This window comes from Flavobacterium piscis, assembly GCF_001686925.1.
Lineage (GTDB): Bacteria > Bacteroidota > Bacteroidia > Flavobacteriales > Flavobacteriaceae > Flavobacterium > Flavobacterium piscis.
On sequence record NZ_LVEN01000002.1, the window covers coordinates 115,344 to 340,016 of the forward strand.

General features: G+C 33.1%; 198 protein-coding genes and 4 pseudogenes. 83 read left to right on the forward strand and 119 right to left on the reverse strand.

Annotated features, from left to right (window positions below; all coding sequences use genetic code 11):
* Nucleotides 1–160: 160 nt before the first annotated feature.
* From FLP_RS01735 to FLP_RS01770, 8 genes are all read right to left on the reverse strand, one after another.
* Entirely contained in the window at nucleotides 161–667 is a 507-nt protein-coding gene (locus FLP_RS01735) for a hypothetical protein (protein ID WP_065447787.1), read from the reverse strand.
* Nucleotides 668–818: 151 nt separating this feature from the next.
* Nucleotides 819–1,283: a hypothetical protein gene (locus tag FLP_RS01740; RefSeq protein ID WP_123921638.1), complete on the reverse strand. Its 465-nt coding sequence runs from the start codon at nucleotides 1,281–1,283 to the stop codon at nucleotides 819–821.
* Between the two features lie 162 nt (nucleotides 1,284–1,445).
* Nucleotides 1,446–1,910, reverse strand: coding sequence for a hypothetical protein (locus tag FLP_RS01745; protein WP_065447789.1), 465 nt, complete (start codon nucleotides 1,908–1,910; stop codon nucleotides 1,446–1,448).
* A 59-nt stretch (nucleotides 1,911–1,969) separates the two neighbouring features.
* Nucleotides 1,970–2,188 carry a hypothetical protein gene (locus FLP_RS01750; protein ID WP_065447790.1) on the reverse strand — a complete coding sequence of 73 codons (219 nt, stop codon included), beginning with the start codon at nucleotides 2,186–2,188 and terminating at the stop codon, nucleotides 1,970–1,972.
* A 161-nt stretch (nucleotides 2,189–2,349) separates the two neighbouring features.
* Nucleotides 2,350–2,715 (reverse strand): hypothetical protein, encoded by a 366-nt coding sequence (locus FLP_RS01755; RefSeq protein ID WP_065447791.1) that lies wholly within the window; start codon nucleotides 2,713–2,715, stop codon nucleotides 2,350–2,352.
* Nucleotides 2,716–2,958: 243 nt separating this feature from the next.
* The gene (locus FLP_RS01760; RefSeq protein ID WP_089477448.1) at nucleotides 2,959–3,348 is read right to left on the reverse strand and encodes a hypothetical protein; all 390 of its coding nucleotides are present in this window, start codon (nucleotides 3,346–3,348) and stop codon (nucleotides 2,959–2,961) included.
* A gap of 410 nt (nucleotides 3,349–3,758) precedes the next feature.
* The gene (locus tag FLP_RS01765) at nucleotides 3,759–4,532 is read right to left on the reverse strand and encodes a carboxypeptidase-like regulatory domain-containing protein (RefSeq protein ID WP_065447793.1); all 774 of its coding nucleotides are present in this window, start codon (nucleotides 4,530–4,532) and stop codon (nucleotides 3,759–3,761) included.
* A 129-nt stretch (nucleotides 4,533–4,661) separates the two neighbouring features.
* Nucleotides 4,662–5,453, reverse strand: coding sequence for a helix-turn-helix transcriptional regulator (locus tag FLP_RS01770; protein ID WP_065447794.1), 792 nt, complete (start codon nucleotides 5,451–5,453; stop codon nucleotides 4,662–4,664).
* 174 nt (nucleotides 5,454–5,627) lie between these two features.
* Between FLP_RS01770 and FLP_RS01775 the strand changes: the two genes are divergently transcribed.
* Nucleotides 5,628–6,608 carry a hypothetical protein gene (locus FLP_RS01775; protein WP_065447795.1) on the forward strand — a complete coding sequence of 327 codons (981 nt, stop codon included), beginning with the start codon at nucleotides 5,628–5,630 and terminating at the stop codon, nucleotides 6,606–6,608.
* A gap of 89 nt (nucleotides 6,609–6,697) precedes the next feature.
* Here the strand turns inward: FLP_RS01775 and FLP_RS01780 are convergent, their stop codons facing one another.
* Both FLP_RS01780 and FLP_RS01785 read right to left on the reverse strand, forming a co-directional pair.
* Nucleotides 6,698–8,626, reverse strand: a complete 1,929-nt coding sequence (locus FLP_RS01780; protein ID WP_065447796.1) for a DEAD/DEAH box helicase — start codon at nucleotides 8,624–8,626, stop codon at nucleotides 6,698–6,700.
* 204 nt (nucleotides 8,627–8,830) lie between these two features.
* A complete protein-coding gene (locus FLP_RS01785) occupies nucleotides 8,831–9,409 on the reverse strand; it encodes a non-canonical purine NTP diphosphatase (protein ID WP_065447797.1) in 579 nt (192 codons plus the stop codon).
* Nucleotides 9,410–9,500: 91 nt separating this feature from the next.
* Here FLP_RS01785 and FLP_RS01790 point away from each other — a divergent pair, with 91 nt between their 5' ends.
* Nucleotides 9,501–11,279 carry an ABC transporter ATP-binding protein gene (locus FLP_RS01790; RefSeq protein ID WP_065447798.1) on the forward strand — a complete coding sequence of 593 codons (1,779 nt, stop codon included), beginning with the start codon at nucleotides 9,501–9,503 and terminating at the stop codon, nucleotides 11,277–11,279.
* On the opposite strand, the gene FLP_RS01795 is transcribed toward FLP_RS01790, so the two are convergent.
* A complete protein-coding gene (locus FLP_RS01795; RefSeq protein ID WP_065447799.1) occupies nucleotides 11,276–11,647 on the reverse strand; it encodes a ribosomal maturation YjgA family protein in 372 nt (123 codons plus the stop codon). The genes FLP_RS01790 and FLP_RS01795 overlap by 4 nt on opposite strands.
* Nucleotides 11,648–11,964: 317 nt before the next feature.
* On the opposite strand from FLP_RS01795, the gene FLP_RS01800 reads away from it, so the two are divergent.
* The 3 genes from FLP_RS01800 (at nucleotide 11,965) to FLP_RS01810 (ending at nucleotide 14,227) form a co-directional block, all read left to right on the forward strand.
* Nucleotides 11,965–13,146 carry a glycoside hydrolase family 88 protein gene (locus FLP_RS01800; RefSeq protein WP_065447800.1) on the forward strand — a complete coding sequence of 394 codons (1,182 nt, stop codon included), beginning with the start codon at nucleotides 11,965–11,967 and terminating at the stop codon, nucleotides 13,144–13,146.
* Nucleotides 13,147–13,150: 4 nt separating this feature from the next.
* Nucleotides 13,151–13,555: a hypothetical protein gene (locus FLP_RS01805; protein WP_065447801.1), complete on the forward strand. Its 405-nt coding sequence runs from the start codon at nucleotides 13,151–13,153 to the stop codon at nucleotides 13,553–13,555.
* A 237-nt stretch (nucleotides 13,556–13,792) separates the two neighbouring features.
* Nucleotides 13,793–14,227 (forward strand): hypothetical protein, encoded by a 435-nt coding sequence (locus FLP_RS01810; protein WP_065447802.1) that lies wholly within the window; start codon nucleotides 13,793–13,795, stop codon nucleotides 14,225–14,227.
* 58 nt (nucleotides 14,228–14,285) lie between these two features.
* Here the strand turns inward: FLP_RS01810 and FLP_RS01815 are convergent, their stop codons facing one another.
* Both FLP_RS01815 and FLP_RS01820 read right to left on the reverse strand, forming a co-directional pair.
* A complete protein-coding gene (locus tag FLP_RS01815) occupies nucleotides 14,286–15,797 on the reverse strand; it encodes an FMN-binding glutamate synthase family protein (RefSeq protein ID WP_065447803.1) in 1,512 nt (503 codons plus the stop codon).
* Between the two features lie 32 nt (nucleotides 15,798–15,829).
* Entirely contained in the window at nucleotides 15,830–16,612 is a 783-nt protein-coding gene (locus FLP_RS01820; protein WP_065447804.1) for an NYN domain-containing protein, read from the reverse strand.
* 202 nt (nucleotides 16,613–16,814) lie between these two features.
* Here FLP_RS01820 and FLP_RS01825 point away from each other — a divergent pair, with 202 nt between their 5' ends.
* From FLP_RS01825 to FLP_RS01850, 6 genes are all read left to right on the forward strand, one after another.
* Nucleotides 16,815–17,261, forward strand: a complete 447-nt coding sequence (locus tag FLP_RS01825; protein WP_065447805.1) for an RrF2 family transcriptional regulator — start codon at nucleotides 16,815–16,817, stop codon at nucleotides 17,259–17,261.
* 19 nt (nucleotides 17,262–17,280) lie between these two features.
* On the forward strand, nucleotides 17,281–17,799 hold the full coding sequence (gene azu, locus FLP_RS01830) for an azurin (protein WP_065447806.1): 519 nt from the start codon (nucleotides 17,281–17,283) through the stop codon (nucleotides 17,797–17,799).
* Between the two features lie 108 nt (nucleotides 17,800–17,907).
* Nucleotides 17,908–18,630, forward strand: coding sequence for an iron-sulfur cluster repair di-iron protein (gene ric / locus FLP_RS01835; RefSeq protein ID WP_065447807.1), 723 nt, complete (start codon nucleotides 17,908–17,910; stop codon nucleotides 18,628–18,630).
* Between the two features lie 111 nt (nucleotides 18,631–18,741).
* Entirely contained in the window at nucleotides 18,742–19,968 is a 1,227-nt protein-coding gene (locus FLP_RS01840; protein ID WP_065447808.1) for a hypothetical protein, read from the forward strand.
* Between the two features lie 382 nt (nucleotides 19,969–20,350).
* Nucleotides 20,351–21,613, forward strand: a complete 1,263-nt coding sequence (gene capB, locus FLP_RS01845) for a cysteate-C-fatty acyltransferase (protein ID WP_065447968.1) — start codon at nucleotides 20,351–20,353, stop codon at nucleotides 21,611–21,613.
* Between the two features lie 114 nt (nucleotides 21,614–21,727).
* A complete protein-coding gene (locus FLP_RS01850) occupies nucleotides 21,728–22,207 on the forward strand; it encodes a hypothetical protein (protein ID WP_065447809.1) in 480 nt (159 codons plus the stop codon).
* A gap of 82 nt (nucleotides 22,208–22,289) precedes the next feature.
* Here FLP_RS01850 and FLP_RS01855 read toward each other — a convergent pair whose 3' ends face one another.
* The 3 genes from FLP_RS01855 to FLP_RS01865 are packed head-to-tail and all read right to left on the reverse strand — an operon-like array spanning nucleotide 22,290 to nucleotide 24,676.
* Nucleotides 22,290–22,469: a hypothetical protein gene (locus tag FLP_RS01855; protein WP_165606638.1), complete on the reverse strand. Its 180-nt coding sequence runs from the start codon at nucleotides 22,467–22,469 to the stop codon at nucleotides 22,290–22,292.
* A 58-nt stretch (nucleotides 22,470–22,527) separates the two neighbouring features.
* Nucleotides 22,528–23,646, reverse strand: a complete 1,119-nt coding sequence (locus FLP_RS01860) for a GTP cyclohydrolase (protein ID WP_065447811.1) — start codon at nucleotides 23,644–23,646, stop codon at nucleotides 22,528–22,530.
* A gap of 52 nt (nucleotides 23,647–23,698) precedes the next feature.
* Nucleotides 23,699–24,676: a transporter gene (locus FLP_RS01865; RefSeq protein WP_065447812.1), complete on the reverse strand. Its 978-nt coding sequence runs from the start codon at nucleotides 24,674–24,676 to the stop codon at nucleotides 23,699–23,701.
* Nucleotides 24,677–24,765: 89 nt separating this feature from the next.
* Here FLP_RS01865 and FLP_RS01870 point away from each other — a divergent pair, with 89 nt between their 5' ends.
* From FLP_RS01870 to FLP_RS01895, 6 genes are all read left to right on the forward strand, one after another.
* Entirely contained in the window at nucleotides 24,766–25,086 is a 321-nt protein-coding gene (locus FLP_RS01870; protein WP_078008193.1) for a DUF4834 family protein, read from the forward strand.
* A gap of 51 nt (nucleotides 25,087–25,137) precedes the next feature.
* The gene (locus tag FLP_RS01875; RefSeq protein WP_065447813.1) at nucleotides 25,138–27,597 is read left to right on the forward strand and encodes a YfhO family protein; all 2,460 of its coding nucleotides are present in this window, start codon (nucleotides 25,138–25,140) and stop codon (nucleotides 27,595–27,597) included.
* Between the two features lie 62 nt (nucleotides 27,598–27,659).
* Complete coding sequence (locus FLP_RS01880; RefSeq protein WP_065447814.1) at nucleotides 27,660–28,943, forward strand: glycosyltransferase family 4 protein; 1,284 nt, start codon at nucleotides 27,660–27,662, stop codon at nucleotides 28,941–28,943.
* Between the two features lie 82 nt (nucleotides 28,944–29,025).
* Entirely contained in the window at nucleotides 29,026–30,495 is a 1,470-nt protein-coding gene (locus FLP_RS01885; protein ID WP_065447815.1) for a lipopolysaccharide biosynthesis protein, read from the forward strand.
* 95 nt (nucleotides 30,496–30,590) lie between these two features.
* On the forward strand, nucleotides 30,591–32,243 hold the full coding sequence (locus tag FLP_RS01890) for a mechanosensitive ion channel family protein (RefSeq protein WP_065447816.1): 1,653 nt from the start codon (nucleotides 30,591–30,593) through the stop codon (nucleotides 32,241–32,243).
* 152 nt (nucleotides 32,244–32,395) lie between these two features.
* On the forward strand, nucleotides 32,396–32,785 hold the full coding sequence (locus FLP_RS01895; RefSeq protein ID WP_243397543.1) for a hypothetical protein: 390 nt from the start codon (nucleotides 32,396–32,398) through the stop codon (nucleotides 32,783–32,785).
* Nucleotides 32,786–32,944: 159 nt separating this feature from the next.
* Here the strand turns inward: FLP_RS01895 and uvrA are convergent, their stop codons facing one another.
* Entirely contained in the window at nucleotides 32,945–35,740 is a 2,796-nt protein-coding gene (gene uvrA / locus FLP_RS01900; RefSeq protein ID WP_065447817.1) for an excinuclease ABC subunit UvrA, read from the reverse strand.
* Between the two features lie 247 nt (nucleotides 35,741–35,987).
* On the opposite strand from uvrA, the gene FLP_RS01905 reads away from it, so the two are divergent.
* From FLP_RS01905 to FLP_RS01940, 9 genes are all read left to right on the forward strand, one after another.
* Nucleotides 35,988–38,789, forward strand: a complete 2,802-nt coding sequence (locus FLP_RS01905; RefSeq protein ID WP_065447818.1) for a triple tyrosine motif-containing protein — start codon at nucleotides 35,988–35,990, stop codon at nucleotides 38,787–38,789.
* A 241-nt stretch (nucleotides 38,790–39,030) separates the two neighbouring features.
* The gene (locus FLP_RS01910) at nucleotides 39,031–42,102 is read left to right on the forward strand and encodes a SusC/RagA family TonB-linked outer membrane protein (RefSeq protein ID WP_065447819.1); all 3,072 of its coding nucleotides are present in this window, start codon (nucleotides 39,031–39,033) and stop codon (nucleotides 42,100–42,102) included.
* A 12-nt stretch (nucleotides 42,103–42,114) separates the two neighbouring features.
* Nucleotides 42,115–43,590, forward strand: coding sequence for a RagB/SusD family nutrient uptake outer membrane protein (locus tag FLP_RS01915; RefSeq protein ID WP_065447820.1), 1,476 nt, complete (start codon nucleotides 42,115–42,117; stop codon nucleotides 43,588–43,590).
* A gap of 11 nt (nucleotides 43,591–43,601) precedes the next feature.
* The gene (locus tag FLP_RS01920) at nucleotides 43,602–45,158 is read left to right on the forward strand and encodes a PKD domain-containing protein (RefSeq protein ID WP_065447821.1); all 1,557 of its coding nucleotides are present in this window, start codon (nucleotides 43,602–43,604) and stop codon (nucleotides 45,156–45,158) included.
* Between the two features lie 13 nt (nucleotides 45,159–45,171).
* Nucleotides 45,172–46,830, forward strand: a complete 1,659-nt coding sequence (locus FLP_RS01925; protein WP_065447822.1) for a family 16 glycosylhydrolase — start codon at nucleotides 45,172–45,174, stop codon at nucleotides 46,828–46,830.
* Nucleotides 46,831–46,911: 81 nt separating this feature from the next.
* Nucleotides 46,912–47,670, forward strand: coding sequence for a glycoside hydrolase family 16 protein (locus FLP_RS01930; RefSeq protein WP_065447823.1), 759 nt, complete (start codon nucleotides 46,912–46,914; stop codon nucleotides 47,668–47,670).
* Nucleotides 47,671–48,003: 333 nt separating this feature from the next.
* On the forward strand, nucleotides 48,004–48,588 hold the full coding sequence (locus tag FLP_RS01935; protein WP_065447824.1) for an RNA polymerase sigma factor: 585 nt from the start codon (nucleotides 48,004–48,006) through the stop codon (nucleotides 48,586–48,588).
* Between the two features lie 51 nt (nucleotides 48,589–48,639).
* The gene (locus FLP_RS25395) at nucleotides 48,640–48,783 is read left to right on the forward strand and encodes a hypothetical protein (protein WP_165606639.1); all 144 of its coding nucleotides are present in this window, start codon (nucleotides 48,640–48,642) and stop codon (nucleotides 48,781–48,783) included.
* A gap of 797 nt (nucleotides 48,784–49,580) precedes the next feature.
* A complete protein-coding gene (locus tag FLP_RS01940; RefSeq protein ID WP_065447825.1) occupies nucleotides 49,581–50,645 on the forward strand; it encodes a tetratricopeptide repeat protein in 1,065 nt (354 codons plus the stop codon).
* Nucleotides 50,646–50,670: 25 nt separating this feature from the next.
* On the opposite strand, the gene FLP_RS01945 is transcribed toward FLP_RS01940, so the two are convergent.
* Nucleotides 50,671–51,348 carry an endonuclease III domain-containing protein gene (locus tag FLP_RS01945; protein ID WP_065447826.1) on the reverse strand — a complete coding sequence of 226 codons (678 nt, stop codon included), beginning with the start codon at nucleotides 51,346–51,348 and terminating at the stop codon, nucleotides 50,671–50,673.
* Between the two features lie 371 nt (nucleotides 51,349–51,719).
* Between FLP_RS01945 and bcp the strand changes: the two genes are divergently transcribed.
* A complete protein-coding gene (bcp, locus tag FLP_RS01950) occupies nucleotides 51,720–52,172 on the forward strand; it encodes a thioredoxin-dependent thiol peroxidase (RefSeq protein ID WP_065447827.1) in 453 nt (150 codons plus the stop codon).
* 323 nt (nucleotides 52,173–52,495) lie between these two features.
* Here bcp and FLP_RS01955 read toward each other — a convergent pair whose 3' ends face one another.
* Entirely contained in the window at nucleotides 52,496–53,959 is a 1,464-nt protein-coding gene (locus tag FLP_RS01955) for a TonB-dependent receptor (RefSeq protein WP_065447828.1), read from the reverse strand.
* A 90-nt stretch (nucleotides 53,960–54,049) separates the two neighbouring features.
* Here FLP_RS01955 and FLP_RS01960 point away from each other — a divergent pair, with 90 nt between their 5' ends.
* Genes FLP_RS01960 through FLP_RS01970 form a run of 3 tightly spaced genes read left to right on the forward strand, consistent with a single transcriptional unit; the run spans nucleotide 54,050 to nucleotide 55,796 of the window.
* Complete coding sequence (locus tag FLP_RS01960; protein ID WP_065447829.1) at nucleotides 54,050–54,814, forward strand: MBL fold metallo-hydrolase; 765 nt, start codon at nucleotides 54,050–54,052, stop codon at nucleotides 54,812–54,814.
* Between the two features lie 13 nt (nucleotides 54,815–54,827).
* A complete protein-coding gene (locus FLP_RS01965) occupies nucleotides 54,828–55,331 on the forward strand; it encodes a hypothetical protein (protein ID WP_065447830.1) in 504 nt (167 codons plus the stop codon).
* 42 nt (nucleotides 55,332–55,373) lie between these two features.
* Entirely contained in the window at nucleotides 55,374–55,796 is a 423-nt protein-coding gene (locus FLP_RS01970; RefSeq protein WP_083195774.1) for a hypothetical protein, read from the forward strand.
* A gap of 46 nt (nucleotides 55,797–55,842) precedes the next feature.
* On the opposite strand, the gene FLP_RS01975 is transcribed toward FLP_RS01970, so the two are convergent.
* The 6 genes from FLP_RS01975 to FLP_RS02000 form a co-directional block, all read right to left on the reverse strand.
* A complete protein-coding gene (locus tag FLP_RS01975) occupies nucleotides 55,843–56,469 on the reverse strand; it encodes a hypothetical protein (protein WP_065447831.1) in 627 nt (208 codons plus the stop codon).
* Between the two features lie 15 nt (nucleotides 56,470–56,484).
* Nucleotides 56,485–57,051: a hypothetical protein gene (locus tag FLP_RS01980; protein WP_065447832.1), complete on the reverse strand. Its 567-nt coding sequence runs from the start codon at nucleotides 57,049–57,051 to the stop codon at nucleotides 56,485–56,487.
* A gap of 52 nt (nucleotides 57,052–57,103) precedes the next feature.
* Nucleotides 57,104–57,748, reverse strand: coding sequence for an alpha/beta hydrolase (locus tag FLP_RS01985; protein WP_065447833.1), 645 nt, complete (start codon nucleotides 57,746–57,748; stop codon nucleotides 57,104–57,106).
* Nucleotides 57,749–57,876: 128 nt separating this feature from the next.
* Entirely contained in the window at nucleotides 57,877–58,203 is a 327-nt protein-coding gene (locus tag FLP_RS01990; RefSeq protein WP_055098245.1) for a hypothetical protein, read from the reverse strand.
* A 5-nt stretch (nucleotides 58,204–58,208) separates the two neighbouring features.
* Complete coding sequence (locus FLP_RS01995) at nucleotides 58,209–59,465, reverse strand: dihydroorotase (RefSeq protein WP_065447972.1); 1,257 nt, start codon at nucleotides 59,463–59,465, stop codon at nucleotides 58,209–58,211.
* A 216-nt stretch (nucleotides 59,466–59,681) separates the two neighbouring features.
* Nucleotides 59,682–61,610 (reverse strand): BatA domain-containing protein, encoded by a 1,929-nt coding sequence (locus FLP_RS02000; RefSeq protein ID WP_065447834.1) that lies wholly within the window; start codon nucleotides 61,608–61,610, stop codon nucleotides 59,682–59,684.
* Nucleotides 61,611–61,895: 285 nt separating this feature from the next.
* On the opposite strand from FLP_RS02000, the gene FLP_RS02005 reads away from it, so the two are divergent.
* Nucleotides 61,896–63,008: a lactonase family protein gene (locus tag FLP_RS02005; protein WP_065447973.1), complete on the forward strand. Its 1,113-nt coding sequence runs from the start codon at nucleotides 61,896–61,898 to the stop codon at nucleotides 63,006–63,008.
* A 157-nt stretch (nucleotides 63,009–63,165) separates the two neighbouring features.
* Here FLP_RS02005 and FLP_RS02010 read toward each other — a convergent pair whose 3' ends face one another.
* The 11 genes and pseudogenes from FLP_RS02010 to FLP_RS25715 all read right to left on the reverse strand — a co-directional run.
* Nucleotides 63,166–64,518, reverse strand: a complete 1,353-nt coding sequence (locus FLP_RS02010) for a DEAD/DEAH box helicase (RefSeq protein ID WP_065447835.1) — start codon at nucleotides 64,516–64,518, stop codon at nucleotides 63,166–63,168.
* Nucleotides 64,519–64,627: 109 nt separating this feature from the next.
* Nucleotides 64,628–64,972, reverse strand: a complete 345-nt coding sequence (locus tag FLP_RS02015; protein ID WP_244894294.1) for a response regulator transcription factor — start codon at nucleotides 64,970–64,972, stop codon at nucleotides 64,628–64,630.
* Nucleotides 64,973–65,006: 34 nt separating this feature from the next.
* The gene (locus tag FLP_RS02020; protein WP_065447837.1) at nucleotides 65,007–67,160 is read right to left on the reverse strand and encodes a DUF4838 domain-containing protein; all 2,154 of its coding nucleotides are present in this window, start codon (nucleotides 67,158–67,160) and stop codon (nucleotides 65,007–65,009) included.
* Between the two features lie 65 nt (nucleotides 67,161–67,225).
* Complete coding sequence (locus FLP_RS02025; protein WP_083195775.1) at nucleotides 67,226–68,488, reverse strand: YaiO family outer membrane beta-barrel protein; 1,263 nt, start codon at nucleotides 68,486–68,488, stop codon at nucleotides 67,226–67,228.
* Nucleotides 68,489–68,494: 6 nt separating this feature from the next.
* Nucleotides 68,495–69,931 (reverse strand): glycosyltransferase family 2 protein, encoded by a 1,437-nt coding sequence (locus tag FLP_RS02030; protein WP_065447838.1) that lies wholly within the window; start codon nucleotides 69,929–69,931, stop codon nucleotides 68,495–68,497.
* Nucleotides 69,928–70,989 carry a HEAT repeat domain-containing protein gene (locus FLP_RS02035; protein WP_065447839.1) on the reverse strand — a complete coding sequence of 354 codons (1,062 nt, stop codon included), beginning with the start codon at nucleotides 70,987–70,989 and terminating at the stop codon, nucleotides 69,928–69,930. The genes FLP_RS02030 and FLP_RS02035 overlap by 4 nt, the downstream gene beginning before the upstream one ends.
* Before the next feature lie 233 nt (nucleotides 70,990–71,222).
* Nucleotides 71,223–71,987 carry a TIGR02757 family protein gene (locus tag FLP_RS02040; protein ID WP_065447840.1) on the reverse strand — a complete coding sequence of 255 codons (765 nt, stop codon included), beginning with the start codon at nucleotides 71,985–71,987 and terminating at the stop codon, nucleotides 71,223–71,225.
* Nucleotide 71,988: 1 nt separating this feature from the next.
* Nucleotides 71,989–72,255 carry a hypothetical protein gene (locus FLP_RS25235; RefSeq protein WP_123921639.1) on the reverse strand — a complete coding sequence of 89 codons (267 nt, stop codon included), beginning with the start codon at nucleotides 72,253–72,255 and terminating at the stop codon, nucleotides 71,989–71,991.
* A gap of 150 nt (nucleotides 72,256–72,405) precedes the next feature.
* Nucleotides 72,406–73,680, reverse strand: a pseudogene (locus tag FLP_RS25910) (LIC_10190 family membrane protein); the annotation flags it as partial.
* Between the two features lie 2 nt (nucleotides 73,681–73,682).
* Nucleotides 73,683–74,132, reverse strand: a pseudogene (locus FLP_RS25710) (ABC transporter ATP-binding protein); the annotation flags it as partial.
* Nucleotides 74,133–74,336: 204 nt separating this feature from the next.
* Nucleotides 74,337–74,561 (reverse strand): annotated as a pseudogene (locus FLP_RS25715) (ATP-binding cassette domain-containing protein); the annotation flags it as partial.
* 383 nt (nucleotides 74,562–74,944) lie between these two features.
* Between FLP_RS25715 and FLP_RS02055 the strand changes: the two are divergent.
* On the forward strand, nucleotides 74,945–75,238 hold the full coding sequence (locus tag FLP_RS02055; RefSeq protein ID WP_065447975.1) for a hypothetical protein: 294 nt from the start codon (nucleotides 74,945–74,947) through the stop codon (nucleotides 75,236–75,238).
* Here the strand turns inward: FLP_RS02055 and FLP_RS02060 are convergent.
* From FLP_RS02060 to FLP_RS02090, 7 genes are all read right to left on the reverse strand, one after another.
* Complete coding sequence (locus FLP_RS02060; protein ID WP_065447843.1) at nucleotides 75,235–75,537, reverse strand: DUF6787 family protein; 303 nt, start codon at nucleotides 75,535–75,537, stop codon at nucleotides 75,235–75,237. The two genes, FLP_RS02055 and FLP_RS02060, sit on opposite strands and share 4 nt — an antisense overlap.
* A 32-nt stretch (nucleotides 75,538–75,569) precedes the next feature.
* Nucleotides 75,570–76,013 carry a DUF6146 family protein gene (locus FLP_RS02065; RefSeq protein ID WP_065447976.1) on the reverse strand — a complete coding sequence of 148 codons (444 nt, stop codon included), beginning with the start codon at nucleotides 76,011–76,013 and terminating at the stop codon, nucleotides 75,570–75,572.
* A gap of 246 nt (nucleotides 76,014–76,259) precedes the next feature.
* Entirely contained in the window at nucleotides 76,260–76,823 is a 564-nt protein-coding gene (locus FLP_RS02070) for a hypothetical protein (RefSeq protein WP_065447844.1), read from the reverse strand.
* Between the two features lie 205 nt (nucleotides 76,824–77,028).
* The gene (locus FLP_RS02075; RefSeq protein ID WP_123936743.1) at nucleotides 77,029–77,286 is read right to left on the reverse strand and encodes a hypothetical protein; all 258 of its coding nucleotides are present in this window, start codon (nucleotides 77,284–77,286) and stop codon (nucleotides 77,029–77,031) included.
* Between the two features lie 199 nt (nucleotides 77,287–77,485).
* Nucleotides 77,486–78,436: a D-2-hydroxyacid dehydrogenase gene (locus tag FLP_RS02080; protein WP_065447845.1), complete on the reverse strand. Its 951-nt coding sequence runs from the start codon at nucleotides 78,434–78,436 to the stop codon at nucleotides 77,486–77,488.
* A gap of 116 nt (nucleotides 78,437–78,552) precedes the next feature.
* Nucleotides 78,553–79,623, reverse strand: coding sequence for a 3-phosphoserine/phosphohydroxythreonine transaminase (gene serC / locus FLP_RS02085; RefSeq protein ID WP_065447846.1), 1,071 nt, complete (start codon nucleotides 79,621–79,623; stop codon nucleotides 78,553–78,555).
* Between the two features lie 93 nt (nucleotides 79,624–79,716).
* Nucleotides 79,717–80,790 carry an acyl-CoA reductase gene (locus FLP_RS02090; RefSeq protein WP_065447847.1) on the reverse strand — a complete coding sequence of 358 codons (1,074 nt, stop codon included), beginning with the start codon at nucleotides 80,788–80,790 and terminating at the stop codon, nucleotides 79,717–79,719.
* 152 nt (nucleotides 80,791–80,942) lie between these two features.
* Between FLP_RS02090 and FLP_RS02095 the strand changes: the two genes are divergently transcribed.
* Together FLP_RS02095 and FLP_RS02100 are read left to right on the forward strand one after the other, a co-directional pair.
* On the forward strand, nucleotides 80,943–81,296 hold the full coding sequence (locus FLP_RS02095) for a 4Fe-4S dicluster domain-containing protein (protein WP_065447848.1): 354 nt from the start codon (nucleotides 80,943–80,945) through the stop codon (nucleotides 81,294–81,296).
* Nucleotides 81,297–81,463: 167 nt separating this feature from the next.
* The gene (locus FLP_RS02100) at nucleotides 81,464–82,627 is read left to right on the forward strand and encodes a hypothetical protein (protein ID WP_065447849.1); all 1,164 of its coding nucleotides are present in this window, start codon (nucleotides 81,464–81,466) and stop codon (nucleotides 82,625–82,627) included.
* Nucleotides 82,628–82,725: 98 nt separating this feature from the next.
* Here the strand turns inward: FLP_RS02100 and FLP_RS02105 are convergent, their stop codons facing one another.
* On the reverse strand, nucleotides 82,726–85,458 hold the full coding sequence (locus FLP_RS02105) for a TonB-dependent receptor (protein WP_065447978.1): 2,733 nt from the start codon (nucleotides 85,456–85,458) through the stop codon (nucleotides 82,726–82,728).
* A gap of 316 nt (nucleotides 85,459–85,774) precedes the next feature.
* On the opposite strand from FLP_RS02105, the gene ychF reads away from it, so the two are divergent.
* The 9 genes from ychF to FLP_RS02150 all read left to right on the forward strand — a co-directional run bounded on the left by ychF (nucleotide 85,775) and on the right by FLP_RS02150 (nucleotide 97,895).
* Entirely contained in the window at nucleotides 85,775–86,869 is a 1,095-nt protein-coding gene (gene ychF / locus FLP_RS02110; protein ID WP_065447850.1) for a redox-regulated ATPase YchF, read from the forward strand.
* A 240-nt stretch (nucleotides 86,870–87,109) separates the two neighbouring features.
* Complete coding sequence (locus FLP_RS02115) at nucleotides 87,110–87,787, forward strand: TIGR02117 family protein (protein WP_065447851.1); 678 nt, start codon at nucleotides 87,110–87,112, stop codon at nucleotides 87,785–87,787.
* A 301-nt stretch (nucleotides 87,788–88,088) separates the two neighbouring features.
* The gene (locus FLP_RS02120; RefSeq protein WP_065447852.1) at nucleotides 88,089–89,015 is read left to right on the forward strand and encodes a YihY/virulence factor BrkB family protein; all 927 of its coding nucleotides are present in this window, start codon (nucleotides 88,089–88,091) and stop codon (nucleotides 89,013–89,015) included.
* Between the two features lie 44 nt (nucleotides 89,016–89,059).
* Nucleotides 89,060–89,584 carry an NADPH-dependent FMN reductase gene (locus tag FLP_RS02125; protein ID WP_065447853.1) on the forward strand — a complete coding sequence of 175 codons (525 nt, stop codon included), beginning with the start codon at nucleotides 89,060–89,062 and terminating at the stop codon, nucleotides 89,582–89,584.
* Between the two features lie 3 nt (nucleotides 89,585–89,587).
* Nucleotides 89,588–90,568 (forward strand): transglutaminase domain-containing protein, encoded by a 981-nt coding sequence (locus FLP_RS02130; RefSeq protein ID WP_065447854.1) that lies wholly within the window; start codon nucleotides 89,588–89,590, stop codon nucleotides 90,566–90,568.
* A 121-nt stretch (nucleotides 90,569–90,689) separates the two neighbouring features.
* Nucleotides 90,690–91,865 carry a nicotinate phosphoribosyltransferase gene (pncB, locus tag FLP_RS02135; protein ID WP_065447855.1) on the forward strand — a complete coding sequence of 392 codons (1,176 nt, stop codon included), beginning with the start codon at nucleotides 90,690–90,692 and terminating at the stop codon, nucleotides 91,863–91,865.
* 162 nt (nucleotides 91,866–92,027) lie between these two features.
* Complete coding sequence (locus tag FLP_RS02140; RefSeq protein ID WP_065447856.1) at nucleotides 92,028–93,899, forward strand: DNA topoisomerase IV subunit B; 1,872 nt, start codon at nucleotides 92,028–92,030, stop codon at nucleotides 93,897–93,899.
* Between the two features lie 4 nt (nucleotides 93,900–93,903).
* Nucleotides 93,904–95,091, forward strand: coding sequence for an RsiV family protein (locus tag FLP_RS02145; protein WP_065447857.1), 1,188 nt, complete (start codon nucleotides 93,904–93,906; stop codon nucleotides 95,089–95,091).
* 80 nt (nucleotides 95,092–95,171) lie between these two features.
* Nucleotides 95,172–97,895 (forward strand): DNA gyrase/topoisomerase IV subunit A, encoded by a 2,724-nt coding sequence (locus FLP_RS02150; RefSeq protein WP_065447858.1) that lies wholly within the window; start codon nucleotides 95,172–95,174, stop codon nucleotides 97,893–97,895.
* Nucleotides 97,896–97,951: 56 nt separating this feature from the next.
* Here FLP_RS02150 and FLP_RS02155 read toward each other — a convergent pair.
* The 11 genes and pseudogenes from FLP_RS02155 to FLP_RS02210 all read right to left on the reverse strand — a co-directional run.
* Nucleotides 97,952–98,662 (reverse strand): annotated as a pseudogene (locus FLP_RS02155) (AAA family ATPase); the annotation flags it as partial.
* 84 nt (nucleotides 98,663–98,746) lie between these two features.
* The gene (locus FLP_RS02160) at nucleotides 98,747–99,373 is read right to left on the reverse strand and encodes a 3'-5' exonuclease (RefSeq protein ID WP_065447860.1); all 627 of its coding nucleotides are present in this window, start codon (nucleotides 99,371–99,373) and stop codon (nucleotides 98,747–98,749) included.
* A 2-nt stretch (nucleotides 99,374–99,375) separates the two neighbouring features.
* Entirely contained in the window at nucleotides 99,376–101,295 is a 1,920-nt protein-coding gene (locus tag FLP_RS02165) for a DUF294 nucleotidyltransferase-like domain-containing protein (RefSeq protein WP_065447861.1), read from the reverse strand.
* A 209-nt stretch (nucleotides 101,296–101,504) separates the two neighbouring features.
* On the reverse strand, nucleotides 101,505–102,278 hold the full coding sequence (locus FLP_RS02170; protein ID WP_065447862.1) for a TerC family protein: 774 nt from the start codon (nucleotides 102,276–102,278) through the stop codon (nucleotides 101,505–101,507).
* Between the two features lie 23 nt (nucleotides 102,279–102,301).
* A complete protein-coding gene (locus FLP_RS02175) occupies nucleotides 102,302–102,673 on the reverse strand; it encodes a DNA topoisomerase IV (protein WP_065447980.1) in 372 nt (123 codons plus the stop codon).
* Between the two features lie 290 nt (nucleotides 102,674–102,963).
* The gene (locus tag FLP_RS02185) at nucleotides 102,964–103,539 is read right to left on the reverse strand and encodes a DUF1572 family protein (RefSeq protein ID WP_065447864.1); all 576 of its coding nucleotides are present in this window, start codon (nucleotides 103,537–103,539) and stop codon (nucleotides 102,964–102,966) included.
* 97 nt (nucleotides 103,540–103,636) lie between these two features.
* Nucleotides 103,637–104,209 (reverse strand): pentapeptide repeat-containing protein, encoded by a 573-nt coding sequence (locus tag FLP_RS02190; protein ID WP_065447865.1) that lies wholly within the window; start codon nucleotides 104,207–104,209, stop codon nucleotides 103,637–103,639.
* A gap of 60 nt (nucleotides 104,210–104,269) precedes the next feature.
* The gene (locus tag FLP_RS02195) at nucleotides 104,270–104,491 is read right to left on the reverse strand and encodes a DUF6095 family protein (protein WP_065447866.1); all 222 of its coding nucleotides are present in this window, start codon (nucleotides 104,489–104,491) and stop codon (nucleotides 104,270–104,272) included.
* 154 nt (nucleotides 104,492–104,645) lie between these two features.
* Nucleotides 104,646–105,470, reverse strand: a complete 825-nt coding sequence (gene murQ, locus FLP_RS02200) for an N-acetylmuramic acid 6-phosphate etherase (protein WP_065447867.1) — start codon at nucleotides 105,468–105,470, stop codon at nucleotides 104,646–104,648.
* A 567-nt stretch (nucleotides 105,471–106,037) separates the two neighbouring features.
* Nucleotides 106,038–106,706: a ZIP family metal transporter gene (locus FLP_RS02205; protein WP_065447868.1), complete on the reverse strand. Its 669-nt coding sequence runs from the start codon at nucleotides 106,704–106,706 to the stop codon at nucleotides 106,038–106,040.
* A gap of 97 nt (nucleotides 106,707–106,803) precedes the next feature.
* Entirely contained in the window at nucleotides 106,804–107,568 is a 765-nt protein-coding gene (locus tag FLP_RS02210) for a class I SAM-dependent methyltransferase (RefSeq protein WP_065447869.1), read from the reverse strand.
* A gap of 132 nt (nucleotides 107,569–107,700) precedes the next feature.
* Between FLP_RS02210 and FLP_RS02215 the strand changes: the two genes are divergently transcribed.
* From FLP_RS02215 to FLP_RS02225, 3 genes are all read left to right on the forward strand, one after another.
* Nucleotides 107,701–108,864: a THUMP domain-containing class I SAM-dependent RNA methyltransferase gene (locus tag FLP_RS02215; RefSeq protein WP_065447870.1), complete on the forward strand. Its 1,164-nt coding sequence runs from the start codon at nucleotides 107,701–107,703 to the stop codon at nucleotides 108,862–108,864.
* Nucleotides 108,865–109,050: 186 nt separating this feature from the next.
* On the forward strand, nucleotides 109,051–109,287 hold the full coding sequence (locus FLP_RS02220) for a hypothetical protein (protein ID WP_065447871.1): 237 nt from the start codon (nucleotides 109,051–109,053) through the stop codon (nucleotides 109,285–109,287).
* A 175-nt stretch (nucleotides 109,288–109,462) separates the two neighbouring features.
* The gene (locus FLP_RS02225; protein ID WP_065447872.1) at nucleotides 109,463–110,155 is read left to right on the forward strand and encodes an aspartate/glutamate racemase family protein; all 693 of its coding nucleotides are present in this window, start codon (nucleotides 109,463–109,465) and stop codon (nucleotides 110,153–110,155) included.
* A 60-nt stretch (nucleotides 110,156–110,215) separates the two neighbouring features.
* Here the strand turns inward: FLP_RS02225 and FLP_RS02230 are convergent, their stop codons facing one another.
* The 4 genes from FLP_RS02230 to rlmD are packed head-to-tail and all read right to left on the reverse strand — an operon-like array spanning nucleotide 110,216 to nucleotide 113,893.
* Complete coding sequence (locus tag FLP_RS02230) at nucleotides 110,216–111,154, reverse strand: XAC2610-related protein (protein WP_065447873.1); 939 nt, start codon at nucleotides 111,152–111,154, stop codon at nucleotides 110,216–110,218.
* 10 nt (nucleotides 111,155–111,164) lie between these two features.
* Entirely contained in the window at nucleotides 111,165–111,962 is a 798-nt protein-coding gene (locus FLP_RS02235) for a DUF6048 family protein (RefSeq protein ID WP_065447874.1), read from the reverse strand.
* On the reverse strand, nucleotides 111,934–112,470 hold the full coding sequence (locus FLP_RS02240; RefSeq protein ID WP_065447875.1) for a DUF6452 family protein: 537 nt from the start codon (nucleotides 112,468–112,470) through the stop codon (nucleotides 111,934–111,936). Before FLP_RS02240 ends, FLP_RS02235 begins: the two co-directional genes overlap by 29 nt.
* A gap of 10 nt (nucleotides 112,471–112,480) precedes the next feature.
* Nucleotides 112,481–113,893: a 23S rRNA (uracil(1939)-C(5))-methyltransferase RlmD gene (gene rlmD / locus FLP_RS02245; protein WP_065447876.1), complete on the reverse strand. Its 1,413-nt coding sequence runs from the start codon at nucleotides 113,891–113,893 to the stop codon at nucleotides 112,481–112,483.
* A gap of 194 nt (nucleotides 113,894–114,087) precedes the next feature.
* Between rlmD and FLP_RS02250 the strand changes: the two genes are divergently transcribed.
* Nucleotides 114,088–115,101 (forward strand): sensor histidine kinase, encoded by a 1,014-nt coding sequence (locus tag FLP_RS02250; protein WP_243397542.1) that lies wholly within the window; start codon nucleotides 114,088–114,090, stop codon nucleotides 115,099–115,101.
* A gap of 140 nt (nucleotides 115,102–115,241) precedes the next feature.
* Here FLP_RS02250 and FLP_RS02255 read toward each other — a convergent pair whose 3' ends face one another.
* The 3 genes from FLP_RS02255 to epsC form a co-directional block, all read right to left on the reverse strand.
* A complete protein-coding gene (locus tag FLP_RS02255; RefSeq protein ID WP_065447878.1) occupies nucleotides 115,242–116,228 on the reverse strand; it encodes an aldo/keto reductase in 987 nt (328 codons plus the stop codon).
* Nucleotides 116,229–116,374: 146 nt separating this feature from the next.
* A complete protein-coding gene (gene cysM / locus FLP_RS02260; RefSeq protein ID WP_065447879.1) occupies nucleotides 116,375–117,262 on the reverse strand; it encodes a cysteine synthase CysM in 888 nt (295 codons plus the stop codon).
* Complete coding sequence (gene epsC, locus FLP_RS02265; protein ID WP_065447880.1) at nucleotides 117,262–118,053, reverse strand: serine O-acetyltransferase EpsC; 792 nt, start codon at nucleotides 118,051–118,053, stop codon at nucleotides 117,262–117,264. The genes cysM and epsC overlap by 1 nt, the downstream gene beginning before the upstream one ends.
* Nucleotides 118,054–118,244: 191 nt before the next feature.
* Here epsC and FLP_RS02270 point away from each other — a divergent pair, with 191 nt between their 5' ends.
* The 3 genes from FLP_RS02270 to FLP_RS02280 all read left to right on the forward strand — a co-directional run bounded on the left by FLP_RS02270 (nucleotide 118,245) and on the right by FLP_RS02280 (nucleotide 120,053).
* Nucleotides 118,245–118,946: a DUF1003 domain-containing protein gene (locus tag FLP_RS02270; RefSeq protein ID WP_065447881.1), complete on the forward strand. Its 702-nt coding sequence runs from the start codon at nucleotides 118,245–118,247 to the stop codon at nucleotides 118,944–118,946.
* Between the two features lie 380 nt (nucleotides 118,947–119,326).
* Complete coding sequence (locus FLP_RS02275) at nucleotides 119,327–119,512, forward strand: hypothetical protein (protein ID WP_065447882.1); 186 nt, start codon at nucleotides 119,327–119,329, stop codon at nucleotides 119,510–119,512.
* Nucleotides 119,502–120,053, forward strand: coding sequence for a Smr/MutS family protein (locus FLP_RS02280; RefSeq protein ID WP_065447883.1), 552 nt, complete (start codon nucleotides 119,502–119,504; stop codon nucleotides 120,051–120,053). Before FLP_RS02275 ends, FLP_RS02280 begins: the two co-directional genes overlap by 11 nt.
* Before the next feature lie 129 nt (nucleotides 120,054–120,182).
* Here the strand turns inward: FLP_RS02280 and FLP_RS02285 are convergent, their stop codons facing one another.
* The gene (locus FLP_RS02285) at nucleotides 120,183–121,154 is read right to left on the reverse strand and encodes a hypothetical protein (RefSeq protein ID WP_065447884.1); all 972 of its coding nucleotides are present in this window, start codon (nucleotides 121,152–121,154) and stop codon (nucleotides 120,183–120,185) included.
* A gap of 87 nt (nucleotides 121,155–121,241) precedes the next feature.
* On the opposite strand from FLP_RS02285, the gene FLP_RS02290 reads away from it, so the two are divergent.
* On the forward strand, nucleotides 121,242–122,366 hold the full coding sequence (locus tag FLP_RS02290) for a cysteine desulfurase family protein (protein WP_065447885.1): 1,125 nt from the start codon (nucleotides 121,242–121,244) through the stop codon (nucleotides 122,364–122,366).
* Between the two features lie 52 nt (nucleotides 122,367–122,418).
* On the opposite strand, the gene FLP_RS02295 is transcribed toward FLP_RS02290, so the two are convergent.
* From FLP_RS02295 to FLP_RS02340, 10 genes are all read right to left on the reverse strand, one after another.
* On the reverse strand, nucleotides 122,419–122,991 hold the full coding sequence (locus FLP_RS02295; protein ID WP_065447886.1) for an L-threonylcarbamoyladenylate synthase: 573 nt from the start codon (nucleotides 122,989–122,991) through the stop codon (nucleotides 122,419–122,421).
* Nucleotides 122,991–123,638: an acetyltransferase gene (locus tag FLP_RS02300; protein ID WP_065447887.1), complete on the reverse strand. Its 648-nt coding sequence runs from the start codon at nucleotides 123,636–123,638 to the stop codon at nucleotides 122,991–122,993. Before FLP_RS02300 ends, FLP_RS02295 begins: the two co-directional genes overlap by 1 nt.
* Nucleotides 123,632–124,708, reverse strand: a complete 1,077-nt coding sequence (locus FLP_RS02305) for a DegT/DnrJ/EryC1/StrS family aminotransferase (protein WP_065447888.1) — start codon at nucleotides 124,706–124,708, stop codon at nucleotides 123,632–123,634. Before FLP_RS02305 ends, FLP_RS02300 begins: the two co-directional genes overlap by 7 nt.
* Nucleotides 124,705–125,868, reverse strand: coding sequence for a glycosyltransferase family protein (locus FLP_RS02310; protein WP_065447889.1), 1,164 nt, complete (start codon nucleotides 125,866–125,868; stop codon nucleotides 124,705–124,707). Before FLP_RS02310 ends, FLP_RS02305 begins: the two co-directional genes overlap by 4 nt.
* A 32-nt stretch (nucleotides 125,869–125,900) precedes the next feature.
* Complete coding sequence (locus FLP_RS02315; protein WP_065447890.1) at nucleotides 125,901–126,725, reverse strand: glycosyltransferase family 2 protein; 825 nt, start codon at nucleotides 126,723–126,725, stop codon at nucleotides 125,901–125,903.
* 34 nt (nucleotides 126,726–126,759) lie between these two features.
* A complete protein-coding gene (locus FLP_RS02320) occupies nucleotides 126,760–127,725 on the reverse strand; it encodes a glycosyltransferase (protein ID WP_065447891.1) in 966 nt (321 codons plus the stop codon).
* 119 nt (nucleotides 127,726–127,844) lie between these two features.
* Complete coding sequence (locus FLP_RS02325; protein WP_065447892.1) at nucleotides 127,845–128,804, reverse strand: WaaS/CpsH family glycosyltransferase; 960 nt, start codon at nucleotides 128,802–128,804, stop codon at nucleotides 127,845–127,847.
* A gap of 608 nt (nucleotides 128,805–129,412) precedes the next feature.
* Nucleotides 129,413–129,544, reverse strand: a complete 132-nt coding sequence (locus FLP_RS25935) for a Sua5/YciO/YrdC/YwlC family protein (RefSeq protein WP_483294813.1) — start codon at nucleotides 129,542–129,544, stop codon at nucleotides 129,413–129,415.
* Between the two features lie 2 nt (nucleotides 129,545–129,546).
* On the reverse strand, nucleotides 129,547–130,470 hold the full coding sequence (locus FLP_RS02335; protein ID WP_243397541.1) for a glycosyltransferase family 2 protein: 924 nt from the start codon (nucleotides 130,468–130,470) through the stop codon (nucleotides 129,547–129,549).
* A complete protein-coding gene (locus tag FLP_RS02340) occupies nucleotides 130,467–131,261 on the reverse strand; it encodes a glycosyltransferase family 2 protein (protein WP_065447894.1) in 795 nt (264 codons plus the stop codon). The genes FLP_RS02335 and FLP_RS02340 overlap by 4 nt, the downstream gene beginning before the upstream one ends.
* Before the next feature lie 85 nt (nucleotides 131,262–131,346).
* Here FLP_RS02340 and FLP_RS02345 point away from each other — a divergent pair, with 85 nt between their 5' ends.
* Complete coding sequence (locus tag FLP_RS02345) at nucleotides 131,347–132,114, forward strand: Kdo domain containing protein (RefSeq protein ID WP_065447982.1); 768 nt, start codon at nucleotides 131,347–131,349, stop codon at nucleotides 132,112–132,114.
* Here FLP_RS02345 and FLP_RS02350 read toward each other — a convergent pair.
* The 3 genes from FLP_RS02350 to FLP_RS02360 form a co-directional block, all read right to left on the reverse strand.
* Nucleotides 132,095–132,880: a glycosyltransferase family 2 protein gene (locus FLP_RS02350; protein WP_065447895.1), complete on the reverse strand. Its 786-nt coding sequence runs from the start codon at nucleotides 132,878–132,880 to the stop codon at nucleotides 132,095–132,097. The two genes, FLP_RS02345 and FLP_RS02350, sit on opposite strands and share 20 nt — an antisense overlap.
* The gene (locus FLP_RS02355; protein WP_065447896.1) at nucleotides 132,880–133,953 is read right to left on the reverse strand and encodes a glycosyltransferase family 9 protein; all 1,074 of its coding nucleotides are present in this window, start codon (nucleotides 133,951–133,953) and stop codon (nucleotides 132,880–132,882) included. Before FLP_RS02355 ends, FLP_RS02350 begins: the two co-directional genes overlap by 1 nt.
* 105 nt (nucleotides 133,954–134,058) lie before the next feature.
* Entirely contained in the window at nucleotides 134,059–134,874 is an 816-nt protein-coding gene (locus tag FLP_RS02360; RefSeq protein ID WP_026982140.1) for a 2,3,4,5-tetrahydropyridine-2,6-dicarboxylate N-succinyltransferase, read from the reverse strand.
* Between the two features lie 289 nt (nucleotides 134,875–135,163).
* On the opposite strand from FLP_RS02360, the gene FLP_RS02365 reads away from it, so the two are divergent.
* On the forward strand, nucleotides 135,164–135,805 hold the full coding sequence (locus FLP_RS02365) for a PAS domain-containing protein (protein WP_065447897.1): 642 nt from the start codon (nucleotides 135,164–135,166) through the stop codon (nucleotides 135,803–135,805).
* 70 nt (nucleotides 135,806–135,875) lie between these two features.
* On the opposite strand, the gene FLP_RS02370 is transcribed toward FLP_RS02365, so the two are convergent.
* Nucleotides 135,876–137,651 (reverse strand): LTA synthase family protein, encoded by a 1,776-nt coding sequence (locus FLP_RS02370; protein WP_243397540.1) that lies wholly within the window; start codon nucleotides 137,649–137,651, stop codon nucleotides 135,876–135,878.
* Between the two features lie 381 nt (nucleotides 137,652–138,032).
* On the opposite strand from FLP_RS02370, the gene ruvX reads away from it, so the two are divergent.
* Nucleotides 138,033–138,449, forward strand: a complete 417-nt coding sequence (ruvX, locus tag FLP_RS02375; protein WP_065447984.1) for a Holliday junction resolvase RuvX — start codon at nucleotides 138,033–138,035, stop codon at nucleotides 138,447–138,449.
* Between the two features lie 121 nt (nucleotides 138,450–138,570).
* Nucleotides 138,571–140,067: a malate:quinone oxidoreductase gene (locus tag FLP_RS02380; RefSeq protein ID WP_065447899.1), complete on the forward strand. Its 1,497-nt coding sequence runs from the start codon at nucleotides 138,571–138,573 to the stop codon at nucleotides 140,065–140,067.
* A 38-nt stretch (nucleotides 140,068–140,105) separates the two neighbouring features.
* On the opposite strand, the gene FLP_RS02385 is transcribed toward FLP_RS02380, so the two are convergent.
* Nucleotides 140,106–142,328, reverse strand: coding sequence for an FUSC family protein (locus FLP_RS02385; RefSeq protein ID WP_065447900.1), 2,223 nt, complete (start codon nucleotides 142,326–142,328; stop codon nucleotides 140,106–140,108).
* A gap of 201 nt (nucleotides 142,329–142,529) precedes the next feature.
* On the opposite strand from FLP_RS02385, the gene def reads away from it, so the two are divergent.
* The 3 genes from def (at nucleotide 142,530) to mazG (ending at nucleotide 144,541) form a co-directional block, all read left to right on the forward strand.
* A complete protein-coding gene (gene def, locus FLP_RS02390; RefSeq protein ID WP_065447901.1) occupies nucleotides 142,530–143,120 on the forward strand; it encodes a peptide deformylase in 591 nt (196 codons plus the stop codon).
* Between the two features lie 66 nt (nucleotides 143,121–143,186).
* Complete coding sequence (locus tag FLP_RS02395) at nucleotides 143,187–143,672, forward strand: DUF5606 family protein (RefSeq protein ID WP_065447902.1); 486 nt, start codon at nucleotides 143,187–143,189, stop codon at nucleotides 143,670–143,672.
* A gap of 98 nt (nucleotides 143,673–143,770) precedes the next feature.
* Nucleotides 143,771–144,541, forward strand: a complete 771-nt coding sequence (mazG, locus tag FLP_RS02400; RefSeq protein ID WP_065447987.1) for a nucleoside triphosphate pyrophosphohydrolase — start codon at nucleotides 143,771–143,773, stop codon at nucleotides 144,539–144,541.
* On the opposite strand, the gene FLP_RS02405 is transcribed toward mazG, so the two are convergent.
* A complete protein-coding gene (locus FLP_RS02405; RefSeq protein ID WP_065447903.1) occupies nucleotides 144,542–145,222 on the reverse strand; it encodes a Crp/Fnr family transcriptional regulator in 681 nt (226 codons plus the stop codon). It lies immediately after the preceding gene.
* Nucleotides 145,223–145,427: 205 nt separating this feature from the next.
* Between FLP_RS02405 and FLP_RS02410 the strand changes: the two genes are divergently transcribed.
* The 8 genes from FLP_RS02410 (at nucleotide 145,428) to FLP_RS02445 (ending at nucleotide 154,123) form a co-directional block, all read left to right on the forward strand.
* Nucleotides 145,428–147,815 (forward strand): heavy metal translocating P-type ATPase, encoded by a 2,388-nt coding sequence (locus tag FLP_RS02410; RefSeq protein WP_065447904.1) that lies wholly within the window; start codon nucleotides 145,428–145,430, stop codon nucleotides 147,813–147,815.
* 116 nt (nucleotides 147,816–147,931) lie between these two features.
* Nucleotides 147,932–148,123: a cbb3-type cytochrome oxidase assembly protein CcoS gene (gene ccoS / locus FLP_RS02415; protein WP_065447905.1), complete on the forward strand. Its 192-nt coding sequence runs from the start codon at nucleotides 147,932–147,934 to the stop codon at nucleotides 148,121–148,123.
* A gap of 2 nt (nucleotides 148,124–148,125) precedes the next feature.
* A complete protein-coding gene (gene ccoN / locus FLP_RS02420; protein ID WP_065447906.1) occupies nucleotides 148,126–150,312 on the forward strand; it encodes a cytochrome-c oxidase, cbb3-type subunit I in 2,187 nt (728 codons plus the stop codon).
* A 7-nt stretch (nucleotides 150,313–150,319) separates the two neighbouring features.
* Nucleotides 150,320–150,514 (forward strand): cytochrome C oxidase subunit IV, encoded by a 195-nt coding sequence (locus FLP_RS02425; protein ID WP_065447907.1) that lies wholly within the window; start codon nucleotides 150,320–150,322, stop codon nucleotides 150,512–150,514.
* Nucleotides 150,515–150,516: 2 nt separating this feature from the next.
* The gene (locus FLP_RS02430; protein ID WP_065447908.1) at nucleotides 150,517–151,455 is read left to right on the forward strand and encodes a cbb3-type cytochrome c oxidase N-terminal domain-containing protein; all 939 of its coding nucleotides are present in this window, start codon (nucleotides 150,517–150,519) and stop codon (nucleotides 151,453–151,455) included.
* A gap of 11 nt (nucleotides 151,456–151,466) precedes the next feature.
* Nucleotides 151,467–152,885 (forward strand): cytochrome c oxidase accessory protein CcoG, encoded by a 1,419-nt coding sequence (ccoG, locus tag FLP_RS02435; RefSeq protein ID WP_065447909.1) that lies wholly within the window; start codon nucleotides 151,467–151,469, stop codon nucleotides 152,883–152,885.
* 11 nt (nucleotides 152,886–152,896) lie between these two features.
* Nucleotides 152,897–153,346, forward strand: a complete 450-nt coding sequence (locus FLP_RS02440; protein ID WP_065447910.1) for a FixH family protein — start codon at nucleotides 152,897–152,899, stop codon at nucleotides 153,344–153,346.
* A 75-nt stretch (nucleotides 153,347–153,421) separates the two neighbouring features.
* Nucleotides 153,422–154,123, forward strand: coding sequence for a sulfite exporter TauE/SafE family protein (locus FLP_RS02445; RefSeq protein ID WP_065447911.1), 702 nt, complete (start codon nucleotides 153,422–153,424; stop codon nucleotides 154,121–154,123).
* Here FLP_RS02445 and hemN read toward each other — a convergent pair.
* The 9 genes from hemN to prfB form a co-directional block, all read right to left on the reverse strand.
* The gene (gene hemN / locus FLP_RS02450; protein ID WP_065447912.1) at nucleotides 154,120–155,484 is read right to left on the reverse strand and encodes an oxygen-independent coproporphyrinogen III oxidase; all 1,365 of its coding nucleotides are present in this window, start codon (nucleotides 155,482–155,484) and stop codon (nucleotides 154,120–154,122) included. The genes FLP_RS02445 and hemN overlap by 4 nt on opposite strands.
* 118 nt (nucleotides 155,485–155,602) lie before the next feature.
* On the reverse strand, nucleotides 155,603–156,079 hold the full coding sequence (locus FLP_RS02455) for a hypothetical protein (RefSeq protein ID WP_065447988.1): 477 nt from the start codon (nucleotides 156,077–156,079) through the stop codon (nucleotides 155,603–155,605).
* 109 nt (nucleotides 156,080–156,188) lie between these two features.
* Nucleotides 156,189–156,536: a hypothetical protein gene (locus tag FLP_RS02460; protein WP_065447913.1), complete on the reverse strand. Its 348-nt coding sequence runs from the start codon at nucleotides 156,534–156,536 to the stop codon at nucleotides 156,189–156,191.
* A 119-nt stretch (nucleotides 156,537–156,655) separates the two neighbouring features.
* On the reverse strand, nucleotides 156,656–157,078 hold the full coding sequence (locus FLP_RS02465) for a DoxX family protein (protein WP_065447914.1): 423 nt from the start codon (nucleotides 157,076–157,078) through the stop codon (nucleotides 156,656–156,658).
* A gap of 119 nt (nucleotides 157,079–157,197) precedes the next feature.
* Nucleotides 157,198–158,826, reverse strand: coding sequence for an acyl-CoA carboxylase subunit beta (locus FLP_RS02470; RefSeq protein ID WP_065447915.1), 1,629 nt, complete (start codon nucleotides 158,824–158,826; stop codon nucleotides 157,198–157,200).
* Between the two features lie 240 nt (nucleotides 158,827–159,066).
* Nucleotides 159,067–160,065, reverse strand: a complete 999-nt coding sequence (lpxD, locus tag FLP_RS02475) for a UDP-3-O-(3-hydroxymyristoyl)glucosamine N-acyltransferase (RefSeq protein WP_065447916.1) — start codon at nucleotides 160,063–160,065, stop codon at nucleotides 159,067–159,069.
* Between the two features lie 640 nt (nucleotides 160,066–160,705).
* Nucleotides 160,706–161,152 carry a peptide-methionine (R)-S-oxide reductase MsrB gene (gene msrB / locus FLP_RS02480; protein ID WP_065447917.1) on the reverse strand — a complete coding sequence of 149 codons (447 nt, stop codon included), beginning with the start codon at nucleotides 161,150–161,152 and terminating at the stop codon, nucleotides 160,706–160,708.
* 96 nt (nucleotides 161,153–161,248) lie between these two features.
* On the reverse strand, nucleotides 161,249–162,103 hold the full coding sequence (locus tag FLP_RS02485; protein WP_065447918.1) for a hypothetical protein: 855 nt from the start codon (nucleotides 162,101–162,103) through the stop codon (nucleotides 161,249–161,251).
* Nucleotides 162,104–163,202, reverse strand: a protein-coding gene (gene prfB / locus FLP_RS02490; protein WP_121319030.1) for a peptide chain release factor 2 whose coding sequence is annotated in 2 segments (ribosomal slippage) — nucleotides 162,104–163,138 and nucleotides 163,140–163,202 — 1,098 coding nt in all. Because the reading frame shifts where the segments join, the coding sequence is not laid out codon by codon here.
* A 556-nt stretch (nucleotides 163,203–163,758) separates the two neighbouring features.
* Here prfB and FLP_RS02495 point away from each other — a divergent pair.
* A complete protein-coding gene (locus FLP_RS02495; protein ID WP_065447920.1) occupies nucleotides 163,759–164,778 on the forward strand; it encodes a threonine aldolase family protein in 1,020 nt (339 codons plus the stop codon).
* 74 nt (nucleotides 164,779–164,852) lie between these two features.
* On the opposite strand, the gene adhE is transcribed toward FLP_RS02495, so the two are convergent.
* Together adhE and FLP_RS02505 are read right to left on the reverse strand one after the other, a co-directional pair.
* Nucleotides 164,853–167,552, reverse strand: coding sequence for a bifunctional acetaldehyde-CoA/alcohol dehydrogenase (gene adhE, locus FLP_RS02500; protein WP_065447921.1), 2,700 nt, complete (start codon nucleotides 167,550–167,552; stop codon nucleotides 164,853–164,855).
* 595 nt (nucleotides 167,553–168,147) lie between these two features.
* Complete coding sequence (locus tag FLP_RS02505; protein ID WP_083195777.1) at nucleotides 168,148–168,495, reverse strand: YbaB/EbfC family nucleoid-associated protein; 348 nt, start codon at nucleotides 168,493–168,495, stop codon at nucleotides 168,148–168,150.
* Between the two features lie 117 nt (nucleotides 168,496–168,612).
* Here FLP_RS02505 and FLP_RS02510 point away from each other — a divergent pair, with 117 nt between their 5' ends.
* The 4 genes from FLP_RS02510 (at nucleotide 168,613) to FLP_RS02525 (ending at nucleotide 174,404) form a co-directional block, all read left to right on the forward strand.
* Entirely contained in the window at nucleotides 168,613–170,673 is a 2,061-nt protein-coding gene (locus tag FLP_RS02510; protein ID WP_065447923.1) for a S9 family peptidase, read from the forward strand.
* Between the two features lie 70 nt (nucleotides 170,674–170,743).
* Nucleotides 170,744–171,784 carry a cysteate synthase gene (capA, locus tag FLP_RS02515; RefSeq protein ID WP_065447924.1) on the forward strand — a complete coding sequence of 347 codons (1,041 nt, stop codon included), beginning with the start codon at nucleotides 170,744–170,746 and terminating at the stop codon, nucleotides 171,782–171,784.
* Between the two features lie 372 nt (nucleotides 171,785–172,156).
* Nucleotides 172,157–173,080 (forward strand): LamG domain-containing protein, encoded by a 924-nt coding sequence (locus FLP_RS02520; RefSeq protein WP_065447925.1) that lies wholly within the window; start codon nucleotides 172,157–172,159, stop codon nucleotides 173,078–173,080.
* Nucleotides 173,081–173,495: 415 nt separating this feature from the next.
* Nucleotides 173,496–174,404: a LamG domain-containing protein gene (locus FLP_RS02525; protein WP_065447926.1), complete on the forward strand. Its 909-nt coding sequence runs from the start codon at nucleotides 173,496–173,498 to the stop codon at nucleotides 174,402–174,404.
* A 114-nt stretch (nucleotides 174,405–174,518) separates the two neighbouring features.
* Here the strand turns inward: FLP_RS02525 and FLP_RS02530 are convergent, their stop codons facing one another.
* The 4 genes from FLP_RS02530 to gcvT form a co-directional block, all read right to left on the reverse strand.
* The gene (locus FLP_RS02530) at nucleotides 174,519–174,710 is read right to left on the reverse strand and encodes a hypothetical protein (RefSeq protein WP_065447927.1); all 192 of its coding nucleotides are present in this window, start codon (nucleotides 174,708–174,710) and stop codon (nucleotides 174,519–174,521) included.
* A gap of 430 nt (nucleotides 174,711–175,140) precedes the next feature.
* Nucleotides 175,141–175,854 (reverse strand): YebC/PmpR family DNA-binding transcriptional regulator, encoded by a 714-nt coding sequence (locus tag FLP_RS02535; protein ID WP_029269334.1) that lies wholly within the window; start codon nucleotides 175,852–175,854, stop codon nucleotides 175,141–175,143.
* A gap of 230 nt (nucleotides 175,855–176,084) precedes the next feature.
* A complete protein-coding gene (locus tag FLP_RS02540) occupies nucleotides 176,085–178,115 on the reverse strand; it encodes a S41 family peptidase (protein WP_065447928.1) in 2,031 nt (676 codons plus the stop codon).
* A gap of 243 nt (nucleotides 178,116–178,358) precedes the next feature.
* Complete coding sequence (gcvT, locus tag FLP_RS02545) at nucleotides 178,359–179,441, reverse strand: glycine cleavage system aminomethyltransferase GcvT (protein ID WP_065447929.1); 1,083 nt, start codon at nucleotides 179,439–179,441, stop codon at nucleotides 178,359–178,361.
* 382 nt (nucleotides 179,442–179,823) lie between these two features.
* Here gcvT and FLP_RS02550 point away from each other — a divergent pair, with 382 nt between their 5' ends.
* The 3 genes from FLP_RS02550 (at nucleotide 179,824) to FLP_RS02560 (ending at nucleotide 182,126) form a co-directional block, all read left to right on the forward strand.
* On the forward strand, nucleotides 179,824–180,672 hold the full coding sequence (locus FLP_RS02550; RefSeq protein WP_065447930.1) for an NAD(P)H-hydrate dehydratase: 849 nt from the start codon (nucleotides 179,824–179,826) through the stop codon (nucleotides 180,670–180,672).
* A gap of 298 nt (nucleotides 180,673–180,970) precedes the next feature.
* Nucleotides 180,971–181,753 (forward strand): HipA family kinase, encoded by a 783-nt coding sequence (locus tag FLP_RS02555; RefSeq protein WP_065447931.1) that lies wholly within the window; start codon nucleotides 180,971–180,973, stop codon nucleotides 181,751–181,753.
* Nucleotides 181,743–182,126, forward strand: coding sequence for a DUF3037 domain-containing protein (locus FLP_RS02560; RefSeq protein ID WP_065447932.1), 384 nt, complete (start codon nucleotides 181,743–181,745; stop codon nucleotides 182,124–182,126). Before FLP_RS02555 ends, FLP_RS02560 begins: the two co-directional genes overlap by 11 nt.
* A 339-nt stretch (nucleotides 182,127–182,465) precedes the next feature.
* Here the strand turns inward: FLP_RS02560 and FLP_RS02565 are convergent, their stop codons facing one another.
* Nucleotides 182,466–183,575: a pectate lyase family protein gene (locus FLP_RS02565; protein WP_065447933.1), complete on the reverse strand. Its 1,110-nt coding sequence runs from the start codon at nucleotides 183,573–183,575 to the stop codon at nucleotides 182,466–182,468.
* A gap of 215 nt (nucleotides 183,576–183,790) precedes the next feature.
* On the opposite strand from FLP_RS02565, the gene FLP_RS02570 reads away from it, so the two are divergent.
* Nucleotides 183,791–184,360, forward strand: a complete 570-nt coding sequence (locus tag FLP_RS02570) for a Crp/Fnr family transcriptional regulator (protein WP_065447934.1) — start codon at nucleotides 183,791–183,793, stop codon at nucleotides 184,358–184,360.
* Nucleotides 184,361–184,482: 122 nt separating this feature from the next.
* On the opposite strand, the gene FLP_RS02575 is transcribed toward FLP_RS02570, so the two are convergent.
* From FLP_RS02575 to FLP_RS02610, 8 genes are all read right to left on the reverse strand, one after another.
* Nucleotides 184,483–185,031: a HutD family protein gene (locus FLP_RS02575; RefSeq protein ID WP_065447935.1), complete on the reverse strand. Its 549-nt coding sequence runs from the start codon at nucleotides 185,029–185,031 to the stop codon at nucleotides 184,483–184,485.
* Nucleotides 185,032–185,138: 107 nt separating this feature from the next.
* Nucleotides 185,139–185,645: a GNAT family N-acetyltransferase gene (locus tag FLP_RS02580; RefSeq protein WP_065447936.1), complete on the reverse strand. Its 507-nt coding sequence runs from the start codon at nucleotides 185,643–185,645 to the stop codon at nucleotides 185,139–185,141.
* 448 nt (nucleotides 185,646–186,093) lie between these two features.
* Entirely contained in the window at nucleotides 186,094–186,699 is a 606-nt protein-coding gene (locus tag FLP_RS02585; protein ID WP_123921832.1) for a hypothetical protein, read from the reverse strand.
* Entirely contained in the window at nucleotides 186,677–186,910 is a 234-nt protein-coding gene (locus FLP_RS02590) for a hypothetical protein (RefSeq protein WP_065447938.1), read from the reverse strand. The genes FLP_RS02585 and FLP_RS02590 overlap by 23 nt, the downstream gene beginning before the upstream one ends.
* A gap of 6 nt (nucleotides 186,911–186,916) precedes the next feature.
* Complete coding sequence (locus FLP_RS02595; protein ID WP_065447939.1) at nucleotides 186,917–187,423, reverse strand: hypothetical protein; 507 nt, start codon at nucleotides 187,421–187,423, stop codon at nucleotides 186,917–186,919.
* A gap of 155 nt (nucleotides 187,424–187,578) precedes the next feature.
* Nucleotides 187,579–188,445, reverse strand: coding sequence for an IS3 family transposase (locus tag FLP_RS02600; RefSeq protein ID WP_065447940.1), 867 nt, complete (start codon nucleotides 188,443–188,445; stop codon nucleotides 187,579–187,581).
* On the reverse strand, nucleotides 188,445–188,879 hold the full coding sequence (locus tag FLP_RS25625) for a transposase (RefSeq protein WP_065447941.1): 435 nt from the start codon (nucleotides 188,877–188,879) through the stop codon (nucleotides 188,445–188,447). Before FLP_RS25625 ends, FLP_RS02600 begins: the two co-directional genes overlap by 1 nt.
* Nucleotides 188,880–188,971: 92 nt before the next feature.
* On the reverse strand, nucleotides 188,972–189,157 hold the full coding sequence (locus FLP_RS02610) for a hypothetical protein (protein WP_065447942.1): 186 nt from the start codon (nucleotides 189,155–189,157) through the stop codon (nucleotides 188,972–188,974).
* A 232-nt stretch (nucleotides 189,158–189,389) separates the two neighbouring features.
* On the opposite strand from FLP_RS02610, the gene FLP_RS02615 reads away from it, so the two are divergent.
* Nucleotides 189,390–190,310, forward strand: coding sequence for a hypothetical protein (locus FLP_RS02615; protein ID WP_065447943.1), 921 nt, complete (start codon nucleotides 189,390–189,392; stop codon nucleotides 190,308–190,310).
* 88 nt (nucleotides 190,311–190,398) lie between these two features.
* Here FLP_RS02615 and thrC read toward each other — a convergent pair whose 3' ends face one another.
* The 3 genes from thrC to thrA form a co-directional block, all read right to left on the reverse strand.
* A complete protein-coding gene (thrC, locus tag FLP_RS02620; protein WP_065447944.1) occupies nucleotides 190,399–191,688 on the reverse strand; it encodes a threonine synthase in 1,290 nt (429 codons plus the stop codon).
* A 441-nt stretch (nucleotides 191,689–192,129) separates the two neighbouring features.
* Nucleotides 192,130–193,065 (reverse strand): homoserine kinase, encoded by a 936-nt coding sequence (locus FLP_RS02625; protein ID WP_065447945.1) that lies wholly within the window; start codon nucleotides 193,063–193,065, stop codon nucleotides 192,130–192,132.
* 153 nt (nucleotides 193,066–193,218) lie between these two features.
* Nucleotides 193,219–195,666, reverse strand: coding sequence for a bifunctional aspartate kinase/homoserine dehydrogenase I (gene thrA, locus FLP_RS02630; RefSeq protein WP_065447946.1), 2,448 nt, complete (start codon nucleotides 195,664–195,666; stop codon nucleotides 193,219–193,221).
* 717 nt (nucleotides 195,667–196,383) lie between these two features.
* On the opposite strand from thrA, the gene hutH reads away from it, so the two are divergent.
* From hutH to FLP_RS02650, 4 genes are all read left to right on the forward strand, one after another.
* Nucleotides 196,384–197,898: a histidine ammonia-lyase gene (gene hutH / locus FLP_RS02635; RefSeq protein WP_065447947.1), complete on the forward strand. Its 1,515-nt coding sequence runs from the start codon at nucleotides 196,384–196,386 to the stop codon at nucleotides 197,896–197,898.
* 48 nt (nucleotides 197,899–197,946) lie between these two features.
* A complete protein-coding gene (locus FLP_RS02640) occupies nucleotides 197,947–198,591 on the forward strand; it encodes a DUF47 domain-containing protein (RefSeq protein WP_056250900.1) in 645 nt (214 codons plus the stop codon).
* A 32-nt stretch (nucleotides 198,592–198,623) separates the two neighbouring features.
* Complete coding sequence (locus tag FLP_RS02645) at nucleotides 198,624–199,964, forward strand: inorganic phosphate transporter (protein WP_065447948.1); 1,341 nt, start codon at nucleotides 198,624–198,626, stop codon at nucleotides 199,962–199,964.
* Between the two features lie 153 nt (nucleotides 199,965–200,117).
* Nucleotides 200,118–201,530, forward strand: a complete 1,413-nt coding sequence (locus tag FLP_RS02650; protein WP_065447949.1) for an SMI1/KNR4 family protein — start codon at nucleotides 200,118–200,120, stop codon at nucleotides 201,528–201,530.
* A gap of 56 nt (nucleotides 201,531–201,586) precedes the next feature.
* On the opposite strand, the gene FLP_RS02655 is transcribed toward FLP_RS02650, so the two are convergent.
* From FLP_RS02655 to FLP_RS02680, 6 genes are all read right to left on the reverse strand, one after another.
* A complete protein-coding gene (locus FLP_RS02655) occupies nucleotides 201,587–202,900 on the reverse strand; it encodes a serine hydrolase domain-containing protein (protein WP_174548787.1) in 1,314 nt (437 codons plus the stop codon).
* Nucleotides 202,897–203,511 (reverse strand): HAAS domain-containing protein, encoded by a 615-nt coding sequence (locus FLP_RS02660; RefSeq protein ID WP_065447951.1) that lies wholly within the window; start codon nucleotides 203,509–203,511, stop codon nucleotides 202,897–202,899. Before FLP_RS02660 ends, FLP_RS02655 begins: the two co-directional genes overlap by 4 nt.
* Nucleotides 203,508–203,843, reverse strand: coding sequence for a PadR family transcriptional regulator (locus FLP_RS02665; protein ID WP_065447952.1), 336 nt, complete (start codon nucleotides 203,841–203,843; stop codon nucleotides 203,508–203,510). Before FLP_RS02665 ends, FLP_RS02660 begins: the two co-directional genes overlap by 4 nt.
* A 106-nt stretch (nucleotides 203,844–203,949) precedes the next feature.
* Nucleotides 203,950–204,465, reverse strand: coding sequence for a DUF421 domain-containing protein (locus tag FLP_RS02670; RefSeq protein WP_065447990.1), 516 nt, complete (start codon nucleotides 204,463–204,465; stop codon nucleotides 203,950–203,952).
* A gap of 101 nt (nucleotides 204,466–204,566) precedes the next feature.
* Entirely contained in the window at nucleotides 204,567–205,937 is a 1,371-nt protein-coding gene (gene rimK, locus FLP_RS02675; protein WP_065447953.1) for a 30S ribosomal protein S6--L-glutamate ligase, read from the reverse strand.
* A 140-nt stretch (nucleotides 205,938–206,077) separates the two neighbouring features.
* Nucleotides 206,078–208,624 (reverse strand): ATP-dependent Clp protease ATP-binding subunit, encoded by a 2,547-nt coding sequence (locus FLP_RS02680; protein WP_065447954.1) that lies wholly within the window; start codon nucleotides 208,622–208,624, stop codon nucleotides 206,078–206,080.
* 258 nt (nucleotides 208,625–208,882) lie between these two features.
* Here FLP_RS02680 and gyrA point away from each other — a divergent pair, with 258 nt between their 5' ends.
* Both gyrA and FLP_RS02690 read left to right on the forward strand, forming a co-directional pair.
* Nucleotides 208,883–211,525, forward strand: a complete 2,643-nt coding sequence (gene gyrA, locus FLP_RS02685; RefSeq protein WP_065447955.1) for a DNA gyrase subunit A — start codon at nucleotides 208,883–208,885, stop codon at nucleotides 211,523–211,525.
* A 40-nt stretch (nucleotides 211,526–211,565) separates the two neighbouring features.
* Complete coding sequence (locus FLP_RS02690) at nucleotides 211,566–212,834, forward strand: tetratricopeptide repeat protein (RefSeq protein ID WP_065447956.1); 1,269 nt, start codon at nucleotides 211,566–211,568, stop codon at nucleotides 212,832–212,834.
* A 67-nt stretch (nucleotides 212,835–212,901) separates the two neighbouring features.
* Here the strand turns inward: FLP_RS02690 and FLP_RS02695 are convergent, their stop codons facing one another.
* From FLP_RS02695 to FLP_RS02725, 7 genes are all read right to left on the reverse strand, one after another.
* Nucleotides 212,902–213,321 (reverse strand): OsmC family protein, encoded by a 420-nt coding sequence (locus tag FLP_RS02695; RefSeq protein WP_065447992.1) that lies wholly within the window; start codon nucleotides 213,319–213,321, stop codon nucleotides 212,902–212,904.
* Between the two features lie 431 nt (nucleotides 213,322–213,752).
* A complete protein-coding gene (locus FLP_RS02700) occupies nucleotides 213,753–215,738 on the reverse strand; it encodes a DUF349 domain-containing protein (RefSeq protein WP_065447957.1) in 1,986 nt (661 codons plus the stop codon).
* Between the two features lie 248 nt (nucleotides 215,739–215,986).
* Nucleotides 215,987–216,736, reverse strand: coding sequence for a lipid A phosphoethanolamine transferase (locus FLP_RS02705; protein WP_065447958.1), 750 nt, complete (start codon nucleotides 216,734–216,736; stop codon nucleotides 215,987–215,989).
* Between the two features lie 68 nt (nucleotides 216,737–216,804).
* The gene (locus tag FLP_RS02710) at nucleotides 216,805–217,554 is read right to left on the reverse strand and encodes a shikimate dehydrogenase family protein (RefSeq protein ID WP_065447959.1); all 750 of its coding nucleotides are present in this window, start codon (nucleotides 217,552–217,554) and stop codon (nucleotides 216,805–216,807) included.
* Nucleotides 217,554–218,951, reverse strand: a complete 1,398-nt coding sequence (locus tag FLP_RS02715; protein ID WP_065447960.1) for a tetratricopeptide repeat protein — start codon at nucleotides 218,949–218,951, stop codon at nucleotides 217,554–217,556. Before FLP_RS02715 ends, FLP_RS02710 begins: the two co-directional genes overlap by 1 nt.
* A 270-nt stretch (nucleotides 218,952–219,221) precedes the next feature.
* Entirely contained in the window at nucleotides 219,222–220,418 is a 1,197-nt protein-coding gene (locus FLP_RS02720; RefSeq protein WP_065447961.1) for an aspartate aminotransferase family protein, read from the reverse strand.
* A 207-nt stretch (nucleotides 220,419–220,625) separates the two neighbouring features.
* Entirely contained in the window at nucleotides 220,626–222,305 is a 1,680-nt protein-coding gene (locus FLP_RS02725; protein WP_371296042.1) for an OstA-like protein, read from the reverse strand.
* Between the two features lie 466 nt (nucleotides 222,306–222,771).
* Here FLP_RS02725 and FLP_RS02730 point away from each other — a divergent pair, with 466 nt between their 5' ends.
* The gene (locus tag FLP_RS02730) at nucleotides 222,772–224,643 is read left to right on the forward strand and encodes an alpha-amylase family glycosyl hydrolase (RefSeq protein ID WP_065447963.1); all 1,872 of its coding nucleotides are present in this window, start codon (nucleotides 222,772–222,774) and stop codon (nucleotides 224,641–224,643) included.
* Nucleotides 224,644–224,673 lie beyond the last annotated feature (30 nt).

Here is a 224,673-nt window from a genome sequence, read left to right on the forward strand (position 1 = left end):
AGTATTGATTATTATGTTTTGGTTTTATCGCAGGTTGTTATAAAATTAAGTCTGGTTTTCGGATTTGTCATGCGAGTGAGATCGAACAGGTAAAGCAAATTTTCTAAATATAAAACCATCCTTAAATTCAGTTTAAAATCCAAATCTCGCCAAACGGCTGTTATACCATGTTTTTCTTAATTTCTCTTTCATATTCGGTGTTAAAACCAAGGTAACTAATATCATTTAGTTTTATAATTTCGTTTTCACTCCAATTGGAATCTTCATCAATTAAATGTAATTCAACGGAATCATTTGTTACCCATAATATTTTACCAACAAAAAATGAATCTTCATTATCATAGGTGAAAATTGAAACTACTTCGGATACTAAGCTTTTCAATGATTTCTCTAAATCTGTAAAGTCATTCAAATTAATATTAGCTAATAAACTTTCTGAATTGTCATTTTTCAATTCTGCATAATCTTCTTCTTCCCAAGTTCTATATTTTTCGATGTCATTATTTTTCACAATAGTAAATCCGTCAAACTTTTTGTTTTCTTCATCAAAATTAAGGAGCATAACTATTTCAGAATTTGCTACGACACACTTTCCCGTGTAAACATCATTTACAATTGGTGCAAGATCAATATCTACTATTAATCTTCTTTCTGCTATTTCTTCCATTTACAGTTATATGTTTAAAAATGTAGTATAACGTTCTGGTACTACAGAGAGTTTAGAGCTAAATTAAGCCATTTCTTTGGATTACTAAATCATCCCAAATACAAAATTATTTTTCAATTAAGCCAATTGCCCAAATCCGTTGTAGTAGCTCTTATGCATAGTGCTTTTCTAGTGTCAATATAGAAGTAATTACAGCTTTTATTATAGTTATTATAACTAATATTTGAAGAAAAGAAAACAAAGCTATTTCATAATTTAGACCTTTGATTTTTTCAGGTAGAAGTTCTTTTCCAAATACATTTTTCATATTTTGAGCACTAGATATAAAATTCAAGAAAAAGTAAGTCAACGCTAAACCAGCTATAAGCAAAATTAAATTATGGAAAAGGTTATTGAAGTTTTGTTTAAACTGTCTAAGTAATGTCAATATAAACAATGAAACTAACCAAAAGAAAAATAACATTAATCCAGCTGTCATTTGAATGTTATTGCCAAAAACGGGTATGACAAAAAGGTTTTTAGAATATGTAATTCTACTAAGAAAAGCTATTCCAAAGAACCCAATTATTAAACTCAACAATAAATATAAAAATTCAAATAGTATAGTTTTTTTCATGTTACTGTGGTTTTGCATTGTGCATAAGGTTCAGGTGTTTGTTGAGTTTGCAAGCTTTATAACTGAGTTCTTTCGGCTAAGATAAATATCTTTCGAAACTCAAACTTGAATTTATTACGAAATTTGCAATCTTGCCAAATGGCTTTTATGTGTAGTTTTTTATTATAGGTTTGGAAAAGGAAGTCTGTATGTCAACGAATATTTTTCTCCATTTATTTCGACAGCTTGTTTTTCTTTCATGTTTTTTAAAAGCTCTATAAATTCTTTATAGTATTTTTTGTCTAAATAGATACTATATAAATCTTCATTGCGTTTTACGGTTGATTCACTTTTAATGTCATTCCATTTAATATTCCATTTCAACGATTTTTCAGGTGCATAACTATATTTTGTAGCCATAACTTCAAAAGTGTTTGGTAACCATTCTATCGCTTTATTGTCTTCGAATTTGATAATCTTGTCATAAACATCAAGAAAGTCTTTTGGTGTTTCTTTTCTTGCTTGATTTTTTAAATTGCGTAATTGTCCATAAACACTTAATTGCCTTACAGGATCAAAGTTTAACAGCAAAATATTTGTTGGTTGATCAGTGGCAGTTGATGCTTCTATAAAATCCTCTTGCTTCATCAAATTGTCTGTAATTCCAAACGATTTAATTAATTTTTGAGTTGTTTCTTTGTCATTAGTTACTTCAAAATATTTTGTTTCTTTACCGACAATTTCTTATAAATGATTTGACCATTTTCGTACAAAGCAAAAGTTGGAACATCAGAGCCAATAACCATAAGCCAAGGATCTGTTTCAATAAGTGCAATTAAAGGACGCCCATATTTTTCCTTATCAGTTTGTCCGGAACAACTTGTCAATGCTAAAGCAAAGAATAATGTTAAAAAATAATTTTTCATAAATAATTTTGGTTAAAGTTGAATACGACGTTCTGATACTACAGCTGCTTCAGTAATAAATTAAGCGCATTTGACCGATTTGCCAAATCATACAAATACAAAACTATTTTCAATTAAGCCTATTGCCCAAATCCGTTGTAGTAGTTGTTAGCAAATCGTCTTTATTCAATTTTAATCATTTCTAAATCAAGTACAATTCCTTCAAGAATAGAATGACATAAAATTTCATTGCCATTAATTTTTATAATTTTTGCAGTAACAGTTTTTCCAATAAACTCTTTAGAAAATGCTTTTGTATATACCAATTCATAATTACAATCGTCTGTCCATTTAATGGTTCCTTCAGCAATCCAATTTAAACTAGAGTTTGTTTCAGTTTGGATTGAATCGTTTCTGGTGACAACCCAATATTTATATTTAGAATCTTTGTAAAGAAACTTCCCAGTTTTAAAATCAGCACATTTCTTTTCTTGTGCGGATAGTAAGCAAGTGAATAACAACAAAATTGAAAAGCTTAGTAGTTTCATTTATGATAGTTTGGTTAAGATGTTTGCTAACGTTCTCGCGCTACAAGCAGTTGGGGATTAAATTAAGCCTTATCTTCGGATTTGCCAAATCTTCCAGATACAAACCAATTTTTTCATTAAGCCTAATAACCAAATTGCTTGTAGCGTGCGTTATGCGGGGGTTATTTTGTCGAAATTACAATTGAACCGTAAATTTATCACGCTTCTGTCGGCAAATTCTAATTTTAAATTTTCGGCTTCTCATTATTTATTTTTCAACTTGAAAGTTTCGATTATATTTTCTTTTAGTCTTAATGTAATCACAGAACTTTTCCTAGCATTAATTTTATATTTAATTGTATCTGCATCATCATAAGTTACCAAGTATGTTGAAAGAATTTTTTTCGTTTCATTTTCGTATTCAACTGAATCTACAATTTTATATTTATAAATATCTTCGCTTTTGAATTCCATATTTTTAAAAAAGGCAATTTTATCTTCTCTAATGCTAATTCCAGATTGAGAATCAGAATTACTTATCCATTCGCCTTTTGGAATTAATTGCGATGCACTTAATTCTACTTTTATAGTTTTCTTTCTGTCGCAGTTGCTAAAAAATATTAATATTATTAAACAAAGTAGAATCTTCATCATAATTTTTCTTAGTTATCTCTGTTCGTAGTTTTAAAAATTGCTATTATAATTTTACGTTTCCGTTTAGATATTTTCTGCGGAAACAAATGTTTATTTTCAAATTGTTTTTATCTGCGTAATTTCAGCATAACTCCCGCATAACTTATATATAAGTCTGACAAAGTCATACATATCACCCCTAAATAGGATGGCTTTGTCTAATAATATCTGTTTTATTAAAAATCAAATATAACATATTTGTCTTACAGATAATTAAACAGAACCTTAATATTATTGATTACTTTTCGCAGTAACGTGTGGTAGCTATAAGGTCTGCTTTTTAGTATTAGTAAAAATAAAAAACACTTTAAAATAAAAATCCCTGACCACTTAGAGTAATCAGGGATTAATTTATTAGAGAACGCTGAACTTTAATTTCGTTTCAGCACTTTATATTGTTCGTAACAACCATTAATGGCATCCATAATCTGTAAATCATTTGCTGATTGTATAAAGGCTTCAGAATAATTACAACGCTGTAAAATTTCAGGAATTTCGTCTTTGCTAATGCCTAATAATACTGAGACAGTTTCGCGATCGTATTTAGATTCTAACAGATTTCGAACAGTATCATCTTTTCTCATTTCCTTTAATTTCTTGAGCTCTTTCGCATTTTTTCCAAAGAAACCATAGAGCACATCGGCAGGATTAAAAATAGATCCCAATACTTTTCCAAAAGCATTCGGAGAATATTCACCCGCTTCATAACCTTGTGTAAGGCCTGAAATGCTATAGCGATAGTTTTCTTTAGTCGGAATTAATTTCGAATCGACTTCGAGGTATCCTGTTAAACTAAAAGGGGCAATGATAACTTCTTCAAGAGCAATTGCTTTTTCAGTAAGCTGAATTCGGGTTACTTTATTTTTTATCCAGTCATTTGTTACCCTGATTCTCAGAGATTGAAAACCTAAAATCGAAAAGTGAATCGTATCGTTTAGCTGAACATCTATCTCAAAATATCCTTTGGCATCAGATTTTGCACCACGTACTTTATTGGTGTTGATAATATTAACATTAGCAAGTGGTTGTTTACTATTATCATTGATAATATAACCAGATACTCTTTGGGGTACTGTAGACTCAGTGTCTTGAGCAAAACCAATTGTAGAAAGGAGTGTAAAAAAGAAAACGGCGAAATATTTCATATCCTGATTTAAAGCTCTAAAAGTACTAAATAGGGATTAAATATTTTGCAGTCTTCGGATATAATTATCAGAAAATTAACAAAGGTTAGGGTGTTGCTTTTTAATATTGGCTAAAAGTAAATAGATGATTCAGATTAAATTGTTTTGAATTACAAAAGTCATTAATTCAGAGGATGTTTTAGTATTGGTTTTTACTCTTAAATTTTTACGGTGATTTTCTACTGTTGAATAAGAGATAAATAATGCCCTGGCAATTTCAGGGGTTTTCAATCCCTTAGCCATTAAACCAATTATATCACGCTCTCTTTTTGTAATTGAAGGCAAATTCGTAGCAATCATATTTTTAGTCTCCATGAGTACATTAAAATAATGATAGGATTTATTACTATAGTCGCTTATGGTAAGTAATGGCGATTTGATATTTCCTAAGTGGGACAAATCTGTAATTAAGATAAGAGCACTCTCAACTCGTTCTGTAATATAAAAAGCAGGAAATTGTATTAAAACCCAACGGTATTGGTGCTCAGCATTCATAAATCTGCCATAAATATTGAATTTTAAAAATTCTCTGTTTGCTGATTTCTCAATTGTTTCAAATGCAATTTGTATAGCTGATAATATATAATGGCGATCATCAGGATGAACCATATTAGCTAAATCCTCAAGACTAATATTTTTCCAATCTGTAGTAGTGTAATGTGAATAGGGAGTAAGTTGTCCAATATTATCACTTGTTGCAATCATTCCCATTGTCAAATTGCTCGGAACAAACCAAAAATAGGGACCAATAGCAAAACTATCTATTTTATCTATAAAATGTTTGAAATATTCCATATAATCAACGGGGGTATCGTTTTTATTCACAGCTATTTTTTTTGTAAAATCTGCTACAGAAAGAGGTTTTATAAATTTTGAATTCATAATTTTTACCGGATTGATATAAAATTAGTAGTTTTCTACTATTACATAAGACTTATTTAAAAGATAAATTTGATTTTGCAATATTAGGAATTAAAATTTTCTAAATATCTGATTTTTAGAATAAAAGAAATAATTAATCAATCTTATTTGTATAACGATCAAAATTTAAATGTGATGAAAACCATGAAAAAACTTTCGATATTAATAATTATTTTTTGCACAATATCCTGCAGTAATGATAATTCTTCAAAGGATGAGGAAAGCAAGGCTGCCATAAAAGATATCTATGTATGCGGATACGAAAAGAAAAGCAATACAGGGGGATTTATAGCAACTGTCTGGAAAAATGGCGTTGCTACGAGTTTAACGGATGGTACTAACAATGCAGTGGCAAATGATGTTGCCGTATCAGGTAATGATATTTATGTAGTGGGTTTTCAAGAGGATGCCAACGGAGTTCAAACGGCAAGATTATGGAAGAATGGTACGCAGGCAAGTTTGGCTAGTACACCGGGAAGTCTGGCAAATAAAGTGGTAGTAAATGGAGACGATGTGTATATACTTGGTAGGGCAATTGAAAATAATTCATATGTGCAAAAAATATGGAAAAATGGAATCCTCTCAACATTGCAAGGTGATAGAAGAAGCATTGTAGTAAATAACAATAATGTGTACACTGTGGGGATTCAGGACGATCGTGCTAGATTTTGGACAAATGAAGCAGGTTCTAATTTGACAAATGGAGATTCCTATTCAGCTGCACATGATATTGAAGTAAAAGGCAATGATGTTTATATCGTTGGTGTTGAAGTAGTAAATAAGATTTCTGTTGCCAAATTATGGAAAAATGGAATCGCTTCTAATTTGAGTGATGGAAAATTTACTAATGTGGCGATTAACATTTCAGTAGTAGGGAATGATGTTTATGTTTTGGGTTATGAAAATAATCTGGTCACTAGCTATAAAGTATGGAAAAATGGAGAAGTGATTTGGAAGGAAAATTTTTCATCAAATGATTTGAAAGCAGTAGGACAGGATTTTTATCTGCTTAATAATACTGGTCAGACCGCAAAAATAGTAAAAAATGGTGTTCTGGAAAATTTGAGTTCAGCCCTTAGTTCCAGTGCAAATGCACTTTTTATCACAACTATTTAATTTTGAAAAACTTAATATTTTACTATAAAAAAATCCCAAATTCCAATTATGTCTGGAATTTGGGATTTTATATTTAAGATATTGACTTATTAGTCTCTTCTTGGTCTTCTTGGTCTTGGTGCATCACCAAAGCTTTCAGAACGTCTTGGAGCTCTGTCTGAACTACCTTCACTTCTTGGAGCTGAGCTTCTAAAGCCACCTTCTCTTTTTGGAGCAGATGAGTTTCTGTCGCTTCTGAAACCACCTTCTCTAGGAGCAGAACTTCTGTCGCTTCTGAAACCTCCGCCACCAGAACCTTCACGTCTTGGTCCGAAACTTCCACCGCCAGAACCTTCACGTCTTGGAGCAGAACTACGTCCTCCACCGCCACCGCTGCGTCCGTTATGGTCACGTCTTCCGCCACCATCATTTTTAGAAATTTCAACATTAATACGACGTCCTTCTAATTGTACGTTGTTTAATACTTCCATTACTTTTTCAGTGTGCTCAGGATCAGTGTTAAAGAAAGAGAAACCTTCTTTTACATCTACTTTGAAAACGTCATCACGACCTAAGTCTAATGTTTCTTTCAGATAATCTTTAAGAGACATCCAGTCGAAGTTGTCTCTTGAACCGATGTTAACAAAATAACGAACTGCTCCGTTATTATTGAATTCTCTTGGCTCAGAATCACTTCTTTCACGTCTTTCTCCAGATTGAGTAGAGATATCTCTGTTCTTTTTGTAGTAAGCAATAAAACGGTTAAATTCTACAGATACCATTTTTTTAATCAATTCTTCTTTAGATAAATCTTCAAGAACATTGTTGATTGCTGGTAAATAGTTGTCAATTTCGTGATCAACTTCAGTATCTTTAATTTTTGTTGCTAAGTGCAACAATTGAATTTCGCAAATTTCGATTCCAGATGGAATTACTTTTTCTTCAAATTTTTGTTTGATGATTCTTTCGATAGAAGAAATTTTACGCAACTCACTTTTTGTAACAATTACAATAGAAGTTCCTAATTTTCCAGCTCTACCAGTACGTCCAGAACGGTGATTGTAAGTTTCAATCTCGTCAGGAAGTTGGTAATTTACTACGTGAGTAATATTATCAACGTCAATACCACGCGCAGCAACGTCAGTAGCAACAAGCATCTGAATTTGTCTTCCACGGAAAGATTTCATTACACCATCACGTTGCGCCTGAGATAAATCTCCGTGCAATGCAGCAGCGCTGTATCCATCTTCAATTAATTTTTCAGCTACAGCTTGTGTATCTCTTTTAGTACGACAGAAAACCACAGAAAAAATATCTGGATTTGCATCGGCCAAACGTTTTAAAGCTTCATAACGGTCACGTGCATTTACTAAGTAAAATTCGTGAGAAACTGTTGCAGAACCTGAGTTCTTAGCTCCAACAGTAATTTCAACCGGGTCGCTCATGAATTGTTTTGCAATTCTGGCAACCTCTTGTGGCATAGTTGCAGAGAACAACCATGTACTTTTTTGATCTGGAGTATCTGATAAAATAGATACGATGTCTTCATAGAATCCCATGTTCAACATCTCATCAGCCTCATCAAGAATACAGTAATCTATATTTTTAATGTTAACCAAACCTCTGTTGATCATGTCTTGCATTCTTCCCGGAGTAGCCACAATAATTTGTGCTCCTCTTTTAATGTCCCTAGCTTGCTCTGTAATACTAGCCCCGCCGTAAACTGCTACCACATTAATACCTTTCTCGTATTTTGCGTAGTTTTTAAGTTCGTTGGTAATCTGTAAACAAAGTTCTCGTGTTGGCGATAAAACTAATGCTTGTGTATTTTTGTTGTCAGCATCAATTTTTTGAATTAGCGGAAAACCGAAAGCTGCCGTTTTCCCTGTCCCTGTCTGAGCCAACGCAACCATATCCGTGTCTTTTTCCAATAATAGGGGAATCGCTTTTTCCTGTACTTCTGACGGATTCTCAAATCCTAGATCTAAAATCGCCTTCAGTAACGATTCATTCAATCCTAATTGTTCAAATTTATTCATATATGTATTTAAAATAGGGTGCAAAATTACTGTTAATTATTCAGATAAACTAATGCTATTTTAAGAATTATGTATTTGTTATGATTTGATTATCAAAAAGTTATGTTTAGTGTACGATGATTTTTATTTGGCAATCCAAAAAAATCAATAAAAATACGTCGCGAAATATAAATTTTGGGCTTTAAAATGTTGTATTCTAAACAATTATTTTGCTGTGTTCAGAAAATCAATTAGTTGCTGAGTTGCTTTTGCGCGATGACTAATTTTATTTTTTACTTCTGAAGCCAGTTCAGCAAAAGTCTCAGTATAATTTTCAGGTTGAAAAATAGGATCATAACCAAAGCCATGATTTCCAGTTTTGTCGAGAATAATATTTCCTTTTGCAATTCCGGTAAATAAATGCTGTTCACCTTTTATATTTAATGCAATAACAGTCTTAAACTGAGCGCTTCGGTCTTCTTTATCCAGCAAAGCTTCCAGAAGTTTGTTCATATTATCATCGGCATTGCGTTGTTCGCCTGCATATCGCGCCGAATAAACGCCAGGTTCTCCGTTTAAAACCGTAACTTCTAAACCCGTATCATCGGCAAAACAATCATAACCGTATTTTTCAGTAACGTAGTTTGCTTTCAAAATAGCGTTTCCTTCGATTGTCTCGGCAGTTTCAGGAATTTCCTCGTGACAGCCAATTTCCTCTAAACTTAATAATTGAATAGATCCTTTTAGGATACTTTGAATTTCTTTGATTTTATTGAGATTGTTTGAAGCGAAAACCAATTGCATAGCGATGTATTTTGAGGGTGATTATTAGGAGTAATTCCAAAACACAAATTTAGAATTCTTATATTTGATAGACGACATGAAATAAAAATAAATGCAGATATCATTATTATATAAAAAAATAACCCCTTTTGTTAAGCCTTACAAAAAGATGGTTATAGCTACTTTACTGCTTACTTTTTTAGGATCGTTTGCTGCTCAGGTAAATGCATTAATATTAAAGTACACGGTAGATTCTATAAGTGATCTGATGGTGGCGCACGAACCTTTGTCGAAAGGGTTTCATTTATTAGGTATTATAAGTATCGTTTTACTTTCGAAAGAATTGATTTATTCTGTGGTGCAATTTGGTCAGAAATTTTATGGCGAAAAACTGCGCATCTTTATAACGCGTGACATATCTCAGGCAATCGTAGAAAAGATCCTGAGTTATCGAATGGAGTTTTATACTTCTAATGAAAATGAAAGCGGCAAACTTCAAACCAGAATCGACCTCGGAATTAGCAGTTTAACACGATTGGTCCAGAATTTTTTTATTGATATTATGCCTTTATTTGCTAATGCTTTTGTTGCTTTGGCGATAATGTTTTATGCCAATGTATATGTAGGTTTGGTGAGTTTGTGTATTATTCCCATTTATTTTTATATCAGTCAGCTGCAAGCTACTAAACTAAGTGGTTTTAGACGAAGAATGCGTAATTATCGTGAGACTAAGAACAACGGAATTATTAGTTTAATCGAGTCTATAACGGTTATAAAATCGTTTGTACGGGAACCAATGGAAGCCAACCGACATAAAGATATTCAGTTCGAAATGACCGAGAATCAGCTTGAAACCAGAAAAACCAGTTTTATTTTTGAAAGCGTAAAAGGTTTTGTAGAGCAAATAGGAGTCGTGATTATCATTATTCTAACAGCTTATTTTGTGCTCAACAACACCATGACAATTGGTGCAATCATGTTTCATATTATGTTATTTAATAATGTATCTGCGCCAATCAGGCAATTGCATCGTATTTATGATGAAGTAAATGATGCTTTGATTTATTCTGAGGGTTTCTTTGATATTTTAGAATCAGATAATGAAAAGGAAACCAGCGGCGATTATATTCCGGATAAAATAGTAGGACTTATAGAAGTTAAAAATGTAGATTTTGTGTATCCAAATGGTACAAAAGCCCTTTGGGATATTAATTTTACAATAAAACCAAATGAAACAACTGCTTTGGTGGGGTTAAGCGGTGCCGGAAAAAGCACTATTATCAATTTACTAGATAAGTTTTATTTACCGTCAAGCGGAAAAATTTATCTGGACGGAGTAGATTTAAATGATTACAATACTGACTTTCTTCGTAAAAATATTGGATTGGTATTACAGAAGAACCACATTTTTAAAGGTACAATTGCAGAGAACATCTTATACGGAAAACCCAATGCCACTAAATCTGAAATTATCGAGGCTGCCCAACAAGCTTATATTCACGAACAGGTGATGAAATTGCCAAAAGGCTATGACTCTGATGCACATTTACTTTCGGGAGGACAGCAACAGCGAATTGCAATTGCACGTTTGTTTTTAAAAAATCCGCCAATTATTTTCTTAGACGAACCAACAGCAAGTTTGGATGCAATTGCCACAGAACAAATAAAAAAATCTTTGGATGCTATCAAAAAAGACAGAACCGTAATTATTATTTCGCACAGTATTTCTCAAATTATCGATGCGGCAAACATCATTGTCTTAGAACAAGGAAGATGTGTCGAAAAAGGAACTCATGACGATTTGTATGATAATAAATCAGTGTATTATCAAATATTTACGGCAATGGCAAATAGTTTGAATATTGATAAAATTACACAAACGCTTGATTAAAGTTTGTTTCGTAAAAAGAGTCTGTCAATTAAAAAAGCTGTAAAACCACCAAAAGTATACGCCATAATATCACTCCATAAAAAACCTTGACCAAGAACATATCTTCCAAATAAAGTTTGTCTAAGCGCATTGATCCAATCAGCTTGATAGAGTTGAAAAAACTCAATTGAATAGCAAATCAACAAAGAAAAAATCAGGATTTGAGTCGCTTTTTTTTCGATCAATAGTATTTTAATGAAGACGTACATCATCACAGCATAAAGAAAATCTCCTGTACATAATGGTATTTCATCAAATTCTCTGGAGAAGATTCCAAGAAAAATAATCAATAAGAGAATGATGAAATAATAGAGTCGTTTTCTTTTCAAGTGCAGTTACGTTTAGAGCAAATTTAGATTAAATCTTTTATTTGTAGAGACTCTTGATTTCTCTTTGTCAAAGTTTTGAACTTTGACAAAGAGAAAAGAGAAGAGGAACTATTTGATTTAATGTGTTTATGTTTTGGAAATCTAGAAATCTTTGTCAAAGTTCCAAGCTTTGACAAAGAGCAACTAAGAAAAAAGTCTCACACAGTACATTTTTAGGGAACGAAAAATACAAACACTTAAATAAGTCTGCTTTATTTTATAAATTTATCGATTACAAAAAAAGCGTAATAATTTTTTCTATCTAATTAAATAACCACATGAATACAAGATTTACAGTTTTGGTTTTGACCTTGTTTTTATTTACAAGTAATGGCTACTCCCAAAAAAGCAACTCATTTAATGTAAAAAAACAGCTTGAATATTGTGCAGAACAAGCTTCGAAGACTTTAAAAGTAATTCCCGATGACGGAACTTCTCCCAGAACGGTTCCTAATGGAAGCAAGGATTGGAAATTTGTTAATTACAAAGACTGGACAAGCGGATTCTGGCCAGGTGAATTATGGTATTTGTACCAAGCAACCGGAAATAAAAAATGGGAAAAAGAAGCGGATAAGTTCAGTCAGTTTTTAAAGCCTTTGTCAGTTAGCAAAGCTGCAGATCATGATTTGGGATTTCAGATTTTTAATAGTTTCGGAAACGGTTATCGTTTAACTAAAAACAAAGAATATAAAGATATTATCCTGAAAACGGCTGATACTTTAGCAACACTTTTTAATCCAAAAGTAGGAACAATCCAATCTTGGCCACACAATAAAATGGGCGGTCATAATACGATTATAGATAATATGATGAATTTAGAATTGCTTTTTTGGGCTTCTAAAAATGGAGGAAGTAAAAAGTTGTATGACATCGCGGTGAAACATGCCGAAACTACGATGAACAATCATTTTAGACCAGATTACACCTCATATCATGTTATTATTTACGATTATGAAACCGGTAAAAAAATAAAAGGCAGAACGGCTCAAGGTTATAGCGATGATAGTATGTGGGCGAGGGGTCAGGCATGGGCTATTTATGGTTTTACAATGGTTTACAGGGAAACAAAAGACCCTAAGTTTTTAGATTTTGCGCATAAAATAGCACGTGTCTATTTAGACAGATTGACGACTGAAGATTTAATTCCGTACTGGGATTTTAATGCTCCCGGAATCCCAAATGAGCCGAGAGATGCTTCGGCAGCTGCGATTGTTTCTTCGGCACTAATTGAGCTAAGTTCGTATACAAAGGAGGCATCGCTTAAAAAAGAATACTTAACAAAGTCTAAAAAAATGATAGTTGAACTTTCAGATCATTATCAAAGTCATGATGCAAATTCAGCGTTTTTGCTTCATTCTACAGGGCATAAACCTGCAGGAAGTGAAATAGATTGTTCGATAAATTATGCAGATTATTATTATCTTGAAGCACTTTTAAGACTTCAAAAACTAAAAAACTAGTGTTATGATGAAAAGAATTATCCAAATCTCGTTTACGATTGCCCTTGTTATAATATTGGTAAGCTGTAAAAATGCAAAACAACAACTGCAGGAATATGTCACGACTTATAATAGTACGGCGGCAAGTTTTAAGGCTGAAGATATTACGCTTACAACCGCCAGAGGATACATAAATGATGATAAAATTGAATTGCGTTTTGAGACTAATTTAGAGCAAAATGAAACGAACAAAGTAAGAGCAAACACATCTTTTCCTAAGTTGTTGAAAGAAATGATCAATAAAAACCAAATACCTAAAGAACTTGTTGAAGAAGGGATTCAGTTTGATGCTTATTTTTTAGCCGATGATAATACTGTTCTTGTAAAACAGATCATAAACAAAGAATCTCTACCGGAATTATTACAGTAATAATTAAATTTTATATTGTGAAAAAAGCCACTTTAATTATTTTTAAAGTGGCTTTTTATTTGTTTTTAATAGTAAATTGATAAATTGAGGTTTCGATTTTGTTGTAAAAACTGTTTATTTTAGGTTAATTTATTTGTAGTCAAATGATTACATGATTTATTTTTGTGGCATGATGTTGTTTTTGTTTGAAAAGTTCATTATGTTTGAGTTAAAAAATAACCTAAAACCTAAAAATTTATGAAAAAAATTACCCAAATCGCATTTGCTGTTATGATTATGTTAGTGTTGGTAAGTTGTAAAAATACCAAACAAAAAATTCAGGAACATGTTAGTACTTATAATAATTCGTCGTCAATAAAAGGTAGTGGCATTACCAGTACAACGGCAAAAGCATTTTTGAATGACAATAAAATTGAAATTAGAATTGAAACCAATTTAGAAGAAAACGACACCAATAAATTGACTTACAAAGAGTCGTTTCCTGATTTGCTGAAAGAAATGATCAAAAATGATCAAATTTCAAAAGAGTTAATCGAAGAAGGAGTAAAATTCGATATATACTTTTTAGCTTATAATAATGCGATTCTGGCGCAACGAGTTGTGGATAAAGAAGAATTAGCAGTTTTAGAAAATGCAGCTGATGCTAAAGAAAAGGTAACTGCAAAACTTTAGTTTTAAGAAAATAATAAAAAATAAAGCCTCTTTAAGATTTTAAAGAGGCTTCATTTTTTTATCGTTTAGTAACATTGGTTAAAATATCAGGGAAATAAGAATCGGATAAATGGCCAAACTCATCACCGCGCATGAAGATATTACTATCAACATCAGCAAAACTTTTCTTGCCGGCTGCCGCTAAAAGTTCGTTGGCAGCATGTAAGGTATTTTTATGAAAGTGATATACACGATCTGATTTATCGGTTACCACTAAACCTTTCATCAACATTTTATTTTGCGTAGCAACTCCGGTAGGACATTCGTTATTATGACAGCGTAATGCCTGGATACAGCCTAAGGAGAACATAAATCCGCGTGCGCTATTACACATATCTGCGCCTAGTGCAATGGCGTGTAAAATAGAATAACCTGAAATGATTTTTCCGCTGCCAATAATTCGAATTTTATCACGAATATTTAAGCCTATCAAAGTTTTATTTACAAATATTAAAGCAGGTTCAAAAGGCATTCCAACACCATCAGAAAATTCTAACGGAGCAGCTCCGGTTCCGCCTTCGGCACCATCAATAGTGATAAAGTCAGGGTAAGTATCTTCGGCAATCATTTCGTGGCAAATCGCTTCAAATTCAGCAGTATTTCCTATGCATAATTTAAAGCCAATAGGTTTTCCGTTTGATAATTCACGCAGTTGTGCTACAAAATGAATAAGTCCTTTTACGTCTGAAAAAGCATGATGACCAGGAGGCGAAAGAATCATAGTGTGGGGTTCAACTCCTCTTATTTTAGCAATTTGTTCAGTGTTTTTAGCGGCCGGAAGTACACCTCCGTGACCTGGTTTTGCTCCTTGTGAAAGCTTAATTTCGATCATTTTCACGTTTGGAAGATTGGCTTTTTCTGAAAATTTTTCAGGACTAAAATTCCCCGCAGCATCACGGCATCCAAAATACCCTGTACCAATTTGCCAGGTAATGTCTCCGCCGCCTTCAAGGTGATAATCTGTCAGACCGCCTTCTCCGGTATTTTGATAAAAGTTTCCTTTTTTTGCACCAATATTAATGGCGCGAACTGCATTTTCGCTCAATGAACCAAAACTCATAGCCGAAACATTAAATAAAGAAGCTAAATAAGGTTGTTTGCAATCTTTCCCTCCAACCAATACACGAGGTAATTCTTCGTTTACTTTTGCCGGAAAAATGGAATGTTTTATTCCCTCATAGCTATCATGATTTAGATTTTGCTGTGTTCCAAAAGGTGTATTTGAATCGATATTTTTGGCCCTTTGGTATACCAAAGAACGCTGGTTTCTTGAAAAAGGTTTTCCGTCAGTAGATCTTTCGATAAAATATTGCTGAATTTCAGGTGCAATCATTTCAAATAAATACCTGAAATAACCTAAAACAGGAAAGTTTCTTAAAATGGCATGCTTTTTTTGAAGGGTATTATAAACACCAACAACCAGTAATATCGGAATGATAATTACGAGTAAAAAACCGCGCTTGGTATAAAAATAAATTGTAACAACAATTATAAACAATAAGAATCCGTAGATGAAGAATTTTTTTCTCATGTTTGTAAAATTTAAAAGGAAAAGTTTAATAATTAATTGAATCGCAGGCGTACATAAACGTGTTTAATGCCTTTTTTGTCTGATTCTCTTTCATCAATTTCAAGAATATCAGTAAGCGATTTTAACATTGGCGTAAGTTTAGAAAAGCCATAATTTCTTGGGTCGAATTCGGGTTTTTTCTTAACGATCAGGTTTCCAACATCTCCTAAAAATGCCCAACCGTCATCATCCTCAATATCTTCGATCGTAGCTTCGATAAGTTCAATAGTGGGAGCGTCAATTTTATGTAATGCTTTTTCAGCAGGTTTTTCTACCGGTTTTTTAGCATCGGCAGCAGCAGTTGTTTTTGGTTTTTTCTTCTGGATTGCGCCGTCAAGAACCTCGATATAAATAAATCGGTCGCAGGCAACAATAAAAGAATTCGGAGTCTTTTTTTCTCCAATACCAATTACTTTCATTCCGGATTCCCTTAATCTTATGGCCAAACGGGTAAAATCGCTATCGCTCGAAACAATACAAAAACCATCTAGTTTTCCTGAATATAGTAAATCCATAGCATCTATAATCAAAGCAGAATCTGATGAATTTTTACCTACAGTATAACTATATTGCTGGATTGGGGTAATGGCGTGTTCTAATAAAACAGCTTTCCATCCATTCGAGTTTGGTTTGGTCCAGTCTGCATAAATACGTTTTGTGGTTGGTGTGCCAAATTTTGTTATTTCTTCCATCATGCCTTTTACATTGCTATAAGGCACATTATCGGCATCAATAAGAACGGCTAATTTGAGATCTTTGGAGTTGCTTAAAGCCATTTTTTAGTTGTTAGAAAAATTAGTACTTCCAAAGGTAAAACTAAAATTGGTTTTTATTAGAATTTGGTCCTGAATAAGTGTTTTGTTTCATATTAATTATTTTGGTTATAAATAAGAGATTATTATAACGAAAACTATTAAGGATAAACTTGTCTTTTGTGTTGAATTTCGATATATTTGTAGTCAATCAACAAATTTGCCTATGTTTTCAAAAGCCTGTGAGTACGGAATCAGAGCTTCAATATTTATTGCCACTAAATCCTCAAAAGGAATCAGGGTTGGAATAAAAGATGTTGCCAAAGAAATTGATTCGCCGGAGCCTTTTACAGCCAAAATAATGCAGATTCTGACCAAAAGCGGAATCATAGAATCGTCAAAAGGAGTAGGAGGTGGATTTGAAGTTTCTGGTAGTGCTTTAAAATCGATAAAACTTATTCAGATTGTTGATGCGATAGATGGCGATACGATATATAAAGGTTGTGGTATAGGTTTAAAAGAATGTTCTGAAACAAAACCGTGTCCAGTGCATAAAGAGTTTAAAAAAGTACGCGAACTACTTTTAGAAATGCTTACCAATACCACATTAGAACAGCTTGCTTCAGGAGTTAAAACGGGCGATTTTTTTCTTAGGATAAATGACAGAGAATAATATAAAAAAATAAATAGAGATGAATAAAAAAATTAAAATTTCGATTGTAATGCTATTGGGGTGCCTGGCAATTACTTCTTGCGGAAAAAAAGAGACTGCACCCACTGATGAATCAACAGAAATCAACAAAACTATAACTGATGAGGGGCATCCTGCAGCAGTCAGTAATGTTTTAGTTATTACAGGAAACGATGAAATGCAGTTTAGTACCAATGAGCTAAGAGCTCAAGCCGGAAAACCAATCACTTTAACTTTAAAGCATACCGGCAAAATACCTAAACAGGCAATGGGTCATAATGTGGTGATCTTAAAGGAAGGTATTAATGAAGCGGGTTTTGCTGTTAAAGCAGCAGCAGCTCAGGAAACGGATTATATCCCTGATTCAGAAAAAGCTTCGATTATTGCGCATACAAAATTACTGGGCGGAGGAGAACAGGATACAATTGAATTTACGATAGATAAAAAAGGAACATATAATTTTTTATGCTCATTTCCCGGGCATTATGCTATGATGAAAGGTGTTTTAATTGTTGAATAAATAAAGGACTCTAATCCGCATTTTGGGTTAGGGTTTTTTCTTAAACTAATAAAAGATTAATTTGTCTTTTATTTAAAATTAACTACATACCAATATAAAATAATAATTATGGAAAATTTAAGAGATAAAACAGTTGCAGCTTTTGTTACAGAGGACTTTAGAACAGCAGCGGTATTTTCAAAATACAAAATTGATTTTTGTTGTAAAGGACAGAAGACAATTAATGAAGTTTGCCTAAAACAAAATATAGATACAAGAGTTTTGCTTAAAAAAATCAACGAAGTTTTACTTGCTGAAGATTCAAATACTATCGATTTTAACTCGTGGCCTTTGGATTTACTGGCAGATTATATCGAAAAAACGCATCATCGTTATGTGGTAGATAAATCGGTTATTATAATACAATTTTTAAGTAAACTTTGTAATGTTCATGGAGGCAGACATCAGGAATTATTTAAGATAAATGACTTGTTTATTCAGTGTGTTAATGAATTATCACAACACATGAAAAAAGAAGAATTTATTTTGTTTCCCTTCATAAAGGACATGGTAAAAGCTATAGGCAGAGGAGAAGCCGTAAATAAGCCAGCCTTTGGATCAGTGGCTAACCCAATTGCCACGATGATACATGAGCATGAGGTAGAGGGCGAACGATTTAATGAAATTTCTAATCTAACGAATAATTACACTGCACCAAGCGATGGATGTACGACTTATAAGGTAACATTCGCAATGTTAAGAGAATTTGAAGAAAATCTGCATACCCATATTCATTTAGAAAATAATATATTGTTTCCTAAAGCTATAATTTTAGAAAAAGAATTTTCTTAAAATAGTTTTTTTACTAAAAATGCACTTAAAGATTATTATATTCTTTCGGTGCATTTTTAGTGCTTAAAAGCGATTTAAGCTTTTCTGAAATATTTTTAATCTTGTTAAAAAATGAAATACCCAACTAAAATAAGCGTGCTAAAAAGCTGGATAATAGTTTGTTTTTTTAATTTTCTGATAGCCTCACTTATGGGGTTGTTGATGCGTTTTCTTTACTTATTTCCTGTAGCAAGTGTCAACTACAGTTTTTTGCTACACGCTCATTCTCATGTCGCTATGTTAGGGTGGACTTATTTGATGATTTATGTTTTAATCGTTTACTTTTTTATTCCAAAACATAAGAGCATTAAACCAATTTACAATCAATTATTTTGGCTTACTGAATTTTCGGTAATAGGTATGATGATTGCTTTTCCTGTTCAGGGATATGCCTTGTTTTCTATCCTGTTTTCGACATTGCATATTTTATTAAGTTATATTTTTTGTTGGCTGGTATGGCGGGATTGCTGTAAAGGCAAAAGAATGAACAAAAAGATATTATTAGCAGCCATTTTGTTCATGATATTTTCTACTATCGGAATTTGGTGTTTAGGGCCAATAATAAGTTTAGTGGGTAAACAGAGCGTTTTTTATCAAATTGCAATTCAGTTTTTTCTTCACTTTCAATTCAACGGATGGTTTCTATTTGCTGTTTTGGCTCTGTTTTTAAAACAATTTAAAAATGAAGTAGAAAAAAGTCATTTTAAAGTGTTTTTTATTTTGCTTATCGTCTCAACAATTGCAACCGTTGCATTTCCGGTAAGTTGGTATGTAAGGAATAGTTTAATAGGTTATAGTAATGGTATTGGTGTAGTGTTACAGCTTTTTGCTTTTTTGTATTTTTATAAAATGCTAAAGCCGCAAGTTTTTGGTTTTAAAGCTGCTTTGAGTGGTACGGCAAAAATGGTATATAGTTTAGCGATTTGTTCCTTATTTCTTAAAATTATTTTTCAGTTAATGCTTCTTGTTCCTGATATAGCTTCATCTTCGCACCAAATTAGAGGACTTGTAATTGGTTTTATTCATTTGACTACTTTAGGAATTATTACTGGATTTTTGTTTGGAATTTTATTTCAGAATAAATTACTTTCAGGTAATTCGACTTTAATTCGGTCAGGAGTAAAATGTTTTGTTTTGGGCTATATTTTTACAGAGATATTATTGTTTGTTCAGGGAGCGCTTTTTTATTTTAATAAAGGAGTATTGTCATGGTATTATGAAGCTATTTTTGTAACCAGTGTATTGATTGTTGCAGGTTTGATTTTGATGATTATATCAGAACTTAAAATAAAAAAATAAGGGCGATTAATTAAAATCACCCTTATTCTTACTAATGAATCAATCTATTTAAATGCGTAATTTTTAGTTTATGGTTGTTGTTAATTGTTGCTAAATAATATTTGATTAAAATCAATTTTGATTTGTTTTTAATACACAGTAAAAGTAAGGGGTGAATTGGTCTTTTATAATGATAAAAATCATGTTACATAAAATATTCCATTAAATTTAAATTAAGCTTAATTCTAAATCAGCATATACTCAGGAAGTGTTATAAATAAATAGGGCTTGATAGTTGCAATCTGATTATTTTTAATAAAAATAAGAGGCAAACTCGATTTTAGAATAATAATCATTATTTTTGCACCCTGTTAAAAGAAAATTATTACTTCAAAATATATTTATGGTAAAAGATTTATTCGAAAGAATTCAGAACAATAAAGGACCACTAGGAAAATGGGCTTCACAAGCTGAGGGGTATTTTGTATTCCCTAAATTAGAAGGGGAACTTGGTCCAAGAATGAAATTTGGCGGAAAAGATATTTTAAATTGGAGTTTGAATGACTATTTAGGTCTTGCGAATCATCCAGAGGTTCGTCAGGCAGATATTGATGCTGCAACTCAGTTTGGTGCAGCTTACCCGATGGGCGCCCGTATGATGTCAGGACATACTAAATATCATGAGCAATTAGAAAACGAATTAGCTGAGTTTGTAATGAAACCGGCTGCATATTTATTGAATTTTGGTTATCAGGGAATGGTGTCTATTATTGATGCTTTGGTGACTAAAAATGACATTATAGTTTACGATGTAGATTCTCACGCTTGTATCATTGATGGTGTTCGTTTGCATATGGGTAAACGTTTTACTTACAAGCACAATGATCTTGAAAGTATGGAGAAAAACCTGCAGCGTGCTACCAAAATGGCAACAGAAACAGGCGGAGGTATTTTATTTATTACCGAAGGTGTTTTTGGAATGAGAGGGCAACAAGGTAAATTAAAAGAAATTGTTGCTTTAAAAGAAAAATATAATTTCCGTTTATTAGTAGATGATGCACACGGTTTTGGAACTCTTGGTAAAACAGGAGCCGGAGCAGGTGAAGAGCAGGGAGTTCAGGATGGTATTGATGTTTACTTCTCGACTTTTGCAAAATCAATGGCAAATATTGGTGCTTTTGTAGCTGCTGATCAGGATATTATTGATTATTTAAAATATAATTTACGTTCTCAGATGTTTGCAAAAGCATTACCAATGATTCAAACAATTGGTTCTTTGAAACGTTTAGAATTATTGCGTAATCATCCTGAATTGAAAGATAAACTTTGGGAAAATGTAAATGCATTACAAAACGGTTTGCGTTCAAGAAACTTTAATATTGGAGATACAAACACTTGCGTAACACCTGTTTATTTACAAGGAAGTGTTCCGGAAGCAATGGTGATGGTAAATGATTTAAGAGAAAACTACGGTATTTTCTTATCGATTGTAATTTATCCGGTAATCCCGAAAGGAATTATTTTGTTGAGAATGATTCCAACAACTTCACATACTCTAGCTGATATCGATGAAACGTTAACAGCATTTGAAGCAATTCGTGAAAAATTGGAAAACGGTACTTACAAAGAAATTGCAAGCAGAACTACAGTAGATTTAGACGCTTAATTTCTAAAAATAGATTCCTAATATGGGAATTATGTAAAAAAATCCATTCGTTATGCGAATGGATTTTTTTTATTTACAGTAATTTTATATCAACTAATTATTAAAACAAAAAACATGAAGAAAATACTAGCCTTTACCATTATTACTTTAAGTGTTTTTGCTTCTTGTAAAAAAGATCAAGTTGCAGAACCGGTAGAAATTACACCAAAAGCACCAAAAGAAGCCCAAATTGTTGAGTCATCAGGAGATCAATGTTATGCGTCGACAGGTGCTAGTAAAATTGAACTGAGTTATAATGTGAACTCACATCAGGAAGTAAATGGAAAATTAAGCTATAATATAGCTGGGAAGGATAAAAATGAAGGAACTTTGATAGGGAATATGAAAGGTGATACGTTAATTGCGGATTATACTTTTATGTCAGAAGGTGTTTCATCTATCAGAGAAGTTGCTTTTATTGAAAGAGAAGGAATTCTTTACGAAGGATATGGTGATGTTGTAGAAGCAAATGGTAAAGTTTCGTTTAAAGATAAAAAACTACTAAAATTTGATCAAAAAAATACATTAACAAAAGTTGATTGTAAAGCAGAATAAGCTTTTATTCTGCTATTATTTAAAAAAAAATCCATTCTTTGGGGAGAATGGATTTTTTAATTTTTATACTATTGCTGTGATTTTAATTGATCGATATAATCACTTGAATTGCCGTTCCAATAACATTTTTTGCATCGGACATTTGCAAACTCATGCTGGCAATTTGTATATCCGTACAATGCACTTGCGCATTCAGGACATAAATATTCCATGGCAGAAGATTGTTTATAAAACTCACTTTTGCATTCACTACAAATTCCAATGGTTAACATTTACTATTTTTAATGTTTAAACTGAAAATGGCTAATGAAAATTGAATACTAAAGATATTTCAGGTATGTTTTTCTCTGACAATGAATTTTTGGATCAAAATTCTTCCATAACAAATGTATGGCTGTGTTTTCGGCTAATTCAGGAGTTCTGATGCAATTTTGAATTCCTTTTTCTGAGAATGTTCTATAATATTCATCAAAAATAATGGCTGTAACTCCCTTGTTTTGGTAATCAGGATGAACTCCAATAAGGTAAAAAACAACGTCTTTACTTTGTTTTCTTGCTTTTAGTAAGTGAATAAATCCAAACGGAAATAGTTTTCCTTTTGCTTTTTGCAAAGCCTCAGAAAAACTAGGCATTACAATGCTAAAGGCAACAAGTTTATCGTCTTTATCTACCACAAATTTAATATACTCGGGATTGATAAAGCTGATGTATTTCTTCTTAAAATATTCTTTCTGAACATCTGATATCGCTACGAAAGAAGCCAGTTTAGCATACGATTCATTAAACAAATCAAACATTTTATCCACATGTGGCATAATGTCTTTTGTCTTGGTAAATGTTAATGATCTTAGACCGTATCTTTTTTTGATTAATTCCTGTGCTTTGAGAAAAAATTCAGGTTTAACATTCGAAAAAGGAAAAATACTTTCAATATATTCCTTTTCTACCTGAAAACCCAATTGTTCAAAATGAGTGACATAATAAGGATTATTGTACCAGGTGATCATGGTTCCCATTTGGTCGTAACCTTCTGTAAGAACACCAACTTTGTCCAGGTTAGAAAAACCCATTGGTCCTTCGGCATGTTCCAGCTGATGTTGTCTTCCTAACTCGTATACTTTTTCTAATAAGGCCTTTGTTACTTCGATATCATCGATAACATCAAACCATCCAAAACGTACTTTTCTTTTGTGCTGATTATTTACCTCAGACCAGTTGATGATTGCTGTAATTCTTCCAACAATTTGATTGTCTTTGTATGCCAGATAAAAATAGGCTTCGGCGTTTTCAAAAGCAGGATTTTTTGTTTTATCAAAAGATTCTAATTCGTCTGCAATAATAGGTGGAACCCAATACGGATTGTCTTTATAGAGAGAAAACGGAAATTTGACATAATCAGTTAGTTCCTTTTTTGTTTTGGCTTCTTTAATTGTAATCATCAAGATTGAGTATGTAAATTGTCTCTTTGTAGAGAGAAGTTGTTATTAAAATTTATTCGTATTTCGATTTACGCTTTCTTTCTTTTGCCTGATAATCGATTTCTCTTTGTTCCATCTGGTTATCCTTGTTCTTTTTTGCTTTTTCTCTGCCTTTAAACTCCATTTGCTTTTCTTTATAACTTCCGTCATAACGCCATGAAACACCAACTCCTCCGTATAATACCGAAGGTGTGTTTTTGAAATTGGTACTAACAGAAGCATCAACCTGAAGATTAGAATTGATTAAGTAGGCAGCTCCGCCACGAACAATTGCATCGCTATAGAAATCGCTTTTATAGCCTTGGTTTTCAACAAAACCCGACCATTTGTCATTAAATCCGTGGGTTAATGTTAACACATAACCATAACTAGGGTAGTCTGTTGTAATGTAATCGGCAATAATATTGGTTACAAAAACCCATTTTCCTCCTCCAAATAAATTTTGCGTAATCAAAGCCACTTTAGGGGATATAGCAGATTGCGGCGAAAAGTAATATGGATTATCAGCACCCGTAAAATTGGCTCCTGCAAAAATAGAAACTGCTGGAATTAATTCGCGCCAGTTAAAACTATGATTGGCTTTGTAGCTATAAATATTAGCCTCTTTTTTGTAGTTTTGATAAGGATCGTAAATTAAATATTTTGCTCCTAAAACGGTTTGCCTGAAATTATTCTTTTTGTAACTGGTGTATGGAGTATCAAAATTTTCCATTTGGTATTGTATGTCCAGAATAAGCTCTAATTTTTCTAAAAACGCACCATAGCGCAAAGTTAAATCTGTACCAAAACCGCTTGCATCATAATCTAATAAATCATGTTTTTCTTTGATGCCGTAAACACCCAATTCTGCCTGAATTACAGATTTCCCTACTGCATATGCAGACATCGTTTCGCCAGGGCGATTAGAGTTAATAACATCAGTATATTGCGCAAAAAATAATTGAGGAACAAAACAAAGAGCTGCAATAAATAAGTTTTTATTTTTTAACATAAATGTGTTTTTGGATTAAAAAGTAATAACGCATTTCAAATGTACTATATTTTATTATTTATTTAAGATTGATATTTTAATTTTAAACAATGGATTTATTAATTTTGGAAAAAAATTATATGATCATGCAAGAAGCATCTTTTACAAATTTGTTTAAAACGATAATGTGGATTATTGCGTTTTATTATATTTTTAAATTTTTAGCCAAAATCTTTTTACCTGTTTTGGTGAAAAAAGCGGTTGAAAAAGCAGGGGAGAATTTTCAGAGACAACAACAATATAGTCAGGGAACTACATGGCAAAAAACACCTATTAATAATGATGAAATCATTATCGATACGGCCAATGCAAAAAAACCGCGCGAAACCAAAAAGGTGGGCGATTATGTTGATTACGAAGAAATAGATTAAGTTTGCGTCCTAGAGTTGTAGGATGCATCATTTAACCCAAACCAGTCTAAATTGAAAATAGTAAATAAGTTCTATCCGCATGCCCTTGTTATATTGGGCTTTATTATCGTTTCTTTAATTTATTTTTACCCGGTTTTACAGGGAAAACAAATCTTCCAATCGGATATTGCTCAATATACCGGAATGGCTAAAGAGCAAAATGATTTTAGAGCGACAGAGCATTCTGAGCCTTATTGGACCAATTCAGCATTTGGTGGTATGCCAACCTATCAGTTGGGAGCAAATTATCCTAACGATTTTATAGGACATTTAGACGATATTTTACGTTTTTTACCCCGTCCTGCAGATTATCTGTTTTTATATTTCTTAGGTTTCTATGGCTTGTTATTGGTGTTAAAAACTGATCCCTTAAAAGCATTTATTGGGGCAATTGCGTTCGGTTTTTCGACGTATTTAATTATTATTCTGGGAGTTGGTCATAATGCAAAAGCGCACGCGATTGCTTATATGCCGCTTGTTATTGCCGGATTTATACTGGTTTTTCAGAAAAAATATATTTGGGGAGGTTTGCTCACCATGTTTGCGGTTGCATTAGAAATTAATGCCAACCACTTTCAAATGACTTATTATTTATTGATTTTCTTATTGATATTGTCGGGTTATTTTGCTTTTAATTTTATCAAAGAAAAAGAATACAAGCCTCTTTTAACAGCGATTGGAGTTTTGGCTGTAGCAGGAATTTTTGCCATTGGTGCCAATTCTACCAATTTAATGGCAACTAGCGAGTATGCTAAGTTTAGTACTCGTAGTAACAGCGAATTGACTTTTAATCCGGATGGATCTAAAAAAACAAACGAAAATGCTTTAAGCCGCGAATATATTACAGAATACAGTTACGGAATTCCTGAAAGTTTTAATCTAATTGCACCTAGACTTTTTGGAGGTTCTAATCATGAAAATGTAGGAACAGATAGCCGTATGTATTCGTTTATGATCGAACAAGGAGTTCCATCGGAGCAAGCTCAGGACTTTGTGTCCGGAATGCCAACGTATTGGGGAGACCAGCCTATTGTTGCAGCTCCGGCTTATATTGGGGTTGTGGTTTTCTTTTTAGGAGTTTTGGCATTATTTATTGATGATAGAAAAATAAAATACGTATTCCTTTCAGGTGCATTAGTAGCATTGGTACTTTCATGGGGTAAAAACTTCTCTTTATTGACAGACTTTTTTATCGATTACGTGCCTATGTATGATAAGTTTAGAGCGGTTTCATCAATTCAGGTTATTCTTGAATTGTGTTTTCCTGTTTTGGCTATTATGGGATTACAATCTTTCTTTAAAGCCAAAGATGAGCCTAAATTACAACAGAAAGCTCTTGTGCAAACAGGTGTTTTTGGTATTGGGATAGTTATAATTTTAGTATTTACTAAAAGCATGTTTCACTTTACAGGAAGCAGCGATAATTATTTCTTAGAAAGCTACGGACCAGCTTTTGTTGATGCCTTAAAAGAGGATAGAATGACGCTGTATTCTGCAGATTTATTACGTTCAGGCTTTTTTATAGTATTGACTTTTGGAATTTTATGGTTATTCATTAAAAATAAATTGGCTCAAAATACAACTTTGATTATTGTTGGTCTTTTAATGATTTTCGATTTGTTTTTTGTCGATAAAAAGTATGTTTCGGCTAAAGATTTTGTGAGTCCTGCTCAAATTGCGGCTCCGTTTCAGGAAACTCCATCTGATGCTCAGATTTTAAAAGATACAACACATTACAGGGTTTTTGAAGTAAATGGTAATATGTCCAGCGCTCGTGCTTCTTATTTCCACCATTCTTTAGGAGGATATCATGCAGCAAAACCTAGAAGAATGCAGCAGTTATTCGACTATCAGATTGCAAAAAACAATATGGAAGTTTTGGATATGTTGAATGTAAAGTATATCATTCAAACCGATAAAGAAGGAAAAGAATTTCCAACGATAAACCCAAATACAAACGGAAATGCCTGGTTCGTCAGTACTGTAAAATTAGTAAATAAGCCCGATGATGTGATGAAGGCTTTGGATCATATCGATACTAAAAAAGTAGCCGTTTTTAATGTTCGTGAACACGAAGGTAAATTTAGAAGCGCCCGTTTAAAGAAACCTTGGGATACAACAGGAACTATTAAAGTAGTAGAGTACAAACCAAATTATATCAAATACAAGTCTGATAATAAGAAAGATGGTTTAGCGGTATTCTCTGAAATATATTATAAAAATGGATGGAATGCGTATATTGATGGTGAGTTAACAACACATTTTCCGGTTGATTACGTTTTACGAGCAATGGAAGTTCCTGGCGGACAACATACTATTGAGTTTAAATTTGAACCTCAGGTTGTAAAAACAGGAAGTATCATAACTTTAGCCAGTTCAATTGGAATGTTATTGTTGCTGATTGGCGGAGTTTATTTCGAAAAATTCTACCGCAAAGATTCACAAAAAATTCACGGAGATACTCAAAAATAATCTTAAAAGCTTTGTGAAACATGGCGAACGCTTTGTGAATCTCTGTGAAACTAAATGATCGAATGGAACAAAAAAAACTCTTAATCATTACTTATTATTTTCCGCCTGCCGGAGGTCCGGGAGTACAGCGTTGGTTAAAATTTGTAAAATATTTACCTGAATTTGATATTCAGCCCATTGTTTACATTCCTGAAAATCCGACATATCCAATAATTGATGAAGGTTTGGTAAGCCAAATCTCTGATAAAGCGATTGTTCTTAAAAATAAAATATGGGAGCCTTACCAATTGGCATCCATTTTTTCGAAGAATAAAACCAAAAAAATCAGCTCCGGAATTTTTCCTCATAAGAAAAAACAAACTTTCCTGGATAAAACATTTCTTTGGATTCGGGGAAATCTTTTTATTCCCGATGCACGTGTTTTTTGGGTAAAACCTTCAGTGGCTTATCTGGAGAAATATATCAAGGAAAATAATATTGATACCATTGTAACTTCGGGACCACCACACAGTTTGCATTTGATAGGTTTAGAATTAAAAGAAAAACTAAATGTAAAATGGTTTGCTGACTTTCGCGATCCGTGGACAACAATTGGCTATCATAAAGCTTTGCGTTTATCTACTTATGCTGCTAAAAAACATAAAAGCTTAGAATATAAAGTGCTTAATACTGCAGATACTATTATTGTAACGAGTAAAACTACCAAAACCGAATTTCAGTCTATTACCAATAAACCAATTTCGGTAATTACCAATGGTTACGATATCGAAAATGTAGAAAAACAGACTTTAGATACCAAATTTACTTTGGCACATATTGGTTCGTTTTTATCTGACAGAAACCCAAAATTTTTATGGGAATGTTTGGTAGAATTGCTTCATGAAATACCTGATTTTAAATCGCATTTAGAAATTAAATTAATCGGTGCTGTAAGTCAGGAAGTTTTAGATAGTATTAAGGAATTTAATCTGAATGATTATTTGAACCTTTTGGGATATGTTTCACATCACGAAGCCATTGCACATCAAAAAAAATCGCAGGTTTTACTTTTAATAGAGATTAATTCTGAAGATACTAAAAGTATTATTCCTGGTAAATTGTTTGAATATATGGTCTCTAACCGACCAATAATTGCTATTGGTCCAAACGGATCAGATTTTGCCGATATCATTAAAGAGACCAATACAGGAGTATTTTTTGATTATTCTGAAAAAGCGAAGTTAAAAAGTGTAATTTTGGACTTTTACAATCAATTTTTGGAAGGGAAATTACAATCTCATGGTGTTGGTTTACAACAATATTCGAGAAAAAGCCTTACAAAGCAATTGGCACAATTGATCAAATAAAAAACATTCATAATTTCAAAAATAAAAAGAGAGCAGAAAATCAAAAATCTAAACTCTACAATCTAAACTCTGCAATCTGAACATGGGTATTGTTTTAAATCAGTCTTTCAAAAATACAATTATTACTTATATAGGTTTCGCTATTGGAGCCATCAACACACTTTATTTATACCCGGTTTATTTAGGTGCAACTTATTACGCATTAACAAATTACATTTTATCAGCAGCAAATGTTATTATGCCATTATTTGCGATTGGCATGCAAAACACCCTGGTTAAATTTTATTCGCAGTATAAAACCGAAGAAGAAAGGGAAGAGTTTTTATCGTTTACAGCCTTGTTTCCAATACTAATGTGTATTCCGCTGGGAATTATTGGTGTTTTTTTCTTTGATGATATTACAGCATTTGTAACTAAGAAAAATCCTGTTGTAAAGGAGTTTATGCTTCTGATTCCTTTTATTGGGATTTGTATGGCGTATTTTGAAATTTTCTATGCTTGGGCGAGAGTGCATATGCATTCTGTTTTTGGAAATTTTATTAAAGAAGTCGGGTTAAGATTATTTTCGACTTTTGCTTTGGTAGGTTTGTACCTTAACTGGATCTCGCTTATTCAGTTTGTATATGTAACAGCAGGAATTTATTTTGTAGCCTTTATAGTTACTATGTTTTATGCTTTTTACATTAAGAGACCTAAGTTTCAAATCAATATTCCTCAGAACGTAAAAGATGTAATGGAATATACTTTCTTCATTATTTTGTCGGGAAGTGTTGCCAATTTACTTTTAGATGGAGATAAACTGATGCTGAACCAATATATGAAGATTGAGAATATTGCTTATTACTCAGTTGCTACTTATATTGCTTTGGTAATTTCTGTTCCAAGCCGTGCGATGCATCAAATTGTATATCCAATTACGGCTAAATTGATGCATGAAAACAAACACGATGAGTTAAATCAGCTTTACAAAAAGACCTCAATAAATCTACAAATGGTAGGTGGTTTTGTCATGTTGTGCATTTTTGTAAATATCAGCCAGTTATACGAATTGGTTCCTAAAGAATATAGTGGCGGAATCGCCGTTGTATTTATGATTGGATTATCGAAGTATTTTGATTTAATTTTAGGAAACAATAATGCCATTATTTTTAATACTAAATATTACCGAATGGTGCTGTATTTAGGACTGTTATTGGTGTTTTTGACCATTGTATTAAACATGATCTTTATCCCGATTTTCGGAATCTTTGGTTCTGCTTTTGCGACTTTATTGTCTATTACTTTATATAGTTTGGCAAAGCTTCTTTTTGTGGTAAAAAAACTTCATCTATATCCGTTTACCAAACAAACGGTATATTCGATGTTGCTTACATTGGCTTTGTTTTTACTGTTTTATTTCTGGGAATTTCCTTTTTATCAATTAATTAGTATTGCTTTAAAATCTATTTTGGTAACTATTTTATATGTTTACTTAAATTACAGGTTTAATATTTCTCCCGATATTAATAAAGTGATCGATATGCTTTTACGAAAAATTGGAATTAAAATTTAGTACGATTTTATTGAGAAAATAAAAAGTAATTTAAATTTAAATCTATTTTGTTTTTATATTTGTTAGAAGGATAACCCATTTATTTCTAACAAGATATGAAAAAGAAATTACTTTGTTTTTTAGTGTTTTTTATTGTTTTGTTTTCTTCATTGGTTTTTGCTCAAAAAGACAGTTTACAAACTTCAAAAAAAGTTGCAACTGAATTAAAACAAGAAGGATATCCTGTAAATCCATTTAAGGACACACTTTTTTATGTTTATAATAAAGTTGGTTCTTTTTCTGCCGAAAATAGGGCAAATTCCATTACCGAAAAAATCAGAAAACTATATGAAGATTCTTTTTTTGAAGAAGATTCTATTGTCATTGTTCCCTCTGATATTTCAAAAGACATCGTATATAAAAATGACTTCATCATTATGTCAATTTTGGATATTGATGCAAAAGCAGAAAATCAAAGCACCGAATTTATTGCCAAACGAAATTTAAACGCAATAAAAAAAGCAGTTCTTTATCAAAACGAGAATTATTCGATGCTGCCTAAAAGACTTGGATACACTGCCTTACTCATTCTTATTATTGGAGTAATTTTATATTTTGTGGGTAAAATATTTAATAGGATACGCTTACATATTCTTAAAAACAGTGATAAATATTTTAAAGGTTTTACTTATAACAATATCAGTATTCTTTCGCCACAAAAGCAACAGTCATTATTGATGCGATTGTATAGCATTGTAAAAGGTTTTACATTGGTTTTGATTGTTTATTTTTCACTGCCATTACTGTTTAGTATTTTTCCGGCTACAGAAGCATATACAACAACATTATTACGATGGATTCTTACGCCTGCAAAATTGGCTGTCATGGGATTTATTGATTTTTTACCAAGCTTTGTTACAATCGTAGTAATTGTTTTCATTTTTAAATATACCATAAAAGTGATCCGTTTCTTTTTTGATGAGATAAAAAAAGAGAATATAAAAATTGATGGCTTTTATAGTGATTGGGCAATGCCTACATTTAATATCATCAGGTTTCTATTGCTGGCGTTCATGGTTGTTATTATATTCCCGTATTTGCCGGGATCAGACTCTCCAATTTTCAAAGGTGTTTCTGTTTTTGTTGGAATTTTATTTTCATTAGGTTCGTCAAATGCTATTGCCAATATGGTAGCTGGATTGGTTATTACCTATATGCGCCCGTTTAAAATAGGTGATTTTATAAAAATAGGAGATGTAAGCGGAGAAGTAATAGAGAAAACGGCATTAGTTACCCGAATAAGAACACCAAAATTTGAAGATATTACGATACCAAATGCCACTGTGTTATCGAGTACCTCTACCAATTATTCCTCTAATACAAAACAGGTTAACAACGGTTTGTTAATTCATACTGTTGTTTCAATTGGTTATGATGTGCCCTGGAAAGACATTCATAAAGCTTTGATTGAAGCTGCATTAAAAACAGAGATGATCGAGCAGACTCCATCGCCTTTTGTGTTGCAAACCAGCCTGGATGACTTTTATGTTTCCTATCAAATTAATATATATACGAAACACCCTACAAAGCAACCGATGATCTATTCCTCATTGCATCAAAATATTCAGGATTCATTTAATGCTGCCGGAATCGAAATTATGTCACCTCATTATAATGCTGTACGCGACGGAAATAATACTACTATTCCTGAAAGTTACTTAAAAAATGATTATGAAGCACCTTCTTTTAGTATTAAGAATAAAAGCTAACAAATTGATAATGTGCTACTAATCTTAAAATTTTAACACTAATTTATTTTGAAGTTAATTTTATAAAAATTAACTTTAGCTAAGAATTTAGCAACACTTTCCTTAATAGGGTAAAAAAGATCTCATTTAAGACAATAAAAGTGTGTGTTATTATGTTTATTAAGTTGGATTACTACGCTGAAAATGTTAAAAAGCGTGGAGTAATTTTTGCAGTATTTGGATTAATTTTTTACTTAATGATTATGAAGAACAATGGACTTAGTCAGGAGCAGAGCTTACAGGTGTTTTCTAATATGATATCAAACAAAGTTCATAACGGATTCACATTAGAAGAAAGAAATGATGAATTCCTTTTTGCAGTCCTTTCAAAAGGCGGAAAAGTAGTAAATCATGGTTTAAATTTCATTATTTTTTGTCTAACCTTAGGATTGTGGTCATTTGCATGGCTGTACTTGACAATTGAGGCATCAAAACAAAAAAAAGTATTAGTTGCCATCGATGAAGATGGTTTCCCCTTTGAAGAACGATGTTTAGTAGCTTAACAAATTTAAATCACAAAAAATTAAAAAATTCCAAATTCCAATATGATTAATAAGATCATTGGAATTTGGAATTTTTATTTGTTGTATAATTAAAGTACTGAAAAGAGTGCAAATTGAAAACTTAGCACCTTAGTAACTTAGCATCTTAGTGTCTTTTTTTTATAATTTATCCTTTAAATAAATTCCCGTAACCGATTTTTTTTCTTTCGCAACCTCTTCAGGAGTTCCTGTAGCCAATAAATGTCCTCCATTTTCTCCGCCTTCGGGGCCTAAATCGATGATCCAGTCAGCACATTTTATAAGATCAAGATTGTGTTCGATGACAATTATAGAATGTCCTTTTTCTATTAATGCATCAAAAGAAGCTAATAACTTTTTAATATCATGAAAATGTAAACCCGTTGTAGGTTCATCAAAAACAAATAAAGCCTTGTCTTTTGTTGCTCCTTTCACTAAAAACGAAGCCAGTTTAATACGTTGCGCTTCTCCACCGGAAAGAGTAGAAGAAGACTGACCTAATTGCACATAACCTAAACCAACATCTTGCAATGGCTGAAGTTTCTGGGTAATTTTTGCTTGTTTATTTTTATCGAAAAAGGCAATAGCGTCATCGATAGTCATGGTTAGGATATCGTTGATGTTTTTATCATCGAAAGTGATTTCTAAAATTTCTTTTTTAAATCTTTTCCCTCCACAAGTTTCACACGGCAGCGACACATCGGCCATAAAGACCATCTCGACGTTTATTGAGCCTTCTCCTTTACAGGTTTCGCAACGACCTCCATCAACATTAAAAGAAAAATGTTTGGCCTGATAACCTCTTATTTTAGATAATTTTTCTTTGGCATATAAATCACGAATATCATCATACGCTTTGATATACGTTACAGGATTTGATCTTGAGCTTCTTCCAATCGGGTTTTGATCAACATATTCGATATGTTTGATCTGCGAAAATGAACCTTTTATGTCACTGAACTGACCTGCTTTTTCAGCTGCATTTTCCAGTTTTTTCTGCATGGCCGGAAATAAGATCTTCTTAATCAAAGTACTTTTTCCACTTCCTGAAACTCCGGTAATCACCGTTAGAACATCAAGAGGAAAAGTAACATTAATATTTTTTAAGTTGTTTTCTCTCGCACCAACAATATCAATATGATTTTTGAATTTTCGTCTCTTTTTAGGAACCGAAATCTCTAAATCTCCATTAAGATATTTCGCAGTTAACGAATCCGATTTTAAAATTTCATCATAAGTTCCCTGAGCAACGAGATGACCTCCAAAAGTTCCTGCTTCGGGACCAATATCAATAATCATATCTGCAGCTTTCATGATGTCTTCATCGTGTTCTACAACAATAACGGTATTGCCCAGATCACGAAGCGATAATAAGACTTTGATCAATCGTTCAGAATCTTTAGGATGCAAACCAATACTTGGCTCGTCAAGAATATACATTGAACCAACTAAACTACTACCTAACGAAGTAGCCAGATTAATACGCTGCGATTCTCCACCGGAAAGTGTTGCAGAATTTCTGTTTAAAGTCAGATAATCTAAGCCAACTTCGGTTAAAAATGATAAACGGTTGTTGATTTCGACCATCAAACGTTTTGCAATTTGCTGTTCGTAAACATCTAAATCAATGTTTTTGAAAAAAGTAACCAAATGTTTAATAGGCAAATCGACTAAATCAGAAACCGTTTTACCGTTGATTTTTACATAAGAAGCCTCTTCGCGTAAACGTTTTCCTCGACAGGCATGACATTTTGTTTTTCCGCGGTAACGGGATAACATTACTCGATTTTGAATTTTATAATTTTTTTCTTCAAGTTCTTTAAAGAATCCGTTCAAGCCTTGAAAATAACTGTTTCCTTTCCAGATCAGGTCCTTTTGATCTTCGGTGAGTTCGAAATAAGGTTTATGAATAGGGAAATCAAATTTATAAGCGTGTTTTATCAATTCGTCTTTATACCAGCTCATGCTGTCTCCTCGCCATGGATAAATAGCATTTTCAAAAACAGATAAGGAAGTATTTGGTACTACTAAATCGGCATCAATGCCAATAATATTTCCGTAACCTTCGCAAACCGGACACGCTCCGTATGGATTATTAAAACTAAATAAATGAACGTTGGGTTCTAAGAACGTAATGCCGTCCAATTCAAAATTATTCGAATACGTAAATCTTTTATCTGAGCCTACTTCCTGAAGGTAACAAATTCCTTTACCCTCAAAAAAAGCAGTTTGTACAGCATCGGCCAAACGATTATAAAACTCTTCTTCGTCCTTAACGACAATTCTGTCAATAATAAGTAAGATATCTTTATTGTCTAATTTATGAATTTCTGTAGGCGTAAATTCATCTAAACGAACCATTTCGTTATCTACCAGAACACGGGCAAAACCTTGTTGCAGCAATACTTTTAGCTTGTCTTCGAGTTTCCTTCCTTCTTCAAGATGAATAGGAGCCAGGAGCATCCATTTACTGTCTAATGGCATATTTTTTACATCGGCAACAACATCGGTAACGGTGTTTTTTTTGACTTCGAGTCCGGAAATCGGAGAAAAAGTACGACCAATTCTTGCGAAAAGAAGCTTCATGTAATCGTAGATTTCAGTCGAAGTTCCTACAGTCGATCGCGCGTTCGTTGTATTTACTTTTTGTTCGATAGCAATTGCAGGAGCAATACCTTTTATATATTCTACTTTTGGCTTGTCTAATCGGCCAAGAAACTGACGTGCGTAAGAGGATAAACTCTCTACATAACGGCGTTGTCCTTCGGCATACAAAGTATCGAAAGCTAAGCTTGATTTACCTGATCCTGAAAGACCTGTGATAACAACAAGTTTGTTTCTGGGAATAGCGACATCTACATTTTTTAAATTATGTACCTGTGCTCCTTTAATTATAATATTATGTTTTGGGTCGAGTGTAGAAAGATCAATCTGCATACAAAAAGTCAATTTTTACAAAAGTAATCAATTTTGAATTGAGTTTTGTTAATGCCATTGTTCCAAATTTTAACATAATTCCCATTGTTAGAGAATGTAAACAATAAGAAAACAGTTTGTATAATTTATTTTCAGGATTGAAGTAGATTGGGACGCAATATATTTTCTTGATTAAAAATTTGTAGTTTCATTGTAAAATAAGCTATTTTAGAACTGTTTTAATAGTAATTTAATACAATGGCTCAATTTGAAAACTAAATTTACTTTGCTGCTTTTTTCGATCAGTTTTCTCTTGTTTTCGCAGGAGTTTCCGCCCATTATCAAGTATTCATCTTCAGTTTACGGTGCCGGAAATCAAAGTTGGATGATTTCTCAGGACGATCAAAACTATTTGTATTTTGCCAACAATGAAGGTCTTTTAGAATATAATGGTACGAATTGGCAATTATATCCTACGCCAAATGAAACCATAATGCGATCTGTAAAAGTAATTGGAAATAAAATTTTCACCGGCTGCTATATGAATTTTGGCTACTGGACAAGGCAAACAAATGGTAAACTAAAATATACTTCGCTCAGCGATACCATCAAAAATAAAATTTTAGATGATGAACAATTTTGGAATATTCTAAAATACGATCAGTGGATTTTATTTCAATCCTTAAATCGAATTTATATTTATGATACCAAAACCGGAAAATTTAAAATCATTGCGCCAAAAAATGGCGTTGTTAAATCATTCGCAAATAAAAATGCCATTTATTTCCAAACAATAAATGAAGGACTTTTTGAAATAGAAAGCGGTAAAGCCAAATTAGTTTCGGATAATCCTATTCTTAAAAAATTCACGATGGTAAATATATTTACCACAGAAGATGGTTTGCTGATTCAGACACAACTGGATGGTATTTATAAATTATCAGGAAGTGCTCTAACACGTTTTACAACAGATGTAGATGCTGAACTAAAATCAAGTTTTGTGTATAGCAGTCAGCTTCTCGAAGACGGAAGTTTTGCTTTGGGTACAGTTTCGAACGGGATTTTTATTTTGTCAGATACAGGAAAGATGAAATATCATATTTCGCAAAGCAAAGGGCTGAGCAATAATACTGCTTTATCTCTTTTTGAAGATAAGGATCGCAATTTATGGGCGGGCCTTGATAACGGAATCAATTGTATCAATATCAACTCTCCTGTACACAGCTTTACAGATGATACGGGAGTTCTGGGAACGGTATATGCCTCGGCTACTTTTAATGGTTTGCTGTATGTAGGAACCAATCAGGGATTATTTTACAAAAATATTCAAAGCAACTCTGAGTTTAAATTTATAAACGGAACAAAAGGTCAGGTTTGGTCGCTTTTTGTATATGATAATACGCTTTTTTGCGGGCACGACTCGGGAACTTTTATTATCGCGAACGATTCGGCAAGAAGCATATTTTCTGCTTCGGGAACCTGGAAATTCGAACCTGTTCCCAATGCCAAGAACAAATTACTTCAGGGGAATTATTACGGAATTGCGGTTTTAGAAAAAGTAAACAATCAGTGGATTTTTAAAAATAAAATCCTGGGTTTTGATTATTCGTCGCGTTATTTTGAAATCACCAAGAATTTTGATGTTTATGTAAGTCATGAATACAAAGGAATTTTTAGATTAAAACTAGATCAGACCTTATCAAAAACAAAGGGATTTTACACTTATAAATCTCCTGAAAAAGGTAAAAATGCGAGTTTAGTCAAATTTAATAATGCTATTTATTATGCATACAAAGACGGAATTTTTAAATTAAATCCAACTACAAAACTATTTGAAAAAGATGCTGTTTTAAGTTCAATTTTCGAAAAAGACGAATATACATCCGGAAAGTTAATCGTAGACAATTCGAACAAAATCTGGCTGTTTTCTAAAAACTATATTCATTATTTTTCTGCCAGTAAGTTAAGCAATCAGTTAAAACAGAATATCATCCCTATTCCTTCTTCTTTGACCAATTCGATGTTGGGATTTGAGAACATTACACAAATTTCGAAATCGACTTATTTAATAGGTACAACTGATGGTTATTATACATTGAATATTGAAGATTTAAGCTTTAAAAACTATACTGTATTCATTACTGATATTACCATTAATAAACAAAATGAAACTTTAAGGAATGTTGCAATCCAGAGCGAAGGAGAATTTAAGTCAAATGAAAACAACATCACTTTAAACTACACAGTTCCGGAATATAATAAGTACATCAACTCAGAATATCAGTATTTACTAGAAGGTTTTCAGAACGATTGGAGCGAATGGAGTACAAAGGCTACAGTGAATTTTAAAAACCTGGCACCGGGCAAATACACCTTTAAAGTAAGGGCAAAGTATGCCAATACCATTTTGCAAAATACAGCCACCTATACATTTGTGGTTTTAAAACCCTGGTATTTGACAAATTTGGCTTGGTTTATTTATTTTCTTCTCATGATGGTTTTGGCCTATTTTGTAAATAAAGCGTATCGCAATTACTATCACAAGCAAAAAGAGAAGTTAATAGAAGAAAATAATCTTTTACTGGAGATTAAAGAACTTGAAAATGAGCAGCAATTAATGAAGCTTAGAAACGAGCAGCTTTCTCAGGATGTTGACAATAAAAACAGAGAGCTGGCAGTATCGACCATGAGTTTAAACAGTAAGAATGAATTATTAGCCTTTATTAAGGAAGATTTAAAAAAGACCAATCAAAACGATAGCAGTAATATCAAATCGGTCATAAGTACAATAAATAAAAATATCACCGAAGAAGATTCATGGAACGTTTTTAAAGAGGCTTTTGATAATGCTGATAAGGATTTTCTAAAAAGAATTAAACAACTCCATCCTATACTTACTCCAAACGATCTGCGTCTTTGTGCCTATTTGCGTTTGAATCTATCATCAAAAGAAATCGCTCCTTTATTTAATATTTCTGTTCGAAGCGTAGAGATTAAAAGGTATCGTTTGCGTAAAAAAATGGATTTGCAGCACGAAAACGGTTTAGTCGAATACATTCTGGCTGTATAGTACATCAAAAAACAGACTAAAAAAACTATACATTACCTCAACATTAACGATTTGTTGTGATTTAACAGTATTTATGTTAAAGAAATTAACATTCGTAAATTATAGTTAAATAAGGGTGTATTTTGAGATATATTAAATTTGAATAGGTTTTTTTTATGATGTATGTTTTTTGTTGAGGTTAAAATTATCGTTTTCCTAAATGGATAAGATAAATTTATCTTTCAATAAAAACTAACTAATTATGAAATCTAGATTATTACTAACCGTACTAATACTGTTTACATCTTATGCGTTCTCGCAGTCTTTTGATGTAAGCGGTACAGTATCAGATGGCTCAGGTTTATCGCTACCGGGTGTAAATGTAAAAGTTAAAAATTCCTCGCAAAGTACAACGACAGACTTTGATGGATCTTTTAAATTATCAGGAGTTCCTAAAGGAACTATCGTTGTTTTAAGTTATATAGGTTTTAAAACGCAGGAAATTGCGGTTTCAGGAACCAAAATAACAGTTAAAATGATTGACGATGCCAGATCGCTTGATGAAGTTGTTGTATTAGGATACAGCAGTAAAAAGAAGAGAGATGTTACTGGAGCAGTTACTGTTGTATCCAGTAAAACGATTGAAGATCTACATCCGCTTAAGGTAGAACAAGCTCTGCAGGGAACAGTTGCAGGTGTAAGCGTTACGGCACAATCGGGTTCTCCGGGCGCAGCACTGAATATCAATATTAGGGGTGTTGCCACAAACGGAAATAATGCAGCTACGGTATTTATAGATGGGTATCAGGGAGACTTGAGTATTTTAAATCCAAGTGATATCGAATCGATAACGGTTCTTAAAGATGCACAGGCGGCCGTTTACGGAGTATTAGGAGCTAACGGAATTGTGTTAGTAACAACAAAAACGGGTAAAAAGAATTCTAAAACCAAAGTTTCTTTCAACTCTTCTTTTGGTACACAGGAAACAAGTAGAAAAATGGCGGTGCTAAATGCTACAGAATATGCATTGCTACTAAACGAAAGTTATGCTAATGGAGGACAAGCATTGCCTTACCCTAATGTTTCGGGATTAGGAAAAGGAACAGATTGGCAAAAAGAAATTTTCAATTCAGCTCCGGTTATTAATAATGATATAGCCATCTCCGGAGGTTCAGATAAAATTACTTATTCATTAAGCGGGTCAGATTTAAGCCAGCAAGGTATTATTGGAGGTCCAAAATCTGATTTTAAAAGAAATACTGCAAGACTCTCTTTAGGAGCCGATTTATCGAGTAAGATAAAATTGCAAACCAATATTATTTATACCTACCTCGACAGAGATTCATTGAACGAAAACGGTTTAGGTTCAGTACTTTTTAATGCGATCAATACGCCATCGATTTTGCCGGTTCGTGATCAAAACGGAAATTATACTTTAGTTCCCAGTGCACCTGGTTATGGGGTGGAAATTATCAATCCATTGGCACAGATAGAAAATACGTATAATGATTATAAGTTGAGAAAACTAAACGGAAACGTGAGCTTTATTTATGACATTACCAAAGAGTTTAAATTTACATCACGTATTGGTTTCAATAGCGGAAACAGCATTAGCAAAAACTTTTCCAAGCAAGTAAGCTACGGCGGAAAAGTGTTTGATATTACGCGAAGCAGTGTGACTCAAAATACTGTAAACGATAATGATTATACGCTTGATCTTATTGCAGAATACAAAAAGACACTTTTTGGAAATCACAATCTTAAAGCAATTCTGGTATCTACAGTTTATAAATCCTGGGGATCCGGACTTGGTGCTACAGGTTATGATGTTCCTAATAATTCATGGAAATATGCCGATATAAGTCTGGCAAAAGGAACAAGTCCTGCTGGCGGTCGTGATGTATCGTCGTACGGTTATGATGAAAGAAGAGTTTCTTATGCAGGTATTTTAGAATATGATTTTAAAGGAAAATATCTTTTAAGCGGAGTAATCAGAAGAGATTCATCAACTAAATTCGGTCCGGAAAACAGAGTTGCTTTCTTTCCTTCATTTACTGCAGGATGGGTAGTTTCTGAAGAATCATTTTTAAAAGATAATAGCATTTTAAATTTCTTAAAATTCAGATTAAGTTACGGAGTTTTAGGAAATGACCAGATACGCCCTAATGGTTATACCGGATTATTAAACGGAGAAGCAACTTATGTATATAATGGAGCACTGATAAACGGAACAGCAATTGGAGGATTACCAAACCCTAAATTACAATGGGAAGAAGCTAAAAAGTTCGACGTAGGGGTTGATTTTAGATTATTCAATGATAAACTGGACTTTACAGCAGATTATTTTATAGATACACGAGATAAATTATTGATTCCAAAAATTCCGGTATCAGGTATAACGGGAGTTTATGCTCCCGGAGCTTCTTCGCCAACTATGAATGCAGGTTCTGTACGTAACAAAGGATTCGAGTTTGCTGTTAATTATAAAGACAAAATATCTGATAATTTTAATTTTAATATCGGATATAACATCACTACAATCGATAACGAAGTTTTAGAAGTAGCCAATAGTACCGGTTATACAGACGCAGGTGGTTTTGGTGTTGGACAGCCGCTTCTTCCGTCAAGAATGGAAAAAGGATTGCCTATTGGATATTTTTACGGATATAAAACAGACGGAATTTTCCAGAATCAGGCCGAAATTGCAGCTCATCCATCACAGGCAGCTTTAGGAGCAGCTACAGCTCCGGGAGATATTCGTTTTAAAGATATAAACGGAGATAATGTAATAGACAGTAAAGACAGAGCGTATATTGGAGACCCGGTTCCGAGTGTAATAATGGGATTAAATGTTACTCTTAACTACAAAAATCTTGATTTTCTGGCGTATGCTTATGCTTCGATAGGAAATGATATGGTGAGAAACTACGAGCGTACCCTTACAGATGTAAACAGATCCAATTATATTTTAGGAAGATGGACCGGAGAAGGTACGAGTAACACAGTGCCAAGAGTGACAACCGGAGCTACTAATAACAACCTTTTTTCTGATTATTACGTAGAAGATGCCTCTTTCGTAAGAATTCAAAACGTACAATTGGGGTACACATTAAACAAAACATTCTCGGATAAAATCGGGATTTCAAAATTACGTTTGTATGTAGGTGTAAACAATTTGTACACTTTTACTAAATACAAAGGTTTTGATCCGGCTGCTATCACAGGGCCAACAAATGACGATAATATTTCGCAATCATCTGTAGGATCAGGAATCGATAACGGATTTTATCCAACGCCAAGGATTTATACAATGGGACTAAATCTAAATTTTTAAAAAACGAAGAAAATGAAAAAGTATATTATAAATATAGGATTAGGAATCGTGCTTTTAGGAGCTTTGAGCGTTTCTTGTTCGGATAATTTTGTAGAACGTGAACCTGTATATTCAATAGATTCAGAAAATTATTTTAATTCAGAATCAGATTATTATAATGCCTTAATTGGTGCCTATGATTTGCTGCAATCTACTTATATAAATGTTTTACTAGGAGAAATAGCTTCTGATAATACAGCGGCCGGAGGAGAAAGTGCGAGTGACGTAGTTGGTTTTCAGCAAGTAGACGAAATGACGCACACAGCGGTAAACAGTAATATAAAAGATGTCTGGAACTGGATGTTCGCAGGAGTCAACAGGGCTAGTTATATTCTGGAGTTTAAAGATAAAACAGATTTTCCTGGTAAAAACCAAATATTGGCCGAAGCGCATTTTTTAAGAGCATATTACCATTTTGAGTTAGTAAAGTGGTTTGGTGGCATTCCATTAAATGGAGATAAGAGGTTTAAATTAGATGACGAGAAAAAAATTCCGCGTTCTTCAGTTCCAGAAGTTTACGCTTCTATTGAAGCCGATTTACTTTATGCGATCGATAATTTAAACCCTAATGCCCCTGAAGTAGGCAGAGCCACAAAAGGAGCTGCGCAGGCATTACTAGGTAAAGTGTATTTGTATCAGGATAAATTTGCAGAGGCATCTAAAGTTTTAGACCTGGTGATCCAATCAGGAAAATATTCATTGATAGCAGATTACAACACAATTTTTGAAAATGCTGGAGAAAACGGAAAAGAATCAGTATTCGAAGTACAGTACAGTGATGCAGAAGGAGCAGGTTTTGGATGTCTTCAATGTAGTGAAGGAAATGTTGCTGTAGGTTTTAACGGTGTACGTAATTATGTAGGGCCGCTTTTTGATTCAGGATATAGTTTTAATGTACCAACTGCAAAAATTGCCAATGCATTTGAGGTAGGCGATAATCGTAAAGATGTTGCAATTTTGGATATTGTTGCCTGGGCTGCAGCCAATAATGCTACTTATGGTACGGGATATAAACACACAGGATATTTTAACAGAAAATATTTACCACGTCAGGGAGATTCTAATATTGGTGATCAAAACCTGACAAACCCTAATAATTACAGAGCAATTCGTTATGCCGATGTATTATTGATGGCTGCCGAAGCTTATAGTAGAGGAGGACTAGGAGATGCTAAAGCCAGAACGTATTTAAACGAAGTAAGACGACGTGCATTTGGAGATACAAATCATGATATCTCAGCTTCAGGACCAGCTTTAACCGATTTTATCTGGTCAGAAAGAAGGTTTGAATTTGTTGGAGAAGGAATTCGCTTTTTCGATTTAGTACGCACAGGTAAAGCAGCACAGGAAATTACTGGTTTTAAGGCAGGAAAAAATGAAATATTCCCAGTTCCACTTGAAGAAATTCAATTCGCAAACGGCAACTGGCAGCAAAATCCTCAATATTAAAAAATAGTATTATGAAAAAATTACATTTTATTATAAGTCTGTTCGTTTTAGCAATCGCAACAGGTTGCTCCAATGACAGTAATGGCAGCGATGTCGATGTCGATTCGATCGAAGCGCCAAAAAATATATCGGCACTCACCACTATTACCCAGGATAATTCTGGTAAAGTAACTTTTTTACCTAAAGGAGAAGGCGTAACACAATATCAGGTTAATTTTGGAGATGGAAGCCCAGTGTCCAATTATCTTTCGGCCGGAGCAACTGTAGCGCATACTTACAAAGAAGGTATTTACCAGGCTAAGATTATGGCAATGGGAATAAACGGAAAAATTACAGAAGTAACTCAGGAAGTTACCGTTTCATTTTTGGCACCAAGTAATCTGCAGGTAACATTAGCGCATGTAGTTGGAGATAATTTATCAGCAACTGTCAGTGCAAAAGCCAGTTTCGAAACCTATTTTCAGGTTTATTTTGGAGAAGGTATAAATGAAGTTCCTGTGGATTTTATGGAGGGTGAAACCATTAAACACACCTATGCCAATATAGGAACTTATGAAGTAAAAGTTGTCGCTTTAAGCGGAGGAAAAGCAACGACGGTACATACAGAATCAATTACAATTTCGAACCCAATTTTATTACCGGTTGATTTTGAGTCGGCTACGTTAAATTATGCCTTTAATACTTTTGGAGGTGTCGCAACAGTTGTAGCCAATAATCCTAGTGTAGATGCCAGCAATGTAAGTGCAAAAGTGGCTAAATTGACTAAGCCGGCAGGTGCTGAGGTATGGGCAGGTTCTTTCTTAGAATTAGGAGAACCAATTAATTTTGCTACATTGAAAAAAATCAAAATAAAAGCCTGGTCACCAAAAGCGGGAATTGTGGTTAAAATGAAATTAGAGAATTTAGCCAATCCTGATATCAATGCCGAAGTAGATGTTACCAATACAGTAGCAAACAATTGGGAAGAATTGGTATTTGATTTTTCAGCTGTTGATAACGCCAATAAATACCAAAGAGTAGTGTTGTTCTTTGATTTTGGAAATGCTGGAACCGGTGTCGATTATTACTATGATGATATTCAGTTAACCTCAGGAGCAGAATCTCTGGTATTGCCGTTAACATTCGAATCAACAACCTTAACTTATGCTTACGGGAATTTTGGTGGTGCCGCAGCGGCCGTAGTGACAAATCCTGACAAATCGGGAATCAATACATCATCAACAGTAAGTGCTTTAACAAAAAACAATGGTGCCGAAGTTTGGGCAGGTTCCTCATTGGCACTTGAAACCGCTATTAATTTCTCAACATTTAAAAAATTAAAAATGAAAGTCTGGTCACCTCAGGCCGGAATTATTGTAAAATTTAAATTAGAGAATTTAAACGATGCCTCTATAAACAAAGAGATTGATGCCACCACAACAGTTGCAAACGGTTGGGAAGAACTCATTTTTGATTTTAACGGAATTGTGAATGCCAATAATTATCAAAGGATAGTGCTTTTCTTTGATTTTGGAAACAACGGCACTGGTAAAACATACTATTTTGATGACATTAAACAATCCAACTAAAATATAAGTAATCATGCGTAAAATAATTATAAATATCGTGTCCGTACTTACGATTCTGCTTATGGTAGGCTGTCAGGAAGACGATTTAAAATTCGGGAAATTACAAGCACCCACAAACCTTGTAATTACGGCCGAGATTGTAGGTAAAAGCGATGCAGATCCAAACGGAGATGGATCAGGATTAGTAAAGCTTGTCGCTACGGCAAGTGATGCTATATCATATAAATATTCATTTAGCGACGGAACCTCACTAAATGCACCAACAGGTAAAATCGAAAAAAGATTTACCAAACCGGGGCTTAATACCTATACTGTAACTGTTATTGCGACAGGAACAGGAGGAATAGAAACGAACACCTCAATTGATGTTACTGTACAAAGTGATTTTAGCGATCCGGAGGCAGTAACGTTCCTAACAGGCGGAACTTCTAAAAAATGGTATTGGTCGGCTTCAGAGCCAGGACATTTGGGAGTAGGGCAAAATGATGGTGATGCAACCAAAAATTATTATGCTAATTATTATATGGCAGGACCTTTTGAAAAAGCAGCTTCGCCGGCAAGTAGTTGTTTGTATGATAATGTATTAACATTCTCTCTTGATGGTGATGTAGTAAAATATCAATTAGATAATGGTGGTTCAACATTCTTCAATGCGTCTTTTGCAAGTGTAGCAGGAGGAAGCTCACCTGATGACGCTTGTTTGGCTTATGATGCAAGCGGAACAAAAATCGTATCTCTTAGTCCTTCAGAATCTGTTGTAATGAACAACCCTGATCATCTAACACAAACACGAGGAACGTCAATTAATTTCTCTGACGGTGGATTTATGGGTTATTATATAGGACAAAGTACCTATGAAATAATTTCGATAACAGCCAACAGAATGGTGGTAAGAGCCGTTATGGGCGGTAATCCTGCCTTGGCTTGGTATCATATTTTTACTACCACAAAACCTACTCAGGCGCCACCGGCTGATTATACAAAGTTAGTTTGGTTTGATGAGTTTAATACAGACGGTGCTCCTGATGCTACAAAGTGGAATTACGATTTGGGCAGAGGAGACAATGGTTGGGGAAATAATGAAGAGCAAAACTATACCAACTCAGCAACAAACGTAATCGTTCAGGGTGGAAACTTAAAAATTACTGCTAAAAAAGAAGCGTCAGGAGGTGCTAATTATTCTTCAACCCGACTTAAAACGGATGGTAAATTTAAATTCACCTATGGTAAAGTCGAGATAAAAGCCAAGCTTCCAACAGGCGTAGGAACCTGGCCGGCAATCTGGATGCTGGGTTCAAATTATACTACTAAACCCTGGCCAGCTTGCGGAGAAATAGATATTATGGAACATGTGGGCAAAAATCAAAATGTTATTTTGAGTACGCTTCATTATCCCGGACATTCAGGAGGACAAGGCAATACGGGGTCTAAAACAATACCAAATGTCTCAACAGAATTTCATGTTTATAAAGCAGTCTGGAGTCCTGCATCAGTAACTACTTTTGTAGATGATGTTCAGATCCATTCTGTTCCTAACGATGGTACTTTACCTTTTAACAGTGACTTCTTCTTAATTTTGAATGTTGCAATGGGAGGTAATCTAGGCGGTAATATTGATCCTGCTTTTACACAATCTTCTATGGAGGTTGACTATATAAGAGTATATCAATAGATTATAAATTAATTAGTAAGAATGAGGTGAGAAGGTCAGTTAAGGCTGGCCTTCTTATTTTATTAATTTTAAAATGATTGTATGAAAAAAGTATTTGTATTACTAATGATCACCAGTTTTAGTTTTGCCCAAGAAGTAAAAAGAAAATTAGTCTGGGAAGAAAATTTTAATAAAAAAGAGGTTAATGAAACTTTTTGGAATTTTGAACTTGGCGATGGATGTCCAAATTTATGTGGTTACGGAAATAACGAAAGACAGATTTACACCAAAACAAATCACGAATTCAAGGATGGAAATCTTATAATAGAAGCAAGAAAAGAAGGAAATAAATATACCTCAACAAAAATAACCACAAAAGGCAAAAAAGAATTTAAATATGGCCGAATCGAAGCCAGGGCAAAATTACCAGTCGGGCATGGTTTGTGGCCGGCATTCTGGATGCTTGGAGCTAATATTGATGAGGTAAAATGGCCAAAAACAGGAGAAATTGACATTCTCGAATACATAGGAAGAGATCCGCATATGGTGTATACCACCTTGCACACGCAAGACAGCCACGGAAATACCATTAATACAAAAAGAACCCCTTTTCCTACCATCGAAGAAGGATATCATGTTTACGCAATTGAATGGACAAAAGATAAAATCGATTTTTTTGTAGATCAGACTTTAGTCTATACATTTAATCCAGAAGTAAAAAATGAAGATACCTGGCCATTTGATAAACCATTTTATATTATCCTAAATTTGGCCATAGGAGGAAATTTTGGAGGTCCGGAAGTAGATGATAATGTGCTTCCTCAAAAATTTTATGTCGACTATGTCCGTGTTTATGAATAAGGATTTATGCCCATAAAAGTTTTATATTAATCAGACTTAAAGAGGTTAATTATTTGGTATTGACTTGTTTATGTCTGATTTTTTATGTTAAAAAAATAATCTTTTTTTTATTTTTTTTGATCATTTAGAGCCTGTAACTAAGTTTGTTCTGCAAAAATTAACGATTTATTGTTAATTATTCTTCATTTTGTTTGCTTTTTAAAATTATAATTTGTTAAATTTGGTCAGAATATTAACATAACATCATAACCCAAAAGATACGCCTATTATATAAAACTACTTTTTAGAAAAATTACTCCAAATTTTAAAACAGAACTAAAAAAAAGTAGTATTATGGCTGATCTGCATATTCCAGACGCTCTATTAGTGAAAAATTATGTCGAAGGTAACGAAATGGCCTTATCGACATTAATTAAAAGACACGAGTCTAAGATATATGGATTTATATATTCTAAGATTGCTGATAGAGATATTTCAAACGATATTTTTCAAGACACTTTTATCAAGGTAATTAAAACCTTAAAAAGTAATTCCTATAATGAAGAAGGTAAATTTTTACCTTGGGTAATGCGTATATCTCACAATTTAATTGTAGATCATTTTCGTAAAACCAAAAAAATGCCAATGTACAGAGAGACAGAAGAGTTTTCGATTTTTTCTGTCATGTCAGATGATTCCCTAACAATTGAGAATAAAATGATCTTTGATCAGGTAGAAGTAGACTTAAAAAAGATAATCGAAGAACTTCCCGAAGATCAAAAAGAAGTATTGGTAATGCGCATGTATCAGGATATGAGTTTCAAGGAAATATCTGAAATTACAGGGGTTAGCATCAATACTGCACTGGGCAGAATGCGTTATGCACTAATGAATTTAAGAAAAATAATTGACAAACATCAAATTATTTTAACCAACTAATACTATTTTGAGTAATAGTCCGTTATACTATAATAAAACATTTTTGATAGTATGGCGAAAATTTACTCTAAAAAGGCATTAGCTTCTAAAGATTTAAAACCTAAAAAAGAAGTTGTTTCTTTTTTACTTAATTATTCACAAGCATTAACAATTGTGAAAATTGAAGATAAAAGTTTTGAAATTATAGCTAATTAAACAGCCCACTACATTTGTCGGATGTTTATTTCGAAAGAAAAACCAACTGGTCGTTTGGTTGAAAGCTCACTATTTGTATGCAAATACAGGTAGTGAGTTTTTTTTTTTACTTACAATACTAAACGAATTGTTTTCAAAAATTAAAGATCAATTAAAAATCTCCTCAATTTGATAAAAACATTGCACTATGTTTTTAACACGATAATAAAAAAACAACTTCAATAATAGGGAACATAGCCAACGATTTTAACCGTTGGGACGCAATATATTCACAATTCATTGCAGAATAAATTCCACTCTAAATTTTTGCACCAGAATTAGCATATTAATAGCCAGTTCCTTTATTCATATATCACTTAGAATTGATAAAAATTTGACAATAATTTTACAGGCATTTTGTTAAAGTTCTATATTTTATCTTAATATCAAATATTTATTTTATATTTAGCTTTGTTTTAGTTAAAAACCAGTTTTTTATTTAATAAAATAACTATATAGAAGAGGTTTGTGTATTAAAAACCTTTCAATAAGTAGAAAAATTCAATTTTTAATAATAACCAGATAGAAGTATAACTAAAAAATAAGTATAACCAAAACCAAATCATCTATGGCCAAAAATTACCCTAACCAAGTTTCGTTTGTTGTTCACTTTAATATCTCATAAAATATTAAAAGAGATGAATATTTGTCGAATATTGATTTAAAAAAAAGTAAAACCTATTCTTTAAGCCAATATCGCAATTGTTCATTACAAGTAGTGCCCTTAAGCTATTTTAACAACCAAACTTAACCGAAAAATGAAAAAGAATTTTAAGATCTTATTACTGCTCCTATCAATAAATGTAGGCGCATACGCTCAAAAAGAAGAAATAAAAGAAGCGCAATCTTATTACAGCAAAGGAAAAACCCAGGAAGCATTAGCTATTTTAAAGAAAATAGAATATCTAATAATAAATGCACCGGTTGAGGTAAAATCAGATTTCTATTTTACAAAAGGCAATGTCTATAAAGACCTAGCAAGCAAAAATGTAGATGCCGCTGCTAATTTTGCTTTAGCAGTAGGAGCCTATCAGGATGTATTATTGTATGAAAATGATTCTCAAATTTACAAATATGCTTTCAAGGCAAGTTTGGCTCTAAAAGAAATGAAATCCAAACTCGTAGACGGAGCTTACAATGATTTCAAAGCAGAAAAATTCAAAGAAAGCGCCGATAAAAGTTATGAAGTTTACCTGTTCGATAAAAAAGATGTCCGAAACCTGTTTAATGCAGCATCAGCCGCCTTTGCAGCAAAAGATTACAAATCTGCCATTAAGTATTTTGAAGAACTAAAAAGGCTAAACTATACAGGAGAAGTTGTTATTTTTTATGCGACCAATAAAAAAACAAAACAAGAAGAAGCTTTTATTTCAATGAGTGCCAGAGAAGCGAGTATTCAGGAAGAACTCTACGAAAAACCGAGAAATGTAAATCCGCCATCAAAACAAGAAGAAATTCTGGTCTCTTTAGCGTTTTCTTATATGGAAACCAATGATTATTGTAGTGCCGAAAAATATTACGAAGACGCATTGCAAGTCAATCAAAATTGCATGACTTGCTATATCAACATGGCCTATGTCAAAATGCAATTTAGAAAAGAATTACAGGATCTTATGGGCACCTTAGGAAACAGCCCTGCCGAAATGCAGCAATATGATAAACTAGATGCCCAAAAAGACGATATTGTAAAAAGTGCAATTCCGTACCTAAAAAAGGCACTGAATATAGAACCAAAAAACGAAAGTGCTGCAAAATCACTTCTCGGTATCTACAGATCGTTAAACATGACAGGAGAATATAATGCCCTTAAAAGCAGTATGTAAAAAATAAAAAAAACTAAAGACGAAGCTACCTAATAATCTTTTTGGTAGCTTCTTCTTTTTTCATAGTTTCCTCTATCAGCGATTTTTTGCCAACAGTCCTTGTAATAATATCTTTATCCAGACTCCATCCCCTTGCAGGAGAATATTCGCGACCATACCAAATAATCTGAAGATGCAGATCATTCCATAAATCTCTCGGAAATAATCTTTTAGCATCTTTTTCAGTCTGTACCACATTTTTTCCGTTCGAAAGATTCCATCTTAGCATCAGCCTGTGAATATGAGTATCAACCGGAAAAGCCGGCACACCAAAAGCCTGAGACATCACCACACTTGCCGTTTTATGCCCCACAGCAGGTAATTCTTCAAGAGCTTCAAAACTCTGAGGCACTTTCCCGTCATATTTATCAATCAGAATATGCGATAAACCATAAATTCCTTTCGATTTCATTGGCGACAAACCGCACGGGCGAATAATTTCTTTAATTTCCTCTATCGACATTTTTACCATATCATACGGATTATCAGCCTTCGCAAAAAGAATAGGCGTAATCTGGTTCACACGCACATCCGTACATTGCGCAGAAAGCAAAACAGCAATCAACAACGTATAAGGGTCTTTATGATCAAGCGGGATAGGTATAGTAGGGTAGAGTTGTTTTAACGTATTTATAACAAATTGTACGCGAGCTTCTTTATTCATTTCCGTATTTTTAATCCCGTAAAAATAGCATAATTTTCATGATGTGCCTAATCCAGCTTTCGGTTGCAACTCCTCATTGTGGCAATAACATTTTTAAGCAATCTTATCGGAGTTTATCCCGAGGCTTCAGGAGTCGCTTTGCCAATGTGAAAAATGTAAAGTACCACAATTTCGTGGTTTTCACTTCAATCTGGGGCATGGAAAAAAGTCATAAGTTTTCAGTCGCAGTTTTCAGCACAAAGCTTTGCGAACTTTACATTAAAATGTATCACCAATTAAGAAAACTTGTATAAAAAACTTTGCGACCTTTGCGGTTAAAATTATACAGCATAATAAGAAAATCTAAAATCAGAAATCTAAAATAAAAAAATATGACAACATTAAAAGCCGGTGACAAAGCACCAAACTTCTCAGGAGTTGATCAGGACGGAAAAACACATAAACTGGCAGATTACGCTGGAAAAAAATTAGTCGTTTTCTTTTATCCAAAAGCAAGTACACCAGGCTGTACGGCCGAAGCTTGTGACTTAAGGGATAATTTCGAGCGTTTTAAAGCCAATAATTACGAATTGCTGGGCGTAAGTGCCGACAGTCAAAAAGCACAGCTAAAATTCAAAGACAAATACGAATTCCCTTTTGCATTATTAGCCGATGAAGATAAATCAGTAATCAATGCATTTGGCGTTTGGGGACCAAAGAAATTCATGGGAAAAGAATACGACGGAATCCATAGAACTACCTTTGTCATAAACGAAAACGGAATAATTGATGAGGTAATCGAAAAAGTAAAAACAAAAGAACACGCTGCGCAAATTTTGAAATAAGATTTTTGTTTCAGGTTGTAATCTTGATGCAGAATTTTTTACCGCAAAGCACGCTAAGTTTTTTTGTATAGATTGCATTTAAAATGTGCAAAGTTCGCAAAGCTAAAATGAAAAAATGTTTCAACAACTTTGACAAAGTTTCACGTCCAGCAAAAATAAGCAAAGTTCGCAAAGCTTAATCTAGATAAAGCTTTGCGAACTTAACTTTTGCAAAAAAAATAATAAAAAACTTTGCGACCTTTGCGGTAAAATTCCCATTCCTTCAAAACCCAAAACAAAAAAAGTCCCAAAAAGAAAAACTTTCTTTTTAGGACTTTTTTGTATTATATATTATTTTGTTCCAATTCAGTTTCCGGATGATATCCAAAAAGATGATGTTCTTTTATAATTTCGGCAACACCAGACGGAAGCATTGGTTCCCAGCCTGATTTCCCCTGACTGATCATTTTTAAAACTTCTCGGGAGAATACATTTAAAATATTAGGGTTGTAATCTACGATGTCAACCACTTTTCCGTTGAATTTAAAGAATTTGTACAATTCCTTCATTCTAGGATGAACTTTTAAGTTTTCAGAAGTGATAATTTCTCCGTTTTCGCCCAACATTGGGTATAAAAATACTTTCATATCGCGATAGAATAATTTTCCAAAAGCCTCAAGAATTCCACCACTTAAATGACGATAGTATTTCTCATCAAAAATATCCACTAAATTATTTACCCCCATTGCCAATCCCATTCTTGCTTTGGTATAATTAGCAAAATATTCAACCACTTTATAATATTCCTGGAAATTGGAGATCATTACAGTCTGGCCTAAAGAACAAAGCAATTCAGCTCTGTCCATAAAATCTCGTTCATCAATTTCACCATCAGAACGTAAATTTGAAAGTGTAATTTCAAAAACGACCAAAGTATTGTCTTTTTCAACCTTATTTTCTTCAAGAAACATCTTAAGAGATTTCTCGTACATATCAAGGTTTACATTTGTAACCGGACGAAAACTTCCTCTAAAAGCAAGAAGATTCTTTTTGTATAAAACAGCTGCCGGTAATACGTTTTTCCCTTCAGGATTAAACATTACGGCATCAGTCATTCCGTTTTTAACCAATTGCAAACTCATCAAGCGATTATCAACATCAGCAAAACGAGGTCCTGAGAAGTTAATAGTGTCAATTTCGAGTTGGTCTTTGTCTAAGTGATCGTATAGGTAACGAAGTAATCGTTTTGGATCGTTGTATTTGTAAAAAGCACCGTAAATAAGGTTAACGCCTAAAATTCCCAGTGTTTCTTGTTGTAGTCTGGCATCAGTTTCTTTAAAACGAATATGAAGAATAATTTCGTTATAAGCTTCGTCAGGTTCAATTTGGTATCGAATTCCAACCCAACCGTGACCTTTAAATTGTTTAGCAAAATCTATAGTGGCAACAGTGTTGGCGTAACTAAAGAAAAGTTTTGTAGGATGTTTTTCTCGGCTTAATCGTTCTTCGATTATTTGCCCTTCAAGAGTCAGCATTTTCTTTAATCGCTCTTCGGTTACGTAGCGGCCGTCACTTTCAATCCCATAAACTGCATCACTGAAATCTTTGTCGTAGGCAGACATTGCTTTTGCAATTGTTCCCGATGAACCTCCGGATCTGAAAAAATGCCTGACGGTTTCTTGTCCAGCACCAATTTCAGCAAAAGTTCCGTAAATATTCTCGTTTAAATTAATGCGTAACGCTTTGTCTTTTATGGAAGGAATCTGTTCGATGACCTTGTCACCTTTGAGTTTTATTTCTGTACCCATTTTATTTTAAATAGATTTGTTACAAAGTTAGCAAATTAGGCTTCTAATGAAAGAGAATTAATCCTATTTTTGTAAAAAAATTAAGTTCAATTGAAGGTATATTTTTTAGGTACTGGTACTTCGCAAGGCATTCCGATAATCGGAGTCGATCATCCCGTTTGTAAAAGCACTGATGCTAAGGACAAAAGGCTCCGCGTATCCATTTGGATCACATGGGACGAACATTCTTACGTTATCGATTGCGGTCCTGATTTCAGGCAGCAAATGCTTTCTTGCGGCTGCAGACATCTCGATGCCATTTTGTTTACACACGAACATGCAGATCATACTGCCGGTTTAGATGATATTCGCCCTTTTAATTTCAGACAGGGTGAAATTCCCGTTTATGCACACCAGCGTGTTATTGACAATCTTAAACGCCGTTTCGATTATGTTTTCGAAACTGTGAACAAATATCCTGGCGCTCCAAGCGTTAAAACTATTGAGGTTATTAATAATCAACCTTTTGCTATTGGTGACAAAACCGCAATTCCGGTAAATGTGATGCACGGCGATTTGCAGGTTTTTGGATATCGAATAGATGACTTTGCTTATCTAACCGATGTTAAAACCGTTCACGAAACTGAAGTAGAAAAACTAAAAAATCTTAAAGTTTTAGTGGTAAATGCTTTGCGCGTAGAACCACACGATACACACTTTAATCTGCAGGAAGCACTCGATTTTATCAATTTGGTTAAACCTGAAAAAGCTTATTTAACACACATTAGCCACGTTTTAGGCTTTCATGAAGAAGTGCAAAAGCAATTGCCTGAAAACGTGTTCCTGGCTTACGACAACTTAGAAATTACAATTTAATTATACCACAACAATGAAAAAATCCTTAATGCTTTATCTTTTTATCCTTGCGATATTAATGAATGTTTTTACTTATATGTTTTACAGTAGAGAAGTAAAATTTGGTGAGGAAAGATATGATAAAACAACTAAGAAATTAAGAGACAGTATTAATTTGGTAACAACAAAATTAGCTGATGCAGATTATTTCTCTCTGGAACATAACGAAAATGCACAAAACTATTTTGACAATAGTGCTTCTGGAGGAAAAGTAATTTTATATGAAAAGCTAATTCCGGTTGTAACAGAGAAGCTGTTAGACCTAAATGCAAATCCAAACGGAAATCCTTACACAGGTCAAGATAAAATTGGTCCAAACAAGTTCATCATCAATAAAATAAAAATTCTAAACCACAGATGGATTATTGCTGATTATAGCAATGGTGAATTATGGGGAGAAGTCTTGTTAAAATATTTTGTTGATAACGATGATAAGATTACTTTTGAGGTTAATCAAACCTGGTTGTATCAAAAATAGTCATTAGCAATCCTATTTTTTGCAATCTAAATTATAGGACATATGAAAAAGATATTTTTATTTTCGGTTATTATTGGTCTTTCATTTTCTTGTGCTAAAAAAGTTGCACAGGAAAATAATAGACCAAAAGAAGAAACAAAAAAAGTAGTTGGCGGAGATGTCGATACTCACGGATGTAAACCTTCTGCAGGTTATACTTGGTCATCACTTAAAAAAGAATGCGTGCGTCTTTTTGAGGTGGGAACAAAATTAGCTCATGCCGAAGACGGAAAAACATATTCAACAGTTTCCTATGTTATTTTTGAAGGAAACCAAGCCGAACTTTTTCTGGATACTCAAAAAGAACCAATCCTTTTAGAAAGAAAATCCGAAGGTGATTCCTGGACTAAAGATGATTATCAATTGATTCCCTGGAAAGGTTATGTTTTGAAAAAGAATGGTAAAATTATTTATACAGGACAGTAAAAGTTTAAAGTCGCAGTTTTCAGTTTGAAGCTGCGACTTTTTTATTTTAAGAAAAATGCAGTGTCATTAAAATAATTGCATAAATCCAAAAGTTATAAAGGATTGTAAAACTGAATCCATATAAAATACTATTTGAATAATTACCTCTGCATTTAGATGATTTTTTAAAAACAAGTCGTATTGCCCTGAAGAATATCCAATAAAGCATTGCGATAAAAGTTAAGATAGAAAACCATACTATTGCGCCAAATGCCCAACATAAATAGCTAATTATAACGGCCATAACAAACCATAAAATTAGGCTTATTATAATTCCAAAGAATCCTTCACCAACATCCGGTGCGTCTTCAATACTTCGGTCTGTAACGGCTTCCTTTATAAAATCAATTTTTGATGGATCAAAACGATCTGTTATTTCCCCCAGATTATCTTTTATTTTAATTCCTTTGAATAATCCAATAGTTATAAATAGGAAGAAAGCTATAGATAAAATGGTTGTTGATAATAGCGAATTTTCAAAAAAGGAACTATGATTTCCTAGTCCAAAAAGCCAAACACTTATAATAGTTAAAGGGATAACAATGAGTGTAATTATAAATATATTCTTGGAATTCAGAATTTTATAGTTGCTTGTCGATTTTAATTTACGATTCTTATTGTTCTTTTTTACCATTAAAAAAATCTTTAATCATTTGCGAACTTTCTTCTGATTTCTTAAAGATACAAACTCACCATTTTTATCTATTGTAAAATGCCCTTTAAAAGCTTCAGGCATTGCATTATATTGCTCGTTTACCTGATTTAGTGTTTGTCTAAAACAATTGTAATTGTATTTTTCAGCTAAATAAGGTAATGAATTTTGTCCTCTTAAAAGTTCGTATTCCTGATAATTATAAGGAGTAGTTTGCTGTCTTTTAAGCAATGTTAAATTAAATTTTAGCAGTAATTTTTCTATTTCCTTTTCGCTAATAAAATGCGAAAGTCCGCGAAGCGCATAGATTTTCATATCAAGATAACGCTCTTTTTTATAGGCATTATCAAAGAAATCCTTTAATTCAGGAAAATCAAAATCGTATAATAATCTTAAGGCTTTATTTCTAAGATCCAATTGTTTTGTAGTAGAATAAATCCTGGTTAAGTGAGTAAAATTATCTTTATTGATACTATTTTGATCTAAAGAAAACAGCGCACTTCTAAAGTCTTTATTGCTGTCCTTAATTTTTTCGTCAGTTAATATAATTGGGAAATTACTCATTATAAGGATTTAAAATAACTAAAAACTGAGACTAAAAACTGTGACTAGAAAACTACTCCGCCAGCCAATTTTTAAAATCAAAGAAATTTTGTGGAGCAACTCCGTGACCAACAGGATATTCCTTGTAAGTAACCGGAATATGCAGTTTTTCTAAAATAGCAGGAGTTTTTCTCGCCCAATCAATAGGGATTACCTGATCTACAGTTCCGTGAGAGGCGAATATTTTTAAGTTTTTAAAGTCATTTTTCTCGTAACCTTCTTTGATGATTTCTTCGTTGAAATAACCACTCATGGCAACAACTCTCTGAATTTTTTCAGGATACGAAAGTGCAACAGCATAACTTAAAATAGAACCCTGGCTAAAACCAACCAAAGTAATTTTATTGGCATCAATAGGATAATTGGCAACCAATTCATCAACAAACTTAGCGATCAAATCGCGTGAAGTTTTCGCTTGCTCATTATCTGAAAACTTATTCTGGTCAGCATCAAAATTAATAGCATACCAAGCGTAAGCTCCATATTGTAAATCATAGGGTGCGCGGGCAGAAATAATATAATAATTGTCAGGAAGTTCAGTAGCAAACGAGAATAAATCAGCTTCGTTGCTGCCGTATCCGTGTAATAAAAGTAAAACAGGATTTTTATCTAAGATAACTTTTGGTTCTTGTATTTTATATTCTAAAGATAGATTCATTTCTTTTGGAAAGTTATGAGTTATAAGTTTTGAGTTATGAGTTTCTTTCGAAGTTGATCTTTGTCAAAATTTCGAACTTTCAGAAAGCTTTTAAGTTTGGAATTTGGAACTTCAAAAATTGGAATTTTTTAACCGATGGATTTAAACCATTTTTGAAACAAATTCCCAACTAAAGGAATTGGTCTTGTTTGCCCTTGTATAGCGCTAAAAATGCCATATGTCCATAATATCGAAATACAAATCCACATGGGAAAAGTAATCATAAAGCTGTCGAAATTGCTGATAATGGCTCCGAAGGAAATAAAAGCAAGTGATAATCCTAAAGCCTGACGAATATGAAAAGAGGCAAAACTATTTTTATTTTCAGAGTTCATAGACATCGCGATTAAAACACCAATAATTAAAATATAACTGGTAATAGCGATTGATTTTCCTTCTTCGATTGAATTATTCATTGTAATTATTGAGATATAACAAGTTGATTTTGATTCAAAATTCCATAAACAGAACCTTTGATTTCTGTTCCTAAAAAAGCAGAATTTTTAGATTTTGAAAGAATACTGCCTTTCGTAAAAGTGGATGTTCCTTCCGGAGTAAAAAAAGTAAAGTTAGCTTTAGAACCTTCAGCAATTGAATCGCTTTCAATTCCAAAAACAGCTTTTCCCGAAGTTAATTTTTCAATTACCGTTTCAAGCGGTAAAACAGTTAACAAAGCGCCAAACGCACTTTCAAGACCAATTGTTCCGTTTTTAGCCGTATCAAATTCCATTTTTTTGAATTCGATATCAATTGGGTTATGGTCTGAAGTAATCATGTCTATCGTACCGTCTTTAACTCCGTTTAGTAAAGCTTGTCTGTCAGTTTCGGTTCTTAACGGCGGTGTAACTTTAAAACGGGTATCAAAACCATCTAATTTTTCATCGGTTAAAACCAAATGATGTACAGCAACACTCGCAGTAACCTGTAACCCTTTTGCTTTAGCTTCTCTAATTAATTCGACCGATTTTGCAGTAGAAATTGTTGGAATATGGAGTTTCCCTCCCGTATATTCCAGTAGAAATAAGTTTCTTGATATTTGAAGTTCTTCTGCTAAATTTGGAATTCCTTTCAACCCTAATTTGGTCGAAACAATTCCTTCATTTGCAACTCCATTTCCTTTAATATTCGGGTCTTGGGAATAGGTAATAACCAATCCGTCGAAATCCTGAACGTATTGTAAAGCAATTTTGAGCAAGTTGGCGTTGTCGATACTTTTATTGTAATCTCCAAAAGCAACAGCTCCGGATTTTTTCATATCAAACAATTCTGCCATATCTTTTCCTTCGCTCGCTTTTGTTAAAGCCCCAATTGGGAAAAGTGCTGTAGCAAAACCATTTGCTTTGTTTTTTACAAAATTCACCTGTGATTGATTGTCGATAACAGGAAAGGAGTTGGGTTGCAGAGCAATGCCGGTAAAACCACTTTTTGCAGCAACATTCAATCCGTTTGCAATAGTTTCTCTGTCTTCATAACCTGGTTCTCCAAAAGAAACGCTGCTATCAAACCAACCTTGAGAAAGATGTAAATTATCAAATTTAACTTCGGTGGTATCCTCGATATCCAGAATTGAAGTTCCTATTTTTTCTATTAAACCATCTGCAATTAAAAGATCAACGGTCTGGTTATGAAACGGACTTTTTGAATCGATAATTTTGGCGCTTCTGATGATTATTTTCATATGTAGATATTTATTTTGTACTGAAACAATTAAATTATTTTGAAACATGAATGCTTAATTTTTCTAAACCATTAAGGAATTAAGTTAATAAAGGAAAAACTCAATATTCTTAATGAACAGAAATAGTACTTAAGTCTCTTTTACCATTTAAAATTTAAGACGAAGCTTAATCTTCTTAATCTCTTAATGGTTCAAAAAAAAGTAAAACTTTAAGTTTTACTTTACGAATTTGATAATGGCCATTTCTAATGCTAAAAATAACAGTGCAAAGATAACAAACCATTTCCAAATTTGGCTGTCAGTTCGCTCAGTTTGTAATGTATTAAATATGGTCGAAATTGTATCGGCAGTTTTAAAATCAGAAACCACGTTGGTGTTCACCTGACTCAAATCGCTTTCGGTTCTTTTGTAATTAAAACTCAGGTTTTCTATCCACTCTTTTTTGTCAAAAACACTGTAGTTTCCGGCTGTTTCCGGGAAATCGTTAAAGGTTAGTTTTACCTTATTATTTAATATTTGCTGAATAGGAATAAAAGAGTCTTCTGTTCCTTTTACTTCCAGAATAGCATCTTTGGTTAGTAATACATCTACAAAATAAGGCTGATTATTACCAATTGTCAAGGCATTAACTCCGGTTTTTTGATTGTTTTGCCCCATTTTATAAAACAACGGAACAATTAATGGTGATTGCTGAAAGTTTGAATTTGCTGCGTTTATTGGTGCAGAAAAAACAGTGATCCCAGAAACCGGATTCTGAATTGCGGTTACAAATACACTTTGATCTTCATACGATAAAACGGCCGGATAAGGGCTGGAAACAGCAAATGAATTATTTGTTTTTGGATATTGAAAATTGGTGATTTTATTCTCGAAAACCCCGGAGAATAAAGGATGATCAAAATTGATTTTGGTAATTAACTTAGTTTTGTTTTCCAGAGTATTGAACTGGATTTTTCCGAAATTACCAAGAAATGAATTAAGATTAGAAATTGATGATTTTTCAGAAGGAATGACAACTAAGTTTCCGCCTTTAGATACAAATGCTTTTAAAGTAGTTTGTAAAGCCTGAGGAACTTCAACTAGCTCATTTAGAATTATCGTATTCTGTTTGTCTAAACTATTATAATCTAAATTGCTAATCGAATAATTGTTATAATTGAATTCTGAAGAAGTATAGATTCTCGATAAGAAATTGCTTTTTTCGGGCTCGCCGATACTTATAACATTTGTCTTTTTATTTTTCGAAATGCTAAAATAAAGCTTGTTATCATAAGTAAGACCATTATCTTCAATAGTTACGTATCCGTGAAAGGCTTCTTTTGGAATTGTGAAATTGACTTTCTTTTTCTTCGCATCAAACTTGATAATTGTTTTCGCAATGAGTTTATTTTGATTGTACAATGCCATAGAAACAGGTTTGAAATCTTCTCCGTAAGCCGATAGATTTACGCTGATTTCATAGAAATTTTCTAAAGTCTGGTTGATGTAAACACTGTCAATAGCGATGTTGTTTTTTTGTTCTGCCGTTGGAATTATAAAATAGGGTTTCTCTTCGGTATCAATGTTTTTCACATCTTTTTCAGCCAGACCAACAGCATCTGTAATAATAACAATGTCTTTTTTATAAGCCGATTTATGTGCTTTTATCTTCGCCATAATCGACGGAAGTTCAAAAGGAGTGGCGCTGTATTTTAAGTTCTGTAAACTACTTTTGGATGATTTAATATCAGTGTTCCAATAATTTTCGGTATTGGTTAATAACGAAAACTGAGTCGCTTCGGGCGTGTTTTCTAATAATTCCTGAACAGCACGTTTTAATAATTCACCTTTTTTGCCTTTGGCTTGCATACTAAACGAATTGTCCAGAATAATATACATTTCGTTAGTTGCATTTTTACTGTCTTGTGCTTCAAAAAAAGGTTGGGCAAAAGCTAAAATAATGCACGTAAGCAATAATAAACGAGTCGCTAATAACAGTCTTTTCTTGATTTTAGAACTTTTTCGGGTTTGAATCGAAAGCTCTTTTAAGAAACGTACATTAGTAAAATAAGAGATTTTAAAACGTCGCAATTGAAATAAATGAACCAAAATTGGCACAATCAATAAAAACAGAAAGTATAGAATTTCGGGATGTTTAAAATGCATTCTGGCTTAGATTTATTTCACTACATTTTGTAGATACTGGTCAAAAATACAAATTTTTCATCAAAACATATAGGTAATGGTATTTAAACCATGTAAGTAATATAGGAGATTATAAGTAAACTGTAATTACAGAAAAATTAAATGAACTTATATTACTTATATGCTTTAAAAAAGTTAACAACGAGTTTGAATAATGTAACTTTTGTAATTTCTTTTGTAACAAAAAATGACTTTGCGAACGATATTATTGAGTATTTTAGCCTATTCAAAAAACAAATAAAAACTATGAAAAGATTATATATGTTTCTTTTTTCGGCTTTAGCATTCACAACTTCACAAGCTCAGAATAAATTCAATTTATTGGTAGGAACTTATACCAATACTTGTGACAGTAAAGGAATTTACGTTTACGAATTTAATAGCGTTTCAGGAGAATTTAAATTAAAGAATTCTACAGAAAAAGTAGTGAGTCCGAGTTATTTATCTGTTGCTGCAAATAATAAATTTGTTTATGCAGTAAACGAAAACGGAAATCAAAGTGCAGTAACAGCCTTAACGTATGATGCTCCAACGGGTAAACTTAAGGTATTGAATACAAATTCTTCATTGGGTGCAGATCCTTGCCATTTAATTAATGATGAAAAAAATGTAATCGTTGCTAATTATTCTGGTGGAAGCATTGCTGTTTTTAAAAAGAATGCTGACGGAAGTATAACAGAAGGTCAGCAATTGATTCAGCATGAAGGAAAAGGACCAAATGTTGCACGTCAGGAAAAGGCACATGTGCATCAGGTTGTTTTTTCTCCGGATAAAAAGTTTGTTCTATCGAATGACCTTGGTCAGGATAAAGTTTTTATTTATAAATACAATCCGGGTGCGAGCCATGAAGTACTAACTTTAAAAGGATCTGTAGATGTAAAAAAAGGAAGTGGCCCAAGGCATTTGACGTTTAGTAAAGACGGTAAATTTGTATATTTAGTTCAGGAATTAGATGCAACTCTTACTACTTTTAGTTATGATAAATCGGGAAGTTTGAAACGACTTGCCGAAACCAGTATATTGCCAAAAGGATTTACCGGAGGAACTGGTGCCGCAGCGATTAAAATTTCACCTGACGGAAAATTTCTTTATGTAACAGATCGTGTTGATGCGAACTCAATTTCGGTTTATCAAATTCAAAAAGACGGGAATATTAAATTTGTAGAGCAGGAAAGTACTTTAGGAAAAGGCCCAAGGGATTTTGCTATTGACCCAACCGGAAACTACCTTTTAGTTGGTCATCAATACACAAATGATATTATTATTTTTAAAAGAGATAAAATCACAGGAAAACTTACCAATACCGGAAAAAAAATAGAATTGTGTTCGCCGGTGGGATTGGTTTTTACTAAGATTTAATTTGAAAGGTTCTAAGATTCTAAGTTGCTAAGGTTCTGAGTTTTTTGCCAGATCCTGCAATAAAAAAATGGCTTAAAGATTGTTTTAATCTTTAAGCCATTTTTTATATTTTCCACTTTATATCTTAGTCACTCAGAACCTTAGAACCTAAAAAAAATTATTTGTTCTTATCTTTTCTTTTCTTGTCTCTAGTTTTCAACATGTTTCTGTTCACAGATCCGTGCGTTTTCTTTTTGGTTTTAGAAGGCCCTCCAAGATTTACTTTTTTATTCTTTTTATCTTTTTCATGAAAAGCACCGTCCCCTTTTAGGGTTTGTTTTTTCATTAAAAACTTAATAGGCTGTTTGTCTTTTTCAGGTTCGATTAGTTTTGATGAAACTTCCACTTCTTCAGGAAAATCAGCGATTGCCAATTCCTGATTCATCAATACTTCAACCTCAACTTTAAATTCTTCTTCGCGGGGAGTTATAAAACTAATCGCAGTTCCCGTTGCATCTGCACGACCTGTACGACCAATTCTGTGCATGTACAATTCAGGAAATTCGGGAAGTTCGAAGTTAATAACGTGAGAGATATTAGAAATGTCTAAACCTCTCGCCATGATATCTGTAGTGATCAGTCCACGAAGATTTCCTTCCTGGAATTCGGCCATAGTACTCAAACGATAATTCTGAGATTTATTCGAGTGAATTACACCAAACTGACCTTCAAAATCTTCTTCGATTCTAGTATGCAGCATATCCGAAATCTTTTTATTATTCACAAAAACCAAAACACGTTCCATGCTTTCGTTTGTTTCTAATAAATGTTTTAACAGATTTACTTTTGTATTAAAGTTAGGTACATTATACGTAACCTGAGTAATGTTTTCAAGCGGAGTTCCTGAAGCAGCCAGTGTAACTTCTTCCGGAAAATCAAAAAAGTCATTCAAAACAGCATCTACTTCATCGGTCATGGTAGCTGAGAAAAGAATGTTTTGACGTTTGGTTTTCATCATTGCCAAAAGCGCTGTCAATTGCGTACGGAAACCAAGATTCAGCATTTCATCAAACTCGTCAATAACTAATTTTTGAGTTTCATCAAAACGCACAACAGCATCCAAAGCTAAATCCATCATTCTACCTGGCGTTCCAACTAAAATATCTACACCTTCGTAAACCGCTTTTTTTTGTGTATTGATATTTACGCCACCAAAAATACCAAGTGTACTAACCGACATGTATTTGGTTAGTTTCTCGATTTCATCTACAACCTGAACTACTAATTCACGAGTTGGAACCAGAATTACAATTTTCGGCGTATTGGTTGGGGTAAATTTGTATAGTTTTAAAAGTGGCAATAAATAAGCAAATGTTTTACCGGTACCGGTTTGTGCAATTCCCATCATATCTCGGCCAGACATAATCACGGCAAAGGATTTTTCCTGAATAGGAGTAGGCGTAACAAAGCCTAATTCGTCGATTGCTTTTTGTACTGATTTTGGAAGATTGAATTTTTCGAAAGTGCTCATTTGCATTAAATTTTGTGCAAATATAGCTATAAATAGCTGAAAATTGGTACTTCTTAGAAATTACGATAGTTTGGGGTATTCGTATTTCTTAAAAATAGAGTTTAAATTGCTATAAAAATCGTTTTATTCGCAATAAAAGTTCGTTTGGATTAAAGGGTTTAGCAATAAAATCATCTACTCCCAATTCAAAAGCTTCTTCGACAGTATTTTCTTCTTCGCCAAGTGCCGAAAGTGCCACCACGCGAATGGTTTTAAAATTTTGTTTGATATGGCTAATGATTTCCAGACCGGATTTTAAGGGCACAATAATGTTAGTAATCACTAAATCAGGCATAATGGTAGAAATTCGTTCCAGCGCATTGATACCGTCTTTGGCAATACTTATTTTATAACCTTCTCTTTTTAGAATAAATTTCAGAATTTCGATTGTCATTTCATCATGATCTATGATCATAATTTTTTTGTCACTCGTGTTCATATTTTGATTTTCATTTTTTATACAATTCTATTTCGTCCAGCATTACCATTGGTTTTTTGTTTTTGCGTTTTCTCCATAACGGTATTTCTGATTGGTTTTCTACAATGACTTTAATCCTGGCAAAACTACTAAAGCTTTGATCTGTAATTTCCCATGATTTTGTTGTAATTTCAAAGTCTTCTGTTAAATTGTCACAAATTTTTTCTTGCAGAAGATTCCATTTTTGGTCTTTGAAACCATAAACCTTTATTTTTTTTGGCATAAAAATCCAATGTCGCTGATCGTTCAGGAAATTGAGTTTTAACATATTGAAATTGAGCTTTTTTGTTTCGATTTCAATTTCAGGATTATTTTCGTACCAACCCATCCAGTTAATGTTAAAATCTCTATAACCTCTGTTTCCATCAACTAAACCATAACTTCCTTTGCCTTTAAATTCATTTGAAGGTTGGGTTATAAAATTTACCTTTAAATCTTCTCCTAAGTGTGTGGTAGTATTTTTGCAAATTTCCAGCCATTCCTTGTAATAATTGTCGGGAGAAAGTCCGCCTTCGCTGAGTTCGTAAATACCAAACTGATTGCAGGCCCTGGCAAATTTAAGTACTCTTTCTGTTAAACCTTCTTTTACCTCTTTTTCTCCTTTAGAATTTACGATAAACATTCCGTGCTGGTTTTTTCCGTAAAATTTTGCCTGTTCAAAATAAACATATTCTAAAGCCAGACGTAGTTTTTGAATACGTGAATGTAAAACCGAATCATTTTCGACAGCTGCAGAAGCTTGCTCTAATAATTGATCGTACTGATCTATTGCTTGAGGTGTCAGAAAAGTATTTCGGGCCTCTACAGGACTGGAATAAATATCCAGATAAGCATTGCTTTTCCTTTGATTCGTTTCCAGAAGATTCAAATATTTGCTGACAAAAGGTGCAGCTTTTCCATAAAAGCCTCTTAAAAAATCAGCAGTTGTCGCTTCGAGATCAATATCAGTATTCCACATTAATTTAGCCAGAAGGTATTGTCGTAATTCTGAGAAATCTCCCGGAATATCAGAGTAACCCTGAGCGAATATTCCTTTTACTTTATTCTTTTTAAAGAGTTTATAATTACCCTGAAAAGATTCGAAATTAGGAAAAGGAGACATGTAATTCGAAAATTGAACCGTATAATCCCATAAAAATAAATGAGGAGAAGTAGTACTCCAGTTTTCTAATATTTTTACAAACGAAGCAGCGTTTTCTGCAGTAATTGGTTTTGCGCGATTCAATTCAATCGGACAAAGAATGGTGTGAATGTTAGGTTCTATTTTTAAATTTACAGGAGGTTTGAAAGTATGAAGATAGGCAAGGGTTGTAATTTTTGTTTTAGGAAAATGCGCTGCGATTTTATTTAGGAAATAATAAAAAGAACCTTGAGGTCCGCCGTATTTTTTGTTCAACGCTTTACATTCTGCACATTCACAATACACAACATCATCATTTTGACTCACCGAATAAAATTGAGCATTTGGTTTTTCTTCAATAATCCTGGTCATTTTTTTTTGTACCAAATCTACAACTGTATCATTGCTCATACATAATGATTCAGTATTTCGTTTGCCTTCGTATAAAGCAAAAAGTTTGGGATTGGTTTTAAAGAACTCTTTCGCAGGAACCAAAACACTAAAAGAATGTCCCCAAATGCCAAAATCATCAACCTGCCAGTCGAGTTTATGCCAGTCTCTAAAATCTTCATCATAACAATCGGGATATAAAAGCGCGCGATAATCAAATGAAGGCTGATGTACTTTTTGAATATTCTTGACAAAAGTAAGTTGTGTTACTTTTGGAATATAGTTTTCTGTGGAGGTAAATTTTCTAAACTCCCATATTTCTAATAAAGTATAAACGGCATAACGCAGGTATTTTTGGTTTGAAGCGATCAAATAGATTGATTTTGAATCGCTTTTGATGATAAATTCATTCGGTTTTAGTTTTTCATTTTCTGATATCGATAGGATTATTTCTGAGGCATTAGTTTCTTTCTTGCTATCGGCTGCAATTTCAAAAGGTTTTGCGAAAGATTTATCCAAATATATTTTTAAAATTTTTGCCGCTTGCTGAGCGTTTTCAGAAGCAGTAATAATTTTGTTTTTATCAGTAATTATAATTTCAGATTGTGCCATCATATTAAAACTAAAAATGGAAAAAAATAAAAGTTGAAAACATCTATATTGCTTTTTTCTCATGAGATTTAAAATTTGTATTGCATTAAAAAAGCAAAATCCAGTTCAGCCTGAAATTTATTTTTTGTGTATTCCTGTTCATTATCCGTAATCAGAAAACCAACAACATAATGATTGTTTATTAATCTAAAGTAACCTGCACTAAGTCTGTACGATAGTAAAGATATTCTGGTATTGTATTCTGCCGCTCGTGTGCGGTCATCAGGCGAAGTTCCGTAACCCGCTATCAGCGTAACGTAATCAAATTTTGTTTTATAATAATAACGAGATGTTACTATAAATGACGGATTGTCTTTTTGAATATAAGATCTTAAATTAACCCAATAAGAACCAAAATATTTTCCAAGTCCTACATTAATTGTTTTTAGATTACTGTTGTCCTGCATGGCAATATAACGAACGCCCAAATCAGCTTCCCAGCCTTTTTTAAAATTATGAAAATAAGAGTATCCTAATCGCCATTGCGGAAAAGCACTGTCTTTGCTATAGGCGACATCAAGATAAGAATAATTATTTTTTCGGGCATACAAATACGATTCAACTTCAAACTGAAGTCCGCTGGCCTGAACCAAATGAGATGAAAGTCTTTTGGCGTAACTCACCCTCCCAATTACACTTCCCCAGGTGCGTTGCCGCATATAATCAGCGCTGGCCAAATGCCACGGACCAACTCCTTCACGATCGATTGTGGTGATGTTGTAATAGGCTCCAATACGATCTATATTGGTTTTAGAATATAAAGCATAAAGGCGTTGCTCTATATCAGCGTCATTAGGAAATTTTGCGCGGATAGATTTAAGATATTTAGCCTCATTTTGAGTGTCGTTTTGTAATGAATAAATTGCAATTCGCTTAAGTCTGAAGTTTCTGTTGTCGGGATATAATTCAATAGCTTTATGGGTTAAATCAAGCGCTTCATCATAATTCTGATCTTCTAAATCTAAATTGATAAGGTAAAGAAAAGCATCTTCATATCTGGAGTTTTTATCAATGACGTAATTATAATAAAATCGGGCGCTGTCATTTACTTTTATTAAATCATAATTTCTGCCCAAGGCCAAATAAAAATCGATATAAGCAGGCGCTAATTTTTTACCTAATAATCCTCTCTCAATATTGAGTTTGTAATTAGGACGCGTACTTTTCATGTCATTAATTATCACAGTCAAAAGACTATCAGTGTCAATTTTTTGCGCGTGACTATTTTGGTTAGAAAATAAAAACACGCAAAAAAACAGTACAATTTGTTGTAACGCTTTAAGGTTTTTCATTATCAATTATTTTTTAGTTGGGGCTGCGTATCCCTTTCGAACCATAACGCCCCAGTTTTGTTCTTTTTTTCTAAAGAAAAGCCAATATCCTTTTAATGATGCATACACCGTAATGGGATGATATACAAAAGGTTCTATCGCAGCCATACCAATAAGGACTAATAATTCTTTGTAATTAGCATAACTTTTATATAAAATTTCATCAATTAAAATAGAAATGATCGTTATCGAGAGGTAAAATAAATACACCAACAAGCTTATAATTAGTAAATACTGAAAATTTATAATACCAAACACAAAGCTTGAAATCAAAGTTATGATGCCTATAAACTCAATAATAGGAACTAGAAATTCAAAACTAAAAAAGTAGGGCAAGACTAAAAATGCTGTGCGGCCGTATTTTGGATTTAAAAACATATCCCGATGCAAATATAGTGTTTGTACTAATCCTCGTGCCCAGCGAATGCGTTGTCTTAAAAACACTTCTTTTGTGCCTGGAACTTCGGTCCAGCAAAGCGATTCCGGGATATATTTTATCAAAAAAGGCTCTTTAGTTTCATGCATATGTTTTCTCATTCGGGTAACCAGTTCCATATCTTCGCCCAGTGATTGATGCCAATATCCGCCAGCTTTTATTACGATATCTTTATCAAACATTCCGAGTCCGCCGGAAACCAAAAGCAAACCGTTGATCTGACTCCAGGCCATTCGGCCAAACAAAAACGAACGTACATATTCTAATTCCTGAAAACGCGGATACCATTCTTTAGGATAATGCACTTTAAACAAAAAACCTTCTTTGATCTCACACGAATTCGAAATCCTGATTCCGGCACCACAGGCAATGACGCGTGTTTCATTTTCCATAAAAGGCTTTGCGAGTTTCAAAATGGTATCTCTTTTTAGAATACAATCTACATCTGTGCATAAAAACAGCGGATATTGCGAAGAGTTTATTCCTGCATTTGAGGCATCTGCCTTGCTTTTGCCGTTTACTTTATCAACGATAAGCAATTTTGAATAAACGGGATTTGTCGATTTATAGTGCCCTCGAACAGGTTGTGTGACAATTTTTTCCTGATAATAGAAATCAATTTTGACCAAATCAAATTCGCTTATAAGTTTTTCCAGCGTGTCATCTGTACTTCCGTCATTTACAATAATGATCTCATATTTAGGATATGTTAATGAAAGCAAAGACTTTACATTGTACACAATATTTACACCTTCGTTAAAAGCCGGAGCAACAATCGAAACGCCTAAAATATGATTGGAGCGAAGCAAAACTTCTTCTTCAAGATATTTTTGGTATTTTAAATGTTTTATAATGGCCCAATAGGATAATATAGAAAGGAATATGTAGAATAAAATATATCCAACAGAAAACCAGGCTATAAAAATATCATAACCACGAATAAGATGTGATAGAAAATCATGAATCATAACTGTCTTTTTCTGATGTGATTGATCATTTTTTGTGTATCTGAATCTTGTGTTCCTAATACATTAAGTCCCGAAGGATCTATAGTATTCAAACAGCAAACCATTTGTAATTTGAGGTCTTTTATTGCTTCTTTTTTTATTTGAATGTTTAAATAGTCGATCGTTTTTTCTGAACCTATTGCTGAGAGCGCCTCAAGAATTTCAAGTTGAATTTCCAGCATTTCGGTTTCAAATAAAAGGAGTAATTCGTCTTCGGCTTCAAAAAGATAAAGATCGCGAATGGCAATAATAACATCTATACGTAAGTCCTTGTCTTCGTGATGTAAGAGACTGATTATTTCTGCCGATTTGTTTCGGTAGTTATAAAAAACCATTGTCATAACAGCCAATTTTAGAATCGTTGGATTTTCAGATTGTATCCAAAGATCTATGTTGGGCGGAATTGGTATTTTTTCTGAATGTAAAACATCCATTACTTTTATGGTTGTTATAATCGAAACTTGAATAGGCAGTTTATTTACAGCCTGCCAATCCCCTTTTGATAATGCCAAATATGCAATATTAGCATTTGACCGAATGATTTTATCCGGATGAAATAAATATTTTTTTAGGAGCGAAATCCCGGGTTTGTATTTTAATGCCTGAAAATGATAAATTCCTTCGCGTTTTTTGTATTTTCTGAAATCGCGAATTAAACTTGCCGAATAATGATTGAGATCCAACTGCTTATAAATAAGAAGAATGTTTTTTGCCGTTTTACCTTTTAAGTTGCTTTTCATCCGGATCATATCCTCTATGAGCATATTTTTACACCAGGTTTTATGTATCGGAATTTCTGATTTGAACTTTGCTATTTTATATTTTAAAGTATTTTTATCAGGTTTTGATAAGGTAATCTCTGTGAGGAAAATTTCAGATTTGCGTATGATAAGGTGTCTGTACGGTAGCGTGTATTGATAATGAATTCTTTTTAGTACTAAAATAATCGCTAAAGACAGGCTTATAATTACAAATAATGGAATGGCGTAATGTTTTATATAACCAATAAAGTGCTCCATATAACATAGCTTAACATGTAATATTACGAAAAAAAACGCAATAAAGCTAATGAATAGGTGAGTACATTTGAGTACAGAGAATTGGGCAATTTTCAAAGAAACAAGGTTGAAATTGTATTTTCAACCTTGTTTTGTGTTCGGTATATTTTTTGAAATTTAATGTAAGCGTATATTGAAATAATTTTGAATTTTGTCTAGTGTAGCAATAGTAAATTATATAATTATTGTGAAGATTAAAACCCTTCAAAAACGCCTAATCCAAAAAGGGCGAAATCGTATTTTACAGGATCCTGAGCATCCATTTTCCTAAGTTTAAGATCCAATTCTGTTAATGCTTTCCCGTCATTTTGTTTTCGGGTAAGGATTCCTAATTTTCGGGCAACATTTCCGGAATGAACATCAAGCGGACAGGATAACAAAGCGGGCGAAATGCTTTTCCAGATACCTAAATCAACTCCTTTTGTGTCCTGACGAACCATCCAGCGCAAATACATGTTGATTCTTTTTGCTGCCGAATTATTCAGAGGATCTGAAATGTGTTTTTGGGTTCGCGGCAAATGATCGATTTCGAAGAATATTTTTTTGAATTCGTGAATGCTTTTTTGCAGACTCTCTTTTTCCTGATGTTTGGCAAAAACAGCTTCTAATCCGCCATGATTGTTGTAAATGTGCTGTAATCCCTTTATGAAACCGCCAAAATCTTTTCCGTTGAAAGTGCGGTGAACGAAATTTTCGAGGCGAACTAAATCGTCATCAGAATGTGACATGACAAAATCATAAGGTGTATTGCCCATTAAATCCATCATTTGATGCGAATTTTTGATAATCATTTTACGATTTCCCCAGGCAATTGTGGCACTCAGGAAACCGGCAATTTCAATATCTTCTTTTTGAGAGAATAAATGCGGAATTTGTACCGGATCGCTATCAATAAAATCCTGATTGTTATATTGAATGACTTTTTCGTCGAGAAATTCTTTGAGTTCTGCTTTATTCATTTTATAAAAGTTTTTTGGCGTAAAATCCGTCTTTTAAATCGTTTGTCCGCATTTGCGGAATTGTATTGAAATATTTTTTGAAATATTCAATTTGATCTTTATTTACGCAAGGTAAAGCACCATCTCCATTTCCCCAAAAGAAATCGTTGTTTACGGGTGAGTTGTAGTTAAGATTTCCAAGTTTTACCATAATAAAATCAGTATTGTTTTTTGTGTTTTTATACGGTAACACAATATTTTTAATGGAGAAATTACTAGATTTTCGCATCAAAGGATTATTAGAAAAACTATTAAAACTTAAAGGAAAAAATAATATAATAAATACTGGAATTAGCGATAGGGTCAATATTGAATTAATTGTTTTCTTATTCTGAATTAAACAAGAGAAACAAAAAAGAGAAAAGAATATTATAAAATTCATGAAAAACCGATATTGCGGTGATGTTATAAAAAGCAAAATTAATTGTAAGACCATCACTATATAAAGTGTCCAGAGACTTTTTCTATTTTGAAATTTATAGATAAAAAATGGAACAAAAATGACCAGAAAAATACTCAACAAATTGAATAAACCATGAAGTTTTGGAAGTGTCAGCCACTTTAAAAACAAATTAAAAGGTGACATTGAATTATATTGCTGAGCAGTAACAGAGTAGCCAAAATGCTTAATGGAGTCATAATAGAAACTTTCGATAGTATCTGGAATTGCATAAACTGTCGATAAATTACTAAAACTTTTAGACGGAAAAATGGGAGATCCACAAATAATCATATTTTTTATGATAAAGAGTGAGATAACTAAAATTGTCAGCAATATAGGTTTTAATAATTTTTTTGAAATCAGTTTAAAATGTAAAGTCAATAATATAATTGGAATTATTGCAAAAGTTAGCATTGTATTTTTGATGTAAATCAAATAAAGAACTAAAATTACAATTAGATAAAATACTTCTGGCGTCAGTTTTTTAAAATTTTCTAGAAAGTAGAAGAAGAGTATAATCGAAAAAACATAAACCGGAATATCAGGAGAAGGGGCACTTATAAATTGAAACAGAAAAATGTTGAATAGCGGAAACAGCCCAGTAATAAGATAGATTTTATTATTGGTGGTATAAAATTCATTTAATTTTTGAATTGAAAAAAAAGTTCCAAGAAAGAGACAGTAACCGCTCAAGTCATTAAAATTTTTATATAAGAAGGAAAAATTAAAAACACTCTGAGTAACGTGCCAGCCACTAGTTTGTCCTAAAAAGAGGTGCAAATTCGCAAGTCCTTTTACAAAACCGTATTCATTAATCCATTTTATAGTTTGAATGTAGTACGATTCGTTATCTATGATAAAAGGAATTGAAGAGCATTGCGCAATTATTAATAAAGCGGTTATAACAAAAACAACTTTTAAAATTTTTGAGAATTCCTTAAATTCTGATAATGCCAGTTTATAAATTGCTATTATTTTGTCTTTAAATTGTAAAAAGATAAAGATGTTTAATAAGAGTAAAAAAACATGAAATTCAATATTTATTCTGTAAAAAATCGCCCAGACACTGGCTACTAAAGTAACCGAAAACAAACCCAGAATTGATGTTATGACAAAATTTTGGTTTTTTATTTTAATTATTTTATCAGTGACAAACCCTAAATTTATTGTGGTAAAAAGTATATAAATCCAACTTATTACAATTAAAATCATAGTTAGTAGATAATTTGCCCGTCAGACATTACCAATTTTCTATCGGCCATATTCGCCAGTTCTTCGTTATGCGTTACAATAACAAACGTTTGCCCAAATTCGTCACGAAGCTGAAAAAATAACTGATGCAGGTTTTCGGCAGAATGAGTGTCAAGATTTCCTGAAGGTTCATCGGCAAAAATAACATCGGGTTTATTGATTAAAGCTCTTGCTACGGCAACTCGTTGCTGTTCTCCGCCCGAAAGTTCGTTTGGTTTATGATGTATTCTGTGCGATAATCCCAGATATTCTAAAATTCTTTTAGCTTCTTTTTCGGTTTCGGCTTTTGGTCTGTTGGCCATGAATGCAGGAATACAAACATTCTCCAGAGCGGTAAATTCAGGTAAAAGCTGATGAAATTGAAAAATAAAACCAAGATTTAGATTTCTGAAATTAGATAATATTTTGTCTTGCTTGCTTTTTCTTTTAAAATAACGATTCATATAAAACGCTAATGCTAAAAGAGGCAGTAATAAGGCTGCAATCGTGATGTATCTAAAGACATCGTCAAATATGGTAAGCTTAAAGAATACTAAAAAAGCAAGTAAACATAAAGTATAGATGCCGCCTATCCAGGAAACCCATTTGAATGTTTTTTCTTGTTTTGTATTGTCGGTTTCTACATCCTGCAATTTCAATACATTTTCTCCGTTGATAGTCAGAGAGGATTCGGCGTTTCTTTCAGGATGATCCAGTGTTCCCAAAATTTGCAAAAGAGTAGTTTTTCCAGCACCAGATGCACCCACTATAGAAACAATTTCTCCTTTTTTGATATGAAGGTCGACTCCCTTTAAAACCTCTAATTTATCGTAGAACTTATGTATATTTTTTGCGTGAATCATTTTGAAACTGTTTTTACAAAGAAACAAAGATTCTGCCGATATAAAAATGTCAGCTAACAGAAATTTAAGAAGAAATAAAAAGTATGGTTATTTTTAGATTATGATTATTGCCCACGGATTAGGCAGGTTAAACGGATATCGCGGATTTCTTTATAGAAAACTCTTAATCCTTTACATTTTTTGGTAATAAGTTAAAGCTTATAACTGTAGTATTTTCATCTGTGGAGATCAGTTTAATCCGCCTAATCAGTGGACAATCAGGCTAGTTTAATAAATGGCAGGGAAATTGATTAGATGGGAATTAAGAAATAAAATTCAACTAATCAATAAGTTAAGTTGTATCAATTCTTTATAAATTCGATTAATATCTAAATGAAATGAAAATGCAGGAAGTAAAAACAATAAACGAAGACGACAGAACCAGAAAACTCCTTTTGGGTTTGCTTTTGGACGGTGTTGGAATGATATCCTTTACAATTCCGTTGATTGGAGAATTCTCAGATGTCATTTGGGCGCCGGTGGCCGCATTTATTATGACCAGAATGTATAAAGGCAGAGTGGGGCGAGTAGCGAGTGTTATGACATTTATAGAAGAAGCATTGCCTTTTACAGATATAATTCCATCATTTACACTTACGTGGATTTATACGTATTATTTTCAAAGAAGAGATGCTTAATCTTTAAATAAAAATCCTAATCCCATGTTTTTAAGCATTTTCTTTTCGAAATTCCAAAAGAAACGGAATTGCCCAAAAATAGTTCCAATCGCAACGAGTAAAACCTGATAAATAGGAAAAATAATCAGTAAACGGATCAAAGTAAACCATCCGCCAAAATCTTCTTTGGTGATGCCTAAGAATGCGCAAAAAGGTTTAGACAAATAGGCAGATGCCGATCCCGTGATGGCAAAAACAATCAATATAATTATGGCTTGTAGATTTGAGGTAATACCCCAACGTTTCTTTAATCTGTTCATTTTTATTTGCAATAATTACAAATATAAGAACATTATCTTACAGGAACATACCCTGAAAGCTTTTGTTTGTATGTATTTTGAAAATAAATCATATAATTATAAATTAAATAATTTACTTCATATCCGTAATGAATACTTGGGCGATAATCGATCGACATTTCGTACAAGTTAGGACTATATCTTTGCGGCTGTAAAACACGATTATTCCATTCTGTTACGTACAAATTGTTCTTGTTTTCAAGATAAGACAAAGAATAATAATTGCGCGGAAGTGCTGTTGCAGCCAGCCAGGTGCTAAAGCCATTATCGATAATAATAACTTCATATTCTAATGAGTCATTGGCAATTCTGACTGTATCGTTTACCGCAACTTTTGGCGGGTGAACAGAGGCATTAGACGCAACACTACTTTTTGAAGCAGTAGAGCATGCTACTATAGTACATAAAAGGATGATGGTGTAAATATAATTTTTCATAACTGTCATATTTCGAACTTAAATTTACAAATAAAGCAGTCAACTATTTTGCTATTTAACAGCACTTTGTATTTGCGACTGCAGATTTAAGTTGCTTTAAAAGTTAGATTATCAAAACCTTTGCCATTTTTAGTTTTACAAAAAAAAGCTGTTTATTTAGAATAAACAGCTTTAAAATATTCTCAAGTTTAGCGCTAAGAATCTGAGCATCTCAGAACCTTAGAGCCTCACTATCTCAGAACCTTATTATTTACTTCCAAACAATTTTCCAATAAAACCAGCTATTCCGCCTTTGCTTTTTGTCACCACAAGAACATCGGTAACATCCACTTTTCCGTCATTGTTTTGGTCTAAACCAAATTGCATTCCGTACTTATTAATTGTTTCCATGATGCCGGAAGCTTGACTGCTATTTCCCGTAAGAGAACTAATGATATCAGAAATCTGAAAACTACTGTCATTAGGATCCTTTGCTTTATTGATCAACGAACTTAATATTTGCGGAATCATTCCTGCAGCTACACCTGAAGAAGTTTCACTGCTTAATCCAAATTTTTCACCCAGACTTCCTGATAATTGCTGCGTTATTTGCTGCACAACAGGATTCGAACTGTCTATAGAAGAATTTCCGTTAAACAAACTGGCAAGTTGTTCACCGCCACCCTCTGAAGCAATTTTTTGCAATCCTGTAAATATCGAATTACTGGTTTCATTTATTACAGCTTCATTTTGTTCGTTTGGTACAGCAGCATTGTTTACAACTGAAGTACCACCGTATTGTTGTACTAATTGTGTTAATTGTTCAAACATAATATTAGATTTAGATTATACTTAAAACTCAATAAAAAAGAAAGATATTTACTTTAAAAAATAGCATAAAAACCTTTAAAGTTAATCTATTTTTTAATTGCTTAACAATTTGCCGTATTAACAAATTATGATTTTGTTTTTCAGTCCATTCTGTCTCAGTAAATTTATTACGGAATTTAAATTGCTGATATGTAGAGTTGTATGTTTATTTAGAGTCTTCTTCTGGAATTTTCACATTGCACCAGGTGCTGATATTTTCAGGATTAAATCCGGGACAATTATCAATGTTCTTTTTAGAAAAAAACAGTACATCATTATCAAATGTGCTTAAGTTATAATAATAGTTATTGTCATCTTGTCCATATCTCCATACATCGCTTGAGCCTTCATTATGTGCAGTTTCATTAAAAGTAAAAATTGAAGATTGCTTCGGAATAAAATATTCTTTTTCAATAATAAGCATACATATATTTCCAAATATATTAGTGCAAAATAAAGCAATTATAACTGCAAGTATCATCAAACGAAAGATCCAGTTACGTACAGTATTTTTTTTGTCCGTTTTCATATTACAGTTTAATTAAGTGCTAAAATTAGAAAAAAGGAAAGGGATTTACTACCATAAGCAGCAAATCCCTTTAATTGATTTAATCTATTTTTATTTAGCTCAACAAAGAAATAATTTGAGAAGCTAATTCTGTACCAATTCTGTCTTGTGCCTCGCCCGTTGCAGCTCCAATGTGCGGAGTCAAAGAGATTTTAGTGTGCATTAAGATTGCCATTTCCGGTTTTGGTTCGCTTTCAAAAACGTCTAAACCTGCAAAAGCAACTTTTCCTGAGTCTAAAGCTTTTACTAAAGCTACTTCATCAATAACACCACCACGAGCACAGTTTACGATTCCAACACCATCTTTCATGATTGCCAATTCTTTTTCTCCAATGATGTAACCATCCTGAGCCGGAACGTGCAAAGTAATGAAATCAGCTTCTTTAAACAAAGATTCTAATGATTGAGAAACGATAGTTGTAGTGATAGACTGACCATCAAAAAACTCCACCTTAACATCTACAGACGGAATAAAACTATCTGCAGCAATTACTTTCATACCCAAACCAAGAGCCATTTTTGCAGTAGCTTGTCCGATACGACCAATACCAACAATACCTAAAGTTTTTCCTCTTAATTCAGTTCCGTTTGCGTATGCTTTTTTCAAACCATCAAAGTTTGAATCCCCTTCAAGAGGCATGTTTCTGTTAGAATCATGTAAGAAACGAACACCAGAAAACAAGTGTCCAAATACCAATTCAGCAACAGATTCTGATGATGAAGCCGGAGTATTAATTACATGAATTCCTTTGCTTTTAGCATAATCAACATCAATGTTGTCCATACCAACACCACCACGGCCAATAATTTTAAGTCCCGGGCAAGCGTCGATAATATCTTTACGAACTTTAGTTGCGCTACGCACTAAAACTACGTCTACATTATTTTCATTTACAAAATTAGCTACTTGTTCCTGAGCTACTTTTGTAGTTATAACTTCAAATCCACCTTTTTCTAAGGCAAGAATTCCACTTTTTGAAATTCCATCATTCGCTAATACTTTCATTTTGCGTATTTTGTTTATTTGGTTAATCGTTTATTTGTTTAACCGAAGAACCAATTATTATGATTTTTTCTTTTTTGATATTTTATTCAACTGAAAACTGTGACTGAGACTGAAAACTAAACTTTAGTCTCCAAAGCTTTCATTACATCCACTAAAACCTGAACACTTTCGATAGGCATAGCGTTGTAAATAGAAGCTCTGTAACCACCCACAGAACGGTGACCTGGCAATCCTGAAATTCCTGCTTCTTTCCATAAAGCATCAAATGCAGCTGTGTGATCAGCGTTGTTCAATAAGAAAGTAACATTCATTTTAGAACGATCTTCAACCGCTGCAGCACCTTTAAATAATGGGTTTCTGTCGATTTCAGTATAAAGTAAATCAGCTTTTGTGTCGTTTAATTTCTCAATAGCAGCAATTCCGCCTTTTTCTTTAATCCATTGTAAAGTTAGTAACGATACATAAACAGCAAAAACAGGAGGAGTATTGTACATACTTTCTGCTTTGATATGTTTAGCATAATCTAACATACTTGGAATAGTTCTTCCGTTTTTCTCCAGGATTTCTTCTTTAATAACTACTAAAGTAGTTCCGGCAGGACCCATATTTTTTTGAGCTCCGGCGTAGATTAAATCAAATTTAGAGAAATCTAAATTGCGTGAAAAAATATCAGAACTCATATCGCAAACAACAGGAATGTTAGTTGCAGGGAATTCTTTCAGTTGAGTTCCAAAAATAGTATTGTTACTAGTACAGTGAAAATAATCTGCATCACTTGGTATTTCGTATCCTTTTGGAATATGGTTATAATTTTGTTCTTTCGAAGAAGCTACAACAATAGTTTCTCCAAAATATTTTGCTTCTTTTATTGCAGCAGTTGCCCAGGTTCCCGAATCTAAATAAGCTGCTTTTCCGTTTTCCTTCATCAGGTTGTACGGAGCCATTAAGAATGCAGTACTTGCACCACCTTGTAAAAATAGTGCCTGATATCCTTTTCCTGTAAGTCCTAGTAACTCTAAAGCAAGGGAACGAGCTTCATCCATAACGGCAACGAAATCTTTGCTTCGGTGCGAAATTTCCAGAATAGAAAGTCCTGAATCATTAAAATTTAATATAGCTTTTGATGCTTTTTCAAAAACCTCTTGAGGTAAAATACTTGGTCCTGCGCTGTAGTTGTGTTTTTTCATGGTTGTTGTTAAAAGTCGAAAATTTTAAAGAGGCAAATTTCGGCAATAGGAGCTGAAAAAGCGATAAATTATTCGAAATAATTAAACATATTTTTACTTTGTTGTTAACAAAAACGTTATAGTATCTACGTTATCTGCATAATCCCACAATTGAGGATTTTGAGTCTGTCCAAACGAAATACTATTTTGGATTAAATCGTTGCTAACAATACACTGAATTTGTTCAGCATCAGCTTCAAGACGGGATTGTAGTTCCTTTATATTTTCATAAAACTCATAAAAAACACTCGAAATAGGAGAGGCGTAACTAGGATCTTCCTTTAAAGTCAAAAATCCATTGTCCAGTAATTTAAAATTACTCATCAGGAAAACGGCCTTGTTATAATCATAATTATTAGCATATTTCTCGTAATGAATAACATCCTGATATTTAAAAATAGCCTCAAAAAAAGCAACAAACGAGTAATCTTTTGGTACAAAAAGTTTCGAAACATTGCGGCATCCCAAACCAAAATACCTGAAAATATCCTCGCCTAAATTTTCTAAATCTTCTTTAGTTTCATTTCCGTTTAAAACAGCAACCGAATTTCTGTTTTTTCTAATGATCGAAGGTTTATCTTTAAAATAATATTCGAAATATCTTGCAGTATTATTGCTTCCGGTAGCGATGACGGCATCAAATTTTTCCAGTTTTCCTTCCACGAAAGTGATCTTATCTTTTAGGCTTTCATCAGCAAAAACAAGATATTTGGCTAAAAAAGGCAGTAAATGCTGATCGTTTGAAGAGGTTTTTATTAATGCTTTATTGCCGGTAACTAAAACCGACAGGAAATCGTGAAAACCTACCAACGGAATATTTCCGGCCAAAATTAAAGCTACGTTTTTTTCAGTTTGGTCGTCCTGGTTAAATTCTGTTGCGTATTGCGAAAGCCATTTCGTAATGTTTTCTTCGGTCAGCGCATCGGCCCATGATTTTATTGCAAAGTATACTTGTTCAGGCGTATACCATCCGTTATGAGATTGTGATAAGAGGATCAGTTTTACAAAATCATCAAAAAACAAGTCATTACCTAAAACCGATTCATTTCGTGTATTTTCTTCTTCGGAAAACTGACTTAAAAATTTTCCTAATTCAACAAAAACACTTTTTTTTGTTTCTAATGTCATAATGTTTGCTTATGAATTGTTTTGATTGTAATTTTGCACAAAAATAAGCATAAATAAGTCGAAAGTCAAAAGTCATCAGGTCAAAAGAAAATGACCTTTTTATTTATATGACTTTATTACTGTAAGACTTTTAACTTTAAGACTAAAAAACAATGGCAATAATTATAACTGACGAATGCATAAACTGTGGGGCTTGTGAACCAGAGTGCCCAAATACAGCAATTTATGAAGGAGCTGATGATTGGAGATATAAAGACGGAACAAGACTTTCAGGAAAAATAATTTTACCGGACGGAACTGAAGTTGACGCAGATGATGCTCAAACACCAATTTCTGACGAAGTATATTACATTGTTCCAGGAAAATGTACAGAGTGTAAAGGTTTTCATGATGAGCCTCAATGTGCTGCTGTGTGTCCTGTTGATTGTTGTGTGCCAGATGATAACCACGTAGAAGATGAAGAAACCTTGTTGAACAGACAAGCATTTTTACATGGTGATGAATAAAATTTTATTTTAGAAAATATAAATCCTGAGTCGATACTCAGGATTTTTTTTTGCTCAAATTTCTAAATTTTATAATAAGCTAATTTGTTGATTTTTAATGTTTTATTTTTTCAATGTTAATTTATTAATAAAAAATTAATACTTTAGTTGAAAATTTAATAACGCCTATGAAGAGATTACTATTTTTATTTATTGTGTTTTTTAGCGTTAGTAGTATTGCTCAAAATACGGAATATTCTATTATTGTAAAAGATATAGAAACACAGTTGCCTATAGAAAATGCAATGGTTGTCATACTAAAAACGAAACAGGTTTTGTTAAGTAATGATGACGGAAAAGTTACATTTATGCTTAATGGCGCTTCGAATGTTCAGGTTTCTGAGATGAATTATGAAAACCTAACCCTTCGTTGGGCGACTTTAAAAGAAGATCAATTTGTTGTTTATCTTAAAAACAAGAACAATAAATTAGATGAAATTGTTTTGTCTAAAGAAAATCCTCAAAAAATACTTCAAAGAGTTGTTTCCAATTCAATACAAAAATTAACTACACCTTACCGTCTTAAAGTTTATGTAAGAGAGTTTTTTATGCTCGATAACAAATACTCCTATTATAATGACGGATTGGTAAATTTTCAATTTTCAGGAAATAAAAAGTCAACAACAACAACATTGTTAGTAGAACAAAATCGATCTTATGGTTTGCTTGAAAAGGATGTAAGTGCAGATTTAAGAGGTTATAATCTCAATAATATCATGGAGAATTACTCAAATTTCAATTACTTTCAGACTGTTTTAGATTCAAAAGCAAAAAAAGAATATGATTTTATTATAAAAGGACATCCAAATAATAAGGATTATTATATAATGAATATTACTGCTCTTGATAAAACGAAAAAAGATGCAGATAGTTTTGAGGTAATTTATGATCCTGTCAAAAAGTTAATTGTAGAATTTTCGTGTGTTTTTACTCCGGGAAATTCTGATAAAATCGAAGAAAAGCCCGTTATAGGATCAAAAAAAATTACCAGATCTTTTGTAAAAGTAGATTATAGATTAGATGGTTCAGATTATTATCTTTTAAGTTCGAATGAAGAAATAGCGTATGATCTTACTTTAAAAGATCAGGTTAAGAATATTCAGGTTCGAAATAACTTTATCACTACCGGTTTCAATAAGCAAAAGTTTACTTATAATGAATGTGATGTTTTTAAAGAGAAAACGCTCTTTAATAAACAAAATAAAATTCTAACCAATTATTGGGATATTTCTGGATTTACAGCCACAGATGAAGAAAAAGCAATAATTGCTTCATTAGATTTTAAGTTGTAGTCTTTAAGGATAAAAAAAAATCCTGAGTTTAGCACTCAGGATTTTTTGTGTTTTATTGTTAGACTTAAAGTCAAAGTATTTCTTTAAATAAATGATTATTAAAAATTAAACCCAAGTCTTGCATAATAATAAGCTCCGTTAAACCCCATTTGTACAGCATCCCAATAACCTCCGGCTTCAACCCAGTCATCTTGTTGATCAGGATAGATATTTAATAAGTTATTGGCACCAATACTAATTTTAGTAGATTTTGAAACTTTAAATCCTAAAGTTAAATCAGTTACAATTTTTGCTCCGTAAGTATCTGTTGCAGCTTTCTTTTGGTTCGCAAAAACCTGAGCATCAGTTTCGGCTGGAGACGTTCTGTAGTCTTCAGGATCTTCATCCATTTGATAATCCAGTAATTTTACTTCGCTAAATCTGGTAAAAGCCAATCCTGCATCAAACCATTTTCTGCCGTAATTAAGATTTAAACCAAATTTATTAGGCGGAGCAGAAGCTAATAAAAAAGCTTTATCACGTTCTCCAAAGAATTGATTTGCAGCCAGAGTACCGTTGTGTACTTTGTCAATTTTCATATCATTAATGTTTCCAACAAGGGTTGCGCCCAATCTATTTTCGTTTATTGTTTTTTTCCATGACAGCACAATATCCAGACCTGTTGTTTTTGTATCTACACCGTTTACAAAAAACTGAGCTTTAGAATTGTTTCCCAAAGCTGGCGCATCAAAATAACCCGTTAATACAATTCTGTCTTTTACATTAATTAAGTAACCATCTACTGTTGCAGTAAAGTCGCCAAAATTAGCTGTAAACCCTAAAGATGCATTTATGGCTTTTTCCTCGTTTAGTTTTTCAATTCCAAAAGATCTTGTGATTTCGCTATCGTTGGAAGCTAATAAAACTTCAGTAGCACCAGAAGAACTAAAATTGGTGAAACGTAAATTGTAATAAATTTGCGCCAACGACGGAGCACGAAACCCTGTACTTACAGAACCTCTTAGATTAATATTGTCTGTAATTTTAAGTCTCGAAGCCAGTTTCCCGTTTACCGTACTGCCAAAATCACTGTAGTTTTCATAACGAACCGCTCCACTAACCATCCATGCTTCTGTAACATCTAGTTCAGCATCAGCATATAAAGAGAAGTTGGTGCGGCTTTTATTTACTTCGTTTGCCGGACTGTATCCAGGAAAACCCTGAGAACCTCCGGGTCTTGGAATGGTTGGTGAAGAAGTTGGATCTGTAGGGTCGTAATCAGGATTTGGAACCGTAGGAGCACTTTGAGTTGTTGGGTCTGTAATAGGTACTCCATTAGTATCGTATGTAGCGTACGAACCTTCCTCTCCGGAAAAAATTTCGAATTTTTCTACTCTAAATTCAGTTCCAAAAGCGATATTTAGTCCGCCAAGAATATCACCGTAGTTTTTTGAAACATCTAAATTAGTTGTGTTTTGAAGTAAACTGTGTCCACCGGCATCAAATTCTCGTGGAGATTTATCTTCAAGAGAAGCATTGATGGTTCCTTTTATATCATAATGAAATTTGTTCTTACCAAATGTGTTGCTTAAATCCCATTTCCAGCCGCCTGCAGTTTCTGTTCTAATTCCTGCTGCAATCGAATTATCATTTATTTTTGATGTAATTCTAGGCGTATATCCGCCAGGATAAATAGATTCTACCACTCTTTCACCATCGTTTCGGGTAAAAGCGTAAGCATCTGTATCTCTAAAATTACTTCCTCCAAAAGCATAAAATTGCGTCTTGTCAGAGATTGGAATAGCAAGATTGACAAATAAATTCACACCCTGAATTTCAGCTTCTCCAAAACCTTTTCTAAAATCAAAACCAGGTCGTAATGTTTTGTTTTTATTCAAAAACTCTCCGGTAACATTAACGTAGCCTCCTTTAGATCCTATTGCAGTACCGTAATTGGCAGAGACTTTTAGAGATCCTCCGTCAAAATTTTGGTTTTTTCCAAATGAGTTTCCGTTTCCTTTTTTGTCTAATCTAAAATCTTTTGTGTTGGCAGTACCTTCAGGAAAATCTCCTTTTGCATCTGTATTAAACGCACCGTAAGTTATGGCTCCGGTAAATTCGTTTATATTATCATTCGTAACAATATTGATAACTCCTGCAATGGCATCAGAACCATATTGTGCCGCGGCACCATCCCTTAAAATCTCAATTCGTTTAATAGAAGCAGCAGGAATAGCATTCAAATCCGTACCTGTATTCCCTCGACCGCGAGTTCCAAATAAGTTAATCAATGACGATTGATGTCTTCTTTTTCCGTTAATTAAAACCAGTGTCTGATCAGGGCCCATTCCTCTTAATGAAGCCGGATCTACGTGATCTGCCCCATCAGAACCAGATTGTTTATTCGCATTAAACGAAGGCGCAACATACTGCAGTAATTCATTAATTTCAAGTTTTCCGCTTTGCGTTGTTACATCTTTTACGTTAATTACATCAATAGGAACAGCTGAATTTACAACCGTTCTTTTTGCATTTCTGGACCCCACAACAACTACATCACTTAAAATCTGGCCGCCACTTTCGTCTAAAACAATCTCTATTTTGTCACCAGTAACTTTTTTTTCTGTTGAAGAATAACCAACATAGCTAAAAATTAATGTAGCTCCTTCTTTGACTTTTATGCGATAACTGCCTTCGAAATCAGTCGATGTACCGTTTGAAGTTCCTTTTTCAAGAACATTAACACCGGGCAAAGGCGCGCCGGACTTATCTTTTACAGCTCCTGAAATTTCTTTTTGAGCAAAAAGAAACATCGTATTTAATAGAAATAAAAATAATGCAATCTTTTTCATGGTTTTGTAAGTTTGGTTTATTGTTTGATTTTGATCTTTGATAAAATTACTGTTTTTTAACAAAATATTAATAAAAAGTTTAATTATTTTAATGAAGATGTTTTAAAATACATTAATCGTCATTTTTACTTCACTTACGAGCTATTAAATCTTATATTTGCAAAATTTTAAAGCCAAAAAATATCATTTTGGCAGAAACAAAAAATCGATACATAAATTATACATCATTAAAGTAACGATCTATATATTAAGACAGAAGCTTAATGATAAGACCTGAGAGAATCAGGATCTAATAAAAAATAAATAGAAACAACAGATGAAAGCAGGAATTGTAGGATTACCAAATGTTGGAAAATCAACATTATTTAATTGTTTATCTAATGCAAAAGCGCAAAGTGCCAACTTTCCGTTTTGTACAATCGAACCTAATATTGGTGTTGTAAACGTTCCGGATCCAAGAATCAATAAGTTAGAAGAATTGGTAAAACCAGAACGCGTACAAATGGCAACCGTAGATATCGTAGATATTGCAGGTTTGGTAAAAGGAGCAAGTAAAGGTGAAGGTCTTGGAAACCAATTTTTAGGAAACATTAGAGAGTGTAATGCTATTATTCACGTTTTGCGTTGTTTTGATAACGATAATATCGTACACGTAGACGGAAACGTAAACCCAATTCGTGACAAAGAAACAATTGATATCGAGTTACAGTTAAAAGACTTAGAAACGGTTGAAAAACGTTTAGAAAAAGTAAACCGTGCTGCTAAAACCGGAAACAAAGAAGCACAAACTGAAAAAGCACTTTTAGACAGAATCAGAGAAGCATTATTACAAGCAAAATCAGCTCGTACCATTGTACCTCAAGGGAATGACGAAGAAGTTTTAATGGAATCTTTCCAATTAATTACAGCAAAACCAGTATTGTACGTTTGTAATGTCGACGAAAATTCAGCAGTAAACGGAAACAAATATGTAGATCAGGTTCGTGAATTAGTAAAAGACGAAGATGCTGAAGTTATTATCCTTTCAGTAGGAGCAGAGGCAGATATTACCGAATTAGAAAGCTACGAAGAGCGTCAGGTTTTCCTTGAAGATATGGGATTAACAGAGCCGGGAGCATCAGTTCTTATTCGTGCAGCGTACAAATTATTAAAACAACAAACGTATTTTACAGCAGGTGTAAAAGAAGTTCGTGCCTGGACCATCAACATTGGTTCAACAGCTCCACAAGCGGCTGGAGTTATCCACACTGATTTCGAAAAAGGATTCATTCGTGCCGAAGTTATTTCGTACGAAGATTACGTTCATTACGGTTCAGAAGCAAAAGCAAAAGAAGCAGGAAAATTCAAAGTTGAAGGAAAAGAATATATCGTAAAAGATGGTGATGTAATGCATTTCCGTTTCAACGTATAAATTTCCGAAGAATAAAGAATATAGAGAATAGACTAAACTGCTGGAGAAATTCAGCAGTTTTTTTATGCTCAAAAAAGAAATTAGAAAAGAAGTAAATAAAAAAATAGAATAAAAAAACCGTGCAAATCCTCGCTTTTGCGTTAGCGAATCGGTGTCATCTGCGTACCATTATTTTTTTGGCTCAAAAATTGGTTACAGAAAAATTAACCAATAACTAATTTAAAAAACAAACCAATTAAAATGCTAAAATCAACTTTCAAATTTCTAGGCTGGACTATTCTCGGGATCATTACTTTTCTTGTTTTATATCTCATTGCAGTTTATCTGATTTCTAAAATCACTGTCAATTCAGATGTTGCACAAGTAGAAGAAAAAGATGCAGTTCCTATTTACATTCTCTCAAACGGAGTGCATACAGACATTGTAGTTCCAGTTGTAAATGAAATTAAAGACTGGCGAAAAGAAATTCAGTTTAGTCAAACACAATCAAAAGATTCTTTGATGAATTATATCGCTTTTGGCTGGGGCGACAAAGGTTTTTATCTCGATACGCCAGAATGGTCAGACTTAAAAGCAAGTACAGCCTTAAAAGCAGCATTTGGAGTAAGTTCATCAGCGATGCATACTACATTTTTTAAACAATTAAAAGAAGGCGATGATTGCAAGCGCATTTTAATTTCAAAAGAAAACTATCAAAAATTAATCACTTTTATTTCAGAAAGTTTTAGTGATTCTCTTCATCCACAATGGATAGAAGGTCACAGCTACGGAAAAAAAGATGCTTTTTATGAAGCAAAAGGAAGTTACAGTTTGTTTTATACTTGTAACACCTGGGCAAATTGCGCATTGAAAGCAGCCAATCAAAAAGCAAGTTTATGGACAGTTTATGATAAGGGGATTTTTTGCCATTATAAATAAATCTAACGTAAAGACGCAAATTTTTTCTCATTACGACGAAGGAGAAATCTTCGCAAGTAACTCCGCAACGAGGATTCAATCTTTGTACAGCTTCTTGCGAAGATTTCCCCTTAGTTGAAAATCACAATATTGTGTTTAAACTTTGCGCCTTTGCGCGATTATTTTTTAAAAGATGAACTTAATGACATTATCTAAAATTAAAAACCACATGGGAAAAATGTAAAATTCATCAAAAAAGCAAGAATCCTCATTTTTTTATAATTCCTTAAATTTGAGTGTATATCTAAAAACCAGAAGTATCGTGAAAATCAAAAATATATTCTCCAAGTCATGGTTTCTGCTCAAGAACACCTTTTTAGAATTCAATGACGATAATGCCATCAAACTTAGTGCTGCATTATCCTATTATACCATATTTGCATTGCCGCCATTATTGATTATTATCATCACTATTTGCGGTTTTTTCTTTGGTGAAGATGCCGTAACAGGTCAGCTTTATGGGCAAATAAATGGATTGGTTGGTAACGGTGCCGCAATTCAGATTCAGGAAGCTATCAAAAATGTGCAGTTATCAGGAGATAATTTTTTTGCTACAATATTCGGAATTGCTATGTTATTAATTGGAGCATCGGGAGTTTTTGCCGAAATACAAAGTTCTATCAATTTTATATGGGGATTAAGAGCAAAACCGGACAAAGGAATTAAGAAATTTATTCAAAATCGTTTAATGTCATTTTCAATGATAGCATCGGTTGGTTTTTTAATGTTGGTCAGTCTTTTTATAAGTACAACATTAGATTTAGTCAGTGCACGTTTAAAAGTATATTTCCCTGAAAGCACCGTTTATTTGTTTTATGTAGTCAATATTGTTATTGTTTTGGCGAGTATAACATTGCTTTTTGCCATTATTTTCAGAACATTACCGGATGGAAAAATAAGATGGAAAGATGCTTTTATAGGATCAACTGTTACAGCAATATTATTTATGATTGGTAAATTTGCCATAGGATTTTATTTGGGTAGTTCTACAGTTGCTTCAGTTTATGGCGCAGCAGGTTCTGTAATAATTATATTAGTTTGGGTGTATTATTCGGCAATTATTCTGTATTTTGGAGCAGAATTTACCAAAGTATATGCAAAATCTTACGGAGGTAAAATTTATCCGAATGAATATTCAGTAGAAATTCAGAAAGAGATTTACGAAATCGAGAAACCAAATAAAATATAATTAACCATATGACTTATAGGGTTTAATTAATAAAAAACACAAATATGAAAATTATAGCCTTTGGAGGAAGTAACAGCAAGCATTCTATCAATAAACATTTAGCAACTTATGCTGCAGGTTTATTCGAAAATGCCGAAGTTGAAGTTTTGGATTTGAATGATTTTGCGATGCCATTATTTAGCGTTGATCTTGAGAAAGAAGTCGGGCAGCATGAAAAAGCAAAAGCATTTTTGGACAAACTGGAAAGTGCAGATGTTTTAGTAGTTTCTCTCGCAGAAAATAACAACAACTATTCTACAGCATTCAAAAATATATTTGATTGGTCTTCCCGAATTAACAAAGAAGTTTTTCAGCAAAAACCAATGTTACTAATGGCAACTTCGCCGGGAACAAGAGGTGGTGCTTCGGTTTTAGAAATTGCCCGTAATGCTTTGCCTAGATATGGTGCAAACGTTAAAGCGACATTTTCATTACCAGCCTTTAATGCTAATTTTGATTTAGAAAAAAATCAAATTTCTAATACAGAATTGGATACAGAATTAAAAGGTCTTATAAAAGAATGTTTTTAAATTATGAAAATAAAAAATATTGCCTTTATAATTCTTTTCCTTAATATCCTTTTTTTGCATTCCTCTTACTCGCAAAAATATAGTGATGTTGATAAAATAGTGGCTAAATATCCTAAAAACTTTAGTAATACAAAAGATTTAGCGGAGAGAATTCAGGACGATTTTTCTTCAGAAAAAGACAAAGCGCGCGCTATTTACAGTTGGATTGCATTCAATATAAAATATGATTATAAAGTTTTTTTAAATCCACCCAGATCACAAGGTTTTACTTATTCGACCGAAGCTGAAAAACAAAGAAAGATTCAGCAGATTAATGATAAACTAATCCAAAAGACTTTTACTTCTCAAAAAGCAGTTTGTGAAGGTTTTACAGCCTTATATCAACACTTGGCAGGATTGGTTGGATTAAAATCAGAAATAATTCGCGGAGATTCTAAAACCAGACTGGCAGATATTGGTCGAAAAAATACTTTATCAAATCATGCCTGGAATACAGTTTTGATTGATAAAAAGTGGCGTTTGGTTGATGTTACCTGGGGTCAGGGATATTATGACAGCAGTAAAGGAAGAATGGTAAATGATTTTGATCCCATTTATTTTGATACAGATCCAGATTATTTTTTCGCCAAACATTTTCCTGACTCAGGTTCTTATTTAGGGAATAAATTAAATAAAGAAGAATTCCTGAACGGACCTTTGATTTATAATAAAACAATTCAGGGCGATTTTAAAATTAAATCACCTAATTCCGGAATAATCCAGGCAAAATACGGAGATAAAATTACTTTTGAAATCAATAATACTTCAAAATCAGATCTGATTTTCTATTTGAATAAAAAGAATCAGGCCGTTAAGATTACGAACTCAAAAGAAAAGCGTGGTGGATTAGAATTTCAAATCACTTATGATAAAAATATAGGCGATTATATCACTATTTATCTGGATACATTTAGTATTGTTTCATTTAAAATAATTAGGAAATAAAATCTAATTAAGAGGTTTGTTTTATAGAATTTTCTTGTTTTATCGAATTGCCGTACCTTAGCCGTAAAGAGATGAGATTTAATGATAACAGTTTGTATGCTGTTAAAATGTAATTATGAGTATGGAGACAACTTTTCTGAAATCGATTTTAGATAATGATTTCTATAAATTTACGATGCAGCATGCTGTAATAAAACTTTTTCCAAAGTCGAAAGTACGTTATGGTTTTATAAATAGAGGCAAACATATTTTCCCCCCGGGTTTTGCTGATTTACTCCGACGATCAGTCGATGCAATGGCTGATTTACGATTGACAAAAAACGAAAAACAATATCTAGCCAAGTTTTGTCCGTATCTGGATCCCACTTATTTAGACTTTTTACAAGGCTACACTTATGATCCTTCAGAAGTGCAGATAAGTCAGGAAGGTTCAGAAATAAAAGTAACAATTGAAGGTTTTTGGTACCGCACTATTTTATGGGAAGTACCTTTGATGGCTTTAATTTCGGAACTTTTTTATAAATCAAATCATCTCATTCGCTTAAATGATGAGGCTATAAAAACCTTGACCAAAAATAAAATCGACAACTATAATAGTTTAGGAGTTTCAATTTTAGAATTTGGTACAAGACGCCGTCATTCTTATGATGTACATGTTTTAATCAATAAAACTTTGCAAAGTTTTGGCTCAGAAAGTTTTATTGGTACCAGTAATGTCCATTTTGCAATGGTAAATAATATTAGGCCTTTAGGAACTCATGCGCACGAGTGGTTTATGTTTCATGCGGCCCAATATGGTTTTAAAATGGCGAATTTAATAAGTCTGGAACATTGGACACAAGTTTATGGAGGTGATCTCGGAATTGCCTTAACAGATACCTATACAACAAATGTTTTTTTCGATCAATTTGATAAAAAATACTCCAAGCTTTTTGATGGCGTACGTCATGACAGCGGGGACCCTATTGAGTTTGCGCAAAAAGTGATTTCGCATTATACTAAAATGGGAATTGATCCAAAATCGAAAGTGATTGTTTTTTCGGATTCACTGAATTATGATAAAGTAAAACTCATAACCGATTTCTGTAAAGACAAAATCAAAATGTCATTTGGTATTGGGACTAATTTTACTAATGATGTAGGTTTGCCGCCCATGAATATGGTTATAAAACTGACCGAAGTTAAACTCGATAACACACATTGGCAAGGAGTCGTAAAACTTTCTGACGAAAAAAACAAAAATACGGGAACGCCCGAAATGATTGCTTTAGCGAAGCAGGTTTTGGGAATCAAGTAGTATTTTTTTGTTTAAAAGCTGATTTTTTATATTTTTATCGGCCGTATTATTTTAAAATCAATTTAAATAGGATTTAAAGCTGTTATTAATCGTAACAAAAAGAAAATACGCTTTCATTTTTTGACTATAAATGGTACATTAGCCAAAAATCCAATTTACTTTATGCTAGAGCAAAATCAATATACCGAAGATAATATTCGATCACTCGATTGGAAAGAACATATCCGTATGCGTCCGGGAATGTATATCGGGAAATTGGGAGACGGATCTTCGCCGGATGATGGTATTTATATTCTTCTAAAAGAGGTTTTAGATAACTGTATCGATGAGTTCGTAATGGGCTCCGGAAAAACTATTGAGGTAACAATAAAAGATAAAACGGTTTCGGTTCGTGATTACGGACGTGGAATTCCGTTAGGAAAAGTAGTCGATGTAGTTTCGAAAATGAATACAGGAGGAAAGTATGATTCTAAAGCTTTCCAGAAATCAGTAGGTTTAAATGGTGTCGGAACAAAAGCAGTTAATGCCCTTTCGAATTATTTCAGAGTAGAATCAGTTCGTGATGATAAACAAAAAGGAGCAGAATTTTCAGCTGGAAATTTGGTCCTTGAAGAAGATATCATTGACACTACAAAGCGAAAAGGAACAAAAGTGACCTTTACGCCGGATGAAACAATCTTCAAAAATTACAAATTCCGTATGGAATATGTCATTAAGATGGTCAAAAACTATTGTTACCTAAACAATGGTTTGACGATTATTTTTAATGGCGAAAAATACATTTCTGAAAATGGTCTTAGAGATTTATTAGAAGAAACAATCAGTGCAGAAGATCTTGAATATCCTATTATTCATTTGAAAGATCATGATATAGAGATTGCTTTAACGCATAGTAAAACGCAATATAGCGAAGAATATCACTCTTTTGTCAACGGGCAAAACACCACGCAAGGAGGAACACATTTAGCAGCTTATAGAGAAGCAATTGTAAAAACCATTCGTGAGTTTTACAATAAAAATTTCGAAGCATCGGATGTTCGTAAATCCATTGTAAGTGCGATCAGTATCAAGGTAATGGAGCCGGTTTTTGAGTCTCAGACCAAAACAAAATTAGGTTCTACAGATATGGGTTCTGATGACGGAACACCCGCAGTGTCCGTTCGTACTTTTGTAAATGATTTTGTTAAAAACAAATTAGACAATTACTTACATAAAAATCCTCCAACAGCTGAAGCATTATTGCGTAAAATTTTACAAGCCGAAAGAGAACGTAAAGAATTGTCAGGAATTAGAAAACTGGCAACAGATCGTGCTAAGAAAGCCAATCTTCATAATAAAAAATTAAGAGATTGCCGCGCACATCTTCCGGATACTAAAAACCCTAGAAACTTAGAAAGTACACTTTTTATTACCGAGGGAGATTCGGCTTCCGGATCGATCACAAAGTCACGTGACGTAAATACGCAAGCGGTTTTCAGTTTACGTGGTAAGCCTTTGAACTCGTACGGAATGACAAAGAAAATCGTGTACGAAAACGAAGAATTCAATTTATTGCAAGCTGCATTAGATATCGAAGACGGATTGGAAAAACTGCGTTACAACAACATTGTAATTGCAACTGATGCCGATGTCGACGGAATGCACATTCGTTTATTATTGATTACTTTCTTTTTACAGTTCTTTCCCGAATTAATAAAAGAAGGACATCTTTACATTTTACAAACACCACTTTTCAGGGTTCGAAATAAGAAAGAAACAATCTATTGTTATTCAGAAGAAGAAAGAAAAGATGCGATCGAAAAATTAAAACCAAAACCGGAAATCACCCGATTTAAAGGTTTGGGAGAGATTTCTCCTGATGAGTTCAAAAATTTCATTGGAGAAACCATTCGCCTTGACCCAATTATGATGGATAAAAACACTTCGATTGAGCAATTGTTGTCTTTCTATATGGGGAAAAATACACCGGACAGGCAAGAATTTATCATCAAGAATTTGAAGGTAGAGTTGGATGCGGTTGAAGCTGAGGTTTAATTTTATGAGAAAAACTATTCTGGGTTTATTGATAATCGCGTTATGTTTTTCTTGTCAGTCAAAAAATGATGAGAAGAAATCAGTAATTGTGCCTAAGCCTGTAAGTGAAGTAAAAATTGAAGAAAAAAACGAGAGTTTAATTTATAAAATTAAAGAAAATACTATAGTAATAGGTGGTGATACATTAAAAATCGAAGCTCCTTTTATTTATTCTTTTGATGGAATACTTGATAATAATAAAAAAATTCAAATTCATATTTCTAATCATTTAACGGAAGAATATGGAGGATATTGGAAATCAGGCCGTCTTTATATTGATGGAGAAAATCAAATTTTTGGTTTTGGATTAATAAAAACTAAGAAAGATGATTTCTACACAGCAGAAGTATATTATGATAGAAATGATAGCGAGAAAACTATTTGTAATCTTAAATTATACAATTTATTTACTGATGAAATGTTTATAGAATGTATCTATAATAAAAAAACATATAAAATTTATCCAAGTAAAAAATTCCCGTCTTATAAATGCTTTGATAAAATAGATTATACATTATTTGATACCAGAGAAGCTTATAAAAAAGGGGCAGCAAGAGATTATACCCCGTCTAGGGATTATATTTCTTTTGGAGAAATTTTACCAAATGATAAGAGCTTTGAAGCTTTAAGTTCTAATTTAAAGTATTTGATAATAGATTCACTTAGTATAAAAAATCATAATAAATGGAAGCATAATTTTAGCGTTAAAAAGTCTGTAAAAGAAGAAGATAATTATGCGTCAGAAAGTTTATCTGTTAATTATCCTATTTTTATTGATTCAAATGTTTATGTAGTTTCTGATTATTGGTACCAATATATGGGTGGGGCACACGGTTTATATCACACATCCTATTATAATTATGATGTAAGTACCGGAAGAAAAATAGAAGTCGCCCAAATTATCAATATAAAAGATAAAAATTTTATTGATTTTTATGAAAATAGAGTAAGATCAGAGTATGGCGATGGATTATCATCTAAAATAGAAATTGCTAATAATTTTTATATTTTACCTACAGGAATTACCTTTTGTTATGCACCGTATGAACTAGTTGGTTTTGCAGGTGGAGAACCTGAGATATTTTTCAGTTATGAAGAATTAAACCCCTATATTTTAAAAAACACTATTCTGGATAAGTATAATTCGAATTAAGAATGTACTAATTTTGATTTAATTAGAAAATCAGGATTTCAGAATTAAAAATACAAATTTATAATTTCGAATATAAATAAATGAAAGACGAAGAAGACGATAACATAATTCCTAACGACGACGAGAATAATTCTGAAGAAAACCAGCTTGATGATAATCAGGATGGAGATGATTCTGAAGAAATTATCAGTGTAAATGCTAAAAATTTTGAAGGACAGCATTTTTACGAAAATCAGGAAGAAGAAGGAGAAGACGTTATTACGAAAGTAACCGGAATGTACAAAGACTGGTTTTTGGATTACGCTTCTTATGTAATTCTTGAACGTGCAGTTCCGGCAATTGAAGATGGTTTTAAACCGGTTCAGCGTCGTATTATGCATTCGCTTAAAGAGTTGGATGACGGTCGTTATAATAAAGTTGCCAATGTTGTAGGTCACACCATGCAGTATCACCCACACGGAGATGCGAGTATTGGAGATGCGATGGTACAAATTGGTCAGAAAGATTTATTGATTGACTGCCAGGGAAACTGGGGGAATATATTAACGGGTGACGGAGCTGCGGCTTCTCGTTACATTGAGGCACGTTTATCTAAATTTGCTTTAGAGGTTTTGTATTCTCCAAAAATTACCGATTGGGGAGTTTCGTACGATGGTCGTCGTGCAGAACCTAACAATCTTCCGGTAAAGTTTCCGTTACTTTTGGCACAAGGTGCAGAGGGAATTGCAGTTGGACTTTCGACAAAAGTTTTGCCTCATAACTTTAATGAGTTAATTGATGCTTCTGTTAAAATTTTAAAAGGAAAACCTTTTACATTGTATCCTGATTTCATGACACAAGGTATTGCGGATGTGTCAAATTATAATGACGGACTTCGTGGCGGTCGTGTACGTGTGCGTGCTAAAATTGCCCAATTAGATAAAAATACATTGGTGATTACGCAGATTCCGTTTTCAACCAATACAACGACTTTGATTGACAGTATTTTGAAAGCCAATGATAAAGGCAAAATCAAAATCAAGAAAATTGAAGACAATACTGCGGCAGATGTTGAGATTTTAATTCATCTATTTCCTGGAGTTTCTCCAGATAAAACGATTGATGCTTTATTTGCTTTTACAGCTTGCGAAACGTCTGTAGCGCCTTTAGGTTGTGTCATCGAAGACAACAAGCCATTGTTTATTGGTGTTTCTGAAATGTTGAAAATTTCGACCCACAGAACAGTTGATTTGCTGAAACAAGAATTGGAAATTCAGTTAGAAGAATTAAAAAATAAATGGCATTTTTCTACTTTAGAAAAAATCTTCATTCGTGAAGAAATGTATATCGATTTCAAATTGTATTCAGATAGAGAATCGCTTTATAAATATTTATACGATCGTTTTGAGCCTTTCAAAAAATCATTCGTCAGAGAAATTACCGATGATGATTTGCAGCGATTGACTCAGATTCCGATGATTCGTATTACTCGCTTTGACTCTGATAAAGCCGATGATTTCATCGCTAAGTTAGAAGATGAAATGAAAGAAGTACAGCATCATTTAGAAAATCTAACCGATTTTGCGATTGCATACTTTACTAAGTTAAAAGAGAAATACGGAAAAGGCCGCGAACGCCAGACAGAACTTCGTGTTTTTGATAATGTCGAGGCTACAAAAGTGGTTTTACGTAATACAAAACTATATGTAAACCGTGAAGAAGGTTTCGTTGGAACCAGCCTTAAAAAAGACGAATATGTAGGTGATTGTTCCGATATTGATGATGTTATTGTGTTTTTAAGAGACGGAACATTGATGGTAACAAAAGTTGATGCCAAAACTTTTATCGGAAAAGATATTATTCATATTGCTGTTTTTGATAAAAGTGATAAACGTACGATTTATAATATGATGTATCGTGATGGTAAATCTGGTCCTTCGTATATAAAACGTTTCAATGTTTCGGGTGTAACGAGAGATAAAGCTTACGATTTAACAAATGGCACGAATGGTTCTCAGGTTGTTTATTTTTCACATAATCCGAATGGAGAGGCTGAGGTCGTAACAATTTTATTGCGTCAGGTAGGAACAATCAAAAAACTGAAATTCGATATTGATTTTGCTAAGCTTGCCATTAAGGGCAGGGCTTCAAAAGGAAATTTAGTAACGAAATATCCAATCAAGAAAATAGAGCTAAAAGAGAAAGGAATTTCGACTTTATTGCCAAGAAAAGTTTGGTTTGATGATACCGTTAAACGTTTAAATGTTGATGCCAGAGGTGAGTTGTTAGGTGAATTTAAACCAAGTGATAAAATCTTAGTAATTAGTCAGACAGGTAAATTAAAAGTTATTATTCCGGAACTGTCAACTCATTTTGAAGAAGATATGATTGTGTTGGAAAAATTTAATCCTAAAAAACCAATTTCGGCTATTTATTACGATGGAGAAAAAGAACGCTATTATCTGAAACGTTTCCTTGTAGAAAATGAAGGAAAAGAAGAAAGTTTTATTACAGATCATCCAAATTCGCAATTAGAAATTGTATCAACAGATTATCGTCCGGTAGCACAATTAATTTTTGCAAAAGTAAAAGGAGTTCAGAAAGAAGACTTACATATAGATGTCGAAGATTTTATTGCCGTAAAAGGTTTTAAAGCTTTAGGAAATCAATTGACAACAGATAAGTTAAAACAAGTTAATTTATTGGATCCATTACCTTATGAAGAACCCGTTGAAGAAGTTCCTGAAAAACCGGAATTATCAGAAGGTGATTCAGTTGAAACTGAATTAGATGATGATGGCCAGATTGGTTTAGTTTTGGACTAATATAAAACAGAAAACGCTAAGATTCTTAGCGTTTTTTTTATAATACATTCTGTCAATTAATTTTCGAGAATATTTACGATTTCTTCTTTAATCCATTTTATCTCGTTATTCTCAATAACAACAGTCATGGTGTCGCCATCTTTAACTTCTCCTGAGATTATTTTCTTAGCCAAAGGTCTTCTTAAGTGACTTCTTATAATACTTTTTATAGGTCTTGCTCCGTATTTGGCATTGTAGCCATTTTCTGCAAGATAAAGTTTCGCTTCTATCGGAATTTCAACTTTAATATTGATATTTTTTAACAAATCCATAAACTCTTTCTTGAGATGGATTTCAAATATTTTTAGAGCATTTTCTTTACTGATAGGTGCAAAAGGTACTATTTCGGTTAACCTTCCTAAAAATTCAGGTCTAAAATAATTACCCATAATTTCCATTAAAGAAGTTGAAGTCGGAATTTTTCCACTATTAAAGGTTTCCACAATATGATCAGCACCAATGTTTGAAGTAAATAAGATAATAGCATTCGAGAAATCACCTTCTTTTCCTAATCGATCATGTAATTTCCCTTCATCCATAATTTGAAGAAAAACATCATAAACAGAAGTGTGAGCTTTTTCGATTTCATCAAATAATACAATAGAGTAAGGTTTTTGCCTGATTTTGTTTACTAATAACCCACCTTCTTCATAACCAACATATCCAGGAGGCGCGCCATAGAGTGGGAGTATTTGTGCGATAGCTTTATGAAACAGCTTAAAAACAGATCATCAAACGTATTCCCGTATCGACTGTTTATAGAAGAGTAGTTTAATTAAAAACCTGATCGTAAAAGGTCAGGTTTTTTGATTTTATTTAAACAAAGCATTCAAATTAATATGCTTTTTTTCTTTCAGTTTTTTTACAATTTTCAAAAAAGCGATTGCGGTAATATACGCATCGCCCAAAGCGGTGTGGCGGTCTTTTTTAGAGATATCAAATTTGTCTGCCAGATCGTCTAACGTATAGTGATCTTTTCGCTCAAACAAATGAGACTTGATCAGCGTTTTTTTATACAAAATAGCGGTATCTAAGCGCTTGTTCGTCAATTCAGGTAATCCATTTCGTTGGAGAGCTTTATTAATCATAGTCACATCAAAAACGGTATGATGTGCGATAATAATCGAATCGCCTAAAAAAGCGAGAAACTGTTGCAAAGCTTCTAACTCGGTGGGGCGCTGGATCACGAAAGCTTTTAATATGCCATGGATCTGAGCAGTCGATTTATCGTAATGATCCTGTTCAATATAAACCTCAAAACTATCCTGAATAGCAATTGTTCCGTTTTGAAGAATCAATGCTCCAATACATAATATACGGTCATTATCGTAATCAAAACCTGTGGTTTCAGTATCTAAAACGACAAAACGCGTTTCTTCAATCGAAACACTTTCATCAAAGAGATCTTCTTCTTTTTTCCAAAAATCAAATAAACTCATAATTATACCAAATTTGAAACATTAAAACGTACCGAAATCAATTCCTGAAGCTCCTTAATAGTTTTAAAAGTTCTTTTCAGCTTAATTTTTTCCATTTTTGATAACGATTCCAATGCAATAAATTGTCCTGAGTCATGGTGCAAAAGTCCTTGTTTGGTTCTGAATTTCAATAAGGCCTTAAACGAGTAGGAACACGATAAATACAATTCTCTGTTATTAGGTTCTAATTCAGCTAGTTTTTCAAAACGTTCAGCCGTATTGCTGATCGATTTAACCGAATGTGATAAAATCAAAACCCTGGCGGCATCTGTAAGGGGCATCAAAGCCCTTCTTTTGATATCAAAATGATCTTTATTCGCTCCGTCTTGTTCTACCAAAAATTGTCTGAAAAAGCCTGTTGGTGACGGGCTTTGCAATGCACCGCTTACTAAATGAACATAAAAAATAGGATTTGCTTTTACATTTTCAAAAATAGATTCCGAAAGTTCATCCACAATCACAGCATCGCCATATGTTAAACTATAATCGAAAAATATAAAGGACAATAGGACTTCATTTTTTCCAGGATTTGTAATCCAATGATGTACATGACTTTTCCATTCCTCCAGACTCATGCACCATTTTGGGTTCGATGCCATCATTTCGGCAGGACAATAATCATAACCAATTTCAAAAAGGCCCTTATTGACAAGAGCGGCAAATTTTAAGAAATATACTCGGGTTTCCTCTTTAAAAACGTCAGACACATTTTCATACACAATCGCATTATCCTGATCTGTATGCAGCATTTGTTCGCTTCGTCCCTGACTTCCCAAAGCCAGCCACGCAAATTTTACCGGAGGTGGACTGCTCATTTTTTCTAATGAAATTTCGATCACACGCGTTGTACAGGCTTCATTCAGCTCTGTTATGATTTTAGAAATCAAAGTCATCGGAATGTTCTGGTCTAAATATCCCTGAAGCAATTGCATGATTCGTGCCCGAATAGGTTTAATTTCCTTTGCTTTTTTAGCTCTTTTAAGAGCTTTGATTAAGACAGCAGGGTTATTTCCTAACGCCACCATGACATCATGCTTAGATAAAATTCCAACTGCTTTGGTATTTGTTGTTCCGTCTTTAGTCAGGCATAAATAGCTGATATTACTTTTCATCATTGCCATTTGCGCTTCGGTAACCGTCATCTTTTTCGGATACGTAATAACAGGTTTGGTCATAATGGTTTCGGCAGTTGTCAGGATCGAATAATCGCCAGTAACAATTTTATTCCGTAAATCTTTATCCGTTATGATTCCGATTGGTAACATTTCATCTACAATCAATATTGCTCCAACTTTTTTCTTGGTCATGATTTTTGCAATATCTCTTGCAGTGGTTGATGGTCCGCAGGTAACAATTTTCTTAGAATATTTTATTGGCTGTAAATCAAAAGAATCTCTTTCGGCATGATGATTTTCATGAACCAAATCATCTCCATACAATTTATCTTTATGAATATCTGAATAAGGATTTCGGGTGTTCGATGCGTAACTTTCGATCAAAAAATTACCAACAGTTCTGTTTTCAAGTGCATAAGGTTTAAAAACTGCAATGGGGATCGCATACAGGATTGTTTCCTCATAGGCAACGGCTTCCATAATGTAATTTTCCTGCGCTAAAAGAGGGCGTAAGCCAAAAATGTCACCTTCGTCGCACATGTCTAAAACTGTATTTTTCTGGTTTTTTTTAAGCGCAACAGCACCTTTATGCACGACATAAAATGAATCGTGAGTTTTTTCGTTTTCGGCGAAAATTACAGCATCTTTATCTTTATAAACTATAGAAATTTGTTCAGATAGTTTTTCTAAATCCTTTTGATGCAAAAAGCTAAAAGGAGGAAAGCCCTTTAAAAAGTCGGCAACTCTATGCGAAATCGTATTTTTCATGCGTAAGATTTAGGTTCTAATGTAAGATTAAAAATAGAAATGTAAAAGAAACACGTTAATACTTTTTTGTTTTTGCGACAAAGTCACAAAGGCATGAAGTTTTGTTTATTCTTTGTATTTTAAAAGATGCCACAAGTGAGTTACTGTTTTTCTAAGAAATGCTGCTATAAAAAAAGTTCCATGATAGAAATGGAACTTTAAATTATGATTTATGATTGTTTCTTCCTGACTTTCATATTTATAAACTCAACTGCCAGTGAAAACGAAATGGCAAAATACAAATATCCTTTAGGAACTGCACCAATGTGTTCGCCGGCAAGCGCAGCATTCGATAAATGCATACTTTCGGTAATTAGCATAAAACCAATTAGTATTAAAAACGAAAGTCCTAATATTTGAATAGAAGGATTTTTATTAACGAAATTCCCAACTGGAACAGCAAACAGCATCATAACCAAAACCGAAATAACAACCGCCGTAATCATAATGGTCAATGCGCCGTTTACACCATTTGTCATACCAACAGCAGTTAAAATAGAATCGACAGAAAAAATAAGATCAATCAATAAAATCTGAACAATAACATTCGAAAAAGATTTTTTTGCTGCTGTGCCAATTGTCTTTTCTTCATCGCCTTTATGATCTACTTTTTCGCTAATTTCTTTGGTACTTTTATAAATTAAAAACAAACCTCCCACGAATAGAATCAAGGCCTGTCCTGTAAAGTCGCCTTCGAACCAACCCCAGTGAATACTAAAGATAGTAGCTTTCATCGCAATCAGATACGAGATCCCCATCAACAATGCAATACGCATAAACATGGCTAAAAACAAACCAATTCGGGTTGCTTTTTTTCGATCTTCTTCGGGTAATTTGCCAGTTACAATCGAGATAAAAATAATGTTATCAATTCCTAAAACAATTTCAAGAAAAGTCAGTGTCAATAAGGCAATCCAGGCATCGGGATTCAAAAATACTTCCATTCTAAAAAAGTTTTATAAATTAATTAATCTAATTTCACAACAGTTCCTCGTTGTTTTTGGTCAGAACCCACCAATCCAAATTCAAAAGTATAAGAATCTTTAGAAGTCGTTAAAATCTTCATATTGATTGCTTTCTCTTCGGCCATATTTTTCGGGTGTTTCTTTTGCAAGATATATTCGCAATCGCTTACCCAGCGTACAGTCGAGGTATCTGTTTTTCCTTCAAAAGTTTCGATTTCGATGCCGTCTTTACGTTCAAAAATAGTCGTTTTTTTTACGCCATTTACATCAAACTCAAATTTGAATTTCCCGTTTTTAAAATCTTTACAGTTGTGTTCGGCATCATAACAAGATACTAAGGCAAGTAACGGAAGTAAGAATGCTATTTTTTTCATTTTAAATAATTTTTTTTTTGGATTCCGATAGCTATCGGGACTGCTTTTCATTTTAATCTTTTTATTTTTTAAAGAAAAAAATAAAAAGGATTTCCATTGTAATCAGGACTAGGAATATATCAAGTAAATTAGAAATACTGTTACAATTAGTACAAAAATGATATTTATAAACCAGAGAAAAAATAAATTCCGTGTTCTGTTTCTATCAGCTTGTTCATCAGATAATTTGGTTCTACCTAATTTAATTAAAATCCAGTACCAAAATCCTCCTAACTGAGCATGATATTCGATCATTTCAATCTTTTTAATTCATCATCGGTAAAGTTCTTGATTTCTTTTTCCTTGGCAAACTTTTCGGCATTATAATTTCCTGATTTATTTTTCGGGATAGATAAACTGTCCCATTCGCTATTTTTTAGTTGTTTGGCATAAAAAACGATTTGCCCAACGTGATAAGGATAATGCGCCAATTGACGGTTAATGGCCTCAATAACAGTGTGGCCTTCATTGCGGATATAAATAATATCCGAAAGTTGTTCCGGTTTTAAATTGTTTAAAGTATTTAGAAAACAATCCCATCCTTTATTCCAAAACTTTAAAACCTCTTCTTTAGATTGCAGATCATTTTCGAATTCAGCATCGCGATTACGCCATTCTTTTTCACCATCAGAAGTTAAAAAGTCTGTCCATCGCGACAACATATTACCCGAAATATGCTTGATTATAGTAGCAATACTGTTGGTGTCTTCGTTGACCGAAACAAAAAGCTGATTAGGTTCTAATTGATTTATCGATTTTTCGCCCAACATTTTATAATATAAAAATTGTTTTTTAACGCTTTCTAAATAAGATTCAGTTACTTCCATGATTATTTTTTTTGCTATGAATTGCACGAATTAGCAAGAATTATTTTTTCTCAGACTTATAAATTAGTGTAAATTCGCGCAATTCGTGGCATATTTTTTATACAATTTTAATATCGTATTTATCTAAAAGTCCCACAATTCCGTCATTAGAAAACTGGGCTTTTCTCATTGGGTTAAATTCCGGATCGATTTTGTAATTGTAAGCCGTTTTAAAATTAACGGCTGCCAATTGGGTATCATTAAAAATGGCTCCTTCTAAATTGCAGTTATCAAAAACCGAACTTGTTAAGTTGGTTCCTATAAAAGTTACCTCGCGAACTGAACAATTTATAAACTTGGTTTTAGGCATTTTTTTGTTCGAAAAGATGGCGTAATCTAAAGTACTTTCTTCAAAGTAAACCTGAAATAAAAAATCATCACATTCGTTAAAAGCGATTCCTAGTAGCTTGCAATTCCTGAAAGTTACATTTTTTAAGTTCGTGCCGAATAAACTTGTCATCGACAAATTGCAGTCGATAAATTCGCAGTCTAAAAAAGTATTGTAGGCAAAATTGCTATTAGAAAAATCACAGTTTTTAAACACACAATCTTCAAACTCCCGATTGTTTATTTTTTTGTCAATATAGACAACTTTCTCGAAGGTTTTCTGAATGTGAATTAGACTTTCCATTTGTGTAGTGAATAAAGGGTAATAATTTAATTAAAAGAAAAGGCTTTATAAGAGACTAATTTAGTCATTAAATATACCTTTCATGATAATTTTCAATCCGTAAAAAATAAGGAACATGGCACTTAAACAAGCTACAATTCCAATTCCTAAAACAAGATAATGCCAATTAGTATGTTGGTTCATAAAAGCATTATAAATCAGCGAAGGGCCAATAAACAATAGAGGTAACGAACCTGACATATATTTAATTCCTTTTCCCAGTAATTCCTTATTTGTTGCCATGTTTTTTTTGTTTCAGGTTTTAGAAAGTTTCAGGTTTCAAGTTTTTTTAGTTTCCAGTTTGTTGGAACTATGTCAAAGTTTTAAACTTTGACATAGTTTGACTGCGAGAGTTTCATCCTGATAGTTTGCGAGCTTTGCGTTCTTTGCAGTTAAATCAAAACTCTTTTTGCAAATTATAATTATCAACAGCATTTCGTACACTGCCGTATTTTTTTAATAATTGAGAGGCTTCTTCATATGAAATTTGAATTTCACCCATGATCATTTTTACGCCGCGATCTACTAACTTGATATTACTCAATTGCATATCGACCATTTTGTTACCTTTTACTTTTCCAAGTTGAATCATCGCAGCAGTCGAAATCATATTCAAAACTAATTTTTGTGCTGTTCCTGCTTTCATTCTGGAACTTCCGGTAACAAATTCAGGACCTACAACTACTTCAATAGGAAATTGCGCTGTTAATGCTAATGGACTTCCGGCATTGTTTGTAATGCAGCCCGTAAGAATATTTTTTTGATTGCAAGTTTCTAATCCACCAATTACATACGGAGTCGTTCCAGATGCTGCAATACCAATTACCACGTCGTTTGCACCAATATTATTGTTCTCAAGATCGATCCAGGCTTGCGTTGCATTGTCTTCGGCATTTTCTACAGCACGACGAATGGCTTTGTCACCACCGGCAATTATTCCGTTTACTAAATCAAAAGGAACACCAAAAGTAGGAGGACATTCTGAGGCATCAACAACGCCTAATCGACCGGATGTTCCGGCTCCAATATAAAACAAACGTCCACCTAGCTTTAATTTAGCGACAATTTGTTCTACTAGAGCTTCAATTTGAGGAATTGCTTTTTCAACAGCATAGGGAACAGTTTTGTCTTCCTGATTGATATTGGTAAGCAATTCATGAACCGACATTTTTTCTAAATGCTCGTATTTTGATGCTTGTTCTGTAATTTTTGTAAACGTCATTTTTAGTATAATTGGTCGGGTCAAAATTAATCTTTTTTATTGCAATCTCGAAATTTAGAAGATAAAGTAATAACACTTTATAAATCTTTTTCCTTATAAATTTCATCTATAAGGACTGATTTCCTGAAACTTTGTTACAGTAGCTAAAATATTGAGTTTGTTAGGTATTAAAAGAGAAGGAGGAAAGCAATTGAATAATTAGAAAATGAGATAATTTGTCAATTAGAAAATTAAAAGATTGAAATTTTAAAAGAATAAGAATATGCTACGGTTTTTTTTAGAATTATGCTTTGGAAATGATAACTATTTCTAATAAAAAAAAGTTTTTGTTGCGTTAGGATACAAGCCAATGTCATTAAATTAAGTTTTTAGGAAATAAAATTATCGAAAATCGAATCCTTCTTATCCGCGTTTTTTACGAGTAAATCTATTTTATACGCGTCAAAATTAGACGCTTATTTTACTGATTCGCTAAAGTGAAAACGTTGATAAAACGGCTTTTTCTAATTAAGTAATTTTATAGCTTTTTTCTTGATTTAATGATATTGGGATGTGGTCATGTTCTAATTATAAAAAGAATGCCAATAAAATACCGAGAACAATCATAGAAACTTTAGCTACGTTGAATTTGTGTCCTTCGCTGCTTTCGAAAATAATGGTTGATGAGATATGAAACAAAATCCCGATGACAACGGCAGTTATTTCGGTATAATAATCGTTTAAAAAAGGTAAAAAATCGGATGCAATTGTACCAAGTGGTGTCATGATTGCAAAAGTAAGCATGAAGGCAAAAATGGCTTTTTTGTTTAGGTTTGCATTGACGAAAAATGTGGTCAAGATTACGGCAATAGGCAGGTGGTGAATGGCGATGCCGAGTGCTAAATCATGGTGATGACTTACAGGAAAACCTTCTAAAAATGCATGAATACACAAGCTTATAAAAAGCAGCCACGGAATTTGAGACATTTGTGCATGCCCGTGAACGTGCCCGTGTTCGGCGCCTTTTGAGAAAAATTCTAATATGATCTGGAATAAAATTCCGACCATGATGAAGATACCAATATTGTGATTGTGTGTTGCATAAACGTCAGGCAGTAAATGCATAACGGTTAGGGATAACAAAAATGAACCGCTAAAAGCAAGCAATAGTTTTAGATTGGTTTTGCTTTTTGGTTTTAAAAACAAAGCCACTATATAACCTAAAAGTACAGAAAATAAGGGTAATAGATAATTCATTTCGTTTTGGTGTAATCGTTGATTTGTTTAATCGGTTAATCGAATAATTGTTTTGTTTTTCTAACGATTAAACAAATTAACAGTTAAACAATTAAACCTATTTAAAAATCATGATTAATCGTTCGCTTTCGGTTTTGTGAAACTTTTTGAGTTTGTAATCGCCAAAAATATCCAAAAGAAAAATTCCGGCTTCATCCATTAATTCCTGAAAGTCTTTAAGGGTTAAAGCTTTTACTTTTTCGGTAAAATGATAGGGACGTCCCTGATCTTCAAAATCTATTTCTTTAAAAATGTGCCCGTCCTGAACGTATCTTTTTATTTTAAAATCGATTCCGTCAACTGTTTTTACTTCTTCGGGAACCAGAGTTTCGATTACGTTGGCCACATTCATAAAATCAATTACGGCAAAACCATATTCAGAGAGACTTTCTTTGATGGCTTTTAGAGTAGTTAGATTATCATCGTCACTTTCGAAGTAGCCAAAACTGGTAAATAAATTAAATATAGCATCGAACTTTTCTTCAAAAGGTTCGCGCATGTCGTGTACTTTGAAATGCAGCGTTTCGTTGCTGTTTTTACTTGCTTCAGCAATGCTGTTTTCAGACAAATCCGCACCAAGAACATTAAATCCTAATTGATTTAAATAAATCGAATGACGTCCTTTTCCGCAAGCTAAATCCAAAACTTTTGCTTTTTCAGGCAGGTTGAGATAATGTGTTAGATTATCCATAAAAATTTGCGCCTCGCGATAGTTTCTATCTTTATACAGTATGTGGTAATATGGAGTATCAAACCATGAGGTAAACCAGTTTTCGGTGTTACGGTCCTGATTTGGTGTTGATGAGTTTGGTGCTTCAGACATTTATTCTATTTCAATTAATTCAAAGTCCCGCAAATTTAGTGTATTTTTGCCGAAAAATAACTATTTCGTGACGATACCTGAATAATCAGATATGGATTTGCGATCGGAGTTTTTTTTAATACAAAAATAAAGATGGAAGAAAATTTTAGAATGATTGCCAAATGTTTTTTTGGTTTCGAAGAAATATTAGAAAAAGAATTGCGTGATCTTGGTGCTCAGGATGTCGAAAAAGGAGTGAGAATGGTAAGCTTTAAAGGCGATAAGGGCTTTATGTACAAAGCCAATTTATCACTTAGAACTGCTCTTAAAGTTTTAAAACCTATTTACTCGTTTAGAGCCAATAACGAGCAGGCATTATATAAAGGAATTTCTGGTGTAAACTGGTCTAAATTATTAAATGCCAACCAAACTTTTGTGATTGATGCAACTGTGCATTCGACTTATTTTAATCACTCTGAGTTTGTTTCTCAAAAATGTAAGGATGCCATTGTAGATCAGTTTAGAGAAAGAACGGGACAACGCCCAAGTATTGATAAAGCTTTTCCTGACTTACGAATCAATGTGCATATCGATAAAGATCAGGTTTCTGTGGCTTTAGATACTTCCGGAAATTCATTGCATCAGCGTGGTTACAGAACGGCTACGAATATTGCGCCTATCAACGAGGTTTTGGCAGCAGGAATATTGTTGTTATCAGGTTGGGAAGGACAAAGCCATTTTCTGGACCCAATGTGCGGATCTGGAACTTTCCTTGCAGAAGCGGCTATGATTGCTTGTAATATTCCGGCAAACATTAACCGTAAGGAATTTGCTTTCGAAAAATGGAAAGACTGGGATAATGATTTGTTCGAACAGATTATAAACAGTTTAATGAAAAAAACGAAAGAGTTTCATTATACAATAAAAGGTTTTGATAAAGCACCAAGTGCTGTAAATAAAGCCAAAGACAATATCAAAAATGCAAATCTTGAAGATTACGTTTCTATAGAAGAAAATAATTTTTTTGATACAGAAAAAGAAGTTGAAGGAAAGCTGCATATGGTTTTTAATCCGCCTTATGATGAGCGTCTGGATATTCATATGGAAGAATTCTATAAAAATATTGGTGATACTTTAAAGAAAAGCTACCCGGGAACAAATGCTTGGTTTATTACGGCAAATCTTGAAGCATTAAAATTTGTGGGATTAAAACCTTCAAGAAAAATCAAACTCTTTAACGCAAGTCTTGAAGCACGTTTGGTAAAATACGAGATGTACGAAGGAAGCAAGAGAACGAAATTTCAAGTTTCTGAATAAGGTTCTGAGATAATAAGATGAAGGTTCTAAGTTTTTTTATACTTAATTAGTAAAACCTTAGCATCTTAGAGTTTCAGAGTCTTAGCAACTTTTAAAAAGAAAATAATTTAAGTTTCAGGAAGCTAAGTTCTAAAGGAAAAAAACTTATAATCTTAGCCTCTCAGAACCTTAGCAACTTTAAAAAAAATGTCAAAACTACAAGTAAGAGCTTTTTTATACCAATTAGGATGTTTTGCAATTCTATTTATTGCAGGAAGATATTTAGTAGCAATGTATACAGGATTAACAGGACTTTGGATTCCGTTGACTGCTTTTATCGTCGCTACTTTAATTTCGCCTAAATTTCAGGCAGTAAAAACTAAAGATGGTGAAAAACTGTACATGAAATGGATTTTTATAAAAGGAATCAGAGAAATAGGATAAACGCAAAGTTTTTTTAAATAATGCTAGTTTAGTAAAAAACACTAAGTTCACAAAGCTTTGCAGCCTTAGATTGTGTAAACACAGCCGGGATCTTAGTGAACTCTGCGAATCCCGATAGCTATCGGGATTGTTCTCTGCGTTAAAAATAATTATAGAATATTTAAAATAGTTATTTATGAGGAAAATTGGACTTATAGGCGGCATTAGCTGGGTTTCTACGGCTGATTATTACAAGCTTATAAATGAAGGAATAAATGAAAAACTTGGAGGTCTTAACTTCTCAGAATGTTTGATTTACTCTTTTAATTATGCCGATATAAAAAAGAATAACGAAAATAACGATTGGGATTCGACTTTTACTATGCTCTTAAAAGGCTGTAAGTTTCTTGAACAAGGCGGAGCAGAAGCAATTGTGTTGTGCGCAAATACGATGCATTTTATTGCTGACAGACTCGAAGCGGCCATAGATGTCCAGGTTATTCATATTGCGACAGCGACGTCGTTAGAGATTGAAAAGCAAGGATTGAAAAAGGTTGGTTTATTGGGAACTAAGTTTACAATGGAACTTGACTTTTTTAAGGATAAACTTCTTGCTAAGGGAATTGAAGCTATTATTCCGCAAAATGACGAGGAAAAAGATTTTATTCACACTACCATTTTTGAAGAATTAGGAAAAGGTCTTGTGACTGATGAAACTAAGAAACGATATTTAGAAATTGCCAATCAATTGATAAAAGAAGGAGCTGAAGGAATTATTTTAGGTTGTACCGAAATTCCGTTGGTGATAAAATCAGGAGATCTTTCGGTGCCCATTTTTGATACTGCTTTGATACATTCAAAAGCAGCTGTTGATTTTCAGTTGTCTTAAAGAGTTTTTATATAATAGAAAAAGCCATGAACTTAATTAATTTAAAATTCATGGCTTTTTTTATTTTTGATATTCTTTGATTTTTACTGATTTATTGTTTTTTATTTCATACTCAGTATAAGTTGTTTTGTTATTGTCTTCAAAACTTTCCGCTTTGCGAATCAAATAAAAATTGTTATTCGACCATTTGTAATAATAATCGGTTTCGTTTCCGCTTCCGTCAGCTTCATATTTTACAAATTCTTTGTTTTTTTGGTCGAAATTCAAATACTCTAAAGCTTCAAGTTTTGTATTTCTAATAAACTGTTTTTTAGTTTTATCATAAACAAAGTATAGGTAGCCACCATCATATTTAGTTCTATCCGGGAAATAAATGGGGATTTTAATGTCCAGAAGTCCATCAAAATTTAGATCTTCTAATTCTACTGTTCCGTCTTTTTCGTAAATCACATTATTAAAACCGGAAATTGTTTGTATTTTTTCTTTTTTAGAATTATAAATATCCAATTTGTTAATTAGGAAATTATCATCCAGTTTACCAGTTGTGTTTTCAGCTTTACCTTTATATTGGTTTAATGTATAACTGTATTTTTTTGGATTAAATGAAGTTAAGTCTTCCAGGCAAGAAAGAGTAGCATCGAATTTTTTATCTTTTTTTACGTTTTGCCATATCCCGCTTAATTTATACTCACTGTCTAATTGTAATAAAAAGGAGCCTGTTTTTGTGGGCACGTTTCCCTTTTTTGTTGCGATATAGGTTGTTTCGTCAAGTTTTATTTCACCTGCTTTAAAATCGCCTTTTGTAAAAATAGGCATATTTTGTCTGTTTTTTCCGTAATAATAGCTTCCTGAAACAGAATCTTGTCCCTGAACGAATTCAATAGTCATTTCTACCGGATACTTGTCTATTTTTCCAGAGAAATGCAACGAAGTCTTAACAATAGTTTTTTGAGCAAAAGCGATTTGGCTAATGGCAAAAAGAATAAAGATTTTGTTCATTTAGCTAAAACTAATTTTTAGGAGTTTCTATAATTTGCGGGATAATAGTTTTTTTCTTATAAAGCGGAATAAAGTAGGATACAGTGTAATTAAAGCCTACTCCAAAACTTCCGTCGTAAGTTCTGTTAAAACCCGGTATATATAAATTATCAAACCCTGATGGTTTTGAATTGGCTACCAGCATCTTTAACTGAACGCCAAATCCAACAAATACATTATTAAAAACTTTTGCTTTTAATCCTAGCGCAACTTCCAGCCATCCTGCTGTTAGTCCGGTGTATTTTTGACCTTCGGGAATTGCGGGCTGTTCTCCCCAATACGGATTTGCATTGTATATTTTATAACTGTTTAATTGCTGGCTAAAAGTACTAAAACCACCTCGTAAACCTATTGTAATTAAGTTTTCCATGTCCAGCCAGTTTTGATACAAGTTGTAGTCAAAACCACCTTTTATGTACGTTCCTGTAGCAGTTGAGTTCAATCTGTCATCATCTGTTGTTTTATCTTCGAAACCAAGTTCAGCTGCGATGTAGTATTTTTTCGTTAAACGAAAATCACCCACAACCTCAATTCCTTTATAATCTTTGTCATAAAGGCCACGGGTCAGTTTGTACAAATCGACACCTACACGAAGACCGTAGCGATCTGTTTTGATGCTGTCTTTTTTTACTTCCTGAAGATCAGGTTTTGCAGTCTCGGTTTTGGGCTTTTCTTTTGTTACTGTTTTAGTTGCTGTTTCCTGAGTATGCCCCAAAAACATTGAAAACAATAAGAAAGAACTAAAAATATACTTCAAGGTGTGTTTCATTTTCAGATTCAATGTTACGGGTTTTTACAAAAATTTCTTGCATCCAATTACCATCACCATCCGGATCAGTTCTTACAAAAGGATTTACGGGAGCGAGTGTAAAAGTAGTTTTAAAACCGCATGCTCTCGATACGTATACATTTTGATGTGTATAATCAATTTTTATAACATCGGTATTTATGGCAGCAGCATTTGGACTTAATGAGTTGTAAACAAATTTATATGTTGTTGATATTGTATCTGTTCGCAAAGGAACAGATACCACATTTGCGTTTGTTACATATTTAGTTGTATCTGTTACACTTTTATTAAAAATAATTCCTTCTGTTTTTCCTTCTCCAATAACCATTAAGTTATTTACATTTCTAGGTTTTGACGAATCATTAATGTCGTAAAATGAAATTACTAATCGGGGAGTGGTGGGCGTATTTGCATCACAAATATCATCTTTCTCACAGCTTGATAAACCAAACGTAAAGACCAATAAAAGAGAGATTATTTTTTTCATTTATATTTTGTTAGCGAAGTTCTAAAAGTACAACATTTTCGACATGATGTGTTTGCGGAAACATATCAACTGGTCTAACACGGGTAACTTTGTATTTTTCATCCATTAAAGCTAAATCACGTGCTTGTGTTGCCGAATTACAACTTACATATACTACTTTTTTAGGAGCAATTTTCAGGATCTGGTCTATAACGTCTTTATGCATACCATCTCTTGGCGGATCTGTAATAATTACATCCGGTTTTCCGTGTTGGGCAATGAAGGCTTCATTAAAGACCACTTTCATATCCCCTACAAAAAACTCACAATTCGTTATATTATTGCGTTCTGCATTGGCTTTAGCATCAATAATAGCTTCAGGAACACTTTCTACGCCAATTACTTTTTTTGCTTTTTTAGAAACAAATTGCGCAATAGTTCCGGTTCCGGTATATAAATCGTAAACGGTTTCGTCACCAGAAAGTCCTGCAAAATCTCTTGTTATTTTGTACAATTCATACGCCTGGTCAGAGTTGGTCTGGTAAAAAGATTTAGCATTGATGCTGAATTTTAAACCTTCCATCTCTTCCAGAATATAATCCCTGCCTTTATATAGTTTGATATTCTGATCGTAAATAGTGTCGTTTTGTTTTGAATTTACAACATATTGTAACGAAGTAATTTGCGGGAACTTTTCGTAAAGATGATCTAAAAGTAATTCGCGGTTTGCTTTGTCATTTTCGTAAAACTGAATCAAAACCATGATTTCACCGGTCGAAGCTGTACGAATCATAAAAGTTCTCAATAATCCGGATTGTTCCCTTGGATTAAAGAATGCTAAATTATGTTCGTTAGCAAAATCCCTAATTTCGTTTCTAATGGCATTAGAAGGGTCTTCCTGTAAATAACATTTTTGAATATCAAGAATTTTATCCCACATTTTCGGGATATGAAAACCTAATGCATTTCTGTTTCCCAGATCTTCAGTGCTTTCAATTTCTTTTTCGGTTAACCAACGGCTGTTCGAAAACGAAAATTCCATTTTATTTCTGTAAAAAAACTGTTTTTCAGAACCCAGAATATTTTCGAACTCAGGAAGTTCTACTTTTCCTATACGCTGCAAATGATTTTTTACTTCGTTTTGTTTGTAATACAACTGTTGGCTGTATTTCATATTTTGCCATTTACAACCTCCACAAACACCAAAATGATCGCAAATAGGTTCAATGCGATGTTCTGATAATTCATGAAATTTTACGGCTTTGCCTTCGTAATAGGCTTTTCTTTTTTTGAAAGTTTGAACGTCAACAACATCACCCGGAACCACGTTCGGTATAAAGATTACTTTTCCGTCAGGAGCCTTTGCTACTGATACTCCTTTTGCTCCGGCATCAAGAACCTGGATTTGATGAAAGACAACTTTGTCTGTATTTTTTCTTCCCATAGCGCAAAAATAAGGGATTGTAAACTTTTTCAAATTTAAATTTTCAAATATTTTATCAAATTGTTTAAAATTCTATTTTAATTGACATTAAAAGTTAACTTTGTTTTTAGCAATTTGCCCAAATCTGCTATTTTTAAACTATTGATTGTTATATTTTTATGAAGTTGTATCATAATCTTTCACAAATTAGCTTTTTGAAAAAAAGTTATGCTTTCAAATTTTTATTTGTTGCTTTTGTAGGAATTCATATTCCGTTGATCGGGATTTTGTTTTTTGTACTTTATTATAATCATAGTGTTTCGGCTACTTCCATTTTGGTTTTCTCCTTAATTATGACCTTGCTGGCTACATTAGTGACACTTTTGGTTTTAAATCAGTTGATTAGACCTATCTCAATTGCTTCAAAATCGTTAGACGATTATAGGAATAATAGAAAATTATCTATTTTGCCAACTGAATATACAGATGAAGCGGGTCTTTTACTGGCCAATATTCAGGAATCTATTTATGAAGCCGAAAGTTTTATCAATGAAAAACAGGATTTGATTTATATGCTTTCGCATGATTTGAAAAATTTTGCAGGAAATCCGCAAGGTTTGGCAAATTTAATAATAAGCGAAAATCCTTCTGATTCTGTGCGTCAATTAGCAGAATTAATTCGTGAATCAACTAATTTGCAATTTCGATACATCGAAAATTTTATAAAATTATTGCAGGAGCAGGATCGTGTTGTAAAATGGGCCCAGGAAAGTAAAACAATTGTACTATCCAGTATTTTACCTTTTATTAATGAACAGGTAGAGCAGCGCTTGCTGGATAAAAATATAAAGCTGAGTATAAATTTAGAAATTACTGAAGCTAAACTCAGATTAGATGAAGGTTTGCTTGTTCAGGTTTTAGTCAATTTAATTAGTAATGCTATTAAATTCTCCTATTTCGACAGTGAAGTTAAAGTTAGAATCTACAGCGAAAACTCAAAACTAATTATTACGGTTGTAGATAAAGGAATTGGTTTTGATAAAAATCAAATTGATGAATTGTTCAAAAAATTCACCAAAATGAGCCGATTAGGAACCGCAAATGAATCTTCGACCGGAATTGGATTATATCTCTGCAAAAAAATCATCGAAAAAAACAAAGGAACATTAAACGCAACAAGCGAAGGCAGGAATAAAGGTGCCGAGTTTAGAATTGAATTTGAAGCTTGAGAAGTTTTGAATTAAGAGTTATGAGTTGTGAGTTATGAATGTAAATTGAAATTGGCAGTCTTTTTTTAAACTAAAAAAAGGCGCTAGATTCAAAAAAAAACTTAGAATCTTAGCGCCTTAGTATCTTAGAAACTAAAATACTACCATAACTGATGCACAGAAGGTTTTATATATTCTTCGTAAATATCATTCATTGCCGCGATTTTCTCCGAAGATAATTTCGGTAAATCATAAATTGATAAATTAGAAAGTACGTGACTTTCTTTTGAGGCACCTGGAATTATACAGCTGATATCGTCAAAACTCAAAATCCATTGCAAGGCGATAGGCGCAAGGTTGGTTTGTTCTGGAAATAATGCTTTTAGTTTTTCAACAGCTTGTAATCCTAAATCATAATCAATGCCTGAAAAAGTTTCGCCTTTATCAAAAGCATCTCCGTTACGATTAAAGTTACGGTGATCCTGAGTATCAAAAGTAGTTTTGGCATCAAATTTACCTGTTAAGAGTCCGCTTGCTAAAGGAACTCTTGCAATGATTCCGATATCTTTTTTTCTGGCTTCAGAGAAAAATAATTGAGAAGGACGCTGACGAAACAAATTAAAAATAATCTGAACCGTAGTAACATTTGAATATTCGATTGCTTTTAAAGCTTCTTCGACTTTTTCTACGCTTACGCCAAGATTTAAAATTTTCCCTTGTTCTTTCAGTCGATCGAACATTTCAAAAATTTCAGGTCGGTAAAAAACTTCTGTTGGAGGACAATGCAACTGAATTAAATCCAAAGTTTCTAATCCCATTCTTTTCAAACTGTCTTCAATATATTTTTGAATTACTTTTGGCTGATAACCTTCACTCACATGAGGATTTATATGACGTCCGCATTTTGTAGCCACGTAAATACGCTCAGATCTCGAACGAACTACGCGTCCTACGGCAGTTTCGCTTAATCCATTTTCGTAAACATCGGCAGTATCAATAAAATTTACGCCGTTGTCTATTGCCGTATTTATAAGTTCATCGGCAGTTTTATCATTAAATCCTGATCCCCATTTTCCTCCTACTTGCCAGGTGCCAAGTGAGATTTCGGATATAGTAAAGTTTGTTTTTCCTAGTTTTCTGTAGTTCATTTCTTTTAAGGTGCTAAGTTGCTAAGGTTCTGAGAGGCTAAGTTTTTTTTTTAAGATGCTAAGTTACTAAGGTTCTGAGTTGTTAAGGTTTTAATTCAAAGTTGAAAAGCTTAGCATTTTAGCAACTCAGAATCTTAGTATCTTTCTCAATCAAATAAATCCGAAGACAAATAACGATCACCGCGATCGCAGATAATGGCAACAATAACTCCGGATTCTAGTTTTTCAGCTATTTTTAGGGCAACGGCAACAGAACCTCCGCTGCTCATTCCTGCAAAAACACCTTCTTCGAGTGCTAAACGTTTGGTCATTGCTCTGGCTTCTTCTTCGCTTACGTCTACAACAGTATCTACTTTTGAAGCGTCGAATATTTTAGGCAAATATTCCTGAGGCCATTTACGGATTCCCGGAATCTGAGATCCGTCGCTTGGCTGTGCTCCAATGATCTGAACTGCCGGATTTTTTTCTTTTAAATAAGTCGAAGTTCCAATGATAGTTCCCGTTGTTCCCATTGCCGAAACAAAATGAGTTACCGTACCGTCAGTATCATTCCAGATTTCAGGACCAGTGGTTTTATAATGTGCTTTCCAGTTATCATCATTCGCAAACTGATTGAGCATGATATATCCGCCTTCTGCTACTTTTTTATCGGCATAGTCCCTTGAGCCAATAATTCCTTCGCTAGCAGGCGTTAAAATCACTGTAGCGCCATAAGCACGCATGGTTTGAGTTCTTTCTTTTGTAGAATCTTCCGGCAAGACCAATTCGATCTCGATTTGAAACAATTGTGCAATCATAGCCAGGGCAATTCCGGTATTGCCGCTTGTAGCTTCAATCAGTTTATCGCCTTTTTTAATCTCGCCTCTTTCAAGAGCTGCTGCAATCATGTTATAAGCTGCTCTGTCTTTTACGCTTCCGCCAGGATTATTTCCTTCCAGCTTCAGTAAAAGTTTTACATTTTTATTTTTAACCAAATTGACAGTTTCCATCAAAGGAGTATTTCCAATCAGGTTTAGCAATTTTTGTGCGTTCATTATTTTTTTTCTTTTATTTTAACTTCAGTTGTAGTAGTATTGATTACTATAGAACCTTCAGGAATCGATTTGGTTACCCAGGCATTTCCTCCAACGATACTGTTTTCTCCAATAGTGGTTTCGCCTCCCAAAATAGTAGCATTCGCATAAATGCAAACATTAGCTTCTACGGTTGGATGTCTTTTGGCGTTTTTCATTTCTTTGCTCACGCTCAAAGCACCAAGAGTTACACCCTGATAAATTTTTACGTGTTTCCTGATTACGGTCGTTTCACCAATAACAATTCCGGTGGCGTGATCGATAAAAAAAGGAGAGGCGATATCAGCACCGGCATGAATATCAGTTCCTGTAATTCGGTGTGCATATTCGCTCATTAGTCTCGAAAATAGCAATAAATCTAAATGGTATAATTCGTGACTTAAGCGATAAATCGCAATCGCATAAAAACCGGGATAACCTAAATAAACTTCGTCGATACTGTTGGATGCCGGATCGTTTTCAAGAATGTATTCAGCATCCTGATTTAGTTTTTTCAAAACACCAGGTAATTTTTCCAGAAACCGATCCCAGATCGATTCACATGAATTTTGTGGTTTTTTGCAGGCTAAAACAGCAATTTCTTTAAATCTGATTTCAAGTTCATTGATGCTTTCATCCAAAGCGGCATTAGAATCAAAAAGGGTATAGAAAAGCTTCTCGGTAAAATCTTCTGTTTTGGTTTTGATACCGTAATTTATATTAGAATGGCTTTTTAAAGCTTTGATATTTTGTATGATAGTGTCTTTTGTCACAATTGTAAAATTGAGTGGATAATTTAAAACGTTAAAAGTAGTGCGTTTTTTGTAAATAAGAACACGAATTAGGTAAAGAAATTTTGTTTTGAGAATTGTATTTGTGATAAATAAAATAAAAATAAAGGTGATTTTTTTTACAAGATTCTTAAGAAGTTAAATGCGTAAATTAGCCAGTAAAATTTATAAAAATGAAAAACAATCCGACTTTTAAAAGTGCTATTTCTAATCTTTCTTTCCCTGAAAATGAGAAAATTTGGGGAAAATCTATTCATGATCCCATTTTAGGGCTTATTATAGAAGACTTTCCTTCTTTTAGCGATCAGGATTGTATTGCGGTAAAAGAATTAAACGAGTACCGCCAAAAATACATTTCGAGATATTTGTCGACAGAAATAGGAACGCTTTCTGATCTTGAAAAAAGCGTTATCAATTCTCTAAAAGAAGATAAGTCGATCGTTAGTATTGTAGAAGATGAGGAAGAGGCGAGAAGTTTTGGTCAAAAAATAGCCGATAAAGTGGCTGACTTTGGCGGAAGCTGGACTTTTATTATTTCGTTTTTGCTTTTTATTGTGGTTTGGATTGGTGCCAATGTTTATATTTTGGTCAATAAAGGTTTTGATCCGTATCCGTTTATTTTGCTGAATCTGATTTTATCCTGTATTGCCGCTTTGCAGGCTCCGGTAATTATGATGAGCCAGAATCGTCAGGAAGAAAAAGACCGAAACCGTGCTAAAAAAGATTATATGATTAACCTGAAATCAGAATTAGAAATTAGAATGATTCATGATAAAATAGATCACATGATTATGCACCAGCAACAAGAATTGATCGAAATTCAGAAAGTGCAGATAGAGATGATGAACGATATTCTTAACCAGATAAAAAAATAAATGAAACAGAATTTCGATTTAGAAAAAATAAATAAATCTTAGAAAAGTATTCTTTTTGAAATTTAAAAATCATTTTTTTGAGCTGATCTTTTGATTTTTATAAAAGTTAAAAAGTACTAAATCCTAAAAATAAAAACGAAGGTACATTAGAAAAATGAATGAAATTTTATTTGATAAAAAGTAAGAATAAGTTACGATGAAAAGAGCGTTTTTATTACTGCAGAAATAAGATGGTTTTTAGTGTTTTTTGATAGACTAATTCTTCTGGTTTTACCAACGATATTTTATATGGTTTTAGAAGAAAAATATTTTATTCATTTGGCAGAGTAGTGAAGTGCTATTTTAAAGTTTCATACTTTTGAATTCTTAATACTTAAAAAATGAAAACTTTTAAAATTTTAATAATGATTCTTGCCATTTCGGTTGCGTTATACGAGCAGGTTTCAGCAGAGAAAAATATTTATATAACGGTAATTGCAATTGTAGTTTTCATGTTTGGAATGATGCAGTTGAGTGCAAAAACACCTAGTAAAAATCAAGATAAAGAAGAGCAGGATGTTGACTAAAGGAGATAAGGTTTCAGTCTTAGACGAAGCCATAAACGGAACAGTAGTTTCGGTGAAAAACAATGAGGTTTTGATCGAAACTGAGGATGGATTTACGATGACATTTTTTGTCAGCGAATTGCTTAAAATGCAAGAATCCAGTAATTTAATGAATTCTATCAAAAGAATTGATTTAGATACGGTTTCAAAAGAAAAAGAAGAGCCAAAACCAAGGAGTTTTGTCAAAGAAAAGAAAGATAAACGAGAAATTGCAGCACCGGAATTTGATTTGCACATCGAAAAGCTGGTTCCCAATAAACGCGGAATGTCGAATTATGACATCTTGACTTTACAGACAGAAACAGCAAAAAGACATATCGAATTTGCGATCAGAAACCGCATTCCTAAAATTGTTTTTATTCACGGTGTTGGTGAAGGGATCTTAAAAGCTGAACTTGATTTTTTATTGGGCCGTTACGACGGAATAGATTTTCAGGATGCCAATTATCAAAAATATGGCTTAGGTGCCACCGAAGTTTATTTTAGACAAAACAATAAATAAGAGGCTTTTTTATGCTTAATTTTATTCGTTTTAAAGCATAAAAAAACATCCGTTTTTTAGTCTGATTTCCATGTGGAATTAGACTAAAAAACGGATGTTTTTTTTGTAGGAATAGAAATAGGGTTTTAGTTATGGAACCACCACTTCTAAGTTTCCATAAGTATAGTTTGCAGGCAGCTTAAAAGTACTGTGATCTTTTTGTAAAGTTACGTTTTTAAGAACAATAGTATGTGTGAAAACGTTTCCTACATTTGTTGTAGTGACTTCTATAATTCCGCTTGTTTCTGCAATTCCATCCTGAGCAATCCATGTTTCGCTTACCGTAGGAGTTGATGGTATTGTGGTATTACAAAAGTACGATTGAGTTAGCGTTCCATTAATATAACTGCGTAATAAAACTTTGTTTGTTGTACCGTTAGCATTTATAAGACCTCTTCTTGGTGTTGTTGTTTTTTCATTAACAATCAATGCCGGATCAATATTATCAATTGTTAATGCAGATGATGCATTGAAATTGTAAACCTGTTTTGAAGTATTTGTACATTGCTGTACAGGATTGATAAAAGTAGTACTTGGTGAGGTATACGTAGTAGCGAAATTTCCAAAAACATATTCAGCTTCGACCTGGTCTCCAGTAGGTTTAGCAAAGGTGATATTTCTAAAAACAATAGTATGATTGTAGCCCGTAATTTTGGTACTTCCATCAGTTGCAGTTAAGTCTGTGTTTTGAGTGGTAGTAATTTCTATTTTTCCTGCTGTTCCAAGCCATTCTTCGGTAATGTTTGGCGTTTTTGGCGGTATTGCACCGCATATATTAGGAGTGGCAACAGTACCATCATAAGCTCTGTATACCACACGATATGTACTATTATCGATGTCGTAAGAGTAAACAGACGGATCATTTATAATTTTATTCTCAGGCAATTGCAGTAATAAAGATTCCTGGGGTTTAAGTCTGTATATTAGTGTGTTGGTTAATGGGTTGCAGGTTTGAGAAGTAATACTTTCGTCGCTAAAATCAATAGTATCTACTGTTAAATCACCATCATCGCAACCGTTTAGTATTAGGGCGAACAATAGAAGGCTTACATATTTTTTCATCGTAATTTTATTTGACGTCAAAAATAGTGAAAAATTTGGCAAATGATATTTAAGATTAGACAATTGATATTTCATAACTTTGCGGTAATGAAAAAAGTATACCTCGATAACGCCTCTACAACCGCTATGCGTCCTGAAGTGATTCAGGAAATGACCAAAGTAATGACTGAAGATTTTGGTAATCCGTCTTCTACACATAGTTTTGGAAGAAACGGAAAGACTATTCTGGAGCTTTCCAGAAAAAGTATTGCCAAACATTTAAACTGTTCTGCACAAGAAATTATTTTTACTTCGGGCGGAACTGAGGCTGATAACTGGATACTGCGCTCAGCCGTAGAAGATCTTAAAATCGAGCGTATCATTACTACAAAAATTGAGCATCATGCCGTTTTGCATACTGTTTTAGTATTAGAAGCTGAATATAATGTTCAGGTGGATTACGTAAAAATAAACCCTGACGGAAGTATAGATCTTACTCATTTGTCTAATTTATTGGCAGAAGAGAAAAAGACTATTGTAAGTCTAATGCATGTAAACAACGAAACAGGTGCTATTTTAGACCTGGACAGAGTTGGTGTTATTTGCAAACAATACAATACATTATTTCACTCAGATACCGTGCAATCTATCGGTAAAACCGAGATTGATTTGCAAAAAACGCCAGTCGATTTTATCATTGCAAGTGCACATAAATTTCATGGGCCAAAAGGAATTGGTTTTGCTTTTGTTCGGAAAAATTCAGGTTTGCAGCCGCTTATTTTTGGCGGAGAACAAGAAAAAGGACTTCGCGCAGGAACCGAAGCTGTACATCAAATTGCGGGTATGGCAAAAGCATTGTCTCTTTCTTATGAGAATTTGGATCAGGAAAGGAAATACATTACAGATCTGAAAATGTACCTGATTGATCAGTTGGAAATTCATTTTCCGGGTTTTAGAATAAATGGTAAAAAAGATGATTTTTATAATATCATCAATATCATTCTGCCTTTTTCTGCAGATAAAACTTCGATGCTTTTGTTTAGTTTAGACATGAAAGGAATTGCGGTTTCGAGAGGAAGTGCGTGCCAGTCCGGAAGTATAAAACCTTCTCACGTTTTAAAAGAAATGCTTTCGGAGACGGATTTAAAATTACCAAATCTCCGAATTTCATTTAGTCATTATAATACCAAAGAAGATATCGATTGGCTGATTGAATGTCTTAAAGGTGTTTGAGAGGAAAAGAAGTTTTGCAGATTTTAAATAATCTAAAATCTGCAATCTAAAATTATTTACGTATCACTTTCACCTGTGCATCATTCGTGAGTTTGATTATTGTGGAAGGTTTTCCGGCAACTTTATCCTGATTTAGTTTTACTACATAATCTACTCCTTTGATGATTTCAGGATTAATATCTTTGAAAGCAATAGGAGTGGGTTGTCCTGAAATATTAGCCGAAGTCGAAACCAAAGGTTTTTTCATTCTTTCTAATAATTTAAAGCAAAAAGGTTCTTTTACAATACGAATTCCTAGTGAATTATCGGCTGCAATTATATTTTTGGCTACATTTCTGGGTTCGTCCAGGATTAAAGTAGTTGGTTTTTCAGATACATCCAAAATTTGCCAGGCCACTTCCGGAATGTTTTTGAATACATTGTACATCATTTTTTCGCCATTCATTAATACAATCATACTTTGTGTTTCGGCACGCTGTTTTAATTTGTATATTTTGGCGACAGCTTCAGGATTTGTGGCATCACAGCCAATTCCCCACACTGTATCGGTTGGGTAAAGTATGATTCCACCTTCTTTAATGACTTCGTAAGCGTTGTGGATTTCGGTGTTTATGTCTTGATTCATTATAAAAAATCTAAAGGTTCTGAGTATTTAATTATTTTTCCTGGCGTTCCAATTACAACGGCGTTATCAGGAATATCTTGTATAACAATAGTTCCGGCGCCAATTATTACATTTTTACCAATTTTAAGCTTAGGCAAAATTACTGCACCAGCACCAATTTGTGTGTAAGACCCAACGGTAACATTTCCTAAAAGAATAACATTTGGAGACAATTCTACAAAATCTTCAACTACACAATCGTGCGTTATGGTTGTATTATAGTACACAATAGTTCCAATTCCTATTTTGGTCGAATTAGAAAATGTTGCATTAGAAAGAACGTTAGAACCAACGCCAATTTCTACATCAAAACTTCCAATTGTAGCTTGCAGACTTATTGCTGAAACAAATTTTCCGCCTAGTGCTATAAATTTATCGTATAGTTTTTTTCGTAAAACCGGATTTCCAATACCTATTGTAAATTCGTTATTTATAGAAAAATGAGATTTTGCTTGCTTTTCATTTTTTAGAATCGGAAATTGTTTATATAAAAAATCCCCAATATCATGATTTACATCATCATAAAAAGCCAGATTATCCAGTTGGTTATTTTGTTTGAAAATTTCCAGAATTTCTTTTGCAAATCCCTTAGCTCCAATAATTAACATGTAAATTTATTTATTATTGATATAATTCTTTCTAAATCTGAAGTTGGAAGACCAACATATAATGGTAAACATAAAATTCGAGAAGCGATACTTTCAGAAATTGGCATTTCGACTCCGTTTATATAATTTACTTTGTTTAATGAAGGATAAAAATAACGTCTCGGAATAATGTTTTCTATTTTTAATTCGCTCTGAACCTTCAGTAAAACTTCTTCTGATTCAAAAATTACAGGATAATAACTGTAATTCCATTCTGTATTTTCGCGAATTCTTAATGATTTTAAGTTATTGAATTCTAAGTGGGCATTGTAAAAATCAACCACTTTTTTGCGTTCTGAAAATATAGTATCGATATGATCAAAAACCGCCAGACCTAACGCAGATTGTAATTCGGAAATTTTAGCATTAATTCCTAAACCATGAAAATCTAAAGGACCATTGTGGCCAAAGTTGTGGCTATAGAATAATTTATGATATAATTCGCTGTCATTACAAAACATGGCACCGCCTTCTCCGCTATGAAAAATTTTTGTCGCATGAAAACTGCAAGTAGAAACATCACCAAAGTTAAAAACAGATTGGCCGTTGTATTTTACACCAAAGCAATGTGCAGCATCATATATGACTTTCAAATTATGTTTTTTAGCAATTTTTTCGATTGCAATAACATTACACGGATTTCCAAAAACGTGAGTCGCAAGTATTGCAGTTGTTTTTGAGGTAATAGATTGCTCGATTTTATCTTCATCAATCGTTAAATATTCCGGACGAATGTCTACAAAAACGGGTTTACAATTTTCCCAAATTATCGCTGCAGATGTCGCAATATATGAGAATGGAGTAGTGATAACTTCACCACCGTTGCCAAATAATTTTAAAGCGATTTGCAACGGAATAGTTCCATTATTCGTGATAATTATATTCGAAACTTCGAGATATTTGCTTAGTTTTTCTTCTAATTCCAGAGTAAGTTCTCCTCTGTTTGTAAGCCAAACTTTTTCCCAGGCACGTTGTAAATATGAATTATAAGATTCAATTGAAGGAAGAAAAGTTTTTGTAACGTTTATCAAAGTAGTATTTTTTTAAAATGTTCTATTCTGGGGGTAATTTGTTTTTCAAAAGAGTACAAATGTAATATTTTATTCCGACCATTTTGGGCAATTCTTTTCATCAGGTCTTTGTCTGCATGCAATTCTTGAATTTTTGTAACGATTTCATCAATATTATTATTATTGATCTTAAAAAAGTCATTTCCGTCTTCAAGTCCCATATGTTTACTTTCATTAAAATAATCCGTCATAAAATTGACATTCCCAAATAGTGATGCTGTTACCGAAGTAGCTAACGGAAAACCATCAAAAGCATTTTTGCTCAATACAAAAGGTTTGTTTGGAGAAATCATAATATGAGTTTTTTTTAAAATCGATTCAAAATGAAATTCATCTAGAACCCCTTTAAAATCAATACAGTTTTCAAGACTTGTATCGGTTAGGTCATTTTTAGAAAAACCGCCAATGATAATGAAATTGAATTTATCTGTTTGATCTTTTAATGCAAAAACAATTTTTTGAAACACATCAAATCCTTTGTCGTTTCCGTCTTCAGTATATTTGTTGGCGAAAAATAATAGAGATGTTTTTACTGTCTCTTTTTGATATTCAAAATTTTGAATTTCCGGAGTGTTTAAATTTAGCGGAACGCCAGAGATTAAATTTACCTGTTCAGGATCACAAAGGCTGTTTTCGATAAGGTATTTTTTAGTAATATTTTGATTTACAATAACACCTTTAAAGTTCTTTGAATCAAAATATTTCTTAAGATTTTCGTCTAAAAGAACATCGTTAAACCCAAATCCGCCACCGGGATAAAGTGTGAATGTAAAGGGGTTTTTATTTCGTTCGAAAATCTCAAAATGCTTTTTTAGATTATTATAAAAAAGCATATAAATCAATTGGCTGTTTAAATTAGTGGTATATTTTAGCCTTTTTATTTTATTGGAAAGCGCAGGATAATTAGCAGTTAGTAATTTTAAATTTTCTTCAAAACTTTTGCCCTGTGCATAATGTTCAAAAGTTGTTGCATCTGTTTTTATACGAGTATTTTCATAAAAACGGCAAATCTCAGCATATTCGTAGCTTCTCCACGGAGAAAGAGTTGACGGAAGTATATCATCAAGTATTATAATTCCTTTGCTGTTTCCTATTTTATAATGTTTAAAACGATCACCCATTTAATCTGATTTATTTTATTTACTAATTATATTTAAAAAAGGCCGTTTATTTTATATTTAATTTTGTGCACTATTTTGTCTATACCACTCAATCTTTGTTTCTTCAATTGATAAATCTGCTTTGAAAGGATTTTTCGAACAGGTTTTTCAAAATTTGGTTTTATATTTTTGAGAAAATCAGCCCAGATAATTTCACGGTCAATTTGCTGTTTTGAAGACCAATACGATGTATGGTGGATTCTATAAACGGCCATATTTTCGTTTAGAAATTTGATTTTTCCATATTTAGCATTCAGCATATGTAAAAAATAATCGCCAATAGGTGAGGACACAAAATAATCAGGAAAAGATTCAAATAAATGATTTCGGTAAACTACACTTGGAGTCTGGATAAAATTATATTTAGCCAAATCAATAATTGTTGAAGTTTCTAAAATCTCGCTTTGAATCTCGTTATCTTTTAAAACACCATTTTCAAGTGTTTGTACATTATGAAAACAAATGCTGTACTCTTTATTTTGATCAAGAAATAAAACTTGTTTTTCAAGTTTTAAATTTGATGTCCAATAATCATCGCCTTCGCACAATGCTACATATTCTCCTTTTGCTTTGTTTAATGTAAATAAAAAATTAGGCATCATACCTATGTTTTTATCGTGTTTGAAATATTGAATCAAATTCCCTTTTGGATTTTCGCTAATGATTTCGTTTACAATAGAATCTGTTTCATCCGGAGAATTGTCATTAGAAATAATTAATTCAAAATCAAATTTAGTTTCTTGATTTAGAATACATTCAACTGCTTGTTTTATATATTTTGCATGATTATAGGTAATCATCAATACACTTACTTTCATATATATATAATAGTTTTAATAAAAGTTTGTTTTACTAAATTTTTATCTTCTTATTTTTAAGCGCATACCCTATTTTTAATAAAATATACTGCAAAAAAAACTTTTTCTTCATTGCTAATTCTGTTCTTAAAAAGATCTCTTTGATTTCTTGTGCATTCGTTTTAAAGGAATCTCTAAATTTTGAATCACTTTTACTTAATTGAGCATTTTTTTGATAGGATCTAAAAATTCTTTTCCATCTTTTTTTATAAAGGCTAAAAGAAATATTTTCATCATCTAAATTACACATACCAATGAATCGTTGTTTTGTGTTTTTATTTTTATCATAAAAGACACCTCCAACCTGTTGATTATCGTGCATTCGATAATAGAAATACTTTTTATCTAAAAGTTCATATTGGCCTTGATAACTCGAGATCATCGCAATCCATTCGTCGTGATGAAATTTATTTACAATTGGAAAAGGCAAAATATCTTGTAATATTTCTTTTTTAAAAGCCATTGATGCGCCTGTTGCCAAATTTAAAATCTGACTAATCATTTTGTAATAATCAAAGTCAATATTTTCTTCTTTTAAAAATCGTGGAATATCCCAAAGCGCATATTTTTCCTGTATTTTAGAGTGATCATTTATGCAATACCCATTTGAAGATAAAACTTTTATGTCGGGATGTGAATTGAAATAGGCAATATATTCTTCAACTTTTTCTGGTACCCATTTATCATCCTGATCTGATAAAAAAATAAAATCACCGGTGCAAAGAGAAATCGCTTTTTCAAAATTTTTAACGCTTCGCAACGTACTTTGATTATGATGTATATAAAATAAAGAAGAATGTTTAGTTTTATAATCATTCAATATTTCAATTGTTTTATCTGTAGAAAGATCATCACAAACAATAATTTCATCAACCTCATGAGTTTGATTTAATATAGAATCAAGTTGTTCAATTAAGTGCTTTTCTCCATTATAGGTACATATGGCAACTGAAATTTTCATATTTTTTTTCTGTTATAGGCAATATCTTTAAATTTTAAAATTAAAAATAATTATTTAAGTGTTTAATGATAAAAGGCCCTTTAATATATTGAGATTTTATTCGGCTGTAATTATAGTGTTTAAGAAACTGAACAATAAACTACATTTTCAATCCAGCCGTCTAATGTGTATTTGTTAAAAATAGCATCAGGGATTTTTTCATATTCTTTCTCGAAAAATGATACTGGAATATCTGGATTTTTATGGTCGATTATCAAAATGTTGTTTGGATTGTAAAAATCGTAATTAGCAATATCTGAATTTGTAGTGATCAGCTTTTTTTGCAAACCAATACTTTCAAATACTCTAAAAGTTAATCCGTTTTGCCCTTTTCGATTCACATCAAGCAAAACCTGAGAACTGTCTATATATTCTTTAATTTCTGATAATGGAATATGATTTGTTATATATTCTATTGTGGATGTTTTTCTTTTAAATTTTCTATCATAAACAAATATCTTATGGCTTATGTTGTTGCCTTTTAAATTTTTAGCGATTTTGGCAAGAATTGGCAGTCTTTTATCTTTTGAAATGATATTAAAAACCTGATATTCAAAAGGCTTACCTGAAACTACAGGAACAGCACTATAAATCCAGTTTGTTGCAAAATTCAAATTATATCGCTCACAATCTTCTTTCTCAAACGAAAAAACCTTGTGAAAATTAGGAATTACACGTATTATTTTTGGACATCGATAGGTATTATCATTAAAATAGGCAATTGTTTTTTTTCCGTATTTTTTTAATTCCAAAACGCTTTTCGGATCAATAAAATCGCCTTTTATAACCACAATAACATCCTGAAATTCTCCTATTTCTTTTAAGTTTTCTATAATTTTTTTTCCAAAGTGTTTTGTCTTTAAGTTTTGCTTAAAAAAAGATTTTAGAACAAAATTATAAATTTTATAAAATGGGTTAGGGTAATTATATTCAAATTTATTAAAATTAATGTGATGAACATTGTGTCCCTTTTGTTTTAAAGAGATAGCGATGTGGTTGTTAAATCCCCAATTATCTAGACTTATCAGTGTAATACGCATAATGTGTTTTTTATTACTGTCAAGTAAATTTTTTAAATTATAGTTTCAATGATTTTGTATATTATGATTCAATAAATTTTATATCAAATTTTAGTATACAATGTTTTCTTGTTAGAAAAAAATATTTAATTATAAAAGGGTTAGTGTTAAAAGTAAAATATCGTTCTATACTTTAATATATTCAGGTGCTGTCACTTTCTAGTCAAAAGTTGAAGCTCTTTCTATTAAAAGCGTTTCACAATCTAATTTATTATTTTCATAATGATTTAATTCTTCAAAAAGTTTATTTTTTATGTATTCAGAATCAAAAATTGCTCCAGTAATTTGCTGCGTTTCCGTGAATTTCCAGTGATGAAGTTTTATCTGATAATAAAACTTACCAAAACTTATGGTTTCGATCGGCGGTAAGCAAAAAGGTTCCTTTACAATGCGTACTCCAAGCGAATTATCAATTGTAATTATATTTTTGCAACGTTTATTGATTCGTCTAGAATTAATGAAGATGGTTTTTAGATAAATCTAAAATCTGCCAAGTCACTTCTACGATGTTTTTAAAAACATTGTACATCATTTTTTTGCCATTCATCAAAACAATCATGCTTTGTGTTTCAATTGTATGTTTTTACAACTGCTTCAGGATTAGTAGCGTCGCATACAATTCCCCAAGCCGTGTCTGTCAGATATAGAATGATATCGCCTTCTTTGATAACTTCGTAAGTGTTGATTATTTCTTCGTTCATTTTTATTCTGTAATTATTTGCTTCGTTTTAAGTGATTTTGATATTGGAGCTCCAGCCAAAATTAAAAAAAATAGTGACCAGTTTTTAGGTTTAAAAATGCTGCTAAAAAAATATTTAAAAACTAGAAAGTGCAAAACAATTTTATATCCAAAAAAGCTATAATGTTTACGGATAATATAAAGTAACGAAATTTTTAATTCTTTTTTTATTGCCAATGATTTTTCAGTACTCGCTCCGTGAAAATGGATAAATTCTGCTTCAGGAATTAAATAAGCAAACTTTAATTTATTAGCTAATCGAATGCACAAATCAGTTTCTTCATAATAGAGAAAAATGTTTGTATCAAAGCCTCCTGCATCATAAAAATCTCTACCTCTAAGAAACATAAAACTACCTGGGATAAAATTTACTTGTATTGGCTGTCTATACTTTTTTTTTCGTTTTGGGTATTTTTTTGGATTAATTATTTCTAAGAAATTTCTTCCTAAAATTTCTCTCATTGGAGATGCGAAATGATCTAAAGAGGCTAAAAAATCACCATTCTCTTTATATGCCTGAGCACCCGCAATACCAATATTGGCGTTGCTCTCTAAAGCATTTTTAAGAATTAATAAACAATCGTTTTTAAATAATGTATCGTTGTTAATAAACGCTAAATATTTAGCATTAGCGAATTGAATTCCAAACATGTTTCCAGCGCCAAAACCTGTATTAATGCGATTTCTATGAAGTTCCAAATTAGAGAAACCTATCTGTTCACAAAACAATTTAAGCTTCAAATAATCTTCTTGTTTAGAGCAATTATCAGTTATAATTATTTGATAATTAATGCTTTTTGAAGTTTTTTCAATGATAGAACGAATACAATTGATGCTGTGGTCGCTAGAATTATAATTGATTAAAATTATGGCTATGTCAAACATCATAAATATTGATTAATTCCTTTTTCTATAAAAGTAAGTTTCTTTTCGATAGTTTGCCTTTCAATTTCATTATTGATTTCGAGATGGCTTTTAGATTGTTCATTATGGTAAATATGATAAGCTATTCCAGAATATTTCAATCTTTTTCCTTTAATTCCAATATTATGCAGTCTTTGAATCATTTCAGAATCATCAATTCCCCAACCTACTAAACCTTCATTAAAACCATTAACTTTGATAAAATCTTCTTTCCAGAAAGACATATTACAACCTCTGAGTTTCCGCGAACGCTTATCAATACTTTTTGCAAAATTCATTAAAAAGGGTATTCGGATAGTTCGGCCTCTTTTCTTAATTCCTTTAGAAAACACACTGAAATTAATATTTTTTTTTGAAAATAAGTCAGGCAATAATTTCTTTTGAATATTTACACGTGAACCAAACAAATAATGTCCTTTTTGAGCAAAAGTTAAATGATCTTCAATAAAGTGTTTATTCATGATAATGTCACCATCAATCTCAATAATGTAGTCATATTTTGCAACAGCAATTGCTTTATTCATAATACTTGGCTTTCTGTTTTTTATATCTTCATGCCAAATATGAATTAAGGGAATTGGAAATGTTTTTTGAAATGTTTTTATCAATTTTTCAGTGTCATCTCTTGATCCATCATCAGCAATTATAACCTCATTAGGTAAAACAGTCTGATTTAATATGCTTAAAAGCAATAATTCTAAGGCTATTGGCCAATTATATGTAGGAGTTACTAATGTGCAGTTAGTATAGGACATGAAAATAAAATTTTGAGTAAAAATACATTAAAAATTTGAAGTCTAAAATTGTATGTGTAATTTTGTTGATCAAAAAAAGCTACTAATGAATTTTAAAGTAAATCCTCTTTTCGAAAATAATACTCCTTTAATCCTGAATACAATTAAAATATTTAATTCTTCGGGTGAACTTTTTGGGAATGGAGATCGCAATAAAATAAAATTGTTTGATTTAGATGGAAAAACCATCAATATTAAATCCTTTAAAATTCCGAATATAGTAAACAAAATAGCATATCGTTATTTTAGAAAATCAAAAGCAAAACGCTCTTTTGAATATGCCATGATTTTATTAGAAAAAGGAATTGGAACTCCTCACCCAATTGCATTTCTTGAAAATTTTAATATCGTGGGTTTAAAAGACAGTTATTATGCAAGCGAACATTTGGTAACTGAATTGACTTATAGAGAGTTGGTTGAAATTCCGGCTTATCCTGATAACGATCTTATTTTAAGACAGTTTACAAAATTCACTTTCGACCTTCACGAAAAAGGAGTAGAGTTTTTAGATCATTCTCCCGGAAATACATTGATTAAGAAGAATGAAAACAATACATATAGTTTCTTTTTGGTCGATTTAAACCGAATGAATTTTCACGAAAATATGAGTTTTGAGCAGCGTATGAATAACTTTAGCCGCTTAACGCCTAAAAAAGAAATGATTGCTGTAATGAGCAACGAATATTCAAAGTTCTATAAACAAAAAACTGAAGCTGAAATTTTTGAAAAGATGTGGCAGGCCACTACTCATTTTCAGGAAGAATTTGCCCGAAAGAAAAGATTGAAAAAGAAGCTTAAGTTTTGGAAATCGTAGTTTTTGATCTTAATTTTTTAAGTTGCTGAAAACGTACTGAAACGCTCAAAGCATTTAAGTAACAAATAATAAGACCTTTTTTTCCGTCCAAAATTCCTAAGCGAATGATATATTGGTTCAGAAATTGATAAACTGGTCGTATGTAAAAATGGAAAAATTGGGGTTTCGTTTTTTTTGCTAATTCTTCCTGCGCTTTTAATTGCCCATAAAGAATCATTTTTTGTTTATAATCAGCATAACCGGCATAAGAATAATGTATTAATTTGTTCTTTAATTTTCCGATGGATCCGTTTACGATTAATTTTTCGTGTACAATTTTTTCATAATTATAATACGCCTCTTCTTTTTTAAACAGACGGATGATTTTATCTGTTTGCCAGCCGCTAAAACGCAATTTTTTATTTTGGAACATAAAAGTTCTATACATAAAATAGGCTGAAGCACTATTTTGCTCATTAATAATAGTATTGATTTCCTTTTTAAGGTCAGCTGTAAGTCTTTCATCAGCATCAATAAAGAGAATCCATGAATTTGTTGCTAAACTTAACGCATAGTTGCGTTGAGAAGCAAAGTCATCAAAAAATCGTTGAGCAACTTTTACATTTTTAAAAGAGGAAGCTATTTCAAAAGTAGCATCTGAACTAAAAGAATCCACGACAATAATTTCATCGGCGAAAGCCAAATGATCAAGAACAGCTTTTATATTGTGCTCTTCATTATAAGTAATAACCAATGCTGTTAAAGCTTGTTTTTTAAACAAAGTCATTAGATCGAATTGCTTAAATTTTGATTTAAAAACGATTCGATTTGAGCTGTAAAATATTCAGGCTTAAATTCTTTATATAATGACAAAGATTCATTTTTAAGCATTTTTTCAGTCTTTTGATCAAATAAATCGGCGCGATAATCTTTTAAATGTACAGATAGATGATGAATTCCGTCTTCAAAAGTTGCCCAGATTCTTTTTTCTATCCAAGGAGAAAAAATAATAAATGATGGTTTTTGCAGTGCTTTTGCCATATTTATAGCACCGCCATCATTTCCTATAATGAGATCGCATTGATTCATAATAGCAATAAACGAACGAAGATCATCGCCCAGTAAATCAAAATATATTTTTTCCTGAGTTGAAGGTTTACACGCATTAAAAACCGTTTTGGCATCTTCTAACTGCTTTGGGAAATAATTAAAAAGAATATTTACATTGGCGTTATCCGCAATATAATCAACCACTTTAGACATGAATTCTAAAGGATATGTTTTTAATTTTTCGCTTCCTAAAAGACTAATCATGATTGTTTTGCGGTCCTTTTGAATATTATGCTTCTCAAAAAGAGCAATTGCTTCCTGATTTTCTTTTTCAGAAACAAACAATTTAGGAATTGGATCAATTTTTATTTTTAAATCCAAAGGTTCTAATAAAGAAAGACGTCTTTCTATTGCCAAACCTAAATTAGTTTTAGGAAGAGCTTCAAACGGAACATTATCAGTATAAAGGAAGTTTCTGCCTGGCTTTTTATAGGAGATTTTTTGTTTGGCATTACTTAATAGTACCAAAATCCAGCTTTCTAATTTTGAATAGGCATCAATTAATAAGTCATACTTTTCTTTTCGAATCTGAATTCCAAGCTTAAGTAGCTCTTTTTTACTTTTCCGATGCTTTTCTTCAAACAAAATAATATTGTCAATACTTGTGTTGCCTTCTAAAACCGGAGTTGTCGAAGCATAAACCAAATAATCTATCTGAGCATCAGGATATGCAGTACGCAAATTATTGCATATAATACTGCTAATCAAAACATCGCCAATCATTTTTTGTTGAATTACAAGTATCTTCATATAGAAAGCTTAATCTTATTTAGAGTCTACAAATTGAAGCAAAAAAAATCCAAATTCCAATCTTATCAATTGGAATTTGGATTTTAATATATTGTAATCTAAAATTTAAACTGCAACGTCGTATTCGCGAAGTGCATTATTTAATGATGTTTTTAAATCTGTAGATGGTTTACGTGTACCAATAATCAGGGCACATGGTACCTGAAATTCACCGGCAGCGAATTTTTTAGTATAACTTCCAGGAATTACAACTGAACGTGCAGGAACAAAACCTTTCATTTCAACAGGCTCATCTCCGGTAACATCGATAATTTTTGTAGAAGCAGTCAAACAAACGTTAGCACCAAGAACAGCCTCTTTACCTACGTGCACACCTTCAACAACAATGCAACGAGAACCAATAAATGCACCATCTTCAATAATTACAGGAGCAGCTTGTAGGGGTTCTAAAACACCACCAATACCAACACCACCGCTTAAGTGTACATTTTTACCAATTTGAGCACAGCTACCAACAGTTGCCCAGGTGTCAACCATAGTTCCTTCGTCAACATATGCACCAATGTTTACATAACTTGGCATCAAAATAACACCACTTGATATATAAGCTCCGTAACGTGCGACCGCATTTGGTACCACACGAATTCCTTTTTCAGCATAACCTCTTTTTAGTAACATTTTATCGTGATATTCAAAAATACCAGATTCCCATGTTTCCATTTTTTGAATTGGAAAATACATCACAACAGCTTTCTTTACCCATTCGTTTACTTGCCATTTGTCACCAACTGGTTCAGCACAACGTAATTTTCCGGCATCAACCAATTCTATCACTTCTCTGATAGCATCAGTTGTAGTAGTTTCTTGTAATAAAGCTCTGTTTTCCCAAGCTTGTTCGATTATAGTCTGTAAAGAATTCATAAGTTTTAATTTTTGGCAAAGATAGCGTATTTGTACAAATGCAAAAAGGTAAAAGCTTTTGAAAATGTTACAGATTTAACTTTTTGTTTTTAATTTGATAAATAAATATATTGTTCTATTAAGTTAAATTTTTGAGAAATAGTGCCATCAAAAGTTTTTTTAATGTCAGAATATGACAATAGTCAGGTTTTGACTTTTTTGTTCTAATTAATTTCGCATCACGAATTTCTCCAAATATAAAAGAGAAATTAAAATACCATTCCAAAACAAATTATATAAGCAGCAAGACATGAATCAGGAAAATCAACTTCAGGGACAAAGAACTATTATTGATAAAGAAGTCTCATGGGACAAAACTCAGGTGATTATGAGTAAAACAAATGCTTTTGGTATTATTGAATATGCCAATGAAACCTTTGTTGATGTTTGTGGTTATGAAGATTATGAACTAATGGGGCAACCGCACAATATTATTCGTCACCCGGATATGCCACGAGTAATTTTTAAAGTGCTTTGGGAAAATCTTAAAAATGGAAAAAACTTTCATGCTATTGTAAAAAATCTTGCAAAATCAGGAAGATACTATTGGGTCATTACCGATTTTGAAATTTCACGAGATGAGAATGATGTTATTGTAAATTATTTTGGAAGACGTCAGGCGGTACCGCAAGAAGTTATTGCATTGCATATAGAGCCTCTTTATAAAAAACTTTTACAGATTGAGGCGGCAAGCGGAATGGAGTTTAGTGAAAAATACCTTATTGGGTTTTTAGAAGAAAAAAAGAAAAGTTATGTTGAATATATTAAAGATCTGATTTTTGAACACGAAAAAGGTCATGCGAAATTTGCTCAATTTGAAGAACGAGTAGTTGTAGACGAAGAGGAAGAAGAGGAGGAAAGAGGTTTCTTTAAAAGATTATTTAATAGATAGTATTTACTTTTTTTAGGTTTTGAATATTTGGGAAAAAGTCCGTTTTGAGTTTTCAAAACGGACTTTTTGTTTAAAGTGCTAATTTGTTATAAATGATTCTTTCATTGAAAGATTGTATATAAGCTTTTACGAATTTTTCGTATTCTTTAATTTTAGATTTGTCTTTATTAATTAAATTATCTTTTAATAAAACGTCTTTTTTCCAGTTGTAAAAGCCAATAGTCTGGTTATTTGCAAAAGCCAAATAATAGTCGTCTTTAATATAATGGTACGTTCCCTGAAGATAATATACTACAAAGTTGTTTTTAGATTTATAACTTTTTCCAAAGCTGACCATATCAGTTTTAATGTTCAGATAATCTAATATACTTGGCATAATATCGATCTGTTGAAAGTTTTTTTCATCAACACCCACTAATTCAGGATTAGAAGGATCGAAAAATAAGATCGGAATTCTAAATTTTCCAATATTGGTTTGATCAGCTTCCTGATCGCCTCCGGCCGATGTATGATCAGAAGAAATTACAAAAAGAGTGTTCTTGTACCACTTTTGTTTTTTTGCAGTTTCAAAAAACTTTTTCAATGCATAATCGCTATAAGCAATACTTTCCTGAATAACAGTCGTTCCTTTAGGAAATTTTCCTTTATATTTTTCAGGTATAATATAAGGATTGTGAGAAGAAATAGTAAATAACGAACTGAAAAAAGGCTGTTTAAACGAAGATAATTTCTGGGCATAGAATTGTAAAAATTCTTCATCAAAAATTCCCCATCGTCCATCAAATGCTTCTTTACCGGTATATTCGTCTTTCCCAAAATAGTGATCAAATCCCGCAACTTTGGCATATTGGTCAAAGTTTTGACTTCCGTTGAAAGCACCATGAAAAAAGGAAGTTTTATAACCTTGTTCTTTAAAAATTTTCGGAAGACCATTTATTTTGTTTAAAGAATAACTTGAGGTGATAAACGAATTATTCATTAAGCTGGGAATACTCGAAAGTATCGAAGGAACTGCGTCGATAGATACTTTTCCGTTGGCAAAGCCATTTTTAAAATAATATGATTTTGTGATAAGCGAATCTAAAAAAGGAGTTTGTCCGCGTTTGATGTTTTCATTACCAAAGCTTTCTAAAATCAAAATCACCACGTTTTTTTTGATAGCCGGTTTGTTAGGCTTTAATGAAATAACGGGATTGTATATGGTTTTTAATTCCTTTGTATTAAAATAAGTAATATTGTCAATATCTTCTTTTTTTGTTATAGTTTTTAAAATAGTAAAAGGCGTATTCAATACTAAAGCCGTATTGCTTAAGGCACCGTATTTAATTCCATCAACAATTTTTATAGGTTTTTTTTGCAGTCCTCCACGTCCCAAAATCAATAAAACTACAATTGAAACAATTAAATAGCTAAATTTTAAGAAATAGTCTTTTTTAGTTAAATCTTGTCGAGTTATGTTTTTATTCAAATTAGGAAGTAATTTCCAAAATAAGATACTAATAGCAATAAAAATAAGACCAATGTACCAAAACTCTGATAAAAATGAAGGTATGAGTCCTATTGCTTCCTGCTCCATACCTTTGGCAGTTATCATACAAAAAGTACTTCTTCTTGAAGTAAAGCGATAATAGATAATATCAATAAAATTAGTAGCAATAAAAATAAGATTAACAGAGTAAAAAATAATCTTAAGTATACTTTGATACAGACTATTATATTTAAGATTCCCTGGAAGTAAGTGAGCAATCAAAAAAACAATATTCAAATAACTGATTGCAGCCAAATCAAATAAGATTCCACCTGTAAAATTTTGAAGTGTAAAATCACCAAACAAGTCTAAATTCATAAAATAAAATAGAGCTCTGCTTAACTGGTAAATTATAACGATGAGAAGAAATCTTTTAAAAAATAAGGCAATACATTGTTTGTAGTTATTCATTGGCGAATTAATGTTTTTTTAATTTTTTTACGTGTGCCTTATTTCTTTTAAATACATGGTATTTAATTGTTTAAAAACATCCGTGGAATTTGTCGCAAAAGAACTTATTTTTTTTTAAATTATGAAATAATAAACAACATTTTTCTGATTAAAAAGATAATATGTTAATTTTGTATGTAATAATGTAAAATACGGCCTGTATTATAAGGGCTTGTTTAAGAAATTAAATTACAGAGATTATTTTTTAAGTTATTAATTCCTTTTCTATCTTTGTTTAAAATTGGAAAAATGCCAAGAATTCTCTCTATAGATTACGGACAAAAACGAACAGGAATTGCTGTTACTGACGAAATGCAAATTATTGCATCAGGTTTGACCACAATTCCAACTAATACTTTGATCGATTTTTTGAAGGATTATTTTTTAAAAGAAAAAGTAGAGACCGTTTTAATTGGCGAACCCAAACAAATGAATGGGCAGCCGTCAGAAAGTGCTGCTGTGATTAAAGGATTTGTTACTCACTTCTCTAATATTTTTCCGGATATGAAAGTGGTTCGCGTGGATGAACGATTTACTTCTAAAATTGCATTTCAAACTATGATAGATAGTGGATTAAGCAAAAAACAGCGTCAAAATAAAGGATTGATTGATGAAATTTCAGCTACGATAATGCTTCAGGATTATCTTTCATCAAACCGTTTTTAATTTTTGAGCTTTGCAATTCTCAAACCTTATTTTTAGTAAAAACATAACTTTTATCATGTGATTTTAGTTTTTTTTTGCAATTATAAAAAGTACCTTTGCACTTTAAATACAAATTACTGTTATGCCTGACAATACAATACGTTCCAATAGTGAAGTAGTGCTTATTGGAGCTGGAATTATGAGCGCAACTCTTGGATTAATTTTAAAAGAGCTGCAACCCGATATAAAAATTGAAATTTATGAGCGTTTAGATGTCGCTGCTGCTGAAAGCTCTGATGCTTGGAATAATGCAGGAACAGGACATTCAGCTTTTTGTGAATTAAATTACACCCCAGAGAAGGCTGATGGAAGTATCGATCCTAAAAAAGCAATAAGTATAGCAGAATCTTTCGAGATTTCTCGTCAGTTTTGGTCTTATTTGGTACAAGAAAATAAAGTACCATCTCCAGATAATTTTATTAAAAGTGTCCCTCATATGAGTTTTGTGTGGGGAGATAAAAATGTCGAATACCTTAAAAAGAGATTCGATGCTTTACAAAGCAATCCTATTTTTTCTCAAATGGAGTTTAGTACTGATTTTGAGAAACTAAAAGAATGGATGCCGCTTGTCATGGAAGGCAGAGAAGCTAATGAAAAATTAGCTGCAACCCATATGGAAATTGGTACCGATGTAAATTTTGGCGCTTTGACCAGAAGTATGTTTAATTATTTAGAAAAACTAGACGGTGTTTCTCTATATTTTAATCATGAAGTAAAAAAATTAAGACAACACGAAGATAAATCATGGAGAATTAAAATCACTGATTTAACAACAGGTCAAACAAGAAAAGCATACACCAAATTTGTATTTATTGGTGCTGGTGGAGGTTCATTGCCTTTACTGGAAAAAGCAAACGTTCCTGAAGGAAATGGTTACGGAGGTTTCCCGGTAAGCGGGCAATGGCTAAAATGTACCAATCCTGAGGTAATTGCGAAACATCAGGCAAAAGTATACGGTAAAGCAAGTGTAGGAGCACCGCCAATGTCTGTTCCGCATATCGATACACGTGTGATTGATGGTGAAAAAGCATTGTTATTTGGACCTTTTGCTGGGTTTTCGACTCGTTTCTTAAAGAACGGATCTTATTTAGATTTACCGTTATCCATAAAAGCAAATAATTTAATTCCGATGTTATCAGCGGGATTCCATAATATACCTTTAACAAGATATTTAATTGAGCAGGTTCGTCAATCTCCAAAAGACAGAATGAAAGCTTTACGTGAATATTTACCTTCTGCACGTTCTAAAGATTGGAAATTAGAGAAAGCAGGACAACGTGTTCAGGTAATTAAAAAAGATGAAAAAGAAGGTGGTGTTTTAGAATTTGGCACAGAAGTTATCAATACTCATGACGGAACATTAGCGGTATTACTAGGCGCTTCTCCCGGAGCATCGACTGCAGTTGCAATTATGGTTGATTTAATTAGCAGATGTTTTACTGATCAGGTGAAAACACCAGAATGGCAAGCGAAAATGAAAACAATGATTCCTTCTTATGGACAAACTCTAAATGATAAGCCAGAGCTTTTAGCAGAACTTAGAAAACATACTTCTGAAGTTTTAAAACTAAATAACTAAGCTCAATTTTTATATTATAAACAACAAATCCAGATGAATTAATCTGGATTTGTTGCTTTAAATTCTTCTGTAATTTTTAAAATCTTTTCGGCCAGATTACTCATCCAGATCAATTGTTCAATGACCATTTGAGCTTCCTGCATTTTGGCTTGGCGCGTTTCTTTATCAAGTTCCTCATCCTTAATTAGGCGCGTAAAATTGACGCGTTTGAGCTCTTCGAATTGTAATGTTACATCTTCTTTATCAAAAAAAGTATCCGTTAAAATAGTTTCATTTCGTAAAATAGAAATCGAATGATCTAAGTTGGAAAGTATTGTTTTTATAATATAATTAAATGATTCAGAAGCTGATGTTGTCTGGTGTGATTGAATGTAAGTTGATAATGATGCTAAAGCAGATAATATCGAATGATTTAAAACTACCAGTTTGTTGACTAATGGCAACGTTTTCTGTTTCGATTTTGGCTCCTGCATCATACGCTGAAAAGAGGTCATTAAATTGCCAATTTCAACAAAAGCATTTTTTCTTGCCAATCGGTATGAAGTAGGGATCTCGCCTTTTTTATTATAAAAATCAGCAATTTCCTTAAGATAATTTCTATTGGCTTTAATTGAGTTTTCGATATGGATAGGGGTATTGATAAATTCCCAGGCCGGCCATAAAAACTGATTGGCTAAAAAGGCTAAAGTGGCTCCGGCCAATGTATCTAAAACACGAAACTGAATAACTTCGACAACATTCGGAGTTAATATTCCATAAATAAAAACCACATACATTGTAACAAAAGTGGCACTTATTTTATAATTGATCTGCGTAAAAGAAATCCCTAAAAGCATACATACAATAGATAATATACTTAGCGCCACATGATTCTGTATTACAGATACAATTCCAAAAGCTAAAAGACCTCCAAGGATAGTCCCGAAAATTCTGTTATAAGAACGTTCTTTGGTCAAGCCATAACCTGGACGCATAATTACTACAATGGTTAATAAGATCCAATAGACGTTTTGAAAAGCTAAAAACTGTCCGATAGTAAAACCAATCAAAATCGTGATAGTTAGCCTTACGGAATGCCGGAAGATAGAAGACGAAAAACTTAAATTTTCAATTAAAGTGCGCAACGGGTAATATTGGGGAGTTAGGAATTTTTCTAATTCTTTATCTTTATCCTTTAATTTAAAAGACTGCATGGCAAGCGAGAAAGCGCGTTGGATAATTTTGATTTTCCCAACCTGATTCTTAGCATATTTTAACATATTGGTCAGCATCAAAACTCCTTCTGCAGCTTCTTCCCTTCCTAAAGTTTTTTCATAGTCAAAAATGGCAAATTCAAGCGCATCAAGTTCATTCTTCAAATCATTTTTATCAACATACACACTAATATTATGTACGTTTTTAGAAAGCTTTTTTAATGTTGATGCCAGTTTATAGGCTACATTTTGATATGTTCTTAGAACATCAGGATGTTTGGCAAATTTTTCGTGAAGTTTGCTGTGATCAAAAGAGGTGTACAAGGCAAGTTCTTGAATCTCAACCAAAGTGATAAATACAAGAAGCATTTTTCGGTTTTGACTTGTAGTTCCGGATGCATTTTGATTGCCAATAAGCATTCGTCGTAAATCCTCGTGAATTAAATTAAGATCGACCTGTATCGCAAGTTGTTTTTCGATAATTTTCTGGCGATTGGCTTCAGGACTCCATAAATCACCTCTTAATTTCAAATATTTGGCGGTTAGTTTTATGCCTTCGGCAATTTGTAATTCAACATATTTATAAGGTTGCACAAAATGAAAAACCAACGACACAATTAAATACAATATTCCGCCAATAAATATAAAACCTGAATATTCAAAAGCATCCCAGCCTTCATGCAAATGTCCAAATGATAACGTAATAGATAATAAGGCAGAGAATGATACCAAAGTAGCACGCTGCCCGTACACAGAAATCATCGAACATAAAAAAAGTAAAAATCCTAAAAAAGGATAAAATAAATAAGGATAGGGATACGCCAGATTTACTAATAAATTCACGCCTGACACTATAAAAGACGCCACAATAAGACCTTTTATTTTATGAGATAAAGAGCTGGGAACATCGCTGGGATAGGTATAGAAAGCTCCTAAAGCAATTGTAAAGCCTATTTCAAAATGACCTAAAAAATTCAAAATTATAACTGGAACAACAGAAGCAATAGTTACTTTAGAGGCGTTTAAAAAAGAGGTACTGTTAGTAAATTTCGAGATACGATCAAACATTATGGTACGGTTTACAAACAAAAGTACGAATTGTACGAATTAATTTGGCATAATTATAGATGAGATTTAAGAAGAAAGTAAAAAATATGATATAATATATCTTTAGAATTATTCATTGACTATTTTTTACTATTTTTGCCAGCTGAATTATGAGAACTAAATTCAGGAGTTTTCATTACATAAAATATTAAAAAAACACAAATGATTTTACCAATTGTAGGATATGGTGATCCTGTTTTAAGAAAAGTGGGTGAGGTAATTACGCCGGAATATCCAAACTTAAAAGAAACAATAGCAAACATGTATGAAACCATGTATAACGCTTACGGAGTAGGACTTGCTGCACCACAAGTGGGTATTCCAATTCGTTTGTTTGTTATTGATACAACTCCTTTTAGTGATGATGATGATTTATCTTCAGATGAGCAAAAAGATTTAAAAGGTTTCAAAAAAACTTTTATCAATGCTAAGATTGTGAACGAAGAAGGTGAAGAATGGAGTTTTAATGAAGGCTGCTTAAGTATTCCTGACGTTCGTGAGGATGTTTATAGAAAACCAACGGTAACAATAGAATACTGCGAAGAAGATTTTGTAGTAAAAACAGAAGTTTTTGATGGTTTGATCGCAAGAGTTATTCAACATGAATACGACCATATCGAAGGTATTTTGTTTACCGATAAAATATCATCTTTGAAAAAAAGATTGATTCAAAAGAAATTAAAAAATATTACCGAAGGCAAAACGTTTCAGGAATATAGAATGAAATTTGCTGCCGCTAAAAAAGGGAGATAATTGATCTGAGAAATTAGAATCAATAAAATATAATAAATCAAATTCTTAATACTAATTTTAATAAACATGAATTTAGACAAAATTTTAGCCATTTCTGGGAAACCAGGTTTATATGTATTGAAAGTGCAAACTCGTACAGGCTTTGTGGCAGAATCATTGACAGACGGAAAAAAAATTACTGTTAACTTAAAAAGTAATGTAAGTTTATTGTCAGAAATTTCAATTTATACTTACGATGGAGAAAAACCATTGACAGAAGTAATGCAACGTATTGCTACTAAGGAAAATAAAGGTCAGGCAATTTCTCATAAAGAAGATAATGCTACACTAGCGGCTTATTTTAAAGAAATTCTTCCTGATTATGATGAGGAAAGAGTTTATCCTTCTGATATTAAAAAAGTATTAAACTGGTACAATACACTTCAGGCAAAAGATTTAGTAAGTGATTTGGCTCCTGCTGCTGCCGAAGCTGCAGAGGAAGCTCCGGTTGTTGAAGAAAAACCAAAAAAAGCTCCTGCTGTTAAAAAAGCAAAAGCGAAAAAAGAAGAATAGTAGTTACTGCATTCAAATATATTAATCCTGTTAAGATGTTTTCTTGGCAGGATTTTTTACTTTTACAATACTTGTTACAATCCAAAAAAAATTATAAAATGAGCAAAGAACTTCAACTTAAAGCCTTCGAACGATTATTAATTATTATGGATGAACTTCGTGAGCAATGTCCGTGGGATAAAAAACAGACTTTGCAAACGCTAAGACATCTTACTATCGAAGAAACTTATGAGCTGGGAGATGCTATTTTAGATAATGATCTAAATGAAGTAAAAAAGGAATTGGGGGATTTGCTGTTACATATAGTTTTTTATGCAAAAATTGGCTCTGAAACTAACGATTTTGATATTGCAGATGTTTGTAATGAAATTTGTGATAAACTAATTCATCGTCATCCTCATATATATAGTGACACTGTTGTTAAGGATGAAGAAGAAGTAAAACAAAATTGGGAAAAATTAAAGTTGAAAGAAGGTAAGAAATCAGTTCTGGAAGGCGTTCCAAGAAGCTTACCGGCCTTGGTCAAAGCAAGCCGAATTCAGGATAAAGTAAAAGGTGTAGGGTTTGATTGGGAGGAGCCACACCAAGTTTGGGATAAAGTACAGGAAGAATTAGAAGAGTTACAAGTTGAGGTAAAATCAGGTGATCAGGATAAAATCGAGGCTGAATTTGGTGATGTTTTATTCTCTATGATCAATTACGCAAGATTTCTAAATGTAAATCCTGAAGATGCTTTAGAACGCACGAATAAAAAATTCATTAAGCGTTTTCAATATCTCGAAAGTAAAGCCGGAGAATTAGGAAAACCCTTAATGGATATGACTTTGGCAGAAATGGATGTGTTTTGGAACGAAGCTAAAAAACTATAATTATTCGGCTATTTTTTTTAATGCTTTAATGTTTTTAAGCATGATTTTTTTACCTACTAATTCAATTAGGTCCAACTTGTTAAAGTCGGATAATAATCGGATGCAGCTTTCTGTAGCGGTACCTATTATTCCACCTAATTCTTCTCTTGTAAGTTGAACTTTTAAAGTTTTATCAGCATTTTCACCAAAAGAATCATGCAATTGCAATAGAGTTTCGGCCAAACGTTGTTTTACGGTTTTTTGAACTAAAGCTATTTTATCGTTTTCAGATTCTTTCAAATCTTCACAAACAGATTGCATCAGGTTCATTGAGAACTGATTGTTATTGTTAAAAAAGTGTAATATTTCAGTTTTAGGAATAAAACAAACTTCCATATCAGCAACTGCTTTTGCTGATAAATTTGCAGGTTCATTACTAATCATTGAGCGCTGGCCCAAAAGTTCACCTGATTGTACTAATTTTACAATCTGATCTTTTCCGTTTGCACTTAATTTTGAGAGTTTTCCAACACCATCTTTTATGCAAAAAACGCCATTAGTAACTTCACCTTCTTCAAAAATGGATTCTCCTTTTTTTATTTTATAGGTGGTCTTGCTATTAGCCAATTTTACAACTTCATCTTTATTAAGTGCTTTAAGAGAAGAAAGCTGTCGTACGATGCATTGATCACATTTATTCATGGCAAAAAATATTTACTGCAAAATTAACTATTATTCGCTTTAGTAGGCATTATTATTCGTAAAAAAAACGCTGAAAAAAAAGAATATTGTTATTTACCTGTTTTATTTTGTTAAATTTATAATTCGATTTCGTGATAACATGATAAATATCATTTTTATCATCTCTAGTTTTTTTAACATTTGTGGTATCAAAAAAACAGATTTTATGAGTGAACAGAGTTGTTTTCATTGTGGGTTGACCATAGCTAAAAATGAAGAAATCAATTTTGATGAAAAAAAGTTTTGTTGTAACGGATGTAAGACCGTTTACGAAATTTTTAGTCTTCATGATATGACCTGTTATTATGATTTCGAAAAGTCGCCAGGTGCCACTCCACAAGATATTAAGGGCAAATATGACTTCCTGGACAATGAAGCAATTTTATCAAAAGTATTAGAGTTTCAAGAAGGCAATACTGCCATTGCTTCGTTAAATATCCCTCATATTCATTGTAGTTCCTGTATTTGGATTCTTGAAAACTTAAACAAAATTCAACCTGGAATAAGTATTTCCCAAGTTAATTTTCCTGAAAAAAGAGTTCGAATTACATTCAATTCAGATCTTGTTTCCTTAAAAGCTATTGTTTATTTGCTAAGTTCAATAGGTTACGAACCTTACATTAGTTTAGAAAACTATGAAACAGGTAAAACAAATGTAGATAGAACTTTAACTTATAAATTAGGTGTCGCTTTTTTCTGTTTCGGTAATATAATGTTATTGTCATTTCCGGAATATTTTGAGATTAAAGAGTTTTGGCTTGATAATTATAAACCATTTTTTAGAATATTGATCTTTCTTTTAGCGTTACCCAGCTTTTTATATTCTGCCAGTGGTTATTATGTATCAGCTTACAAAAGTATAAAATCAGGAATGCTAAATATTGATATTCCTATCGCTTTAGGAATTGTCGTAATGTTCATTCGAAGTACTTTTGATATTGTAATGAATTACGGCTCTGGTTTTTTTGATAGTTTAACGGGCTTGGTTTTCTTTATGCTGCTCGGAAAAATGTTTCAGATTAAAACCTATAGCTTTTTAAGTTTTGAAAGAGATTTTAAATCTTATTTCCCCATTGCAGTCACCAGAATAAATACTGACACATCAGAAGAAAGTGTTCCTGTTTACGATGTTCAAAAAGGGAATAGATTGTTGATTAGAAATCAGGAATTAATTCCGGTAGATGGTATTTTAATTAGTGAAAAAGCCGAAATCGATTATAGTTTTGTAACTGGTGAAGCTGTTCCTATTACTAAAAAATCCGGAGATAAAGTTTTTGCCGGTGGTAAACAAATAGGAAAAGTAATCGAGATGGAAGTGTTACACTCAGTTTCACAAAGTTATCTTACCCAGCTGTGGAGCAATGAAATTTTTCAGAAAAATGTGTTTCAAAAACATAAAACGATTACAGATGCCATAAGCCGTTATTTTACTCCTATATTATTATTAATTGCTTTTGCAGGTTTTGCATATTGGATATTCATAGATGCCAATACAGCATTTAATGTTTTTACAGCAGTTTTAATTGTTGCATGTCCTTGTGCACTTGCCCTTACTGCACCTTTTACTTTTGGGAATATTCTAAGAATAATGGGAAAACAAAAAATGTACCTTAAAAATGCATTGGTCATTGAACAATTAGCAAAGGTAGATACGATTGTTTTTGATAAAACGGGCACGATCACAACCAATAAAAAGTCAAATATTTCATATGAAGGAAATATTCTTTCTGAACAAGATTATATTTTGATAAAAAATGTACTTCGGGCTTCTAATCATCCATTAAGCCGCATGCTGTATGATTTTTTATCAGAAACACAGAAAGTTAAAATTGATGATTTTCAGGAAATAACCGGAAAAGGAATTTTGGCCTCCGTAAATAATAAAGAACTAAAAATTGGATCTGCTGAATTTGTGGGAAGTTCAGGACCCGACTCATCTCAAATTGAAAAAACTGCACTTCATGTTAAAATTGATGATGTTTATTACGGAAAATTTACTTTTAAAAATCAATACCGTGAAGGCTTAGAAGATTTATTTTCTAATTTAAGTAAAACATATCAAATAAAGGTTTTATCCGGAGATAATGACGGAGAAAGGGCAAGTCTTCAATCTATTTTACCTTTAGAAACAGAATTAATCTTTAATCAAAAGCCAGAACAGAAACTTCAATTTATCAAGGCATTACAAGATAAAGGCCAAAATGTGATGATGGTAGGAGATGGTTTAAATGATGCCGGAGCTTTAGCACAAAGTAATGTTGGCATTTCTATCTCTGAGAATGTCAATGTTTTTTCTCCAGCTTGCGATGCTATTTTAGACGCTTCAGAATTTTCACGCCTGAACTATTTTTTAAAATTATCACAAAAATCAATTATGATAATTAAGATGAGTTTTGTTTTATCGCTCCTTTATAATATTGTTGGGCTCTCTTTTGCAGTAACCGGCAACCTGCTTCCATTAGTAGCCGCCATTATTATGCCTTTGAGCACAATTACAATTGTAAGCTTTGTTACTTTGATGTCTAACTATTTAAGCAAGAGTATTTTAAGATAGTTGTAAGTGATTTGTAAATGTTTTTTTATTAAATTTAACATTAGTTTACAACTATGATAATTATCATATTTTAACAACGACCTACCTAGTAATTTTGTTGAACATATAAATAAGGTATGAGTGTCATTTATCTATTAATTTCAGTAAGTATTTTCGTGGCAATTTGTTTTTTTATTGCCTTTATTGTTGCTGTTAAATCAGGACAATATGATGATGATTATACACCTTCCGTCAGAATGCTTTTTGACGATGAAACAAAAATTACTCCCTTGAATAAAAAATCAAAAACAGAAGAAAAACAAGTATAATTATGGAAATGGAACAGTTTTATTACGACAACAAAATTGTAAAAAAATTCATTTACGCCACTATTCTCTTTGGGGTAGTTGGTATGTTAGTGGGGCTTACCTTAGCGGTTATGTACCTTTTTCCCAACATGACAGATGGTATTTCGTGGCTTAGCTACGGTCGATTAAGACCTTTGCATACCAACGCTGTTATTTTTGCCTTTGTTGGGAACGCTTTTTTTGCAGGAATGTATTACTCACTTCAGCGATTGCTAAAAGCAAGAATGTTTAGTGATTTTTTAAGTAATGTACATTTTTGGGGTTGGCAGCTTATTATTGTCGCTGCAGCGATTACATTGCCTTTAGGATTTACTTCATCTAAGGAATACGCTGAGTTAGAATGGCCTATTGATATCGCTATTGCCCTTATATGGGTAGTTATGGGAATCAATATGATAGGTACAATGTTACGTCGTAGAGAACGTCACTTATATGTTGCAATTTGGTTTTACCTTGCCACATTTGTTACAGTAGCCGTTTTGCATATTTTTAATAATATCGAAATTCCCGTATCAGCTTTAAAAAGCTATTCTGTTTACGCCGGTGTTCAAGATGCCTTGGTGCAATGGTGGTACGGACATAATGCGGTTGCATTTTTCCTTACAACTCCATTTTTAGGTCTAATGTATTACTTTATTCCAAAAGTTGCAAACCGTCCGGTTTACTCTTATAGATTATCAATTATTCACTTTTGGTCTTTGATTTTTATTTACATCTGGGCAGGACCACACCACTTATTATATTCAGCTTTACCAAACTGGGCTCAAAATTTAGGTGTTGCATTTTCGGTAATGCTTATTGCCCCATCTTGGGGAGGTATGATCAACGGACTTTTAACATTAAGAGGAGCTTGGGACAAAGTTCGTGAGGAGCCGGTTCTAAAGTTTTTTGTGGTAGCCGTTACTGGTTACGGAATGGCCACTTTTGAAGGTCCAATGCTTTCTTTAAAAAATGTCAATGCTATCGCGCATTATACAGACTGGATCGTTGCTCACGTACACGTGGGAGCACTAGCCTGGAATGGATTTATGTCTTTTGGTATTATTTACTGGTTGATTCCAAGAATGACAAAAAGCACATTGTTTTCTAAAAAATTAGCGAATTTCCATTTCTGGATTGGTACGTTAGGAATCATTTTATATACTTTACCAATGTACGTGGCAGGTTTTCAGCAAGCTTCAATGTGGAAACAGTTCAACCCTGACGGTACTTTAACTTATGGTAATTTCCTGGAAACAGTTACAGCAATCATGCCGTTATACTGGATGAGAGCAATAGGAGGTACTTTGTATCTTATTGGAATGCTGACATTGGTTTACAATATTATAATGACCGTAAAAGCGGGTGATACAATCGAAGATGAACTAGCACAGGCTCCGGCTTTACAAAGAATAAGCACTGGAAGATTAAAAGGTGAAAAATTCCATACATGGTTAGAAAGAAGACCAATTCAGTTAACCATTTTAGCTACAATTGCTATTTTAATTGGAGGTATTATTCAAATTGTACCGACAATTATGGTTAAGTCAAATATTCCAACCATATCAAGTGTTAAGCCTTATACACCTTTAGAATTAGAAGGGCGTGATTTATACATAAGAGAAGGATGTGTGGGTTGTCACTCGCAGTCAGTTCGTCCTTTTAGAAGTGAGGTCGAGCGTTATGGTCCGCAATCTAAAGCAGGTGAGTTTGTTTACGATCATCCATTCTTATGGGGATCAAAACGTACAGGTCCGGATTTATTAAGAGTAGGTGGAAAATATAATGACAATTGGCATTTTAACCACTTCTGGAATCCACAAAGTATTTCAGCCGGTTCTATTATGCCAGGTTATAAATGGTTATTTGATAATGAGCCAATGGATATTTCATTAACTCAAAAGAAAATGCAAGCTATGGTTACACTTGGGGTTCCTTATACAGAATCTGATATTACCAATGCACAAAAAACATTAAGAACTCAGGCTCTTGCAATTGAGAAGAGCTTAGAAAACGATCCTGACTTTGTAAAAAGTTATGAGGAAAGCAAGAAAAAAGCAGCTACAAAAGGTGAAAAATTCGTTCCGATGAATGAAAGAGAAATTGTTGCTTTGATCGCTTATATACAAAGACTTGGGACTGATATTAAAGTAAAAGAGACTTCTAAATAACAGCATTATGTTTGAACAAATAAAACACAATATGGAAACTATTTCGGGTATAGCAATTTACCCGATACTTTCTCTCTTGATATTCTTTTTCTTTTTTGTTGGATTGGGCTTATGGGTATTCTCATATAAAAAAGAAAAAATACAGGAAATGAGTGAAATACCATTAGATGAAGGATGTAGTATAATTTCAAAAGATATTTAAAAATGAAAAAGTTTTTCCCAGTATATGTAAGAGTACCGATTATTTTCTTCATCGTATTTGCTCTAATGGAATACTTTATAGATTCAGGTGATAGACCAGCTTTTATTAAGTACCCAATGGTTGCCCTCTTTTTAATTGTTTTTCTATTTATTCTGATTGCGATTGAAATTACATTAAGTGCAGTGAACCGCATTATGTACCAATTGATGTCACCCGAAGAAAAGGCAAAACTGGAATATGAAAATAGCTTGAGTTTAACAGAAAGCACCTGGTATAAAGATTTAATGCAGAAGCTTACTAAAACCCAACCTATAGAAAAAGAAGGTGACTTGTTAATGGATCATGACTATGACGGCATCAAAGAGTTAGATAACAATTTACCGCCATGGTGGGTATATTTATTCTATATCTGCATCGTTTTTGGAGTGATTTATTTTGCCCGTTATGAGGTTTTTGGTGGAGATGATCAGGAGATGGAGCTTAAAAAAGAAATGGCTCAGGCAAAAATTGATGTAGATGAATACCTGAAAACAGCGCCGGATTTAATGGATGAAAAAACAGTTGTTTTACTAACTGACCCTGAAAATTTAGCAGCAGGTAAAGAAATCTTTACAACAAATTGTGCTGCATGTCACCGCGCTGATGCCGGAGGACAAATTGGACCAAACCTAACTGATAATCGTTGGATTTTGGGTGGAGGAATTAAAAATCTTTTTCATACCATAACTAATGGAGGTCGTGACGGTAAAGGAATGATTGCCTGGAAGGGAACTTTGAAACCTAAAGAAATTCAAAAAGTAGCGAGTTACATTCTGTCCTTGCAAGGAAGTAATCCAAAAGATCCAAAAGAATCAGAAGGAGAAGTTTGGGTTGATGAAACTGCTCCAACAAAAGATACCACAGCAAGTACACCAAAGGATAGTACTGAAGTTAAAAAATAATTACAAAAATCATGTCAAATTTACCAGACGAAGCTTTTAGAGATACCATCGGAACTATTGATGAAGGAGGTAATCGAAAATTTATTTTCCCTAAAAAACCGTCTGGTAAATTCTATGAATATAGAAAAATAGTTAGCTACATATTGTTAGCCATCTTAATTGCAAACCCATTTATAAAAGTAAACGGAAACCAATTCATGATGTTCAATGTTATGGAGCGACGTTTTAATATTTTTGGATTTCCGTTTTGGCCGCAGGATTTTTATCTCTTTGTAATTTCAATGCTTGTTGGTATTGTTTTTATAATTTTATTTACCGTGGTTTTTGGAAGGATTTTTTGTGGATGGATTTGTCCGCAAACTATCTTTTTAGAAATGGTTTTTCGACGAATTGAATATTGGATTGATGGTGATCGCGGTGCGCAGTCGCGATTGGCAAGACAGGAATGGAATGCCGAAAAAATTAGAAAGCGATTAATTAAATGGACTATCTTTTTTCTGATTTCATTTGGTATTGCAAATATCTTTCTGGCCTATCTAGTAGGTAGTGACCAGCTTTTTTTAATGGTCGAACAAGGACCAATTGAGCAAGCTAGTAATTTTATTGCATTGCTTATTTTTACTGGAGTTTTCTATTTTGTTTTTGTTTGGTTTCGTGAACAGGTTTGTATTATTGCCTGCCCATATGGAAGATTGCAAGGTGTACTTTTAGATGATAAATCTATTAATGTAGCTTATGATTTTGTTCGGGGAGAAAAAGAAGCCGGTCGCGCGAAATTCAATAAAAAAGAAGATAGAGCAACTACTGGAAAAGGAGATTGTATTGATTGTCATCAATGTGTACATGTTTGCCCAATGGGAATTGACATTCGAAACGGTACTCAGTTAGAATGTACCAATTGTACCGCCTGTATTGATGAATGCGATACAATAATGGAAAGTGTAGGTTTACCAAAAGGCCTTATTCGATATGCATCTGAAGATGAAATTGCAAAAAAAGCATCTTTTAAGTTTACAGCAAGAATGAAAGGCTATACTGCGGTTTTGTTCATTTTATTAAGCGTTTTTGTTGGAATGTTGTTTTTGAGAACCGATGTTCAGGCAGTTGTTTTACGTTTACCAGGTCAGTTATTTCAGCATAAAGGCGATATGATTAGTAATGTTTATACCTATAAAATCGTTAATAAAACGATGAAAGATTACCATGATATCCATTTTGAATTAATTGATCAAAAAGGGAATATTAACAATGTTGGGAAACAGCATTTTAAAGTTTTAAAAGAAGGAATCTCACAAGGAACATTATTTATAGAAATCAATAAGCTTCTTTTGGAAAGCGATAAAACCAAAGTTAAAATTGGAGTTTATAACGGTACAGAATTACTCGAAACTACCACAACTAATTTTTTAGGACCGCGAAGTTTTAATTAAAATATACTATCATGAAAATAAATTGGGGAACCGGAATTGTCATAGCATTTGCATTGTTTATGAGCTTTATTTTATATTTTGTTTTCGAAGTTCAGTCGAATAGTAAATATGATAATGATTTAGTTGTAGAAGAATATTACAAACACGATTCGCATTTTCAGGATGAAATGGCCCGAATTCAAAATGCTCATGATTTGCAGCAAAGACCTTCTATTACATATACAGAGAATGGTTTGAAAATTGCTTTTCCTGCCACTTTTGAAAATGATAAAATAAAAGGAAATGTTTCATTATACCGACCTTCAAATAAAAAATTTGATTTTAATACTCAAATTGCTTTGACTAATTCGTCTTTGCTTATTCCGCAAAAGAAATTAATTAAAGGGCGTTGGGATGTTAATATGGAATGGGAATATAAAGGGACAAAATACCTATCAAAAGAAGTGATTTATGTAAAATGATAAATGCATTAAATTAAAAATGTTTTAAATCATTTTAGCCCTATTAATCTGTGGCAAACAGAAAAGCAATAATAAATGCTATACTCAGCTTTCATATTAGGTTTAATAAGTAGTTTGCACTGCATAGGAATGTGCGGACCAATTGCTATGATGTTACCTGTAGATCATCAAAATGAAGCAAAAAAAGTTACGCAGATCATAACATATCATTTAGGACGACTGACTGCGTATGCATCAGTCGGACTTATTTTTGGATTATTAGGAAGAGGTTTTTTCCTGGCCGGACTACAGCAGAAGATGTCTGTTTTTATTGGTTTGGCGATGATTCTTGTAGTTTTGATTCCGGAGAAAGTTTTTTCAAAGTACAATTTTTCAAAACCGGTTTATAAAATTATCTCCAGAGTAAAATCAGGTTTAGGAAATCAATTTAAAAAGAAAACATTTAAATCCCTTTTTACAATAGGATTATTAAATGGTTTTTTGCCTTGCGGAATGGTATATGTAGCCTTATTTGGAGCGATCGCCATGCAAAGTGCCAGCTTTGGGGTTTTGTATATGATTTTGTTTGGGCTGGGAACAGTTCCTTTAATGACGATTGTTGTTTATGTACATTCATTAATAAAATTGCCTTTCAGAAATAAAATCCAAAAGGCAATTCCGTATGTTGCTGTAGTAATTGGTGTTTTATTTGTCCTTAGAGGACTAGGTTTAGGAATTCCTTATATTTCTCCGTCGAATATGAGTTTGTTTGTGCAAGGAACTCCTAATTGTCATTAAACTGTCATCGAAAACAAGTTTGTTTCCGGTGATTTTCTTTTTAGATGTAAATCGAATGCCATACAAATATTTCGAACAAAAGGTCTTCCGGCTTCTGTGATTTTTATTTTACCTTCCTCGATTATAATCAGTTGATCTTTTTCTATTTCTTTTAGATCTTCTAATACATTCGAAATTTCTTTAAAGTATAATGATTCATTATTCCAGGAAGTTTCAAATTCACAGGTGAGATTTAGTATATGTTTTCTAATGATTAAGTCCTCATTGCTTAAAATATGGCCTTTTACAACAGGCAATTTGTCCTCTTCTAGCAATTGATAGTATTCTTCGATACTTTTTGTGTTTTGAGCAAAACTGTACCAGCTGTCGCTAATAGATGAAACTCCCAAACCAATCATAAGCTGCGTTTTTGAGGCACTGTAACCCATGAAATTTCGATGCAATTCCTTATTGGCTGTTGCTTTGTATAAACTATCAGAAACCAGCGCAAAATGATCCATACCAATTTCGTGGTAACCATTTTGAGAAAGCATTTGTTTCCCTGTTTCGTATAGTTTTCGTTTTTCAGCATCTTTAGGAAGATTCTCTTCATTAAATCCGCGTTGACCGTTTCCTTTTATCCACGGGACATGTGCGTAGCTGTAAAATGCTAAACGATCCGGTTTTAAAGAATTTGTTTTTTCGACAGTATCAATTACGTTTTCAATCGTTTGAAATGGTAATCCAAAAATAATATCGTGACCTATTGATGTATAACCAATTTCTTTTGCCCAAAAAGTTACTTTTGCAACATTATGAAAAGGCTGAATTCTGTGAATTGCTTTTTGAACTTTTTCTGCGTAGTCCTGAACGCCAAAACTCACTCGGCGAAAGCCTAAATCATAAAGCTTTTTAAGTTGTTCATATGTAGTGTTGTTAGGATGACCTTCAAAACTAAATTCGTAATTAAGAGCTTTGTCTGCTTTAGAGAGAATACTATTTATAAGAAATTCTAAATTGCTTGTCGAGAAAAATGTTGGAGTTCCCCCGCCTAAATGAATTTCTTTTATAAGAGGTTTTTGAGGTAATAAATTACAATATAAATCCCATTCTTTTAAGACGGCTTTTATGTACGTTTCTTCAACTGAATGGTTTTTTGTAATGCGTTTATTGCAGCCACAAAAGGTACACATGCTTTCGCAAAAAGGTAAATGAATGTATAAACTAATTCCGTTTTGAGCATTACTTTCTGAAAAAGATTTCTGAAAAGACGCTATCCATTCCTGAGTAGTAAAATCGCTTTCATTCCAGTATGGAACTGTTGGATAACTTGTATATCTGGGACCTGGAACATTGTACTTTTGGGTCAGTGAGATTTTCATAAAGTCGGATTTTGTATAATTCAAAATTAGAATTTATGGACGACGCAGAAAATGACAAATATCATATATTTAGCAAAAAAAAGAGACTCACTAGGAGCCTCTTTTCTGAATTAAATAACTAACGTGAAATAGAATCTTGAATGATTTTAAGCCATTTTTTTGCAAACTGATGATCTTGGTAAGCACTTATTTGCTTGATGCGGTCATCATCAAAATCATAGAACGGTATTGTAATTTTTTTAGAAGTTTCTTTATCCTGAAATTCAAAGTCGATTTTTATAATTGTATCTGATGGTCGTTCAGTGGTTAAAACTAATTTAGATGATGATACAGTCTTTAAATCTACATAAGTAGATTCTTGCTGATTAGGATTGAAATTCATTAAAATAAATCTTCTGTTTTTTTGATCTATTGTTAGTGTCTTGTTACTTTGAGATTCAGTTAGATCGAAATCTTCCGGATGTGTTGGACTGAACTTCTTTTTTATGTTTAAAATTTTTGACTTGCTTGCAGCGCTCGTTCGTGCTGAAAAATATACAGGAATGGCTACTATGATCGCGATCACAATACCAATTATGGTTACACTTGTTTCCATTGATTTTAAAATTGGGTAAATTATTATAAAATATGAAACAGCTTTCATGATAGAAAACGGCTCACTTTATCAGGAAAAGTTTTTCCTTAATTAAAATTTCATAAAATGTCTACCAGAAAAAATGGAAAGGATAGAGCATCAAAAGGACTTTTTTGCTCTGAGTTGCAAATTGATTGGCAAAGTTTGATGTTGATTGAACGGCTTTGTGCTGTGGAATCACCATCATTAAAGAATCAAACCATTTGATTAAACCAGATGAGCTTGATTTTATATTTGCAGAAAACTGATAAGTGGTTTGCGGTTGAATAAAAGCCAATGAATCGGCGTGATCTATTGAGAAATTGGTATCCGTTTTTTGACTTTCAGTTATTTCAATAGAAGATTCGTTTGCCTGGACAGCAAAAAAAGCAATTATCAGAAGTGATATAAAAATAACAGTTTTACGAATCCAATTCATGGTGGCGAATTTAACTCATAAAATACAATTAAAGAAATTTTAAAGAATTAATTAACTTTAAAAGTAGTGTTATTATGTTATCCTCAAAATTTTGAAGTAGTTGAGGATAAAAAATAAAATTACTGTTGCATTTTGAAATAGTAATCAGCCGAATGTTTTCCGCTGCCGTAAAACAGGAAGAAAATACAAACTAATAAAACGACGATGGCCAAAATTAAGCTTTCAGAATGCATATGTCCCATAAAATTGATGAGAATTGCCCCAAATAATATTGGTAATTGAGCTGCGATTGCCCAGCGGGTAAGCAGTCCGAAAAAGATCATAATACCACCAATCATATGAGCTGGTGCAATATAATGCAATAGAAACATTCCGCCGCCAAATTGATCAATTGGAGAAATTAAATCATGTAAATATTGAATATTGGTTATGAAAGAAACTCCTTTCATAAATAAAAATACCCCCAAAACAATACGTACTAAATCAACCGGTAAATAAGTGTGCGCATTTGCCCACTTATTTAAACTTTTTACATTTTCCATGATACTACGTGATTAAAAATTACATCTAAAGTTACTACTTTTTAATGATATATTTAATTTTAAGTGTCTGAAATTGAGATTTTTGTATTTTTTTAACTTGTTGTGGGAATCAGGAATTTTTAAACCTGAATAACACCTAAATTAAATTGTTTTTGAATAGGAGCATGGTTGGCTGCCTCAATTCCCATAGAAATCCAGGTACGTGTATCTAAAGGATCAATGATGGCATCTGTCCATAATCTTGAAGCAGCATAATATGGAGAAGTTTGTTCATCGTATCTTGCTTTAATTTTATTAAATAATTCTGCTTCTTTGGCTTCGTCTACGATTTCTCCTTTTGCTTTAAGCGAAGAAGCTTCAATTTGGGCTAAAACTTTTGCAGCCTGAGTTCCTCCCATAACGGCAAGTTCAGCACTTGGCCATGCAAAAATTAATCTTGGATCATAGGCTTTTCCGCACATAGCATAATTTCCTGCTCCGTATGAGTTACCAACAATTACAGTAAATTTAGGTACTACCGAATTACTAACGGCATTTACCATTTTAGCACCGTCTTTTATGATGCCGCCATGTTCAGATTTTGATCCCACCATGAAACCGGTAACATCCTGTACAAATACTAACGGAATTTTTTTCTGATTACAATTAGCAATAAATCGTGTGGCTTTATCGGCACTATCAGAATAAATAACTCCGCCAAACTGCATTTCGCCTTTTTTGGTTTTAACCACTTTTCGTTGATTGGCAACAATTCCTACCGCCCAGCCATCGATTCTGGCATAACCTGTAATAATGGTTTGACCATAACCGTCTTTATAAGCTTCAAACTCTGAATTATCAACCAAACGATTGATGATTTCCATCATATCGTATTGTTCGTTTCTCGCTTTTGGTAAAATTCCGTAAATGTCTTTAGGCTCTAAGGCAGGTTTTTCAGATTTGATTCGGTTGTAGCCCGCTTTATCATAGTCGCCTATTTTATCTACTATATTTTTTATTTTATCTAATGCGTCTTTATCGTCTTTAGCCTTATAATCAGTCACACCCGAAATCTCGCAATGTGTTGTCGCGCCACCTAAAGTTTCGTTATCAATCGTTTCTCCAATGGCAGCTTTTACCAAATAACTTCCGGCAAGAAAAATGCTTCCGGTTTTATCGACAATTAAGGCTTCGTCGCTCATAATAGGCAAGTAAGCACCTCCGGCAACACAGCTACCCATAACCGCAGCAATTTGGGTAATGCCCATACTGCTCATTTGGGCATTGTTTCTAAAGATTCGGCCAAAATGTTCTTTATCGGGAAAAATTTCATCCTGAAGAGGCAAGTAAACCCCAGCACTGTCGACCAAATAAATAATAGGCAATCTGTTTTCCATGGCAATTTCCTGCGCACGAAGATTTTTCTTTCCGGTAATAGGGAACCAGGCACCGGCTTTTACAGTAGCATCATTGGCAACTACAATACATTGTTTGCCTCGTATGTAGCCTATTTTGATAACAACTCCTCCGGAAGGGCAACCACCATGTTCTGCATACATTCCGTCTCCAACAAATCCTCCAATTTCAATATTCTTTGATCCTTCGTCTAATAGATAAGCGATGCGTTCGCGGGCTGTCATTTTTCCTTCGGCGTGTAATTTTTCGATACGTTTTTCGCCTCCACCCAGTTTTACCTTCGCAAATCTTTGTTTTAAGTCAGAAAGTAATAGTTTATTGTGATCTTCGTTTTTATTGAAGTTTAAATCCATGATATATTGTGGTTTTTACAAAATAGTGTTGGCTAATTTACAAAATCAATTGAAACCCGCATAATAAAATGTTTTGCTGAAGTGAAAATATTAATTGGTCATCTGTTCGTTTTTTTATGCTTTCCGCAAGAAGTAACAGACGAATTTAAATTTGTTGTACTTGATTAGATTTTACTTTACAGCATAAAAAAAACAGAAGCGAACTTCTGTTTTTATTTTATATTGATGTAATAATGAGTTTTATTTTTTTGAATCGCAAACCATTCTTTTCAAAATAGCCCATTGTTTTAATGCATCGCGAGCTTCGACAGCAGGATATCCCAACATTGTTTTTCCGGCAGGAATATCACCAACAACACCAGAACCTGCACCAACAATAGCACCGTCTCCAATAGTTGTATGATCTTTTATAGAAGCGCTTCCGCCAATAATTACACCGTTTCCTAATGTCACAGAACCGGCTAAACCGCTATTTCCGGCCATAATACAAAATTTACCTAATTTACTATTATGTCCAATTTGAACTAAATTATCGATTTTGCATCCGTCGCCAAGAACTGTAGAACTAAATTTTCCACGATCGACACAGGTATTTGCTCCAATTTCAACTCCGTTACCGATAATTACATTTCCGATTTGTGGAATTTTAACTAAGCCTTTTTCGCTGCAAGGACGAAATCCGAAGCCATCAGCGCCAATTGTAGCATTTGGGTGAATGATACAATCATTACCAATATGACAACGTTCACGAACTACGGCTCCTGACCAAATAATAGTGTTTTTACCAATAGTACATTCGTCTAGAATAGTAACATTTGGATAAATAGTTGTGTTTGCACCAATTTCAACTTTAGGGCCAATATAACAACCTGCACCAATTCTGGCACCTTCTCCAATAACAGCTGTTTCATCAACATTTGCTGACTTATGGATATTATTGCGAAATATTGGGGTAGGCGGAGCAAAAAGTGCTAGAATTTGAGACATAGCCAAATCAGCATTTTTTACTTTAATAAAAGCACGATTATCTCCAGGTTCAATTGAAATGTCTTCGTTAACAACTGCAATTGAAGCTTTTGAAGCTTCCCAGAATTTTTCATATTTTTTATTTCCTATAAAAGAAATTTCAGAAGTGGTGGCTTTTTCTAATTGTTCTGTTGCTGTAATGGTTTGCGAAGTCGTGCCGTAAATTACGCCATTAATAACTTCATTAATTTCTTGAATTGAATAGGATTTCATCGAATGAATTTAATTGTTTTAGGGGTTATTTCGCACCAAATAAAATCAATTAGATTTAAATTACCTAATCTTATTTTGAACTTTTTTAAATAGTATTTTAAATAATAGTTTAAATATTACAATTTTAACAGTAATTCTATTAATTTTTTGATTGTTTTCGAATTTTCGAATGTAAAACCGGTTTTTAATTTATGGATTTTGTAGGTTTTAAGTGGTCAATATAAATGCTTGTAAATCGTAACCATCCGATGAATTGATGTACACTTATCTTGTTTTAAATCAATTGATTTTAATTGTTTTGGATAGTAAATAGCCGTTTTAATCGCTCATTAAAGGGTCATGTTATTTTGTAAGTTTCTCTAGGTTTGATTTGAAGATGGGTTTTTTGCTGATTTGTAGTAGTTATTTAAAGCAAATAATAGAAATGAAACGTTACTTTTTTGATTTTTTTTTGAATTTGTTTGCAATTTAATTTTAAAAAATTGTAAAATTGGTAAGTTAAATCCTAAGGTTAATTTGGAATGTATTTTCTTCGGGAGTTAAATTGAAAGCTTTTTTTAAATTTTATTCTCATTTAAAAATGAATTATAATAAAAAAGCGATTCACTTTAAATTATAAGGAATCGCTTTTTTAGATTTTTTATTCTTTTATTTTAGAAAGGGAAATAGCATTAATACAATAACGCAGGCCGCTAGGTTCAGGACCATCAGGAAAAACGTGTCCTAAATGAGCGTCGCAGGTATTGCAAACTACCTCAACGCGAATCATTCCGTATGATTTGTCTGCATGATAAGCTATAGCATTTTCTTTTAGCGGTTGTGTAAAAGACGGCCAGCCCGTTCCTGATTCAAACTTCTCGCTTGCGTCAAAAAGTAAAGTGCCACAACATTTGCATTCATAAATTCCCGGATCGAATAAACTGCAAAGTTCAGAACTAAAAGACCTTTCGGTACCTTTTAGTCTTGTTACCTGAAATTCTTCAGTAGTTAAAATCTGTTTCCATTCTTCAGGTGTTTTTTCCACTCTTTTATCAGGAGTTGGATTTCCTTTGTTCGTAAAACGAATTATATCTGCCCACTTAATCATAATTGTTGTTTTAAATTAAAAAGATTTAATAAAGTTACTATTTCAGATAGTTAAAAACTAATAAGAATAAATACCATTACTTATAAAAGTAAGCAATTAATTATCAAATGGATAATTCTCATATCGTTTATATTCTCCAGTTTCGCAATTTATTTTAACTACATAATGTTTAAGATTTCTGGGAACAAGATCATCAGGAAGTGTTCCTGATTCTGTTTCTTCGCCAAATACGTAGTAACTATTTTTTGGACCAACCTCAATCCCATTAGTTGTTGTAGATCTAAAAACCTGATCTTTTCTTTTTTCTTTCAGGATACGCTCCGCATCTTCTATTTTTATTTTGCATTTTTTTGTAAAACCATAATATGCTATGCTATCAGATACGCTAATTTTATGAATATGCTTGGATATTTCAGGGTTAATCCATCCGTTTTCCCTAAAAAGTACAGGTCGTAAAAAAACTTCATTATTAATTGTAGGATTGTCAGAAAATCTACAGTCATTACTTCCAACATATCCGGTCATTCCGTAATGTAAGTAAGCATAATGATGATAGCCTGAGATATAATAATGCAATTTGTTTTGTGTGGTAACTACAATGGTATCAGTTTTTAAAAATGCTTTGTAAGGAATAGTAATAGATTTATATTCATCATAACTGGTTCTTTTATTGAACCCATTTTTAATCAATGTGTCCTGAATAAATTTTCCTTGTCTTAGTATCTGAAACTTAAGAATATTAATTTCATTCTTTTTGAATTTTGCAAACTGAATCTCAGGTTGTTCAGTAATAAGTTTGACTGTATCGCATTCTTTTGAGAATTCAATTGAATCAATTTCGGCTTGTTTTCTTCGGTGATCTGATGACCAAAAGAACCAACCAATTATTATTGCTACCAGAGTAATAAAAGTACCTATAATTACTAAACAACCTTTGATATATTTATTCATTTATTCTTCCTCTCTTTGCCCCATCATCATTAAAAATGCTTTTAGGAAAGGATCAATATTTCCGTTCATAACGCCATCTACATCGCTGGTTTCATAACCTGTACGAACATCTTTTACTAACTTGTAAGGCTGCATTACATAATTACGTATTTGCGAACCCCATTCGATTTTCATTTTTCCGGCTTCGATATCAGCGCGTTGTGCCTGCTGTTTTTTCAATTCGATTTCATACAATTGCGAACGCAACATTTGCATGGCACGTTGTCTGTTGTCTTGCTGAGATCGTGTTTCAGAACATTGAATCTGGATTCCGGTTGGTTTGTGTACCAATTGTACTTTGGTTTCAACCTTATTCACATTTTGTCCTCCTGCACCACTGGATCGGGAAGTTGTAATTTCAATATCGGCAGGATTAATGTCGATTTCGATACTGTCATCAACAAGCGGATAAACATATACAGATGCAAATGAAGTATGGCGTTTGGCATTGCTATCAAAAGGAGAGATTCGAACCAAACGATGTACACCGTTTTCTCCTTTTAAATATCCAAAAGAATAATCGCCCTCAAATTCCAGCGTAACGGTTTTAATTCCCGCAACCTCGCCAGCCTGAAAGTTTAGTTCTTTTATTTTAAAGCCATAGCTTTCTCCCCACATCATATACATACGCATTAGCATTCCTGCCCAATCACAACTTTCGGTCCCGCCGGCTCCGGCAGTAATTTGTACAACGGCACTTAAACTATCACCTTCGTCAGAAAGCATATTTTTGAACTCGATGTTTTCGATATGAGCTTGCGTTGTATTATAATGCTCGTCTAATTCTTCTGCAGAAAGTTCCCCCTCTTTATAAAAATCATAGGCAAGTTGTAATTCATCTGTAAGTTCGATGGCTTTGTTGTAATCTTCGATCCATTTTTTCTTGTTTCGAAGGTTTTTTACAATGACTTCGGCTTCTTTTGCATTGTTCCAAAAGTCGGGTGCGAAGGTTTTTTCTTCTTCGTTGGCAATTTCAATTAGTTTGGCATCAACGTCAAAGATACCTCCTCAACGCACCAAGGCGCTCCACAATACCTTTTATTTGTTCGGTAGTTGTCATAAATTAATAGTAGTTTTAATTGTTTTTTGAATTTTACGTGGTTGATAAAATGGATCTATAAAAAATAAATTTTAAATCAATACGTAATTTTTATTGTACAAAAATAAGATATAGTTTTTAGATTATAGCATTAATTTTAACATATAAAATAGTCTCTAAAAAGTCTGTCTGTTTAAATACGTTGCCTAAATATAATTTGCTTTCAGGAATTATTTAGTTAAGATAAAAAAGAGAAAAATATTTAAGGATGGCTCGTCGCCAGTAAAAATTGTGCACTTTTTTTATGTTATTTTTACGCTTGAATATTTGTCTGATTATCAAATAGTTATTTATTTGCTCTGTATTGCATATCAGCTGCGTATTTTTTGTCTAACAAATTGGTTATTAAAATTATAAATCAATTTTAGAATATTAATGGTAGTTTTATATGATTTTTGTAAATATTGCGTTAATTTGGTTTAATTGTATTTACAAGTTAAATTTTAGCAAAACTTGCCAAGAATAACTATCAGTAATACGTAATTTTGCTTTACAAAAAAGATATACTTTTTAGAATATGGAGATAAATTTAATTAGCGATACTATTACCAAACCTACAAACGAAATGTTGCAGTATATGTTTAACGCTCATGTTGGCGACGATGTATACAGGCAAGATCCTACAGTTATTGAGTTGGAAACCAGAGTCGCTGAGTTTTTTGGTATGGAGGCAGGACTATTTTTTCCGTCAGGAACCATGGCCAACCAAACCGCTATAAAATTACATACACAACCCGGAGAGCAATTAATTGCAGATAAATTTGCACACGTTTATAATTATGAAGGTGGAGGAGTTTCGTTTAATAGTGGCGTTTCTTGTTGTTTATTAGATGGAAATCGAGGGATGATTACCGCAAATCAGGTAGCAGCAGCCATTAACGATCCGGAGTTTTATCATAGTCCGTTAACGAGTTTGGTTTGTGTAGAAAACACAACCAATAAAGGAGGCGGAGCTTGTTATGAGTTAGAAGATCTAAGAGAAATAAAAAAAGTTTGCGATGCCAATAATTTAAAATTCCATTTGGATGGAGCCAGAATTTGGAATGCACTGGTAGCTAAAAGACAAAATCCGAAAGATTTTGGTGCTATTTTCGATACTATCTCGGTTTGCTTATCAAAAGGATTGGGAGCTCCAATAGGCTCTATTTTGTTAGGTAGTAAAGCTGATATTCACAGAGCGTTGAGAATCAGAAAGATATTGGGAGGAGGAATGCGTCAGGTAGGTTATTTAGCTGCAGCCGGTTTATATGCTTTGGCCAATAATATCGAAAGATTGGCAGAAGATCATCGACGTGCAAAAGAGATCGCGGCAATTTTAAGTACGAAACCCTGGGTATCTCATATTGAACCTGTAGAAACTAATATTTTGATTTTTTCATTAGCAGAGGGCTATAGTGATCAGCTTTTGATTGAAAAATTGAAACAAAAAAATATTTTGATAAGCTCAATGGGGCACAATAAACTAAGGGTTGTAACTCATTTAGATTATAAAGAAGTAATGCATACTTATGTAATTGAAACGCTTCAGAAGTTTTAATTCCTATTTTAAAAAAATAAAAAAAACCGCCCTTAATTTAAAGGCGGTTTTTAAGTTTTTATCTCAATTTATATTTAGATTTTTTCTCCGTAATATGCTTTACGCATAATTTCTTCCATATCTTTTACTAAAGGTAAACGAGGGTTTGCCGGAGTACATTGATCTTCAAAAGCATTCATGGCAAGTATATTCAGTTTTGCAAGCCATTCTTTTTCATCAAGACCTTGTTCTTTAAAACTCATTTTTATTCCTACTTTTTTACCCAATTCGTAACAGGCCTGAGCATAAACCTGTGGACCGTCTTTTGGTCCTTTTGCAGGAAGACCTAACACCTGGCAAATTTCGAAATACTTTTGATCTGCTTTATAAGTAGAGTATTTAGGCCATACCGAAAGTTTTCCGGGAACTTCGCCATTGTATTTAATAACATAAGGCAATAAAATGGCATTTGTACGACCGTGCGGCGTATGGAACATTCCTCCAATTTTGTGGGCCATAGAGTGAGAAATTCCTAGCATTGCATTGGCAAAAGCCATACCTGCAATTGTTGATGCATTGTGCATTTTATCGCGTGCCTCGTCATCATTTTTACCGTCAAGGTAGGTTCTCTCCAGATATTGAAATACCATTTTAATAGCTTGCAGCGCAAGTCCGTCTGTGTAATCATTCGCTACAATAGAAACGTATGCTTCTGTTGCATGCGTAAGTACATCCATTCCGGTATCTGCAATAACTGACGGAGGAACAGTTTTCGTTAACTCAGAGTCAATAATAGCAACAGTAGGCGTAAAAGCATAATCTGCCAAAGGATATTTTTTATTGACAGAATGATCTGAAATTACGGCAAAAGGAGTTACTTCTGAACCAGTTCCTGAGGTCGTTGGTATACAAATCATTTTTGCTTTTGTTCCTAAAGTTGGAATTTTTACCGCACGTTTACGAATATCCAGGAATTTTTGTTTGACGTCATCAAACGAAACCTGAGGTTGTTCGTACAGTAGCCACATAACTTTGGCAGCATCCATAACAGATCCTCCTCCTAATGCAATAATACTATCCGGCTGGAACTCACACATTGTTTCGGCACCTGCTCTGGCAGTTTCAATGCTTGGATCCGGTTCTACATTAGAGAAAATTCTAATATCGACTTTGTTGGCACGACGATTTAATACGTCTATAATTTTTTGAACAAAACCAAGTTTTAGCATACTCAAGTCAGTTACGATCATAACTTTGTCAAGAGATTGCATTGATTTTAAATATTGAATCGAGTTAGGCTCGAAATAGATTTTTGAAGGGACTTTGAACCACTGCATATTATTGTTTCTTCTACCAATTCGCTTGATATTGATTAAATTTATTGCTCCAACATTTCCTGAAACAGAGTTTTTTCCATAAGATCCGCATCCAAGGGTAAGAGATGGAATAAATGAATTGTAAACGTCTCCGATACCTCCAAAAGTCGAAGGAGAGTTCCAGATTACACGAATGGCTTTTACTGCCACTCCAAATTCTTTGGCTATTTTTTCATCTTTTGTATGAATGGCTGCTGAGTGTCCTAATCCGTCAAATTCGACCATTTGTTCAGATAATTTTATACCTTCAGCAGTTGAATTTGATTTTAGAATTGCCAGTACAGGAGAAAGTTTTTCTCTGGTCAAAGGTTCGTTTACGCCAACTTCTGTTACTTCTGCTGCAATAATTACAATATTTTCAGGTACCGAGAAACCAGCTTGTTGTGCAATCCATTGCGGAGATTTTCCAACAATATTTGGATTTAATTTTGCGCCACCGCAGTTTACACCTTTTGCAGTAACTCCAAACATTAATTCTTCTAGTTTTGCTTTTTCTTTTTCATTAGCAAAATAAACATGATGATGTTTAAAAGCTGCTTTTGTTTCTTCATAGATTTCTTTATCGATAATAGCAGCTTGTTCAGAGGCGCAAATCATTCCCCAGTCAAATGATTTTGAAAGTACAATGTCATAAACAGCTTGTTTTATATTGGCGGTTTTTTCGATATAAGCAGGAACGTTTCCGGCACCAACACCCAGTGCAGGTTTACCACAAGAATAAGCGGCACGAACCATTGCGTTTCCTCCGGTAGCCAGAATGGTTGCAATTGTAGGGTGATTCATCAAAGCATTTGTTGCCTCTACCGATGGATATTCGATCCATTGAATACAATTTTCCGGAGCTCCTGCAGCAACTGCAGCATCACGAACTACAATTGCAGCAGCTTTAGAACATTGTTGAGCCGAAGGATGGAAACCAAATATAATTGGATTACGGGTTTTAAGGGCGATTAAAGCCTTGAAAACAGTAGTAGAAGTAGGGTTTGTTGTTGGTGTTACACCACAAATTACTCCCACTGGTTCTGCAATTTCTACAATTCCGGATAATTGATCTTCTCCTATAATACCTACGGTTTTTAAATTTTTTAAGCTATTGGTTACATTTTCAGCAGCAAACATATTTTTGGTTGCTTTGTCTTCAAAAATACCACGGCCTGTTTCTTCAACAGCATGCAAAGCAAGTTCGCCGTGTTTGTCTACGGCAGCAACAGAGGCTTTGGCCACAATATAATCAACTTGCTCCTGATTAAGGTCCAGGAATTGTTCCAGAGCAATTGCTCCTTTTTTGGCAAGTTCTTCGACATGAGCAATAGCATCAACTTTTAGAGTTTCCTTTACGGCATCTTTTACTAATCCAGCACTTTGTTTTTCTGCTGTTTTGTTTTCGGTTCCATTTGGACTTAAAGTTTTCTCATTCATAATAATTTGTGTTATAGTTAATATTCACTTTTAATGCAGTTTTATAGATTGTGATAACTAGTTATTTTACGGACAAAAGTATTTTTTGAGTCTGATGTATAATTAACTCTGAAAATTTATTTTGTAACTAATTTCTTATTCTATCTTTTATGTTGTTTTTATTGTTTTTGATTTGACTTATCCTTACAAATATTCGCTTACTAAAGAAAAAATATTGATACGGTTTTACTTCTGATAAAAATAAAATCCTGTTGGTTTTAGCTTTTTATCTGTATCAAATATCAAGACATATCAAGAGAATAAAGCTGATATTTGTCAGTCTAAAAAAAAATCTACGCAAACGTTTTCTGTTGAAAGTCATTATTTTATGCTTAAAAAACGAGCTAAAAAGAAGTGTAGAAAGAGGAAGTTTACAATCTTTAAAAAAAGAAAAAGCAAGTAAATTTATAGTGGTAAAAAAACGTAAAGGCAGAACTATTTCGATTGCAACAAAGAAATTTTAAAAGAAAAAAGAGTAGGAGAAAGGCATAAAAAAATCCGATTCATTTAGTTAAAAATGAATCGGATTTTATTTAAAAAGAAGTAAAAAAATCTCTTATTTGAATAAATTATCCATTCCTGGAATCATTGGCATATCCATTTTTGCAACAGCATCAAGTTCTTGTTCGTTAACGCTTGTAGCTCTTTCAATTGCCTTATTTAGCGTTACTACCAAGTAATCCTCTAATTGTTCTTTATCTTCAAGCAAAGAATCATCAATAGAGATCGATTTTACTTTTCTATTTGCAGTTAATGTTACCTTTAGTAATCCGTCAGCGCTTTGTTCATCAATCAAAACAGTATCTAAACGCTTCTTAGTATCTTCAATTTTTTGTTGGGTTTCTTTAAGTTTACCCATCATTCCCATTAAATCCATTTTTGTTGATTTTTTAAATTGTTTCATACAAAATTAGTATATTGCTTTATCATATCAATAGAATATTTTATGAAAAAATTAATTTGGTTCTATTGTCTTTGTAGTATTTTTGCTCCTTCGTATTTAAAAACTAATGCTTAATCAATGCAAAACGATATAATGGCTCCGCAAGCCAAAGAAATTCCAAAACCATTAAAAAAACATAAAGAAACACGAATTGATAATTATTTTTGGTTAAATGACCGCGAAAATTCCGAAGTTATTGATTATCTGAATCAGGAAAATTCATATTACCAGAAAATGACCTCGCATACAAAAGAGCTTCAGGAAAATTTGTATGAAGAGATGAAAGGCAGAATAAAAGAAGATGATTCATCAGTTCCTTATTTTTATAATGGTTACTATTATATCACTCGTTTCGAAACAGGTCAGGATTATCCAATATTTTCAAGAAAAAAGGGAAGCCTTTCGGCAGATGAAGAAATCTTATTCAATTGCAATGAACTAGCAAAAGGACATGCTTATTTTAAACTGGGAGGTTTAAGTGTGAGTCCCAATAACAAATTTGCCAGTTTTGGAGTTGATATTGTGGGAAGAAGAATCTACACGATTCAGATCAAAAACTTAGAAACAGGCGAAATTTTATCAGATAAAATCGAAAATGCAACCGGAGGATCTGTTTGGGCAAATGATAATAATACTATTTTCTATACCAAACAAGATGAGGTGACTTTAAGAGCGGATAAGGTTTTTAGACATAAATTAAACACAGTATCTACTACAGATGTTTTAGTTTTTAATGAAACTGATGATACTTTTAATGTTTCTGTAAGCAAAGAAAAATCAAGAAAATATATTGTAATAGGCTCAGTAAGCACTTTGACGACTGAATACAGAATTTTGAATTCAGATACTCCTGATGGAGAATTTGTTGTGTTCCAGCCTCGTGTTCGTGGTTTAGAATACAGTATTTCGCATTTTGAGGATTCTTTTTACATTTTAACGAATAAAGACAAGGCTACCAACTTTAAGTTGATGAAAACGCCTGAAAATAAGACAGGAAAGAGAAACTGGACAGACGTTATTCCGCATCGAGAAGATGTTTTGCTAGAAGATATCGAAATTTTTAAAAATTATCTGGTCGTAGAAGAACGCTCAAACGGTTTGAATCATATTCGCATCATGCCGTGGAACGACGATGAAGATTATTATCTTCCTTTTGGCAGTGAAACGTATAACGCTTACACGACAACCAATATCGATTTTGATACAGATGTTTTACGTTACAGTTATCAATCGCTGGCAACGCCTTCGTCTGTGATTGATTTTAATATGAAAACTAAAACCAAAGAAATCTTAAAAGAGCAACAGGTTTTAGGCGGAAAATTTGATAAAGAAAATTATATTGAAGAGCGTATTTGGGCAACTGCCAGAGATGGTGTAAAGGTGCCAATTTCGATGATTTATCGTAAAGGATTACAAAAAAATGGTAAAAATCCGTTATTGCTCTATGCATACGGATCCTACGGAATTACAATGGATACTTATTTCTCATCGACGCGACTTTCGTTATTAGACCGTGGTTTTGTATATGCCATAGCACATATTAGAGGCGGAGAAGATTTAGGAAGACAATGGTATGAAGACGGAAAACTGTTAAAAAAGAAAAATACCTTTACAGATTTCATTGATTGCTCTAAATTTGTAATTAACGAAAATTTTACATCTCCTGAACATTTATATGCTGAAGGAGGATCTGCAGGAGGACTTTTGATGGGCGTAATCATAAATGAAGCTCCGGAATTATATAACGGGGTGATTGCTCAGGTGCCTTTTGTTGACGTTATTACAACAATGTTAGACGACAGTATCCCATTAACAACAGGAGAATACGACGAATGGGGAAACCCAAACAATAAAAAATATTACGATTATATGTTATCTTACTCACCGTATGATAATGTAAAAGCACAAAACTATCCCAACATGTATGTTTCTACCGGATTGCATGATTCGCAGGTACAGTATTGGGAGCCAGCTAAATGGGTGGCTAAATTGAGGAATCTAAAAACAAATAATAACCTTTTATTTTTAGATACCAATATGGATGCAGGACATGGTGGAGCTTCTGGACGTTTTGAAGCTTTAAGAGACTTAGCAAAGGAATTTAGTTTTTTATTAGATTTAGAAAAAATTAAAAGCTAATTAGAAATTTTTTGTTAAATTTGCAACCTATCAAGGGTATTTAAAAATACCTTCGATTAACTATTTTTTTATGAAAGAAGAAATAAACGCTTATAATAATGTTTTAGAGTTAATAGGTAATACCCCACTTATTAAGCTAAATAAAATTACCGAAGAGTTAGAAGGTAATTTCTACGCAAAGGTAGAAGCTTTTAATCCAGGACATTCCTCAAAAGATAGAATAGCGTTATATATTATTGAAGAAGCTGAGAAAAAAGGAATCCTAACGCCAGGTGATACGATCATTGAGACGACATCAGGTAATACGGGCTTTAGTTTGGCAATGGTGAGTATTATAAAAGGGTATAATTGTATTTTAGCAGTAAGCTCAAAATCATCGAAAGATAAAATTGACATGCTGAGAAGTTTAGGAGCAAAGGTTTATGTTTGTCCCGCACACGTTTCGGCAGATGATGAGAGATCTTACTACAACGTAGCCAAACGTTTGCACGAAGAAACAAAAGGCTCAGTTTACATCAATCAGTATTTTAATCAATTGAATATTGATGCCCACTATAACACTACCGGTCCTGAAATTTGGGAACAGACAAAAGGACAAATTACACATCTTGTAGCTTGTAGCGGAACCGGAGGAACTATTTCCGGAACTGCAAAATTCCTAAAAGAGCAAAACCCAAATATTAGAATTCTAGGTGTAGATGCTTTTGGGTCAGTTTTAAAGAAATACCACGAAACAAGAGAATTCGATAACAAAGAAATTTATCCGTATCGTATAGAAGGTTTAGGTAAAAACCTGATTCCATCTGCTACAGATTTCGACATCATCGACAAGTTTATTAAAGTAACTGATGAGGAAAGTGCTCACTCTGCCAGAGAGATCACCAGAAAAGAAGGATTATTTGTTGGATATACTTCAGGAGCAGTAATGCAGGCCATTAAACAATACGCAGAGGAAGGTGAATTTACTAAAGACAGTAATATTATCGCTATTTTCCCTGATCACGGTTCTCGCTATATGAGTAAAGTATTTAGCGATGACTGGATGAACGAACAAGGATTCTTTGACAGTGTCAATGAAGAAGAAGTTCAAAAAATTGAATTTGTCAAGTAGTTCAACTGCTTTTTTAAATATAAAGCTCCATTCGTAAAATCGAATGGAGCTTTTTTTGTGCTTTCTAAAGAGTTTTTGATTGCTCTGCTAATTTTAGTATTAATCACGTTATTATCAAGTGTTAATGTTTTAATTTTATTTGCGAATACCGTATTTATACGTAAGAAATTATATTTTTAAATGATTTTAATTTATCATTTTTATAAAATGACTATTAGTATAATAATAAACTTAAGATTTTGAAATCCTCTATTTTTGTTATTTAAACGATTATTTAGGTTCGTTGTCGAATAAATTTCAGGTCGAATGCATAATAATATAGTTTAGCAGTGTTAAAAGACACAATGTTTTTTAATCCCTAAATCTACTATTATGAAAAAATTACTACTCACTTTAATGTTTGTAAGTTATTTGAATGTTAATGCTCAAAATCCAATTCAGGAGTTTAATTTCAATGGGACTTTAAATAATACAGCTAATACCACTTCTTTTATTGGAGCAAACAATTTTGTTACAGACAGAGCCGGATTGGTAAAAGGAGCGCAACGATTAACTAATAAAGCTATGGAAGCCGTTGTGGATGATCTTCCTCAGGGCAATAGTCCAAGATCAGTTAGTATATGGGTAAAATTAAATGATATTGCTTCTGCAAATTATATTTGGGGTTATGGTACAGCTTATAATGCACAATACTGTGGCTTATTACAGCAGGCAACCACTTCTGCTAACTCAGATTTAAGTTTGGCTGGTTGGGGAGCTTCTAATGATGTAATTGTTTCTACTCCGATTGCAAAAGATACCTGGTACAATTATACGATAACTTACGAGGGAAAAGTTTCTAAAATATACCGTAACGGAGAATTATTAAAATCTGTAGATGGAATTACACGTGCTACAAAAGGGAATATTTTTAGACTTGGGGAAATAAATACAACAGTGGGTATTAATGCTGATATAGACGACTTAAAAATCTATGATGTGGCTTTGACTGCCGAGCAGGTTGTGGCATTGTACAATAGCTCTAAACCTGTTAGAATAGCTGCTGTTGAACCGGCAACTACTGCAAAAACAATAAAAAAGGCCGCGGTTAAATCAAAAACTGGTACAAAGCCTACTTCTCCAACAATTATTGCACCGGCGGATCTTAATGATGTCACGAAAAATGTTGAAGTGTTCTCGCAAGGAGAGAAGATTTATGGAAACGATAATAATACAATCAGTATAAGTAATCTTCCTGAAGGAACCTATTTGTTGAAAATAACAAACGCAACTTCAAAAAAGATAACTTCAAATTAAAAAGAACATTTTATTTTTTAGTGAATATTACTTGTTTTTTATTTAGTCTCAGTTTATTTTTTTTAGATAGTAAAGGCCTTGTAAGTTTTGCTTTAGGTGGCCTTTTAATTATTTCTTTGATGTAAAAAAAAAATTTGTAAAGATGTTTTTACAAATGGTAATAACAATGTCATTTAGTTTTGATTTTTATTAATTAAAATAAGAATATCGTACTTATACTCAATAGTAGTTTGGTAACTTTGAATAAAATTTATAGTTTTAACAAAAAATATGAAACTACAGTTGAATTTTTAAATGAATTTAATTACTAATTTTTATTAATTGATTGCTATGTAGTTTTCATTTAGTTTGTGCATTATATTATAATTTGGTGTTTGTAAGAACACTTTTTAAAATCCCCTAAAATCTGTTACATATGAAAAAATTATTACTGACATTACTGTTTGTAAGTTTTTTAAATACGAATGCCCAAAATCCGGTTCAGGAATTCAATTTCAATGGAAACTTGAACAATACCGATAATACAATCTCATTTTTAGGTGCTCCTAATTTTGTAAATGACAGAATGGGAGTCGCAAAAGGAGCACAGCGCCTCACTAACAAAGCGTTGCAGGGTGTAGTAGGAGATCTTCCTCAAGACAACAAACCGAGATCAATATCTATTTGGATAAAATTTAATACTATTGCTTCGGTAAATTATATTTTTGGCTATGGCAGCGCAGTAAATACTCAGTATTTTGGTTTATTACAACAGGCGGCATCATCAGGAAATTCAGATTTAAGTCTTGTGGGATGGGGAGATACAAATAATACTATAGTTTCAGTTCCTCTTGCAAAAGACGTTTGGTATCAATATAGTGTGACTTATGATGGTAGTAAATCAAAAATATACCGTAACGGAGAATTATTAAAATCGGTTGAAGGAGTTTCGCGCTTAACAAAAGGATATATTTTGAGATTAGGTGCGTTAAATGGTACGGTTGGGATTAATGCTGATGTCGATGATCTTAAAATATACAGCGTTGCAATGACAGATGAGCAAGTTATGGAATCTTATAATAGTTCGAAACCAACTACTACAGCTGTAACGGAAAATGCTCAGTCTTCTAATGCAATAAAAAAAGCTAGTCCTGCAAAAGCTGTAGTTGCTGCAAAATCGTTACCGTCTGCTTCGGCAAGTACCACTGAAGCAAATACTGGTTCTAAAACTGTTGAGGTTTTCTCGCAAGGAAAAAAAATAGCCGGAAGTAATGCTTCTAATATTGGAGATTTACCGGAAGGAACATATTTGATTAAAGTGACAAATAATCCTTCTAAAAAGTAAATTACAATATAAATCAAATCTTAAATCGGATTTCTAATTGCATTTTGTATTAGAACGTGATTTAAGTTTTTGCAAATAAAAAAACGCCTTCTGATTTAGAGAAGGCGTTTTTTATTATTTCTTTTTCTGTTGTCCCGGAGCATATGCTTTTGCACTTTTGCTTCCGGACATTTTTTTAGCTTGTCCAGGTGGAATTTTGCCAGGACCGCTATGGTGTACATGAGTACTACATCCAACAACACTAACGACTACAAATAAAACTACCATAATTATTACGGCAACTTTAGTATATTGAGAGTTTTTCATAAATATCTTTGATTTCTTGTTTCGGAGCAAATATATGAGATAATATGCTTTTTAAACGATCCAGAGCTTATTTAGAGTATATATAAACAATGAGAGGGAACAAAAATCCTTGAGAAATTAGACGTCTTTATTGCACTGAAAATGGTTACTATTTTTATATTGCCTTACACTAAGTTTATTCTAAAAAAAAAGCCTTCTAAAATCAGAAGGCCATTTTTTTAACTAATTACGCTGATTACTATAAAAAGAACTACTAGTAATATTAAAGCATATCTTGTGATTTTTGAGGTTTGCATAAAGTTATATTTAAATTAATTTGTTGCTGAGATTAGCAAATGTAATTTTTTATTTGAATCTGGAAAGTTAAAATTTATAAATAAAAAAAGCCCTGGAAAAATCCAGAGCTTTGCTATATCGTATGTGAGAAATATTATGCTTCTTGCATAGTATGGTAAACGTTCATAACGTCGTCATCTTCTTCAATTTTTTCGATTAGTTTTTCAACGTCAGCGATTTGAGCTTCAGTAAGTTCTTTTGTGATTTGCGGAATACGCTCAAAACCAGAAGATAAAATCTCAAGACCTCTGTTCTCTAATTCTTTTTGTAAAGCACCAAAGCTTCCAAAAGGAGCATAGATTAAGATTCCGTCTTCGTCTTCAAAAACTTCTTCGGCACCAAAATCAATTAGTTCCAACTCTAATTCCTCAGGATCAAGATCACCTTTTGCAATTCTAAAATTACAAGTATGGTCAAACATAAACTCAACAGAACCCTGAGTTCCCATTGTACCGTTGCATTTATTAAAATAGCTGCGAATGTTGGCTACAGTTCTATTATTGTTGTCAGAGGCAGTTTCAATCAAAATCGCAATTCCGTGAGGAGCATATCCTTCAAACAAAATCTCTTTATAGTTGGCAGTATCTTTATTACTTGCATTTTTTATCGCGCGCTCTACATTGTCCTTAGGCATGTTAGCGGCTTTTGCATTTTGTATTACAGCTCTTAATCTAGAATTGGCGTCAGGGTTAGGACCGCCTTCTTTAACAGCCATAACGATGTCTTTACCAATTCTGGTAAATGTTTTGGCCATTGCTGACCAACGTTTCATTTTTCTTCCTTTTCTAAATTCGAACGCTCTTCCCATTTCTAATTTTTAGTTTTGAGATGCAAAAATACGGTTATTCCTTTTTTTAGCAAAATCAATTGTATTCTTTTTTAAATTATGTTTTGTGAATAATTTGACCGCTAAGATCGCTAAGATTTACGATAAGTTCGCAAAACTTTTAAAGATTAATCTTAGATAAGGTCAACAAGTTTTATCCATAATATCATTTTCAAAGTAGAAGACTTTCAAAATGTGATAAAATCTAAAATCTATTTCGCTCCATTAAATTCATTAATAACATTTACAGCTTCATTCAGGTACGGATTTGTTTTTAGATTATTAATCTGGTATTGATTGATGGTTTTGTCATTGGGATAAGCGCCTAACAAAAACTGATTCACGGTTGAATTATAGACATCTAACGGATTATTCTCGTCATTAAATGTATTGATCTCTTTCCAGAGTGAGTTAACGATTTTTTTCTGATTAAAAACAGCATCCAAAGTCATCGGAATCTCTGCTTTTGGTGTATTAACAAGTTGATCAATTTTCAGATTTATCTTTTTAATATTATTAAAGAAGTAATTATCAGCCAATCTTGTAGTACTGTTTTTTGCCAGTTTATCACTAAGTGATCGTTTGACATAAGGTTTAAATTTTAGCAAAGCCTGTATGCTGTCATTTTTGATAGCGGTCGGGAAATCACTTTCTTTTTGGTAGACACCTTCATAAAATTCAGGAAGAACCACATCGGGTTTTACGCCAATATACTGATGGCTTTTGCCTGTCACTCTGTAAAATTTGTTAATTGTTATTTTCAAAAAGTCAGTATTTTTAGTTTCGTCAAGCGAAAGTATGGTTTGCATAGTAGCTTTTCCAAGCGTATTACTGCCCAGTAATAATGCGCGATTATAATCTTGTAAAATCGAAGAGAAGAATTCACTTGCCGAAGCTGTATTACTGTTGACCAAAATCACAATTGGTCCTTTATAAATCAAACCTTTGTAAGGATCATTAATTACTGATTTTCCTTCTCTATTGTCAACTACAATTGAAAGTGGACCGTAATCGATAAACATTCCGGCCAGTTTTATAGCTTCTTCCATAGATCCGCCCCCGTTATCAATTAAATCAATTACAAGACCTTTTATATTATCTCTTTCCAGTTTTATGACTTCTCGTGCTACATCATCGGCACAACCTTTTCGGCTATTACCATCTAAATCAGCGTAGAAACTTGGAATTTTAATGTATCCAATTTTACTGTCTTTACCAATTATAAAACTAAAAACCGAATTATCTTCATCTTTCATCACCTGCTTCTCGATATATACATCAAAGCTTTTTCCTGAATTTCGCTTTAGCGTAAGCGTAATACTTTTGTTCGATTCAGATAAAATCATCGTCGAAATAGATTCTAATGAAGCACATGAAACCTGCAACGATTCCTTTTGATTCGATATTGAAACAATCTGATCACCCTTTTTTATTTGTCCCGTTTGATAAGCAGGGCCATTAGGGTCGAGTTCAGCTATGATAATTTCGTTTTTTTCGTTTAGACTAACAGTCATTCCCAGTGACAAATGTTCTTTTGATAATGAAGCAACAAAACTCGTTTTAGAGTCATCACTAAAATAAGCCGTATGCGGATCAAAATAAGTACAAAAGTAATTGTAGAGCTTTTCTTCCTGTTTCGTATTGGTTTCTAAAAGTGTATTGATCCTACAGATTTCATTGGTAACAATTAAGTTTTTAGACTTTAATTCAATCGACTTAAAATTAGTTTTAAGAGAATCTAAATTATCACTCGATTCGGCAATTTCATCCAGAATTTGATATCGGATTTTTTTAGACCATACTTTTTCAAGATCTTCTTTTTTAAGGTAAAAAGGGAATGATTTTTTATAAAACCTGATTGTATCTTTTTTAGTATAATCGATGGGTTCCTTTTGAATTTTTTCGAGCACAGTTTTAGTTCTCAAAAGACCATTTCGATATACAGAAGTAATATCGCCCAAAAAATCACAATGGTTACTTAGAATAAGATCATCCAGATTGCTACGATATTTATTGGCTAATTCGTCATATTCAGTCTTAAAAAACAGGTTTCTAGAAGGATCTAATTCATTGATCAGATTATCAAAAACAAAAACCGATAAACTATCATCTACCAGTTTCGGCCTAATATGTTCTTCCTGAATAAGTGCATTTATTTTGTTTAGTATTTCGCATGTATTGTCGCTATTTTGACTAAATAGAACATTGGTAACTAACAGTAATACTAATAATATTTTTTTCATAAATCGAAAATCTTCGTTTAGACTAAAATTACACTTTATTTTTTGATAAAAAGTTACAATTTTTCTAAAATTTCTTACATCTAAACGATTTGTTTTTAGCAGATAATTTTCAAATAATGAAAAAATTTCGCCACGAATTCTCAGATTTTTTATTTAACCTGTGCTTAATAATTCGTGAATTCGTCTCAAAAAAAAATGCGCTACTTTTAAGTAACGCATTTCTAAAATTTTTATATTAAAAAACTATTTCTTATAGAAAGGTAATTTTACCACTTTAGCCGGAACATCATTTTTTCTGATTCTAATAAAAATATCGCTATCAACAGCGCTATTGTTTACCGTAACATATCCTAAACCAATCCCTTTATTCATAGAAGGCGACATCGTTCCAGAAGTTACAATACCAATTACTTCGCCAGCTGCATCAACAATTTCATAATCATGTCTTGGTACCGCACGTTCCTGCATTTCAAAAGCCACTAATTTTTTAGTAACACCCGCTTCTTTCTGGTTTTTCAAACCTTCAGAATTGGTAAAATCTTTAGTAAACTTAGTAATCCATCCCAATCCTGCTTCAAGAGGAGAAGTAGCATCATTAATATCGTTTCCGTACAAACAAAAGCCCATTTCAAGACGCAAAGTATCACGAGCCGCTAATCCAATTGGTTTAATGCCAAAAGCTGCACCAGCCTCAAAAACTTTATTCCAGATCGCTTCAGCATCAGCATTTTTGCAGTAAATCTCAAATCCGCCAGAACCTGTATAACCAGTTGCAGAGATAATTACATCATTAAAACCAGCAAAATCAGCCACTTCAAAATGGTAATAAGCAATTGCCGATAAATCTATAGAAGATAAAGGTTGCATAGCTTCAACCGCTTTTGGTCCCTGAATCGCCAATAAAGAGTAATCATCAGATAGGTTTTTCATATCAACACCCAAATCATTGTGCGATGAAATCCAGTTCCAGTCTTTGTCAATATTCGAAGCATTTACAACCAGTAAATACTCTTCCTCTTTCATTTTATACACAATCAAATCATCCACAATTCCGCCTTCATTGTTAGGCAAACACGAATATTGCGCTCTGCCAATAGTCAAAGTCGAAGCATCATTCGAAGTTACTTTCTGAATCAAAGCCAAAGCATTTGGACCCGTCAACAAAAATTCACCCATATGCGAAACGTCAAAAACGCCCACACCAGTACGAACCGTTTCGTGTTCAGCGTTAATTCCCTCATAAGTAATAGGCATATTATAACCCGCAAAAGGCAGCATTTTCGCTCCCAAACTCTCATGTATGTGCGTAAGCGCAGTATTTTTCATTGTGTTGTTTTATAAAATTGTTTCGCAAATTTATTCAAAAAATATATAAAAATGATAGTCTAAATTATAAATTTCGCAATGATTAGGAGCAATTTCCTGCTATCCGCTATATCTTTTGTTTTTTAAAGAAAAAAACAAAAGGATGCCGCTTCTATCAGAGCTAGGAATTTTACGAAACGAGAAATACTTTCTTCTTCAAATTTTATGTAACTTTAATCATCTAATTTTTTTATTGTCAATGAAATTAAGATAAATATACGGGCATCAGCAAATTAAAAATCCGTTTTTATCCGCGTTTTTACGAAGTAAATCCGTTTTATCCGCGTTAGAATTAACCTAAATTCATAGATAATTAAAATATTATAATAGATAGATAAGCCAAATGAAAGATCCGCGTTTAATTACAAAAGAAGAGATTTTAAAATTCTACAAACCCATAAATCCTCACACACATAAAGGACTTCAGGGGCATGCTGTAATTATTGCGGGAAGTTACGGCAAAATAGGAGCGGCAGTTTTGGCATCAAAATCCTGTCTAAAATCAGGTTGCGGACTTGTAACTACGTTTACACCAAAATGCGGCTATCAAATCCTCCAGATTTCAATTCCCGAAGTTATGGTGGTCACTGATGAAAATGCTAATTTTATCACTAATATTCATTTTCCAATTCAGCCACAAGCCATCGCGATTGGTCCGGGAATAGGGCAGGAGTTGGGAACACAAAAAGCTTTATTCGAATTTTTAAGAGTTAATAAAACACCTTTGGTTCTCGATGCCGATGCATTGAATATTTTATCTCAAAACCTTTCCTGGTTAGAATTAGTTCCCGAAAACACAATCATTACACCACACCCAAAAGAACTCGAACGCCTGATTGGCAAATGGAATTCAGAATCTGAAAAATTTCAAAAAACAATCGCTTTCTCCGAAAAATACAAAGTGATTATCGTCATGAAAGGCGCACCAACCTACATCATCAACAAAACCGAAATATACGAAAATACAACAGGAAACGCCGCACTAGCCACCGCAGGAAGCGGCGACACTCTAACTGGAATTATAACGAGTTTTGTAGCGCAGGGTTACGAACCCAGATACGCCGTAAAACTTGGCGTTTATCTTCATGGCTTAACCGCCGACATTGCTTTACCACAAACCGGTTATCAATCGTTTATTGCTTCTGATATTATTGAGAATCTTGGAAAAGCGTTTTTGAGCTTGGGAACTTAAAAAATTAACAGCAAAGTTCGCAAAGGTTTACGCAAGGTTCGCAAAGATTTTTTGTTGTAGCTTGTTGCATTCAGCTTGTCAGGCTGAGCGAAGTCGAAGCCCACGTTCCAATTGGCAAGTCCTTCGACTTCGCTCAGGATGACATAAAATGAGAGTAAATCTGCAAAATCTGCGTGAACAAGAAAAAAAATCTAAAATCTACCTTCTACAATCTAAAATCAAAAAAACGTAAGTTTGTAATATCAAAGATTAGAAACTTAGCAACTCAGTTTCTTAGCATCTTTGAATCTTAAAAAAAATGAAAAACAATTTCGATCTTAGAACGGTAAACGTTACCCGATATATAACGCCTTTGCGCGAAGGCGGTTCTTTACCCGCTTTGGCAGAAGCCGATGATGACTTTAAATACGTCCTAAAATTCAGAGGAGCCGGTCACGGCGTAAAAGCCCTAATAGCCGAATTAGTAGGCGGACAAATAGCAAAAGCCCTTAAATTACAATTACCCGAATTGGTTTTCGCGAATCTCGATGAAGCTTTCGGGAGAAACGAGGGCGACGAAGAAATTCAGGATTTACTGCAAGGAAGTCAGGGATTAAATTTGGCGTTGCATTTCTTATCCGGTGCTATTACGTTCGATCCTGTTGTAACAACTGTAGATGCAAAACTAGCGTCGCAAATTGTTTGGCTGGATGCTTATATTACCAATGTCGATCGTACATTCAGAAATACCAATATGCTGATTTGGCATAAAGAATTATGGCTTATTGATCACGGCGCATGTTTGTACTTTCACCATTCTTGGAACAATTGGGAGCAACATGCCAAAAGTCCTTTTGCATTGATAAAAGATCACGTTTTATTGCCACAAGCTTCACTTTTGAAAGAGGTCGACGCCGAATATAAAGCACTTTTAACGCCCGAAATTCTGGTAGATATTGTAAATACAATTCCAGAAGAGTGGCTGCAATGGGAAGATACTGATGAAACTCCCGAAGCTTTGCGAAATGTATATTTACAGTTTTTGCAAACCAGATTAAACAATTCCGAAATCTTTGTAAATCAGGCTCAAAATGCAAGATAGTCACTTATATGAGTATGCCGTAATTCGCGTAGTACCAAGAGTAGAACGCGAAGAATTCCTAAATATCGGAATCATTTTATTTTGTAAAAGAGCCAAATTTATAAAAGTATTGCACCACATAAACGATGCTAAAATTGAAGCTTTATCAAACGATTTTGACATCGAACAACTGCATTGTAACATTGCCGCTTTAGAAAAAATTGTAAACGGAGCCAAAGATGGCGGCCCAATTGGCGCAATGGATATTCCGGAACGTTTTCGGTGGTTAACCGCTATTCGAAGTTCAGCCATTCAAACTTCCCGACCTCATTCAGGATTATCTCAGGACTTAGAAAAAACGATTCAGAGATTGTTTGAAGAATTAGTTCTTTAGAGGAAGGTTCTAAGATGCTGAGTTGCTAAGGTTCTAAGGCTCAAAGCAACATATGTTCAAAGGTTTTTTGTAGAGACGCACTGCATTGTGTCTAACTATCGTTTAAAAAAAATCTCGCAAAGACGCGGAGTCGCAAAGAATATAAAACTTTGCGACTCCGCGTCTTTGCGAGATTAAAAAATAAAGCTTAGCGAACCTTGCGTAAAACCCTTGCGTTCCTTGCGGTTAAACTGTACAGTTAAATTCAGCGCAAAATAAAAAAATCATCCCCTGTAAGAATGTTAAACTTACAGAGGATGAAAAACTAAACTAACTCATTTTTTTTCTGCGCGCCATCAATTAAAATGATCCACAGATATTACCGCCTAAAGTAGCTCCTGCATTTGCAGAAACATCAGCTTTAACAGCAGTTTTATCCAGTTTTACAATGGAATAAGGAGGAGTAAAAGCTGTTTTGTTTCCTGCCTGATTTCCAGATGTATTAGTGAAGACATTATCAACAGCAGTTACAGCTGTATAACCAGTCATTAAATCTATTGGAGTTTTTACACCTTCAAAAACGTTGGCTTCCACACGAATATCTGCTTCAAAACCAGCAGCGATACATTTATTGTTTACAGTACTGTTGAAGAAGCTGTTTATGATATGTACTTTTCCAAAACGTACTCTAGGCATTCTTTCCTTACATCCCGGTGCCCACCAGCATCTTGCAAAAGTAATTCTTAGTTTTCCGCGATCTCCCGTAGCACCGTCGCTTGAACCAATTAAGTTAGAATATCTGTGATCATCAGATCCTCCTGAACCTCCTGCTTTTGGTGGTTTCAGGTAATGGAATTTAGAATACGTAACTGAGATATAATCAGATTTGTTTTTGATGTCAAAGTTTCCGTCAACACCATCTCTAAATTCGCAGTGATCTACCCATACGTTTGTACATTCGTCAAGGATTGCATTATCCCAACCATCAGTATCATAAGCACCAGGTCCTTCAAAAATAAGATTTCTGATGATTAAGTTTTTACATCTTTTGATGTTGATAATACCAGATCCATCTTTAGTTTGATTAGTCGAAACTAATTTTGCACCATTAGCACCATAAATAGTTTTACCCGTTTGATCCTGAAATGACAATCTTGTCGTTACAGTAATAGTACCGCTAACTTTGATCACTTTTACAGAACTGTTTTCAATTGCAGATTTCAACTGCGCATAAGTAGTAACATTTGTTTCAGCAGCTGATCCTCCACCGGTTACACTTCCGTTTTGCGAGGCCCATCCCGGAACCTGTGCACAATTGCCAATTTTTGCTGTAAAACTACCAGAATTAGGTGTAGTTTCGATAATAGCATTTTGATTGCCTTGGTCAGAAGCAATTTCATCAGAGTTGCAGCTTGCAAATCCTAATACAAGTGTTAAGGCTAACACTGTCCATGTTGATTTAATTTTCATAATAATTAAGTTTGGTTAAATAGTTATTACTGCAAATCTGCTTATAATTAGTATGAAAAAAGTTGAACTTGTTCAATGTTTTGAAAATATTTTACTGTTAATTATGTATTTAACATATTTTAAATTACAAAAAGTATATTTTTACGTAATCGATTACATTATTTTCATTCATTCACCTACTTACGCCCCTGAGTAAGAATAAAAGTAAAAACCACATGTATAAAAACCTACGCACAAGCATTGAACAAAAAATTCCATTGACCGATGAAGAATGGAAATTAGTTGTTGAAAAAGTCAAGTTCATTACACTCAAAAAAAATGAATTCCTGCAGATTCAGGATTCAAACAGTTCTTATGAAGGATTCATTTTAAAAGGCACTTTCAAAACTTACATTTTGAATGATAAGGGTACCGAAAGTGTTATTTTTTTCTCTTTCGAAAACGAATGGATGTGTGACCTCGAAAGTTTCTACCATCAAAAGCCAACAACCTACAACATTAAGGCAATTGAAGACAGCGAAATCCTGGTGATTAACAAAACAAACAAAGCAATTTTATTTGAAGAAGTGCCCAAGCTAATCCAGTTTCATATCATTATGGTCGAAAAAGCCAACATTGCCATTCAGCAAAGACTTATAGATGTGTTAAACAAAACTTCCAAACAAAGATATTTGGAGTTTATCGAAAAGTACGCTCACAAAGTAGATAAAATCAATAACAGAAATTTATCTTCTTATCTTGGTGTATCGCACGAGTTTTTATCGAAAATTAAAAAGAGGTGCTAAGGTTCTGAGATGCTAAGATTCTAAGGTTTAAAAAAAAAATCTCGCAAAGACGCGAAGGCGCAAAGAAAATAAAACTTTGCGACTTCGCGTCTTTGCGAGATTAAAAAAACTTTGCAGCTAAATTAAAAATCCAATATTCCTGAGAGGCATTCATTAGAAAAATGAAGAATTATATTTTCCTTTTCTGGATTTTCAATGACTAACAGATCATAAGGATTTAGATCGTATGCTGTCTCATTAATTTTAATAACCATTGTTTGTAAAGAAAATAGAATTATTATTTGAGCATTATAATGCTGATTACTGTTCGTGATTTTTAGTTTATGATGGCTTATTTTTTCAGAAACCATCCAGTTAAAATCAATACCTTTTGTATAAGAAATCACTTCATCATCCGAATTAAATTCCATGATTTGATATTTCTCATATATTTTTTTCTTTTTGTTTACCTCAATATCAAGAGAGTTATCAAGCATAACCAAAAAGCGATGATAGCCCTTAAAATTGGTAAACTCTGAAGGCACTTTTTCTATTGTAGCACTGCTTATTCTAAATGCAAAATCTCTATCAGCATAGCTTGCTGTTTCCGGATATACCATATATTCATAGGTCAATCCGCCACTCCAAATAGAGGCTTTGCTATCTTTTTTAGGCAAGAAGCTTATTTTCATTATGCTATTATTTTTAAATAAGAAATCAAATACGCTAACCTTTTAATAATTCATTTAGCCCCGATTTAAAAAAACGTAGTGTCTTTGTGTCTTCGTGGCAAAACCTTTTAAATCTTCTTCTCTAAATAAATAAACTCCAAAGGCTTATCAGAAATATTAATATGAATATCGCTTGAAGGAAAAGGTTCTCTTTTGCCAGTATCCACATAACCATGACGTTTGTACCATGCAATAAGTTCTGTACGAACCGAAACAACCGTCATACTAAGAGTAAACAATGCTAAACTTTTAGCATGATTTTCGGCTTCAGCCAACATCTTTTTCCCGATTCCGCTATTTTGTAATTCAGGAGAAACGGTTAACATTCCCACATATAATTGATGCTCTTTTTCCACCAACAAAACCGACCCAATAATTTGATCGTTCTCAGTAAATTTCAGAAATGTATTTTTAGAATCTAAAATAATTTCAGTTAATTCTTCTTCGGTGGTTCTTTTTCCTTCTAATAAATGAGCTTCTGTAGTCCAGCCTTTTTTAGAAGTTTCTCCTCTGTATGCGGAGTTTATTAATATGTTTAATGACGGAATGTCTTGTAATGTTGCTTTTGTAATCATGGTAATATTGTGCGTTTTTAATATTTGAATAGCCTCCCGCTTTAGCTGGAAAAACAAAATTATGATATTTAGGATTGGCTTTAGCCGAAATTATAGTAAGTTATTTTGTTTTTCTATTGATTAAATAACAATAAGTAAAATGAGCTGCTAAAACTAAAGTCATTCCAATGTTCCAATAGATGTGAAAGTAATCAAAGTAGTAGTAAAATCCACAATAATTTTCAATAGCTTCTCCCGGTAAACGAAAATAAAGAGGAAATACAATTAAAAAAAGTGATAGAAATATTGATAGAATTATAAAACGGCCATATTTAATTTTAAAGTGATCCGCAATGCCATAACATAGCATTTGGATAATTAATATTATAAGGAAAAACTTCTCCATAGTTTAAATTTTATTGGCAAAGCAAGTGCATTTCCTATTAAATAAAGCAATTAAAAAGAAGGTTTAATTAATGTAGAAATACGTTGTATTCTCTAAAATTTTATTTTTTTTAGTTTGAAAAAGTACATTTTCGCTTATTTTTTCTTTATCAATGTAAATTTTTCCTTGTTTAAATTGACCAGATATGTTTATTTTTCCAAACTTCTTATTATCGAGGAATATGATACTGTCATTTATTTTGTAATTTCCATAATGATGAGTTCGTCCTCCCCAGCTTCCACTTTTAATGATATATTTTCCATCTTCTTTTAAGTCGATAATTAATCCATTTCCGCTGGCGTGAATGTATGTTTTAGAATTTTCTAAATTTTCATAATAGAGATAAAGCCCTAAAGTAAAAAGAATAATGAAAGAAGCTAAAAAAGTTGGAAGTAAATTATAAATGTTTTTATGCTTTTTGAAAATTTTAAAATTTTCAGGAATTACATTTGATAATAAGATAATTTCTAAAACGCCTAAAATGATGTAGAAAAAAGGAGCAAAAACATTATCTGCCTGATATGATCTGTAAAGGATAAAAATAAATAATCCTCCCACAATAGTAAGTTGAATTATTCTTTTAGTCTGGTTTTTCTCTGCCATTAGATTATTTGCTTCTTTGAGATTCAAACCAAATTAATTGATTTTTAATTCTTTCAATAATATCTAAATCATGGTCACTGTGAATATCTCTCAAATTATAATTAGGATTTCGAGGATCAGTAGTTTCCTGAAATTGATTAACACCTAAATTAAAAAGTGCTTGCCCAAATCTTAAACTTGGATTTTTTTCTAAATATTCTTCTAATAAATCAAGTATGAACCTATGTTCTTTTTTCATTTTAAATTAATTTTCTTTATTTTCTAAATTCTCAAAAAATTCTATTGGGTCAGCAATAAATTTCATTGCATTTGAACTTTTGAAACCCTCCATAATATATTGCATTTCAGGTTTAAAGATTTCTCCTTTTAAATCAATCAAAACAAATTGATTTTTTTTACAGAAATTTAAAATTGCTTGGAGAACATTAGTAATATTGGATGCTTTTCGTAAGTCAATTCGAAACTGAAATTCTTCAATTTTTCTTTTATCATTTAAACAAATGCAGGCATCATTATCTTCATCGTTATTTTCGTTTCCTTTCCAATTCAAATAAATTTCATTGCCCCAGTTTGCTTTTGGAATAATTTGATCAAGTTCAGAAATAATCGAAGGAATGTCACCTTCAAAATTTTTCCAAAAAGAATTTGTCTCGGGTAAAAATTCTGTTTTATTATTTTTAAAAATGCATTGATAATTATTATCGATGGATTTTTCAGGAACTACGATTAAAAGGTATTGCCAAATTGCCATTTTTATTTTTTAGAATTGATTGCTGTAAATAAGTGATAAACCTATCTTTAATAGGGTTAATTTTAAAAATATAAAAATACTAAATAGTCAATAAGTCTTTAGTTTTTTGACTAGTCCTAAATAATCGATACAGATTATTAGACAAATATATTTAATTAGACACCTGTAATATTTTTTATTGCAGGTGTTTTTCTTTTATAAGTTCTCATCTTTACTACACTTTGTTGATGCATTTGAATTGGAGTGAGCATATAATTAGAGTAATGTGGTCTTTTGTTATTATAAATATCAATTGCATTTTTCACTAAAACCTTCATTACAGCAAGTTTTAGATTAAACTTATCAACATTAAATTCTTGTTTTAAAATTCCATTTATTCTCTCAGCTACTGCATTCTCATAGGGATGAGAGTTTTGGGTCATACTACATTTTATATTGTTTTTATGTAATAGTTTTTGATATTCATCAGAACAATATTGTATTCCTCTATCTGAATGATGTATTAATGTTTTGTCTTTATCTCTGCGTTTTTTTATTGCATTTTTTAAAGCTGTTAAACTACTATGAGCATTCATATTATCTGCCACATTAAAACCCATTATTCTTTTAGAGTAAGCGTCAGTTATTAGACTTAAATAACATGGATTCTTTCTTTTTCCAATATAGGTTATATCTGATACCCAGACTTGCTCTGGTCTACAGATCTCTAACTCTAATATTTGATTTTGATGTTTTCTAAATCTATGATGAGAGTTTGTTGTTATATGGTAAGAACGTTTTGATATTATCAATAAATGATTTGCTCTAAGTATATCTATAAATTTATCTCGGCCTATTTTAAGTTGATTCAACTCGCTTTTTAAAAGATAATACAATTTTCTTGCTCCAATTCGAGGCATTGTATTTCTAATTTCCAAAACCATATTAACAACTTTTGAAGCCAAAAGCTTCTTATCGCAACTTTTTTTTACTCGACGATAGTAAACCTGTCTCTCAATCCCGAACAAAGTACAGGCAAACATTATTGTTTGTTGTTGTTCTTTTTTAAAATGGTCGATTGTTCGGGTGGTGAGTTTTTTCGAATGTCAATTTGATATTCTTTTTCTGCTATATCAATCATCATATCGAAAATAATAGCTTTTTTATCAGCAACGAAAGCCTGCTGTTCTAAAAATGCTTTTTGTTTTTCCAATAACTTCACTTTGGCTTCAAGTTCCATTATTTTCTGTTCAGGAGATTTTTGCATAAGAGAAGGTGTTTGATTGTCCCAATCAAAGTTACCGAATTTTCGAAGCCATTGAACAATTGTTGAACGTGATTGAATAGCATAATCTTTCTTAACTTGAGAAATTGAGGTTTTTCCCTGTTCTATTTCTTGAACAATTTGAAGTTTTAAAGACATACTGTAATCTTTCTGTGTACGCTTAACATAGCGCAATTCTTGATCTTTTTCCATAATGATACTTTTTGTGTATCGCTATTTCAGGACAAGACATTTAATAATAAAAAAAAGCTATAATTTAGAGTTGTAGCTTTTTGTTTCATCGGTTATTCGTATGAATATAAAGTTTTTGTGGCAACAGGTTTTGGCTCAGGATAAAGAATATTGGTTTTTGTACGTTTTGATTCGGTTAAATAGCCATCTGTATCATAAACATATTCATAATCATATTTAATTTCATATTCTGTTTCGCCTCCGGATACAGCTTTCTCTTTCCAGTCTATTATAAGCATCCAATTATAAATATAACATCTAAAAATAGGTTCACTAGAATAACTACCCGCTTTTGTGTAATCTTTTTTTACGGCTTCACGTAAAATTTTAATAATATTTTGAAGGAAGATATAAGCTTTAAATTTGACTTATTATAAAAAGAATTAACTAGCGTAGATAATTTTTATTGTAAGATTAATGTCTTAATATTGCTCCGAAAATTTAAACCTTAATATTATTAATTACCTATTTATGAAATTTCCAAAACTACTATTTTTTTTACCTCTGCTAAGCCTGGTAATAACATCATGCTCCTCTGATGATTCTACTTCTGATCCAGTTGTTGTAGAACCGCCGGTTATTGATCTGTCGAATCAAAAACTGGTTTCTTTTTCTTATCCTTATGATAAGTACATCGGAATTAGGCGTGATGATGAATCTTATGAATACGATAATGCAAATAAAATTGTAAAAGTAAAAGAAGGAGGATATGTTTATGGAATTACTTACGTGAATCCTGATTTAATTGAAGTCAATCAATTAGAAGATAATGTTACCGGCCTTAAAATAAATGCAAAAACATCAATTCATTTAAAAGCTGGAAGTGTGGAATCAATTGTGAAAAACGAAATTATTGTATATGATGATAAAGATGAAATTTTTAGTGCTACTTCAGATTCAACAGTTTACATGTATAAAAATGAATATCTTTCTAATGTTAAATCATACAATAAAAATAAATATTACCCTAGTTACAGATTAGTTAATCAAGTAGATTTTGAAGAACATAATGGAAATATTACCAAAGCCGTAACCAAATCATTTCTATCGGAAATTAGTTACGCGATCAATTATACATATGATTCTGATGCTTATATAAAAGGTAGTGATTATACATATGAAACTCCGTTGTTTTATAGCTATTATACGCTTTATTCTGTACTACATGATAAATTTGGAAAAAAGAGCAGTAATAATATTATAAAAATAGATCATGAATATACTAATTTAGCGCCATATCCGAGATCTTTTAAAACAATGACCCTAAAAAGAACTTTGGATACTGAAAAAAGATTAAAAGAAATCATAGTATCAGGAACGACTTTTGATGATCTTAAAAATTATGTAGGTTTAGATTTTAAAGATGCTAAAGCTACTTTTACTTATAAATAATTAGAAAACAGATCGTTTTTTCTAAAACAAAACCACAAATTGGACTAGCTATTTTAGTACAATTTGTGGTTTTTTTTTAGGTTTTATACTATCCCAAAAACGCCTTCAATTCCTCATAAGTCTTAATCTTAACACTAACTTTATCCTCATTAATAACACTTTCAATTTGTTCTGGAATTGGAAGTGTAATTCCCAAAGCAGGTTCAACAACATCTAAAAACTTAATAGGATGCGCCGTTTCTAAGAAAACACCAATCGCATTCTCGTGTTTTTGTAATTCTTTTTTCAAACCTAAATATCCAACAGCGCCGTGAGGTTCTGCGATGTAACCATCAACTTTATAAATGTTTTTTAAAGCTTCAAGTGTTTCTTCATCCGTATAACTGTAGGATGAGAAATCTTTTTCGAAAGCTTTTAAATCGTTGTTGTATAATTCCTGAATTCTAATAAAGTTACTTGGGTTTCCAACATCCATAGCGTTTGAGATTGTCGCTTTAGAAGGTTTTGGTTCGTATTTTCCATTTTCTAAAAATCTTGGCACCGTATCATTTACGTTTGTAGACGCTACAAAATGCTCAATTGGCAAACCTAATTTTTTTGCCATAATTCCGGCGCAGATGTTCCCGAAATTTCCGCTTGGGCAAGAGAAAACTAACGGTTTGTTTTGGCTTTTCAAAGCTTTATAAGCAAAGAAGAAATAGAACATTTGGGGCAGCCAGCGCGCAATATTGATAGAATTTGCCGAAGTCAGGTTTTTATGCGCTAAAGTTTCATCTAAAAATGCTTTTTTCACCATATCCTGACAATCATCAAAAACGCCATCTACTTCAAGCGCTTTAATATTTTTTCCTAAAGTTGTCAATTGTTTTTCCTGAATGTCGCTCACTTTTCCTGACGGATATAAAATCACAACATCAACACCGTCAACGCCAAGAAATCCGCTTGCAACAGCTCCTCCAGTATCTCCGGAAGTAGCTACTAAAACTGTATTTTTACTGTCTTTTTTGTCTTTATTAAAATACGCCAGACAACGTGACATAAATCTTGCGCCAACGTCTTTAAAAGCCATTGTTGGTCCGTGGAATAACTCTAACGAATAAATGCCTTTTTCAACTTCTACAATCGGAAAATCAAAAGATAAAGTGTCTTTTATGATTTCTCTTAAATTGTCCTCAGGAATTTCATCGCCCACAAATTGCTGAATCACATCAAAAGCAATATCGTTATGACTCAAATTTTCGATTACATTAAAAAATGCAGGATTTAATGGCGTAATAGTTTGAGGAAAATATAATCCTTTATCACTCGCTAGTCCTTGTATCACGGCTTCTTTAAAAGAAACTTCCGGTGCATTATGGTTTAAACTATAGTATTTCATGGTTTAATTTTAGATTTTAGATTTTGGATTTTAAATTTTAGAAAAAAGAGAATAGAGTATAGAGAATAGGCTTTTCTGTAATCAATTTTCAATTTTTAAATTCCAAATTCCGTTGGTTGTTTTTATTTAACCGCAAAGTTCGCAAGGAATTGGTTTCTTTTGAAAACGCAGAGTTCGCAAAGCTGTGTGGTACTGTTTTTTAATTTTAATAATTATTATTCAGCTTTTTTGTCATTTCGTCCGGAGGGAGAAATCGCACTAGAAACTCCGCACAGAAATTCGCCAATCTTTGTCGATTTACGAGTGTGATTTCTCCCTTCGGTCGAAATGACAAACTATATGTGTTATACTTTGTGTCCTACTTTGCGGGACTTCGACTTCGCTCAGTCTGACAAACGTGACGCAAAATTTTTAATTTTTAATTATAAATTTTTAATTCTTTCAAAGAATCCTAACTCCATCAGGATTAATTTTCGAAACGTGAATTTCATACGGCAAATTCATTTTTTCGTAAACATCGCTCATCGCTTTGGCAATTTGGTCGGCGGTATTTTTTCCTCTGCTTAAAGCAAAAATCGACGGACCTGAACCTGAAATTCCCGAACCTAAAGCACCGTTTTCAAGAGCCGTTTGTTTGATTAAATCAAAACCCGGAATCAAAACGCTTCTTAAAGGTTCAACGATTTCGTCATGAAGTGATCTTCCAATCAAATCGTAATCTTTGGTGTATAAACCGGCAATTAATCCGCCCACATTTCCCCATTGCATAATCGCGCTTTTCAGGGAAACGGTTTGTTTCAATACCGAACGCGCATCAGATGTTTTCAACTCAATTTGAGGATGAACCACAGTTGCGTACAATTCTTCCGGACTATCAATTCTGATAATATCAAGCGGTGCATAACTTCTTACCAACGTAAAACCGCCTAAAAGGGCAGGGGCAACGTTGTCTGCATGCGCATTTCCGCTGGCTAATTTCTCGCCCTGCATGGCAAACTGCACCAAATCTTTACGGGAATAAGGTTTGCCTAATAATTCATTAATGCCGAAAACCGCTCCGGCAGAACTTGCAGCGCTGCTTCCAATTCCGCTTCCGGCTTTGATATTTTTATAAATTTCAATTTCGAATCCAAAAGTTATCGGTTCAAAATCTCTTTCATACGCTTCTAACATGGCGATAGCCGCAACTCCCGAAACATTTTTTTCGGTTTCCATAGGCAAATCGGCACCCACAATTTTGGTGATGCGAACTCCTTTTTCTTCTGTTTTTCGAACAATCATTTCATCACCCGCATTGTCTAAGCAAAGTCCCAATACGTCAAATCCGCACGAAAGATTCGCGATAGTTGCCGGGCAAAATAGTTTTATTTCTTTCATTTCTGGTTGGTTTTGCCACGAAGGCACAAAGTCACAAAGTTTTTTTAGCTTTTGTGTTTTTTGCCGCGAAGGCGCTAAGACACAAAGTTTTTTTATTTTTTAAGACACAAAGTTTAGAAAACTTAAAAACTTTGTGTCTTAGCGCCTTAGTGGCTAATTATTCCCTATTCTAATAACGTCGGCAAAAATTCCTGATGCTGTAACCGCTGCTCCCGCTCCGGCGCCTTTGATCAATAACGGCTGATCTACGTAACGATCTGTGTAGAACAATACGATATTGTCTTTTCCTTCTAAATTATAGAAAGGATGATCTTTAGCGATGAATTGCAGGCCAACGCTGGCTTTTCCGTTTTCGAATTGTGCTACATATTTCAATCTAGAATCTTTGGCTAATGCTTCTTCATAGATTTTCTCAAAATGAGGCGCATGTTTGGTTAACGAAGCAAAAAAGTCTTCGTTGTTTGTTGTGTCCAAACATTCGGCTGGTAAGAATGATTCGTTGGCGATGGCATCAATATCCATTTCGTACCCGCTTTCGCGAATAAGAATCAGGATTTTACGGGCAACGTCAATTCCGCTTAGGTCGATTTTCGGGTCCGGTTCTGTAAAACCTTGTACTCCGGCTTCTTTTACAACATCGTGAAAAGAATTGTTCTTATCAAAATTATTGAAAATAAAGTTCAAACTTCCAGACAAAACCGCCTGAATTTTGTGCACTTTATCGCCAGATGCAATTAAGTTTTTCACAGTGTCGATAATTGGTAATCCTGCACCAACATTGGTTTCAAACAAAAATGGAGCATTGTACTGACGTGATAAACTTTTCAGTTTTTTGTAATTATCGTAAGCAGATGAACAGGCAATTTTATTACAAGTTACAACGGCAATACTTTCTTTTAAGAATTTTTCGTAAGTTTCAGAAACGCTTGCATTTGCTGTAATATCCACAAAAATACTGTTACGTAAATTCAGTTCTTTGGCGCGTGCGATAAATTCTGTCGGAATTGCATGTTCGCCTTTTTCTAATGCCGATTTCCAGTCTTTTAGAGAAATTCCGTCTTCATCAAAAAGCATTTTTCTGGAATTTGATAAAGCAATTACACGAACATTAATTTTAAGGTTTTCTTTTAAAAACTTTCTTTGATTGTGAATTTGCTCGATGAATTTTTCACCTACATTTCCAACTCCCATTACAAATAAATTCAGCTGTTTGGTATTCTCTTCAAAGAAGTTTTCGTGTAATGTATTCAACGCTTTTTTAACATCTCTTTCGTTGATTACAGTCGAGATATTACGTTCAGATGCACCTTGCGCAATCGCACGAATGTTTACGTTGTTTTTACCTAAAGTACTAAACATTCTACCGCTCAAACCCTGGTGATTCTTCATGTTTTCTCCAACCAAAGCAATAATGCAAAGATCTTTCTCTACAATGGCAGGATCAATTTTATTTTGAAGAATTTCTACTTCAAAAGCTTTATTGATCGCAGCTTCGGCATTTTCAGCATCCGAATTTAAAATTCCGATACAAATTGAATGCTCAGAAGAAGCCTGAGTAATAAAAATAACATTGATTTTTTCCTGAGACAATACTTCAAACAAACGTTTTGATGAACCCGAAACTCCAATCATTCCAGGGCCTTCCAGTGTTACAAGAGAAATATTATCAATATGGCTGATTCCTTTTACAACAGTATCTTTTGATGAAACCTGATTAGAAATTAAAGTTCCTACAGCTTCCGGCTCAAAAGTATTTTTGATTAGAATGGGAATATTTTTTCTTAAAACAGGCTGAATCGTTGGCGGATACAACACTTTGGCACCAAAATGCGATAATTCCATCGCTTCCTGATAAGAGATATTTGCAATTGGCTGTGCTTGTTTAACGATTTTAGGGTTTGCAGTAAACATTCCGTTTACATCAGTCCAGATTTCTAATTGTGATGCGTTAAGTGCTCCGGCAACTATGGCCGCAGTATAATCAGAACCTCCACGACCTAAAGTTGTAGTGATTCCGTCAGATGTCTGAGCTATAAATCCTGGCAAAATATTGATTTGAGATTGATTTCCGCCAAAATATTCCTGAATCAATTGGTTCGAAACTTCAAAATTTACAAAAGCTTTACCAAAGTTATTATTGGTTTTAATCAGTTCACGGCTGTCTTTGTAAACCACATCTTTATCAATTTGCTGATAAGCCTGAGCGATAATGTAAGACGAAAGTAATTCTCCAAAACTTAAAATAGTATCGGCAGTTCTTGGAGATAATTCGCCCAATAAAAAACAGCCATCTAATAAAGTTTCAAGATGATTGATGATTCTTTTTAAGTGACTTAATAAACTGCTTTGTTCGCTTACCGGAATAAGATCTTTTAAGGTATCAAGGTGTTTTTTCTCGATTTCTGCAACAATATTTCTAAAGCTTTCGTCGTTTGCTGCTGCTTTTGCTGCCGCTGACTGCAATAAATCCGTCACTTTGCTTAAAGCTGAAACAACAACTACTAGTTTATCTTGTTTAGAATTCTGGTTTATAATTTCGAGAACGAGTTTTATATTTTGAGCATTGGCAACCGAAGTTCCGCCAAATTTTAATACTTTCATTTTGATGTTTTTTAATAAGGTGCAAAGATTTTGAGTAACAAAGGTTCAAAGATTATCAACTGTGAACTGAAACTAAAAACTGCGACTATTTTTTTCTTTGTAAATGTTTTTTATGTACCCATCGTCTTTCTCCTTTCAGGAAAAAAGTATAGATAACCAAGGATTATATGTAAAATGTATACCCCTAAGGGGTAGTAGTAGTTGTAGTAGAAATTGTAGTAGCAGCAATTGCAACCCCGGTTAGAGTTGTCATTGTAGATTGATATTTTGTGCTGTTACTTTTCATTTTGATTTTTCAAAAGTACAGTTTTTTATAAAAGTTAAAAAACTGAAAAACCTTTTTACGAATATTTCAATAATTCAAATGTAAGGATTTTAATATTGAGAAATTGTTAAAATTAAAACTGTAAATATGGCTTATTCATATATTTAACGCTTTTTTTATTAAGGTTTTAAAAAAATAAAGTATTGATATTATTAAAAAACAGCTAAAAAACAAACGATTTTATCCTATATATTAAGTAGGGAATGTTTTTTTATATTTTAGATACATCTGAAATTGAATTTTTTTCAAACCAAGAACTGATTTTGGTACGATAAAGATTATGAAATAAATAAAGCAAAGAAGGCGAGATGCTATAAAATTTAATTATTATGAACAAATGTTGCTTTTTAATATTGATTTGCTGAATTTTGATGTCTTAAAATACAAACAACATGAGAGAAATCCATTATATAAGTACTGAAATCTTAACCTTAGAAGCTTTACAGGAAATCATAGTGAATCAAAAAGCACTTGAATTATCAGAGGAAGCGAAAGTAAATATTCAGAAGTGTCGTGATTATTTAGATAAAAAAATGGCTTCGCATTCTGAACCTATTTACGGTATCAATACAGGTTTTGGATCGTTATGTAATGTGAAAATCTCGAATGAAAATTTATCCAAACTTCAGGAAAACCTGGTAAAGTCCCACGCATGCGGAACCGGAGAAGAAGTTCCTGCTGCAATTGTAAAGTTGATGTTGTTGCTTAAAATTCAATCTTTGAGTTACGGACATTCAGGAATTCAGTTGCAAACTGTAGATCGTTTGGTTGATTTTTATAATAATGACGTTTTACCTATTATATATACCCAGGGTTCTCTTGGAGCTTCAGGAGATTTAGCACCTTTGGCACATTTGTCTTTGCCTTTATTAGGTGAAGGTGAAGTTTTGTTTGAAGGAAAAAAAGTGGCTTCTGCAGAAGTTTTGAAACATTTTGGCTGGGAACCAATCGTTTTACAGTCAAAAGAAGGTTTGGCATTGTTGAACGGAACCCAATTTATGAGTGCCTACGGAGCTCACATTTTAATAAAAGCCTACAAATATTCTTATTTAGCTGATTTAATCGGAACTATTTCTTTGGAAGGTTTTGACGGAAGAAGCGAACCTTTTAATGAATTGATTCATTTTATTCGTCCTCACAAAGGGCAAATTGTTACGGCCCAACGTATTAATGAGTTTCTGGAAGGAAGCGAAATTATCGCTCAGGAGAAAAAACACGTTCAGGATCCGTATTCTTTCCGTTGTATGCCACAAGTTCACGGCGCTTCAAAAGATGCGATCGATTATGTTCGAAAAGTATTCAAAACCGAAATTAATTCAGTTACCGATAACCCGAATATATTTATTGAGGCAGATCAAATTATCTCAGGAGGAAATTTCCACGGTCAGCCTTTGGCTTTAGCCTTAGATTTTATGGCGATTGCTTTGGCAGAACTTGGAAGTATTTCTGAAAGAAGAACATATCAACTGATTTCAGGATTAAGAAATCTTCCGGCATTTTTGGTAGACAATCCCGGATTGAATTCAGGATTTATGATTCCGCAATATACTGCTGCCAGTATTGCAAGTCAAAACAAGCAATTGGCAACTCCGTCAAGTGTGGACAGTATTGTATCCAGCAACGGACAAGAAGATCACGTAAGTATGGGGGCAAACGGAGCGACAAAAGCGTTACGTGTTTTAGATAATTTAGAACGTATTCTGGCAATCGAATTATTGAATGCTTCACAAGCGATTGCTTATAGAGAACCTCTAAAATCAAGTGATTTTATCGAGATGTTTTTGAGCAGTTACAGAGAAGTAGTGCCACTAGTTAAAGAAGATAGAATCCTGCATTACGACATAGAAAAAACCGTTGAATTCCTTGATAGTTTCCAAATTGAAAACGATTTGTTAACAATGGCTTAACATTGTAGAATATTAATGAAGTAATTTTGCACTATCAAAAATATAAAAATGTCAATAAACAGTATTTTCCAATTTTTAGTGCCGAAAGACAAGAAATTCTTTCCACTTTTTGAAGAAGCTTCAAGCAATTTAATTGAATTAGCTTCTAACTTACACGAAGCTGTAAATCTTCCATTAAAAGAAAGAGAAGTTCTTTTTCAGAAAATTGATGAATTAGAGCAAAGAGGAGAAGACATTACACGTCAGACCAATCTTGAATTGAGTAGAAACTTTATTACTCCGTTCGACAGAGAGGATATTCACACATTGATTACTTCTATTGACAACGTTGCAGATTATTTGCACGGAGCAGCAAGCAGAATGAGATTGTATCAGGTTGACAAGATTACAAAATCGATCAGAAAAATGACCGAAATCAATCTTGAAGCTTGTCAAAACATTGATAGTGCAGTAAAAGAATTGAGAAATTTAAAGAATTTCAAAGTCATAAAAGATGCTTGTGCCAGAATTAATAAATTGGAAAACAAGTCAGATAACGTTTATAACAAAGCAGTTTTTGAAATTTTTGAAAACGAAACAGATGCTAAAAATATTATTAAATATAAAGAAGTGTTATCTGTTTTAGAATCAGCAACAGATAAATGTAAGAGTGTTGCGAACATACTAGAATCTATTTCAGTAAAACATTCTTAAATTCAATTTATTTCATTCTGAAGTTATAATTTATGACGCTACTTATAATTATTATAGTATTAGCCTTAATTTTTGATTACATCAATGGTTTTCATGATGCGGCCAATGCTATTGCAACAGTTGTTGCTACAAAGGTTTTAACGCCTTTTCAGGCCGTTCTTTGGGCAGCATTTTTTAACTTTCTGGCTTATTGGGTTTTCGGATTTGGTGTTGCGGATACTGTTGCTAAAACAGCGCACACTATGGAGATTAACCTGGTAGTTATTCTTGCCGGTGTTATTGCAGCGATTTGCTGGAATTTATTGACCTGGTGGTTAGGGATTCCTTCAAGTTCATCACATACTTTAATTGGAGGTTTTGCAGGGGCAGCAGTTGCTCATGCGATCGCTGTACATGGTTTTTCAGGTTATATTGGTGAAGACGGAACTACGCATTATTGGTATCAAATCGTAAGCTGGTATAAGGCAGGAAAAGATGGCGGAATGCCTTCGGGAGTTCTTATTATCATTGCCTTTATTGTTTTGGCACCGCTTTTAGGAGCTTTGGCTTCTTATTTAATTTCGATTTGGTTATTGAATGCTTCTCGTAAAAGTATTTATCCTAAAATATTTACGGTTGTCTTGATGATTGCTACTATTTGGTTTGTGAGCAGTTTAATGGTGCCTTATGAAGAAATTCTTAAACATGGAAAACCTCGTTTTGATTCACATTTTTGGAGTGTAGCTTTCGATCCACACAATATTAAATGGTTTTTAGTAGCCTTTATTATCTTAACAGTAAGTGCTTTTTGTTTGATCTTTAGTAGTTTAAATCTACATCAGGCAGATGCAGCTTTAAAGAAAATGCAATTACTATCTTCTGCGGCTTTTAGTTTAGGACACGGAGGAAATGATTCTCAAAAAGTAATGGGTATTATTGCTGCTGCTGTAGCGGTTTATATCAATACAAATCCGGGTGTTCATATGGCCGAATGGTTAGATGTTGTATTGCCAAATGATGATTTAGGAATAAAAGGTGTAATGCCGGGATGGATTCCGTTAGCATGTTATTCTGCAATTGCTGCAGGAACTTTAAGTGGTGGTTGGAAAATTGTGAAAACAATGGGTTCTAAAATCACAAAAGTTACTTCGTTTGAAGGTGTTGCTGCTGAAACTGCTGGTGCTTTAACGCTTTATTTCACAGAGCATTTAAAAATTCCGGTAAGTACAACGCATACCATTACAGGATCAATCATTGGTGTTGGATTAACAAAACGTGTTTCTGCCGTTCGTTGGGGAGTTACAGTAAGTTTAATCTGGGCATGGATTCTTACTATTCCAATATCAGCTATCCTGGCAGGTTTGGTTTATTATATCCTAAGCGTATTTATTTAATGAAATAAATCAATTTAAATGTGAGATACAAATCATATTTATCAAAATACTTAAAAGCCAATTTCTACTCGAAATTGGCTTTTTTTTGTTTTTTAAAAACATCTTTTTGAATAATTATAAAGTAATATATTTGGCACAAATTCAAAAGTCATTATGATAAATCAAAAAACTTCAGATCAGGTAGAAAGAATAAAAAAGAAGTTGCTCATAGCAAAAAATACAGATAAGGATTTAAAAGTATTTGGTGCAGACAGTCATAAATACTTTTTGGAAGAAACTGCAAATAACGATCAAATTTTAAAGTTCGAAAAAGACTATAATCTGGAGCTTCCTGAAGATTATAGAGCTTTTTTACTGCATATTGGTAATGGCGGAAAATCGTATCAAGATTCTGCAGCCGGACCCGGTTATGGAATATTTCCTTTGGGGAAAAATGTTGAAGAATTCATTTATGCCAATCCTGAAAAATATTTAAAAGAAGATTGTCAGCTGTATCCTAATATGACCAACGAATTCTGGGAAAATCTGACCAGAAATATTGAGGAGAATGATGAAATTTCTAATGAAGATTTTGAGGCGGAGTCAGGAAAAATATATTCAGGAATTTTGCCTATTGGTACTCAGGGCTGTTCTTATTATTATGGGATTGTTTTAAACGGTGAATTTAAAGGTCGGGTTGTGAACGTTGATCTAGATCGACAAAAGCCATTCTTTGCTTTTGAATCTAATTTTTTAGATTGGTACGAACGTTGGCTCGACGAAATTATACCTGAAAATGTAATAATCGATGAACCTGAGTTATTTCAGTATACATTAGGAGGTAGTGTAAGTTATATTTTGGCATTGTATTTTTCTGCGCATGATAATGAAACCAAGATTGAAGGTTTAAATGGGATTTTAAAGAAAGAAAAAATAGCTTCAGAAGCTCTTGATGTTTTAGAAGCTCAATACAAATTAAGTTCAGGAGAAATTCAGAAAAAAATACTTCAAATCCTTACAAAGTTTGATTACCAAAGAGCTTATCCTTACTTGGTTGATTTTACAAAAGAAAGTTTACTAAATGTTTTTCAGTTTGTGTTTTGGTATGCAAAAGATAAAAGTTCAGATTGGCTGGATGTTATAAAATCAAATGCTGAAAATATTAGCGACGACGAAACCTTTAGTTTTTGTACTTATTTATTAAAGGAAATGAATATTGATTATGGCGATATTATTGTACCATTTACTTTTAATGAAAGTGAAAGTGTACGAATCAGTGCTTATTACTCACTTGGGCAATTAAAGGTTAAAAGTAATTATATTGATACTTTTATTAATGGTTTAAGTGATCATTCAAATAGGGTTATTCATATTGTATTGCAGGCTTTAGAAGGAGTAGAAGACGGAAAGCTTTTAAAGCACTACAAATTGATAGCAGAAAAATTCCCTGTAGAAAAAGATTATATTTTAGTGAATCTAAATCATAGATTGAAAGCATATGGCCTAAATAATGAAACAATTAAGAAGGCTGATAATAATCTTGAAAATGATAGTAATGATAAAAAATGGTTTCAATTTTGGAAATAAAAAAAAGCTAATTTCTTTCTGAAACTAGCTTTTTTGTTCTATCTCTTAGTGTAGATTTATTTAGTAAACAAAAACTCTTTTCCGCCTTGTTTTAAAATCATTTCTTTTTTATCAGAATTGAATTCCAGAACAATACCTGCGGCATCAAAAGTAAAGACAGTGTTGGTGCTGGCGTTAAGAGGAAAAGAAGGCTGTCCTGTTGCCTGAGCAATTAATACATTGTCTTTTTGTGAAATTGTTATTTTTATCGGAATTTGTGTACTTCCGTAAATTCCGGAATACAAATCCAGCATTTCTGGGGCAACGGTTACATTTCCAAAAACGGGCATTGCAAAAGGTTTGTGGAAATAAGAACTTAAAGCGCACAATAAGATGTTCTCATTGCTATATCCCATTGCTCCGTTTGAAGTTATGGATAGCGCCAGCTTTTCCTCCGGAAAGTATTCCATAGCTGATCTAAATCCGTCAATTGCACCATTATGACCATAACTTTTTTTACCAAAGGGATGTAACTCTGCAATCCCCATTCCGTAGTTGTCTTTCATTGTTATCATCTGATTTAAAGAAGCTGCAGAAATAATTTTGCCAGCAAAAACACTTTCGATAAAAATGTTTAAATCGGTTGGATTGGAGACAATACCTCCGGCTCCTAATGGAATTGAGATATCGGTTTCATTTGATTTGTCCCATTTTCCAGCGAGAGTATAAGAATAGCTTTCGTTCTTTTCTAAGTTTATTTTACTTCCTAAATACGTGTTTTTTAATTTTAATGGTTTGATGATTTTTAAATCTAAAATTGCACCGTACGGTTTTTTGTAGATATCTTCAAGTATATAAGACAATAAAACATAGTTCGAATTGCAATACTGAAATTTTGTGTCAGGTTCAAATATAACAGCTCCGGAAGCTATTTTTTCAATCATTTTGGCTCTTGATTGAGATTCAGTATTCCATTTTAAATAATCGGGATTAGTGGTGAAATCATAAATCCCACTGCGATGGTTCAATAAATTACTAACGGTGATTTTTTCGGCATTTTTTATTGTTGGAAAATATTTATCAATAGTTTGATTTAAATTGATTTTTTTCTCTTCAATAGCCTTGAAAATAAGAGTTGCTGTAAATGTTTTTGAGATAGAACCAATTCTGTATTTTGTATTGATGCTTGATTTTTTTGAAGTTGCAACATCATCAAAGCCAATTGATTTGGTGTAGAGTGTTTTTCCGTTTTCAGAAATAGCAATACTTCCCATGTATTTATCGTTTTTTTCCAGAAGCGTAAACAAACTGTCTAATCTTTTTGTGTCGAAAGTTTGTGAGAAAGCGCTTGTAACTATAAAAGCGCATAAATAGGTAATGATTTTTTTCATGATAGTGTTTTTTGATTGATTGATTTTTTTAATTTTAATAAAAGCGTTATAAGAAAATAGAAAACTACGATTGCCAGCAGCATTGCTGGAATAAACCAGTTGCCCAATACTTCGTAAGTATGGTTTTTAATTTTGTCTTCCTGACTCATTATTCCTAATACAAAAACAGAAAATGAATCATTCATATGAAGGCCTACAAGAGAAGGTTTGACTATTTTTGCAAAAATCAGGAATACAAAACCAAAAAGGAAGAGGTACAAAACAAAGAAAAAAACATACGAAATACCATTGGTAAAGTTTAAGATCAAAGCTTTGAAAACATGAACAGGATTAAATGTTCTTGTTGCCTGCTCTAATTTTTTATCGGCGTCAAGGGGTTTTAGAACCTCTTCCGGTGCTCCTAATTTTTCGATAATGTCTAAAAGTGAATCTATTTCGTTTGCTTGACTTTTATGTTGAATAGCTTCAAAAATATGGCTGTTAAATTCCATATAAATATCATCCTGACTAATTTTTGATAGCGAAGCTGTTGCTTTTTTAATACGCTTCATATAATCGCTATAAATCCTTTGCGAAGCTTTTTGTTCGAATTTGATGTCTTCTATTCTCATTGAATGATTTTTTTGATTGATTTCTCAAGATTCTCCCAGTAAATATTCATCTGACTTAGAGTTTCTATTCCTGCTTCGGTTAGTGAATAATACTTTCTCGGAATGCCGGTTTCTTGTTCTACCCATTTTGAATCTACTAATTCTTCCGTTTTTAAGCGATTCATTAAAGGATAAAGTGTTCCTTCTGCGATTTCTATTTCAGTATGTTTTCTTATTTGTTCGATAAGTTCATAACCGTAGTACTCATGATTTTTGAGCACATTCAGGATAATGAAAGTCAATGTGCCTTTCTTTACCTGCGATTTCCAGTTTGTTACAAATGTTTCGTTCATTCTGCTAATGTATAACAAAATACATAGTATAACAAAGTATATAGCTAAGTTTTTTAATCAATACATTTTAATCAACTGTTAATCAATCAATTATAATATTGTAATTTTATTTCTGTAGATTTTTATGATTGTGTTTACGTTTGTAGTGTGTTTGTTTAATACTCTTTTTATCTTCAGAAATAATGCTAATAGTACCGTCTATTTCTAACATAGCAAGCTTTATATCGGTCAAATGTTCTAAGCCGTGCTCACGTGCCGCTTCTTTTAATTCTTCGTGCGAAATGTCTAATTTGCTCAAAGTTTTAAAATCTATTATTCCGTTATGGATCAGGATTTCTGGTTTGTCTAACAATAAATTGTTTAAGCCTTTGTATTTGTGAGTAAGTTTTTTAATAATGTAATTAATGATAAACAAAGCCAGAGCTGCAACTAATCCTCCCCAAAGACTTGTGTCGGGACCAACCATTGCATTTTGAACCGAATTGCTAATAAGTAAAATCAGAATAATATCAGCAGTATTCAATTGAGAAAGTTCTTTTTTACCAAAGATTCTCAATGCAATTGTCATGAAAAAATAAACAGCAACACTTCTTGCAATAATATCTAAATACGGATTTAACATCATTTTTTTAAGGTTTAAATTTAAAAAAGCTTTGTCAAAGTTTTTAAACTTCGACAAAGCTGCTAAAATAATTATATAATGTTAAGTTAGAATGAACTGACTTATATTAGTTTAAAATTTTTCTCAATTGCTTTGATCATTTCTCCGGCAACATCTTTGTTTGTGGCGCCTTCAATTCCTTCAAGACCTGGCGATGAGTTTACTTCGAGTAATAATGGTCCTTTTGAAGAACGAATAATGTCAACACCGGCTACCTTTAAGTCCATGGCTTTTGCAGCTTTTATAGCGATTCTTTTCTCTTCGGCAGTCACTTTTATTACAGATGCGGTTCCTCCAAGATGAATATTTGCCCTGAATTCTCCAGGCATAGCTTCACGCTGAATCGCTGCAACTACTTTTCCGTCGATTACAAAACAACGAATATCTTTTCCGTTGGCTTCTTTAATGAATTCCTGAACAAGAATATTAGCATTTAAACTTTTAAAAGCATTGATAACACTTTCTGCTGCTTTTTTTGTTTCTGCCAGAACGACCCCTTTTCCTTGAGTTCCTTCGAGTAATTTTACGATTAAAGGCGAACCTCCAACCATTTTGATTAAGTTGTCAGTATCCAAAGGAGAATTAGCAAAACCAGTTGTAGGAATGTCAATTCCGCTGTTTAAAAGCAATTGCAATGAGTATAATTTATCTCGTGATTGTGTTATGGCTGTAGCCGAATTTAAAACAAAAACCTTCAAAGCTTCAAACTGACGCGTTAAAGCACAACCGTAAAAAGTAATGCTTGGACGGATTCTGGGAATAATAGCATCAAACTGATTTAATATTTTTCCGCCTCTATAGTGAATCTCCGGAGTTTTAGCATCCAACTTCATATAACATTCTTTGATATTCAAAAAATGCATTTCATGACCGCGCATTTCGCCGGCTTCCATGATTCTTTTATTGCTATACAATTCGGGATTACTCGCTAATAGACCAATTCGTAAACCGGAAGTTGCTTTTTCTGAATTTTGATACAATTCTTTTAATGCTTCAGGCGTTGGTTGTCCTAACATGTATTTTTCTTCGGGATCAACCAGTACGCGCCCGCTCATGGCTTCGCGGCCTAAAAGCATACGGAATCCCATAGAGTCACGATTCGTCAAAGTCATTTCTATTGGCCATTTGATATCGCCAAGTTTAATGCTGGTTTGAATAACGTAACGGTGTTCTCTGAAACCGCTTGAACTTTTTACAATTCTTTTATCAACCAACGGAGCTTCGCAATGGATGACAGTTTTAATATTATTCTGAATTGGATTAATATCAAATTTTACCCAATTGGCATCATTTTTTATAAAAGGAGCTATGTTTATAGCGTGCATTGCCGAAGTTTTAGCACCGGAATCAACACGAGCTTTGATTGTCGGGATTCCTAGTTCTGGAAATGAGCACCATTCTTCGCTACCTAAAATGACTTTATTTTGAAGCATACGTTATTATTTGTTAAGAAATTTAATAGCCAAAAATAGCTATTTGCTTTTACTAAAGATAGTAATTTATCTAAAAAAAATACCCGTTATGTTATGAAAACGTAACGGGTAAATTATATTTGTTATAGATGTAAACTAATTTACTGATTAGTCGGTTCCTCGGCTTTATGTATTTCTACTGAAAGTTCTTGAGAATCATCTTTTAAATCCATTAAGATTTCATCACCTGAATGTATTTTTGAAGTTATGATTTCTTCGGCTAATAAGTCCTCAACATATTTCTGGATCGCTCTTTTTAGCGGTCTTGCTCCAAATTGTCTGTCAAAACCTTTCTCAGCAATAAATGCTTTTGCTTTATCAGTAAGATTTAACTTGTATCCTAATTCAGCAATGCGGGAATAAAGTTTAGCAAGTTCGATTTCGATAATCAAATCAATATCACCTTTTTCTAATGCGTTAAATACGATTACATCATCAATTCTGTTTAAGAATTCAGGAGCGAAGGTTTTTTTCAATGCATTTTCGATAATGCTTTTTGAGTTTTCATCGGCCTGAGCTACTTTCGCAGCAGTTCCAAATCCTACACCTTGTCCAAAATCTTTCAATTGACGTGCTCCAACATTAGAAGTCATAATGATGATAGTGTTTTTAAAGTCGATTTTGCGACCTAAACTATCTGTCAAATATCCGTCATCTAAAACCTGAAGCATCATATTGAATACGTCCGGATGCGCTTTCTCGATCTCATCTAAAAGAACAACACAATAAGGTTTTCTACGAACTTTTTCAGTCAATTGACCGCCTTCTTCGTACCCAACGTATCCCGGAGGCGCTCCAACTAAACGAGAGATCGCAAATTTCTCCATGTATTCACTCATGTCGATACGAACTAATGCATCTTCAGAATCGAATAATTCTTTTGCTAGTACCTTTGCTAATTGAGTTTTACCAACTCCAGTCTGACCTAAGAAAATAAACGAACCAATTGGTTTGTTCGGATCTTTAAGTCCGGCTCTGTTACGTTGAATAGAACGTGCAATTTTCAATACAGCTTCATTTTGACCAATTACTTTATTCTGAATTAATTCAGGTAATTTGGCTAATTTGTTGCTTTCTGTTTGTGCAATTCTGTTAACAGGAATTCCGGTCATCATAGAAACAACATCGGCTACATTATCTTCTGTAACTTCAATTCTATTGTTTTTAGAATCCTCTTCCCATTGTTCCTGAGCAACGGCTAAATCTTTTTCAATGCGTTTTTCGTCATCACGAAGTTTGGCTGCTTCTTCATATTTTTGTTTTTTAACAACCATATTTTTGTTTTCGCGCACTTCTTCTAGCTGACGTTCTAAATCCAAAATTTGTTTAGGAACATCAATATTAGTAATGTGTACACGAGAACCAGCTTCGTCAAGAGCATCAATAGCTTTGTCTGGTAAAAAACGCTCAGACATATATCTGTTCGTTAATTTAACACAAGCTTCAATGGCTTCCTGCGTATAAGTAACATTGTGGTGATCTTCGTATTTGTCTTTAATATTATTCAAAATTGCAATAGTTTCCTCAACAGAAGTTGGTTCTACAATTACTTTTTGAAAACGTCTTTCAAGAGCTCCGTCTTTCTCAATATATTGTCTGTACTCATCAAGAGTAGTAGCACCAATACATTGGATTTCACCTCTTGCCAAAGCAGGTTTGAACATGTTTGAAGCATCAAGAGAACCTGTTGCTCCACCAGCGCCTACAATGGTATGAATCTCATCAATAAAAAGAATGATATCATCATTTTTTTCCAACTCGTTCATCACGGCTTTCATTCTTTCTTCAAACTGACCGCGGTATTTTGTTCCTGCAACTAAACTTGCAAGGTCAAGAGTTACCACACGTTTGTTGAAAAGAATACGAGATACTTTCTTTTGGATAATACGCAAAGCAAGTCCTTCTGCAATAGCAGACTTACCAACTCCAGGTTCTCCAATAAGAAGCGGGTTGTTCTTTTTTCTACGGCTTAAGATTTGAGAAACACGCTCAATTTCTTTCTCGCGTCCTACAACCGGATCTAGTTTTCCTTCTTCTGCCATTTCTGTTAAATCTCTCCCAAAATTATCTAAAACCGGAGTCTTGGATTTTTTGTTTGACTTATTGGCGGGATTATTAAAACTACTTTCTTTAAGACTGTCATCTTGTCCTGAATCGTCGTTATACGATTCGTTTCTTGGCAAGTTTTCTAAGAATTCTTCTTCGTTTGGAGTCATATTTAAATATTGTTCTTTAGCTATGTCATAATCTATTTTTAGTTTATTCAATAGCTTGGTTGTTGGATCGTTTTCGTTTCGTAAGATACACAATAGCAAGTGCGCCGTGCTAATCGACGAGCTCTGAAATACTTTAGCTTCAAGAAAAGTGGTCTTCAGGGCTCTTTCCGCTTGGCGGGTAAGATGAAGATTTTTCTTTTCTGCATTTACTTCAACGCTTTGATTGGCTGGGCTCAGTATTTCTACCTTCCTGCGTAAATGATCTAGATCGACTGCAAGGTTATTAAGTATATGAATAGCTTTTCCGTTTCCATCCCTTAAAATGCCTAGCATTAAATGTTCAGTACCAATAAAGTCGTGGCCCAAACGTAAGGCTTCCTCTTTACTGTAGGTAATAACATCTTTTACTCTTGGTGAAAAATTATCATCCATAATATATAATTGGTATTGTAAATTTAGTGAATTAGTGTTTGAAAAACAAAAACCATACCCTTAAGGAACTCCTGACAGCTAAGAGACAAAAAAAATAACAATAAAACAGTTAAAAAACGCTTAATTTATTAACTAAAAGCGCAAATAAAGTTGTTAATAAATCATTGAAATAAGTGTAAGGAAATAGCGGAAAAAATTCCAAAAAAACGTATCTTGGCACGCTTTGAAACTAATATAATTATTTAAACATAACAACTTATGTCTGAAGGAGAAAAGTTAATTCCTATTAACATTGAAGATGAAATGAAATCAGCTTACATCGATTATTCGATGTCAGTAATTGTATCGAGAGCGCTTCCTGATGTTAGAGATGGCTTGAAACCAGTGCATCGAAGAGTTCTTTACGGAATGTATGATTTAGGTGTAACTTCAAGATCTGCCCACAAAAAGTCTGCAAGAATCGTAGGAGAGGTTCTGGGTAAGTACCACCCGCACGGAGATACCTCTGTTTATGATGCGATGGTACGTATGGCCCAAGAGTGGAGTATGCGTTATTTATTAGTGGATGGTCAGGGTAACTTTGGTTCTGTTGATGGTGACAGTCCTGCAGCAATGCGTTATACTGAGGCCAGAATGCGTAAAATATCTGAAGATATTATGGCAGATATCGAAAAAGAAACAGTTGATTTTCAATTGAACTTTGACGATACTTTATATGAGCCAAAAGTAATGCCTACAAGAGTTCCTACTTTATTAGTAAACGGAGCAACAGGTATTGCAGTTGGTATGGCAACTAATATGCCTCCACACAATTTAACAGAAGTGATCAATGGTACATTAGCATACCTTGATAATAATGATATTGAAATTGACGAATTAATGACACATATTAAAGCTCCGGATTTTCCAACCGGTGGTGTAATATATGGTTATGAAGGAGTTCGTGAAGCTTTTAAAACCGGTAGAGGACGTATTGTAATGCGTGCGAAAGTTGGTTTTGAAGAAGTCGATGGAAGAGAATGTATCATCGTAACAGAGATTCCATATCAGGTGAATAAAGCCGAAATGATCAAACGTACGGCTGATTTGGTTAACGATAAAAAAATAGAAGGTATTGCGAATATTCGTGACGAGTCTGACAGAAACGGTATGCGTATCGTTTATATCCTGAAACGTGACGCTACGCCAAACGTAGTATTGAATACCTTATATAAATTTACATCATTACAATCTTCTTTTAGTGTAAATAATATTGCACTTGTAAAAGGTCGCCCACAAATGCTGAATCTAAAAGATATGATTCACTATTTTATCGAGCACCGTCATGATGTTGTAGTAAGAAGAACTCGCTTTGAATTGCGTAAAGCAGAAGAAAGAGCACATATTTTAGAAGGATTAATTATTGCTTCTGATAATATTGATGAAGTAATTGCGATCATCAGAGGTTCTAAGAATACAGAAGAAGCGCGTGAAAAATTGATCGAAAGATTTAATTTGTCAGATATTCAGGCTCGTGCAATTGTTGAAATGCGTTTGCGTCAGTTAACAGGTCTGGAACAAGACAAGTTAAGAGCAGAATACGATGAGTTAATGAAGTTAATCGAACATTTGAAAGCTTTATTAGCAGATGTAGATTTAAGAACGAATTTAATTAAAGAAGAACTGGAAGAAATCCGTGAGAAATACGGAGATGAACGTCGTTCTACTATTGAATATTCAGGTGGAGATGTAAGTATCGAAGATTTGATTGCTGATGAAAATGTGGTTATTACAATTTCGCATGCAGGTTACATCAAACGTACCAACTTAACAGAATACAAAACTCAAAATAGAGGTGGAGTTGGGCAAAAAAGTGCTGGAACAAGAGATCAGGATTTCCTTGAACACATGTTCGTTGCAACCAATCACCAATATATGATGTTCTTTACGCAAAAAGGAAAATGTTTCTGGATGCGTGTTTATGAAATTCCTGAAGGAAGCAAAACTGCAAAAGGTAGAGCAATTCAGAATTTAGTAAATATTGAAAGTGATGATAAAGTAAAAGCTTTCATTTGTACACAAGACTTAAAAGATAAAGATTATATCAATAGCCATAATCTTGTAATGGTAACGAAACAAGGTCAGGTTAAGAAAACTTCTTTAGAGAAATATTCTAAACCAAGGGTAAATGGTGTTGCTGCAATTACAATTAAAGAAGGTGATGAGTTACTTGAAGCGAAATTAACCAACGGAGAAAGCCAAATTATCCTTGCTGTTAAGTCTGGTAAATTGGTTCGTTTTGAGGAAACTAAAACACGTCCGATGGGAAGAACGGCTTCAGGAGTTCGCGGAATTACCTTAAAAGATGATACTGATGAAGTAATTGGTATGGTTACGGTTGACAAAGAGAATGTAAACGATACACAGATTTTGGTTGTAACTGAAAACGGATACGGTAAACGTACCAAATTAGTTGATGATGATGGAGAAGATGTTTACAGAATTACAAACCGTGGAGGTAAAGGTGTTAAAACACTTAATATCACGGAGAAAACCGGAAAATTAATTTCTATTAGTAATGTAACTGATGCTGATGATTTAATGATTATCAATAAGTCTGGATTAACCATCAGAATGGCGATTGAAGATTTACGTGTAATGGGTCGTGCAACACAAGGTGTTCGATTGATTAACTTAAAAGGTAAAGATTCTATTGCTGCTGTAACAAAAGTGATGAAAGATGATGTTGCAGAAGTTGTTGTTGATGAAGACGGAAATGTTATTGAATCTGCTATCGAAAGAGTAAAACCGGATTTAGAAGTTCTTGAAGACGAAGGTCCTGTAGAAGATGATGAGGATGACGATTCTGATGAAGAAGTAGAAGATGAAGATGACGCTGAAGAAGAAGAATCTGAAGAATAAAAATAAAACCTGTTATAATTAAATACACAAATTGAATATTATGAAAAGTAAATATGTAATACTTGCGTCAGCATTATTGATTTCAGTAGCTACTTTTGCTCAAAAAGATCAGATAAAAAGTGCTGAAAAAGCGTTAAAAGGTGGAGATGCTCAAGGAGCAATTACAATCCTGAACGATGCCGAAAATATGGTAGCAAATGCCAAAGATGTTGAGCAGGCTCAATTCTATTCTGTAAAAGCTAACGCTTATTTAGATTTAGCTAATAAAAAAATAGAGGAAAGTAAAAACCTTTCTCTTGCTGCAGAAAACTATAAAAAGTTAATTGATGTTGAAAAAGCTTCAGGAAAATTAAAATATTCTACTCAGGCTGCAGCTTCAATTACCGAAATCAAAGGAAAATTGATTAATTCTGCTATTGCAGATTCTCAGGCTAGCAAACATTCTGAAGGTGCAAAAAAATTGTATGATGCTTATTTATTAGATAAAAAAGATACAATCAATTTATATTATGCAGCTTCTACAGCAGTAAATGCTCAGGATTTTGATCTTGCATTGCCAATGTATGAGGAATTGAAGCAATTAAATTATTCTGGAAAAGGAACAAGCTATACAGCTGTAAATAAAATTTCAGGTAACGAAGATGGTTTTAATAGTGCTAAAGACAGAGATTTAGCTGTAAAATTAGGAACTCACGAAAAACCGCAAACAGAAGCTATTCCTTCTAAAAGAGGAGAGATTTACAAAAATCTAGCTTTAATTTTAGTTCAAAAAGGACGTAGTGAAGATGCTAAAAAAGCAATCGCAGATGCAAGAAAAGCAAATCCGGATGATAGTTCTTTAATTCTTACTGAAGCTAACTTGTATTTAGAGTCTAAAGATTTTGATACTTATAAAAAATTAGTTGGTGAAGCTTTACAAAAAGATCCAAACAATGCTGATTTAGTATTTAATTTAGGGGTTCTTAGTGCAAATGCAAAAAACAGTGCCGATGCTGAGAAATATTACTTGAAAGCTATCGAAATCAATCCAAAGTATACAAATGCTTATCTTAACCTGGCAGCTTTAAAATTAGAAGCTGAAAAACCAATTATTGATGAGATGAATAAATTGGGTACTTCTGCAAAAGATATGAAGCGTTACGATGTATTAAAAGCACAAAGAGAAAATGTTTTTAAAGCTGTAATTCCTTACCTTAAAAAAGCAAATGAATTAGATCCTAAAAACGAAGATGTTTCTAAAACATTATTAGGAGTTTACAAAGCATTAGAAATGACTGCTGAAGCAAAAGCATTGAAAGCTACAATGTAATTCTAAACAGATTATAAAAAAAACCATTCGCCGCGGCGAATGGTTTTTTTTATGTCTAAACTTTATCTTAACTTTCTAAAGTTACAGAAAGTGTAATGGTTGTATTTAATAATTTTGAAATTGGACAGATTTCTTTTGCTTTTGCCGCTGTTTTTTCAAATTCCTCAGCTGTAATATTAGGAACTTTACCTTTTAAGTCTAAATGAATTAAAGTTATGGTTCCATCCTCAAAAGTAACTGTTGCTTCTGTATTTAAATCATCTGCTGTAAAACCGCCTTCGTTAAGCAAAAAGCTTAATTGCATTGTAAAACAGCCCGAATGTGCCGCAGCAACCAATTCTTCAGGATTTGTTCCAACTCCGTCTGCGAATCTTGTTTTAAATGATAATTGAGCATTATCTAATGTTGTACTTTGTGTACTGATCTTTCCGGTTCCTTCCATGCCTGTTCCTTTCCAGTTGGCATTCGCTTTTCTTGTAAATTTCATTTTCGTTGTTGTTAGGATTAATAATTGCATTTATTGATTATCAATAGATAATGTGGTTTATCAAATATAATCAATATTTTACAGAAATTTTTTCATGAAATTATAATACATTGTTAAGTTTCAGGTTGAAATGAGATAAATGTTGGAGTGGATTTTACCGCAATCCCAATAGTTATCGGGAGCAAAGTTTTGTGTTTCATCTTAATTATAGTCGACAATCTTGTTATCTCTGTAAAAGTCACTTATTTCGGTAACGGATTTATTGAGATAAAGCTTTGCGAACTTTGTATTTTGTTGAAATATCAAAAAAAAACTTAGCGAACTTTGCGTAAAATCTTTGCGCTCTTTGCGGTAAAAAAAAAACTACTGCATAAAAAAAGGCGCAATGAGAATTTCATTGCACCTGATTTTATATTTATGAATTAAAAATCTTATTCCTGACCTAAATTACGTAATTGTTTCAGTTTGTCTTTCCAAAGTTCAAGGCTTTCTTTGTGAATAGCAATGTTTTTACGAACTTCAAGAACAATTGAATTTTCTTTTTTAGCATTTTTAGTATTGGCAAAAAACTGAATATTGTTTTCTAATTGGAAAATTTCATTTTGCACTTCTTCGATTTTACGCATTAAGAAAATCTTTTCATTATCTAATTTACGAGTATCGTTACTATCAGATAGAGAGTCGATACGATTAGAAAAGCGCATCATTTCAGTTTCTTTTTTACTCAAACTTAGTTTCTCAAAAAGAGCATCAAGGATTTTATTGAATTTTCCTTCGATATGACGTCTTGCAAAAGGTACTTTTCCGTAACCTTTCCAGATTTCGATATGGGCTTTTATCGCATCTAAATCGGTTTTGTGATCACCCGTAAGCTGGTAAGCCCTTAAAATATCTAAGTAAGCTTTTTTATTGTCAAAGGCCGCTACCTCATCAACATTTTCTTCTGATTTGTGTTCTTTTAATTTATCAAAATAATGGTTGCAAGCATCTTTGAATTCTTTCCAGATTTTATCTGAATATTTTTTAGGAACATGCCCGATTTGTTTCCACTCTTCCTGAATTTGTTTCATAACAGGAGTTGTAGCGCCAAAATCAACACTTTCTTGTAGTTCTTTTGCTTTGGCAACAAGAGCCATTTTTTTATTCAGATTGTCGTTTTGATCTTTTTTAATGTCTTTGTAAAATGAATTTTTAAAAGAATTAAAGTTTCTAACGGCAGTTTTAAAAGCGGCCCACGTCTCTTCGTTTACATCTGAAGGTACTTTTCCGGCAGCAAAAAACTCATTTCTAAGTGTTTCTACTTTCTGAATTTGTACTAACCATTGTGAGTGAGAATTTACTTTTTCAGTTCCTAAAACTTCAATTTTTGCAATAATTTCTTTTTTAACTTCAAGGTTATTTTGCTCGTTTGCTCTTTGGCCTTCAAACAAAACTTCTCTTTTATCATGGATTTTTTTAGTCAGTTCGCTAAATTTATTCCAGATGATATCACGGTGTTCTTTAGAAACTGGCCCGATGTCTTCTTTCCAGATTCTGTGGAGATCCTGTAATTCACGGAACGCTTTACTAATGTCGGTTTCGTTTGTTAATTCTTCAACACGTGCAATAATTTTTTGTTTTTGCTCAAGATTGTATTTAAAATCTAAATCTCTGGCTTCACGATCTAAATGCAGGTAATCATAAAAATTCTCTACATGAAAGTGGTAATTATTCCATACGTGGTTGTATTTATCCTTTGGGATTGCTCCGGCATTTTTCCATCTTTCTCTTAAGTCATTAAAATGTTTAAGGGTGTCTTTGATGTTTTCCTGCGGATTGATAAGCTCTTTTAGTTCTTCAACTATTGCAAGTCTCTCTTCTAAATTCGATTTTAGATTGGTTTGTAAATGCTTGAAATGTGCATTTCTTTTTTCTCTAAAAACATTATAATATTCGTCAAATTTAGATTTTAACGGATAGTGATATTCAAATTCCTCATTTGGGTCTTCTTTAGAAGCGTTGAATTCTTCTTTTTTCTCCTCTATAAGGTGGTTGTATTGTAATAAAAATGACTTTTTGATTTCTTCGATATGATCTTTTACAGACATTACTTTATCCGTAGAGATCAGTTTTTTAAGCTCGTCTACAAGCGCATCCATAGAAAAAGTATCATAATCCTGCATAGGAATATCATGACGCTCTTTTAGCGTTTCATCTTCACTTTCTTCAGCGTTTGAATTTGTTATGGCATCTAATGCAGTCTGATGATTGGTTTCTGTTTCTTCCGCTGTATTTTCTACTTCAGTTTCAGAAGTTGAAATTTCAGCAGCTATTTCAGGCTCCGATGCTTCAATTGCATTATCTTGTGTAGAATCGCTAATCCCGATTTCTAATTTTCCGTCTGCTTCCTGCAGGTTATCATTCTTTTCTTCTAACATTTTAAATGTATAAGGTTTTTATTTTAAACAGAGCGAAAGATACTAAAGGTGTTTCTAAATACAAAATAAATCGTTTGTTTATACGCTTTTTTAAGACGAAATTCCTATTTATTCAAGTATTTTAGGAATATGATATGGGTTTTTTACCTAATTTTTTTGAAGTAAATTTAAATTTTGGATTAATAGAATTTTTAGAAAAATAAAATTAATTTAATATTGTAAGCTTAATTTTTTAGTTTTCTTTCAAACTAAAATAAAATAAGCATTCCGACTTCGATACCGTAATTATAAGATTTATGCTTTCCAAAAGCAATACTGGGATGAATGTAGGCCATATCATTTGAAGTTATTTTTCGGCCAAATTCTACGAAAGCATTATTGGGGTATCCTTTGTTTGTTGCATTGTACCTGAAAGCGACATCTGCTGCGATCCAGTTTTTGCCAAGAATACACATAAAGTAGTTTTCGAATGCTGTAGTATTAATATCACTTCGATTGTCTGATCCGGCAAAACTTATTTGATTCTCTAAAGAAGCAATCCAGAGTAGTTTTTTATCTTTTATATAAGAGCCATAAAACAGGGCAGGAGCAAAGACCCATTTTCCTGATCCCAAAGTTGGATCTGCTGCCGAGTTTGAAATGACTCTGGCTCTAAAAGCAACCCCTTTACTATGATTTAAATACGGAATGTAGCTTATGCCAACGCTAATATCACCAATTCCTGTTTTGTTTTCTGATAAAGTATTGGTAGATATTAAAGGAAGATCAACTCTTAAGTTCCATGCTTTATTGGCAATGGGATGTAAAAAACGAAGTTCCGTGGTATTATAAGAACCTGTCTCTGTATCTAAATATTCATTAAAAAGTAAAATCGTTTTTAGATAATAATGATAACGTGCCTCTGTGTAAGGATTTTTTTGAGGCTTTATAGTATCCTGAGCTTTTGTAGAAAAAGTGATTAAAAGGAATAACAAATAAAATAGTTGTAATTTATTCATAACTACTTATTAATGAGTAGTCTAAATTACAAAAAAAAATACACTAGAGCTTAGTGTATTTTTTATTTTTATTTATTCCAGATTTTCCATGCTTTCTCTGCCTGAAAAATAAGCATATCGTAACCATTTTTTATTACCGCACCTTTTTCTTTGGCATTTTTTAGAAACTGAGTTTCTGCCGGATTATAAATTAAATCGTAGGCAATATGTTTATCGGTAAAAAACTCATACGGAAGATCAGGACAAGATTCTATATTTGGGCTTGTGCCAACAGGTGTACAATTGATTATGATTTTAAAATTGTCAAATGTAGTGGCATTTATAAGATTGTAATCGATGATGTTTTCTTTTGCTTCTCTGGACACAAAAGTGTACGGAATACCAAGCTCACCCAATGCAAAAGCAACGCCTTTGGAAGCCCCGCCTGTACCCAGAATAAGTGCTTTTTTATGATGCGGCTGTAATAACGGTTCTAATGATTTTTTGAAACCATAATAATCAGTGTTATAACCTTTTAATTTTCCGTTTTTGGTAAATTTAATCGTGTTTACGGCACCAATTAAAGCTGCTTTTTTTGAAAGTTTATCTAGGAAGGGTATAACTTGTTCCTTGTAAGGAATCGTAACATTTAAACCTTTTAAATCGGGATTGTTTTTTACTAATTCAGTAAAATAATTAATTTCAGAGATGTCAAAGTTTTCGTAGCTGTTGCCGGCAAAAACTTCATCGCTAAATTTTTCTGTAAAATATCCTTTTGAAAATGAGTAACCAATATTACGGCCTAACAAGCCAAAACGTCTTCTTAAAATATCAATCATTATTGTTTTCTATGTTTTTCTATATAATTTTTCACCGTTTTTTTTGACCATACTACCGGAAATAAATCTTCGATTAGGATGTAATTATCAAAATTCAAACGTAAACCGTTACTTAAGTGAAATTTCGCTTTGGTATTATCCTGAATCATGAAATATAATCCTGCCAAACGATATTCGATCTCGTTTTCTTCAGGGAAATATTCTGTAGCTTGTAGTAAAGTTTGAATAGCGCTTTCGAATTCTCCTAAAAATTGAAGAATGTCAACCCAAAACAACCAGGTGTCAAGAGCATAATCTCCAAATTCTACTGCTTTTCTATAACCAAATTCCGCTTCTTCAAAAAAGTTCATTTGTTTATTGATCGTTGCATAACGTTTCCAGTACAAGCGATTTTGATTGTCGATAGCTAATGCTTTATTGACAAAAAATAAGGCTTTCTGAAAGTTTTTCTGGCGAACATAAAAATCTGTAATGGCAATCCATCCTTTGTCTAAAAGCGGATCTTCATGTACGGTTTGATTGTAATATTGAAGTGCTTTTACAGCATTACCCAGTTTTTCGTAGCATTTCCCTATACGCAATAGCGCATAAGAAGTAGCATCGTCTAACTCGATGGTTCTGTTATAACTTTCGATAGCTTCAGCGTATTTTTTAAGACGCTCATAGGCTTTTGCCTTTTCCATAAAAGCACCTAAAAACTCATCGTCAATCAGTGTTGCATAATCAAAAGCGCGAATCGCATTTTCATATTCTTTTACTCCATAATGTAAACGTCCAAGCTGATGCCAGGCGATTTCGCTGTATGGGTTTTTATTGATGTACTCGTTGAGATAAACAATGGCTTCCTGGTTTTGGTCTAAAAATTCAAAACAATATACCACGTTATATAAGGCCGACTGGTCTTCTAAATCTTCTTCAAGACATTTGATAAAACTGTCTTTTGCCATCTCGAGGTTATCCATAAAAAGATATTCCATTCCGATCAAGTTGTACACGTCGGCGTAGTCGTCTGTATATTGCAGGGCAATTTTAAGCAATTCTACTGCTTTTTCGTGTTGATCTCTTTTAGAACAGATATTGGCTTTCTGGATGTAAATTTCCTCGTTGTTAGGTTCGATTGCATATAGCTCATTTAAGAGCTTCTCGGCGATCTCTAGTTTGTCGTCGTAAACCAACATTTCTACTTGTACTAATTTTAAGCCCGTAGATTTTGGGTGTTGGTCTAATGCAAGTTTCAAGGCCTTCTTTGCTAAATTAGCCTTGCCTATGTCTAAATAATGAAGAATAATTTCTTCGAATTCTTCAGAATCAAAAAAGAGTACTTTGTTAGTTTTTAACATCGACTCAAATTTGGATAGGGATAGGTTATAATCTTCTTCTTCGTTGCTTAATTGCATACTGTCTTTATTTGAAATTAGCCTGTTATAAATTTAGGCAACCATATTATTGTTGTGAGGAATGAGAATTAATTGTTGTGAACAATTTAATTAACAATATGGACAGAATTTTATCCTGTTTTAAGTTATAATCTTAGATCTGTAAAAGAGTTAGATTTGATTTTTATTATATTTTTATTTAACCGTGAATCCTAGCCCTGATAGCAGCGATATCCTTTTGTTCCGCCGCGACGGACAAAAGATAATGCGGATAGCGGGAATAGCTCTTAATTAAACTACTTGTTCTTTTTTTATGATTTCATCCATAACGCTTAATATTATGGCACAACCTTCTTTTATTTCTTCATCAGAAATGGTTAATGGCGGTGTTATTCGTATTGCACATCCTTCAAACAGCAACCAGAATAAAATGAGCCCTTTGTCCTGACAGTTTAAAATAACCTGATTTGTTATTTCGGCACTTTCTGTCATGGCGGCAAGCATTAATCCTTTTCCTCTAACTTCCTTTATCAAAGGATGTACCAAAAGTGATCTGAAGAGTTTTTCCTTATTTAATGTATCTTGCATTAAATTTGTTTCAGTTAATTCCTGCAAAGTAGCAAGACAGGCTGACGCAATGACAGGATGACCTCCAAAAGTAGTGATATGGCCCAGTTTAGGGTTTTCGGTTAAGAGATCCATTTTTTCTGCCGAAGCAGTAAAAGCACCAACCGGCATTCCACCTCCCATTCCTTTTCCCATAACAACAATATCGGGAACTACGTCATAGTTCTGAAAACCAAATAGTTTACCGGTTCTTCCAAACCCAGGCTGAATTTCATCGACAATCATCATTGCTCCAACTTCATCACAGCGTTTGCGCACTTTTTGCAGATAATTATTTTCGGGCTGAATAAATCCTGCACCTCCCTGAATAGTTTCTAAAAGTATTGCGGCTGTTCTGGTGGTTATTTTTTGTAAATCTTCTTCGTTATTGAAGGTGATAAAATCAACATCCGGAAGCAGCGGGCGAAAGGCTTGTTTGCGTTCTTCGAATCCCATAACGCTCATAGATCCCATTGTGTTTCCATGATACGCGTTATGACAAGAAATAAGCTGACTGCGCCCTGTTGTTCTTTTTGCTAATTTAAGTGCCCCTTCGATAGCTTCTGTACCTGAATTGACTAAATAAGTTTTGTTTAGAGATTCGGGCAGGAGTGAAGCCAGTAATTTGCAATACTGAACGGCCGGACTTTGAGAATATTCGCCGTACACCATGACGTGAGAATATTTGTCCAGCTGATCTTTGATGGCCTGATTGACTCTTGGGTGCTGATGACCAAGTGTACAAGCCGAAACTCCCGCAACAAAATCTAAGTATTTTTTATTGTTTGTGTCGTAAATAAAGGAACCAATGGCGTGAGAAACTTCCATTCCCAGAGGATAAGGAGAAGTTTGTGCCTGGTATTTTATAAAATCTGGATTCACTTGTTGTTTGTTTAAAAAGTTTTAGGTTTCAAGTTGACTAAAAACTGTGAATGAATTTAACCGCAAAGATCGCAAAGTTTACTAAGATTTAGCTCAAGATTATATTATTAAAATGCAAAGTTCGCAAGCTTTGTAAACTAAAAACTGACACTGCGACTAATTTTACCGTAAAAAGATGAAACTGAAAACTGCGACTGCGACTGAAAACTATTTCTTAGTCTTAGTAGTAGCTTTCGTAGTACTGGTTTTAACAGCTGGTTTCTTTTTGTCGTAATCGAGCGTTTCTTTCCTGACTTTCATTGGCGTATTTTTGTCTTTGGCTTCCTGATCTTTTCCTTCCTGGACCAGTTTGTCATTGAGTTCATTGTCTTCGGCGGTAAAAATATCGTCTTTCGATTTTATTCGCTCGTCGCCACGCCATTTTAAACCTTTTAGTTTACGGGCATTTTCGGGTAAATCGGCTTCGGGGTAAACGTCACCGTCTACTTTATTGAAGAATGTAATGGTTTCGATATCATTATTCTCTAAAATAAGATTGATTTTACTGCTCACATTTTTATTGATTCCAATGAGTTCATTAGCGTCATTTCGCATGTAATAAACGACCTCAGTATTTTTGATCACATCAACGTCATGTAATTTTCCTTCTTTGAATTTTCCGAATAAATTGAGCCCCTTGACCTGATTATAACCTGTTCCGAGGGTATCCCGCGAGACTATAAAAGTGTTGTTGAGGACTTTTAAGGAATCTAGTTTCTTGGTGGTATTATCGCCAATTAAGTGCATAATATCTCCTGTAATCTGGCTTTCTCCATTCCAAAGAATTGGATTTCCAATTAATTTTGTCAATGCAGTTTTAGAGTTTGAATGAATCGAATCACATTTTCCGCTCATATCTATTTTATAGAAACGAACATTTTTATAAGCTCTTAAAATTCGTTCGCCTTCTTTTCCGGTAACCATTAATTTTTGTCCGTGAATGTAAACCGAATCTTTTTCGACAAGATTTATTGCTACGGCTCTTTTAGTTACATACATCGAATCTTTTAGTTTGTAAATTTCGGCGTAATGACCTTTTACTATTCCGCGATTGATGGAGTCAGTAATTTTTACATTTCGTGTTGCAGAAGCAAATTCAATATTTCGATTGTAATATAAACTATCCCCTTCTATAAGGCGATCATCATATTTTATGTAAGACCGCCTTAAAAAATGTGCGAGGTTTTTCTTGGTGTCGTAAAACCCTTTTTCAGTATAAATATAATTTGCCTGACTGGTAATGGTTGATGGGCCAAATAAATACGTATGTCCTGAATTACTGTAATAATCCAAGTGATTTGATTTAATCACATATTTTGGATTCGTAATAGTAACTTCTGTCAGGAATTGAAATTTTTTCTCGGCTACAAAATACCTTCCTGATTTACTTACCAAAGTATTGTCTTTGTTTACAATCGTACCTTTTGTGTTATAAAAAACCTGTTGAATATTTCGATCAAAATTAATAGTATCTGTTCGTAAAGTAGCATCTGGAGAGGTCATAACAGCATCTCCGGTGGCGAAAGCTTTCTTTGAATTTCCGCTATATTCTGCATATTTACTGTTCAGGAATAAAGTATCACCCTGCACTAATTGTACATTCCCAAATGCTTTAAGGTAGTTTTCTTTCTTAAAAACGTAGGCTTTATTACAAGTTAATACAATCCCGTCATGATTTACTTTTACATTTCCAGTCAATAGAACTCCATCAGGTACTAAGACTTCATTGACTTCGACCAAATCTGCATTTTCAATGTTAATTGTTTTTGGCTGTGGTGCCTGAGCAAAAATGAATTGAACGCTTAATAATAGCAAACAATAGAATATGAAAAATAGTGATTTCTTCAATTGATTAAATTTTTGTCAAATTTATGAAAAAGGATATAACCTTTACTGATATTAGGATTAAATTATAGTTTTTTAGGTACAAAGGTTTTCCTATTAGGTTCAAAGTTGCGTAGGTTCAAAGGAACAAAGTTTTAAGTTTTCAAAACTACTGTGATATTTCTGGTAAATGGATTTTACAGGTTGCATATATCGTAGAGATGCACAGCAGTCGATTTAACAGAAAGAAAAGAGATAATTCGAATGTTTCTTTAATTCATCTGGAAAAAACTTTGTGTCTTTGGACCTTTGCTCCTTGAACTTTTAAATTATCAACAAAATACAGTACTATTTCGTTATAGTTGATTTTTTATGTAATGTCTTAATGTAATATGATTTTTGTTTGATTTGAATTTTAAAAATTAGTTTAAATTTAGAAAATAGTTTACGGATGTTTAGTCAGGAAACTATTAGTTTATAAAAAACGAATATGATAGATAAAAAAGTTTTTGTTGCGGGATTGGCTGCAACCATGCTGTTTTCTGCATGTAAAACCACAGATTTAAAAATGAATATAAAAAAAGAAGAAGCTCCTGCTGATAGGAAAATTGTAGTATATCAGGTTTTTACACGTTTATTTGGAAATAAAAATACAACCAATAAACCTTGGGGAACAATTGAAGAGAATGGTGTTGGAAAATTTAATGATTTTACAGAGAAAGCACTTCATGAAATCAAAGATTTAGGTGTTACTTACATTTGGTATACCGGTGTTCCGCATCATGCGTTGGTGAGAGATTATAAGGCTTACGGAATATCTGATGATGATCCAGAAGTCGTAAAAGGCCGTGCCGGATCTCCATATGCTGTAAAAGATTATTATAATGTAAATCCTGATTTGGCGCTAAATCCAGCGAACAGACTGCAGGAATTTGAAGATTTGATTAGTCGCACGCATAATGCAGGTCTAAAAGTTATTATTGATATTGTGCCCAATCATATTGCCAGAAAATATGAGGGGAAAAATAATCCCGAAGGTGTAAAGGATTTTGGTGCCGATGACAATGTAAATATTGAGTACAGCAGAGATAATAATTTTTATTATATCCCCAATCACCATTTTGAAATTCCGGATAATGATGTTCCGTTAAACGGAGAAAAGAATCCGCTTGTTGATGGAGTATTTGATGAAAATCCTGCAAAATGGACAGGTAATGGTTCCCGTAAAGTAAAGCCGGATCAAAATGACTGGTATGAAACGGTAAAAGTAAATTACGGAATTCGTCCGGATGGTTCGAAAGATTTCCCGGAACTTCCAGCAGGATTTGATCAGAAAACGTATCAGGAACATTTTGCTTTTTGGCAGGATAAAGATGTGCCGGATTCCTGGAAAAAGTTTCAATCGATAGCTTTGTACTGGACGGCAAAAGGTGTTGATGGTTTTCGTTACGATATGGCCGAAATGGTTCCGTATGAATTTTGGAGTTATATGAACTCCGCTATCAAAATGAAAAATCCAAATGCTTTTTTATTGGCAGAAGTATATAACCCGAATGAATATCGTAATTACATTCGTTTAGGAAAAATGGACTATTTATATGATAAAGTCGAGACGTATGATAAACTGAAAGATATCATTCGCGGAAAATCTTCTCCTGACGGATTATCGGATATTCAGAAAGGAATGGCAGATATCGAACACAATATGCTTCATTTCTTAGACAATCATGACGAACAACGCTTAGCAAGTTCTGAATTTGCCGGAACTCCTGAACGCGGAAAACCTTTAATGGTGGTTTCTACGACAATTAGTACGTCGCCAACAATGGTTTATTTTGGTCAGGAAGTAGGAGAGGCCGGAAATGAAAATGCCGGTTTTGGAACCCGTTCGAGAACTTCTATTTTTGATTATATTGGTGTTCCTAATCATCAACGTTGGATGAATGATGGGAAATTTGATGGAGGTCAACTTTCAGAATCAGAAAAAAAACTTCGCGATTTTTATAAGCGATTGCTTAATTTTTCTATTAATAGTCCCGCTCTGATGGGAAGTTTTCAGGAAATTCAGTCTGTAAATCGTGAGAAATGTGCGGGCTATGACGAATTAATTTACTCATATGTTCGTTGGTCTGAAAATCAAAAATTGATTGTTGTGGCGAATTTTTCTTCGGAAAAAACAAGTGAGTTTGAATTGAAAATTCCTGCTGATGTTATTTCTAAATGGAATTTGAAAGATGGTTCTTATGTGCTTTTAGATCAATTGTATTTGCAAAGTAAAACGTATTTTACGGTAAAGAATGGAGAAGGAGTGGTGAGAATTAAAATATTGCCTTCGGAATCATTTATTTATGAAGTAAAATAGGGTTCTCACATAATAATAATAATAATAATA

Excerpts from the sequence above, each read along its gene's own strand:
- FLP_RS02550 (WP_065447930.1), top strand. The coding sequence starts at position 179,824 with ATGAAAGATCCGCGTTTAATTACAAAAGAAGAGATTTTAAAATTCTAC.
- FLP_RS01955 (WP_065447828.1), bottom strand. The coding sequence starts at position 53,959 with ATGGGTACAGAAATAAAACTCAAAGGTGACAAGGTCATCGAACAGATT.
- ccoG (WP_065447909.1), top strand. The coding sequence starts at position 151,467 with ATGTCAAATTTACCAGACGAAGCTTTTAGAGATACCATCGGAACTATT.
- FLP_RS02150 (WP_065447858.1), top strand. The coding sequence starts at position 95,172 with ATGAAAGACGAAGAAGACGATAACATAATTCCTAACGACGACGAGAAT.
- FLP_RS01860 (WP_065447811.1), bottom strand. The coding sequence starts at position 23,646 with ATGATTACAATTAAAGAAGCCAAAACAAAAAAGGAACTAACTGATTAT.
- thrA (WP_065447946.1), bottom strand. The coding sequence starts at position 195,666 with ATGAAAGTATTAAAATTTGGCGGAACTTCGGTTGCCAATGCTCAAAAT.
- FLP_RS02540 (WP_065447928.1), bottom strand. The coding sequence starts at position 178,115 with ATGAAAAAAATATTATTAGTATTACTGTTAGTTACCAATGTTCTATTT.
- FLP_RS02205 (WP_065447868.1), bottom strand. The coding sequence starts at position 106,706 with ATGAATTATCTATTACCCTTATTTTCTGTACTTTTAGGTTATATAGTG.
- FLP_RS02030 (WP_065447838.1), bottom strand. The coding sequence starts at position 69,931 with ATGATTCATGATTTTCTATCACATCTTATTCGTGGTTATGATATTTTT.
- FLP_RS02140 (WP_065447856.1), top strand. The coding sequence starts at position 92,028 with ATGCTAGAGCAAAATCAATATACCGAAGATAATATTCGATCACTCGAT.
- FLP_RS01765 (WP_065447793.1), bottom strand. The coding sequence starts at position 4,532 with ATGAAATATTTCGCCGTTTTCTTTTTTACACTCCTTTCTACAATTGGT.
- FLP_RS02465 (WP_065447914.1), bottom strand. The coding sequence starts at position 157,078 with ATGGAAAATGTAAAAAGTTTAAATAAGTGGGCAAATGCGCACACTTAT.
- FLP_RS02225 (WP_065447872.1), top strand. The coding sequence starts at position 109,463 with ATGAGGAAAATTGGACTTATAGGCGGCATTAGCTGGGTTTCTACGGCT.
- FLP_RS02275 (WP_065447882.1), top strand. The coding sequence starts at position 119,327 with ATGAAAACTTTTAAAATTTTAATAATGATTCTTGCCATTTCGGTTGCG.
- FLP_RS02680 (WP_065447954.1), bottom strand. The coding sequence starts at position 208,624 with ATGGATGATAATTTTTCACCAAGAGTAAAAGATGTTATTACCTACAGT.
- FLP_RS01750 (WP_065447790.1), bottom strand. The coding sequence starts at position 2,188 with ATGAAAAATTATTTTTTAACATTATTCTTTGCTTTAGCATTGACAAGT.
- FLP_RS02295 (WP_065447886.1), bottom strand. The coding sequence starts at position 122,991 with ATGAATCAAGACATAAACACCGAAATCCACAACGCTTACGAAGTCATT.
- FLP_RS01870 (WP_078008193.1), top strand. The coding sequence starts at position 24,766 with ATGGATTTATTAATTTTGGAAAAAAATTATATGATCATGCAAGAAGCA.
- FLP_RS02505 (WP_083195777.1), bottom strand. The coding sequence starts at position 168,495 with ATGAAACAATTTAAAAAATCAACAAAAATGGATTTAATGGGAATGATG.
- FLP_RS02300 (WP_065447887.1), bottom strand. The coding sequence starts at position 123,638 with ATGTTAATTATTGGAGCTAAGGGATTTGCAAAAGAAATTCTGGAAATT.
- FLP_RS02600 (WP_065447940.1), bottom strand. The coding sequence starts at position 188,445 with ATGTTTGCCTGTACTTTGTTCGGGATTGAGAGACAGGTTTACTATCGT.
- FLP_RS02395 (WP_065447902.1), top strand. The coding sequence starts at position 143,187 with ATGAATTTAGACAAAATTTTAGCCATTTCTGGGAAACCAGGTTTATAT.
- FLP_RS02485 (WP_065447918.1), bottom strand. The coding sequence starts at position 162,103 with ATGAATAAATATATCAAAGGTTGTTTAGTAATTATAGGTACTTTTATT.
- FLP_RS02270 (WP_065447881.1), top strand. The coding sequence starts at position 118,245 with ATGAAAAACAATCCGACTTTTAAAAGTGCTATTTCTAATCTTTCTTTC.
- FLP_RS02575 (WP_065447935.1), bottom strand. The coding sequence starts at position 185,031 with ATGAAAATAAGCTTCTTGCCTAAAAAAGATAGCAAAGCCTCTATTTGG.
- FLP_RS02310 (WP_065447889.1), bottom strand. The coding sequence starts at position 125,868 with ATGGGTGATCGTTTTAAACATTATAAAATAGGAAACAGCAAAGGAATT.
- FLP_RS01820 (WP_065447804.1), bottom strand. The coding sequence starts at position 16,612 with ATGGCTTTAAGCAACTCCAAAGATCTCAAATTAGCCGTTCTTATTGAT.
- FLP_RS01925 (WP_065447822.1), top strand. The coding sequence starts at position 45,172 with ATGCGTAAAATAATTATAAATATCGTGTCCGTACTTACGATTCTGCTT.
- FLP_RS02335 (WP_243397541.1), bottom strand. The coding sequence starts at position 130,470 with ATGATGTTTGACATAGCCATAATTTTAATCAATTATAATTCTAGCGAC.
- FLP_RS01760 (WP_089477448.1), bottom strand. The coding sequence starts at position 3,348 with ATGATGAAGATTCTACTTTGTTTAATAATATTAATATTTTTTAGCAAC.
- FLP_RS02115 (WP_065447851.1), top strand. The coding sequence starts at position 87,110 with ATGCTAAAATCAACTTTCAAATTTCTAGGCTGGACTATTCTCGGGATC.
- gyrA (WP_065447955.1), top strand. The coding sequence starts at position 208,883 with ATGTCTGAAGGAGAAAAGTTAATTCCTATTAACATTGAAGATGAAATG.
- FLP_RS02440 (WP_065447910.1), top strand. The coding sequence starts at position 152,897 with ATGAAAATAAATTGGGGAACCGGAATTGTCATAGCATTTGCATTGTTT.
- mazG (WP_065447987.1), top strand. The coding sequence starts at position 143,771 with ATGAGCAAAGAACTTCAACTTAAAGCCTTCGAACGATTATTAATTATT.
- FLP_RS02590 (WP_065447938.1), bottom strand. The coding sequence starts at position 186,910 with ATGAAAAAAGAACATAGGTTCATACTTGATTTATTAGAAGAATATTTA.
- FLP_RS02455 (WP_065447988.1), bottom strand. The coding sequence starts at position 156,079 with ATGGAAACAAGTGTAACCATAATTGGTATTGTGATCGCGATCATAGTA.
- hutH (WP_065447947.1), top strand. The coding sequence starts at position 196,384 with ATGAGAGAAATCCATTATATAAGTACTGAAATCTTAACCTTAGAAGCT.
- capB (WP_065447968.1), top strand. The coding sequence starts at position 20,351 with ATGGTAAAAGATTTATTCGAAAGAATTCAGAACAATAAAGGACCACTA.
- FLP_RS01780 (WP_065447796.1), bottom strand. The coding sequence starts at position 8,626 with ATGAATAAATTTGAACAATTAGGATTGAATGAATCGTTACTGAAGGCG.
- FLP_RS01880 (WP_065447814.1), top strand. The coding sequence starts at position 27,660 with ATGGAACAAAAAAAACTCTTAATCATTACTTATTATTTTCCGCCTGCC.
- FLP_RS02080 (WP_065447845.1), bottom strand. The coding sequence starts at position 78,436 with ATGAAAGTATTAGCGAATGATGGAATTTCAAAAAGTGGAATTCTTGCC.
- FLP_RS02410 (WP_065447904.1), top strand. The coding sequence starts at position 145,428 with ATGAGTGAACAGAGTTGTTTTCATTGTGGGTTGACCATAGCTAAAAAT.
- FLP_RS02385 (WP_065447900.1), bottom strand. The coding sequence starts at position 142,328 with ATGTTTGATCGTATCTCGAAATTTACTAACAGTACCTCTTTTTTAAAC.
- FLP_RS02460 (WP_065447913.1), bottom strand. The coding sequence starts at position 156,536 with ATGAATTGGATTCGTAAAACTGTTATTTTTATATCACTTCTGATAATT.
- FLP_RS01840 (WP_065447808.1), top strand. The coding sequence starts at position 18,742 with ATGAAATACCCAACTAAAATAAGCGTGCTAAAAAGCTGGATAATAGTT.
- FLP_RS02495 (WP_065447920.1), top strand. The coding sequence starts at position 163,759 with ATGGAGATAAATTTAATTAGCGATACTATTACCAAACCTACAAACGAA.
- FLP_RS02190 (WP_065447865.1), bottom strand. The coding sequence starts at position 104,209 with ATGGAAAGTCTAATTCACATTCAGAAAACCTTCGAGAAAGTTGTCTAT.
- FLP_RS02405 (WP_065447903.1), bottom strand. The coding sequence starts at position 145,222 with ATGAATAAATGTGATCAATGCATCGTACGACAGCTTTCTTCTCTTAAA.
- FLP_RS02715 (WP_065447960.1), bottom strand. The coding sequence starts at position 218,951 with ATGCAATTAAGCAACGAAGAAGAAGATTATAACCTATCCCTATCCAAA.
- FLP_RS02520 (WP_065447925.1), top strand. The coding sequence starts at position 172,157 with ATGAAAAAATTACTACTCACTTTAATGTTTGTAAGTTATTTGAATGTT.
- rimK (WP_065447953.1), bottom strand. The coding sequence starts at position 205,937 with ATGCTTCAAAATAAAGTCATTTTAGGTAGCGAAGAATGGTGCTCATTT.
- FLP_RS02240 (WP_065447875.1), bottom strand. The coding sequence starts at position 112,470 with ATGAAAAAAATAATCTCTCTTTTATTGGTCTTTACGTTTGGTTTATCA.
- FLP_RS01805 (WP_065447801.1), top strand. The coding sequence starts at position 13,151 with ATGATGAAAAGAATTATCCAAATCTCGTTTACGATTGCCCTTGTTATA.
- FLP_RS25935 (WP_483294813.1), bottom strand. The coding sequence starts at position 129,544 with ATGAACGAAGAAATAATCAACACTTACGAAGTTATCAAAGAAGGCGAT.
- FLP_RS02370 (WP_243397540.1), bottom strand. The coding sequence starts at position 137,651 with ATGAATTTAGACTTGTTTGGTGATTTTACACTTCAAAATTTTACAGGT.
- FLP_RS02100 (WP_065447849.1), top strand. The coding sequence starts at position 81,464 with ATGAAGAGATTACTATTTTTATTTATTGTGTTTTTTAGCGTTAGTAGT.
- FLP_RS02555 (WP_065447931.1), top strand. The coding sequence starts at position 180,971 with ATGAAAAACAATTTCGATCTTAGAACGGTAAACGTTACCCGATATATA.
- FLP_RS02710 (WP_065447959.1), bottom strand. The coding sequence starts at position 217,554 with ATGATTGATATTTTAAGAAGACGTTTTGGCTTGTTAGGCCGTAATATT.
- FLP_RS02640 (WP_056250900.1), top strand. The coding sequence starts at position 197,947 with ATGTCAATAAACAGTATTTTCCAATTTTTAGTGCCGAAAGACAAGAAA.
- FLP_RS02655 (WP_174548787.1), bottom strand. The coding sequence starts at position 202,900 with ATGAAAAAAATCATTACCTATTTATGCGCTTTTATAGTTACAAGCGCT.
- FLP_RS01850 (WP_065447809.1), top strand. The coding sequence starts at position 21,728 with ATGAAGAAAATACTAGCCTTTACCATTATTACTTTAAGTGTTTTTGCT.
- FLP_RS02430 (WP_065447908.1), top strand. The coding sequence starts at position 150,517 with ATGAAAAAGTTTTTCCCAGTATATGTAAGAGTACCGATTATTTTCTTC.
- FLP_RS02535 (WP_029269334.1), bottom strand. The coding sequence starts at position 175,854 with ATGGGAAGAGCGTTCGAATTTAGAAAAGGAAGAAAAATGAAACGTTGG.
- FLP_RS25235 (WP_123921639.1), bottom strand. The coding sequence starts at position 72,255 with ATGCGAAAATCTAGTAATTTCTCCATTAAAAATATTGTGTTACCGTAT.
- FLP_RS01775 (WP_065447795.1), top strand. The coding sequence starts at position 5,628 with ATGAAAACCATGAAAAAACTTTCGATATTAATAATTATTTTTTGCACA.
- FLP_RS02090 (WP_065447847.1), bottom strand. The coding sequence starts at position 80,790 with ATGACATTAGAAACAAAAAAAAGTGTTTTTGTTGAATTAGGAAAATTT.
- FLP_RS02315 (WP_065447890.1), bottom strand. The coding sequence starts at position 126,725 with ATGAAAGTAAGTGTATTGATGATTACCTATAATCATGCAAAATATATA.
- FLP_RS01895 (WP_243397543.1), top strand. The coding sequence starts at position 32,396 with ATGTTTATTAAGTTGGATTACTACGCTGAAAATGTTAAAAAGCGTGGA.
- FLP_RS02340 (WP_065447894.1), bottom strand. The coding sequence starts at position 131,261 with ATGTCCTATACTAACTGCACATTAGTAACTCCTACATATAATTGGCCA.
- FLP_RS02670 (WP_065447990.1), bottom strand. The coding sequence starts at position 204,465 with ATGTTAAATCCGTATTTAGATATTATTGCAAGAAGTGTTGCTGTTTAT.
- FLP_RS02160 (WP_065447860.1), bottom strand. The coding sequence starts at position 99,373 with ATGAGTTTATTTGATTTTTGGAAAAAAGAAGAAGATCTCTTTGATGAA.
- azu (WP_065447806.1), top strand. The coding sequence starts at position 17,281 with ATGAATAAAAAAATTAAAATTTCGATTGTAATGCTATTGGGGTGCCTG.
- FLP_RS02695 (WP_065447992.1), bottom strand. The coding sequence starts at position 213,321 with ATGAAATTTACAAGAAAAGCGAATGCCAACTGGAAAGGAACAGGCATG.
- FLP_RS01915 (WP_065447820.1), top strand. The coding sequence starts at position 42,115 with ATGAAAAAGTATATTATAAATATAGGATTAGGAATCGTGCTTTTAGGA.
- FLP_RS25395 (WP_165606639.1), top strand. The coding sequence starts at position 48,640 with ATGGCGAAAATTTACTCTAAAAAGGCATTAGCTTCTAAAGATTTAAAA.
- FLP_RS02470 (WP_065447915.1), bottom strand. The coding sequence starts at position 158,826 with ATGGATTTAAACTTCAATAAAAACGAAGATCACAATAAACTATTACTT.
- FLP_RS01790 (WP_065447798.1), top strand. The coding sequence starts at position 9,501 with ATGCAGATATCATTATTATATAAAAAAATAACCCCTTTTGTTAAGCCT.
- FLP_RS02350 (WP_065447895.1), bottom strand. The coding sequence starts at position 132,880 with ATGACTTTGTTTAAAAAACAAGCTTTAACAGCATTGGTTATTACTTAT.
- FLP_RS01800 (WP_065447800.1), top strand. The coding sequence starts at position 11,965 with ATGAATACAAGATTTACAGTTTTGGTTTTGACCTTGTTTTTATTTACA.
- gcvT (WP_065447929.1), bottom strand. The coding sequence starts at position 179,441 with ATGAAAAATACTGCGCTTACGCACATACATGAGAGTTTGGGAGCGAAA.
- FLP_RS01945 (WP_065447826.1), bottom strand. The coding sequence starts at position 51,348 with ATGAATAAAGAAGCTCGCGTACAATTTGTTATAAATACGTTAAAACAA.
- def (WP_065447901.1), top strand. The coding sequence starts at position 142,530 with ATGATTTTACCAATTGTAGGATATGGTGATCCTGTTTTAAGAAAAGTG.
- FLP_RS02355 (WP_065447896.1), bottom strand. The coding sequence starts at position 133,953 with ATGAAGATACTTGTAATTCAACAAAAAATGATTGGCGATGTTTTGATT.
- FLP_RS02595 (WP_065447939.1), bottom strand. The coding sequence starts at position 187,423 with ATGGCAATTTGGCAATACCTTTTAATCGTAGTTCCTGAAAAATCCATC.
- FLP_RS02220 (WP_065447871.1), top strand. The coding sequence starts at position 109,051 with ATGTCAAAACTACAAGTAAGAGCTTTTTTATACCAATTAGGATGTTTT.
- FLP_RS02230 (WP_065447873.1), bottom strand. The coding sequence starts at position 111,154 with ATGAACAAAATCTTTATTCTTTTTGCCATTAGCCAAATCGCTTTTGCT.
- FLP_RS01815 (WP_065447803.1), bottom strand. The coding sequence starts at position 15,797 with ATGAGAAAAAAATTCTTCATCTACGGATTCTTATTGTTTATAATTGTT.
- FLP_RS02095 (WP_065447848.1), top strand. The coding sequence starts at position 80,943 with ATGGCAATAATTATAACTGACGAATGCATAAACTGTGGGGCTTGTGAA.
- msrB (WP_065447917.1), bottom strand. The coding sequence starts at position 161,152 with ATGATTAAGTGGGCAGATATAATTCGTTTTACGAACAAAGGAAATCCA.
- FLP_RS02040 (WP_065447840.1), bottom strand. The coding sequence starts at position 71,987 with ATGAATAAAGCAGAACTCAAAGAATTTCTCGACGAAAAAGTCATTCAA.
- pncB (WP_065447855.1), top strand. The coding sequence starts at position 90,690 with ATGGAGACAACTTTTCTGAAATCGATTTTAGATAATGATTTCTATAAA.
- FLP_RS02010 (WP_065447835.1), bottom strand. The coding sequence starts at position 64,518 with ATGAGCACTTTCGAAAAATTCAATCTTCCAAAATCAGTACAAAAAGCA.
- FLP_RS01970 (WP_083195774.1), top strand. The coding sequence starts at position 55,374 with ATGAAAAAGATATTTTTATTTTCGGTTATTATTGGTCTTTCATTTTCT.
- FLP_RS02610 (WP_065447942.1), bottom strand. The coding sequence starts at position 189,157 with ATGCTTATAATAGACTGGAAAGAGAAAGCTGTATCCGGAGGCGAAACA.
- FLP_RS02560 (WP_065447932.1), top strand. The coding sequence starts at position 181,743 with ATGCAAGATAGTCACTTATATGAGTATGCCGTAATTCGCGTAGTACCA.
- FLP_RS02005 (WP_065447973.1), top strand. The coding sequence starts at position 61,896 with ATGAAAAGATTATATATGTTTCTTTTTTCGGCTTTAGCATTCACAACT.
- FLP_RS01975 (WP_065447831.1), bottom strand. The coding sequence starts at position 56,469 with ATGGTAAAAAAGAACAATAAGAATCGTAAATTAAAATCGACAAGCAAC.
- FLP_RS02210 (WP_065447869.1), bottom strand. The coding sequence starts at position 107,568 with ATGTCTGAAGCACCAAACTCATCAACACCAAATCAGGACCGTAACACC.
- bcp (WP_065447827.1), top strand. The coding sequence starts at position 51,720 with ATGACAACATTAAAAGCCGGTGACAAAGCACCAAACTTCTCAGGAGTT.
- FLP_RS02105 (WP_065447978.1), bottom strand. The coding sequence starts at position 85,458 with ATGAAAAAGATTGCATTATTTTTATTTCTATTAAATACGATGTTTCTT.
- FLP_RS01940 (WP_065447825.1), top strand. The coding sequence starts at position 49,581 with ATGAAAAAGAATTTTAAGATCTTATTACTGCTCCTATCAATAAATGTA.
- FLP_RS02075 (WP_123936743.1), bottom strand. The coding sequence starts at position 77,286 with ATGCTTATTATTGAAAAAGAATATTTTATTCCGAAGCAATCTTCAATT.
- FLP_RS02445 (WP_065447911.1), top strand. The coding sequence starts at position 153,422 with ATGCTATACTCAGCTTTCATATTAGGTTTAATAAGTAGTTTGCACTGC.
- FLP_RS02055 (WP_065447975.1), top strand. The coding sequence starts at position 74,945 with ATGCAGGAAGTAAAAACAATAAACGAAGACGACAGAACCAGAAAACTC.
- FLP_RS25625 (WP_065447941.1), bottom strand. The coding sequence starts at position 188,879 with ATGGAAAAAGATCAAGAATTGCGCTATGTTAAGCGTACACAGAAAGAT.
- hemN (WP_065447912.1), bottom strand. The coding sequence starts at position 155,484 with ATGAAAATCTCACTGACCCAAAAGTACAATGTTCCAGGTCCCAGATAT.
- FLP_RS02015 (WP_244894294.1), bottom strand. The coding sequence starts at position 64,972 with ATGATCATAGATCATGATGAAATGACAATCGAAATTCTGAAATTTATT.
- FLP_RS02565 (WP_065447933.1), bottom strand. The coding sequence starts at position 183,575 with ATGAAAATTAAATCAACATGGACAGTGTTAGCCTTAACACTTGTATTA.
- FLP_RS01810 (WP_065447802.1), top strand. The coding sequence starts at position 13,793 with ATGAAAAAAATTACCCAAATCGCATTTGCTGTTATGATTATGTTAGTG.
- FLP_RS01935 (WP_065447824.1), top strand. The coding sequence starts at position 48,004 with ATGGCTGATCTGCATATTCCAGACGCTCTATTAGTGAAAAATTATGTC.
- cysM (WP_065447879.1), bottom strand. The coding sequence starts at position 117,262 with ATGAACGCACAAAAATTGCTAAACCTGATTGGAAATACTCCTTTGATG.
- murQ (WP_065447867.1), bottom strand. The coding sequence starts at position 105,470 with ATGACGTTTACAAAAATTACAGAACAAGCATCAAAATACGAGCATTTA.
- FLP_RS02625 (WP_065447945.1), bottom strand. The coding sequence starts at position 193,065 with ATGAAAGAAATAAAACTATTTTGCCCGGCAACTATCGCGAATCTTTCG.
- FLP_RS02145 (WP_065447857.1), top strand. The coding sequence starts at position 93,904 with ATGAGAAAAACTATTCTGGGTTTATTGATAATCGCGTTATGTTTTTCT.
- serC (WP_065447846.1), bottom strand. The coding sequence starts at position 79,623 with ATGAAAAAACACAACTACAGCGCAGGACCAAGTATTTTACCTCAAGAG.
- uvrA (WP_065447817.1), bottom strand. The coding sequence starts at position 35,740 with ATGCAGATTGATCTTTCTACACTCGACCCAAAACATAATATTATAATT.
- FLP_RS02705 (WP_065447958.1), bottom strand. The coding sequence starts at position 216,736 with ATGAATAAATTACAACTATTTTATTTGTTATTCCTTTTAATCACTTTT.
- FLP_RS02325 (WP_065447892.1), bottom strand. The coding sequence starts at position 128,804 with ATGCGTATTACACTGATAAGTCTAGATAATTGGGGATTTAACAACCAC.
- FLP_RS02065 (WP_065447976.1), bottom strand. The coding sequence starts at position 76,013 with ATGAAAAATTATATTTACACCATCATCCTTTTATGTACTATAGTAGCA.
- lpxD (WP_065447916.1), bottom strand. The coding sequence starts at position 160,065 with ATGAAATCCTATTCAATTCAAGAAATTAATGAAGTTATTAATGGCGTA.
- FLP_RS02060 (WP_065447843.1), bottom strand. The coding sequence starts at position 75,537 with ATGAACAGATTAAAGAAACGTTGGGGTATTACCTCAAATCTACAAGCC.
- FLP_RS02690 (WP_065447956.1), top strand. The coding sequence starts at position 211,566 with ATGAAAAGTAAATATGTAATACTTGCGTCAGCATTATTGATTTCAGTA.
- FLP_RS01825 (WP_065447805.1), top strand. The coding sequence starts at position 16,815 with ATGTTTTCAAAAGCCTGTGAGTACGGAATCAGAGCTTCAATATTTATT.
- FLP_RS02580 (WP_065447936.1), bottom strand. The coding sequence starts at position 185,645 with ATGATTACAAAAGCAACATTACAAGACATTCCGTCATTAAACATATTA.
- FLP_RS01985 (WP_065447833.1), bottom strand. The coding sequence starts at position 57,748 with ATGAATCTATCTTTAGAATATAAAATACAAGAACCAAAAGTTATCTTA.
- FLP_RS02185 (WP_065447864.1), bottom strand. The coding sequence starts at position 103,539 with ATGGAAGTAACTGAATCTTATTTAGAAAGCGTTAAAAAACAATTTTTA.
- FLP_RS02660 (WP_065447951.1), bottom strand. The coding sequence starts at position 203,511 with ATGAGAATAGAAGACATCAAATTCGAACAAAAAGCTTCGCAAAGGATT.
- FLP_RS01755 (WP_065447791.1), bottom strand. The coding sequence starts at position 2,715 with ATGAAACTACTAAGCTTTTCAATTTTGTTGTTATTCACTTGCTTACTA.
- FLP_RS02360 (WP_026982140.1), bottom strand. The coding sequence starts at position 134,874 with ATGAATTCTTTACAGACTATAATCGAACAAGCTTGGGAAAACAGAGCT.
- FLP_RS01885 (WP_065447815.1), top strand. The coding sequence starts at position 29,026 with ATGGGTATTGTTTTAAATCAGTCTTTCAAAAATACAATTATTACTTAT.
- FLP_RS02285 (WP_065447884.1), bottom strand. The coding sequence starts at position 121,154 with ATGAAAAAATATGTAAGCCTTCTATTGTTCGCCCTAATACTAAACGGT.
- FLP_RS01770 (WP_065447794.1), bottom strand. The coding sequence starts at position 5,453 with ATGAATTCAAAATTTATAAAACCTCTTTCTGTAGCAGATTTTACAAAA.
- rlmD (WP_065447876.1), bottom strand. The coding sequence starts at position 113,893 with ATGGGAAGAAAAAATACAGACAAAGTTGTCTTTCATCAAATCCAGGTT.
- FLP_RS01890 (WP_065447816.1), top strand. The coding sequence starts at position 30,591 with ATGAAAAAGAAATTACTTTGTTTTTTAGTGTTTTTTATTGTTTTGTTT.
- FLP_RS02665 (WP_065447952.1), bottom strand. The coding sequence starts at position 203,843 with ATGAACGAAACATTTGTAACAAACTGGAAATCGCAGGTAAAGAAAGGC.
- FLP_RS02530 (WP_065447927.1), bottom strand. The coding sequence starts at position 174,710 with ATGAAAAACTCTCAATATACTAAAGTTGCCGTAATAATTATGGTAGTT.
- FLP_RS02345 (WP_065447982.1), top strand. The coding sequence starts at position 131,347 with ATGAATTTTAAAGTAAATCCTCTTTTCGAAAATAATACTCCTTTAATC.
- FLP_RS01995 (WP_065447972.1), bottom strand. The coding sequence starts at position 59,465 with ATGAAAATAATCATCAGAAGCGCCAAAATTATCGATTCAAAAAGTCCG.
- FLP_RS02175 (WP_065447980.1), bottom strand. The coding sequence starts at position 102,673 with ATGAAAAAAATAGCATTCTTACTTCCGTTACTTGCCTTAGTATCTTGT.
- FLP_RS02235 (WP_065447874.1), bottom strand. The coding sequence starts at position 111,962 with ATGAAACACACCTTGAAGTATATTTTTAGTTCTTTCTTATTGTTTTCA.
- FLP_RS02070 (WP_065447844.1), bottom strand. The coding sequence starts at position 76,823 with ATGTTTGAACAATTAACACAATTAGTACAACAATACGGTGGTACTTCA.
- FLP_RS02125 (WP_065447853.1), top strand. The coding sequence starts at position 89,060 with ATGAAAATTATAGCCTTTGGAGGAAGTAACAGCAAGCATTCTATCAAT.
- ric (WP_065447807.1), top strand. The coding sequence starts at position 17,908 with ATGGAAAATTTAAGAGATAAAACAGTTGCAGCTTTTGTTACAGAGGAC.
- ccoS (WP_065447905.1), top strand. The coding sequence starts at position 147,932 with ATGAGTGTCATTTATCTATTAATTTCAGTAAGTATTTTCGTGGCAATT.
- FLP_RS02195 (WP_065447866.1), bottom strand. The coding sequence starts at position 104,491 with ATGGCAACAAATAAGGAATTACTGGGAAAAGGAATTAAATATATGTCA.
- FLP_RS02280 (WP_065447883.1), top strand. The coding sequence starts at position 119,502 with ATGTTGACTAAAGGAGATAAGGTTTCAGTCTTAGACGAAGCCATAAAC.
- FLP_RS02290 (WP_065447885.1), top strand. The coding sequence starts at position 121,242 with ATGAAAAAAGTATACCTCGATAACGCCTCTACAACCGCTATGCGTCCT.
- FLP_RS02615 (WP_065447943.1), top strand. The coding sequence starts at position 189,390 with ATGAAATTTCCAAAACTACTATTTTTTTTACCTCTGCTAAGCCTGGTA.
- FLP_RS02020 (WP_065447837.1), bottom strand. The coding sequence starts at position 67,160 with ATGATGGCACAATCTGAAATTATAATTACTGATAAAAACAAAATTATT.
- ccoN (WP_065447906.1), top strand. The coding sequence starts at position 148,126 with ATGGAAATGGAACAGTTTTATTACGACAACAAAATTGTAAAAAAATTC.
- FLP_RS01740 (WP_123921638.1), bottom strand. The coding sequence starts at position 1,283 with ATGAAAAAAACTATACTATTTGAATTTTTATATTTATTGTTGAGTTTA.
- FLP_RS01980 (WP_065447832.1), bottom strand. The coding sequence starts at position 57,051 with ATGAGTAATTTCCCAATTATATTAACTGACGAAAAAATTAAGGACAGC.
- FLP_RS02730 (WP_065447963.1), top strand. The coding sequence starts at position 222,772 with ATGATAGATAAAAAAGTTTTTGTTGCGGGATTGGCTGCAACCATGCTG.
- FLP_RS02035 (WP_065447839.1), bottom strand. The coding sequence starts at position 70,989 with ATGGAGCACTTTATTGGTTATATAAAACATTACGCCATTCCATTATTT.
- FLP_RS02365 (WP_065447897.1), top strand. The coding sequence starts at position 135,164 with ATGAATCAGGAAAATCAACTTCAGGGACAAAGAACTATTATTGATAAA.
- ruvX (WP_065447984.1), top strand. The coding sequence starts at position 138,033 with ATGCCAAGAATTCTCTCTATAGATTACGGACAAAAACGAACAGGAATT.
- FLP_RS02570 (WP_065447934.1), top strand. The coding sequence starts at position 183,791 with ATGTATAAAAACCTACGCACAAGCATTGAACAAAAAATTCCATTGACC.
- FLP_RS02255 (WP_065447878.1), bottom strand. The coding sequence starts at position 116,228 with ATGAACTACAGAAAACTAGGAAAAACAAACTTTACTATATCCGAAATC.
- ychF (WP_065447850.1), top strand. The coding sequence starts at position 85,775 with ATGAAAGCAGGAATTGTAGGATTACCAAATGTTGGAAAATCAACATTA.
- FLP_RS02380 (WP_065447899.1), top strand. The coding sequence starts at position 138,571 with ATGCCTGACAATACAATACGTTCCAATAGTGAAGTAGTGCTTATTGGA.
- thrC (WP_065447944.1), bottom strand. The coding sequence starts at position 191,688 with ATGAAATACTATAGTTTAAACCATAATGCACCGGAAGTTTCTTTTAAA.
- FLP_RS02425 (WP_065447907.1), top strand. The coding sequence starts at position 150,320 with ATGTTTGAACAAATAAAACACAATATGGAAACTATTTCGGGTATAGCA.
- FLP_RS02525 (WP_065447926.1), top strand. The coding sequence starts at position 173,496 with ATGAAAAAATTATTACTGACATTACTGTTTGTAAGTTTTTTAAATACG.
- FLP_RS01910 (WP_065447819.1), top strand. The coding sequence starts at position 39,031 with ATGAAATCTAGATTATTACTAACCGTACTAATACTGTTTACATCTTAT.
- FLP_RS02650 (WP_065447949.1), top strand. The coding sequence starts at position 200,118 with ATGATAAATCAAAAAACTTCAGATCAGGTAGAAAGAATAAAAAAGAAG.
- FLP_RS02320 (WP_065447891.1), bottom strand. The coding sequence starts at position 127,725 with ATGAAAATTTCAGTTGCCATATGTACCTATAATGGAGAAAAGCACTTA.
- FLP_RS02165 (WP_065447861.1), bottom strand. The coding sequence starts at position 101,295 with ATGAAAAATACGATTTCGCATAGAGTTGCCGACTTTTTAAAGGGCTTT.
- FLP_RS02215 (WP_065447870.1), top strand. The coding sequence starts at position 107,701 with ATGGAAGAAAATTTTAGAATGATTGCCAAATGTTTTTTTGGTTTCGAA.
- FLP_RS02700 (WP_065447957.1), bottom strand. The coding sequence starts at position 215,738 with ATGTTAGAAGAAAAGAATGATAACCTGCAGGAAGCAGACGGAAAATTA.
- FLP_RS01745 (WP_065447789.1), bottom strand. The coding sequence starts at position 1,910 with ATGAAGCAAGAGGATTTTATAGAAGCATCAACTGCCACTGATCAACCA.
- FLP_RS02130 (WP_065447854.1), top strand. The coding sequence starts at position 89,588 with ATGAAAATAAAAAATATTGCCTTTATAATTCTTTTCCTTAATATCCTT.
- FLP_RS01965 (WP_065447830.1), top strand. The coding sequence starts at position 54,828 with ATGAAAAAATCCTTAATGCTTTATCTTTTTATCCTTGCGATATTAATG.
- FLP_RS02025 (WP_083195775.1), bottom strand. The coding sequence starts at position 68,488 with ATGAAAAACCTTAAAGCGTTACAACAAATTGTACTGTTTTTTTGCGTG.
- FLP_RS02510 (WP_065447923.1), top strand. The coding sequence starts at position 168,613 with ATGCAAAACGATATAATGGCTCCGCAAGCCAAAGAAATTCCAAAACCA.
- capA (WP_065447924.1), top strand. The coding sequence starts at position 170,744 with ATGAAAGAAGAAATAAACGCTTATAATAATGTTTTAGAGTTAATAGGT.
- FLP_RS02645 (WP_065447948.1), top strand. The coding sequence starts at position 198,624 with ATGACGCTACTTATAATTATTATAGTATTAGCCTTAATTTTTGATTAC.
- FLP_RS01990 (WP_055098245.1), bottom strand. The coding sequence starts at position 58,203 with ATGAATAATTCAATCGAAGAAGGAAAATCAATCGCTATTACCAGTTAT.
- FLP_RS01735 (WP_065447787.1), bottom strand. The coding sequence starts at position 667 with ATGGAAGAAATAGCAGAAAGAAGATTAATAGTAGATATTGATCTTGCA.
- adhE (WP_065447921.1), bottom strand. The coding sequence starts at position 167,552 with ATGAATGAGAAAACTTTAAGTCCAAATGGAACCGAAAACAAAACAGCA.
- FLP_RS01865 (WP_065447812.1), bottom strand. The coding sequence starts at position 24,676 with ATGTTAAAAAATAAAAACTTATTTATTGCAGCTCTTTGTTTTGTTCCT.
- FLP_RS01930 (WP_065447823.1), top strand. The coding sequence starts at position 46,912 with ATGAAAAAAGTATTTGTATTACTAATGATCACCAGTTTTAGTTTTGCC.
- FLP_RS01785 (WP_065447797.1), bottom strand. The coding sequence starts at position 9,409 with ATGCAATTGGTTTTCGCTTCAAACAATCTCAATAAAATCAAAGAAATT.
- FLP_RS02000 (WP_065447834.1), bottom strand. The coding sequence starts at position 61,610 with ATGCATTTTAAACATCCCGAAATTCTATACTTTCTGTTTTTATTGATT.
- FLP_RS01920 (WP_065447821.1), top strand. The coding sequence starts at position 43,602 with ATGAAAAAATTACATTTTATTATAAGTCTGTTCGTTTTAGCAATCGCA.
- FLP_RS02170 (WP_065447862.1), bottom strand. The coding sequence starts at position 102,278 with ATGGAAGTATTTTTGAATCCCGATGCCTGGATTGCCTTATTGACACTG.